Origin of the sequence: Asticcacaulis sp. W401b, from assembly GCF_046503825.1 — a bacterium.
In the GTDB taxonomy this organism is placed as follows: domain Bacteria; phylum Pseudomonadota; class Alphaproteobacteria; order Caulobacterales; family Caulobacteraceae; genus Asticcacaulis.
This window is the reverse complement of sequence record NZ_JBKFEE010000001.1, coordinates 339,022-564,014: the sequence shown is the minus strand read 5'-3', so window position 1 is coordinate 564,014 and position 224,993 is coordinate 339,022. Positions and strand designations below refer to the sequence as shown.

Annotated in this window: 211 protein-coding genes, 1 tRNA gene, 2 other RNA genes and 1 riboswitch; of the genes, 114 read left to right on the top strand and 100 right to left on the bottom strand. The window is 61.8% G+C overall.

Going from position 1 to position 224,993, the window contains the following annotated elements; translation table 11 throughout:
• Window positions 1–19: 19 nt before the first annotated feature.
• Together ACK8OE_RS02685 and ACK8OE_RS02680 are read right to left on the bottom strand one after the other, a co-directional pair.
• Window positions 20–310 carry a type II toxin-antitoxin system RelE/ParE family toxin gene (locus tag ACK8OE_RS02685; protein WP_410271262.1) on the bottom strand — a complete coding sequence of 97 codons (291 nt, stop codon included), beginning with the start codon at window positions 308–310 and terminating at the stop codon, window positions 20–22.
• Window positions 303–563 carry a type II toxin-antitoxin system ParD family antitoxin gene (locus ACK8OE_RS02680; protein ID WP_290794757.1) on the bottom strand — a complete coding sequence of 87 codons (261 nt, stop codon included), beginning with the start codon at window positions 561–563 and terminating at the stop codon, window positions 303–305. Before ACK8OE_RS02680 ends, ACK8OE_RS02685 begins: the two co-directional genes overlap by 8 nt.
• Window positions 564–796: 233 nt before the next feature.
• Between ACK8OE_RS02680 and murC the strand changes: the two genes are divergently transcribed.
• The 5 genes from murC (at window position 797) to ACK8OE_RS02655 (ending at window position 4,972) form a co-directional block, all read left to right on the top strand.
• Window positions 797–2,224, top strand: a complete 1,428-nt coding sequence (gene murC, locus ACK8OE_RS02675; RefSeq protein ID WP_410271261.1) for a UDP-N-acetylmuramate--L-alanine ligase — start codon at window positions 797–799, stop codon at window positions 2,222–2,224.
• A complete protein-coding gene (locus ACK8OE_RS02670) occupies window positions 2,221–2,697 on the top strand; it encodes a hypothetical protein (protein ID WP_410271260.1) in 477 nt (158 codons plus the stop codon). Before murC ends, ACK8OE_RS02670 begins: the two co-directional genes overlap by 4 nt.
• Window positions 2,690–3,595 carry a UDP-N-acetylmuramate dehydrogenase gene (gene murB, locus ACK8OE_RS02665; protein WP_410271259.1) on the top strand — a complete coding sequence of 302 codons (906 nt, stop codon included), beginning with the start codon at window positions 2,690–2,692 and terminating at the stop codon, window positions 3,593–3,595. Before ACK8OE_RS02670 ends, murB begins: the two co-directional genes overlap by 8 nt.
• Window positions 3,596–3,660: 65 nt before the next feature.
• Window positions 3,661–4,440, top strand: a complete 780-nt coding sequence (folP, locus tag ACK8OE_RS02660; RefSeq protein ID WP_410271588.1) for a dihydropteroate synthase — start codon at window positions 3,661–3,663, stop codon at window positions 4,438–4,440.
• A 181-nt stretch (window positions 4,441–4,621) separates the two neighbouring features.
• Window positions 4,622–4,972: a hypothetical protein gene (locus ACK8OE_RS02655; RefSeq protein ID WP_290794742.1), complete on the top strand. Its 351-nt coding sequence runs from the start codon at window positions 4,622–4,624 to the stop codon at window positions 4,970–4,972.
• Here the strand turns inward: ACK8OE_RS02655 and ACK8OE_RS02650 are convergent, their stop codons facing one another.
• Together ACK8OE_RS02650 and ACK8OE_RS02645 are read right to left on the bottom strand one after the other, a co-directional pair.
• Window positions 4,973–5,335: a hypothetical protein gene (locus ACK8OE_RS02650; RefSeq protein ID WP_126419672.1), complete on the bottom strand. Its 363-nt coding sequence runs from the start codon at window positions 5,333–5,335 to the stop codon at window positions 4,973–4,975.
• A gap of 2 nt (window positions 5,336–5,337) precedes the next feature.
• On the bottom strand, window positions 5,338–5,577 hold the full coding sequence (locus ACK8OE_RS02645; RefSeq protein ID WP_410271258.1) for a DUF1653 domain-containing protein: 240 nt from the start codon (window positions 5,575–5,577) through the stop codon (window positions 5,338–5,340).
• A 77-nt stretch (window positions 5,578–5,654) separates the two neighbouring features.
• Between ACK8OE_RS02645 and thiD the strand changes: the two genes are divergently transcribed.
• A complete protein-coding gene (gene thiD, locus ACK8OE_RS02640; RefSeq protein ID WP_410271257.1) occupies window positions 5,655–6,434 on the top strand; it encodes a bifunctional hydroxymethylpyrimidine kinase/phosphomethylpyrimidine kinase in 780 nt (259 codons plus the stop codon).
• Window positions 6,435–6,555: 121 nt separating this feature from the next.
• On the opposite strand, the gene ACK8OE_RS02635 is transcribed toward thiD, so the two are convergent.
• Window positions 6,556–6,966, bottom strand: a complete 411-nt coding sequence (locus tag ACK8OE_RS02635; protein ID WP_410271256.1) for a hypothetical protein — start codon at window positions 6,964–6,966, stop codon at window positions 6,556–6,558.
• 202 nt (window positions 6,967–7,168) lie between these two features.
• Between ACK8OE_RS02635 and ACK8OE_RS02630 the strand changes: the two genes are divergently transcribed.
• Window positions 7,169–8,371 (top strand): phosphoserine transaminase, encoded by a 1,203-nt coding sequence (locus tag ACK8OE_RS02630; RefSeq protein ID WP_410271255.1) that lies wholly within the window; start codon window positions 7,169–7,171, stop codon window positions 8,369–8,371.
• Between the two features lie 4 nt (window positions 8,372–8,375).
• Here ACK8OE_RS02630 and ACK8OE_RS02625 read toward each other — a convergent pair whose 3' ends face one another.
• Window positions 8,376–8,648 (bottom strand): hypothetical protein, encoded by a 273-nt coding sequence (locus tag ACK8OE_RS02625; RefSeq protein WP_410271254.1) that lies wholly within the window; start codon window positions 8,646–8,648, stop codon window positions 8,376–8,378.
• A 230-nt stretch (window positions 8,649–8,878) separates the two neighbouring features.
• Between ACK8OE_RS02625 and ACK8OE_RS02620 the strand changes: the two genes are divergently transcribed.
• The 3 genes from ACK8OE_RS02620 to ACK8OE_RS02610 all read left to right on the top strand — a co-directional run bounded on the left by ACK8OE_RS02620 (window position 8,879) and on the right by ACK8OE_RS02610 (window position 12,161).
• Window positions 8,879–10,168: an adenylosuccinate synthase gene (locus tag ACK8OE_RS02620; RefSeq protein ID WP_410271253.1), complete on the top strand. Its 1,290-nt coding sequence runs from the start codon at window positions 8,879–8,881 to the stop codon at window positions 10,166–10,168.
• Between the two features lie 198 nt (window positions 10,169–10,366).
• Entirely contained in the window at window positions 10,367–11,167 is an 801-nt protein-coding gene (locus ACK8OE_RS02615; protein ID WP_410271252.1) for a PleD family two-component system response regulator, read from the top strand.
• Between the two features lie 79 nt (window positions 11,168–11,246).
• Window positions 11,247–12,161: a retroviral-like aspartic protease family protein gene (locus ACK8OE_RS02610; protein WP_410271251.1), complete on the top strand. Its 915-nt coding sequence runs from the start codon at window positions 11,247–11,249 to the stop codon at window positions 12,159–12,161.
• A 37-nt stretch (window positions 12,162–12,198) separates the two neighbouring features.
• Here ACK8OE_RS02610 and rpoH read toward each other — a convergent pair whose 3' ends face one another.
• The 4 genes from rpoH to folE all read right to left on the bottom strand — a co-directional run bounded on the left by rpoH (window position 12,199) and on the right by folE (window position 15,781).
• Complete coding sequence (gene rpoH / locus ACK8OE_RS02605) at window positions 12,199–13,065, bottom strand: RNA polymerase sigma factor RpoH (RefSeq protein WP_410271587.1); 867 nt, start codon at window positions 13,063–13,065, stop codon at window positions 12,199–12,201.
• Window positions 13,066–13,304: 239 nt separating this feature from the next.
• Window positions 13,305–14,309, bottom strand: a complete 1,005-nt coding sequence (locus tag ACK8OE_RS02600; protein ID WP_410271250.1) for an RluA family pseudouridine synthase — start codon at window positions 14,307–14,309, stop codon at window positions 13,305–13,307.
• A gap of 110 nt (window positions 14,310–14,419) precedes the next feature.
• Complete coding sequence (locus ACK8OE_RS02595) at window positions 14,420–14,854, bottom strand: biopolymer transporter ExbD (protein WP_290794708.1); 435 nt, start codon at window positions 14,852–14,854, stop codon at window positions 14,420–14,422.
• Window positions 14,855–15,100: 246 nt separating this feature from the next.
• Window positions 15,101–15,781 carry a GTP cyclohydrolase I FolE gene (gene folE, locus ACK8OE_RS02590; protein WP_126419688.1) on the bottom strand — a complete coding sequence of 227 codons (681 nt, stop codon included), beginning with the start codon at window positions 15,779–15,781 and terminating at the stop codon, window positions 15,101–15,103.
• Window positions 15,782–16,000: 219 nt separating this feature from the next.
• Between folE and cysS the strand changes: the two genes are divergently transcribed.
• The 6 genes from cysS (at window position 16,001) to ACK8OE_RS02560 (ending at window position 21,808) form a co-directional block, all read left to right on the top strand.
• Window positions 16,001–17,392, top strand: a complete 1,392-nt coding sequence (gene cysS, locus ACK8OE_RS02585) for a cysteine--tRNA ligase (protein WP_410271249.1) — start codon at window positions 16,001–16,003, stop codon at window positions 17,390–17,392.
• Window positions 17,393–17,395: 3 nt separating this feature from the next.
• On the top strand, window positions 17,396–17,833 hold the full coding sequence (locus ACK8OE_RS02580; protein ID WP_410271248.1) for an SRPBCC domain-containing protein: 438 nt from the start codon (window positions 17,396–17,398) through the stop codon (window positions 17,831–17,833).
• Between the two features lie 168 nt (window positions 17,834–18,001).
• On the top strand, window positions 18,002–18,424 hold the full coding sequence (locus ACK8OE_RS02575; protein WP_410271247.1) for an iron-sulfur cluster assembly scaffold protein: 423 nt from the start codon (window positions 18,002–18,004) through the stop codon (window positions 18,422–18,424).
• 72 nt (window positions 18,425–18,496) lie between these two features.
• Window positions 18,497–18,736 (top strand): membrane protein insertion efficiency factor YidD, encoded by a 240-nt coding sequence (gene yidD, locus ACK8OE_RS02570; protein WP_290794690.1) that lies wholly within the window; start codon window positions 18,497–18,499, stop codon window positions 18,734–18,736.
• Window positions 18,737–18,869: 133 nt separating this feature from the next.
• Window positions 18,870–20,792 carry a threonine--tRNA ligase gene (thrS, locus tag ACK8OE_RS02565; RefSeq protein WP_290794687.1) on the top strand — a complete coding sequence of 641 codons (1,923 nt, stop codon included), beginning with the start codon at window positions 18,870–18,872 and terminating at the stop codon, window positions 20,790–20,792.
• A gap of 20 nt (window positions 20,793–20,812) precedes the next feature.
• Window positions 20,813–21,808 carry a glycosyltransferase family 2 protein gene (locus tag ACK8OE_RS02560; RefSeq protein ID WP_410271246.1) on the top strand — a complete coding sequence of 332 codons (996 nt, stop codon included), beginning with the start codon at window positions 20,813–20,815 and terminating at the stop codon, window positions 21,806–21,808.
• Between the two features lie 43 nt (window positions 21,809–21,851).
• On the opposite strand, the gene ACK8OE_RS02555 is transcribed toward ACK8OE_RS02560, so the two are convergent.
• The 3 genes from ACK8OE_RS02555 to ACK8OE_RS02545 form a co-directional block, all read right to left on the bottom strand.
• Window positions 21,852–22,805: a GIN domain-containing protein gene (locus tag ACK8OE_RS02555; RefSeq protein WP_410271245.1), complete on the bottom strand. Its 954-nt coding sequence runs from the start codon at window positions 22,803–22,805 to the stop codon at window positions 21,852–21,854.
• 147 nt (window positions 22,806–22,952) lie between these two features.
• A complete protein-coding gene (locus ACK8OE_RS02550; protein ID WP_410271244.1) occupies window positions 22,953–23,960 on the bottom strand; it encodes an alpha/beta hydrolase in 1,008 nt (335 codons plus the stop codon).
• A gap of 43 nt (window positions 23,961–24,003) precedes the next feature.
• Window positions 24,004–24,402 (bottom strand): YccF domain-containing protein, encoded by a 399-nt coding sequence (locus tag ACK8OE_RS02545; protein ID WP_126419708.1) that lies wholly within the window; start codon window positions 24,400–24,402, stop codon window positions 24,004–24,006.
• Between the two features lie 212 nt (window positions 24,403–24,614).
• Here ACK8OE_RS02545 and ACK8OE_RS02540 point away from each other — a divergent pair, with 212 nt between their 5' ends.
• The 5 genes from ACK8OE_RS02540 (at window position 24,615) to ACK8OE_RS02520 (ending at window position 28,824) form a co-directional block, all read left to right on the top strand.
• Window positions 24,615–24,812, top strand: coding sequence for a DUF4169 family protein (locus tag ACK8OE_RS02540; RefSeq protein ID WP_410271243.1), 198 nt, complete (start codon window positions 24,615–24,617; stop codon window positions 24,810–24,812).
• 190 nt (window positions 24,813–25,002) lie between these two features.
• Window positions 25,003–25,251 (top strand): ribbon-helix-helix domain-containing protein, encoded by a 249-nt coding sequence (locus ACK8OE_RS02535; protein WP_410271242.1) that lies wholly within the window; start codon window positions 25,003–25,005, stop codon window positions 25,249–25,251.
• Window positions 25,252–25,334: 83 nt separating this feature from the next.
• A complete protein-coding gene (locus ACK8OE_RS02530; RefSeq protein WP_410271241.1) occupies window positions 25,335–27,653 on the top strand; it encodes an ATP-dependent helicase in 2,319 nt (772 codons plus the stop codon).
• Complete coding sequence (locus ACK8OE_RS02525) at window positions 27,653–28,474, top strand: peptidylprolyl isomerase (RefSeq protein WP_410271586.1); 822 nt, start codon at window positions 27,653–27,655, stop codon at window positions 28,472–28,474. Before ACK8OE_RS02530 ends, ACK8OE_RS02525 begins: the two co-directional genes overlap by 1 nt.
• Entirely contained in the window at window positions 28,471–28,824 is a 354-nt protein-coding gene (locus ACK8OE_RS02520) for a RusA family crossover junction endodeoxyribonuclease (RefSeq protein WP_290794653.1), read from the top strand. Before ACK8OE_RS02525 ends, ACK8OE_RS02520 begins: the two co-directional genes overlap by 4 nt.
• Before the next feature lies 1 nt (window position 28,825).
• Here the strand turns inward: ACK8OE_RS02520 and ACK8OE_RS02515 are convergent, their stop codons facing one another.
• The 7 genes from ACK8OE_RS02515 to adh form a co-directional block, all read right to left on the bottom strand.
• Window positions 28,826–30,985, bottom strand: a complete 2,160-nt coding sequence (locus tag ACK8OE_RS02515; protein WP_410271240.1) for a serine hydrolase — start codon at window positions 30,983–30,985, stop codon at window positions 28,826–28,828.
• 26 nt (window positions 30,986–31,011) lie between these two features.
• The gene (locus ACK8OE_RS02510; protein ID WP_410271239.1) at window positions 31,012–31,533 is read right to left on the bottom strand and encodes an SspB family protein; all 522 of its coding nucleotides are present in this window, start codon (window positions 31,531–31,533) and stop codon (window positions 31,012–31,014) included.
• 168 nt (window positions 31,534–31,701) lie between these two features.
• Window positions 31,702–32,056: a transfer-messenger RNA gene (gene ssrA / locus ACK8OE_RS02505) on the bottom strand.
• A 315-nt stretch (window positions 32,057–32,371) separates the two neighbouring features.
• Window positions 32,372–33,206 (bottom strand): IS5 family transposase gene (locus ACK8OE_RS02500; RefSeq protein WP_410271238.1). Its coding sequence is split into 2 segments (ribosomal slippage): window positions 32,372–33,182 and window positions 33,181–33,206, totalling 837 coding nucleotides; the frame shifts between segments, so codons are not numbered across the junction.
• Between the two features lie 100 nt (window positions 33,207–33,306).
• Window positions 33,307–33,855 (bottom strand): DUF1353 domain-containing protein, encoded by a 549-nt coding sequence (locus tag ACK8OE_RS02495; protein ID WP_410271237.1) that lies wholly within the window; start codon window positions 33,853–33,855, stop codon window positions 33,307–33,309.
• Between the two features lie 243 nt (window positions 33,856–34,098).
• A complete protein-coding gene (adhP, locus tag ACK8OE_RS02490) occupies window positions 34,099–35,133 on the bottom strand; it encodes an alcohol dehydrogenase AdhP (RefSeq protein WP_410271236.1) in 1,035 nt (344 codons plus the stop codon).
• Window positions 35,134–35,389: 256 nt separating this feature from the next.
• On the bottom strand, window positions 35,390–36,907 hold the full coding sequence (gene adh / locus ACK8OE_RS02485) for an aldehyde dehydrogenase (RefSeq protein WP_410271235.1): 1,518 nt from the start codon (window positions 36,905–36,907) through the stop codon (window positions 35,390–35,392).
• Window positions 36,908–37,165: 258 nt separating this feature from the next.
• Between adh and ACK8OE_RS02480 the strand changes: the two genes are divergently transcribed.
• The gene (locus ACK8OE_RS02480; protein ID WP_410271234.1) at window positions 37,166–38,218 is read left to right on the top strand and encodes a helix-turn-helix domain-containing protein; all 1,053 of its coding nucleotides are present in this window, start codon (window positions 37,166–37,168) and stop codon (window positions 38,216–38,218) included.
• On the opposite strand, the gene ACK8OE_RS02475 is transcribed toward ACK8OE_RS02480, so the two are convergent.
• The 4 genes from ACK8OE_RS02475 to miaA all read right to left on the bottom strand — a co-directional run bounded on the left by ACK8OE_RS02475 (window position 38,200) and on the right by miaA (window position 43,491).
• The gene (locus ACK8OE_RS02475) at window positions 38,200–39,042 is read right to left on the bottom strand and encodes an MCP four helix bundle domain-containing protein (protein ID WP_410271233.1); all 843 of its coding nucleotides are present in this window, start codon (window positions 39,040–39,042) and stop codon (window positions 38,200–38,202) included. The genes ACK8OE_RS02480 and ACK8OE_RS02475 overlap by 19 nt on opposite strands.
• Before the next feature lie 266 nt (window positions 39,043–39,308).
• Window positions 39,309–41,120 (bottom strand): IlvD/Edd family dehydratase, encoded by a 1,812-nt coding sequence (locus ACK8OE_RS02470; RefSeq protein WP_290794624.1) that lies wholly within the window; start codon window positions 41,118–41,120, stop codon window positions 39,309–39,311.
• Between the two features lie 27 nt (window positions 41,121–41,147).
• The gene (locus tag ACK8OE_RS02465; protein WP_290794621.1) at window positions 41,148–42,299 is read right to left on the bottom strand and encodes an aldose epimerase family protein; all 1,152 of its coding nucleotides are present in this window, start codon (window positions 42,297–42,299) and stop codon (window positions 41,148–41,150) included.
• Window positions 42,300–42,636: 337 nt separating this feature from the next.
• Window positions 42,637–43,491: a tRNA (adenosine(37)-N6)-dimethylallyltransferase MiaA gene (miaA, locus tag ACK8OE_RS02460; RefSeq protein ID WP_410271232.1), complete on the bottom strand. Its 855-nt coding sequence runs from the start codon at window positions 43,489–43,491 to the stop codon at window positions 42,637–42,639.
• A 77-nt stretch (window positions 43,492–43,568) separates the two neighbouring features.
• Between miaA and ACK8OE_RS02455 the strand changes: the two genes are divergently transcribed.
• From ACK8OE_RS02455 to ACK8OE_RS02445, 3 genes are read left to right on the top strand one after another with little or no spacing between them, the layout of a single operon-like run.
• A complete protein-coding gene (locus ACK8OE_RS02455; protein WP_410271231.1) occupies window positions 43,569–44,675 on the top strand; it encodes an Mrp/NBP35 family ATP-binding protein in 1,107 nt (368 codons plus the stop codon).
• 55 nt (window positions 44,676–44,730) lie between these two features.
• Window positions 44,731–45,039 carry a type II toxin-antitoxin system RelB/DinJ family antitoxin gene (locus ACK8OE_RS02450; protein WP_290794612.1) on the top strand — a complete coding sequence of 103 codons (309 nt, stop codon included), beginning with the start codon at window positions 44,731–44,733 and terminating at the stop codon, window positions 45,037–45,039.
• The gene (locus ACK8OE_RS02445; RefSeq protein ID WP_290794609.1) at window positions 45,036–45,314 is read left to right on the top strand and encodes a type II toxin-antitoxin system RelE/ParE family toxin; all 279 of its coding nucleotides are present in this window, start codon (window positions 45,036–45,038) and stop codon (window positions 45,312–45,314) included. The genes ACK8OE_RS02450 and ACK8OE_RS02445 overlap by 4 nt, the downstream gene beginning before the upstream one ends.
• A gap of 19 nt (window positions 45,315–45,333) precedes the next feature.
• Here ACK8OE_RS02445 and ACK8OE_RS02440 read toward each other — a convergent pair whose 3' ends face one another.
• Window positions 45,334–46,539 carry a DUF1624 domain-containing protein gene (locus ACK8OE_RS02440; protein ID WP_410271230.1) on the bottom strand — a complete coding sequence of 402 codons (1,206 nt, stop codon included), beginning with the start codon at window positions 46,537–46,539 and terminating at the stop codon, window positions 45,334–45,336.
• 150 nt (window positions 46,540–46,689) lie between these two features.
• Between ACK8OE_RS02440 and ACK8OE_RS02435 the strand changes: the two genes are divergently transcribed.
• Window positions 46,690–47,784: an NADH:flavin oxidoreductase gene (locus ACK8OE_RS02435; RefSeq protein WP_410271229.1), complete on the top strand. Its 1,095-nt coding sequence runs from the start codon at window positions 46,690–46,692 to the stop codon at window positions 47,782–47,784.
• A 12-nt stretch (window positions 47,785–47,796) separates the two neighbouring features.
• Here ACK8OE_RS02435 and ACK8OE_RS02430 read toward each other — a convergent pair whose 3' ends face one another.
• Complete coding sequence (locus tag ACK8OE_RS02430; protein ID WP_410271228.1) at window positions 47,797–48,315, bottom strand: dihydrofolate reductase; 519 nt, start codon at window positions 48,313–48,315, stop codon at window positions 47,797–47,799.
• Between the two features lie 155 nt (window positions 48,316–48,470).
• Entirely contained in the window at window positions 48,471–49,277 is an 807-nt protein-coding gene (locus ACK8OE_RS02425; protein WP_410271227.1) for a thymidylate synthase, read from the bottom strand.
• 53 nt (window positions 49,278–49,330) lie between these two features.
• On the opposite strand from ACK8OE_RS02425, the gene ilvC reads away from it, so the two are divergent.
• Window positions 49,331–50,323 carry a ketol-acid reductoisomerase gene (gene ilvC, locus ACK8OE_RS02420; RefSeq protein ID WP_410271226.1) on the top strand — a complete coding sequence of 331 codons (993 nt, stop codon included), beginning with the start codon at window positions 49,331–49,333 and terminating at the stop codon, window positions 50,321–50,323.
• A 16-nt stretch (window positions 50,324–50,339) separates the two neighbouring features.
• Here the strand turns inward: ilvC and ACK8OE_RS02415 are convergent, their stop codons facing one another.
• From ACK8OE_RS02415 to argB, 6 genes are all read right to left on the bottom strand, one after another.
• A complete protein-coding gene (locus ACK8OE_RS02415; protein ID WP_410271225.1) occupies window positions 50,340–51,788 on the bottom strand; it encodes a nucleoside hydrolase-like domain-containing protein in 1,449 nt (482 codons plus the stop codon).
• Between the two features lie 62 nt (window positions 51,789–51,850).
• On the bottom strand, window positions 51,851–52,711 hold the full coding sequence (gene dapD / locus ACK8OE_RS02410; protein WP_272741360.1) for a 2,3,4,5-tetrahydropyridine-2,6-dicarboxylate N-succinyltransferase: 861 nt from the start codon (window positions 52,709–52,711) through the stop codon (window positions 51,851–51,853).
• Between the two features lie 99 nt (window positions 52,712–52,810).
• Entirely contained in the window at window positions 52,811–53,614 is an 804-nt protein-coding gene (locus ACK8OE_RS02405; protein ID WP_410271224.1) for a DUF2145 domain-containing protein, read from the bottom strand.
• A gap of 1 nt (window position 53,615) precedes the next feature.
• Window positions 53,616–53,957, bottom strand: a complete 342-nt coding sequence (locus ACK8OE_RS02400) for a hypothetical protein (protein WP_126420883.1) — start codon at window positions 53,955–53,957, stop codon at window positions 53,616–53,618.
• Window positions 53,958–54,046: 89 nt separating this feature from the next.
• Window positions 54,047–54,697: a pyrimidine 5'-nucleotidase gene (locus tag ACK8OE_RS02395; RefSeq protein WP_410271223.1), complete on the bottom strand. Its 651-nt coding sequence runs from the start codon at window positions 54,695–54,697 to the stop codon at window positions 54,047–54,049.
• Between the two features lie 76 nt (window positions 54,698–54,773).
• A complete protein-coding gene (gene argB, locus ACK8OE_RS02390; protein ID WP_272741356.1) occupies window positions 54,774–55,715 on the bottom strand; it encodes an acetylglutamate kinase in 942 nt (313 codons plus the stop codon).
• Between the two features lie 297 nt (window positions 55,716–56,012).
• Between argB and ACK8OE_RS02385 the strand changes: the two genes are divergently transcribed.
• Window positions 56,013–56,429, top strand: a complete 417-nt coding sequence (locus ACK8OE_RS02385) for a cupin domain-containing protein (RefSeq protein WP_410271222.1) — start codon at window positions 56,013–56,015, stop codon at window positions 56,427–56,429.
• Window positions 56,430–56,545: 116 nt separating this feature from the next.
• Complete coding sequence (locus ACK8OE_RS02380; protein WP_410271221.1) at window positions 56,546–57,703, top strand: calcium:proton antiporter; 1,158 nt, start codon at window positions 56,546–56,548, stop codon at window positions 57,701–57,703.
• Between the two features lie 131 nt (window positions 57,704–57,834).
• Here ACK8OE_RS02380 and rpmE read toward each other — a convergent pair whose 3' ends face one another.
• Entirely contained in the window at window positions 57,835–58,059 is a 225-nt protein-coding gene (rpmE, locus tag ACK8OE_RS02375; RefSeq protein WP_013479216.1) for a 50S ribosomal protein L31, read from the bottom strand.
• Between the two features lie 134 nt (window positions 58,060–58,193).
• On the opposite strand from rpmE, the gene ACK8OE_RS02370 reads away from it, so the two are divergent.
• From ACK8OE_RS02370 to ACK8OE_RS02360, 3 genes are all read left to right on the top strand, one after another.
• Window positions 58,194–60,044 carry an ABC transporter transmembrane domain-containing protein gene (locus ACK8OE_RS02370; RefSeq protein ID WP_410271220.1) on the top strand — a complete coding sequence of 617 codons (1,851 nt, stop codon included), beginning with the start codon at window positions 58,194–58,196 and terminating at the stop codon, window positions 60,042–60,044.
• Window positions 60,045–60,326: 282 nt separating this feature from the next.
• On the top strand, window positions 60,327–61,187 hold the full coding sequence (locus tag ACK8OE_RS02365; RefSeq protein WP_410271219.1) for an SDR family NAD(P)-dependent oxidoreductase: 861 nt from the start codon (window positions 60,327–60,329) through the stop codon (window positions 61,185–61,187).
• Window positions 61,188–61,832 carry a TetR/AcrR family transcriptional regulator gene (locus ACK8OE_RS02360; protein ID WP_410271218.1) on the top strand — a complete coding sequence of 215 codons (645 nt, stop codon included), beginning with the start codon at window positions 61,188–61,190 and terminating at the stop codon, window positions 61,830–61,832. It begins immediately after the preceding gene.
• Between the two features lie 67 nt (window positions 61,833–61,899).
• On the opposite strand, the gene ACK8OE_RS02355 is transcribed toward ACK8OE_RS02360, so the two are convergent.
• Both ACK8OE_RS02355 and efp read right to left on the bottom strand, forming a co-directional pair.
• Window positions 61,900–62,694, bottom strand: coding sequence for an inositol monophosphatase family protein (locus ACK8OE_RS02355; protein ID WP_410271217.1), 795 nt, complete (start codon window positions 62,692–62,694; stop codon window positions 61,900–61,902).
• 161 nt (window positions 62,695–62,855) lie between these two features.
• On the bottom strand, window positions 62,856–63,422 hold the full coding sequence (gene efp / locus ACK8OE_RS02350) for an elongation factor P (RefSeq protein WP_126420867.1): 567 nt from the start codon (window positions 63,420–63,422) through the stop codon (window positions 62,856–62,858).
• Window positions 63,423–63,587: 165 nt separating this feature from the next.
• Between efp and ACK8OE_RS02345 the strand changes: the two genes are divergently transcribed.
• Window positions 63,588–64,268, top strand: a complete 681-nt coding sequence (locus ACK8OE_RS02345; RefSeq protein WP_410271216.1) for a hypothetical protein — start codon at window positions 63,588–63,590, stop codon at window positions 64,266–64,268.
• 66 nt (window positions 64,269–64,334) lie between these two features.
• Window positions 64,335–65,498 carry a hypothetical protein gene (locus tag ACK8OE_RS02340; protein WP_410271215.1) on the top strand — a complete coding sequence of 388 codons (1,164 nt, stop codon included), beginning with the start codon at window positions 64,335–64,337 and terminating at the stop codon, window positions 65,496–65,498.
• Here the strand turns inward: ACK8OE_RS02340 and thiE are convergent.
• The 3 genes from thiE to ACK8OE_RS02325 form a co-directional block, all read right to left on the bottom strand.
• Entirely contained in the window at window positions 65,473–66,090 is a 618-nt protein-coding gene (gene thiE / locus ACK8OE_RS02335) for a thiamine phosphate synthase (protein ID WP_410271214.1), read from the bottom strand. The two genes, ACK8OE_RS02340 and thiE, sit on opposite strands and share 26 nt — an antisense overlap.
• A gap of 75 nt (window positions 66,091–66,165) precedes the next feature.
• The gene (locus ACK8OE_RS02330; RefSeq protein ID WP_013479208.1) at window positions 66,166–66,684 is read right to left on the bottom strand and encodes a DUF1465 family protein; all 519 of its coding nucleotides are present in this window, start codon (window positions 66,682–66,684) and stop codon (window positions 66,166–66,168) included.
• A 145-nt stretch (window positions 66,685–66,829) separates the two neighbouring features.
• Window positions 66,830–67,054, bottom strand: a complete 225-nt coding sequence (locus ACK8OE_RS02325) for a DUF1192 domain-containing protein (RefSeq protein WP_410271213.1) — start codon at window positions 67,052–67,054, stop codon at window positions 66,830–66,832.
• A 137-nt stretch (window positions 67,055–67,191) separates the two neighbouring features.
• On the opposite strand from ACK8OE_RS02325, the gene ACK8OE_RS02320 reads away from it, so the two are divergent.
• Complete coding sequence (locus ACK8OE_RS02320; RefSeq protein ID WP_410271212.1) at window positions 67,192–68,163, top strand: NAD(P)H-quinone oxidoreductase; 972 nt, start codon at window positions 67,192–67,194, stop codon at window positions 68,161–68,163.
• Between the two features lie 4 nt (window positions 68,164–68,167).
• Here the strand turns inward: ACK8OE_RS02320 and ACK8OE_RS02315 are convergent, their stop codons facing one another.
• The gene (locus ACK8OE_RS02315) at window positions 68,168–68,851 is read right to left on the bottom strand and encodes a hypothetical protein (RefSeq protein WP_410271211.1); all 684 of its coding nucleotides are present in this window, start codon (window positions 68,849–68,851) and stop codon (window positions 68,168–68,170) included.
• Window positions 68,852–69,043: 192 nt separating this feature from the next.
• On the opposite strand from ACK8OE_RS02315, the gene ACK8OE_RS02310 reads away from it, so the two are divergent.
• From ACK8OE_RS02310 to ACK8OE_RS02300, 3 genes are all read left to right on the top strand, one after another.
• Window positions 69,044–69,754 carry a DUF1013 domain-containing protein gene (locus ACK8OE_RS02310; RefSeq protein ID WP_290794534.1) on the top strand — a complete coding sequence of 237 codons (711 nt, stop codon included), beginning with the start codon at window positions 69,044–69,046 and terminating at the stop codon, window positions 69,752–69,754.
• A gap of 155 nt (window positions 69,755–69,909) precedes the next feature.
• The gene (locus ACK8OE_RS02305) at window positions 69,910–72,360 is read left to right on the top strand and encodes an alkaline phosphatase PhoX (protein WP_410271210.1); all 2,451 of its coding nucleotides are present in this window, start codon (window positions 69,910–69,912) and stop codon (window positions 72,358–72,360) included.
• A gap of 122 nt (window positions 72,361–72,482) precedes the next feature.
• Window positions 72,483–74,420 (top strand): sialate O-acetylesterase, encoded by a 1,938-nt coding sequence (locus ACK8OE_RS02300; RefSeq protein ID WP_410271209.1) that lies wholly within the window; start codon window positions 72,483–72,485, stop codon window positions 74,418–74,420.
• Window positions 74,421–74,706: 286 nt separating this feature from the next.
• Here ACK8OE_RS02300 and ACK8OE_RS02295 read toward each other — a convergent pair whose 3' ends face one another.
• Entirely contained in the window at window positions 74,707–74,907 is a 201-nt protein-coding gene (locus ACK8OE_RS02295) for a DUF465 domain-containing protein (protein WP_013479202.1), read from the bottom strand.
• A 239-nt stretch (window positions 74,908–75,146) separates the two neighbouring features.
• Here ACK8OE_RS02295 and ACK8OE_RS02290 point away from each other — a divergent pair, with 239 nt between their 5' ends.
• From ACK8OE_RS02290 to ACK8OE_RS02280, 3 genes are all read left to right on the top strand, one after another.
• Window positions 75,147–75,725, top strand: coding sequence for a UbiX family flavin prenyltransferase (locus ACK8OE_RS02290; RefSeq protein WP_410271208.1), 579 nt, complete (start codon window positions 75,147–75,149; stop codon window positions 75,723–75,725).
• Window positions 75,718–76,218: a TIGR02444 family protein gene (locus ACK8OE_RS02285; RefSeq protein ID WP_410271207.1), complete on the top strand. Its 501-nt coding sequence runs from the start codon at window positions 75,718–75,720 to the stop codon at window positions 76,216–76,218. The genes ACK8OE_RS02290 and ACK8OE_RS02285 overlap by 8 nt, the downstream gene beginning before the upstream one ends.
• Before the next feature lie 84 nt (window positions 76,219–76,302).
• Window positions 76,303–76,731, top strand: a complete 429-nt coding sequence (locus ACK8OE_RS02280) for a YdcH family protein (RefSeq protein WP_232037104.1) — start codon at window positions 76,303–76,305, stop codon at window positions 76,729–76,731.
• Between the two features lie 43 nt (window positions 76,732–76,774).
• On the opposite strand, the gene ACK8OE_RS02275 is transcribed toward ACK8OE_RS02280, so the two are convergent.
• Entirely contained in the window at window positions 76,775–77,668 is an 894-nt protein-coding gene (locus ACK8OE_RS02275) for a hypothetical protein (protein WP_410271206.1), read from the bottom strand.
• 254 nt (window positions 77,669–77,922) lie between these two features.
• Here ACK8OE_RS02275 and ACK8OE_RS02270 point away from each other — a divergent pair, with 254 nt between their 5' ends.
• The 3 genes from ACK8OE_RS02270 to ACK8OE_RS02260 all read left to right on the top strand — a co-directional run bounded on the left by ACK8OE_RS02270 (window position 77,923) and on the right by ACK8OE_RS02260 (window position 79,846).
• A complete protein-coding gene (locus ACK8OE_RS02270) occupies window positions 77,923–78,330 on the top strand; it encodes an acyl-CoA thioesterase (RefSeq protein ID WP_410271205.1) in 408 nt (135 codons plus the stop codon).
• An 11-nt stretch (window positions 78,331–78,341) separates the two neighbouring features.
• On the top strand, window positions 78,342–79,166 hold the full coding sequence (locus ACK8OE_RS02265) for a hypothetical protein (RefSeq protein WP_410271204.1): 825 nt from the start codon (window positions 78,342–78,344) through the stop codon (window positions 79,164–79,166).
• 116 nt (window positions 79,167–79,282) lie between these two features.
• The gene (locus ACK8OE_RS02260; protein WP_290794502.1) at window positions 79,283–79,846 is read left to right on the top strand and encodes an OmpA family protein; all 564 of its coding nucleotides are present in this window, start codon (window positions 79,283–79,285) and stop codon (window positions 79,844–79,846) included.
• Window positions 79,847–80,043: 197 nt separating this feature from the next.
• Here the strand turns inward: ACK8OE_RS02260 and nagA are convergent, their stop codons facing one another.
• The 12 genes from nagA to ACK8OE_RS02200 all read right to left on the bottom strand — a co-directional run bounded on the left by nagA (window position 80,044) and on the right by ACK8OE_RS02200 (window position 99,280).
• Entirely contained in the window at window positions 80,044–81,180 is a 1,137-nt protein-coding gene (nagA, locus tag ACK8OE_RS02255) for an N-acetylglucosamine-6-phosphate deacetylase (RefSeq protein ID WP_410271203.1), read from the bottom strand.
• On the bottom strand, window positions 81,177–82,076 hold the full coding sequence (locus ACK8OE_RS02250) for a BadF/BadG/BcrA/BcrD ATPase family protein (RefSeq protein WP_290794496.1): 900 nt from the start codon (window positions 82,074–82,076) through the stop codon (window positions 81,177–81,179). Before ACK8OE_RS02250 ends, nagA begins: the two co-directional genes overlap by 4 nt.
• 11 nt (window positions 82,077–82,087) lie before the next feature.
• Complete coding sequence (locus ACK8OE_RS02245) at window positions 82,088–83,359, bottom strand: sugar MFS transporter (RefSeq protein ID WP_410271202.1); 1,272 nt, start codon at window positions 83,357–83,359, stop codon at window positions 82,088–82,090.
• Between the two features lie 164 nt (window positions 83,360–83,523).
• Window positions 83,524–84,660 carry an acyltransferase family protein gene (locus ACK8OE_RS02240; protein WP_410271201.1) on the bottom strand — a complete coding sequence of 379 codons (1,137 nt, stop codon included), beginning with the start codon at window positions 84,658–84,660 and terminating at the stop codon, window positions 83,524–83,526.
• A 175-nt stretch (window positions 84,661–84,835) separates the two neighbouring features.
• The gene (locus tag ACK8OE_RS02235) at window positions 84,836–85,573 is read right to left on the bottom strand and encodes a GntR family transcriptional regulator (protein ID WP_126420833.1); all 738 of its coding nucleotides are present in this window, start codon (window positions 85,571–85,573) and stop codon (window positions 84,836–84,838) included.
• Window positions 85,574–85,722: 149 nt separating this feature from the next.
• Entirely contained in the window at window positions 85,723–87,975 is a 2,253-nt protein-coding gene (locus ACK8OE_RS02230) for an EAL domain-containing protein (RefSeq protein WP_410271200.1), read from the bottom strand.
• Window positions 87,976–88,064: 89 nt separating this feature from the next.
• Window positions 88,065–89,693 (bottom strand): ABC-F family ATP-binding cassette domain-containing protein, encoded by a 1,629-nt coding sequence (locus tag ACK8OE_RS02225; RefSeq protein WP_126420829.1) that lies wholly within the window; start codon window positions 89,691–89,693, stop codon window positions 88,065–88,067.
• A 173-nt stretch (window positions 89,694–89,866) separates the two neighbouring features.
• Window positions 89,867–94,126 (bottom strand): translocation/assembly module TamB domain-containing protein, encoded by a 4,260-nt coding sequence (locus ACK8OE_RS02220; RefSeq protein ID WP_410271199.1) that lies wholly within the window; start codon window positions 94,124–94,126, stop codon window positions 89,867–89,869.
• Window positions 94,126–96,279 carry a BamA/TamA family outer membrane protein gene (locus ACK8OE_RS02215; RefSeq protein WP_410271198.1) on the bottom strand — a complete coding sequence of 718 codons (2,154 nt, stop codon included), beginning with the start codon at window positions 96,277–96,279 and terminating at the stop codon, window positions 94,126–94,128. The genes ACK8OE_RS02220 and ACK8OE_RS02215 overlap by 1 nt, the downstream gene beginning before the upstream one ends.
• A 225-nt stretch (window positions 96,280–96,504) precedes the next feature.
• Complete coding sequence (locus ACK8OE_RS02210) at window positions 96,505–96,885, bottom strand: hypothetical protein (RefSeq protein WP_290794471.1); 381 nt, start codon at window positions 96,883–96,885, stop codon at window positions 96,505–96,507.
• A 113-nt stretch (window positions 96,886–96,998) separates the two neighbouring features.
• The gene (locus ACK8OE_RS02205) at window positions 96,999–97,349 is read right to left on the bottom strand and encodes a DMT family protein (RefSeq protein ID WP_290794468.1); all 351 of its coding nucleotides are present in this window, start codon (window positions 97,347–97,349) and stop codon (window positions 96,999–97,001) included.
• Between the two features lie 107 nt (window positions 97,350–97,456).
• Window positions 97,457–99,280 (bottom strand): hypothetical protein, encoded by a 1,824-nt coding sequence (locus tag ACK8OE_RS02200; RefSeq protein WP_410271197.1) that lies wholly within the window; start codon window positions 99,278–99,280, stop codon window positions 97,457–97,459.
• Between the two features lie 232 nt (window positions 99,281–99,512).
• Between ACK8OE_RS02200 and ruvC the strand changes: the two genes are divergently transcribed.
• The 19 genes from ruvC to ligA all read left to right on the top strand — a co-directional run bounded on the left by ruvC (window position 99,513) and on the right by ligA (window position 122,478).
• Window positions 99,513–100,091, top strand: coding sequence for a crossover junction endodeoxyribonuclease RuvC (ruvC, locus tag ACK8OE_RS02195; RefSeq protein ID WP_290794462.1), 579 nt, complete (start codon window positions 99,513–99,515; stop codon window positions 100,089–100,091).
• Complete coding sequence (ruvA, locus tag ACK8OE_RS02190; RefSeq protein WP_290794459.1) at window positions 100,088–100,705, top strand: Holliday junction branch migration protein RuvA; 618 nt, start codon at window positions 100,088–100,090, stop codon at window positions 100,703–100,705. Before ruvC ends, ruvA begins: the two co-directional genes overlap by 4 nt.
• Before the next feature lie 65 nt (window positions 100,706–100,770).
• Complete coding sequence (ruvB, locus tag ACK8OE_RS02185; protein ID WP_410271196.1) at window positions 100,771–101,814, top strand: Holliday junction branch migration DNA helicase RuvB; 1,044 nt, start codon at window positions 100,771–100,773, stop codon at window positions 101,812–101,814.
• Window positions 101,815–102,107: 293 nt separating this feature from the next.
• A complete protein-coding gene (locus tag ACK8OE_RS02180) occupies window positions 102,108–102,812 on the top strand; it encodes a MotA/TolQ/ExbB proton channel family protein (protein ID WP_290794454.1) in 705 nt (234 codons plus the stop codon).
• A 13-nt stretch (window positions 102,813–102,825) separates the two neighbouring features.
• Window positions 102,826–103,308, top strand: a complete 483-nt coding sequence (locus tag ACK8OE_RS02175) for an ExbD/TolR family protein (RefSeq protein ID WP_410271195.1) — start codon at window positions 102,826–102,828, stop codon at window positions 103,306–103,308.
• 2 nt (window positions 103,309–103,310) lie between these two features.
• A complete protein-coding gene (locus ACK8OE_RS02170) occupies window positions 103,311–104,117 on the top strand; it encodes a hypothetical protein (RefSeq protein ID WP_410271194.1) in 807 nt (268 codons plus the stop codon).
• A gap of 20 nt (window positions 104,118–104,137) precedes the next feature.
• Window positions 104,138–105,457: a Tol-Pal system beta propeller repeat protein TolB gene (tolB, locus tag ACK8OE_RS02165; protein ID WP_410271193.1), complete on the top strand. Its 1,320-nt coding sequence runs from the start codon at window positions 104,138–104,140 to the stop codon at window positions 105,455–105,457.
• A gap of 275 nt (window positions 105,458–105,732) precedes the next feature.
• A complete protein-coding gene (pal, locus tag ACK8OE_RS02160) occupies window positions 105,733–106,287 on the top strand; it encodes a peptidoglycan-associated lipoprotein Pal (RefSeq protein ID WP_410271192.1) in 555 nt (184 codons plus the stop codon).
• A gap of 219 nt (window positions 106,288–106,506) precedes the next feature.
• Complete coding sequence (locus ACK8OE_RS02155) at window positions 106,507–107,442, top strand: CsgG/HfaB family protein (protein ID WP_290794434.1); 936 nt, start codon at window positions 106,507–106,509, stop codon at window positions 107,440–107,442.
• 175 nt (window positions 107,443–107,617) lie between these two features.
• A complete protein-coding gene (locus tag ACK8OE_RS02150) occupies window positions 107,618–108,526 on the top strand; it encodes a tetratricopeptide repeat protein (protein WP_290794431.1) in 909 nt (302 codons plus the stop codon).
• Window positions 108,517–109,797, top strand: a complete 1,281-nt coding sequence (gene tilS / locus ACK8OE_RS02145; protein ID WP_410271191.1) for a tRNA lysidine(34) synthetase TilS — start codon at window positions 108,517–108,519, stop codon at window positions 109,795–109,797. The genes ACK8OE_RS02150 and tilS overlap by 10 nt, the downstream gene beginning before the upstream one ends.
• A 91-nt stretch (window positions 109,798–109,888) precedes the next feature.
• The gene (gene ftsH, locus ACK8OE_RS02140; RefSeq protein WP_410271190.1) at window positions 109,889–111,790 is read left to right on the top strand and encodes an ATP-dependent zinc metalloprotease FtsH; all 1,902 of its coding nucleotides are present in this window, start codon (window positions 109,889–109,891) and stop codon (window positions 111,788–111,790) included.
• Between the two features lie 282 nt (window positions 111,791–112,072).
• On the top strand, window positions 112,073–112,957 hold the full coding sequence (locus tag ACK8OE_RS02135) for a cell division protein FtsQ/DivIB (protein WP_298332735.1): 885 nt from the start codon (window positions 112,073–112,075) through the stop codon (window positions 112,955–112,957).
• Between the two features lie 12 nt (window positions 112,958–112,969).
• Window positions 112,970–114,328, top strand: a complete 1,359-nt coding sequence (gene ftsA / locus ACK8OE_RS02130; protein ID WP_410271189.1) for a cell division protein FtsA — start codon at window positions 112,970–112,972, stop codon at window positions 114,326–114,328.
• Between the two features lie 418 nt (window positions 114,329–114,746).
• Complete coding sequence (ftsZ, locus tag ACK8OE_RS02125; RefSeq protein ID WP_410271188.1) at window positions 114,747–116,405, top strand: cell division protein FtsZ; 1,659 nt, start codon at window positions 114,747–114,749, stop codon at window positions 116,403–116,405.
• Window positions 116,406–116,622: 217 nt separating this feature from the next.
• Complete coding sequence (lpxC, locus tag ACK8OE_RS02120; protein WP_290794415.1) at window positions 116,623–117,516, top strand: UDP-3-O-acyl-N-acetylglucosamine deacetylase; 894 nt, start codon at window positions 116,623–116,625, stop codon at window positions 117,514–117,516.
• Window positions 117,517–117,611: 95 nt separating this feature from the next.
• Window positions 117,612–118,520 carry an outer membrane protein assembly factor BamD gene (locus ACK8OE_RS02115; RefSeq protein ID WP_410271187.1) on the top strand — a complete coding sequence of 303 codons (909 nt, stop codon included), beginning with the start codon at window positions 117,612–117,614 and terminating at the stop codon, window positions 118,518–118,520.
• 51 nt (window positions 118,521–118,571) lie between these two features.
• Complete coding sequence (recN, locus tag ACK8OE_RS02110; protein ID WP_410271186.1) at window positions 118,572–120,281, top strand: DNA repair protein RecN; 1,710 nt, start codon at window positions 118,572–118,574, stop codon at window positions 120,279–120,281.
• A gap of 46 nt (window positions 120,282–120,327) precedes the next feature.
• On the top strand, window positions 120,328–122,478 hold the full coding sequence (ligA, locus tag ACK8OE_RS02105; RefSeq protein ID WP_410271185.1) for an NAD-dependent DNA ligase LigA: 2,151 nt from the start codon (window positions 120,328–120,330) through the stop codon (window positions 122,476–122,478).
• A gap of 42 nt (window positions 122,479–122,520) precedes the next feature.
• Here the strand turns inward: ligA and ACK8OE_RS02100 are convergent, their stop codons facing one another.
• From ACK8OE_RS02100 to ACK8OE_RS02085, 4 genes are all read right to left on the bottom strand, one after another.
• Window positions 122,521–122,775, bottom strand: a complete 255-nt coding sequence (locus tag ACK8OE_RS02100) for a hypothetical protein (protein ID WP_410271599.1) — start codon at window positions 122,773–122,775, stop codon at window positions 122,521–122,523.
• A gap of 92 nt (window positions 122,776–122,867) precedes the next feature.
• Entirely contained in the window at window positions 122,868–124,700 is a 1,833-nt protein-coding gene (locus ACK8OE_RS02095) for an aminopeptidase P family protein (RefSeq protein ID WP_410271184.1), read from the bottom strand.
• 72 nt (window positions 124,701–124,772) lie between these two features.
• Entirely contained in the window at window positions 124,773–126,602 is a 1,830-nt protein-coding gene (locus ACK8OE_RS02090; protein ID WP_410271183.1) for a TonB-dependent receptor plug domain-containing protein, read from the bottom strand.
• Between the two features lie 122 nt (window positions 126,603–126,724).
• A riboswitch (cobalamin riboswitch) is annotated at window positions 126,725–127,039 on the bottom strand.
• Window positions 127,040–127,099: 60 nt separating this feature from the next.
• Window positions 127,100–127,666 carry a TetR/AcrR family transcriptional regulator gene (locus tag ACK8OE_RS02085; protein ID WP_410271182.1) on the bottom strand — a complete coding sequence of 189 codons (567 nt, stop codon included), beginning with the start codon at window positions 127,664–127,666 and terminating at the stop codon, window positions 127,100–127,102.
• Between the two features lie 156 nt (window positions 127,667–127,822).
• Between ACK8OE_RS02085 and ACK8OE_RS02080 the strand changes: the two genes are divergently transcribed.
• Window positions 127,823–128,542, top strand: a complete 720-nt coding sequence (locus ACK8OE_RS02080; protein WP_410271181.1) for an SDR family NAD(P)-dependent oxidoreductase — start codon at window positions 127,823–127,825, stop codon at window positions 128,540–128,542.
• A 45-nt stretch (window positions 128,543–128,587) separates the two neighbouring features.
• Here ACK8OE_RS02080 and ACK8OE_RS02075 read toward each other — a convergent pair whose 3' ends face one another.
• The 4 genes from ACK8OE_RS02075 to ACK8OE_RS02060 are packed head-to-tail and all read right to left on the bottom strand — an operon-like array spanning window position 128,588 to window position 132,417.
• Window positions 128,588–129,622, bottom strand: coding sequence for a sulfate/molybdate ABC transporter ATP-binding protein (locus ACK8OE_RS02075; RefSeq protein ID WP_410271180.1), 1,035 nt, complete (start codon window positions 129,620–129,622; stop codon window positions 128,588–128,590).
• Window positions 129,623–129,633: 11 nt separating this feature from the next.
• Window positions 129,634–130,479 (bottom strand): sulfate ABC transporter permease subunit CysW, encoded by an 846-nt coding sequence (gene cysW / locus ACK8OE_RS02070; RefSeq protein ID WP_410271179.1) that lies wholly within the window; start codon window positions 130,477–130,479, stop codon window positions 129,634–129,636.
• 2 nt (window positions 130,480–130,481) lie between these two features.
• Window positions 130,482–131,375, bottom strand: a complete 894-nt coding sequence (gene cysT / locus ACK8OE_RS02065; protein ID WP_410271178.1) for a sulfate ABC transporter permease subunit CysT — start codon at window positions 131,373–131,375, stop codon at window positions 130,482–130,484.
• 13 nt (window positions 131,376–131,388) lie between these two features.
• Window positions 131,389–132,417: a sulfate ABC transporter substrate-binding protein gene (locus ACK8OE_RS02060; RefSeq protein ID WP_410271177.1), complete on the bottom strand. Its 1,029-nt coding sequence runs from the start codon at window positions 132,415–132,417 to the stop codon at window positions 131,389–131,391.
• A gap of 242 nt (window positions 132,418–132,659) precedes the next feature.
• On the opposite strand from ACK8OE_RS02060, the gene metC reads away from it, so the two are divergent.
• Both metC and ACK8OE_RS02050 read left to right on the top strand, forming a co-directional pair.
• A complete protein-coding gene (gene metC, locus ACK8OE_RS02055; protein ID WP_410271176.1) occupies window positions 132,660–133,823 on the top strand; it encodes a cystathionine beta-lyase in 1,164 nt (387 codons plus the stop codon).
• Window positions 133,824–133,889: 66 nt separating this feature from the next.
• Window positions 133,890–134,621 carry a helix-turn-helix transcriptional regulator gene (locus ACK8OE_RS02050; RefSeq protein WP_410271175.1) on the top strand — a complete coding sequence of 244 codons (732 nt, stop codon included), beginning with the start codon at window positions 133,890–133,892 and terminating at the stop codon, window positions 134,619–134,621.
• Between the two features lie 164 nt (window positions 134,622–134,785).
• Here ACK8OE_RS02050 and ACK8OE_RS02045 read toward each other — a convergent pair whose 3' ends face one another.
• The 7 genes from ACK8OE_RS02045 to ACK8OE_RS02015 form a co-directional block, all read right to left on the bottom strand.
• Window positions 134,786–135,262 carry an Hsp20 family protein gene (locus ACK8OE_RS02045; protein ID WP_272741290.1) on the bottom strand — a complete coding sequence of 159 codons (477 nt, stop codon included), beginning with the start codon at window positions 135,260–135,262 and terminating at the stop codon, window positions 134,786–134,788.
• A 259-nt stretch (window positions 135,263–135,521) separates the two neighbouring features.
• Window positions 135,522–136,562, bottom strand: coding sequence for a class II fructose-bisphosphate aldolase (gene fba / locus ACK8OE_RS02040; protein WP_290794365.1), 1,041 nt, complete (start codon window positions 136,560–136,562; stop codon window positions 135,522–135,524).
• Window positions 136,563–136,698: 136 nt separating this feature from the next.
• Entirely contained in the window at window positions 136,699–137,892 is a 1,194-nt protein-coding gene (locus tag ACK8OE_RS02035; protein WP_410271174.1) for a phosphoglycerate kinase, read from the bottom strand.
• A 17-nt stretch (window positions 137,893–137,909) separates the two neighbouring features.
• Entirely contained in the window at window positions 137,910–138,266 is a 357-nt protein-coding gene (locus ACK8OE_RS02030) for a hypothetical protein (protein ID WP_410271173.1), read from the bottom strand.
• 58 nt (window positions 138,267–138,324) lie between these two features.
• The gene (gene gap, locus ACK8OE_RS02025) at window positions 138,325–139,347 is read right to left on the bottom strand and encodes a type I glyceraldehyde-3-phosphate dehydrogenase (RefSeq protein ID WP_410271172.1); all 1,023 of its coding nucleotides are present in this window, start codon (window positions 139,345–139,347) and stop codon (window positions 138,325–138,327) included.
• Window positions 139,348–139,527: 180 nt separating this feature from the next.
• A complete protein-coding gene (locus tag ACK8OE_RS02020) occupies window positions 139,528–141,063 on the bottom strand; it encodes an ATP-binding protein (protein ID WP_410271171.1) in 1,536 nt (511 codons plus the stop codon).
• Window positions 141,064–141,075: 12 nt separating this feature from the next.
• Window positions 141,076–141,801: a response regulator gene (locus ACK8OE_RS02015; protein WP_013479145.1), complete on the bottom strand. Its 726-nt coding sequence runs from the start codon at window positions 141,799–141,801 to the stop codon at window positions 141,076–141,078.
• 173 nt (window positions 141,802–141,974) lie between these two features.
• On the opposite strand from ACK8OE_RS02015, the gene ACK8OE_RS02010 reads away from it, so the two are divergent.
• Complete coding sequence (locus ACK8OE_RS02010) at window positions 141,975–142,445, top strand: EF-hand domain-containing protein (protein ID WP_410271170.1); 471 nt, start codon at window positions 141,975–141,977, stop codon at window positions 142,443–142,445.
• Window positions 142,446–142,455: 10 nt separating this feature from the next.
• On the opposite strand, the gene ACK8OE_RS02005 is transcribed toward ACK8OE_RS02010, so the two are convergent.
• The 4 genes from ACK8OE_RS02005 to tkt form a co-directional block, all read right to left on the bottom strand.
• Complete coding sequence (locus ACK8OE_RS02005; RefSeq protein ID WP_410271169.1) at window positions 142,456–143,157, bottom strand: pseudouridine synthase; 702 nt, start codon at window positions 143,155–143,157, stop codon at window positions 142,456–142,458.
• Window positions 143,154–144,158 (bottom strand): class I SAM-dependent methyltransferase, encoded by a 1,005-nt coding sequence (locus tag ACK8OE_RS02000; protein WP_410271168.1) that lies wholly within the window; start codon window positions 144,156–144,158, stop codon window positions 143,154–143,156. The genes ACK8OE_RS02005 and ACK8OE_RS02000 overlap by 4 nt, the downstream gene beginning before the upstream one ends.
• Before the next feature lie 87 nt (window positions 144,159–144,245).
• The gene (locus ACK8OE_RS01995) at window positions 144,246–144,455 is read right to left on the bottom strand and encodes a cold-shock protein (protein ID WP_013479141.1); all 210 of its coding nucleotides are present in this window, start codon (window positions 144,453–144,455) and stop codon (window positions 144,246–144,248) included.
• Between the two features lie 255 nt (window positions 144,456–144,710).
• Window positions 144,711–146,723 (bottom strand): transketolase, encoded by a 2,013-nt coding sequence (tkt, locus tag ACK8OE_RS01990; RefSeq protein WP_410271167.1) that lies wholly within the window; start codon window positions 146,721–146,723, stop codon window positions 144,711–144,713.
• 173 nt (window positions 146,724–146,896) lie between these two features.
• Here tkt and ACK8OE_RS01985 point away from each other — a divergent pair, with 173 nt between their 5' ends.
• Complete coding sequence (locus ACK8OE_RS01985) at window positions 146,897–147,208, top strand: hypothetical protein (protein ID WP_410271166.1); 312 nt, start codon at window positions 146,897–146,899, stop codon at window positions 147,206–147,208.
• Window positions 147,208–147,537 (top strand): cell division protein ZapA, encoded by a 330-nt coding sequence (locus ACK8OE_RS01980; RefSeq protein WP_013479138.1) that lies wholly within the window; start codon window positions 147,208–147,210, stop codon window positions 147,535–147,537. The genes ACK8OE_RS01985 and ACK8OE_RS01980 overlap by 1 nt, the downstream gene beginning before the upstream one ends.
• A 196-nt stretch (window positions 147,538–147,733) precedes the next feature.
• Here ACK8OE_RS01980 and ACK8OE_RS01975 read toward each other — a convergent pair whose 3' ends face one another.
• Both ACK8OE_RS01975 and ACK8OE_RS01970 read right to left on the bottom strand, forming a co-directional pair.
• Complete coding sequence (locus ACK8OE_RS01975; protein WP_410271165.1) at window positions 147,734–148,123, bottom strand: glyoxalase superfamily protein; 390 nt, start codon at window positions 148,121–148,123, stop codon at window positions 147,734–147,736.
• Between the two features lies 1 nt (window position 148,124).
• Entirely contained in the window at window positions 148,125–150,407 is a 2,283-nt protein-coding gene (locus ACK8OE_RS01970; protein ID WP_410271164.1) for a beta-glucosidase, read from the bottom strand.
• 200 nt (window positions 150,408–150,607) lie between these two features.
• Here ACK8OE_RS01970 and ssrS point away from each other — a divergent pair.
• The 12 genes from ssrS (at window position 150,608) to ACK8OE_RS01910 (ending at window position 162,349) form a co-directional block, all read left to right on the top strand.
• A non-coding RNA gene (gene ssrS, locus ACK8OE_RS01965) (6S RNA) lies at window positions 150,608–150,772 on the top strand.
• A 306-nt stretch (window positions 150,773–151,078) separates the two neighbouring features.
• Window positions 151,079–152,095, top strand: coding sequence for a TerC family protein (locus ACK8OE_RS01960; RefSeq protein ID WP_410271163.1), 1,017 nt, complete (start codon window positions 151,079–151,081; stop codon window positions 152,093–152,095).
• Between the two features lie 71 nt (window positions 152,096–152,166).
• The gene (locus tag ACK8OE_RS01955) at window positions 152,167–152,754 is read left to right on the top strand and encodes a 5-formyltetrahydrofolate cyclo-ligase (RefSeq protein ID WP_410271162.1); all 588 of its coding nucleotides are present in this window, start codon (window positions 152,167–152,169) and stop codon (window positions 152,752–152,754) included.
• Window positions 152,754–153,587, top strand: coding sequence for a TIGR00282 family metallophosphoesterase (locus ACK8OE_RS01950; RefSeq protein WP_338734477.1), 834 nt, complete (start codon window positions 152,754–152,756; stop codon window positions 153,585–153,587). Before ACK8OE_RS01955 ends, ACK8OE_RS01950 begins: the two co-directional genes overlap by 1 nt.
• Window positions 153,588–153,745: 158 nt before the next feature.
• Complete coding sequence (locus tag ACK8OE_RS01945) at window positions 153,746–154,504, top strand: YebC/PmpR family DNA-binding transcriptional regulator (protein ID WP_290794314.1); 759 nt, start codon at window positions 153,746–153,748, stop codon at window positions 154,502–154,504.
• A 184-nt stretch (window positions 154,505–154,688) separates the two neighbouring features.
• Window positions 154,689–155,489 carry a TVP38/TMEM64 family protein gene (locus tag ACK8OE_RS01940; protein ID WP_410271161.1) on the top strand — a complete coding sequence of 267 codons (801 nt, stop codon included), beginning with the start codon at window positions 154,689–154,691 and terminating at the stop codon, window positions 155,487–155,489.
• A gap of 190 nt (window positions 155,490–155,679) precedes the next feature.
• Complete coding sequence (locus ACK8OE_RS01935; protein ID WP_013479130.1) at window positions 155,680–156,723, top strand: rod shape-determining protein; 1,044 nt, start codon at window positions 155,680–155,682, stop codon at window positions 156,721–156,723.
• 140 nt (window positions 156,724–156,863) lie between these two features.
• Window positions 156,864–157,997 carry a rod shape-determining protein MreC gene (gene mreC / locus ACK8OE_RS01930; RefSeq protein WP_410271160.1) on the top strand — a complete coding sequence of 378 codons (1,134 nt, stop codon included), beginning with the start codon at window positions 156,864–156,866 and terminating at the stop codon, window positions 157,995–157,997.
• Window positions 157,998–158,001: 4 nt separating this feature from the next.
• On the top strand, window positions 158,002–158,625 hold the full coding sequence (locus ACK8OE_RS01925) for a hypothetical protein (RefSeq protein ID WP_410271159.1): 624 nt from the start codon (window positions 158,002–158,004) through the stop codon (window positions 158,623–158,625).
• The gene (gene mrdA / locus ACK8OE_RS01920) at window positions 158,622–160,601 is read left to right on the top strand and encodes a penicillin-binding protein 2 (RefSeq protein WP_126419779.1); all 1,980 of its coding nucleotides are present in this window, start codon (window positions 158,622–158,624) and stop codon (window positions 160,599–160,601) included. Before ACK8OE_RS01925 ends, mrdA begins: the two co-directional genes overlap by 4 nt.
• A 7-nt stretch (window positions 160,602–160,608) precedes the next feature.
• Window positions 160,609–161,772, top strand: coding sequence for a rod shape-determining protein RodA (gene rodA, locus ACK8OE_RS01915; RefSeq protein ID WP_410271158.1), 1,164 nt, complete (start codon window positions 160,609–160,611; stop codon window positions 161,770–161,772).
• A 37-nt stretch (window positions 161,773–161,809) separates the two neighbouring features.
• Window positions 161,810–162,349: a hypothetical protein gene (locus tag ACK8OE_RS01910; protein ID WP_272741267.1), complete on the top strand. Its 540-nt coding sequence runs from the start codon at window positions 161,810–161,812 to the stop codon at window positions 162,347–162,349.
• On the opposite strand, the gene ACK8OE_RS01905 is transcribed toward ACK8OE_RS01910, so the two are convergent.
• Window positions 162,346–163,056, bottom strand: coding sequence for an NAD-dependent deacylase (locus tag ACK8OE_RS01905; RefSeq protein ID WP_410271157.1), 711 nt, complete (start codon window positions 163,054–163,056; stop codon window positions 162,346–162,348). The two genes, ACK8OE_RS01910 and ACK8OE_RS01905, sit on opposite strands and share 4 nt — an antisense overlap.
• A 4-nt stretch (window positions 163,057–163,060) precedes the next feature.
• Entirely contained in the window at window positions 163,061–164,761 is a 1,701-nt protein-coding gene (gene ggt, locus ACK8OE_RS01900) for a gamma-glutamyltransferase (RefSeq protein ID WP_410271156.1), read from the bottom strand.
• 316 nt (window positions 164,762–165,077) lie between these two features.
• Here ggt and ACK8OE_RS01895 point away from each other — a divergent pair, with 316 nt between their 5' ends.
• Together ACK8OE_RS01895 and ACK8OE_RS01890 are read left to right on the top strand one after the other, a co-directional pair.
• A complete protein-coding gene (locus tag ACK8OE_RS01895) occupies window positions 165,078–166,373 on the top strand; it encodes a leucine-rich repeat-containing protein kinase family protein (RefSeq protein ID WP_410271155.1) in 1,296 nt (431 codons plus the stop codon).
• Between the two features lie 318 nt (window positions 166,374–166,691).
• Window positions 166,692–168,224 (top strand): methyl-accepting chemotaxis protein, encoded by a 1,533-nt coding sequence (locus ACK8OE_RS01890; protein ID WP_410271154.1) that lies wholly within the window; start codon window positions 166,692–166,694, stop codon window positions 168,222–168,224.
• Window positions 168,225–168,341: 117 nt separating this feature from the next.
• Here ACK8OE_RS01890 and ACK8OE_RS01885 read toward each other — a convergent pair.
• Window positions 168,342–168,418, bottom strand: a tRNA-Arg gene (locus ACK8OE_RS01885).
• A 197-nt stretch (window positions 168,419–168,615) separates the two neighbouring features.
• On the opposite strand from ACK8OE_RS01885, the gene ACK8OE_RS01880 reads away from it, so the two are divergent.
• Entirely contained in the window at window positions 168,616–168,750 is a 135-nt protein-coding gene (locus ACK8OE_RS01880; RefSeq protein WP_269471948.1) for a hypothetical protein, read from the top strand.
• Window positions 168,751–168,807: 57 nt separating this feature from the next.
• Here ACK8OE_RS01880 and ACK8OE_RS01875 read toward each other — a convergent pair whose 3' ends face one another.
• Window positions 168,808–170,106, bottom strand: coding sequence for an MFS transporter (locus ACK8OE_RS01875; RefSeq protein WP_410271153.1), 1,299 nt, complete (start codon window positions 170,104–170,106; stop codon window positions 168,808–168,810).
• A gap of 115 nt (window positions 170,107–170,221) precedes the next feature.
• Between ACK8OE_RS01875 and ACK8OE_RS01870 the strand changes: the two genes are divergently transcribed.
• The 3 genes from ACK8OE_RS01870 to ACK8OE_RS01860 all read left to right on the top strand — a co-directional run bounded on the left by ACK8OE_RS01870 (window position 170,222) and on the right by ACK8OE_RS01860 (window position 172,710).
• Window positions 170,222–171,499 (top strand): Y-family DNA polymerase, encoded by a 1,278-nt coding sequence (locus ACK8OE_RS01870; protein WP_410271152.1) that lies wholly within the window; start codon window positions 170,222–170,224, stop codon window positions 171,497–171,499.
• A gap of 69 nt (window positions 171,500–171,568) precedes the next feature.
• On the top strand, window positions 171,569–171,835 hold the full coding sequence (locus ACK8OE_RS01865; RefSeq protein WP_290794265.1) for a hypothetical protein: 267 nt from the start codon (window positions 171,569–171,571) through the stop codon (window positions 171,833–171,835).
• 5 nt (window positions 171,836–171,840) lie between these two features.
• On the top strand, window positions 171,841–172,710 hold the full coding sequence (locus ACK8OE_RS01860) for an SDR family NAD(P)-dependent oxidoreductase (RefSeq protein ID WP_410271151.1): 870 nt from the start codon (window positions 171,841–171,843) through the stop codon (window positions 172,708–172,710).
• 57 nt (window positions 172,711–172,767) lie between these two features.
• Here the strand turns inward: ACK8OE_RS01860 and ACK8OE_RS01855 are convergent, their stop codons facing one another.
• Together ACK8OE_RS01855 and ACK8OE_RS01850 are read right to left on the bottom strand one after the other, a co-directional pair.
• On the bottom strand, window positions 172,768–174,510 hold the full coding sequence (locus ACK8OE_RS01855; protein ID WP_410271150.1) for a gamma-glutamyltransferase family protein: 1,743 nt from the start codon (window positions 174,508–174,510) through the stop codon (window positions 172,768–172,770).
• 36 nt (window positions 174,511–174,546) lie between these two features.
• Entirely contained in the window at window positions 174,547–175,305 is a 759-nt protein-coding gene (locus tag ACK8OE_RS01850) for an alpha/beta hydrolase (RefSeq protein WP_410271149.1), read from the bottom strand.
• 85 nt (window positions 175,306–175,390) lie between these two features.
• Between ACK8OE_RS01850 and ACK8OE_RS01845 the strand changes: the two genes are divergently transcribed.
• From ACK8OE_RS01845 to ACK8OE_RS01825, 5 genes are all read left to right on the top strand, one after another.
• Window positions 175,391–176,509, top strand: a complete 1,119-nt coding sequence (locus ACK8OE_RS01845) for a glycosyltransferase family 4 protein (protein ID WP_410271585.1) — start codon at window positions 175,391–175,393, stop codon at window positions 176,507–176,509.
• A 152-nt stretch (window positions 176,510–176,661) separates the two neighbouring features.
• Window positions 176,662–177,183 (top strand): translation initiation factor IF-3, encoded by a 522-nt coding sequence (infC, locus tag ACK8OE_RS01840; RefSeq protein ID WP_013479112.1) that lies wholly within the window; start codon window positions 176,662–176,664, stop codon window positions 177,181–177,183.
• Window positions 177,184–177,258: 75 nt separating this feature from the next.
• Window positions 177,259–177,606, top strand: coding sequence for a cupin domain-containing protein (locus ACK8OE_RS01835; protein ID WP_410271148.1), 348 nt, complete (start codon window positions 177,259–177,261; stop codon window positions 177,604–177,606).
• A 129-nt stretch (window positions 177,607–177,735) separates the two neighbouring features.
• Window positions 177,736–180,315, top strand: coding sequence for an ATP-dependent chaperone ClpB (clpB, locus tag ACK8OE_RS01830; protein WP_410271147.1), 2,580 nt, complete (start codon window positions 177,736–177,738; stop codon window positions 180,313–180,315).
• Between the two features lie 124 nt (window positions 180,316–180,439).
• A complete protein-coding gene (locus ACK8OE_RS01825; protein ID WP_410271146.1) occupies window positions 180,440–180,826 on the top strand; it encodes a DUF4180 domain-containing protein in 387 nt (128 codons plus the stop codon).
• Here ACK8OE_RS01825 and ACK8OE_RS01820 read toward each other — a convergent pair.
• Window positions 180,812–181,549 carry a tRNA1(Val) (adenine(37)-N6)-methyltransferase gene (locus ACK8OE_RS01820; protein ID WP_410271584.1) on the bottom strand — a complete coding sequence of 246 codons (738 nt, stop codon included), beginning with the start codon at window positions 181,547–181,549 and terminating at the stop codon, window positions 180,812–180,814. The genes ACK8OE_RS01825 and ACK8OE_RS01820 overlap by 15 nt on opposite strands.
• Window positions 181,550–181,714: 165 nt before the next feature.
• Here ACK8OE_RS01820 and ACK8OE_RS01815 point away from each other — a divergent pair, with 165 nt between their 5' ends.
• Entirely contained in the window at window positions 181,715–182,746 is a 1,032-nt protein-coding gene (locus tag ACK8OE_RS01815) for a polyprenyl synthetase family protein (protein WP_410271145.1), read from the top strand.
• Between the two features lie 49 nt (window positions 182,747–182,795).
• Here the strand turns inward: ACK8OE_RS01815 and ACK8OE_RS01810 are convergent, their stop codons facing one another.
• On the bottom strand, window positions 182,796–183,557 hold the full coding sequence (locus tag ACK8OE_RS01810; RefSeq protein ID WP_410271144.1) for an SDR family oxidoreductase: 762 nt from the start codon (window positions 183,555–183,557) through the stop codon (window positions 182,796–182,798).
• A 209-nt stretch (window positions 183,558–183,766) separates the two neighbouring features.
• On the opposite strand from ACK8OE_RS01810, the gene ACK8OE_RS01805 reads away from it, so the two are divergent.
• Complete coding sequence (locus ACK8OE_RS01805; RefSeq protein ID WP_410271143.1) at window positions 183,767–184,240, top strand: NUDIX domain-containing protein; 474 nt, start codon at window positions 183,767–183,769, stop codon at window positions 184,238–184,240.
• Here ACK8OE_RS01805 and ACK8OE_RS01800 read toward each other — a convergent pair.
• Complete coding sequence (locus ACK8OE_RS01800) at window positions 184,173–185,372, bottom strand: acyltransferase family protein (protein ID WP_410271142.1); 1,200 nt, start codon at window positions 185,370–185,372, stop codon at window positions 184,173–184,175. The genes ACK8OE_RS01805 and ACK8OE_RS01800 overlap by 68 nt on opposite strands.
• Window positions 185,373–185,529: 157 nt before the next feature.
• Here ACK8OE_RS01800 and uvrC point away from each other — a divergent pair, with 157 nt between their 5' ends.
• From uvrC to ACK8OE_RS01780, 4 genes are all read left to right on the top strand, one after another.
• Window positions 185,530–187,446: an excinuclease ABC subunit UvrC gene (uvrC, locus tag ACK8OE_RS01795; protein ID WP_410271141.1), complete on the top strand. Its 1,917-nt coding sequence runs from the start codon at window positions 185,530–185,532 to the stop codon at window positions 187,444–187,446.
• Window positions 187,447–187,758: 312 nt separating this feature from the next.
• Window positions 187,759–187,932, top strand: coding sequence for a YezD family protein (locus ACK8OE_RS01790; protein WP_410271140.1), 174 nt, complete (start codon window positions 187,759–187,761; stop codon window positions 187,930–187,932).
• 88 nt (window positions 187,933–188,020) lie between these two features.
• Window positions 188,021–190,393, top strand: a complete 2,373-nt coding sequence (locus tag ACK8OE_RS01785; protein ID WP_410271139.1) for a TonB-dependent receptor — start codon at window positions 188,021–188,023, stop codon at window positions 190,391–190,393.
• Between the two features lie 197 nt (window positions 190,394–190,590).
• Complete coding sequence (locus tag ACK8OE_RS01780) at window positions 190,591–191,001, top strand: EF-hand domain-containing protein (RefSeq protein WP_410271138.1); 411 nt, start codon at window positions 190,591–190,593, stop codon at window positions 190,999–191,001.
• Between the two features lie 177 nt (window positions 191,002–191,178).
• On the opposite strand, the gene ACK8OE_RS01775 is transcribed toward ACK8OE_RS01780, so the two are convergent.
• A complete protein-coding gene (locus tag ACK8OE_RS01775) occupies window positions 191,179–191,490 on the bottom strand; it encodes a rhodanese-like domain-containing protein (protein WP_410271137.1) in 312 nt (103 codons plus the stop codon).
• A gap of 214 nt (window positions 191,491–191,704) precedes the next feature.
• Between ACK8OE_RS01775 and ACK8OE_RS01770 the strand changes: the two genes are divergently transcribed.
• The 7 genes from ACK8OE_RS01770 (at window position 191,705) to ACK8OE_RS01740 (ending at window position 198,866) form a co-directional block, all read left to right on the top strand.
• Window positions 191,705–192,352, top strand: coding sequence for an OmpW/AlkL family protein (locus ACK8OE_RS01770; protein ID WP_290794191.1), 648 nt, complete (start codon window positions 191,705–191,707; stop codon window positions 192,350–192,352).
• A 518-nt stretch (window positions 192,353–192,870) separates the two neighbouring features.
• Complete coding sequence (locus ACK8OE_RS01765) at window positions 192,871–195,255, top strand: glycoside hydrolase family 3 N-terminal domain-containing protein (protein WP_410271136.1); 2,385 nt, start codon at window positions 192,871–192,873, stop codon at window positions 195,253–195,255.
• 161 nt (window positions 195,256–195,416) lie between these two features.
• Window positions 195,417–195,653, top strand: a complete 237-nt coding sequence (locus ACK8OE_RS01760; RefSeq protein WP_410271135.1) for a hypothetical protein — start codon at window positions 195,417–195,419, stop codon at window positions 195,651–195,653.
• A gap of 118 nt (window positions 195,654–195,771) precedes the next feature.
• Entirely contained in the window at window positions 195,772–195,957 is a 186-nt protein-coding gene (locus tag ACK8OE_RS01755; protein ID WP_013479094.1) for a bacterioferritin-associated ferredoxin, read from the top strand.
• A gap of 47 nt (window positions 195,958–196,004) precedes the next feature.
• Window positions 196,005–196,490: a bacterioferritin gene (bfr, locus tag ACK8OE_RS01750; protein WP_290799895.1), complete on the top strand. Its 486-nt coding sequence runs from the start codon at window positions 196,005–196,007 to the stop codon at window positions 196,488–196,490.
• 127 nt (window positions 196,491–196,617) lie between these two features.
• Complete coding sequence (locus ACK8OE_RS01745; RefSeq protein ID WP_290799896.1) at window positions 196,618–197,502, top strand: class I SAM-dependent methyltransferase; 885 nt, start codon at window positions 196,618–196,620, stop codon at window positions 197,500–197,502.
• A gap of 23 nt (window positions 197,503–197,525) precedes the next feature.
• Window positions 197,526–198,866, top strand: coding sequence for an alpha/beta fold hydrolase (locus ACK8OE_RS01740; protein WP_410271134.1), 1,341 nt, complete (start codon window positions 197,526–197,528; stop codon window positions 198,864–198,866).
• A gap of 126 nt (window positions 198,867–198,992) precedes the next feature.
• Here the strand turns inward: ACK8OE_RS01740 and hisN are convergent, their stop codons facing one another.
• From hisN to ubiA, 8 genes are all read right to left on the bottom strand, one after another.
• Complete coding sequence (hisN, locus tag ACK8OE_RS01735) at window positions 198,993–199,820, bottom strand: histidinol-phosphatase (protein WP_410271133.1); 828 nt, start codon at window positions 199,818–199,820, stop codon at window positions 198,993–198,995.
• A gap of 73 nt (window positions 199,821–199,893) precedes the next feature.
• Window positions 199,894–200,286, bottom strand: a complete 393-nt coding sequence (locus ACK8OE_RS01730; protein WP_085930442.1) for a helix-turn-helix domain-containing protein — start codon at window positions 200,284–200,286, stop codon at window positions 199,894–199,896.
• 81 nt (window positions 200,287–200,367) lie between these two features.
• Window positions 200,368–203,232 carry a M16 family metallopeptidase gene (locus ACK8OE_RS01725; protein WP_410271132.1) on the bottom strand — a complete coding sequence of 955 codons (2,865 nt, stop codon included), beginning with the start codon at window positions 203,230–203,232 and terminating at the stop codon, window positions 200,368–200,370.
• A gap of 64 nt (window positions 203,233–203,296) precedes the next feature.
• Window positions 203,297–204,886, bottom strand: a complete 1,590-nt coding sequence (locus ACK8OE_RS01720) for an ArnT family glycosyltransferase (protein ID WP_410271131.1) — start codon at window positions 204,884–204,886, stop codon at window positions 203,297–203,299.
• A 60-nt stretch (window positions 204,887–204,946) separates the two neighbouring features.
• Window positions 204,947–205,285, bottom strand: a complete 339-nt coding sequence (locus ACK8OE_RS01715; RefSeq protein ID WP_410271130.1) for a VOC family protein — start codon at window positions 205,283–205,285, stop codon at window positions 204,947–204,949.
• On the bottom strand, window positions 205,282–205,926 hold the full coding sequence (locus ACK8OE_RS01710) for a class I SAM-dependent methyltransferase (protein ID WP_410271129.1): 645 nt from the start codon (window positions 205,924–205,926) through the stop codon (window positions 205,282–205,284). The genes ACK8OE_RS01715 and ACK8OE_RS01710 overlap by 4 nt, the downstream gene beginning before the upstream one ends.
• Window positions 205,923–206,720 (bottom strand): PdaC/SigV domain-containing protein, encoded by a 798-nt coding sequence (locus ACK8OE_RS01705; RefSeq protein WP_410271128.1) that lies wholly within the window; start codon window positions 206,718–206,720, stop codon window positions 205,923–205,925. The genes ACK8OE_RS01710 and ACK8OE_RS01705 overlap by 4 nt, the downstream gene beginning before the upstream one ends.
• Window positions 206,721–206,747: 27 nt before the next feature.
• On the bottom strand, window positions 206,748–207,674 hold the full coding sequence (ubiA, locus tag ACK8OE_RS01700; RefSeq protein WP_410271127.1) for a 4-hydroxybenzoate octaprenyltransferase: 927 nt from the start codon (window positions 207,672–207,674) through the stop codon (window positions 206,748–206,750).
• Between the two features lie 220 nt (window positions 207,675–207,894).
• On the opposite strand from ubiA, the gene ACK8OE_RS01695 reads away from it, so the two are divergent.
• The 3 genes from ACK8OE_RS01695 to ACK8OE_RS01685 are packed head-to-tail and all read left to right on the top strand — an operon-like array spanning window position 207,895 to window position 209,632.
• Window positions 207,895–208,260, top strand: a complete 366-nt coding sequence (locus ACK8OE_RS01695) for a PadR family transcriptional regulator (protein ID WP_410271126.1) — start codon at window positions 207,895–207,897, stop codon at window positions 208,258–208,260.
• A gap of 5 nt (window positions 208,261–208,265) precedes the next feature.
• The gene (locus ACK8OE_RS01690) at window positions 208,266–208,832 is read left to right on the top strand and encodes a DUF1700 domain-containing protein (RefSeq protein ID WP_126419849.1); all 567 of its coding nucleotides are present in this window, start codon (window positions 208,266–208,268) and stop codon (window positions 208,830–208,832) included.
• A 17-nt stretch (window positions 208,833–208,849) separates the two neighbouring features.
• Entirely contained in the window at window positions 208,850–209,632 is a 783-nt protein-coding gene (locus tag ACK8OE_RS01685; protein ID WP_410271125.1) for a GIN domain-containing protein, read from the top strand.
• 47 nt (window positions 209,633–209,679) lie between these two features.
• On the opposite strand, the gene ACK8OE_RS01680 is transcribed toward ACK8OE_RS01685, so the two are convergent.
• From ACK8OE_RS01680 to ACK8OE_RS01670, 3 genes are all read right to left on the bottom strand, one after another.
• Window positions 209,680–210,249, bottom strand: a complete 570-nt coding sequence (locus ACK8OE_RS01680) for a hypothetical protein (RefSeq protein WP_126420794.1) — start codon at window positions 210,247–210,249, stop codon at window positions 209,680–209,682.
• A gap of 109 nt (window positions 210,250–210,358) precedes the next feature.
• Window positions 210,359–211,723: an ATP-binding protein gene (locus ACK8OE_RS01675; RefSeq protein ID WP_290797925.1), complete on the bottom strand. Its 1,365-nt coding sequence runs from the start codon at window positions 211,721–211,723 to the stop codon at window positions 210,359–210,361.
• Window positions 211,724–211,858: 135 nt separating this feature from the next.
• Window positions 211,859–212,560, bottom strand: a complete 702-nt coding sequence (locus ACK8OE_RS01670; RefSeq protein ID WP_013479076.1) for a response regulator — start codon at window positions 212,558–212,560, stop codon at window positions 211,859–211,861.
• 233 nt (window positions 212,561–212,793) lie between these two features.
• Here ACK8OE_RS01670 and ACK8OE_RS01665 point away from each other — a divergent pair, with 233 nt between their 5' ends.
• Window positions 212,794–214,116: a NupC/NupG family nucleoside CNT transporter gene (locus ACK8OE_RS01665; protein WP_290797932.1), complete on the top strand. Its 1,323-nt coding sequence runs from the start codon at window positions 212,794–212,796 to the stop codon at window positions 214,114–214,116.
• A gap of 194 nt (window positions 214,117–214,310) precedes the next feature.
• Here ACK8OE_RS01665 and ACK8OE_RS01660 read toward each other — a convergent pair whose 3' ends face one another.
• The 3 genes from ACK8OE_RS01660 to ACK8OE_RS01650 form a co-directional block, all read right to left on the bottom strand.
• On the bottom strand, window positions 214,311–214,799 hold the full coding sequence (locus ACK8OE_RS01660) for an Hpt domain-containing protein (protein WP_126420788.1): 489 nt from the start codon (window positions 214,797–214,799) through the stop codon (window positions 214,311–214,313).
• A 96-nt stretch (window positions 214,800–214,895) separates the two neighbouring features.
• Window positions 214,896–215,654, bottom strand: a complete 759-nt coding sequence (locus ACK8OE_RS01655; protein WP_290797938.1) for an NAD kinase — start codon at window positions 215,652–215,654, stop codon at window positions 214,896–214,898.
• A gap of 49 nt (window positions 215,655–215,703) precedes the next feature.
• Window positions 215,704–216,657, bottom strand: coding sequence for a DUF2336 domain-containing protein (locus ACK8OE_RS01650; protein ID WP_410271124.1), 954 nt, complete (start codon window positions 216,655–216,657; stop codon window positions 215,704–215,706).
• Window positions 216,658–216,927: 270 nt separating this feature from the next.
• Here ACK8OE_RS01650 and ACK8OE_RS01645 point away from each other — a divergent pair, with 270 nt between their 5' ends.
• From ACK8OE_RS01645 to ACK8OE_RS01635, 3 genes are all read left to right on the top strand, one after another.
• Window positions 216,928–218,304, top strand: a complete 1,377-nt coding sequence (locus ACK8OE_RS01645; RefSeq protein ID WP_410271123.1) for a hypothetical protein — start codon at window positions 216,928–216,930, stop codon at window positions 218,302–218,304.
• Window positions 218,305–218,464: 160 nt separating this feature from the next.
• Window positions 218,465–219,817 carry a hypothetical protein gene (locus ACK8OE_RS01640; RefSeq protein WP_410271122.1) on the top strand — a complete coding sequence of 451 codons (1,353 nt, stop codon included), beginning with the start codon at window positions 218,465–218,467 and terminating at the stop codon, window positions 219,815–219,817.
• The gene (locus tag ACK8OE_RS01635; protein WP_410271121.1) at window positions 219,817–220,902 is read left to right on the top strand and encodes a D-Ala-D-Ala carboxypeptidase family metallohydrolase; all 1,086 of its coding nucleotides are present in this window, start codon (window positions 219,817–219,819) and stop codon (window positions 220,900–220,902) included. Before ACK8OE_RS01640 ends, ACK8OE_RS01635 begins: the two co-directional genes overlap by 1 nt.
• Before the next feature lie 69 nt (window positions 220,903–220,971).
• On the opposite strand, the gene ACK8OE_RS01630 is transcribed toward ACK8OE_RS01635, so the two are convergent.
• Entirely contained in the window at window positions 220,972–221,766 is a 795-nt protein-coding gene (locus tag ACK8OE_RS01630) for a PhoH family protein (protein WP_290797970.1), read from the bottom strand.
• Between the two features lie 449 nt (window positions 221,767–222,215).
• On the opposite strand from ACK8OE_RS01630, the gene ACK8OE_RS01625 reads away from it, so the two are divergent.
• Both ACK8OE_RS01625 and ACK8OE_RS01620 read left to right on the top strand, forming a co-directional pair.
• Complete coding sequence (locus ACK8OE_RS01625) at window positions 222,216–222,737, top strand: gamma carbonic anhydrase family protein (RefSeq protein ID WP_290797950.1); 522 nt, start codon at window positions 222,216–222,218, stop codon at window positions 222,735–222,737.
• Between the two features lie 98 nt (window positions 222,738–222,835).
• Window positions 222,836–224,947: a TonB-dependent receptor gene (locus ACK8OE_RS01620; RefSeq protein WP_410271120.1), complete on the top strand. Its 2,112-nt coding sequence runs from the start codon at window positions 222,836–222,838 to the stop codon at window positions 224,945–224,947.
• Window positions 224,948–224,993: the final 46 nt, after the last annotated feature.

Below are 224,993 nucleotides of genomic sequence, written 5' to 3'. Positions count from 1 at the left end.
TACCAGAAATCATAATGATCTAGAGGTGGCGCAGCGGGTCCTGCGAATGGTGCAGGATGCGCAGAACCAGAATACCCTGCTGTAGCGGTCGATAGTAAATCATGTGCGACAGGTGCGAAAAGCGTCGGTTCTGCGTGCGTATCTGTTCGCAGGCGGCACCTATGCCCGGCCGTTTCGCCAGCAGTATAAGGGTTTCGTAGAGTTCGTAGCGATATTTTCGCGCCTGCTCATAGCCGAACCGGTCGAGCGTGTACTGCGCTATGGATTTCAAGTCCTGACCCGCTTCATCACTGAGGGTAAAGTCAGCCATGTTTCGCTGCCTGACGTTTCAGGTAGCGCTCTTCGGCATCATTCCAGATCTCGTCAAAGCTCATATCGCTGAAGCCGCTCGCTTCGGCCTTATCCAGCATATCGCGCAGGCGGTCTTCGGCGGCCTGTTTTTCTTCATCGCGGCGCACCAGATCGCGGAAATATTCGCTGACATTATTATAGTCGCCCTGTTCGACGCGGCGTTGAACGGTTTGCGCCATGCGGTCGGTCATGGAGATGGAAAACTTGGCCATGGGATGCTCCTCTGCTCCCCTGAGAGTAGCATCAAATCCGATCTGTTCCTATCTGATCCGACAGTGTGGCGCTCAAAAAATCCTCCGTGACACCTGTGTCGCTGTGTTTTAGAGCGTATTTCGTCCTAACGTTTTGGTTGGTCGCGCATTTGAGCCCGAAAACCGTTGCACACTTTTCGGAATGCGCTCTAAAGCAGAACACCTTTCATCTTACCCCACGAGTCCACGCTTCCATGATTGCCCCTGCCAAGCTCCGTCCCACGCCCTTCGACCTCGGTCCCGTGCACTTTGTCGGCATCGGCGGCATCGGCATGAGCGGCATTGCCGAGATCATGATCAAGATCGGCTATAAGGTTCAGGGCTCGGACGCCAAGGCCTCGGCCAATACCGAGCGTCTGCAGAAGCTCGGGGCCAAAATCTTTATCGGCCACGAAGCGGCGCATGTCAGCGACGACGTGTCGGCGCTGGTCTATTCGACGGCGGTTAAACACGACAACCCCGAAATGGTCGCCGCACGGTCGCGCCGTATCCCGCTGGTGCGGCGCGCCGAAATGCTGGCCGAGCTGATGCGCCTGCAATTTTCCATCGCGGTTGGCGGTACGCACGGCAAGACGACGACGACCTCGATGGTGGCGGCGCTGCTCGACGCCGGCGGGCTGGACCCCACCGTGGTCAATGGCGGCATCATCAACGCCTATGGCACTAATGCCAAGGTAGGTGACGGCGACTGGATCGTGGTCGAAGCCGATGAGTCCGACGGCTCCTTCCTGCGCCTGAAATCGACCCTGGCCATCGTCACCAATATCGACGCCGAACACCTCGACCACTGGGGCGATTTCGAAGCCGTGAAGAAGGGCTTTGTCGATTTCGTCGAAAACATCCCCTTCTATGGCTTTGCCGCCGTTTGCGTCGATCACCCGGAAGTACTAGCCCTGACGGCCAAGGTCGAAAATCGCCGCCTGATCCCCTATGGCGTCTCACCGCAGGCCGAGGTGCGCTGCACCAACATCGACTTCGGCCCGGAAGGCGCGACCTTTGATGTGGTCTTTTCGCCGGTGGGCGTGGAGCCCTTTACCTGGGCGGGTCTGAAACTGCCCATGACCGGCAACCACAATGTGTCTAACGCCACGGCGGCCATAGCCATCGCCCGCGAACTGGGCGTCTCTGAGGCCGATGTGCGCAAGGGGCTGGGTGCGTTCGGCGGTGTCAAGCGCCGCTTCACCACCACGGGCATCGTCAACGGTGTGCGCATCATCGACGATTACGGCCACCACCCGGTCGAAATCGCCGCCGTGCTCAAGGCCGCGCGTCAGGTGACGCAGGGCAAGGTCATCGCCGTGGTGCAGCCGCACCGCTATACCCGCCTGCGCGACCTGATGACCGAGTTTTCGACCTGTTTCCACGACGCCGACAAGGTGATCGTCGCCGATGTCTATTCGGCGGGTGAAGCGCCGATCGAGGGCGTCAGCAAGGACGCACTGGTCGAAGCCCTGCACCGTCACGGCCACCGCAATGCTGTGGGGCTGGACGGTCCGGCGGCGCTGGCAGGCCTTGTGGCCGCTGAGGCGAAGGCCGGGGATCTGGTCGTCTGTCTGGGGGCGGGCGACATCACGCAATGGGCCTATGCGCTTCCGGCGCAGTTGGAAGGGTCGGTCGATTGAGTGTCTTGAAGCTCGGCGATGTTGATACAGTAAAAGGCGTGTTCCAAACCTTTGCCGAGGCTGACGAGGTGTGGTTACAATCGCGAAGCCTTCTATCAGATCACTCATCCCCTCAGTTAGCCATTGCCCATTTGAAACTCTTTTGTCCGGAGTTGGTCAGCTACCGCGAGGGATGGTTTCTGGCGTCGGGCTTTGATGAAGCCGCTGCGGATGTGTGGTTTTCCCAACCAAATGTGTCAGTTTCAGGTGTCGAGGCGATACTGAACCATTTGCACCTCAGCTATATGTTCGGTGATACAGAAGTTGTCAGAATGACGGATGATGAAGCCATCGCGTTTGGTCAATTGCTGTCATTCCAGTGGAAAATCTGGGCACAGAACGTCTATAGCCTTCATATCGAAACTTACCTTTCTACAATACCGGGTGATGTTCAGATATGGTTTGAATCTCGTGGAGTTTTTGGAAATGACTAACTGGACCGAAAATCTCCCCGCCGTGCGCGGCAAGATTGTAAAGCAGGCCGAACTGGCTCCGTTTACGTGGTTCCGCGTTGGCGGTCCGGCGGATGTGCTGTACATCCCGGCTGATTCGGAAGACCTGAGCGATTTCCTGCGTCAGTTGGACCCGTCTGTTCCTGTCACCTATATCGGCGTGGGGTCCAATTTGATTGTGCGCGATGGCGGAATCGAAGGTGTCGTCATTCGTCTTGCCGGTAAGGCCTTCTCTGACATTCAGATAGACACCGAAGAGAATCGGATCATTGCGGGGCCCGGCGCGCTCGACAGCGCCGTTGCGCGGGCCGCCGCCAAGGCCGGTCTGGCAGGTCTGGAGTTTTACGCAGGCATTCCCGGCACCATTGGCGGCGCTCTGACGATGAATGCGGGGTGTTATGGCCGTGAAACCAAGGATATTCTGGTTTCGGCCTGGGGCTATGACCGCACGGGTGAGATGCGAACCTTCACTAACGAAGACTTTGGCTTCAGCTATCGCCACTCGGATATCAGTCCGGATATTGTCTGGATACAGGCGGTGTTTCAGGGCACGCCTGACGATCCGGCGGCCATCACCGAGCGCATGGAGGCCATCACCACACGCCGCGAAACGTCCCAGCCGATCCGTGAAAAGACCGGCGGTTCGACCTTCAAAAATCCGGAAGGCCATTCGGCGTGGAAGCTGGTCGATGAAGCGGGCTGGCGCGGTAAGCGCTTTGGCGGAGCCAAGTTCTCTGAGCTGCATGCCAACTTCATGATCAATGCCGACAATGCCACGGCGGCCGACCTCGAAGGGCTGGGTGATACGGTGCGCGCCGAGGTCAAGCAGAAGTTCGGCATCGACCTGCACTGGGAAATCAAGCGCATCGGGCGTCGTTAATATCTCTTCCCTGTTGCACCGCGACGGGGAGGGGGGAGATCAGATTGGCCACTATTCCTCTTATCATGGGCGTTATCAATGCCACGCCGGACTCGTTTTCCGACGGCGGGGCCTATGATCCCGTGGCGCAGGGCCTGCGCCTGATCGCCGAAGGGGCCGATGTGCTCGATATCGGCGGTGAGTCTACGCGACCGGGGGCCGAGCCGGTATCCGCCGCCGAAGAAATCGCCCGCGTCGTGCCGGTCATCGAAGCCCTGCGTGCCCAGTGGTCCGGCCCGCTCAGCATCGACACGCTGAAACCCGACGTGGCACGCGCCGCCTTTGCTGCCGGGGCGACGATATGGAACGACGTAACGGCGCTCAGCCACAGCCCCGACAGTCTGGCGACCGCCGCCGAACTGCAAGGGCAGGTCATACTGATGCACATGCAGGGCGAGCCTCGCACCATGCAGACCGCGCCGCATTATGACGATGTGGTGGCGGAGGTCGAAACCTATCTGCTCGCCCGCGCCGAGGCGGCCATTGCGGCGGGCGTGGCGCACGAAAACATCTGGCTCGATCCCGGTATCGGTTTTGGAAAGACGCTGGACCATAATCTCAGCCTGATCCGCGCCACGCCGCGTCTGGCTTCGCATGGCTTTCCGTTGCTGATGGCGGCCTCGCGCAAGCGCTTTATCGCGGCGCTGGAAGAACGCGAAGGCGCGCCTGCGTCCGATGCCACCCGGCGTATAGGCGGCACCCTGGCGATCCACCTCTATGCGGTGCAAAACGGTGCGCGCAAGGTGCGCGTGCACGATGTGGCCGAGATGCGTCAGGCGTTAAGAGTGTGGGCGGCTCTCGCCTGAGAGGCGAAGTCCGGTTACGCCTGCAACGGTCCTATGTCTTTGAAATGTAACACTCCGCCCCTTTCGTGCAAAAAAGGCGGCCAAAGCGGCGCGAAACGGCTTTACAGCCCCGCCGGGTCCGGTGTTAACCTTTCAGCGTGCGCTGCGGGATAGGTGCGCGCAGGGGAAAATCGGTAGAATTATGATGAAGCGGGTCCTGACGAAAAAGCCTCAGTTCAGCAAGACCGTGTTGCCGGATCGGCAAAAGCGTAATCTGAAGTTCAGTCATGCGCCGCAGGAGGTCGAGGTCGAGACACCCGGCCCGCACATCCTGACGGGGCCGGTGGAGATGGAGGTGCCTGCCTATGAGTGGGCCTCTGCCGAAGACACCGTGCCGCCGGCCGTCATCGCGCAGCAGAGCCGCAGCCTGTTCCAATGGATCGTCGCTATCGTCCTGCCGGTGGCCGCGCTGGGTGTGATCGCCCTGAGCGTGGCGGCTCTGGCGCAGGCCGGGGGCTATGACGCGGACTTTATCGCCTCGCGGTTTCGCTGATCAATTTATCTGCGCATAGATATCGAAGGCGGCGCTGAAGTCCGGATTGCGGATCACCGTGCCGCAGGTCAGTGCGTAATCGCCCGGATCCAGCATCAGATAGGCTTCGGGCACCAGAGGCAGGAAAAAGTCTTCGCCCTGACGTGTCCCGACCAGCGACAGCACCAGCCCTTCCTTGCGATTGGCGCGGATAACGCGCCCGCCGATCAGTTCAAAGCTCAGCAGCTCGTCATGGGTGCCGATCTGATTGAGGCGTACGACCAGCATCTTGCCCAGCAGAACGCGCACCATCGGGTCCGAGGCCTCGGCAAAGGCTTCGGGGACCAGTTCGTTCCAGCGGGAGTCGTCGGTGTTTTCGTTCATGGTCACAGCTTACGAAATCGCGGCACGATCTCACCGTCACTATCGACCGATTCGCTGAACATGGCCAAAGGCCGCACCCACAAGCGCGCCGGGTCCGCCTGAATGACGGGGGCATAGAGCACCAGCACCTCCTCGGTTTCGGAGTGGGTCACACTGCCATACACCACGTAATCCTTGCCCTTATAGTGGCGGTACAGGCCGGTGGCGAGGGCGCTGGGGTAGTCGGTGATCGGGCGGGTCATGGCAGATCCTTGCGTTGCGCGCTTTCCTTAGCCGGGCGCGCAGATTAAGGAAAGGTATCTATCTCACGGAGGTCTCCATGCGTCGCGTACTGATCATTGCCGGTTCGGACCCGTCGGGCGGGGCGGGGATTCAGGCCGATCTGAAGGCCGTGACCTGCCTGGGTGGCTATGCCATGACGGCGATTACCGCCCTGACCGTGCAGAATACGCTGGGCGTCACGGATGTGATGCCGGTGCCCGAAGCCCTGATCACGGCGCAGGCCGAAGCCTGCCTGAACGATATCGGAGCCGATGCGGTGAAGACCGGGATGCTGGGGGCGACCTCAGTGGTCGAAACCGTGGCGGCCCTGCTCGATAAGGCGGGGGTGTTTGCGGTGGTCGATCCGGTGATGGTGGCCAAGGGCGGGCACCCGCTATTGCCCGATGAGGCGATTGACGCCATCCGCACGCTGCTGATCCCGCGCGCAGGGCTGCTCACCCCCAATGCGCCGGAGGCGGCGGTTCTGACCGGTATCGAGGTGGTGGACGAAGCCTCTCAACAACGCGCCGGTGAGGCGCTGCTGAACATGGGGGCCAAGGCCGTGCTGATGAAGGGCGGGCACATTGACGGGCCCGAAGTGGTCGATTGGCTGCTGTGGGCAGACGATGCGCGGCGCTATGTGTCCGAACGCATCGAGACACGACATACGCACGGCACGGGCTGCACCCTGGCCAGCGCTTGCGCCGTGCTGGCGGGGCCGGATCGCTCTCTGGGTGACAGCGTTGAACTGGCGCGCGATTATGTGATGGGGGCGATTATCACCGCACCGAGTCTGGGCGGCGGGCATGGGCCGCTCAGGCACAACTGGGTGCTTTGAGCGGTCAGATGCGTCCCCTTAGGGTATGGGGGGACAGAAGGGGACGCATCCTTGAGGGGGCAGTGTTCCCGGCTGCCCCCGACCTTCAGGCGGAGCGGTTTAACCGCCTCGCCCAAAGTGTTTAGCGACGCCAGGCGGTGTCGCGGTCGTTACGCTCCCAGTGGAGCTTTTGTTCAAAGCGGTCCAGACGGTAGCTGAGGTTGGCCATTTCCTGACGGTCGATGCCGCGGCCCGAACGCTCATACTGATAGGACAGGCGTTCGATACCGTTCAGTTCGCTGCTGAGGCGACCGAATTCGCTGCGCGTCAGGCGGCCCGAACGGCGGCCCATGTCGAGGCGGTCTTCGAGGCGGTCGATGCGCGCATCGACGTGGTCGTCACGGCGATCGCGGATATCTTCGCGGCGGTCATAGCGGTCATAGCGATCGTAACGGTCGTAGCGGTCGTACTGGCCGGCAGCGAAGGCGGGGGTGATGGCGGTCAGGCCGGCAATGGCAACGGCTGCGGCGGCAATGGTCTTGAACTTGGTCATCTGGCTTTCTCCTTGTGTCTCGAGTGACGCTGTGGATCAGCGTTGAGACATTTATAAAAGCCGCCACTCGAACCGAACCTGAACGGTACGGTTCATTTTCGGTTCAGGGTTTGCGCCGTCGATTTCCGCTTGCACTTGGGCGGATTTGGCCGCAAAAGCCGCCTGTTTGCGTAGATCGTCCGGCGCGCCGCCCGGAGAGACGATGACCGAAGAAGAAGGCCTGACCATGAGCGCCAAACCTGCCACCATTCCCGAACGTCCGTGGTTTTCGTCGGGCCCGACGGCCAAGCGTCCCGGCTGGACGCCCGAAGCCCTGTCGGGTGCGCCGGTGGGGCGTTCCAACCGCTCAAAGGTGACGGTGGGCCGTATTCGTCAGGCGCTGGACATGACGCGCGAGATTCTGCGAATCCCCGCCGACTATCAGGTGTTCATGGTGCCGGGCTCCGACACCGGGGCGTTTGAGGCCGCCATGTGGAACCTTTTGGGGGCGCGCAAGGTCCAGCTTCTGGCCTTTGAAAACTTCGGTCAGTTGTGGGCCGATGACGCCACCAAACACCTCAAACTCGATGCCGAAGTGCTGTCGGCCCCCTATGGCGAGCTGCCGGACCTGACGCAGATTGACCCGCAGGCCGATCTGGTCTTTCCGTGGAACGGCACGACCTCCGGTGTGCGGGTGCCCAACAGCGACTTTCTGAATGGCCATGCGGCTGCCGACAGCGGGCTGGTGCTGTGTGATGCCACCTCGGCGGCCTTCTGCATGGACCTGCCGTGGGACAAGCTGGACGTCGCCACCTTCTCCTTCCAGAAGGCGCTGGGCGGGGAAGCCGGGATCGGCGTGCTGATCCTGTCGCCCAAGGCGGTCGAACGCCTCAACAGCTTCGATTCGGGTCGCGCCATCCCCAAGGTGCTACGCCTGAAAAAAGGGCATGCAGCCGACGCGGCTATTCTGGGCGGCGACGCCATCAACACCTTCTCGTTTCTGGTCATCGAAGACTATCTCGACGCTCTGCGCTGGGCGCAGCGCGAAGGCGGGCTCGACGGCCTGATCCAGCGCTGCGACGAAGCAGCCGGGGCCCTGTTTGACTGGGTGGAAAAGACGCCGTGGATCGACTTCGTGGCGGTGGACAAGGCGACGCGCTCGACCACCTCGGTGTGCCTCAAATTCGTTGATCCGGCCATTCAGGCGCTTTCCGCCGAGGCGCAGGCCAAACTGGCGACGCGCGTCGGTAGCCTGCTGGAGCTGGAAGGCGTGGCATTTGACATCACCGGCTATCGCGCGGCCCCTCCGGGCCTGCGTGTCTGGTGCGGCTGCACGGTCGAGGCCGAGGACATCGAGGCCCTGCTGCCGTGGCTGGAATGGGCCTATGCAGCGGCCGTGGCTGAATTGGGACTAGTGGCGGCATAAACGCTCAGGCTTCCGGCTTGCCGCCCTTGTCGGCCTTCGGGCCAATGCCGGTGACGGCCGTGCCGAAGACCAGCAGCACTGCGCCATAGATAATGCTCTCTGTGTCGCCGGAGAAGCCCTTTAGCAGCAGACAGGTTCCCCCGGCCGCCATGCCGGTTTGCAACATCCGCAGTCCTTGCTTGCGCCGGGCCTCTGTGCGCCCGGTCACGCCCCAGATCAGGCCGCCCAGACCAATGGTGACAAACACGCCGGCCACGATCGTCAAAAATGCCCACATGGTGTGAATCCTCTCTGTGTCAAGGGAGCTTGACACAAGGCGACGATATAGTCAAGCGACCTTGACATATGGCGTTGCGGCGGCGGGGAGTGGGGAATAACCGGCGTTCGCCTCATTTTACGGGTTACCAAGCCCGAACTTTAAGTTTATAGGCTGCAACCGCCTGAATTTTGAATGTAACGCACCCGGACGAAATCCTCTCCGGCGGCGTTTTGCTGCGGAGTAAGAACTTGGCCAATGTGACCGTTGTGGGCGCCCAGTGGGGCGACGAAGGCAAGGGCAAGCTGGTGGACTGGCTGTCCAATCGCGCCGATGTGGTGGTGCGCTTTCAGGGCGGTCACAATGCCGGTCACACCTTGGTGGTCGATGGCAAGGTGTATAAGCTGTCCCTGCTGCCGTCCGGCGTCGTGCAGGGCAAGCTGTCGGTCATCGGTAACGGCGTGGTCGTCGATCCGTGGGCGCTGTTTGATGAAATCGGTCGCGTCGAGGCACAAGGGTTGAGCATCACGCCCGACCTGCTGGTGCTGGCTGACAATGCCTGCCTGATCCTGCCGATCCACCGCGAACTCGATACGGCGCGCGAAGCCGCCGCCGGCGCGGGCAAGATCGGCACAACGGGCCGCGGCATCGGCCCGGCCTATGAGGACAAGGTGGGGCGTCGCGCCATCCGCGTCGCCGACCTCGAAGATTTTGACGGTCTCGATGCCAAGATCGAGCGCCTGTTGACCCACCACAATGCCCTGCGCAAGGGCCTGGGTCTGGCCGAGGTCGATACGGCGGCCCTGATCGCCGAACTGAAGGCCATCGCGCCGCGCCTGCTGGCCTTCGCCAAGCCCGTCTGGTACGTGCTGGACAAGGCCAAGTCTGAAGGCAAGCGCATCCTGTTTGAGGGGGCGCAGGGCGCGCTGCTCGACATCGACCACGGCACCTATCCGTTCGTCACCTCGTCCAACACGGTCGCCGGTCAGGCCGCCGCCGGTTCGGGCATGGGGCCGCGCAGCGTTGGCTATGTGCTGGGTATCCTCAAGGCCTATACGACCCGCGTCGGGTCAGGGCCGTTCCCGACCGAGCTGTTCGATGACATCGGTGAGCGCATCTCGCGCGTTGGCCATGAGTTCGGCACCGTCACGGGCCGGGCGCGCCGCTGCGGCTGGCTGGACGCGGTGCTGGCGCGGCAATCCATCGCCATCAACGGTATCGACGGCGTGGCCCTGACCAAGCTCGACGTGCTGGACGGCATTGAGACGCTGAAAATCTGCGTCGGCTATAAGGTCGGCGACAAGGTGCTCGACTACCTGCCGGCGGGCTTCAAGGCGCAGGCCGGTATCGAGCCGGTCTATGAAGAACTGGAAGGCTGGTCGGAATCGACGCAGGGCGCGCGTTCGTGGAAGGACCTGCCCGGCAATGCCGTGAAATATGTCCGCCGCATTGAGGAACTGATCGGGGCGCCGGTGGCGCTTCTGTCCACGAGTCCAGAGCGAGAGGACACCATTCTCATGCGGGACCCGTTCGCGGACTGACGGTCGAGTGGTGGCCTCCGGAAATTAAAAGAGTCGCGAGAGGACACCATTCTCATGCGAGACCCGTTTGCGGACTGAGACCGGTCTGCGTGCAGCGAGGTATCGGGCTACATCTCTGCAATCGTTATTTTGCACTGCCGTAAATCCGGTATTTACTCCTCTACCTTAAAGTGTCGTCCAAACACCAAGAGGCAAGGCGTGTACGGTCAAAATCCAGCCACGGCACAAAAGCTCAGAGCGACCCTCAAACTGGTTCTGCTGGTTGAGGCGAACCCGAACTATGCGCGGATGCTCTCGGACATGCTGCGCATGTTGGGGGCCGAGCAGATCATCCACTATCGCGATCACGAAGAGGCGCTCGATAAGGCCCCCGGTCTTCTCTACACGCTGATCGTCTGCTCGCATCAGGCACCGGAATGCGATGCGCTTGCCTTTACCAAAGGCCTGCGCCGCTCCAACGCCTCGTGTCGCAAGTCGCCGATCATCACCATCGCGCCTGAAATCACCATGAGCCTGCTCAACGACATCCGCGATTCGGGTGCCGATGAGTTTATGCGCAAGCCCTTTACCTGGGGCGACCTGCAAAAGCGCGTAGAACACGTGGCGCTGAAGGCGCGTCCGTGGATCGAAGCTGTGGGCTATGTCGGTCCGGACCGCCGCCGCTTCAACTCCGGCGACTATAACGGTCCGCGCAAACGCGCTGCTGACAATAAGGACCAGAAGACCGCCCAGATCGAACAGGCGGTGCGTATCCTCAAAGCGGCCTTTGAGCAATATAATACCGACCCGCTTCAGGCGCGCCGTGCCATGTATGCCCAACTTGAGGTGCTGGTCCCGGCGTGCAAGACGATCGCCAGCCAGAGCTTCCACAACGATGTGCGCACCATTCTGACCCAGTTGCGCGAGGAATGGCCGGACCTGAAACAGATTCGCCCCGCCATCCTCAGTCTGGCGGCTTTTATGAAGATCGAAGACCGTCACCCGTCGAACGCGGCCTGATTGATCCGGCCCGCTTGATCCTGATTGCTTTTGCGCATGGCATGGCCTAGCTTCCCTGCAACAATAGAGGGGGAAGGCCATGATTACACGTCGCCATCTTTGCGCGGGCTCAGCGGCGGCAGGTCTGGGACTTGGGGTCGGCAGCGCCGCCGCGCAGGCGAAGATCATCCGCGTGCCGCTCACCCTCTCGTCTTCCAAAAAGCCGATTGTCGAGGTGACACTGAACGGTAAGGGGCCCTATCGTTTCATTCTCGATACCGGAGCCAGCCACACCGTCATCCGCGCCAGTCTGGCATCGGAGCTGGGGCTGGCCGTCGCCGGGCAGGGGCGCAACCGCAGTCTCAAGGGCACCGAATACACGACGCGCTACATAGTCTCGGACGTCACTGTCGGCGGGCAGTTGGGGTTGCACGACTGGGAAGTGTTTGCTTCCAAGGGGTTTGAAGCCGCTGAATACGATGGGCTTTTGTCGGCGGACCTGCTGACGCGTTTGCCGTGCCAACTGGATCAGACGGGGGGCGAGATTCGTTACTATCTGGGGGGCGACATGCCGCTGGAGGGCTTTGCGCCGCTCGACAGCTATTACAAGCGCGATATCACCGGCGGGGCTGACAAGGTGCATATTCGTCTGCGCTTTGCCGGGCATGAGCTGGATTGTCTGCTCGATACCGGGGCCAGCCGCCCGCTGTATATCCGCGGCGATTTTGTGCGCAAACACGGCTTATGGGAGACGTATCCGCTGCTCAACGAAAGCGCCCTGACCGGGGTCAATGGTCAGCAGGTGAAGGTGCGCCACGTAGAGGTCAGAGATTTACAAATCGGCGGCATAGCCGTTCCGCGCCTGCTCGTCGCGCTGGGGGACCCGCATGACCGCGCAGCCTTCGGAGAAGAGGGCGACCGCGCCGAAGGCATCGTCGGGGCCCCCTTCCTCAGCGGGTTCGTGCTGGCCTTTACGGCGCAACGCAGCCTTCAGGTGCGCCGCGTTACGCGCTAAGGCGGGCCTTTGCCACCTAGAGAAGGCCCGTCCTGGTCTACCCCTCGGCCGAGGCCATCATCGCCTTTTGCAGCTTCTCGAAGGCGCGGACTTCGATCTGACGCACGCGCTCACGCGACACGCCAAAGCGGTCGGCCAGGTCTTCGAGCGTCGTCGGGTTTTCCTGAAGGCGGCGGGCCGTCAGGATGGCGCGTTCGCGTTCGTTCAACTCGCCCATCGCCTCTTCGAGCAGGCTCATGCGCAGCTTGTATTCTTCGGAGTCGGCCAGCACGGTTTCCTGCGACGGTGTCGAGTCGTCAGCCAGCCAGTCCTGCCATTCCGAATCGCCTTCCGAAGCGCGCAGCGGCGCATTGAGCGACGAGTCGGGCGAGGACATGCGGCGGTTCATGCTGATCACGTCGTCTTCGGAGACGCCCAGCTTGGTGGCGATCTGCGCAACCTGTTCGTGGCGCATGTCGCCGTCTTCGAGGGCGCTGATTTCCGACTTCACCTTGCGCAGGTTGAAGAACAGCTTCTTCTGCGCGGCGGTGGTGCCCATCTTGACCAGCGACCACGAACGCAGGACGTATTCCTGAATGGCGGCCTTGATCCACCACATGGCGTAGGTGGCCAGACGGAAGCCCTTGTCCGGGTCGAACTTCTTGACCGCCTGCATCAGGCCGACATTGCCTTCGGAGATCACTTCACCGATCGGCAGGCCATAGCCGCGATAGCCCATGGCGATCTTGGCCACCAGACGCAGGTGCGAGGTGACGAGCTTATGCGCCGCCTTGGGGTCGGCGTGTTCGGCCCAGCGCTTAGCCAGCATGAATTCCTCATCCTTGGCCAGCATCGGGAACTTGCGGATTTCCGACAGATAGCGGTTCAGGCCGCCGTCCGGCGACAGCACGGACGGATTGGGCATGCTGAGGGCATTCGAGGTCAGCGAGCTGGTGCTCATGGTAGCGTCCCCTTCGGACCCGTCGAAGGGTCCGGAATTTGATCCTGAATTGGTGTCCGGCATCGGCGCATCCCCCTGAGACGACAGCCGGTGGCTGCGCGTGTAGGACAGGCTTTTGTCTTCCTTTTCCATGTAGGTGCTCCGGCGGGGAAAAAAAGACCCAGTGTAAAAATTATTTTATGCGGACTGGTTCAAAATTAAAATCAAAGCGATTTCAAAGCGCTCAGAAGGTCTGCCATATCCGCGGGCAGGGGGGCTTCAAAGGCGAGACGCGCACCCGTGACCGGATGGACGAAGCCCAGATGCGCGGCGTGCAGGGCCTGACGCGCAAAGGACCGGGTTTTCAGCGCCTCGGCCACCGCCTTGTGCGGCGCACCCGAACCATAGACCGGATCACCCAGACAGGGACAGCCCAGATAGGCCATGTGCACGCGAATTTGATGCGTGCGTCCGGTTTTCAGCGTGCAGCGCACGCGGGCCGCGACGGGTTTGTCGCCGCCGAAGCTGTCCAGTGTGCGGTAATGGGTGATGGCTTCGCGCCCGCCGCTTTTCAGCACGGCCATCTTTTTGCGGTCGTGGGGTGAGCGGCCGATGCGCGTGGTGACCGTGCCTGAGGCGGTTTTCGGTGCGCCGCGCACCAATGCCTCATAGGCGCGGTCGATATCGTGGCGCGAAAAGAGGTCGCTCAGACCGCGATGGGCGGCGTCGGACTTGGCCGCCACCATGACGCCGGAGGTGTCCTTGTCGAGGCGATGGACGATGCCGGGGCGCAGGACGCCACCTATGCCCGACAGCGATTCGCCGCAGTGAAACAGCAGGGCATTGACCAGAGTGCCATCGGCCGTGCCGGGGGCCGGGTGGGCGGCCATGCCGGCGGGCTTGTTGACCACGATAAGGTGGGCGTCCTCGTACAGCACCTCCAGCGGCAGGTTCTGCGCTTCGGGAATCGCCGAGACGGGGGCGGGGACGAACAGGCGGTAGAGGCCTGCCCTGGCCTTATGCTTGCCATCGGAGAGGGGCTGGCCGTCGTGGCTCAGATGACCGTCGCTGATCAGGGCCTGAAGACGGGCGCGCGACAGATCGGGCAGCAGCGGCAGCAGCGCGCGATCAAGCCTGTCGCCAGCCATCTCCGCGGTCAGCACAAGGTCGTGCGTCTCACCATCGCTGGCCAGCGGCAGATCGTCATCAATGTCGTCGTCAGAGGTCATGAATGCCTTCTCTCCCCGTTTGTGGGGAGAGGGTCGGGGGGAGGAGGAAAACGCAAAACACGCCGGAAGCGGACTTCCGGCGTGTCAGGGGATCGTTTCGGCGCTGTCGCTTACGACAGGTCTTCGTTGATCAGAGCGACCTTGAAGTAGCCATTGTCCTGAAGCGTGTTCAGCACGGACATGAAGTCGTTGTATTCGATATCGGCATCGCCACGCACCAGAACGCGTTCTTCGGTGGGGTTGGCCGAGTTCAGCGCCACGGCCAGATCGGCCGGCAGGGTGGCGAGCGAGGTCTTCTTAGGACCGATATAGATGTCGTCCGGCCCTTGGATCGAAATAAAGGTCGGCTCTTTATCGTCCTTCGGCGTGTTGGAAGGAATCGGGGGCGGCATGTCGAGCTTGATCGACACGGTGGCCATCGGCGCGGACACCATGAAGATGATCAGCAGCACGAGCATGATGTCAACGAACGGCGTGACGTTGATTTCGGAATTCTGTTCGACGTTATAGCGAGAACCGCCGCCGCCACCGAGCTTAGCGCCCATGATGTAACTCCCGTAAGACCCTCTGAGCCACCCGTCGGGAGGCATGAGGCATTAAACAACCGCCCGCCGGAAAGCAGGCGCAAATTTCAGGAACCGATTTAGGACAAAGCTCGCGCAAATGTAAAGGGGTTCGTTCACGCGGGATTACAATTTCTTCATGACGGTTTTGCGACCGTTTCGCCTGAGGCGCGAACGCCCGGCGATCAGGTGACCGCCGGGCGTTAAAAGCGTGAATTGTGCGCCGGATCAGGCCTGGCAGAAGCGCATGAAGCGGTCCTGAAGCGCCAGGTCGGTCTTGAACACGCCGGTAAAGCGGGTGGTGACCGTGGTGACGTTCTTGTGGTGGACGCCGCGAGTCGTCATGCACTGATGCTCGGCGTCGATCAGCACGGCGACGCCCAGCGGGGCCAGCGACTGCTCGATGGCGTCGGCGATCTGCTTGGTCAGGGTTTCCTGCGTTTGCAGACGCTTGGAGAAGATTTCGACCACGCGCGCGATCTTGGAAATACCCACCACCTTGGCGGTCGGCATATAGGCGACATAGGCCTTTCCAAGGAAGGACGCCATGTGGTGCTCGCAGTGCGATTCGACGTCGATATGGCGCAGCATGACCATGTCGTCATAGCCCTGCACGTCCTCAAAGGTGCGCGACAATTCCTTGGCCGGGTCGGCCTGATAGCCGGAGAACCACTCGTCATAGGCTTCGACGACGCGCTTGGGCGTGTCGATCAGGCCTTCGCGCGTAGGGTCGTCACCGGCCCAGGCCAGCAGCGTGCGCACGGCGGCCATGGCCTCTTCTTTCGACGGACGCTCGACATTGAGGATTTCGGAAAAACCCTTGCTGCGCGTCTGGGCCAGATTCTGGGCGAGCGCTTGAGTGAGCGGGTCTTCGCTGTTCGGGCGGGAATTCGGGTCGAGGCTGTCCATACTTATATGTCTCCGGAGGGCCGAGTGGCGCCGGGACGACGGTCCCGGAATGACGCGTGGCATCCCTCTGCCGGGGTCACACACAGAAGACCCCTTGAAAGTTTGCAGGCGGTTTACGATCCTGCGCAGGAATTGGATTGCCAGCGATATAATCGCTTGGAAGCCAACCCTTGCCGCGTCTATATGGGGCAAACTTCACGGAGTTCAACAGAAATCGTCATGAAACTGCGACTCAGCGACACGCTTAAACGCCAGAAGGTGGACTTTGTCCCGAAAAACCCCCAGCGCGTGACGATGTATGTCTGTGGGCCGACGGTCTATAACTACGCCCATATCGGCAATGCGCGCCCGGTCGTGGTGTTCGACGTTCTGTTCCGTCTGCTGCGTCATCTCTATGGCGAAGAGGCGGTCATCTATGCCCGCAACATCACCGATGTCGATGACAAGATCAACCAGAAGGCCATGAATGAAGGCGTCGATATCGACGTCATCACTTCGAAATTCGCCGACATCTACACGGCCGATATGCGGGCGCTCAATGCGCTGGAGCCGACGATCCAGCCGCGCGTGACGCAGAATATGAACGCCATTGTGGCGCAAATCGAGGCCCTGATCCGCAACGGCCACGCCTATGCGGCCGCAGGTCATGTGCTGTTCGACGTCGAAAGCTATAAGGCCTATGGGGCGCTTTCCAACCGTTCGCTGGACGACATGATCGCCGGCGCGCGCGTCGAGGTGGCGCCCTATAAAAAGAACCCGCAGGACTTCGTGCTGTGGAAGCCGTCCAAGCCCGGTGAGCCGAAATGGCCGTCGCCGTGGGGCGAAGGGCGTCCGGGCTGGCATATCGAATGCTCGGCCATGATCGAGGCCAATCTGGGCCTGCCTATCGACATTCACGGCGGCGGGCACGACCTGATCTTCCCGCACCACGAAAACGAGATCGCGCAGGGCGTCTGCGCGCAGCACGGCTATAGCCATCAGGAAGAGAGCTACGCCCGCTACTGGATGCACAACGGCTTCCTGACCATGGACGCCGAAAAGATGTCCAAGTCGCTGGGCAATGTGTTGCTGGTGCACGACCTGATCAGAGAGTTTCCGGGCGAGGTGATCCGCCTGGCTCTGCTGTCGGCCCATTACCGCGCGCCGCTGGACTGGAATAATGATCTGCTGGTGCAGACGCGCAAGCGTCTGGACGGGCTCTACGAAGCCCTGCGTAAGGCCGCCGACGTGCCCGTAGTCGAGACGGCGGTGCCGGAAGCGGTGATCGATGCCCTGTGTGACGATCTTTCCACGCCGCGCGTGCTGGCGGAACTGTCGGCACTGGCCAGTGCGCTGGAAAAGGCTTCTGAGGCGGACAAACCGCTGGCCAAAGCGCAGCTACTGGCGGCTGGGGCCTTGGTGGGCATACTGCAACAGGAGGCCGAAAGCTGGTTCAAGGGCGGGGCCGATGACGATCTGTCGGCAAAGGTCGAGGCCCTTTTGGAAGCGCGCAAAACCGCGCGGGCGGAAAAAAACTGGGCTGAGGCCGATCGTATCCGCAACGAACTGACCGCGCTGAACGTAGAGGTCATGGACGGCCCGGCAGGGGCTACCTGGAAACTGAAGGCTTAAGACATGGCACTAAAGGTGGAAAAACGTATCGGTATCCAGACCCCGGTCGATACGGTCTATGAGATTCTTCAGGATATCGAAGGCTGGGTGCAGTGGTCGCCCATCCATAAGGAAGCCAAGGGCCGCTTAAGTTTCGGCGCGCCGGTGCGCTTCATGGAGCATTATGAAGGGCTGGGAGACTGGGAAATCAATGGCTTCGTGTCGGACTGGTCGCCGCTGTCGCACATCCATATAGGCGTGCCGAAGAAGTTTTACGAAGGCTCGCTGATCCGCTTTTATGAGCTGAACATCCTGTCGGACACGGCGTGCGACTTCGCCATCGGGGCGCAGTTTTCGGGCTTCCTGTCCGAGCGTGAGGGGAAGACATACCGCTCATACCTGCGCGAAGGCTTTGCCAAATTCGCCGAAGCCTTGAAGGCGAAAGCCGAAGGGACGATATAAGCCTTAGCCCCTCCTCTGATTTCAGGGGTGTAGTGAAACGAAACTATAGCTTTCGCGAACGCTGGGATTGCCGCGTGAGCACGCAGACAGTGGGGTTAATTCCCCGCATAACCCCCCCTCCGGCTTTCAGCCGGTATCCCCCCTGAGATCAGGGGGGAGGCTTGGAAGATGATCGACGAACTCTATTCCCGTGAAATTCTGCGCCGCACCACGCAACTGGCACACGTCGGGCGGCTGGAAGCACCCGACGGGGCGGCTGACCGTACCGCAAAGCTGTGTGGTTCGACCATCCATGTGGAAGTCAAACTCGCGGACGGCGTGATCACCGACTTCGCTCAGGAGGTCGAAGCCTGTGCCCTGGGGCAGGCCGCCGCCGCCATTTTGAGCCAGAGCGTCATCGGTGCCCCGGTCGCCGAGGTCGTCGCCGCGCGCGACGCGATGAAGGCCATGCTCAAGGGCGGCGAATTTGCCTATCCGGAGCGCTTTGCCGACTTCGCCATCCTTCAATCGGTGAAGGACTTTCCGGCGCGCCACGCCTCAACGCTTCTGGCGCTGGAAGCTACGGTTGAGGCGGCGGGCAAGGTCGCTTAATCGGCTTTTTCGTTGATCTCTTTGCTGAAATGGCGGAAAAGCGGATATTTTTCGCCAAAAAGGTATTGCCGCATGGGGCGTCTCTATGCCAAGGCCGTGAAGACAGGGCTCAGGGCCTATAAGCTTACCCTGTCGCCCCTGATCGGGCAGGCTTGTCGCTTTGCGCCAACCTGTTCGGAATATACCGCCGAAGCCCTGATCGTGCATGGCCCCATAAAAGGGTCATGGTTGGGATTTAAGCGTATTTGCCGGTGCCGTCCCGGCGGGGGCCACGGATACGATCCGGTGCCGCCAAAAGTTGGCAAAAACTGACTGCCGTCGCCTGTCGTAGGGGCGCGGCCAAATCTATAACCGCGCATTTGGTTCCGAAAACCGCTACACACTTTTCGGAATGCGCTAGACGTCCTGGTCTCTCGTATGGACTGGACACAGAGTGAGAGAAGACATGATTGACCTGACCTTTCCCGATGGCGCCGTTCGTTCCTATGAGCCGGGCGCAACCGGACGCAGCATAGCGGAGGGTCTGTCCAAGTCTCTCGCCAAAAAGGCGGCGATGCTCCGCCTCAACGGAGAACTGTACGATCTCGACCGCCCCATCGAGGGCAGCGCCTCCATCGAAATCCTGACGCGCGATGATCCGGCCCTCCTGGAAGTCATCCGCCACGATACCGCCCACCTGCTGGCGCAGGCGGTGCAGGAGCTGTTCCCCGGCACGCAGGTCACCATCGGCCCGGCCATCGAGGACGGCTTCTATTACGACTTTGCGCGCGATGAGCCGTTCAGCCTCGACGACCTGCCCAAGATCGAAAAGAAGATGAAGGAGCTGGTCGATCGCGACGACAAGATCGTGCGCGAAGTGTGGGAACGCGACGCGGCCATCCAGCATTTTGAAGAGATCGGCGAACACTATAAGGCCGAGATCATCCGCGACCTGCCCGGCACGGAGACGATCACCGTCTATCGCCACGGCGACAACTGGAAGGATCTGTGCCGCGGGCCGCACTTCCCGTCGTCGAAATTCATCGGCAAGGCCTTCAAGCTGACCAAGCTGGCCGGGGCCTACTGGCGCGGCGACCACAATAATGCGCAGCTTCAGCGCATCTACGGCACGGCCTGGGCCTCCGAAGAAGACCTTCAGGCCTATATCACGCGCCTCGAAGAGGCCGAAAAGCGCGACCACCGCAAGCTGGGCCGTCAGATGAACCTCTTCCACATGCAGGAAGAGGGGCGCGGCATGGTCTTCTGGCACCCGCACGGCTGGACGCTGTGGCGGACGCTGGAGGCCTATATGCGCCGCCGTCTCGATGCCGCCGGCTATGTCGAGGTCAAGACGCCGCAGGTGCTGGACCGCACCTTCTGGGAAAAGTCGGGTCACTGGGACAAGTACCGCCCCAACATGTTCGTCTGCGAGACGGTCGAAGGCGAAACCCTCAGCCTGAAGCCGATGAACTGCCCCGGCCACGTGCAGATCTTCAAGGTGGGCCTGCGTTCCTATAAGGAACTGCCGATCCGCATGGCTGAATTCGGGGCCTGCCACCGTTATGAGCCTTCGGGTTCGCTGCACGGCCTGATGCGCGTGCGCGGCTTCACGCAGGACGACGCGCACATCTTCTGCCGCGAAGACCAGATCGTCGAAGAGACGACGAAGTTCATCACCCTTTGCCGTCAGGTGCACGCCGATCTGGGGATGCAGGCCGAACATATCGCGCTGGCCACCCGTCCGGAGGTGCGCGCGGGCTCTGATGAGTTCTGGGACAAGGCCGAGGCGCAGATGGCCGAGGCCGCCCGCGCCGCGGGTGTGGAACCGGTTATTGCCGAGGGCGACGGGGCCTTCTATGCGCCGAAACTCGACTTTATTGTGCGCGACGCCATCGGCCGAACCTGGACCTGCGGCACGATCCAGCTCGACTACGTGCTGCCGGAGCGTCTGGGGGCGGAATACGTCGCCGAAGACGGCTCGCGTCAGCGTCCGGTGATGCTACACCGCGCTATTCTGGGCTCGTTTGAGCGCTTTATCGGCATAATGATCGAAAATTACGGGGGTAAATTCCCGCTGTGGCTGGCTCCCATACAGGTGGTAGTGGCACCGATCACGTCTGATGCTAATGATTACGCGCAACAGGTAGCGGCAAAATTGCGTTCGGCAGGACTCAGGGTTGACACAGACCTGCGGAACGAGAAGATTAACTACAAGATCCGCGAACATTCGCTGGCCAAGGTGCCGGTCATCGCGGTGGTCGGACGCAAAGAAGCCGAAACCGGGGAAGTAGCCCTGCGTTATCTGGGGCAGGAAGGGCAGACCGTTTTGTCGGTCGATAATGCCGCTGAACAGTTGCGTACCGAAAGCCTGCCGCCTGATTTGAAGTAAGTCATATTGAAGCCGATTAGATGAAACCTGCCCTGCCGCCTACCATTAGTGACCTGCTTAAGGCCCAGAGGCTGGCGGCAGGTGAGGCAGAAGCGCTCGTGCCGGGGACGGACATTGTTCTGCCGGCACGGGACACGCGTGGCGTGGCTGTGGTTATTATCGCCTACCACTCCGGGCGTATCCTGTTCGACTCCATTGAACGGGTGCTGGCCGAAGCGGCGGTGAAGCAACTGATTCTGATCGACAATGGCTCCTCAGAACGCACCATCGAACTGCTGCGTGAGATCGATGAAGCCTATGAGCGGGTGCTGCTGGTGCAGGGGCACGGTAATATTGGCTTTGCACGTGCCGCCAATATGGGGGCTCAACTGGCCAGCCAGCCGTGGGTGGTTTTCCTCAATCCCGATGCCATACTGTGCGATGGAGCGGTCGAAGCGCTGGTCGATGCGGCGCTGAGCACACCCCGGCCCTGTCTGGTGGGGGCTCGCGTTCTGAACCCCGATGGATCTGAGCAGCGTGGGTCGCGGCGCGGTGAGGTCACGCCGATAACCACACTGGTGTCGCTGATGCGCCTGTCCCGCTATCTGCCCTTCCTGCGTGGCTTTGAAATCCACCGCGAAGACGAACTTCTGCCGGACGCTCCGGTGCCAGTGGCCGCAGTGTCGGGGGCCTGCTTCTGCATCGCCCGCGCCGATTTTCTGTCGGTGGGCGGCTTTGATACGCGTTTCTTCCTGCACGTCGAAGACGTGGACCTGTGCTGGCGCATTCGCAAAAAGGGCGGCACCGTGCTGTTCCACCCCAGCGCCGAGGTCATCCACGAGGGCCACACCTCGCGCGTTGATCCCCTGTTTGTCGAAACGAACAAGGGGTTGGGACTGGTCTATTATTTCCTGAAGCGCGCCGATACCATCTGGCGCAAGCTGTACATCATGGCCTTGTCGCCGTTAATCGTGGGCGTATCCATTTTGCGTGCGGTCATGCGCCGCCGACTGCGCGACACGGATGATTTTAGCTGATCCGCAGCGGGTGGATTACTGAGGGGCTAATTACTGGGATTGTTTATTGGCCGCCGATATTGATGTCGCCGGAGCCCAACACTTTCTTCTGAACCGGGCCGGTGGCGCGCGCGACAAAGACGTCGCCTGAGCCGACCACAGCGGCTTCGACCATCTTCGCTTCGCCACCAAAATGCACGTCGCCCGACCCGGCCACGGCGATTTTCAGCGTCGGGCTGCGGCCCTTGGCCACTACTACGTCGCCGGACCCGGCCATGCTGATTTCGACCGGACCGCTGACCGCCCCGATGCTGATATCGCCCGACCCGGCGCTTGCCGCCGACAGGGTGCCGCTGACTGAGCCGACGCTGACATCGCCGGAGCCCGACTGCGACAGTTTGAGCGAGCGCACGCCGCTGATATGCACATCACCGGACCCGGTACTGACGATTTCGCTGTCGCCGCCACTGGCGGCATGGGTGTCGCCGGAGCCGCTATTAATCAGGGTCAGGACGCCGCGCACGGGCCCGACGTTCCAGTCACCGCAACCCTGCACGCTGAGCTTCAGGCTGCTGGCCTCCGATACATTGCCATAGACCGCGCCCTTGCTGACGATCTCCATATCCTGCGGGGCATAGACATAGACCGTCGGCAGGTCAGACAGGGTGACGTGCCCCATGCCGGCTACCTTGACCGTGGTGACGCTGCGGTCGCCGATATTGAAGGCAAACAGGCTGGTGCCGCCACCGCCGCACGACTGATCGCGACCACTGACATTGCCGTTGACGATGACGCGGTCGCCCTGACGGCGCAGCGTGATCTGAGGCATGTTGCGGGGGCCGGTTTTGACGCGCACATCGATATCCTGACGCGCCTGCGTCACCACCACCACGCGCGCGGCCAGATTTTGCAGTTCGATCCGGTTTTCACCGGCCAGCGCCATCTCCGGACAGGCCAGAGGCAGCAGCAGGATCAGGGATGTGCAGGCCAGTACGCGCATCAACAGGGTTTCCAACATCTGCAGACGTCCGAAAAGCCGGACTCTGCCTCATCACACATCTCGCAACCGGCGATCCGGGTCAAATTAAACCTGAGTCATGAAAAGTATTTAACAAGGTTACAGTTGACCTTGGGATAAGTTTTCATGGTCGTTTCTAGAGCCGTCTCAGGCATTTGTCTGGCTATACAGGCCTTGTTGTCGCGCGAAATGCAGGAACAGATCGCTCCACGGCACGGCGGGCGACAGGATGCCAAAGCCATGCCCGCCCTTCGGGTAAAGGTGGGTTTCGACACTGACCCCGGCCGCTTTCAGCGCCGCGCGGAAGGCCAGGGTGTTTTCGACCGGCACGGCTCCGTCGTCTTCGGCGTGCAGCAGAAAGGCCGGGGGTGTCTGCGGTGTGACGTGGTTTTCCGTCGAATAGCGGGCGGTGATCTCCTCGCTGGCATTGGCCCCGATGAGGTTGCTGCGCGACCCGGCGTGGGTCAGGCCGGGTTTCATCGAAATAACCGCATAGATCGGCGCGCACAGGTAGGGGCGGGCGTCCTGCGCGTCTATGGCATCGACAGCGGCATAGACGGGGGCGCCATAGCCGGTGGCCAGTGAGGCGCACAGGTGGCCCCCGGCGCTGAACCCCATCACGCCGACGCGCGCCGGATCGATCTGGAAGTCTTTGGCGCGTGCCTTGATCAGGCGCATGGCGCGCTGGGCATCCATCAAGGGCACATCCGACGCCTGCGCCCAGCCTTCGGCCGGCAGGCGATAGTAGAGGACGAAGACGGTCAGGCCCTGCGCCGAAAACACGCGGCCGACATTGTGGCCTTCGTTATCGACCGAGATATAGGTGTAGCCGCCGCCGGGGATCACCAGCAGCGCGCCGCCGTTCGGCTTTTGCGGCCGATAGACGGCCAGACGCGGGCGGATCACCCCGTTGACCAGCCGGCGCAGGGGCGGGGTGGGAGCGGCTTTGACGACTTCGCTCAGTTCGGTCTTGAGCAGACCCGCCGGCCCCTTTGGCCACAGATCGACATATTCCGTCGTTTCTGGCGGCAAAGGTGTGCCGCGCAGGTCTTTAAGCTCTGTGCCCATGACCGGCGCCTGGGCCAGGGCACCGGAGGTGGCGGCCACGCCGAGGCCCAGCCCGCTGGTCATCAGGGTGCGTCGATCCAAATCCATCTGACTCTCCGGAACAGGTTTTCCGGATATCTACAGGAGGGGATCAGGGCTTTTCAATGACGATCTTGCCGACGGGGGCCAGAGCCAGCCACGCCAGTTGCACATTTTTGAGGGCAAACGGGATGCCGATGATGGTTACCGCCTGAGCCAGCGCCAGAACGAGATGACCCAGCGCGATGTACCAGCCACCCAGAAGAATCCACACAATGTTCATCAGCGCGCCCATGCCGCCCGTACCCAGATCGCCCTGACCGGTCATGAGATCGCGGTCGGCAATGGCCTTGCCAAACGGGAAGAAGCTGAAGCCGGCGATGCGAAAGGCGGCCCCGGCCCACGGCAGGCCCACAATGGTGATGGCCAGCAGGCAACCGCCCAGACACCAGGCCAGACCGGCCGCAAAGCCGCCGAAGATGAACCACAGAATGTTGAGAATGAGGGTCATGCGTAAGTTCCGGAAAAGAAGAATAAATCGAGGGGTTGCGTTTTTGGCGTAACGGTGTTTTGATGAAAATTATAAAGGCTTTAGTTTCGAACGCAGCTTAATTTTCTTTTATTTGCAACGGCAGCGCTGTATAATGAACGATCATTGACGCTGCGTTTAAAAAATGCATCGGTCCGGAGTTTGCGGCCCGATCAAGACCCTGAGTAAAATTCATGAGTGACGTGATCAATCTGAACAAGGCGCGAAAGACGCGACAGCGTGAGCGCGACAAAGCGCAGGCCGCTCAGAACCGCGTCACTTTCGGGTTGCGCGGTCATCTGCGCCGGGCGGCGCGTGAAGATGAGGCGCGCCGCGAGCGCCTGCTCGACGGGCAAAAACGTAAGGATGTGGATAATTCCGAAAACGGTTGACGTTTTTATGTAAAATGACAAGAGTTTACATGGTTTTTTCACGGCCATGGATGTAGCGGTTTAATATTACCACAATAATAAATCAGATTTGTTGGGTTTATACCGATATCGTCCATTGAATTCACAAAGAGTGCAGCGTCGCCGGGGGCGTGTTGATGCTGCAAAGCGTTGCCTGGACAGGAGGGACACTATGCCGGGTTTAAGAAAGAGATCGGTTAATCTTGCCGGACACGCGACGTCTGTTGCACTCGAGCCGGAGTTCTGGGCGGTGCTGGAGGCGATGGCCAAGGAGCGCCGAATCAGTCTGGCGGCGCTGATCGCCGAGTTGGATACCAAGCGCGGCGAAAGCCTGCTGGCCTCTTTCTGTCGCCTGTCGGCACTGGCCTACGTGCAGCAAAAAGCCAGCAATAGCAAGAAACGCAAGCCAGAGGCCGTCTGAGGGGCGGGGCGGTCCTGTGCATAAGCGGCAAAGCTTGATGTTTCCGTTTGGTTCCGCCCGGCGAACGGTCTAGACTGAGGGGCATGAACGAAGACGTTTCCATCCCCATCAGTCAGCGGGCCTCGGTCAACGGGGCCTCTTTCAGCAGCGATTTTTTCAAGGGTCTGAACCCTGAACAGGCCGACGCCGTGCGTTCGACCGAAGGGCCGGTGCTGGTTCTGGCCGGAGCGGGTACGGGTAAGACGCGCGTTTTGACCACGCGTATCGCGCACATACTGGCGCAGGGTCTGGCCAAACCGTGGGAAATCCTCTGCGTCACCTTCACCAACAAGGCGGCGCGCGAAATGCGTGAGCGCACGACGCGGCTGGTGGGGCCATCGGCGGAAGGTTTGTCTAATCTCGGCACCTTCCACTCGATCGCCGCGCAGATGCTGCGCCGTCATGCCGAACTGGTGGGGCTGAAGTCGAGCTTCAACATCATCGACGACGACGATCAGACGCGCCTTCTCAAGCAGATCATGGAGGCGCGGCGCATCGACACCAAGCGCTTTCCGCCCAAGCTGATGGCGCACTTCCTTGATCAGTGGAAGAACAAGGGCCTGACGCCGGACAAGGTGGCGAAGATGACCGCCGACGAGGGCGCGCAGTTCGCCTTCAACAAGGGGCCGGAACTCTATGCCGAGTATCAGGAGCGCCTGCGGGTATTGAACGCCTGCGATTTCGGTGACCTTTTGCTGCACACGCTGAAAATCCTAAGCGAGCATCCGGACATCCTCGAACACTATCACCGCCGCTTCAAGTACGTGCTGGTGGACGAGTATCAGGACACCAATATCGCCCAGTATCTGTGGCTGCGGATTCTCACCAATGCCAACCGTAACCTCTGCTGCGTCGGCGATGATGATCAGTCGATCTATGGCTGGCGCGGGGCCGAAGTCGATAACATCCTCAAGTTCGAGCGCGACTATCCGGGCGCCAAGGTGATCCGGCTGGAGCGCAACTACCGCTCGACCCAGCATATCCTGTCGGCGGCGTCGGGCCTGATCCGCGCCAATAGCGCGCGTCTGGGCAAGACCCTGTTCACCGATCAGCAGGGTGGCGAAAAGGTGCGCGTGCAGGGCCTGTGGGACGGCGCGGCCGAGGCGCAGGGCGTCGCTGAGGATATCGAGCGTCTGAAAAAGCAGGGCCGTGCCTATTCGGATATGGCCGTGCTGGTGCGCGCCTCGTTCCAGATGCGGGCCTTTGAAGAACGCTTCCTGATGTTGCAAATCCCCTATGTGGTGGTGGGCGGCCCGCGCTTTTTTGAGCGGGCGGAAATCCGCGACGCCATCGCCTATCTGCGCCTGATCCAGTCCGAAGACGATGATCTGGCCTTTGAGCGCATCGTCAATGTGCCCAAGCGCGGCATCGGCGATGCCACGGTGCAGAAGCTCTTGATGCAGGCGCGATTGGCCGGCCAGAGCGTCATGGCCGCGGTGCGTGATCTGGTGCAGACCGATGAACTGCCCGCACGCGCGAAGACGCCGCTGGTCGGTTTCCTGCGCGATTACGACCGCTGGGTGGCGGCGCTGAAAAGCACCGCGCACGATGCGCTGCTCGATATGGTGCTGACCGAGAGCGGTTATTATGACATGCAGCGCGCCGACAAGACGTCGGGCGGCACCCGCATCGACAACCTCAAGGAAATGATGAACGCCATGCAGGACTTCGAAAACCTCGAAGCCTATCTGGAGCATGTGTCGCTGGTCATGGACCTGGAGCGCGACAATGGCGAAAACAGCGTGCGTATCTCGACCCTGCACGCCGCCAAGGGGCTGGAGTTTCCGGTGGTCTTTCTGCCGGGCTGGGAAGAGGGCGTCTTCCCGTCACAGCGCTCGATGGACGAAAACGGCCTGAAAGGGCTGGAGGAGGAGCGGCGGCTGGCCTATGTCGGCCTGACGCGGGCGCGGGAGATCGCGCGGGTTTCTTTCGTTGCCAATCGGCAGGTCTTCGGCCGCTGGACCAGCCAGATTCCGTCGCGCTTTATCGACGAAATGCCCATCGACCACGTCGAGGCGACCTCGCAAACCGGCTATAATCAGGCGGGCTGGCAGTCTGAGCAGTCGCGTTGGGACCGCGCCGGATATCAGCCTAACCATACCAAAAGCGAAACGAAAACCGAGGGCCGGTTCAGCGACCGCCTGTCCGGCGTCGATATGAGCCGGCTGGAGAAAAAGCCGCAGCCGCACCGCCCGCCGGCCGCCAAGCCGCAACCGTCCAAGGGCCTCAGCGTGGGCACCCGCGTCTTCCACAGCAAGTTCGGCTATGGTCATGTGGTCGAAACCGAAGGCAACAAGCTGGTGGTCAATTTCGATATTTCGGGCGAGAAGAAGGTCATCGATAGTTTCGTGGAGAAGGCGTGATGAAGGCGTGGGGGGCGGGCGTCATTGCGGCGCTGGCGGCGCTGGCGACGGCAGCGACCGCGCAGGACTGGACGCCGCTGGATGCCGACAACACGCTGGTCATGGAGACGACTCAGGGGCGGGTGATCATCGCCCTCAGCCCGCAAATGGCGCCGCAGGGTGTGGCGCGCATCAAAGACCTGACGCGGCAGGGCTTTTATAACGGCCTGCTGTTCCATCGCGTGATTGATCATTTCGTGGCCCAGACCGGCAATCCGAACAATAAGGATGGCGGTCGCAGCCCTCTGCCGGATCTGCCTCTGGAGGCGGTGTTCAAACTGGGTGAGATGGTGCCGCACACAGTGGTGGCGCAACCCGCCGGGGCGACGACCGGCTTTATCGGCGCGGTGCCCTATGTGGCGATGACCGACCGGCATATGCCGCCCGCCAGTGACGGCAGTCACGCTGTGCGGGCCTGGGGGACGCACTGCCGCGGCGTGCTGGGCATGGGGCGCGGGGAGGCCAGAGACTCGGCCAATAGCGAGCTATATCTGATGCGCGATACGGTCACGCGACTGGACCGCGACTATACGGTTGTGGGTCGCGTTGTATCAGGTTTCGACGCGCTGGCGGCGCTGAGGGTGGGCGAACCCCCGGCGCAACCCGATGCGATGGTTCAGGTACAGTTGCTGGCCGATATGCCCTTGGCCGAGCGCCCGAAACTGGAGATCATGAACCCCGCCGGATCGGCCTTTGCGGCTTTGGTCAAGGCGAAGCGGGCCGAAAAGGGGGCGGACTTTTCGGTCTGCGATATTACGCTGCCGGTGAGGACCCTACCGTGACCTGGACCACTTTCGGGAAGGTGCGGGCGCGGGAAACCGATGAGGGGATTGAACTCTTCATTGATGGTCTGACGACGCAGGCCAAGTATTACAAGCCGCTGGTCTATGAGTTTTTTCGTAAGGAATGGCGGGGGTCGCGTCCGGCCTGGGGCGATTATGCGGTCGAAATCCGCATGGAGCACGTCGGTGACCCGCCGTGGATGGACCTCGATAACCTCGCCAAGGCGCTGCTCGATGCCATCAAGGGGTTTGTCTTCCACGATGACAGTCAGGTGGCGCGGCTGCTGGTCGAACGCTTTGAAGGCGAACGCGAGCAAATCCATATCCGCGTCTATGCACTGAAGCGGTGAATTACCCCCAAGGCGTCAGCGCGCCCCAGCTCATCAGCAGGATAGCATAGCACAGCCAGCCGGTATTGAGCGCCGTGTGCGCCGCCTTTTGCCACAGAGCCCAGCCGTCGGCGTGATAATGGGCCTCTTCATAGACGCGGTAGAGGCTGCCCAGTTGAAACAGGGTCGCCAGCGACGCCAGCACTGCCAGCCACGACGCCATCTGCAACTGACCGCTGGGCCAGTGAGTGAACAGGGCGCTGGGGTCGCCGGTCAAGCCCTTACGCCAGTTGTTGAACAGGGCGATGGCCAGTATCCATATGGCCGCTGTAGCATACGAAATCCAAGTTGCTGCGACCTGCGCTTCGGTCGGGTGATCGCGCTGACCCACGCGGCTCAGCCCCATCAGCACCAGCACGCACGAACCCAGCATGAGCGCCGTCAGATTATACAGGGTCGAAGGCCGGTGCACCCAGCCGACTCGCTCATAGCGAGCCATATTGGCGCTGGTTTCAAAGGCCGTGGCGCGGCCACCCTGCGGTTTAAACAAAAAATGCAGACCGTCATTGCTGATCTGCGGCCCCAGCGGATTGGTCTCCTGCGGGATGAAGAAGCCGCGCGCGGCCGCCGCGACATAGGCGGACGATCCGTCCGGGGCCGAGACGATCAGGCGGCCCTGTGCATCGGCATCGACCTCCACTGTGTTGATCAGCCGCGTCACCGCCCCTTCCAGCCCGCCATAGGCACGCCGCGTCGAAACATAGGCCCCGCGCAAGGAGTCGAAATAGGCACGATCGGCGGCATAGGTCTGTGGCGGCTGACGCGGGGCGGGGGGCACGCCGCCTTCCACATGCTGGATCAGCAGTTCGGGATAGGCGCGCGTCAGCGTGTCGCCGGTTTCGGTATTGGCGGCGATGAAGATGCCCAGATTGCGTTCAGGTACCAAAATCATAGTGGCGTTGAACCACAGGGTCGCGCCCGTATGACCATAGGTTTTCAGCCCCTGTGCCGTCTCCCCGATACGCAGGCCCGACGCCCAGCCATTATAGCCCTTGGGCATGGTCAGGAGTGGTGAGCGGAAGGCCTGAGCCGAGGCCGGTCCGAACAGGGTCACTCCGTCGAGGCTGCCATTGCCCAGCAGCAGGGACATATAGCGCGCCATGTCCGCAGCCGTGGTCGAAGCCCCCAGCGCCCCGGCCATGGGCAGGGCGTGGTCGAAGGGCTGTGCCCGGAAGGTGGCGCCATCCCAGATAAAGCCCTGCGACAGGCGGTCGGACAGGCCCCCCGGCATGGGCGCAGGCAGGCCTTCGGCGGCGGCATTGGGGTGGATCAGCGCCGGATCGTAGGGCTCACGCAGGGTGGTCGAGCCGAGGCCCAGCGGCCGGAATATGCGGGCTTCCATCAGGGTGGGCACATCCTTCGCCTCAGCCGTCCGGGCGGCCGCGCGGGCTGCCAGTGCGGCCCCATAGTTGGAATAGGTGGCGAAGCTGCCCGGTTCGCGCAGGCGCTGCGGCGCGTGGCGGCGGAAATAGGTGTCGGTCGATTCGATGCGCCCGTCTTCGAGACGGAAGAGGTGGCCCAGAGAGGTGTCCTCAAACCCCGCCGTATGGGCCATCAGGTCGCGCATACGGATGGCTTTGAACCGCCGGTCCTTGGCAAAGATATCTTCGGGCAGATAGGCGGCGACGGGGCCATCAAGCTGGAGGCGCCCGGCCTCGATCTCCTGACGCACGGCGATCCAGGTAAAGGTCTTGGTGATCGAGCCGATGCGGAACAGGCTGGTGCGCGCATCGACCGGCTGACGCGGCGTCAGGCGGTCATAGCCATAGCCCTTGATCAGCAGCGGCGTGCCGCCCTGCACTACGGCGACCGTCACCCCCAGCACATGGTCGCGCTGCATCAGGGCCGAGACGGTGGCGTCGGTAAAGGATTCGATGTCTTCCGGGCTCACCGGACGATTGACCGAGGCGGGTTCGGTCACGACGGGCGCAGGTGCGGCCCGCCGTGGGGCTGTCCGCGCAGGCCGCGGTGTCTGCGATGGGCTTGCCAGTGGCGGCGGGGCTTCGACGGACGGGGCTTCAACCGGCGGCACCGGGGTGGCCGCCACGGCCGGCAGGCTCAGCCCCAGAACGAGGCACCCGGCGGTGAGCAGGGCTATCAGGCGGGCAGACGGTCGGCGCATGTGGCGAAACCCTGCGAAGGCGGAGGCTACTTCTTGCGAAACTGATCGAGCGAGACGACTTTGGGGCCTGTATCGGGGGGCGGGGCGTCGGGATCGGGCTCGGCCGGTTTGGCCCCATCGGTCGCTGCGGCCGGCTCCGCGATCAGGCCCTCATCGTCATTGGCCTCCAGAGGCTCCTCGACGTCGAATTCGAGGATGAACTGCACGCTGGGGTCATAGAAGCGGGTAATGGCCGACAGGGGGAAGCGCAGCACCTTGGGCACGCCGCCAAAGCTGAGGGTCACGCTGATGCGGTCACCATCAACCTTCAGTTCGCGATACTGGTGTTGCAGGACGATGGTGATGTCGCGCGGATAGCGTTTCAGCAGGTCGTCCGGGATAGTCACGCCTTCGGCGCGCGTCAGGAAGGTGACGTAGAAATGGTGATCTCCGGGCAGGCCGTGCGGATGCGACGCCTTGATCAGGGCTTCGCGGATCACACCGCGCAGCGCGTTCTGGGTCAGGGTCGCATAATCCATGTGGTCAATGACGGACGGCGTATCGGTCATGTCGGGCGGGGCACCTGCATTGGGTGAATGAGTCTGCCCCAGACTTAACACGGTGCGGCTGAAACAAAACAGCAAAATGCCCGCAGGTGCGAGATTTCCCCGACTTGTGATGGCTTTGGAGGGAGGAAGTGGCGAGGTTCTGTTGCTAGGCCCTCGAAATGTTTGGGAGGTGCTGGACTTCTGTTGCCAGGCGTCCAGCGGGCCCCGCCTAGGGAGCTTAAGCCCTAGGAGTTTAGGTGGATTAGATCCGCCGCATTACGCAGCAAGAGCTTGATCCGAAGCGAAGTTATCGTTCGCAACTATAATTTTGAGCCGATCACAGAGGCTCAAACTGAGGGAAGGCTACACCTTTACACGTCTGTCGATGCTGATCGGCCCCATATAAGCTCCGCAAATGGAGGGAAATGGTGGAGCCGCCGGGAATCGCACCCGGGTCCAGTCCGCTTATTACGTGGGCGTTTATCCCCATAGTCCCCGAAGGAACACGGCTAATATAGGCGGTTCGTCCGCCCGGCGAAAGAGGGCGGGCGGGAATTTTCGGCATCCATCAAACGATCATAGAAAGTCATGCGAGTTGACCGTGAATCAAAACCGTTGTCATCTGGCATGAGTGTGACCGCAGAGAACGTCACGGGGAAACGCCGGGTCATCAGCTACTTGTGGTCACCCGTGGCCAAGGCGGTCAACGAAGCGGGGAGGGAAATGTGAAATTAAATCCGGTATACATGCTGATTGCAATCGGGCTTTCAATCTGTTCAGACGCCAGTGCTCTACAACAAACTTACTGTAGCCAATATCCCCCCTCAGATAATAAGTTCTCTGAGAGTCCGATTCAAAATTAACTTGAATGATTACGGAGGCTTGCGGCTCGTCGGGTAAGGAGTTGGATGGACGCGATGAAGAGCCATGCGGTAGCGGATGCGATGGTTCGCTCGAAGTCCTTTGCCAGTCGGCGGTTTCGGTTGACCCATGCGATGGTTCTTTCGACCACCCATCGCCGTGGCAGCACCTCGAAGCCCCGGGCTCGGTCGGAACGCTTTATGATCTCGACGGTCCAGTCGCCCATCTTTCGGAGAGCGTCTTTCAATTTATCTCCGGCATAGCCGCCATCAGCAAAGAGGTGGCGCAACCACGGGAAGCGCTTAACAATGTCGACCAGAACAAGCGGCGCGCCGTCACGATTCTGGATGTCGGCCGTGTGAACGACAGCGTGCACCAGGTTCCCCGCTGTGTCGGTAAGGATATGGCGCTTACGCCCTTTGATCTTCTTGCCGGCGTCATAACCGCGGGGACCGCAACTTTCCGTGGTTTTGACGCTCTGGCTGTCGATTACGCCAGCGCTGGGAGAGGCTTCACGGCCCTGTGCTTCGCGCACTACCATAAGCAAGATGTGGTTCAACGACAACCAAAGACCGTTGTCCCGCCACAGATAGAACCAACGGCGAACCGTCGAAACCGGCGGAAACGACGGTGGCAACATTCGCCACGGCAGCCCGCCGCGCAGGAGATAAAGGATCGCCTCGACGATACGGCGCAGCGGCCATTTCCGCGGACGACCCACCGACGAAGGCGGAGGCAGCAAAGGCTCAAGTACTCCCCATTCGGCGTCGGTCAAATCTGTTGGCAAGGCAAGGCCAACGCGGGCATAACGCGCGAGTGGTGTCGGTCCACATGGCTGAACTCCGGAAGTTTGTTGCAAAACCCCTGAATCAGCCACCGGAAACGCTGTCAAGCTAACCCGCTGATGCCACTCACTTTAATTTCAGATCAGGCTCAAAGAGGTTGCGGGCCGTTGGTTTCACCGCTGAAGGCCGTGTGGCGTTCGAACGGGGCAATCTCAAGACGCTTGCCATCGCGCCAGTCCGCAAAGGTCCGGTTCCAGATGCGGCGTTCCTTGTTGTAACCGCTGCCACCGCCCAGTCGCACCGCCGTGTACAGGATAAGGCGTTTGAACCACGCCACCTTCAGTTCACGCAAGGCATGGAGAAAGACACGATCGGCGCGCGCCCGCATGTCGGGTTCGCCCACGGCGTAGAGCCAGTCGTGCACGACCGCCGCCTTGGCATGACGACCAAAGGCAGGGATCAGGCCGCGCACCAGCCAGGGAATGGATGCGAAGTCAGTAATGTAGCTTTGCGGTACGCGAAACCTCAGGCCCTCGATTTCGTCCTCATAGACAAAGCTTTCGTAAAGGACGGCGGTGGTGCGGCCTTCGCGCTCGATGTCGCCATCCAGTATGGCCACCAGAAGCGCAGACGGCATGGTCGGAGCGTATTTCAGCCCCATCTCGGCGGCCGGTTTTGTCCCGGAATAGAATGGCATGTCCCCTCCATTTAGAGCGATATGTCGAAAAGTGTGGGTGGTTTTCGGAAAAATATCGAGAAAAAACAAAAATTTATATCATGCGTCGGCTCAACTGAGTCGACGAATTTTCTAAGCGCGCGTAACACTATTCTCTGAAACCAGCCTCAAGGCAAGGGAGGGTTGCGTAAGCATAAAAAACGCCCTGCCGGGGAGGGGGCAGGGCGTCGGCTTGCGCGTCACAAGCGCTCAGACGTCAGGCGGTCAGGCGGTCATGTCGAGCACGATGCGGCCTTCGATCTGCCCCTTGTGCATACGCGCAAAGATGTCGTTGATGTTTTCCAGTTTTTCGGTGGCGATGGTCGCCTTGACCTTGCCGTCGCTGGCGAAATCAAGCGATTCCTGAAGGTCGAGGCGCGTGCCGACGATGGAGCCGCGCACAGTCACGCCATTGAGCACCATACCGAAGATGTCGAGCGGGAATTCTCCCGGCGGCAGACCATTCAGAGACACCGTACCGCCGCGCGACACCATGCCGAGCGCCTGTTTGAAGGCGGTGGTCGAAACCGCGGTGACGAGCACACCCTGCGCCCCGCCACCGGTAGCCTTTTTGATATAGGCCGCGGGATCGGCTTCCGTTTTGGCATTGACCGTCACGGTCGCGCCCAGACGGCGGGCGAGGTCGAGCTTGGCGTCATCAATATCGACGGCGGCGACGTTCAGCCCCATGGCCTTGGCGTACTGCACGGCCATGTGGCCCAGACCGCCGACGCCGGAAATAACCACCCAGTCGCCGGGCTTGGTGTCCGTGACCTTCAGCCCCTTATAGACGGTCACGCCGGCGCACAGGACCGGTGCGATTTCGGTAAAGCTGATGTTTTTGGGCAGGTGACCGACGAAGTTGGGATCCGCCACCACATATTCGGCAAAGCCGCCATTGACCGAATAGCCGGTGTTGAGCTGGGATTCGCACAGGGTTTCCCACCCGCCCAGACAGTGACGGCAATGGCCGCAGGCCGTATAGAGCCACGGCACGCCGACGCGGTCGCCTTCCTTGACGTGCTTGACGCCCTTACCCACCGCCGAAACGTAACCGACGCCTTCGTGGCCGGGGATGAAGGGCGGATTGGGCTTCACCGGCCAGTCGCCTTCGGCGGCGTGCAGGTCGGTGTGACAGACGCCCGACGCCTGAATGGCCACCTGAATCAGGCCTTCGCCGGGTTCCGGCACCGGCACTTCGTCGATGGTGAGGGGTTTGCCGAACTGGCGGACAACGGCCGCCTTCATGGTTCTGGCCATGCTGCGTTTCTCCTGCGGATGGGGGTGATACCAAGGGTCATTGAAAATGACTCTTGGTATGCCTTTCGAGAATTTCTCATGTCACTGATACAAATGAGAAAATCTCGAGTTTTCAACGGTCGGATGCGGTCAGCATCTTCGACCGCTGGTATGAGAGACATGATGCGCCGCAGGGGGCCGTGCCGCCATGCGACGGATGGGCGCGCGTAAAAACAGCGCGGCAACTTTCACAGCCGCCGCGCTTTTGCATTTCCGATCAGAAGAAGCCGAGCTTGGCCGGCTGATAGGAGACGAGGATGTTCTTCGTCTGCTGATAGTGGTCGAGCATCATCTTGTGCGTTTCGCGCCCGATGCCCGACTGCTTATAGCCACCGAAGGCCGCATGGGCCGGGTAGGCGTGGTAGCAGTTGGTCCATACGCGGCCCGCTTCGATGCCGCGCCCGGCGCGATAGGCGGTATTCATATCGCGGCTCCACACACCGGCACCCAGACCATAGATGGTGTCATTGGCGATCTCGATGGCCTCTTCCACCGTCTTGAAGGTGGTAACCGAAACGACGGGGCCGAAGATTTCCTCCTGGAAGACGCGCATCTTGTTGTGGCCTTCGAAGATGGTCGGCTTGATATAGAAGCCGTCCTTCAGGTCGCCGGACAGGTGGTTGGCTTCGCCGCCGGTCAGCACCTTGGCGCCTTCTGCCTTGCCGATATCGAGATATTTCTGGATCTTCTCATACTGCTCCAGAGAGGCCTGAGCGCCGATCATCGTGCCCATGTTCAGCGGGTCGCCCTGGGTGATGGCTTCGACGCGCTTGATGGCCTTTGCCATAAACTTGTCATAGATCGACTCGTGGACCAGAGCCCGCGACGGACAGGTGCAGACCTCGCCCTGATTGAGGGCGAAGAAGGCGAAGCCTTCCAGCGCCTTGTCGAGGAAGGCGTCGTCTTCGTCCATCACATCGGCGAAGAAGACGTTGGGTGACTTGCCACCCAGCTCCAGCGTGATGTTGGTCAGGTTGTCGGCGGCGGAGCGCATGATCTCCTTGCCTACGCCGGTCGAGCCGGTGAAGGCGATCTTGGCAATGCGCGGGCTCTTGGCCAGCGGCGCGCCCGCCTCGATGCCGGTGCCGTTGACGATGTTGAGAACGCCCGGCGGCAGCAGGTCGGCGATCAGTTCGGCGACGACTAGGATCGAGGCCGGGGTCTGTTCGGCGGGCTTCAGCACCACGCAGTTACCGGCGGCCAGAGCGGGGGCCAGCTTCCACGCCGCCATCAGGATGGGGAAGTTCCACGGAATGATCTGACCGACGACGCCCAGCGGCTCATGGAAGTGATAGGCGACCGTGTCGTGGTCCAGTTCACCGATGGAACCTTCCTGCGCGCGGATGCAGCCGGCGAAATAGCGGAAGTGGTCGATGGCCAGCGGAATGTCGGCGGCGGTGGTTTCGCGCAGCGGCTTGCCATTGTCCCAGGTTTCGGCCTCGGCGACGAGGCTGAGATTGGCTTCGAGGCGGTCGGCGATCTTCAGAAGGATGTTGGCGCGCTCGGTCACCGAGGTGCGCCCCCAGGCCGATTTGACCTTGTGGGCGGCATCCAGCGCGCGCTCGATGTCCTGCGCGTCGGAGCGCGGCACTTCGCACAGCTTCTGCCCGTTCACCGGCGAGATATTGTCCATGTAGCGGCCATTGACCGGTTCGACCCAGTCACCGCCGATAAAGTTGCCGTAGCGGGTTTTGAACGGTGTGGCGGCGGTGAGATCGCGTTCATGCTTGGTCATGCGAGTTGTCCCTTGGTCATGCGAGTTGTCCTTATCTGGTGTTACCCCTGAGACACCCAGCCTGCGCCCCTGCGATGGCCTGTCGCAAGCACGGACCCACATGATGCGCCGCAGCATCACGTGCATTGTGAAACCCCGCCAATCCCCGCTGTCGCAGGCTGCGTCACAGGTGTCGAATATGTCGCATTTTGCGACAGATGACAGACGTCGAAAGCGGGCGCATAATGCCGACAACAAACGATAATGCGGCAGGAAACCATGACCAGCGATCCGGCCCGCGTCGAGGCGGCGCGTAAGGCCTTCTTCGAAAAGCACAGCCTGCCCGTCGATCAGGTGGGGCACGCCATACTGCGGTCGTGGATACGCTGCGCCGATATGGGGCTGAATGCGGCTGCCGATCCGCGCACCGAAGCCCCCTCGACCAGCGATGTGCGCCTGCTGCACGAAAAGCACGAGGCGCTGCGCCGCATTTCACGTCCGGAACTGGACGCCCTGCACGCCGAGGCGCGTGAACTTTCGGGCATCGTCATCCTGACCAATGCGCGCGGCGAAATCCTAGATGCCGTGGGTGATCCGGGCTTTGCGGGCAAGGCGGCGGAGGTGGCGTTGCGCCCCGGTGTTTTGTGGAGCGAGGACGGCACCGGCACCAATGCCATCGGCACGGCGATTGCCGAGCGTCGCCCGGTAGCCGTCAACGGTGCCGAGCACTATTTTCAGGCGCACCGCGTGTTAAGCTGCGCCGCGACGCCGATCATTGACCCGCGCGGGGCGGTGCTGGGGGTGCTTGACCTCTCGACCCCGGCCCATATGCAGGGTGGGCACATGCTGGGCCTGATGCGGCTGGCGGTCGAACAGATCGAACACCGCCTGTTTCGCGAAGGCTTCGAGTCGTGCCAGACCCTGCGTTTCCATAGCGATTCCAGCCTGCTGGGCGCGGCACGCGAAGGTATTCTGGTCTTCCGTGACGGGGTGGTGGTCGCCGCTAACCGTCGCGGCCTGTCGCTGACCGGGCGCAACTGGGACGATCTCGACAGCCTGCGCTTTGACGACCTGTTCGATGCCGGGGGCTTGCGGCCCGGTGCGCTGCGTCTGCGCGACCACGAAGGGCGGCTCTATCACGCGCGCTGCGAAGAGGATGGCACGGCTCCGGCAGTGACGAACCTTACCGAGGGACGGCTGGATGATGTGGAGACGGCGGCCATCCGGCGCGCGCTTGAAGCGCATGGCGGTAATGTCAGCGCGGCGGCGCGGGCACTGGGTATCCACCGTTCGACCATTTACCGCAAATCGGGTCAGTCCAGTATGAGCTGACGGGCTTCGAGCGCTTGCAGACGTTCGGCTTCGCGTTGAGCAGCGACGATTTTCTCCGCTTCGATAGCGTGGGCCTTGAGTCGGCCAATGGCGCGCCACAGGGCGTCCACCTCATCCTTGCCCTCGGCTTCGGGGACGGGCGTGTCGAGATGCCCTTCTGACAGGCTGATGATGGTTCCCGCCACATGACGCAGCGGGCGGGTGATGAAGTGCAGGATCGCCCAGGCCGACAGACCGAGTATAGCGGCGATGGAGACCAGCGCCATGATCAGAAAGGTTTGCCCACGCTGTTGCGAAAAAGCGGCGGCTTCGGCCTGGGTCTGCGCCAGATCCTTGCGGGCTTCAACCACGAGCGTGTCGAGCCTCTGCTGAAGAGCGATGCGGTTTTCACGGTCGCCTGTCCCGACGGCTGTTGCTTTGGTGATGTCGCCTTCGTTCGCCAGTTTGATTACGGTCCGACGGGTGGCGATAAGCTCACGCGCGGCGGCTTCGATCTGTCTGTAATCTGCGCGCTCTTCGGCGTCTTTCGATAATCGCCAATCGTTCAGCGCCTGCTCCAGTTCATCGAGATTGCGGGTAAGGTTGCCCGCAAATGCCGACGCCTCGGCCTTGTCCATGGACAGGTAGATGCCACGCGACTCCATCACGACGGTGCTGACCATGCGGTTGATACGTTCAATGTCGTAAGCGTGTTCGTAGGCGGTCCCGTATTCTGTCATCATGGTCTTGTAGCGGTCCAGAGACATCAGGGCGAGGCCGGTAATCAGCAAGGCCATGACGCCGAAGGCGGCAATCAGGGCCATCAGACGCAAACGAATCGACATAGGTAACCACCCGCAACAGATAACGCGATTACGACACCTATAGGTGCTTAAGTGTAAAGATCGTGTTTACTGTGCTGATTTTGGTTATAAATTGGGCTATTTAGTTTATGTCGCGGTAATATATTGCATAGAAACGATGTCCGCCTTGCATCAAATTCCGTCGAACACTTATCGCAGCACAAAAAGTATTAACCCTGATCTGGCGGTAACAAAAAACCGCCGGAGGCTGACCCCCGGCGGCTGAATAGACGCTTTAACAAAAGAGATCAGTGGTTGTCGCGCGGCACACCCGCACCGACCTGAGCGATGCGCTGATACTTGACGGCGTTTTCGAGCACCATGCCCGACCCCATCTGACCGACGACGCCCCGCTGCATTTCCTGCCACGGCGTCTGGTGCGCCGGGTACTGGAAGCCACCGGCGGCCTCAAGCGCGGCGCGGCGATCGGCGATTTCGGCGTCGGAGATCAGGACATTGACCGTGTTGTCATTGAGATCAACGCGCACCTGATCGCCGGTTTGCAGAATGGCAAGGTTGCCGCCCGCCGCCGCTTCGGGCGAAGCGTTGAGGATCGAAGGCGAGCCCGACGTGCCCGATTGGCGGCCATCGCCGATACAGGCCAGCGAGGTGACACCGCGCTTCAGCAGGTAGTTGGGGGCGCGCATATTGACGACTTCGGCGGCACCCGGATAGCCGATGGGGCCGGCACCGCGCATGAACAGGATGCAGTGCTCATCGATGTTCAGGGATTCGTCGTCGATGCGGTGGTGGTAGTCTTCGGGGCCGTCGAAGACGATGGCGCGACCGGTAAAGGCATTGGGCGAGGCCGGATCAGACAGGTAGCGCTCGCGGAATTCCGGGCTGATGACCGAGACCTTCATCACCGCCGAATCGAACAGATTGCCCGACAGGACACGGAACCCGGCGGCCAGTTTCAGCGGCTGCTCGAACGGGCGGATGACACGTTCGTCTTCGATGACCGCATCGCGGCAGTTTTCGCCGATGGTCTTGCCGTTGGCGGTGATGGCATTTTCATGGATCAGGCCGTGTTTGATGAGCTGACCCACCACGGCGGGGACGCCACCGGCGTGGTGGTAGTCTTCGCCCAGATATTCACCGGCTGGCATCAGATTGACCAGCAGCGGCACCTCTTCGCCGTACTGCTGCCATTCCTCGATCTTCAGGTCCACGCCGATATGGCGGGCCAGCGCGTTGAGGTGGATCGGGGCATTGGTCGAGCCGCCAATGGCAGAATTGACGCGGATGGCGTTGATGAAGGCTTCTTTGGTGAGGATGTCTGACGGCTTAAGGTCTTCGTGGACCATATCGACGATGCGCTTGCCTGTGCGGTAGGCGCATTCCTGACGGTCGCGGTGCGGGGCCGGGATGGCGGCCGAGTAGGGGAGCTGCATCCCGAGCGCTTCGGCCAGGCTGTTCATGGTCGTTGCCGTGCCCATGGTGTTGCAGTAACCGGTCGAAGGCGCCGAAGAGGCCACCAGCTTGATGAAGCCCTGATAGTCGATCTCACCCGCGGCCAGCAGTTCGCGGGCCTTCCACACGATGGTGCCCGAACCCGTGCGCTCACCCTTGTACCAGCCGTTGAGCATGGGGCCCACCGACAGGGCGATGGCCGGGATGTTGACGGTAGCGGCGGCCATCAGGCAGGCCGGGGTCGTCTTGTCACAGCCGATGGTCAGCACGACGCCGTCCAGCGGATAGCCATAGATGACTTCGACGAGGCCGATATAGGCGAGGTTGCGGTCAAGGCCCGCCGTCGGACGCTTGCCCGTTTCCTGAATCGGGTGGACCGGGAATTCCAGCGGAATACCGCCCGCTTCGATGATGCCTTCGCGGATGCGCTTGGCCAGCTCAAGGTGGTGGCGGTTGCACGGGCTGAGGTCAGAACCGGTCTGGGCGATGCCGATGATCGGCTTGTCCGACTGCAACTCCTCCAGCGACAGGCCGAAATTCATGTAACGCTCAAGGTAGAGCGCCGTCATGTCGGCGTTTTCAGGATTGTCGAACCAGGCGCGCGAACGGAGCTTGGTCTTGGAACGGGAGAGGTTGCGGTCGGACATCGGTGTGGGGATTCTTTACTTCTTGGATTACTTGGCGACGAAGAGGTGGTGAACCGTCGTCTGGGTGTAGGTTTCGCCGGGGTTCAGACGGGTGGTCGGGAACTGCGGCTGGTTGGGGCTGTCGGGGAAGTGCTGGGCTTCGAAGGCGACGGCGTCGCCCATGCGGGTGACCTGACCGTTGCGGCCCGGAACCTTCCCGTCGAGGAAGTTGCCGGTGTACATCTGAATGCCCGGCTCGGTGGTCAGGATCTTCAGGCCGCGTCCCGACTTGGCGTCGATTAGCGTGACGGCCTGTTTCGGAGTCTTGGTCACGCCACCGCGCAGGACGTAGTTGTGGTCGATGCCAAGGCCGATCAGGATTTGCGGATCGCGCGCATCGCGCACGCGCTCATTGATCACCGCCGGCTTGGTGAAATCGAACGGCGTGCCCTTGACCGGGGCGATATTGCCGTAGGGAATGGCGGTTTCATTGGTGGGCAGATAACCGTCTGATTCCAGTTGCAGCGAGGCTTCGAGCGCCGAGCGGCCCGAACCCACACCCGCCAGATTGAACAGGGCATGGTTGGTCAGGTTGACGATGGTCGGCTTGTCCGTCGTCGCCTTGTAGCGGATGGTCAGATCGTTGTTTTCATTGAGGCTATAGGTCACCTCGATCTTCATGGTGCCGGGATAGCCCTCTTCGCCGTCCGGCGAGGTGTAGGTGAAGGTGGCCGAAGCCTCTCCCGTCTTGCCGCCGCTCTTGACCGAAGCCAGGGTCCAGTTGACCTTGTCAAAGCCTTTCAGGCCGCCGTGCAGGTGGTTGCCATTATTGTTGGTGGCCAGCGTATAGGTCTTGCCATCCAGCGTGAACTTGCCCTTGGCGATGCGGTTGGCGTAGCGGCCGACGGTCACCCCCAGATACTGCGGGGTTTCGACATAGCCCTTCAGGTCGTCATAGCCGATGGTGATTTCGGCGGCCTTGCCATTGCGATCCGGGGCCCACAGCGATTGCAGGGTCGCGCCATAGGTGATGACCTTGGCCGAAACGCCCTTGGCGTTTTTCAGTACCACCGCCTTGACCTCGCTGCCGTCGGCCAGCTTGCCGAAGGTTTCGCTGGTGGCGGTAGCGGCCTGAGCGGCATTGACGCCCATCAGCGTCAGAACAAGCGCTGCGAGCGCAGACGAATTGCGGAGAGTCATGGCGTCAGGCCTTTCCCATCAAGGAGCTGTTTTGCGTTTCCCATAGTCATTTGGCGCCGGTTCACGCCGGATGCCGTAACAGCCTGATTAAACCCTGCCTTTTAGTCAGACAATAGGCAAATGAGGTTTTTTAATTATATGATAAAATGCAGCGATGCAATCCAGTAATCGTCTCTTGAGCGGAATGATTTCTGATGGAATCATCCCGCTCAAGCCGCCATTGAGGCGGCGGCCAAGGTGGCGAAGCCCGCACCCGGCGAGGGACTAAACAAAAGCTGGATCATTATGGTTCTACCAGAAATCATCATGATCTAGACGCCTGTCAACACAGGCGCGTTCAAGCGAACTGATTGCCGAAAAAGGTCGTCTGGCGCTTGGCGTAGTTGCGGGTCTTCTGTTTGGCCAGAGTGTGGGCCTCATCGAGCGTCATTTCGCCCTTCAGATGCGCCCACAGCTCCGGCAGGCCCAGCACGCGCAGAATGGGCCAGTCGGCGTGCAGGCCCGCGTCCATCAGGGCGCGCACCTCGTCCAGTGCGCCGTGTTCGATCATCTGGTCGAAGCGCTGGTCGCAGCGGGCATAGAGCCCGTCGCGGTCGGGTTTGAGGATGTCGAAGCGATAGCTGCCCGGCGGCAGGATGGGGTGGGTATCGGTCTGCCAGTCGCTCAAGGCGCGTCCCGTCTGCCATACCACTTCCAGCGCGCGGCACAGGCGCTGGCGATCATGCGAGGCCAGCCGCGCCTCCGTCACCGGGTCGAGCTGGCGCAGCGTGTCGCGCACAAAGGCCTCGCCCTGCGTGTCGTAGGCGGCGCGGGCACGCTCACGCACCTCAGGCTCTATCTCAGGGATTTCGGCCAGTCCGCGCACCAGAGTGAGAAAATAGAGCCCGGTGCCGCCGACAATGCACAGGGGCGTTTCGCCTGTCTGTGCGGCGGCAATAAAGGGCAGGGCGGCGCGCAGCCAGTCACCGGTGGACCACTGCTGATCCGGGGGCAGAAAGCCGTACAGTTCGTGCCGTGCCTGTGCGTTCTCCGCCGCATCCGGGCGCGCCGTCAGTAACGGCACATCGGCATAGAGTTGCATCGAATCGGCATTGAGGATCACCCCGCCGGTCTTTGCCGCCCAATCCAGCGCGCGCGCCGTCTTGCCCGAAGCGGTCGGGCCACCCAGCAACAGAATGTGAGGGTCTGGCATCGGCAGGGTCTGCAAAAGGGGTTGTGTCGTTCCTATTTCCGCCTATACGGCCCTGAAGACCCAGCGGAAAGACAAATATGCCCGATCTCGACAAACAGCAGGTACTCGACGCGCTCAATACGGTCATCGACCCGGTGACCGGGCAGGGGCTGGCCACGGCCGGGCTGGTGCGCGGCCTGACCGTATCGGGCACGCGCGCGGGCTTCATGCTGGAGGTGCCGGCGGCGCAGGTCGAACGCTATGCACCGGTGCGCGAGGCCGCTGAAGCCGTGCTGGCGGCCCTGCCCGGCATCGAAAAGGCACAGGTCGTTCTGACCGCCGAAGTGGCCGAACCGCACACGCCGCGTCCCGGTCCGCAGGCCAAACTGTCGCCGCAGGCCGCCGATCAGGGCAAGCCGAAGGCCCCGGTCGCCACGGCCCGTCCGGATCATGTCAGGTACGTTGTTGTGGTCGGTTCCGGCAAGGGCGGGGTGGGCAAGTCCACCGTCTCGCTCAATCTGGCGCTGGGGCTGAAGGCGCTGGGGCTGAATGTCGGCTGGCTGGATGCCGATATCTACGGACCGTCGGGTCCGGTCATGCTGGGGCTCAATACCCCGCCGTCGTTCAGCGCTGACAAGAAGATGCTCCCGCCGGTCGCCTTTGGCCTGAAGGTCAATTCGGTCGGCTTTCTGGTCGATGCCGATCAGGCGATGATCTGGCGCGGGCCGATGGCGTCACAGGCTCTGACGCAGTTGCTGACCCAGACGCAATGGGGCACGGCAGAAACCCCGCTCGACGTGCTGATCGTCGATCTACCGCCGGGGACGGGCGATGTGCAACTGACCCTGACGCAAAAGACTCTGATCGACGGGGCGGTGGTGGTCTCGACGCCGCAGGACATGGCGCTGATCGACGCGCGCCGGGCCGTGACCCTGTTCGACAAGACGCAGATACCGGTGCTGGGCATCATCGAGAACATGGCCTATTTCGTCGGCGCCGACGGTACGCCGATCGAGATTTTCGGCCGCGGCGGCGCGCAAAAGATGGCGCAGGCGCTGGACCGGCCGTTTCTGGGCGAAGTGCCGCTCGATCCGGCCTTACGTCAGGCGGCCGACCGCGCCACGCCGCTGCGCGATGGCCCGATGGCGGAGCGGTTTATGGGGATGGCCAGGGCGTTGTGGGGTGATCTGGCCTCACGTTCCTGATGGCTGGCGTTTGTCGTTCAAGTGAAGTACACTGCCTTTGAGAGGCAGGTGTGCAATGGCGGCAAGTGAAGTGGTGCAGGCGCGCATTGACGGCGCGATCAAGGAACGGGCCGGGGCTGTGCTCAGCCAGATGGGGCTGACGGTTTCTGACGCCGTGCGTATTCTGTTGACGCGCATTGCCAATGAGGGGGCCTTACCCGCCGGGCTGACCGTCGATCCGCAAAGCTATGACGTCTGGCTTCGCGACAAGGTCCGCGAAGCCATGCACGACCCCCGGCCGCCTGTTTCCCATGCGGACGCCCACGCCCGCATGGCGGATATCAAGGCCCAGGTTCTGGCGGGCCGCGATGCGAAGGGCCAATGATCATTCAGTGGTCGGCATCGGCCCTCGATGACCGTATCCAAACGTTTCAGTTTATTGCCGATGACAATGTAACGGCGGCCGCGAGGGTCGATGAGGCCATAGAGGCGGCGGCGGAACATCTGGCGGATTTTCCGGACAGCGGCAGACCGGGGCGTGCTCCGAAGACACGCGAATGGGTGCTGAACGGCCTGCCTTATCTGCTGATCTACAGCGTGGAAGGTCACAGCCTCACCATCTGGCGCGTCTTGCATACCTCACGGCTGTGGCCGGAATAGATACCATGTCCGCCGCAGCTCAGAGGTAGGACAGCCACCAGTCCTTGCGACGCTGTTTCAGCGCCGACCAGTAGCGGCACAGCGGGTAGAGCAGGCACAGTGTGATCATCCAGCATAGATAGGTCACCCACAGGGGCAGAAAGCTGTCATCGGGGGCGGCGGCCGGGTTGAAAAAGGCGATGGCCAGCGGGTTGAACTGCGTCGCTAGGCTTTGACCCGCGATCAGGTGAGCGGCCATAGACACAAGGTGCATGATGTAGAGGTGGCCCAGATACGCCATCATAGGCACCGAGCCAAAGGTGCGCAGGACCGACGCGACGCTTGCGGGCAGGCGATCCAGCCCCGGCGTCAGCAGGAAGACGATCCCCAGAGTCGCGGCTGTGTAGAGCAGGGATGGCGGGTATTTCGCCACATTGAAAAAGTCCATCAGGGTGTGCGCGGGCAAAGTCTGCACGGCCCATGGGCGCGGGTCGCCATAGACATTACTGAGCCGCAGCAGGACAAAGCCAATGCACAGCCCAAGTCCGCACAGGGTCAGAATGCGATTGCGGTCGGGCTTAAGAAAGACCTCCCCCATGCCATAGCCGAAGGCAATGACGCCGACCCACGGCAGCACCGGATAGAACAGCAGGATGTCGAAACCGGCGAATTTGAAGATGTTGACCTGAAACAGGAAATGCCACAGCCCGCTGAACGGACCCAACTGATCGGCATTGATGCCGCCGAGCAGATTGTGCAGCGTGATAATCGCTATCCCGATGGCCAGCACGGCGCGACGCGGCAGCCAGACCAGCGCCGAAAGTGCGATCATCGACCAGCCGATCGCCCACAATATGGCCAGAAACAGCGGGATGGGCAGGGCGAAGGACCAGCCGAAGCCGACCACCGTGACTTCAAGGACGATCAGCCACAGGCCCCGCGTCAGCAGAAAGCCCGACAGGGCCGCGCCGCTCTTGCCGCGCACATTCTGAAGCCAAGCCGATACGCCGGCCAGAAAGATGAAGGTCGGGGCGCACAGGTGCGTCACCCAGCGCGTCAGATACAGGACCGTATGGGTCTGCTGAAAATCGAGCGGATTGATCCTGAAGCCGCTGATGTGGGTGTAGTCGCGCACATGGTCGAGCACCATGATCACGATGATCAGACCGCGCAGTATGTCGATGGTCGCCAGTCGTTGGCCGGCAGCGCTCACCGGCTGAGCGACGGATGCGTCGGTTCCTGTCATGGCCTGCCCTCGCCACAAGATTGACATATTTAACGTAACGCTAACCCAGCTTTTGCGGCGTGCAAACGTTTATTTTCGGACGGTCAGCGCTTGCACCGGTTAAAGACGTAACCATATCCGGTGCGGTTACTTTTTAAGCGGAGCCCCCATATGTCGCTCGACACCTTGTTTTCGCCCTATGAACTGAAATCGCTGAAGCTGAAAAACCGCGTGGTCATGGCCCCCATGACGCGCGAGTTTTCGCCGGGCGGTATCCCGACTGCGGATGTCGCCGCCTATTATCAGCGGCGCGCCGAAGGCGGGGTCGGGCTGCTTCTGACCGAGGGCACGGTGATCGAGCGTCCGGCTTCCAAGAACGAGGCCGGTATCCCCAACTTCTTCGGTGACGCCCTTCCGGCCTGGGGCAAGGTGGTCGAAGCGGTCCACGCCAAGGGCGGGCTGATCGCACCGCAAATCTGGCACACGGGCGCGGCGGCGTCGCGCGGGACGGACTATGATCCTCAGCCGAAGCAGAGCCCGTCGGGTATTGCGCTCGACGGCTCGCAAAAGTGGGAACCGATGAGTGACGCCGATGTGGCCGACACCATCGCCGCCTTTGCGCGCGCCGCGGGTGATGCCAAAAAGCTGGGCTTCGATGCGGTGGAACTGCACGGGGCGCATGGCTATCTGATCGACGAATTTTTCTGGGACCGCACCAATAAACGCGGCGATCAGTGGGGCGGCGATACGATCGGCGCGCGCACCAGATTTGCCGCCGAAATCATCAAGGCCGTTCGCGCCGAGGTCGGGGCCGACTACCCGCTGATCATCCGCATTTCGCAGTTCAAGGGCGGGGTCTATGATGCCAAGGTTACCCACACGCCGCAGGAGCTGGAAGCGTGGGTGCGACCGCTGCTCGATGCCGGTGTGGATATCATCCACGCCTCGCAACGCCGCTTCTGGGAGCCGGAATTCGAAGGTTCGGACCTCAACTTCGCCGGCTGGGTCAAGAAGCTGACCGGGGCCCCGGTGATCACGGTGGGCAGCGTCGGTCTGGCCGAAGACTTCATCAACTTCTTCGGCGGGGCGCAGGCCAATCCGCAGGGGATTGATGAACTGCTGCGCCGTCTGGAGCGCGGGGAGTTTGATCTGGTGGCCGTCGGTCGTGCGCTTCTGGCCGATCCGCAGTGGCTCAACAAGGTGCGCGCCGGTCAGCTTGAGGAGGTCAAGGCGTTCGACCGCTCGGCATTGGCCTCGCTGGTGTAGGTTGCTCCGGCCTCAGCGTTTCCGCTCATAGACCTTCAGCGTGAAGTCGTAATCATCGCCCTCAGCCCTGGGGTAAAATTCCGACTTCACCTCGGTCCATTGTGCCGGGTCGATCTGCGGAAAGTGCGCGTCGCCGTCCAGCGTCGTGTGCACCTCGGTCACATAGAGCCGGTCGGCCTTGGGCAGGGTCTGTTCGTAGATATTGGCCCCGCCGATCACCACCACCTCATCGGCCCCGTCGTCAGCGGCGTGTTCACGCGCGATATCGAGCGCTTCAAATAGTGAATTGCAGACGATGCCGCCCTCGGCCTCGAACTTCAGATCACGCGAACAGACGAGGTTCAGCCGCCCCGGCAAGGGCTTGCGCGGCAGAGAGTCCCAGGTGTTCGAGCCCATGATGATGGGTTTGAACTGGGTAATGGCCTTGAACATCTTCAGGTCGGATTTCAGATGCCAGGGCAAGGCGTTGTCGCGCCCGATGACGCGGTTTTCGCTCATGGCGACGATAAGGGCGAGTCTGGGTTTGGGCATTCTGTTTTTCCTCCTCCCCTGCGTAGCGGGGGAGGTGTCGAGCAAGCGAAGCGCGTCGAGACGGAGGGGGCAAAAACGAGAGGGTTATGCCCCTTCCGTCGCGGACCTTGCTACGCAAGCGCCGCGCCACCTCCCCCGCTACGCAGGAGAGGAGATTACACCGCCACCGGCGCCTTCAACGCCCCGTGCGATTGGTAACCGATCAGTTCGATATCGGCATAGTCGAAGCCGAACAGGTCCGTCTTGGGGGCCAGTTTTAGCGTCGGGAAGGGCATCGGATCGCGCGACAACTGGGTGTGCGCCTGCTCAAAGTGATTCAGATAGAGGTGCACGTCTCCGAAGCTGTGCACGAAATCACCCACCTCAAGACCCACGGCCTGCGCCACCATGTGCGTGAGGAGCGCGTAGGAGGCGATGTTGAACGGCACGCCCAGAAACACATCCGCGGAGCGCTGATAAAGCTGACACGACAGCTTGCCCTCCGCGACGAAGTACTGGAACAGGCAGTGGCACGGCGGCAGGGCCATGTCCTCGACTTCGGAAGGGTTCCACGCCGAAATGACGTGACGACGCGAATGGGGATTGGTTTTCAGGTTTTCGATCAGTTGGCGCATCTGATCGATCACCCGTCCGTCCGGGGCCGCCCATGAGCGCCACTGCTTGCCATAGACGGGGCCGAGGTCGCCGTTTTCGTCGGCCCATTCGTCCCAGATGCTGACGCCGTGATCCTTGAGGTATTTTATATTGGTATCGCCGCGCAGAAACCACAGAAGCTCGACCGCCACCGATTTGAAGTGCACCTTCTTGGTGGTGAGCAGCGGAAAGCCCTGCGACAGGTCGAAGCGTATCTGACGGCCGAACACGCCCCTGGTCCCCGTGCCTGTGCGGTCCATGCGCGTCACGCCATTGGCCATGATGTCACGCACCAGATCGAGATACTGATATTCAGGGTGTCGGGACATGGGACGCTGCTCTATAGGGAGGGGACGATTCTCATTCCGGAGTATAGCCCGTCATGACTCTGCCCGTCTATTATGATCGCGACTGCGAGCTGGCTGTGATCCGCGGCAAGCGCCTGCTGGTCATCGGCTATGGTTCGCAAGGTCGCACGCAGGCGCTCAATGCCCGCGATTCCGGCGTATCCGACATCCGCGTGGCGCTGAAACCCGGATCGGCCACCCGCGACAAGGCCGCCGCCGATGGGTTTGCGGTAGTGACGGTCGAAGAAGGCGTGCAATGGGCGGAAGCGATCGTCGTCCTGACCTCGGACGAAGCGCATCAGGCCCTGTTCCGCGATCAGGTGGGGCCGAACCTGCGGGCCGGTCAGGCGCTGATCTTTGCGCATGGGCTGTCGGTCAATTTCGGGCTGGTTACGCCGCCGGCCGATGTCGATGTGCTGCTGGTCTCGCCCAAGGGGATCGGGCCGCGCATCCGCGACATCTATGAGGCGGGTAAGGGGGTCTTCTGCCTGTTTGCCGTGCAGCAGGACGCGACCGGTGAGGCCAAGGCCATCGGCCTGTCCTTTGCGGCGGCGCTCGGTTGCGGGCGTAAGGGGATACTGGAGACCACCATGAAGGCCGAGTGCGAAAGCGACCTGTTCGGTGAGCAGGTGGTCCTGTGTGGCGGGACGCGCGAACTGGTCACCACGGCGTTTGAGACGCTGGTGGCGGCGGGCTATCCGCGCGAGGTGGCGTGGTTTGAAACCTGCTACGAGCTGAAGCTGGTGGTCGATTTGCTGTGGGAGCGCGGCATGTCCGGCGGCTTCGAGAAGATTTCCAACACCGCTGAATACGGGGCCTATCTGACCGGCCCGCGCATTATCGGTGAAGCCTCAAAAGCGGCTATGGACGCGGTGCTGAAGGACGTGCAGTCGGGCGATTTCGTCCGCGCCCTGATGGCGGATTATGACGCTGGCGCGGTCGATCTCAAACGCCGCCGCGCGGCACTGGCTGACAATGCGCTCGATCAGACCAAGCGCTATCTGGACGGAGTGGCGGACAAGGCGTAGCGCCCGTCATGTGCCCCTACCGCTTCACGTCGATGATCACCCGCTTGTAGCGCGTCAGGGCTGGGGTGCCTTTGTCCGTCACGGCCACGATGACGTGCAGGGTGCCGGTGCGGAAGACGCTGTTTTTCGGGAGGGTCAGGTTGATTTTCGGCTGATCGGCATTGGCGATGGTCACCATGCGGCCATTGCGCCCGTTTGAGGTCGTAAAGCCGCCGGCTTCACCATAGACAAACCACTCAAAGCTCAGCGCGTCCTTATCGGGGTCGGTGGAACCTTCGGCGCTGAGTGCCAGCGTGTCGCCCAGCCGCGCCGTTAAACGATCCGGATGCGACAGTTTTGGCACCGGCGGGTGATTGGCCTCGGCATAGGGCTTGATCGTCCAGTCCATGCGCGCGGCAAAGTCGTTCTGATAGGCCCGCCGCCAGCGCCAGATGGTGGCGTGATTGCCCGTGTGCCAGTTGCCATCGACCCCCAGCACCTCGTCCTCGGCATTGGTCCACAAAGGCCGCATTTCCGGGATCAGGTGCCAGCGTGCGGGCGGTGGGGTGTAGAACTCATAACGCCCACCCCAACTGCCCCAGTCGGGGTGTTCGGGCGCGCCCAGACCGTTATTGATCAGGTACAGGAAGCTGGGGGTATCGCCTTCCATCAGATGGATGGGTTTGGGGTATTCGGCCCCCAGCGGCCCCTTGCTCATGATGTGGGTTTGCAGCCACGGCACATCGACCAGACTGAAATCCGCGCCGACAAAACGCCCGTGGAAACGGTCTCCACTGATGCCCGACCAGGTGGCGTGGTGATAGGCGCCGCCGTCGTGCATACCGGGGCTTGCGATATAGAAAAGGTCCGGAAAGGTCTGACGCAGCCACGGGCCGGAATCGTCCTGATCGGAAATGGTATAGACGCGCAGCTTGGCCACAAACCGCTTCAGTTCGGCCTTGCTCCGCGTGGCGCGCACCTTATGCAGGGCCTGAGCCAGCGTATTGGGGCCGCCCCACACCAGCACCCACAGCGGACGCTCATCGCGGCGATCCACCGCCCGGATAAGGTACTCAGCCTCCGGCGAGGTCAGGCCGTCGCCTACGGCTGTCATGCCATAGGCTTGCGGGCCTTCGCTGACCACAGACAGGAGGTGTTCGGCGGACGGATAGCCCGGTTCGTGGCGGTTGAGGTTGGGCTGCACCTGCCCATAGGCGCGCACAATCTGGCGGATGCGCTCCGGGGCCGTGTGGTGGCGCATATGGATGGAGGTGGTCGCGACCAGCCCCTCGATATCCCACTGATTGGCATAGGTCAGGAACCGCACCAGAGACTCCGCGTCATCCGGTTCGTTCTCGATATCGGTCAGGACGAAGACGCGCGGCTTGTCGGCCGGGGCGGCTGTGGTGACCGGCTCTGCGGCCTGCGCCAGCGGGCTTGCCCACACCATCAGACACAGGGCCACAGCCCATCCGCGCAGTCTCATCCGTCTCATCCCTCTATTTTTGCCCGGCACTGTGGTGGGCCTTGGGAGGGGCGTCAACCGAATTAGTCGCGCAGGAGTTCGTTAATGCCGGTTTTGCTCCGCGTCTGGGCATCGACGCGCTTGACGATGACGGCGCAGTAGAGGTGCGGGGCGTTCGGGTTTTTGTCATTGGCCGACGGCATGGAACCGGCCACGACGACCGAATAGGGCGGCACTTCGCCGTAGAAGACTTCGCCGGTGGCGCGATCGACGATGCGCGTCGATTGGCCCAGATAGACGCCCATGCCCAGCACCGAGCCTTCGCGCACGATGACGCCTTCGACCACTTCGGAGCGCGCCCCGATGAAGCAGTTGTCTTCGATGATGGTCGGGTTGGCCTGAAGCGGCTCAAGCACGCCGCCGATACCGACGCCGCCCGACAGGTGCACGTGCTTGCCGATCTGGGCGCAGGAGCCGACCGTGGCCCAGGTATCGACCATAGTGCCTTCGCCGACATAGGCGCCGATGTTCACGAACGACGGCATCAGCACGACATTCTTGCCCACAAAGGCTCCGTGGCGGACGATAGCGCCCGGCACCGAGCGGAAACCGGCGTCCTGATAGTCTTCGGCCTTCCAGGTGGCGAACTTGTTGGGCACCTTGTCCCAGAAGGGACCGATAGGGGCCTGTTCAAACAGGCCGCGCCCCGTGTGCATCAGGTGGTTGCCATTGAGGCGGAAGGAGAGCAGCACGGCCTTTTTCAGCCACTGATGCGTGACCCATTCGCCGTCGATCTTTTCGGCGACGCGGAAGCGGCCGTTGTCGATCAGGCCCAGCGCCTTTTCCACCGCATCGCGCACCGGACCGGTGGTGGACGGCGACAGGGTGTCGCGGATTTCCCAGGCGGCTTCGATATCGTCGTGGAAGGCGGCGAGGTCGGACATGGCGGCTCTCATAAGGTCTGTCAAAGAAGGAATGACAGGGCCTTAAGACCTATGATCCTTCGGATCAAGGTTTCTTTTTCGCTCACGCTCAGGCGCTGTTTACTGAGCGCGTTTGATGACATAGGCCTCTGTGGCCAGTTCATGTTTGAGCATAAACGCCGACAGGCTCTCATAGGTGGCGGTACGGATCGCGCCGGGGTGGTCGTCGGTGCGCAGGCGCGCATCGGCCATCGGCCCCAGCGTGCGTTGCACGAAGCCGGCCTTGACAGTGGTCGGTTCAAACCAGCGCGTCAGATTGGCCTTGATCTGAGGGTAGGAGTCGGTCTCCCACGCCGCCGCCGCGACGACATCCAGCACAAATTCGACGCAGTTCTGGTACTTCGCATCCAGCGGATTGGACACCAGCGAATAGTCGCTGACGTGCAGGTGTGCATAGGCGGGCGTGCCGATCAGCGCCCGCAGCCGCCGCTGCATTTCCGGTGTCGGGATTATGACCCCGACATCGTCTTCGGCCGAGACGCTGGCGAAGTTCAGCGGAAAGTCCTGCTTCAGATAGGACTGGCTGACCGGCAGGGTCTTTCCGTCGCCGTGATAGAGATTATAGACCGCATAGCCCTGAAGGTGGCGTCCGTCGGCGGTGGTGATGTCGCTGTGGACCCAGAAGGCCCCATGCGTATAGGCGATGCCGGGCGGCAGCTTATCGTGCGGGCGGCTGGTGCGAAAGACGATGGCCACCCGCGCGCCCCTGGCCGCCAGATTTTGCTCGATCTGTTTGGCGAAGGCGGCGGCTTCCGGCGGGCTGAAATGCGGTTTGGCACTGGCGGCGCTGTCGCCGGATTCGTTGCCCGCCCACGCGCCGGTAGGCAGGAGCAGGGATACAGCCAGCAGCGCCGCCCGCCACACCTTACTGCGCCTTCTTTTGGGGCTTTTCGGCCTCGTTTGGAACCTTCGGCGCGTCCTGCGCCACCACGGTTTCGGGGCTGACCGTCAGCGGTTTATTGGCTTCGTCCCAGACGGCCTCGCCGGAGTCGCGGATCGCCGCACCGGTGCTTTCGGCCGAGGCCCCGACGGCGACGAAGGGCAGGGCGGCGCTGCCGGCCACCACCATCACGCCGGCGCCCGACAACTGGGCGGTGGCTTCGACCGAATTGGCCGCAGCCTTGGAGGTGTTTTCAAGACTGTCCTGCGCGGCGGCGGGCAGGGCAAGAGCAGACGCGAACAGGATAAGGGCAATCGGTTTGAACATGACCATGATCTCCGTGACACGCCTGTGAACGGCGTTCACTGAACATGGTTCAGAATTTCCAGCGCGTCAAGTTAATTTTTGAACGCCGTTCATTTCGTAAGGAAAACTTTCAGCGACGCCGCCCGGATGTGCACGAACGCATCGGCATTGGTTTCGGCGTGCGGGCCGACGAGGATGGTCGTCATGCCCAGTTCGTGCGCGGGTTTGAGGTTCTTCGGGCTGTCTTCGAAGAAGGCAGTTTCGGGGCCGGTCACCGCGTGCTTTTGCATCATGCGGTGAAAGGTAGCGAGGTTCGGCTTGGGGATCAGGTCGGCATGGCCGAGATGAAACACATCCTCGAACAGAGGGGTCATCTCCAGCTTGTCAAGAATGCGATAGGCGTGCTGTTCGTCGCCATTGGTGAAGACCAGCTTGCGGCCGGGCAGGGCGGTGATGGCGGCATTCAGGGTCGCATCGGGGACCAGACCGTCCAGCGACACGTCGTGCACCTCGTTCATAAAGGCATAGGGGTCGATGTCGTGATAGGCCATCAGCCCGGCCAGAGTCGTCCCGTGCTCATAGAGGTATTTTTTCTGAAGCGTGCGCGCCTCTTCGCGCGGCAGGCCCGTTTGTCGCATGACGAAATCGGTCATGCGCCCTTCGACCAGAGCCATGACCTCGGCTTCGGGCGGATAGAGGGTGTTGTCGAGGTCAAACAGCCAGGTGGAAACGTGCGGAAGGTTTTGAACATGCGGGCTCATACCGCCTGTTTCGGCGTTTTCGTTCGCCGTTTCAAGCCCCTTCTCCTCCCCATGCCTGCGGCACAGGGAGGAGGGGTTACGCATCCCGCGTGATTAGTGTGCCCGCGCCGTGCTCGGTAAACAGCTCGACCAGCATGGCGTGCGGGCGGCGGCCATCGAGGATAACCACGGCCTCCACGCCGGCGTCGATGGCGGCAATGGCGGTTTCGAGCTTCGGGATCATGCCGCCGACCGCAACGCCGGTTTCGATCAGGTCCTTGGCTTCCGACACCGTCATCTGACGGATCAGACGCTTTTCACCGTCCAGCACTCCGGCAATATCGGTCAGCAGCAACATGCGCTTGGCGTTCATCTTACCTGCCACGGCCCCGGCCACGGTGTCGGCATTGATGTTATAGGTCGCGCCGTCTTCGGCTACGCCGATGGGGGCGATGACCGGCACATAGTCGTGTTCCAGATCACCGATCAGGGTGCGCAGCAGCTTGTCGTCCACGCGCTTGGGCTCACCCACAAAACCCAGATCGACCACCTGTTCGATCATCGAATCCGGGTCTTTTTTCAGGCGCGTCGCCTTTTCGACGGTGATCAGGCTGGCGTCCTTGCCCGACAGGCCGACACCGCGCACATCGGCTTCCTGTCCGGCGCGCGTGATCCATGAGGCGATTTCCTTGTTCACCGCACCCGACAGCACCATTTCCGCGATTTCCATGGTCGCTTCGTCGGTGACGCGCAGGCCGTCGATAAAGGTTGATTTGACGCCCGCCCGACCCAGCATGGCCGAAATCTGCGGCCCGCCGCCGTGCACGACGATCGGATGGATGCCCAGAAGTTTCAGTAGCACGATGTCCGAGGCGAAGATGCGCGCCGTTTCTTCCTGCCCCATGGCGTGACCGCCGTACTTCACCACGACGATTTCGCGGTCGTAGATCTGGATAAAGGGCAGGGCTTCGGCCAGGGTTTTGGCGGTGGCCCAGCCGTTTTCTTCGATGGTTTCGGTCGTGGCGGTCTGAATGATCATTTCAGGAAGACTTACCCCGGTTACACCTGACGGCGTATCAGCAAAAGGTGACAGTACGATGAGCGCGCGCATTACAGGATATGCGACGGCGTGTCATTAGCGTTTTATGCCTGATGCGCCGCAAAATTCAGGCTAGATCATTATGATTTCTGGTAGAAACATAATGATCTAGCTTTTATTTAGCCCCTCGCCGGGCTGTGGCTTCGCCACCTTGGCCGCCGCCTCAATGGCGGCTTGAGCGGAATGATTCCATTTGAAATCATTCCGCTAAGCTAAGGGCTGCAAAGGAGACGCGCCATGACCGACGCTCAGGCTATCATTGCTGAATTGAGGATGCAGGCGCATCCGGAAGGCGGGCACTATGTCGAAACCTTCCGCGATAACCCTTCGGGCGGGCGCGGCGCCTCGTCGTGCATCTATTACCTGCTTAAGGCGGGGGAGCGTTCGCACTGGCATCGCATAGATGCCGTCGAGGTCTGGCACTACTATGCCGGTGCGCCGCTGAAACTCCGCCTGCATCACGAAGGGCGGGGATGGGAGGTGGTGTTGGGGCCGGATGTGCTGAGCGGGCAGAGGCCGCAGGGCGTGGTGCCGGTCGGCAGCTGGCAAAGCGCAGAGAGCCTGGGGGACTGGACTCTGGTCGGATGCACGGTCGCGCCGGGGTTCGACTTTGCCGGATTTGAAATGGCCCCGCCGGGCTGGGAACCGGGATAAACCGCACAAATCGCTTCCGTCCGGGTTTGAAACGGTGACCGAGCACCCTATGTCAGAACAAAGGCCTGTCGATCCGTCCGGGCCATCCCCTCGCTACACAGGAGCTACGCGACCGAATGCCAGGAACCCAACCCGAAAGCCATAACGATACGTCTGCCCCTTTGTCGGCAGAGTCTTCCAAGCCGCATACCCCCGTGCACGCGGTTCTGCCCTTATGGACGCTGGTCGTACCGTTTCTGGGCATGGGGGCCTATCTGGCGCATCTTTCCTATCTGGGGCTGGCGGGCGTGATCGGAGCGGCGGTCATCATGATGGGTTGCGTTCTGGCGGCTGTGCACCATGCCGAAGTCGTGGCGCACCGCGTAGGTGAGCCTTTCGGCACGCTGGTTCTGGCCATTGCCGTGACGATTATCGAGGTGTCGCTGATCGTGTCGCTGATGCTGTCGGGGTCAGGCGATACGGCGACTCTGGCCCGCGACACGGTGTTTGCGGCGATCATGATCATCATGAACGGTATTGTCGGCATCTGTCTGCTGGTTGGCGGGGTGCGCCATCACGAGCAGCGCTTTGTGCTCAAAGGCGTCAGTTCGGCCCTGTGTGTGCTGGCGGCCATGGCGTCCCTGTCGCTGGTCCTGCCGAACTTCACCTCCTCTGTGCCGGGGCCGTTCTTTTCGCCGTCGCAACTGATCTTCGTCGCCGTGGTGTCGCTGATCCTCTACGGCGCCTTTGTGCTGGTGCAGACGGTGCGCCATCGCGACTACTTCCTGCCGTCAGGCGAAGGCGACCTGAAACCCGACGTCCATGCCGAGCCGCCGACGCTCAAAGAGACCCTGATCGCCTTTGGCGTGCTGATCGTGGCGTTGGCCGGGGTGGTGCTGCTGGCCAAGAGCCTGTCGCCGCATATCGAAAAGGCGGTGGTGGGCGCCGGCCTGCCGCTGGCGGTGGTAGGGGTGCTGATCGCCGCCCTTGTGCTCGCTCCCGAAAGCCTGTCGGCCATCAAGGCGGCGCGCCGCAATCGCCTTCAGACCAGCCTCAACCTCGCTTTGGGCTCGGCTCTGGCGACCATCGGCCTGACCATTCCGGCGGTCGCGGTCTTAAGCGTCGTCATGGGCTGGCCTCTGTCGCTGGGGCTCGATACCAAGTCGATGGTCCTGCTGTTGCTGTCGTTCGTGGTGTCGATCTTTTCACTCGGCACCGGCCGCACGACCGTGTTGCAGGGCGTGACGCATCTGGTGATCTTCGCCACCTATCTGTTCGTGACCGTGGTGCCATAAAGGCAACCTCCCCGTAGGCTGCGCTACGGGGAGAGGGCAACAAAAAACCGGCCCAGTTGCCTGAGCCGGTTTTGAAACTTTCAACGAAGTCTCGGGGCTTACTTCTTAAGCCCGTGAGCGTCAGCTCACAGTTACTTCTTAAGGAAACCACCGAACTTGTTGTTGAAGCGCGACACGCGGCCAGCGCGGTCAAGCAGGGTGTTCTGACCACCGGTCCACGCCGGGTGCGTGCGGGGGTCGATGTCGAGGTTCAGGACAGCGCCTTCCTTGCCGTAGGTCGAGCGGGTCTGATAGGACGAACCGTCGGTCAGGGTAACCGTGATCCAGTGATAGTCGGGGTGACCGTCTTTTTTCATCTCTATTAAGTCCTTAAAAACGTCCGGCCAGCAGGGATGCGGACGCGAAGAAAGGGTGAAGCTGTTACAGCGAAGCGCGGCTCATAGCGTAAGCGGCGTTGCGGCGCAAGCCATAACGCATTAAACGCGGGTTTATGACCGCACAGACACCCCCGCACAGCGACGCCGACGCTCTCAATGACCGCCCCGGATCGGGGGCTGAACTGGTAGGGCAGATCACCTCTGCCGCGGCTGGGCGCGAAAAAACGCGCAACCTTAAACCCTTATTGCGCCTGTGGCCCTATATTGCACGGCTGAAGGTCGATGCGGTCTTTGCCATCTTCTTTCTGTTGTTGTCGTCAGGGGCCACCCTGTCGCTGACGGCCGCTTCGCGCTACCTGATCGATAATGGCTTTGGCTCTCAGGACGGGTCGCAACTGAACCTGTGGTTCGGGGTGATGGCCGGGGTGGCGCTGGTGCTGGCTCTGGCGACCGCCTTGCGCTACTTCTACATCACCAAGCTGGGCGAGCGGGTGGTGGCCAATCTGCGCAAGGATGTATTCAACCACATTCTGGGCCTCGATCCCGGTTTCTTCCTGAAAATTCGCACGGGTGAGGTGATTTCGCGCCTGACTACCGATCTTCAGATCGTCGATACGCTGGTTTCGACCTCGATCTCCATGGCGCTGCGCAACGGCATTTCGTTCGTCGGCGGCCTGATCCTGCTGATGTTCGTCAGCCCCAAACTGACCCTGTTCGTCCTGTGTATCTTCCCGGTGGTGCTGGTGCCGCTGTTCACCTTCGGCAAGCGGGTAGGGCAGTTGACGCGCCAGACGCAGGACAGCTTTGCTGCCGCCGTCGGCACGGCGGGTGAAACGCTGGACGCGCTGGAAACCGTGCAGGCCTTTGTGCGCGAAGACTATGCGCGCGGCCGCTTTGGCGAGGGTGTGGAAACGGCGTTTCGTCAGTCGCTGAAGCGCATGGGGGCGCGGGCTTTGATGACGGCGCTGGTCATTTCGCTGGTCTTTGGCGGCATTGCCTTTGTGCTGTGGCTGGGCTCGCGCGCCGTTCTGGCCGGAGAGATGTCGGAAGGCACGCTGATCCAGTTCGTCATGCTGTCGGTGCTGGTCGCCGGGTCGGTCGGCTCTCTGTCGGAAACCTGGGGCGATGTGCAAAAGGCCGCCGGCGCCATGAGCCGCATCGACGAGTTGCTGACGGCACAGCCGACTATCGTCGCCCCCGCCCATCCTCTGCCGTTACCGGAACCGGCGCGCGGGGCGGTGGTGTTTGATCAGGTCGATTTTGCCTATCCGGCACGCCCGGAACAGCCGGTGCTGAGCGGTTTTTCGCTCAGCGTGCAGCCCGGTGAGACGGTGGCGCTGGTCGGACCGTCGGGGGCCGGAAAATCGACCGTGTTCAAGCTGCTGCTGCGCTATTATGAACCCACGACCGGGGCGATTGCGCTCGATGGCGTTGATATCGCCAAAGCTGACCCCAAGGCGGTGCGCCGCCGCCTGTCTCTGGTGGCGCAGGACGCCGCCCTGTTCTCGACCTCGCCCGCCGAGAATATCCGTTTTGGCCGCGAAGACGCCACGCCCGAAGAGATACAGACGGCGGCGATGAAGGCGCAGGCGCAGGCCTTTATCGAGGCTCTGCCGCAGGGCTTTGACACGCCTCTGGGTGAGCGCGCCAAGTCGCTCTCCGGCGGGCAGAAGCAACGCCTGTCGATTGCCCGGGCGCTGGTGCGTCAGGCCCCGGTGCTGCTGCTCGATGAGGCGACCTCGGCGCTGGATGCCGAGAATGAGCGGCTGGTGCAGGATGCGCTGAACGAGGCGATGAGCGAACGCACGACGCTGGTCATCGCCCACCGGCTGGCCACGGTGCTCAAAGCCGACCGCATCGTGGTGATGGACGAAGGCCGCGTGGTCGAGCAGGGGTCGCATGAGGAACTGGTGGCGCAGGGCGGGTTGTACGCCCGTCTGGCGGAGTTGCAATTCGGTGCCTGAGACTCCTCGCGCGCAACACAGCGGTCGGCATCAATAAATATTACGGTTGTGTGCAAAAAGGTATCATAAGGCCGCAAATCGCGTGATCGGGGATAAAATCTACCCATGCGAGAAAAATTTTCCCTTTTGAAGTCATGTATTTAACGGACTGAATACGTATTCACGTCTTCATATCATTGATATACTGTACGTACAGTTTTATATGGCGGCAACCCGGAACCTCCCCCGTCCGGATGAGTTTGGCCGTCCTCACCCGCACCGGCCGCCTTGGGATCGTGTACCGTGTCAGATGATTTGTTGGACTCCGGAGAGGTTTCCGAAGCGTCGGAAAGCCACCGGGTATGGTTTATCGCAGGGGCCTCGCATGGCCTTGGGCGTGAACTGGTGCGTGCCGCGCTCGAACGCGGCGATTTCGTGGTGGCTACGGGCCGCCGCCCGGAAACCTTTGCCACCGGTTTTGAAGACTATGCCCATGCGCTGGTGGCGCTGGCCATGGATTCGGATGATGCCCACGAAGTGCGTGTGGCGGTCGATACGGCCATCCGCTGCTTTGGCCATATTGATATTCTGGTCAACAATGCCTGCGCCAGCCTGATCGGCGCGGTGGAGGAGGCGAGCGACCTCGAAGTCCGCCGCCTGTTTGAAACCAATCTGTTCGGTGTGCTCAATGTGATGCGCGAAGTGCTGCCACACATGCGCGAACGCCGCCGTGGCCATGTGGTGACGCTGGCGTCCGGTCACCCGGAGCAGGCGGCGGGCTTTGGCCTGACCCACGCGGTGCGCGGGGCGGTGATCGGCCTGTCCGAGTCACTGACGCAGGAACTGAAACCGCTTGGCATTCAGGTGACCACCGTGGACCCCGGTATGCTGGGCGGCCCCGAAGCGCGCATCATCGCGCGTCAGGTGATCGCTGACTACGACACCCGGCTTGGGCCTGCGCGTTTGTGGCAGGAAGAACTGGACGAGATGGTCATGGCCGGTCGTGCGCAAGCCGTGTTGCGCGCCATGGACCTGCCCGAAGCGCCCGGTCATCTGGTGCTGGGGGCGCGCGCCTATGAACGGGCGCTGCGTCGCCTGAGCGCCCTTCAGGCCGAACTGTCGGCCTGGCGTAATCTGAGTTTGTATCAATCTGAGGCCGCGTAAATGACTATCGACCCTATATCGCCTCCCGCCAAGCGCCCGCGCGGACGTCCGCGCTCGGAAAGCGCGCGCGAACAGATCCTTCAGGCAACGCTCGACCTGCTGGAGGCTGGGAATCTGCGCGACATCACCGCCGAAGCCATTGCGCGCAAGGCCGGGGTCTCCAAGGCGACCCTCTATAAGTGGTGGCCGAACAAGCTGCATATCGCCTTCGATGCCTTTATGGCGCGTATGAGCGATGAGATCGTCGTCCCGGACACAGGCTCATCGGAGCGCGACTTTCTGATGGCGATGCGCGACGCCATGGCCTTCTATTCGTCGGCGGCCGGGCGCACGCTGGCGCAACTGATCGCCGAAGGGCAGGGGGATGAAACCTTCAATCAGGCCCTGCTGGAAAGCTTCCTCAACCAGCGCCGCGAAGCCGTGGCCACCATCTGGCGGCGGGGCGTCGAGCGCGGCGACCTGCGCAGCGACATCGACATGCAGATGGGTCTCGATCTGATCTATGGCCCGCTGATGTTCCGCTTTCTGGCCGGGCGCTTCCACATGATGAACGCCGAAGAAGCGGATAAGCTTATAGGGATGGTCTTTCGCGGCATTGCGCCGGTGACGCAGCCCGTCAGTGCCGCTGAATTGATCGAGGCCTGATCCCGCTTCAAACAAAAAGCCGCGCAGAGACGTCTCTGCGCGGCTTTTTGTTTGAAGGACTGACGGCTCACTTCGCCAGTTGCAGCTTTTCCAGCAGTTGCGGGTAGAGGTCGTGATTGGCGGCCAGCATTTCGCCGGTGATCAGCGGCGACTGATCGCCATCCAGCGAGCCGATCTTGCCGCCGGCTTCGGTGATCAGCAGGGTCCCGGCGGCCATGTCCCACGGCTTAAGCCCGCGTTCCCAATAGCCATCCACCTGACCTGCGGCCACCATGGCGAGGTCGAGCGAGCAGGCCCCCAGACGACGGATACCTGCTGTGCGCTGCATGATCTGATGCAGTTCTTTCAGGGCTTGCGCGTGGCCGGTCTTGCCGACAAACGGCAGGCCCGTGGCGATCAGGCTGTCTTCCATCACCTTGCGCGCCGAGACGCGCAGGCGGCGGTCATTGTGATAGGCGCCCTTGCCCTTTTCGGCCCAGTAGAGGTCGTTGGTGATAGGGTTATAGGTTACGCCCGCGACGATGTCGCCATCGCGTTCCAGCGCCACGGTGCAGGCGAACACCGGAATGCCGTGCATGAAGTTGGTGGTGCCGTCGATGGGATCGACGATCCAGCGGTGCGTCTTGTCCGTACCTTCACGCAGGCCCTGTTCCTCCCCCAGAAAGCCGTAGCCGGGGCGCAGACGGGTCAGCTCCTCGAACAGGGCGGCTTCGACACGCTTGTCAGCGGCGGTGACGAAGTCACCGGGGCCTTTGCGCGACACCTGAAGCTCGCTGATTTCGCCGAAGTCGCGGGACACGCCCTTGCACGCCTTGCGGATGGCGGCGACCATGGCCTGAATGAGGGCGGATTGGATTACCACGGCTTATTCCTTTAAGTTTGGCGGACGTGAGATTGCCGCCCTAACTAAAAAGCCACTCCAGGGCGAAGATCCGCTCAGGAGAACGGAGGAATGGCCCTGAAGTGACAATACTCAAGTCACGAAAAACGTACCGGCACCTACACCGGGACTTTTTCGTGAGATCAATCGGCGCGGCGCATATATTCGCCGGTTTCGGTCGAAACGACGATGCGCTCACCCGTGCCCATGAACGGCGGGATCATGACGCGCATACCGTTGGAGGCCTTGGCGGGCTTGTAGGAAGACGAGGCGGTCTGACCCTTGATGGTCGGCTCGGTTTCGATGACTTCGAGCACCACCGTGTCGGGCAGGCTCATGCCGATCGGCTTGCCTTCGTGGGATTCGATAACAACGATCATGCCGTCGTGCAGGAAACGGACCTGATCTTCGCCGACCCAGTCCTTCGACAGCGAAATCTGCTCGTAGTTTTCCTGATCCATGAACACCAGCATGTCGCCATCTTCGTAGAGGTACGAGTGATCGCGTTGCTCCAGCACGGCGCGCTCAACCGTATCGTCGGAACGGAAGCGCTCGTTCAGCTTGGTGCCGGTGACGAGGTTCTTCATTTCGACCTGGGCAAAGGCGCCGCCCTTGCCGGGCTTCACGTGCTCGGTCTTCACGACGGCCCACAGACCGTTCTGATATTCGAGGATCATGCCCGGTTTGATGGTATTGGCGTTGATTTTCATGGATTCGACTTGTCAAGGAGCGAGCGCACAGGCCCAGAAGAGTTTGCGCGCGTTACTACACGCTTACCCCAGACGAGGCAAGGGGGCCGCGAAGCCGCAGCGGGAATCGACTTTTTATACGAGCCAGCGCATGGTAACGCCGATTGAGATAGAGAGGAGTGCGACATGCTTAAGCCGACGGGTATAGCCCTCATGGCCCTTCTGACCCTGACAGCCTGTGGCAAGACTGAAAAGCAGGGCGAGGCCGGTGAGGGTTATGGCGCTCAGTCTGAGGCCGTCGCCGACAAGGGGGTGCAGGCCCTGTCGTGCGAAACGCCGGTGGCCAAATCGGCCACGGCGGCACAATTGCTCAAGGCCTTTGCCGGTCAGTCGCGCGAAGAAACCGTGCCTGGGCCGGAAGGCACGACCGAAAGCGCCGTCGTCCTCTATCCCGACGATCCGGCGCGCAAGGTGGTGGTCACCTTCTGGGACGAAGCCAAGACGCAGGTGGCGGATGTGCGCATCGGTCGCGGCGCGGTGCAGTGGTACGGCCCCGGCAATATCCGCATCGGCTCTGCGCTGAAAGCGGTTGAGGCGGCCAATGGCAAGGGGTTCGATCTCTATGGTTTTGACTGGGACTACGGCGGCTATGCGGCGGACTTCAAGGGCGGCACGCTCGGCCTGATGTCGGGCGACTGCGTGCTGAGCCTGCGCTTCGCCCCGCCGGAAAGCCACACCGGTCAGTTGACCAGCGATATTGTCGGCGACACGCAGGTGGCGTCCTCCAACCCCAATATGCAGGCGCTGCAACCGGTCATCGTTGAAATGTCGGTCGGCTGGCCGTCACCATCGGCGGCGGTGGAGTAAAACGCGCGTTGCGCTCTGGTTGACTATAGGCAGGACCCTTTGTATCCCCTTACTCAGGGGTAGGGCATGTCAGTCGAGAAAATCTTTCGTCGCACGAAATACGACCGGCAGGAGATCATCTTGCTGCTGCTTGGCAGTGGGGTTTTTTTTCTGCTGGGGCTGATCGTTTCTACAGACGACCGCCTTTCACTGCGCCTGCTTACATGCGGTATGTTCCTGAGCGGCGCGCTGGTCTCAGGGGTCGCCTACATCAGCAGCTACTTTGCCTATCTGAAACTGGATGCTGAGGCGGTCGAATGGCGAGCCGCCTTCAATGTTCACAGTTTGCGACGGCAGGAGGTGCTGGGTTGGGGCCTTAAGACCTCTAAGTACGGAACCCATATAGAGGTCCGGACCCTGGACGGCGACTTATGGCGTATAAAGGTGTCCTTATTTGGCGGCGCGCAAACCGCTCTTGCGGACTGGCTGAACGGACTGCCCGATCTGGAGGCCACGGACGAGACGTTCAAGAACAGGGCACTGCTCACCAACCCTGCCTTTGGTCCGGCTGAGGTTCGCGAAGCGCGGATCTATAACCATAAAGCGTTTCTTGGCGTCCTCTCAGGCTTCTCCGGCATGGTGGCCTTCTGGACGCTGATCAGCGGCTATCCGCCCGTTCGGGTGATTGCCGTGCTTATTCCGTTGCTGGTATGTGGGCTGCCAGCCCTGTCGGGTGGGCGCTGGTCGTTTTTCGGCCAACCTCGCCGTACCTTGCCCGTCTGGCATATAGCGGTCTGGCCCGTGGTGACGACAGCACTGGTCGCTTATTTCCGGTTTGAGCCCGTCGATGAGGTTGCGATCTTGGGGGGCGCTCTGGTCGCGGCGTTCGGCTTGCTGATCGTGCAGAAAATAGGGGATCGTCGCGTCATAAGTTGGCTGATCCTGCCCGTAAATCTGATCTACGCCTTCAGTGCCCTCACCCTGGCCAACGGCGCCTATGAGACGGCGCCCCCGCAGTCTTTTGAAACTGAGGTGCTAAGCAAGACGTCCGGACGCTATGGGGCCAAGTTTGTGCGCGTGGAGCCTTGGGGGCCTGTAACGCAGGTCCGCAAGTTGCCTATTGGAACGCAGACCTATCGCAAGACCGAACCGGGGGACACCCTGTGCCTGACGCTCTATACCGGTGCGCTGGGCTGGCGGTACTATGACTGGAGGCGGTGTGGCCCTAAAGCGCCGCCAGCAGCGCCCTGACGCCGGCCGCCGGGCCGTCCGGATGGGTCCAGACGGCGCCGGATACGGCGATAAAGTCGGCTCCGGCGGCGGAGACTTGGGCCGCATTTGCTGCGGTGATGCCGCCGATAGCGACGCAGGGCACTTCCATCGTCTCCTGCCAGATGGTCAGGGTGTCGAGTTCGGCCATATGTTCGACCGTTTTGGTGGCGGTGGGATAGAAGGCCCCGAAAGCGACGTAGTCGGCCCCGGCCTCGGCGGCCTCCATGGCCAGATGACGGCTGTTGTGGCAGGTGACGCCAATCATGGCGTCGGTCCCCAGCCGCTTGCGCGCCTCCTTATAGGGCGTGTCGGACTGCCCCACATGCACGCCGTCAAGACGCAGTTCCTTCGCCAGATCGACATGGTCGTTCATCAGCACCGCCGTGCCGTGCCGGTGGGCGATTGGCGTGATCAGCCGCGTCAGGGCACGGATTTCATCCAGTGACACGTCTTTGAGGCGGATTTGCAGGGCCGGGACCGGGCCAGCCGACAGAGCGTCGTCCACAGCGCGCGCAAAGGCGGCGTGGTCGGCAATGCTGGGTGGCGTGATTAGGTAGAGTTGCGAGGTCATCGCCTCGTCCTGCCCCAAAAGCGGGCCGGGGGCAAGTTTTTCATCCCGCCCGCTTCGCTACAGGGGAGGAGGATATCAGAGATTACCGAACGTGTTGCGCAGCAGGGCCATCTGATCCAGCACCGGATTGGTCTGCGGCTTGTCCGCCTCGGCTTCGACGAACATGCGGCGATCGAGGTGCGAGATGCGGTCATACAGGCGGTTGGAACGGTCCAGCAGTTCCAAAAGCCCCTGCGGCAGCACCTTGAGCTGGTCGCCATATTCGCTCTGGGCGGCGGCCGACAGGCGATACTTTTCGTCGCAGGCGTCGGTGGCTTCCATATCGCCTTCGCGCACGGCGCGCTGCACCAGCAGCCACGAGGCGATCTGCATCAGGCGCGTCGTCAGGCGCATGGACTCACCGGCATAGAGCAGGGCGTCTTCGCGGCTCAGGATGCGCGAGTCGCGGCGGCCATCGCCGTCCAGATAGGAGGCCGTTTCTTCCACCAGACCCATACCTTCGCGGAAGGTCCGGTCGAACAGGTCCGAACGGGCAAAATCACGCACGAGGTCCGCACGCTGGGACAGGGAAACTACGGCACCGGTATCGGACATGGCTGGCCTTCGGAAAATCTCAAAACACACAATACGTAAGGGGCGCAAACGGCACCCCTAAGGTCACTGATCGTCCTGCAACGGGCGTGCCACCCGAAGCGACAGGACGGGGCGCGCACCTGCCACGCCGAACCCTAACAAAGCCCTAACTCCCCTTGAAGGAGAACAGGGCTTCCGCCGCGCTGCGACCACTCTGCTTGGAGTCGAGCATGGTCCGGGTACGCACGATTTCGGCCTCAAGCGCGCCGATGCGCTCCTTGAGGTCGATGACCGAATAACCGCTCAGATCCTCACGGATCAAGGCATTCAGCGGCCCGCCCGGCCCGGTGCCTGAGCGAAAAGCGGGGGCAAACGCTTCCTCGTCCGACATGCGGCGTCTCCTCTGGGGTTATATCACGGGTTGGAAACCTTTGCAGCCAGCGCGCGAACCGTTGCGCTGGCCGTAAATGTCTCTACATGTCCTATAAAACCCCCACGGGGCGAAGAAAGCAAGCGGCACGGTTGATCATGAAAGCTATTCTCATCCGCGAAGGCGGCCACTCTGCCGATGATCTGTATGTGGGCGATGTGCCGCGTCCCGAAGTGGGGCGGGGACATGTGTTAATTCGGGTCAGCCACGCCGGCGTAAATCGTCCCGACATCTTGCAAAGGCAGGGCAGCTACCCGCCGCCGCCCGGTGCGTCGCCGGTTATGGGCCTTGAGGTCGCCGGAACGGTCGAAACCGTCAACAGCGACGAAAATCTGTGGAAAGCGGGCGACCGGGTGTGCAGCCTGGTCAATGGCGGCGGCTATGCCGAATTCGTCAGCGTCGATGCCCGCCACCTCCTGCCCGTGCCGCGCGGTCTGAGCGACGCCGAAGCGGCGGGCCTGCCCGAAGTGTGCCTGACCGTCTATGCCAATCTGATGGAGCACGGCGCTTTGCAGGCCGGTGAGACCGTGCTGGTCCACGGGGCCAATTCCGGTATCGGTTCGATGACGGTGATGATGGCAAAAGGGTTTGGTGCGCGCGTCATCGCCACCGTGCGCGGGGCGGAGCGGGCGGCGTGGGTAAAGGCACTGGGGGCCGATAACGTGATCGACACAAGCGACAGTGATTTTGTCACCCCGGTCAAAGACCTTGGCGGGGCCGATGTGGTGCTCGACATCATGGGGGGCGACTACACGCCCAAAAACATCCTGTGCCTCAAGCATAGGGGGCGCATCGTGCAGGTTGGTATGATCCGTGGCAACGCCACCGAAATCGAGTTGCCGCGCCTGATGCAGAAACAGGGCGTACTCACCGGCTCGATGCTCAGGCCGCGTAGCGCCGACGAAAAGGCCCGCCTTAGCGCGGCGGTGGCCGAACGGGTGTGGCCGCTGATCGAAGGCGGGGCCATCCGCCCGGTGCTGGCCAGGGTGTTCGACGCCGCCGACGCCGGAGCGGCGCAGGCCTATCTCGATAGCGGCCAGCACACGGGCAAGGTAGTGCTGAGGTGGTAGCCCCTCACTTCCGCCACGGCGGCGGCGCCGTGGCCGGTTTCCAGCAGGGCTCCAGCGTCTGAGCCAGTGTGTTAGCCCATGCAGCGGGCGTGCCTTCGTGTAGTGCGCCGTAATAGGTCGCTTCCTGCAAATATTCGTTGAAAGCGACCGTGATCTTGTCCGCGTGCAGTGCGATGCGGATTTCGTCACCCTTGACGGGGGCAACGGTGGTTTTGCGTACCCACTCCAGACCTGAAGCTTTCGCCAGCACCTTAATCGCATTGGGACAGGCCTTTAGGTCCGTCTCTTCCCACATCAATCCGGCCTGATCCAGTACCGGGCGCAGGTCCGCAGACCCCTCGGCGTTTTGCATCACCTTGTGGACAAAACGGCTACCGCTCTTACGCGGTCGTTCGCCCGGTTCGACGGGGACCTTAACCCGCCGAGCCTGAAACCGTACTTCACAACCTTCCTCTGTTCCGTGATCGCAGTTCCGGCGGATCGCAATGGCATAGTAGGGCCAGTCATAGTCATCACCATGATAGGCAATATGGATCAGATCAAACTGTGGATCGTCGAAATAGGTTGAGGGGTCGAAGGCCACCCGGCGCACCTGATCACGCATCGCATAGATGGGCGGTTGTGGCGGTGCCTGTTCGACAGGCGCGGCGGCCAGAAGCCACAGGGCGAGGGAAGCGGCGACGGTCATCTCTTTTCCCCTGATCTGGCGGTATTATGTGCAATCTATGGTGAGCGGCAGTTTCTGTCGAGGCCAAAAACCACTACCCGCTTTGTCGCTGATAATCCTATTCCCTTCGATGAAAAATCGGTCTATAGCGATGACAAGAATCCCCTCACGCCCGGTCGCAAAGGCCGGGCGTAGCTATTTGTGAGACTGAATATGGCCGATATCCTGATGCCGAAAGCGACCGCCGTGTGGCTGGTCGATAATACCAGCCTCTCGTTCGAGCAGATCGCCGATTTCTGCGGCCTGCACCTGCTCGAAGTGAAAGGCATTGCCGACGGCGAAGTGGCGCGCGACATCCGCGGGGCCGACCCGATCGCCAATGGTCAGTTGACCCGCGAAGAACTGGACAAGGCGGAAAAGACCCCGTCCTACCGTATGCAGGCGCAAAAGAGCCGCCACGCCGAACTGCTCAAGCCGCAAAAGAAGGCCCCGCGCTACACGCCCGTGTCGCGCCGTCAGGACCGCCCGGACGCCATCTACTGGTTCGTCAAGAACCATCCGGAAGTCACCGACGCGCAGATTTCCAAGCTGCTCGGCACCACCAAGACCACGATTGAGCAGGTGCGCAACCGTACCCACTGGAACGCCGCCAACCTGAAACCCGTTGACCCGGTGACGCTGGGCCTCGTCTCGCAGATCGAGCTGGACGCCGCCGTCAGGAAGGCTGCCGAAGTGAAGCGCAAGCAGGCCGAAAAGCTGGGTATCCCGCTGGACGATCCGTCGCTGCAACCGGCGGCCCCGGTCGTGGTGCCGTTCGACGACGAAGAAGAGACCTTCTCGCGCAAGGCCGACCTGACGGTCGAAGACGTCTTCGGCTCGGCCCCGTCCAAGCCCGTCCACGACGAGGAAGATGACGAATACTGAGTCCGAATAACAGAAAACAGAAAGGGGCGCAGGGCCAAAGCCCTGCGTCCCTTTCTGTTTTCGGCTTGTCATAAAACCACTACCAAGTCTTCAAACCGCCGTCACACAACCGTCGGAAGAAGGGCCACCGAAGATAATTCAGAGGGGCTCCCCGCATGTCCGATTCCAAGCTGACCGGCCGTCACAGCGACGGTGATCTTGAGTTCAACACCTCGGCTAATCCGTCGCTGAGCGACGTGATCGCTGAGCGCCAGTCGCGCCGTCAACTGCTGGGCGGCATGGTGGCCGTGGCCGGTCTGTTTGGCCTGAGCGCCTGCGGCGGCAGCGACGACAACAAATCGGCGGCCGTCATCAATGCCGGTCAGGTCGGGGCTTCGACCTCGGGCCGCGTCGTCACGCTCAACGGCAGCGCCACCCAGGCGGCGAGCCTGAGCTGGACGCAGGTCGCCGGTCCGTCGGTCACCCTGAGCAACGCCAATACGCCCAACCCGACCTTTATCGCGCCTTCGGTCGCCGGGACCACCAATCTGGAATTCCGTCTGACCGCCGTCGATGGTCAGGGCCGCAGCACCTATCAGGACACGCTGGTCACCATCAACCCGGCGCAGCTCGGCTTCACCGCCGTAGCCAAGAACAAGAACGACATCGTGACCGTGCCGGAAGGCTATTCGGTCAGCGTGCTGTACCGCATGGGCGACCCGATCCTGTCGGGTGTGGCGGCCTTTGCCAATAACGGCACCGACACCAACTTTGCCGGTCGCGCGGGCGACCACCACGACGGTATGGCCTTCTTCGGTCTGGCCGCTACGGGCACGGCGCGCGATGCCAACAGCTCGACGCGCGGCCTCCTGGTTATGAACCACGAGAATATTTCCGAGCAATATCTGCATATTAATGGCCCGACATTGGTTTCTGGCGCGCGTCCGGAAGCCGAGGCGTTGAAGGAAATCGAAGCCCACGGCGTCAGCGTCGTCGAAGTCATGCAGTCGGGCGGCGCCTGGACCTATGTGCAGGGTGGGGCGCTCAACCGCCGCATCACGCCGAATACGCCGATGACACTGAGCGGCCCGGCGCGCGGCGATGCGCAACTCAAGACCGTCTTTTCACCCGAAGGCACCATGGCGCGCGGCACGATCAACAACTGCGCCAACGGCGTCAATGCCTGGGGCACCTACCTGACCTGCGAAGAAAACTGGGCCGGCTATTTCCGCCGCGCGTCGGGCGACAACGCCAACCGCAGCGCCAAATCTGTGGTGGCGCTGAACCGCTACGGCCTGTCGCAAGGGGCCGCCGGGGCCAATAACTGGGCCACGGTGACGGCTGCCAACGCGGCCGATCAGTGGAAGTTTTCCAAGTGGAACACCACGGTCGATACGACCAAGGCCGCGGACGGCACGGGTGATTACCGCAATGAAGCCAACCAGTACGGCTGGGTGGTCGAAATCGACCCCTATGACGCCAATTCGGTGCCGCGCAAGCGCACGGCGCTGGGCCGCATGGGTCACGAAGGCGCGTGGCCGGCCAATTTTGTGGCGGGCCGCAAGCCGGTCTTCTACATGGGCGACGATTCGCGCGGCGAATATTTCTATAAGTTCGTGTCGGCCACGCCGTGGTCGGCGGCGGACGCCAACGCCACGGATCGTCTGGCCATCGGTGACAAGTATCTCGATAATGGCACACTTTATGTGGCGCGCTTTGACGCCACGGGTCAGGGCGTGTGGCTGCCGCTCGTCTTCGGTACGGGCGTGCTGACTGCGGCCAATACCACCTATGCCTTCGCCAATCAGGCGGACGTGCTGATCAACACCCGTCTGGCGGCTGATGTTCTCGGCGCGACCAAGATGGACCGTCCGGAATGGGCGGCGGTTAACCCGGCCAATGGCGAGGTCTATCTAACCCTGACCAACAACAACGCCTCGAACCGCCCGCTGACCGGCACCAATGCTGCCAACCCGCGTCACTATAATGACCCAAGGGGGACGACCAATAACTTCGGCAACCCGAACGGCCACATCATCCGTCTGCGCGAAGCGGGCGACAATGCCGAAGCCACCAGCTTCCAGTGGGACATCTACGCCTTCGGGGCCGGGGCCGATCTGGATGCGACCCATATCAATATCTCCGGTCTTGACGCCACCAACGACTTCTCGAGCCCCGACGGTCTGTGGTTCTCACGCAGCAGCAATGCCGGTGGTCTGGTCAATCCGCTGCTGTGGATACAGACGGACGACGGGGCCTATACCGACGTCACCAACTGCATGATGCTGGCGGCCATGCCGGGGCGTGTCGGCGACGGCGGTGCGCGCACCATCACCAATACGGGCACGGGCGGCGCGACGGCCACGCAAGCCACTTTTGTGGGTAAGGCCCCGGGGATGCAACTGCGCCGCTTCCTCGTCGGGCCCAAGGAGTGCGAAATCACCGGCATCGATTCGACGCCGGATGGTCGTACCCTGTTCGTCAATATCCAGCATCCGGGCGAAGGCGGTACGCCGACGACCCCGTCCTCTAACTGGCCCTATAGCCAGTCGGGCACCACGGCGGGTCGTCCGCGTTCGGCCACCATCGTCATCACCAAGACGGACGGCGGCGTGATCGCGCTGTAAAGTCATATTATACGACTAAAGTAGGCCGGATGCCGCAGGGTGTCCGGCCTTTTTGCGTTTGACCGGCGGGGGCGGGCGGGGTTAGCGTTAGCGCTAACAATAACACACAGGGAGTTATTACCATGCGACGACACTGGCTTGCCGGCCTTATCGCGCTCAGCCTGCCTATGGCGGCTCAGGCACAGGACAAACCCATTTTGGCTGACGTGTTCCGTGACCATGCCGTGCTTCAGCGCGACCGGCCCGTCCCCGTCTGGGGCGAGGCCAAGCCGGGCGAGACGGTGACGCTGAGCTTCGGCTCTGCCCGCGTGACGGCGCTGACCGACGCGACCGGGCATTGGCGCGCCGAACTGCCCCCCCTGTCAGCGGGCGGCCCCTATGTGCTGACCGCCTCGGCCGGCGCGGTGAAGCAGACCGTGTCCGATGTGCTGGTCGGGGATGTCTATCTCTGTTCCGGTCAGTCGAACATGGAATGGAACCTGAAGGACACGATCGGCGCGGCGGAGCATATCGCCACCTCGCAGAACCCGACCATCCGCATGATGACGGTGCAGAAGACGCAGGCCTTCACGCCGCAATCGCACTTTCTCGCCCCGACCGAATGGCAGACGGCGTCCCCCGCCACCACGCCCAACTGGTCAGCCGTGTGCTATAATTTCGCCCGTGATCTGCAAACCCACGTCAATGTGCCCATCGGCCTGATCAATGCCTCATGGGGCGGGTCGAAGATTCAGCCGTGGATGAGCCGCGCCGCCCTGCAAAAGATCGGCGGTTATCAGGCCGATCTCGATGTGCTCGACACCTATGCCGCCGATCGCAGTCAGGCGGCGCAGGTCTATGGCCAGACCTATATCCGTTGGTGGCAGGCCGCAGGCGGGCCGGGGACACCCTGGGCGGTGACGCCGCAGGCCCTGACCGGCTGGGTCGCCGTCCCCGATGTCAGCCGCAATTTCGAGGACTGGGGCGTCAAGGCCTTAAGCGATTACAACGGGCCGCTGTGGTACGCGCTTACGGTCAAACTGACGGCTGAAGAGGCGAAACAGGGGGCGACGCTCAGCCTGGGGGCTATCGACGATATCGACCTGACCTTTGTGAATGGCGTCGCCGTCGGATATACCTCGGCCCCGGCCGATGCGCGCCATTACAAGCTGGCCCCTGGAGCCCTGAAGGCTGGCGACAACGTCATCGTCGTGCAGGCCGTTGATCTGTGGGCCAAGGGCGGCATGTTCGGCGACGCCGTGCGCGAGCTGCGGCTGGCCAACGGCACGGCCAAGCCCTTGCAGACCGGCTGGCGCTATTGGCAGCCGCCGCAAAACGTGCGCTTCCCGCCGACCGCGCCGTGGGACCCGACCGGCGGTTTGATCACCCTGCATCAGGCGATGATTGCCCCCATCGGGCCTTACGCCCTGACCGGAGCGCTGTGGTATCAGGGCGAGTCCAATACCGGCGAAGCGGCTAAGTACGAGGCGCTGATGGCCGGGCTGATGGCCGACTGGCGGCAGCAGTTCGGGCCGGACACAGCCTTCCTGCTGGTGCAACTGGCCAATTTCGGGACCATCCCCACGGCGCCCGTCGAGTCCGGCTGGTCAGGGGTGCGTGAGGCGCAACGCCGCGCCGCACTGAATGACAAGCGCGCCGCCTATGCCGTTACCATTGACATCGGCAATCCGCTCGATATCCACCCGCGTGACAAGCTGACCGTGGGCAAGCGCCTGTCGCGTGCGGCGCAAAGCCTGATCTATAAGGCCTCACTGTCGCCCTCCGGTGGCGTGCCGATCGAAGCCACCCGCGCCAACGGGCAGGTAAGCGTGCGCTTCGCTCACCTCGACGGTGCGTTGAAAACCGGCGATGGACAGGCGGCTGTGCGCTTTGAACTGTGTGGCGAGGGCGTCGGAAGCTGTCAGTACGCCGAGGCTCGCCTGGCCGGGGATGCGCTGGTGCTGAGCGGACCTTCGGTGGCTTCGGCCACCCGCGTGCGCTACTGCTGGGGGGACTCGCCGGTGTGCAATCTCACCGACGCCACCCTGCCAGTCAGCCCGTTCGAAATAGCGGTCAAGTAGCGAAGAGGCCTCCGGCGGGCAGGGGCCCAGAGCGCATTCTGAAAAGTGTGTAACGGTTTTCAGAATCAAATGCGCGACTAAGCAAAAGGCTGGAGCGGGATTTCGGTTCAATCTGAACGAAATCCCGCTCTAACCCCTGCACCCGCCTTCACCACGAACGGCACCACGCGCCGGGCGTTCAAGCGTCTCCCGTTCGTGCTTTTCGTGTTTTTCGTGGCTAAAACCAATAAAAAACGCCGGAGGTGTCCCCTCCGGCGTTCGTGTTTCAAAAAGCCATCACCCCCCGTCACTGGAGAGTCTCATACGTTCGTTCCTGTCGCAGAGTGGCTTTGATGGTGTCGATTTCATCCTTCAGTTTCAACTTCTTACGCTTAAGTTCCTTGAGATAGAGCGAGTCCGCCGAAGGCGAACGCGATTCGCGGGCGATGGTGTCCTTGAGGACCTGATGACGGTGATCAAGTTCACGCACTCTCGCTTCAATGCTCATGAGCTATCTCCTTTGCTCGTAAGACTGGGCCGGAAGAGGATACTGCCGACCGGAACCCCATCCCTTTTCCCACATGCTCCGTGGTCGGATCGAGGCTTGAACACGTATAGGGAACACCCAAAACGCTTTACTGTGTAATCACGATCCATTACATCCGATCACGGATTTGCGAGATTCATATTTAGTAAAAGCTTAATCTTATGAGCCACTTATTGTGGCAACAAAAAGGACGCGCGGCAATGGCGGAAGCTAATCAAAGACTTATCGTAGCCATATCCGGGGCGTCCGGTGCGGTCTATGGTATCACCGCACTGCGGATGCTGCGTGAGCTTAAGATCGAAAGCCATCTGGTGGTGTCGCGCGCGGCGGCCCTGTCCCTGAATGCCGAAACCGACCTGACCATTGGCGATCTCAACGCCCTGGCCGATCAGGTGCATAAGGTCGGCGACATCGGGGCGACGATTGCGTCGGGCTCCTTTCGTACCCTGGGGATGCTGGTCGCCCCGTGCTCGATCAAGACGATGAGCGAAATCACCACGGGCGTGACCTCCAACCTGATCAGCCGGGCCGCCGATGTGGTCCTGAAAGAGCGGCGACGGTTGGTGCTGATGGTGCGCGAAAGCCCGCTGCATCTGGGGCATCTGCGCACTATGACCGCCGTAACCGAGATGGGGGCCATTGTCGCCCCGCCGGTGCCGGCCTTCTACACTCGCCCGCAGTCCTTGCAGGAGATGGTGGATCAGAGCGTGGCTCGGGCGCTTGACTTGTTCGGTCTCGATGCCCCGATGACGCGCTGGAACGGTCTTAAGGATGAGTGACACCGCCTTCTGGGACTGGGCGCTGACCGCCTATGCGGGCGACGGCGTGCCGTCAGTGTGCCTTGAGTTACAGGACACGCACGGGCAGAACGTACCGCTGATGCTGTTTGCTGTGTGGGCCGGGGTGCGCGGCGTGGCGCTGGACGAAGAGACGGCGGAGGCGGCGGTCGATATATCGCGCGCCTATGCCGATACAGTCGTCGTGCCGTTGCGCAGCATCCGTCAGCGGATGCGCGCGGTGGTCGGGGACATGGACGACGCCCACCGCGAAGCCTTGCGCACACGCATCAAAGGGCTGGAGATCGAGGCCGAACGCGCTCAGATGGAAGCTTTGGCGGCATTGGTCGGGGGCGGCTCGGCTGAACCGGAAAAGGCGGCGCGCGACAACCTGCTGGCCGTGGCGCGGCTATGGGCGCGGGTTGTGCCGCGAAATCCGCTGAATGCCTTCTGCGATGCCCTTTCGGAGCGCGGTTTTTTGAGGTATAATGTTTAATATTCACAGGCCGTCCGGTGCGTACACGGGAACAGCCTGGCCCTTTCAGAATGTCCCATTCAGAACGAACCGGAGCTGGTCCACATGCACGATGACAGCAATATCCGCGCTCTTTTCCGTCCCGACTCGCTGCAGCTAGTGAAAAACACGCCGGTCGAATCGAGCAGCGACCTCGAACGCCGGGTGATCCATCGTGAAGACCTTGATCACAGCAATCTGGAACTGGTGACCGAAGAGGCGCTGGAATACCAGAAGGATGACCTGGAACCCGTCCTGCGCGAAACCGATCCCGCCATCGCGTCCCTGCCGCTGGATGCCGAAACGGTCAATCTGCGCACGCAACTGGCGCACCTGCGTCAGGAGCATAAGGATCTCGATGATTCGATTTTGGCGCTGGAAACCATGCCCCTGCCGGATCAGATCCTGATTGCCCGCCTGAAGCGCAAGAAGCTGGCCGTGCGCGATCAGATCAGCACGCTGGAAGACCGCATCCGCCCGGACATTATCGCCTGATATCTCCTCCCCATTTCGGCGCAAGGGGGAGGAGGGTTGAGCCCTAGTCCTGATCGCGCTGGCGGCCGCCGATGGCTCCGGCCACGGCGCCGATGAAGGCACCGATCAGCAGCGACAGGAAGCTGTAGATCATCACCTTGGCCCACGCCTTGCGCGCCTCGTCGGCGGCTTCGAGCGTGGCGTCGCGGGCGGCCTTGGCCTGAGCCAGAACCGTATCGACGCGCGCCGAGGCATCCGCTTCGCTGAGATTGGTGCGCGCCGCGATCAGTGAGGCCAGATAGGCCTTGTCCGCCGGTGATACATCGCCGTGCTCAATACCGTAGCTGAGGATGCGCCCGGTTTCGGCGGTCACATCCGGCAGGGTCTGACCCGTCGGCGCCCCCGCAACGGATGCGGTGGGATTGGCCGAGGCGCGGTACAGCATGTCGGTATAATAGGCCGTTGTCGGATCGCTCCTGTCGCCCGAAGCGGCCCCGGCAGCGACGGTGGCCCCGGCTTGCACGCCGGAACCCACAACCGCACCGGCGACGCTGGCCAGTACGGCAGCCGTGAACAGAGTCGCGACGGCCCAGGCGAGGAAGCCTTGCGCCGTATCGCGGAAGAAGGCTTCGTCCTTATCGACGCCGACATAGGTCTTGCGCAGGCGTCCCGCCAGATAGCCACCCAGCGCCGAAGACAGCCACTGCATGACGATCAGCCAGATGGCCGCACCGACGGTCAGCCTGGCGGCGGTTTCACCCATAGATTCCCACGGGGACACCGAGGACAGGCCCAGCCCTTGCCCCAGCATTAGCAGCATCAGGGACAAGGCCGCCGCGGCGGCCGCTCCGGCCAGAATCGACGGCCAGCAGGCCCCGGAACCGGGCGTCACCTCGTAATAATCGTCTTCATAAAGGTCCGCCTGTGCGGATTGAACCGCCGGATCGAGCGTTTTCATGTGATGCCCTCACTCAGCGGAACAGAAGCGCCAGCAGGATGATGACGGGGATCGGCACCCCCAGAAGCCACAGCAGAACGGCACGGCCCATGATCGTATCTCCCTATGATGATCGGTCTCCTCAGCTTGGGCTTTTCGCGGTGGGTTTGCTGTGCCGGAAAGCGAGCCGTTTGTAATTTCACCGTAAAGGGGACTTGCGGTTTCATCTTGCCGGGCGCGCTGTGGACCGCTACCAGCAATACCGGAGGTGCCCTATGCTCAACCGTGTCGAAGACGGCGTTTTCATTAGCACGCTCAAGGTGCGCGATTCCGAATGCGACGCGCAGGGCGTGGTCAATAACGCCAACTATCTGGTCTATATGGAATATGCGCGACACGAATTCCTGGAGCATCAGGGCGTCAAGTTCGCCGATCTGATCCCGCAGAACATCTTCCTGATGACCTCGCACATGGAGATCGACTTCGTGAACTCGCTTACCGGCGGGCAGGTGTTCGAGGTGCGCTCAAAGGTGCGGCGCGAACGCGCCAAGATCATATTCGATCAGCAGGTGGTGCGCGTCGCCGATCAGGCCGTGTGTATCCGCGCACGCGTCGATGTGATCTGCAAGATCGACGGCCGCCTGACGCGCGGTGAGTGGTTTGACGCCTATATGCCGGTTTAAAGGAGCGCCTTATGCGTATCGTGTCTCAGGGATCGAATCGCGGCGGCGTCTATAATGAGGACTCGCTGGGGGCAGCGGGAGACGCCGTGTGGCTGCTGGATGGGGCCACGTCGCTGGGGCCGTCGCGCATGGCGGGGACCAGCGACGCCGCGTGGTTTGCGCACTTCGTTTCAGGCAGGCTGGCCCACACGAGCGGTAGCGTGCCTGAGCGCCTGAGCGCGGCCATCGAGGCGGCGCGGGCGGTTTATGAGGCGGCTGGCCCCTTGCCCGACGCCCCGTGGGCCATGCCATCGGCGGGGGCCGCGGTGATGCGACGTGAGGGGGACACGCTGGAAATCGGCGTACTGGGTGACGTCAAGGTGTGGCTGATCGCCCCGGACGGTGCGGTGACGGCCCTGCCGGGTGGTGAGGTTCTGGAAGCGCTCGATGCGGCAGCACTTGAGCGACTGGTCGCCATGCGCGCCGAACAGGGGCCGATCGGACTGAAGGCGGCGCGGTCCCAGCTTGATCCGCTGTTGCGCGATAACCGCTCGAAAATGAATACGGCTGGCGGCTATTGGGTGTTGAGCCTCGATACGGCCTGTCTGGCGGGGATGCAGGTCACGCGCGTCCCGGTGGCCGGCGTACACTCTGTGCTGATGGCCACGGACGGGTTTTACGACCTGTGGGGAGCCTATGGCGTGCCCTTTGCCGAGGTGCGGGAGGGGCTAAAGGCCGGGCAGGGGGACGCGCTGATCGAGCGCTTACGCAACATCGAACGCGCCGATCCGGAAGGGCTGCGCTACCCGCGTTTCAAGCCGCATGACGACGCCAGCTGGGTGCTGACGGAAATATAAAGGGACGATGCGGTTCGCAGGGTGTGGGATAGGCGTGCCCTTTTTCGGTCGATTTTTGCCTTATCAATCAAAGGGCGTGGCGGAAATGGGTGGATTCGTGAACAGAAAGGTTTTCGATGACGCGTTTAAAATCCGGGGCCCTGCTTGTGGCGATCCCCCTTATGCTGTCCGTGACGGCCTGTGCCAGCCACAAGTACGTCGATGACAAGATTACGGCGACCAATGGCCGGATCGACCAGCAGGAGACCCGCCTCACGCAACTCGATCAGACGACGCAGGAGGCGCTGAGCCGCGCCACGGCGGCGGGCAAGCTGGCCGAAGGCAAGTTCAACTATTCCGTCGTTCTGAGCGATGATTCCATCAGGTTCGACACCGATAAGGCCATTCTGTCTGAGCAGGGCAAACAGGTGCTGGCCGACCTCGCCGCGCGGCTGAAGCGCGACAACAAGAATGTCTATCTGGAAATTCAGGGCTTTACCGATTCGACCGGGACGGATGACATCAACTATCGCCTCGGCAATGCCCGCGCCGACAGCGTGAAGCGTTTCCTGAACAGTCAGGGCGTGGCGCTGAACCGCATGGCCTCCATCTCCTATGGGGCGGAACAGCCCGTTGCACCGAACACGACGCGCGAAGGCCGCGCGGCCAACCGTCGGGTGGTGATCGTTGTTCTGTCGTAATCAAAACGCCCGGCTGAGCGATCAGCCGGGCGTTTTGTGTTTCGTTAGAGCGAAATGATTTCTAGTGGAATCATTTCGCTCAAGCCGCCATTGAGGCGGCGGCCAAGGTGGCGCAGCCACCGCCCGGCGAGGGGCTAATCAAAAATCTTGATCATTATGTTTCTACCAGAAATCATAATGATCTAGCTTCAAGCCGGTTACGCGGCCTTGCGCAGGGCCTCGTCCGACTGACCGCCGATCCAGACGCCGCGCACCTGAAGGTCGGCATCGAGCCATACAAGGTCCGCACGCGCACCGACCGCCAGATGACCGTAGGTCCTGGGCAGCTTCATGAAACGCGCGGGGGCTTCGGAGGCCATCATCGAAGCCGTTTCTAGCGGCAGGTCCAGCATCTGAACGCTGTTGCGCACCGCGGTAGCCATATCGAGATCGGACCCGGCCAAAGTGCCGTCCGGTCCGACGCAGACGCCGTTTTCGACGCGGATATCCTTACCCATCAGGTTAAAGTGCTTAGTGGCAGAGCCCACCGTCGGCATGGCGTCCGTAACCAGCATGAAACGGTCGTGCGGGCGGCTTTTCAGCGCGATCTTCAGGGCCACCGGATCGACGTGTGCCCCATCGACGATGATGCCGGCATAGATGTCGTCGCTTTCGAGCACGGCCCCGACGACACCCGGCGCGCGATGCGACAGGGGCGACATGGCGTTATAGAGGTGGGTGACGCCGGTAATGCCGGCCTCAAAGCCCCGCCGGGCTTCGGCATAGGTGGCGTCCGTGTGACCGGCGGCGATGATCACGCCCGCCTCGGCCAGTGCCTGAATGTCCTCCGGAGCGGCCAGTTCAGGGGCCAGCGTCACCAGCACCTTACCCGCTTTGAGCGAAGACAAGAGCTGCACGGCCTCGGCATCGAGGCGGCGGAACTTGCTCTCGTCGTGGGTGCCCTTGCGCTTTACATTGAGGAAGGGGCCTTCGATATGGATGCCCAGCACGCCGGGTACGCCCTGAGCGATGGCGGCTTCGGTGGCGCGCAGGGCCTTGTCCACCACGCTAAGATCATCCGAAATCAGGGTGGTGAAGAAGCCCGTCGTGCCATAGGTGCGATGCGCGGCCCCGATGGCGGCAATGGCTTCGGCGGTCGGGGTGTCGTTGAACAGCACACCGCCCCCGCCATTGACCTGCGTGTCGATAAAGCCCGGCAGCAGATAGCCGCCTTCGAGATCAAGCCCGCCGGTTTCGGCCCCGATGGCGGTGATATGGTCACCGTCGATAGTCAGGGAGCCTTCGACGACGCCGACCGGCGTGACAAGGCGGGCATTGGAAAGGGTAAAACTCACGAAACAACCTCACTAGTAACCGAACTCAGGCCATTGCCTGCGCCCTTGGCCATCAGCAGCGCGCCTTCGATGGCGTCCTGCTCCGGCGTGGCCAAAAGCGGCCGGGTCCACGGGGCCAGCCATGGCGTCAGTACGCCCGCCATGCCGCCGACGAGGCAGACCTGCGCGGCCCCCAGCTCGTTCAGCCGGCGGATATAGCGGCCCAGATCACGGGCCGCCTGTTCGATCAGGGCCACGGCCACGGCATCGCCGTCCTGCGCGTGCGACAGGATCAGCGGGGCCAGCGTCCCGTAGTCCTTGGGGCGCGCCGTCGTCGCCCAGGCTACGACCTGCGACGGCTGATCGTTGAAGCGCGCCATCACGGCGTCGGTGAAGGCGCTGCGCGGCGCAAGGCCATCATAGGCGTGCAGGGCGACGCGCGTGGCTTCGCGACCCAGAACGGCCGCAGATCCATCGTCGGAGACTTCAAAGCCCCAGCCGCCCACCGCATGGCCCTTGCCCTTTACCCAGGCATAGCCCGCCGAACCGGTGCCGGTGATCAGAATCGCGCCGTCGCGGCCGGAAAAGGCCCCCAGTACGGCGGCGTGGGCGTCGGTTCCGGCCGACGCAAAGGCAAAGCGCGGCCCGGCGGCAATCGTGCGGGCGGCGTCTTCGGCGGTGGTGATACCGGCCAGACCCAACCCGATCGCTGTGCGGGCAAAGGCGTCGCGCGTCAGTCCGGCCTGCGCCAGCGCCTGATCCGTGGCTTCGAGGATGTGGCCCCAGACGAGGTCGAGCCCCAGACGGATATTGGCCGAACCGCTCATGCCTTCGCCCAGAAGGCGGCCTTCGGCGTCACGCAGACGCGCGCGGCAATTGGAGCCGCCGCCATCTATGCCGAGGAAGTACTGCGTCATATCCACGCCCTTTATCCCTTGGCCGCCACGCGGCTGCCGAACAGGGCGAAGAACAGGATATAGAGATAGGCCGGCGTCATCACCACGAGGAAGGCCGTCTGGAACGGTATGGCCTCAGCCAGACCGACATAGAGGCGCGGCAGAATGGCCCCGCCACAGATGCCCATGATCATCAGGGCCGAGCCGATCTCGGTATGACGGCCAAGGCCGCGGATGCCCAGCGGGAAGATAGCCGGCCACATCATGGCGTTGGCAAAGCCCAGAGCGGCGACGAAACCGACCGAGACATAATCTTTGGTCAGGAAGGCCCCCAGAGTGAACAGTACACCCAGAATGGCTGAGAAGGCGAGGTACTTTTCCTGCGAAACAAAACGCGGAATGACGATCCAGCCAACGATATAGCCGACCAGCATCCCGGCCAGGGTCAGCGAGGTGAACAGGACCGTGCGGTCAAGCGGCAGACCAAAGGCCGCGCCATAGGTGCCGATGGCGTCACCGGCCATCACCTCAACGCCGACATAGAGGAAGATACACAGGACGCCGAAGAACAGGTTGGGGTGGGCGAACAGGCCCTTGCCGCCTTTTTGCGAAGGGATTTCAGCTTTCGACTCGCCCTTCAGTTCGGGCAGGGGCGATTTCAGCACGAAGACAGCCAGCGCCACCAGCAGGGCGGCCATGCCCATATAGGGCCACAGGACCTTTTGCGCGAAGCCGCTGAGCAGCAGTTCGCGGGCGGCGGGGTCGGTCGTGGCCTCCAGCTTGGCCCCGAACTCGGTAATGCCGCTCATTACCAGAGCGCCGAAGACGAAGGGGGCGGCGATGCCGGCCAGCTTGTTGAAAATACCCATGACGGCGATGCGCTGCGCTGCCGACTCGATGGGGCCGACGATGGAAATATAGGGGTTGGCTGCCGTTTGCAGCAGCGCCAGACCCGCACCGATGGTGAACAGGCCCGTCATGGCCCCGACATAGATGCGATGCGTGGCGAACTGCCCGAACATGGCGGCGCCCACCGCCATGACCAGAAGCCCCAGCGCCATGCCCTTCTTCATGCCCGTCACCTTCAGGATGAAGGCCGAGGGCAGGGCCAGCACGAAATAGGACATGTAGAACACCATCAGCACCATGAAGGAGCCGACATCATCAAGGTCGAAGGCGAACTTGACGAAGGTGATCAGCGGTCCGTTCAGCCAGGTCACAAAACCGAAGATGAAGAACATCAGGCCAATCAGGCCCATGGTTACGACAAGACTGGGGGCTTTTTCCGGGGGAGACGCATTCATGATCTATAGGACCTATTCTGCATTTTGGTATTGTCCAGATAGGAGGGCAAAATCGCAATTCTGTCTATAGAAAACTTGGTTTCAATTGTTTGGGGGTGATTTCTGCCCCCACAATGGTCGCCTCTGACGGTAAAATTGGATATGAATTGGGCTAAATGGCGGCCTTAAACCTTTAGGATCCAGCCCTTGCGGCGCAGATATTCGATTGGCAGCCAGACGCAGAGAATGAACAGGCCGACCGGAAACAGGGCTGCCACGGCCTCGCCCACGGTGGCGCGGCTCAGAAAATAGGTTTGGGTCAGCAAATCCCAGCCGAGCAGCGGGTTCATCAAAAAGTGCAGCACATAGGCGGCGATGGCGTTCAGGCCAAAGGCGCTGGCGAAGGTTACGGGCAGGCTGAGGGGGCCACGCAGTGGGGTGTCTCGATTATCAAGACACGCATGGAGCGGCGCCAGAGCCAGGAAGGTGATCCCCGTTGTCACCAGCACAAAGGACGAGGACCAGATGTCCTTGATGACCGGAAAGACAAAGCCCCAGCCTGCGCCAAGGATCAGCAGAAGCGCGCCCGCCCCGGCGAGGGTCAGGGCGCTGCGCCTGTGGGCCTGCATGAGGAACTCACCCGCCGCCATGCCAAGCAAAGCCTGCGCGATGGCGGGCAGGGTGCCGAGCAGGCCTTCGGGGTCGTAGCCTTCCGGCCCCTTGACGTAGTTATGGCCGCCCGCGCCGAACATCAGGCGATCGACCGAGGCGATGAAATTGTGGCCGCGCTCCCAGATATCGCCGGGCAGGCCATCAAGCGCCGGAAGCAGGCTCAGGGGCCAGTAGAGCAACAGGATGGCCGCAGCGATCCCCAACCGCGTCTTCGGGCCGAACCACAGGAACAACACCGCGGCTGCGCCATAGACGAGGCCGATGCGTTGCAGTACACCCCAGAAGCGCCAGGGCTCACCATCGAAATGCGCTAGCCAGCCGAGGTTCGACAGCAGCCAGCCGATGAGGAACAGCCGCACGACGCGCCAGCCTATCTTGCGGGCCTGAGCGGCATCGAGGCCCGTCGTCATCTTCGCCCGGTTCAGGGCCATCGGGATGGACAGGCCGACCATGGTCAGGAAGGCGGGAAAGACCACATCGGCGATCTTAAGTCCCTCCCAGTGGGCGTGCAGAAGCAGCGGAAAAACCTTGGCCTGAAGGCCGTAATACATGCCTGCCGTGGCATTGACGAGGATCATGCCGATGACCGTCAGGCCACGCAGGACATCCAGAGAAGGCAGGCGTTGCGCCGCGGTCTTCGGATCACTCATTGCTGTCTCCCCGCCTGATTATACAGAGGGGGACGATGCCCGATTACGCGCAAAAGTCAAAAGGCGTGTTTCGCATAGAGTGATGTGCGGAAAAGTGTGAGCGGTTTTCCGCAAAAACATCGCGACTAAACAAAAATTTAGAGCGAAATGACGTTTCCACTTAAAGTCATTTCGCTCAGAGATCGTTCAGTTCGGCGACCACATCATAGGCGTCGCCGCGATAATAGCTCTGGGTGAATTCAGCGGCGCGCCCGTCGGCCAGAAAGCCACGCCGTTCGATAAAAAGGCCGGGCTCACCGGCTGTGACATTCAACTGTTCGGCCTGATCGCGCGAAAAGGAGATGGCGCGCAGGCGCTGAAGCGCACGCACCGGACGGTGGCCGGAGGTTTCCAGCGCCGCGTACAGCGAATCGCCAACCGCTTCGATTGAGGGCAGGCAATAGCCGGGAATGGTCGAATATTCGAGCGCCATGGTCGAATCGTCGGCATAGCGGATGCGGTGGAAGCGATAGACCAGCGAACCGGGCGACAGACCCAGAGACAGGGCTTCTTCAGGGGTGACGGCCCCTTCCGACTTGCTGACCCAGACGCTGTGCGGTTTGCGGCCGCGCGAAATCATGTCTTCGGAAAAGGAGGACAGCTTGGAAAAGCTCTTTTCGACACGGGCGGCGACAAAGGTGCCGGCCCCGCGACGGCGCGTCAGAAGCCCTTCGTTGACCAGCCCGTCAATGGCCTTGCGCACAGTAATGCGTGAGACGTCAAAGGCTTCGGCCAGATCGCGTTCGGGCGGGATGGCGTCATCGGCCACAAAGACGCGCGCGCGGATGGCTTCGCGCAACACCTTTTGCAGTTGCAGATAGAGCGGGGCGGGATCGTTTTTTTCGAGGCGACCGACAGAGTCTATGATGGACATGGAGTTTAAGTCTCTCTCGCGACCTCTGCCGCTCTCAATCAAGCCGCAGGTGTCGGCGACTCAGACCCAGTATAATAGCGACCGGGTGGCGTCAAAGTCAAAGCCACAACCGGGGCAGAGGCCTGTCATCGGCCCGCGCCGCCAGGGCCTCAGCGCTGACCCGCTGCCAAAAGCGCAGGCGGCGCTTCGCTGAGGCAATAGGCCTGCGGCCGCCCGATAAGATAGCCCTGCACAGCATCGGCGCCCATGTCTCGCAGCAGGTCCATCTGTTCCTGGGTTTCCACGCCTTCGGCGATGACCGGTATGTTGATAGCGTGCGCCATACCGATAACGGCGCGGACGATCGCTTCGGCCGGTATGCCGTGCTTGTGCACCTTGCGGTCCGGCGACGGCGTCAGACCTTCGACAAAGCTACGGTCGATCTTGATCAGATCGAAGGGGAAGGTCTGAAGGTAGGAGAGCGAGGAATAGCCGGTGCCGAAATCGTCCATGGCAATACGCACGCCCATGCCCTTGAGCTTACGCAGCACGTGCAAGGCGCGGTCGGTGTTTTCGATCAGCACGCCTTCGGTGACCTCCAGCTCCAGACGCTGCGGGCGGAAGCCCGTGCGGATCAGTTCCTGCTGCACATAGCGGGTCAGATCGCCCTCGCAGATTTGCAGGGGCGACAGATTGACCGCAAGGTTCAGATGCGCAGGCCAGGTAGCCGCGGTTTCCAGCGCGCGCGACAATATCCATTGCCCCAGAGCGGTGATCAGGCCGGCCTCTTCGGCCACCGGAATAAAATCAATCGGCGGGATCGACCCCAGTTCCGGGTGCGTCCAGCGTACCAGAGCCTCGTAGCCGATGAAACGATTGAGGTTCAGGCAGAACTGCGGCTGATAGACCAGCGACAAGCCTCGCTGACCGTGGGCAAGCGCGTCGCGCAGATCGGCCTCAAGGCGGCGACGGCGGCGCAGAGCCTCGGCCATGGTGGCATCGAAGGCGCGCCAGCAGCCGCGACCGTCCGTCTTGGCCTTATACAGCGCCATATCGGCATGGCGCGTCAGGCGATCAAGCGTCGGGCCTTCGTCGGGATAGAGGGCAAAGCCAAGGCTGGCCCCGACATCGGGGGCCTGATGGCCAAACTGCGCTTGCATCTCCGCCTGAAGGGCGCTGACCAGCGCCTCTGCCTTGGCTTCGGCCTGAGCGCGCCGGGTCACGCCGACCTGAAGAAAGACGAACTCGTCGCCCCCCAGTCGCGCCAGCACGTCGCCGGGGCTGGCCAGATCGCGCAGGGTTTCGGCAACGGTGATCAGCACTTCGTCGCCGACCATGTGCCCCATGGTGTCATTGACCTCCTTGAAGCGGTCAAGGTCGATCAGATGCAGGGCCAGTTGCGTCTTCTGACGTGTGGCACGCGCAGCTTCTTCGGCCAGACGTGTCTGGTAGAAGCCGCGATTGGGCAGGCCGGTCAGGGAGTCATGATGGGCCAGGTACTGAATACGCGCCTGAAAAGCATCCTTTTCGAAAGCCAGGGTGCATAATTGTGTGCAGATATCGACAATGCACTGCACGAAGGTATTGAGGACAAAGGGATGGGTCGAATAGAAGGCGAAGGTGCCGATGACCGTGCCCGCCTTGTCCTTGAAGGGCGTGGACCAGCAGGCGGTGTAACCCAGAGGCTCGGCTAATGCCTGATACGGTGCCCACAGGGGATCGGAGCGCATGTCATTGACCATGACCGGCTCACCGCGCCAGGCGGCGGTGCCGCACGAGCCGACAACAGGGCCAATGGTAAGACCTGCGAGGGCGGCATTGTACCAGTCGGGCAGACCGGGCGCGGCCAGCGGGTTCAGCTTGCCCTCCGCCACCCGCAGTACGGACATGCGGACGTCCTGCACCATATGCTCGACCTCAAGGCAGAGCAGCGACATCGTTTCGGGCAGGGGCTTGTCTTGCATCATGGCATCAAAGACCAGCCGTTGCAGCGTGTCGTTCAGCTTGGCGTAGGTGATATCACTGACGATGGCGATGACGCGGCGGCGATGGGCGGCGTCGGTCATGGCGGTGGCGCTGAAAGACACCCACATCGGGTGACCGTTGCGATCATGGACCAGCAACTCGCCACTGCGCTGACCGTTGCGGTGGACGTCGGTCAGTATGTCTTCGAGGTGTTCGCAGGAATCCGAATGCCGCCGGCACAGATCCCCTAGTGTGTTTCCGCTCAACTCCGAGGCGCTGAACCCAAGCAGGTTGCGAAACGCTTCGTTGACATACAGAAACCGGCCGCTGGTGTCGGTGATTACCATGGCGGTGTCTATAGCATCCACGGCCTCTCCCTTGAGCTGCGTCAGCTCAGTGGCGTCGCCCTCCATATAACGGCAGGACAGGGAGGCAGGGGGGGTAAGCGGAACGGTCATGGGCAAAGATACTTACCGCTGGATTGCGGAAGTAACCATGATATCCGATGCGCGTGAACATTCCGGTAAGCGACAGGGTTAACCGGAGCTTACCCGTTCGGGTGCAGGCCCGGTGCTTCCTGACCGGTGCGTGCCACATATTCCGTATAGCCGCCGCCATATTCGTGCACGCCGTCGGGCGTCAGTTCCAGCACGCGGTTGGACAGGGCGGCCAGAAAGTGACGGTCGTGCGAGACGAATAGCATGGTCCCTTCGAAATCGGCCAGCGCCGCAACCAGCATTTCCTTGGTCACCATATCCAAGTGGTTGGTCGGTTCATCAAGCACCAGAAGATTGGGCGGATCGAACAGCATCCGCGCCATGACCAGACGCGCCTTTTCGCCGCCCGAAAGCACACGGCAGGGCTTTTCCACATCGTCGCCGGAGAAGCCGAAGCATCCGGCCAGGGTGCGCAGCGCACCCTGAGGGGCCTGCGGGAACGCGCCTTCCAGAGATTCGAAAATCGTCTCTTCGCCGTCGAGCAGATCCATCGAATGCTGGGCGAAATAACCCATCTTCACACTGGCCCCGACGGTGACCGTGCCTTTGTCGGGTGTGGTATCCCCGGCCACCAGCTTGAGCAGGGTGGACTTGCCCGCGCCATTGGCCCCCAGCACGCACCAGCGTTCCTTGCGCCGCACCTTGAAGTCGAGCCCGCTGTAAATGGCGTGGTCGCCATAGCTTTTGTGCACGTCGCGCAGGTTCAGCACGTCGTCGCCCGAACGCGGGGGGCTGCGGAATTCGAACTGTACCGACTGACGACGGCGCGGCGCTTCGACGCGCTCGATCTTGTCGAGCTTCTTGACGCGGCTCTGGACCTGCGCCGCATGGGACGCGCGCGCCTTGAAGCGCTCGATAAATTTGATTTCCTTGGCCAGCATGGCCTGCTGACGCTCGTACTGCGCCTGCCTTTGTGCCTCGGTCAGGGCGCGTTGCTGGTCGTAGAAGTCGAGATCGCCGGAATAGGTGATCAGCGAACCGGCATCGATTTCGATGACCTTGCCGATGATGCGGTTCATGAAGGCGCGGTCGTGCGAGGTCATCAGCAGCGCGCCATCGTAGTTTTTGAGAAAGGCTTCCAGCCAGATCAGACTTTCGAGATCGAGGTGGTTCGACGGTTCGTCGAGCAACATGCCGTCGGGCCGCATCAGCAGGATGCGCGCCAGCGCCACCCGCATCTTCCAGCCGCCGGAGAGCAGGCCGACATCGCCGTCCATGCGCTCCTGACTGAAGCTTAAGCCCGCCAGCACTTCGCGCGCCCGCGCCTCCAGCGCATAGCCGTCCAGTTCCTCAAAGCGCGCCTGCACCTCGCCATAGCGCTCGATAACCGCATCGAAGTTGTCGGCCTGATCCGGGTCGGCCATGGCGGCCTCAAGCTCGGCCATTTCGGCGGCCAGCGCGCTCACCGGGCCGACGCCATCCATCACGGCGGCGACGGCGCTTTGCCCGGACATTTCGCCGACGTCCTGACTGAAATAGCCGATGGTCATGCCGGCATCGATCGACACCTGACCGTCATCGGGCGGTTCCTGCCCGGTGATCATGCGAAACAGCGTCGTCTTACCCGCGCCGTTCGGCCCGACCAGCCCGACCTTCTCGCCCTTCTGCACGCCCATGGAGGCGTCGATGAACAGGATCTGGTGGCCGTTTTGCTTGCTGATATTGTCGAGGCGGATCATACGGGACTTACAGAGTAGAGGCGGGGAGGGCCGCGCGTTTTGCAGCGCAAGGCGGTTCGCACAGGCCTCTACAATGGCAGGATCATTTAGGAAAGGCTGGCTTCTTATGTTTCTGACAGAAACATAAGAAGCCAGCTTTGGTTTGAGCGGAATAATTTTGAGAAATTACCCCGCTAATAGTCCCGCGAGTATCGGAGATTGACGCTGGTGCCCGTCGTGGAGCCGACCTGTGTCAGCACCGACAGGACGCGCGACAGGGCGATCTCGACCTGCGTGGCTGTGAAGCCGCGCGTATCGGTGACGATCTCGACATAGATGTCGTTGGTCAGGTACTGACCCGCCGCCAGCGCCGTGCCACGGCCGGTCGAGGCATCGGCCCCCAGCACGCGCAGGCGGTCAATACCGGTCACCGAACGCAGCTTACCCAGCGGGTTAAGCCCGCCGCCCCCCTGAAGCGCCTGAAGCGAGGCCGCCAGTTGCAGAGCCTGCGTCGCCGACAGGTTGGCGACATTTTCGCCGAACAGCAGGCGCGACAGCACCTCGTCCTGCGGCAGGGCCGGGGTGGAGCCAAAGGCGATCTGCGGGTTCTGGGCGCGGCCCGACACGCCGATAGTGCCGGTGATGTCATCGACCTTGGTCGTCGCGGTCAGGGCGATTTCCGGATTGTTCAGGCTGCCGCCATCGAAGATGATCTCGCCCTTGTCGATGTCAAACTCGCGCCCGGAGAAGGCATAGGTACCGCGCAGGGCATTGAGCCGCCCCACAACGCGCGGGTCGCGCGTGGTGCCGCCGACGTTGAGGTTCATCTTCCATTCCGATTCCAGCCCCATACCGGAAACGAAGATCTGGTTATCGGCGCGAAGGCGGATATCAAGATTCCACAGGGTGGGGGCGACACGGCTCGTCTTACGCGGCTCGATACGCGCGCCCTTGATGCGCACGCCCTCCAGCTCATCGACCTTGGACGCCCCCTGAAACACCACCTGATAACGGAATTGCGGCAAATTAAGATTGCCGCGTATCCACGGGCCGTTCTGGGCATCATTGGTGACATCGAGCGTACCCGACACGGTCGAGGCCAGCGCGTCCGACGCCGCCAAACGCGCATTGTCCAGCTTGGCATTCAACTTGAGCGGAAAGTTGTCGTCGGCGCTTAAGCCCACAAAGCCGGTGGCCGACACGCGGCCGTCTCCGGCGCGGCCTTCGAACTTTTGCAGTTCCAGCCGGTCGTTGGAGAAGCGGCCTTCCAGCGCGATATCGCTGATGCGCGTGCCGAAGGTCAGGTGTTCGTACACCAGGCCGTTGCCGCGCACCAGACCATTGAGCCGCGGCTGGCGCAGCGTGCCCGACAGATCGGCGGCCAGCGCCACATTGCCAGTCATCTGCTGATCGCCAAGGCCAGCGAGTGAGAACAGCACGCTGGACGGTCCGTTGAAGCGCAGGCCGCCGGAGACGGCGCCGTTTTGCAATTGCTGCGTCCACGCGCCATCACCGCGTGGGTCGATGCTGAGTGTGAAGCGGCCGATATCGGCCGTGCCCTGCCGCAGCAGGCCGCGCGCTTCGGAGCGGGTTTCACTGATGCTGGCCTGCATCTGGATATCGAGGGGCGTCGAAACGCGGGCAATGGTGGTGCGCGTCAGATTGTCGAAGGTAAGCTGCATCTGGGCCTGCGGGAAGGCCTTACCGCGCTGGGTGTAGTCGAGCCCGCCGGACACCGTGCCATTGACCCCCAGATTGGGGTCGATAATGTTGAGGATGCTGAGGTCGAAGCGATCAAACTGCGCCTGCGCGCGGAGGACCTCGCCAAAACGTCCGGCCAGATTGACCTTGCCCTGCGCCGTCATCAGCACCGCCGGGGTCAGCACCCAGTCCGCGCCCTGACGCACGACGCGGGCGGGGCGTTCCAGCGCAAACGGCACCTGACCGGCGCGACCGGACAGGGCAATCACGGCGTCATCGGGCGACACCTGCGCGTTGGCCGCCAGATTGAACGACGTGCCGGCGTCGCCATTGGCGATCATCTGCACCGTGCCGCGCATGCCTTTGAGGTCGATGCGGGCGCGGGCCTTTTCGACGTAGTTCTGGCCATAGACCACGTCGGCCAGTTGCACATCGCCCTTGATCGTCGGCTGTTCGTCAAGGCGGGCCGTGGCTTCGATAATGGCGCGCCCGATGCGGATTTCGGCTTCGCCGGGCAGCAGGGCATTGTTGGCGCGGGCCGAGACCTGAGCCCCCTGCACGGCGTCAAAGGCCAGCAGACGCGCCGTGCCGTTGATCCCGCGCCCGGTCAGGTTCAGCGTGCCCGTGAAGGGGCCACTGGCCGATTGCACCAAGCGGCCCTGCGCGCTGAAACCCGCCACCTGCGCCGTGCGCACGTCGATGGTCAGCGGGCCGTCGCTTTTCAGCACCAGCACATCGGCCTTCAGAGGGCCGTATTGCGAGCCGCCTTCGGCCGTGATGGCATAGCCCTGCGGCGTGCTATTGATGTGCGCCACCACCTGTTGCAGACCCAGCCCCAGACCGGGCTTTTCCGCGCGCAGAGTCAGGGTGGGAGCTTTCAGCGTTCCCCCGGCGTCGGCGCTCAACGGGCCGTACTTGGCCGACTGCGCCGCCAGTTTGAAATCCAGCCGCCCTTTCGACAGACGACCGCTGGCCGAGGTCAGGCGGAAATCGGGTGCCGTCAGGGTCAGGCGTTGCAGGATGACGTCGCCATTGGCGGTGGTGTTCATCGCGCCGGAAAACTTGAAATTGCCGCCGAAAAACGACTTCAGGCCGCCATTGTCGAGGCGCAGGCTTTCGCCATCGACCTTGCCCACAATGCCGAAGCCGCCGGCCTTGAGCTGACGCAGATCGGCGTCGATCATCAGGTTGAACAGGCCGATCCCATCGACCAGATACTGATTGATACGCCCCTTAAGGGCGCCCTCGTAACGGCCTTCCGACGGCTGGGCGAGGATAATAGCCGTGCCATTGATCTTGTCCGAACGGATTTTGAGATTGTCCGACAGGATCAGGCCGTCCGACCAGGCCAGATCGCCATTAATGGTGATATTGCTGACTAACGACTCTGCGGCGGCATTGAGCCCCGTCATGTGCCTGGCCGAAGCCTTGACCGGGATCAGGATATGGTCGCCATCGAGGCGCGATTTACCTTCGGCGCGGAGTTGATGCACCACCACATCGTTAAAGCCGATGCTCCCGGCCGACAGTTTATAGTCAATCAGGGGGCGTTTGAACGCCCCATCCAGACGCAGCGTCGCCAAAATATCCTTGCTATTCAGGCCTTTGGCGATATTGGCGGGTTTGAGCAGGGCGGCATTGATCGTCAGATCACCGAACGCCCCTTTTCCCAGATCGACGCGGCCCTTGGCGTTCAGCGTCAGGGCATCGGCGGCGAGAGACAGGGTGCCATCGGCGACGCGGTCCTTGAACGTCGTCGAAAGATCGACACGGACGGCCGGGGACAGCATGTCCGACAGCGATGGCACAAGGGCCTGCGGTCGCGCCGTGCCCTTCACACCGAACAGGCCGTCGCGCGCCGTCAGGCTCAGATCGGCCAGCGCCTGATCCCCCGCCATGCCGCTGAGGCGACCGTTCCATGCTTTCCAGTCGCCCTTACCCTCCAGCCGCAGGGTCAGGGGCGTCTCCAATCTGGCCAGTCCCGTGATGGCGCCACCTTTTGGGGCATCGACCGCTGCATTCAGGTCAAAGCGGTTGGCATCGGGCTGCGCATCGAGTTTCAGGACGGCGCGGTCGCCACGGTCGCCGCTCAAACGCGCGTCAACTAGAGCGCGCTTGTTTTTCAGATGGGCGGTGCCGCTAAGCGTCAGGTTCTGGGCGTCTCCGGTCACCGCCGGGGCCAGATAGAGGGCCTTGATATCGACCTTTTCGGCGTCGATGCGCAGGTCGGGCAGGGTGAAGGGTTCGGACGGCGTGGTCTTGGCCGTTTCGCTCAGGGCGGGTTGCCGCAGCCACTCGACGCGCGGCGACGACAGTTCGCGCACATCCAGATGCTTGCTCAGCAACCCAAAGGGTCGCCAGTTGAGCCGCACCGCCGGGCTTTTGAGGAAGACGCCCTGCGCATCGGACAGGGTCAGGTCGTGGACGGTGAAATCGCCATAGATCGAGCCGTCGATGCGCCCGACACCGATCCTCAGACCATTATCAGGCTTAAGGCCGGTGATTTGCGAAACGATAAACCGCTTGCCCGGCGCGCTATCGAGCGCCGCCACGCCGATCCCGCCCAGCACCAGCAGCCCGCCCACCGCACCGCCCGCCCACAGCAGCGCCTTGCGCCACGCAAACGGCTTACGCACCGGGGCCGGACGCTCCGGCGGCGGCAGGTCGTCGCCCCTTTCCGGACGCGCGTGGTCTTGCGTCTCTATTGCCGCTTTGGCGGTTTCAGGCGTGTCGGGTGTCGGGTCCTGTGTCATCAGAAGGCCTGCCCGATGCCGACATAGAGGGAGACGGGCGATTCCCCATCGCGGCGTGAGATCGGCGTGGCGATGTCGATGCGGATGGGCCCGAAATTGGTATAGTAGCGCGCCCCGACGCCGACGCCAAAACGCAGGTCGGAAAACTGCGGGAATTCCTTGTCATAGACCTGACCGGCATCGACGAACGGCACAATGCCGATATTGCCCATGCGATAGCGCGCTTCAAAGGCCAGTTCGACCGAGGAGCGCCCGCCGATGGGGTTGTTGTTATTGGCCGGGTCGCGCGGCCCCAGCTCCTGATAGCCGAAGCCGCGTACCGAGCCGCCGCCCCCGGCATAAAGGCGTCGTGACGGCGCGATATTGGAGGTTTCCGCCCCGTAGATAGAGGCAAGTTGCGCCCGCGCCGCCAGCACAACCTTCGGGCTGACCTGACGGTAAAAGGTGGCGCTGCCGACATTGGCAATAAAGTTGCCCGCCCCGCCATTGAGCGACACGGTCGGCGTCGATTGCACACCGGCGCGCCAGCCCCGCACCGGATTGAGCAGATTGTCCGAGCGGTCGTAATTCAGCTTCATCGGCACGGAGGCGTAGAAGTAGTCATCCTGCACATTGGCGTTGCGGCGTTTGGAAAAGCCGGTTTCGCGCGTCGCCAGCACCTCGGCCCCGTAGGACCAGGTCCAGCGCTTCTGCCACAAAGGTGTCGATACGCGCGACACGTTCACGCTGAACGACACGGTCTGGGCTTCGTAGGAATCGTAGGCCTGATTATTGAAGGCCGCGCCATACTGAAAGGTGCGGTCGCGGCGTTTGGCGTTGGAGCGGCGGAAGGTGACGCCAAGGCCCTGTTCCTGCGTCCCGGCGATGACCGAGGCGATCAGCGCCCCTTCGGGCGGGCGGAAATTGCGGTGCGTCCAGTTCAGTTCGGTGCGCAGACCCTGACCGGTGGAAAAGCCGATATCGCCGGCCAGTGTGCGCGGGCGTCCGGCGTTCTGCGTGACCTTGAGATCGACGACCGCCGTGCCATCCGGGTTCTTTTGTTCGGTCAGGACCGGTTCGACCGCCACCGAGGCAAACAGGCCGGTGGCCGACAGGGCCTGACGCAGATCGTCCACCTGACGGCTGTCGTACAGGTCGCCGCTGTCGAAACGCGACAGGACGCGCACATGATCGTCGCCAAAGGCCTGACGCTGGCCTTCCGAACGAATGGTCCCAAAGCGGGCGCGCGGGCCAGTGGTGACGGGCAGGGTGTAGTCGCCCGTGCGCGTCTGCGGGTCGATCAGCACGTCGCGCATCCCCAGATCGGCAAACGGATAGCCCTGTTGCGGCAGGACCAGCGCCAGATTGGCTTCGGCGGATTTGATCAGGGTGGCGTCCACCGGATCGCCGACCTTTAGCGGCAGATTGTCGGCAATCAGGGTCGGCGGCTCGGTTGGGTCGGCCTTCACCGTGACGGAAGACAGGCTGTAGCGTTCCCCGGCGCGCGCCGAGACGCGCACCTGAACCCGGCCCTGCGTGCGGCCGGTGGCGTCCTGAAGGCTCTCGCCCGGTTGCAGGATGGGGGCCTCGATGCGCGCCACCACCACCGCGTCGTAATAGCCTTCGCCTTTCAGCAGGCGCAGTGCGGTCTGCTCATCCTCGGTCAGGCGGGCGCGCAGCATGGCAGCATTGGCGGCGCTGCCTTTTCCGGATTCCAAGGCGCTCAGGTCCTTGAAGCGGTTTTCGAGATCAAGCGCCGCCAGACCATCCACGTGCAGGTCATAGCGGATGGCGGGGGTCGCCTGCTGATTTTCGCTGAGGATGACGGGCGCGGCCTGCGGGTTGAAACTGTCGAGCGGCGGCAGGGCCGCGGTCAGGGCCGGGTCTTCGGCGGGCTTAAGCGGCGGCAGTTCCAGCGTTTCGGCAACCGGGGCGGGCGCGGTGATCACCGGTGTGGTGGGCTTTTCTGTCGTCGGAGCGGGTGTCACGGATTGCGGCTTGATGGCCGGGGAGGTCAGGGACGGCAGGCCTTTTTCGAAGTCGTCATCGCTGATGATGGGCGTCTCGGTAAGCGGGGCGTCCGTCGCGGGCGGCGTGGACGCAGGGCTGGCCTCCGGCGCGGGCTGAGCGGGTGTCTGGGCCGTCGCCTGTCCTGCCAAGCAGGTAAATGCCATCAAGGCAGGAGCCGCCAGACGCAAGGGATTATCCTGTCAGTAAGTACCGTAATATGCCGGGACTACACCCGCACCGCGCTTTATGCACGCCGGATATATAAAAAAGCACTTAGATAGTTTTGCCGAGCCCGTATAGCGGGGCACCGTGTCTTTTTCGCCCATCCAGCGTAACAAAAAAGCGCCCGGCAGGCACCGGGCGCTTCGGAAATCCGTCCTGGCGGAAGTCTATTTCCACCACCAATTGCCGCGCTTGGGCGGGTCCTTCGGCAGATCGGTACGCCCACGCGCCACCGTGGCATCGGTGCACGACACCGGGCGTGAGCCACCGACCTTGCCTTCCATGCCCAGTGAGGTGGAGTCCGGCTTGTTCTGGGCCGTGACGGTCACCAGCTTGCCGTCCTGATTCAGGTGAACTTCGGTCTTGCTCTGCGAGTCGTAGGTCATCACCTGAGGCGCCGTGCCGTCGGGCTCAAACTGCGCCACGCAGGCGTCGGCGCGCTGCGCCTGAGTGCGGGCATCGACATAGTCGTAACGGGGCGTGGGACTACAGGCCGACAGCCCTCCCATCAGCGCAACGCCCCCCATGATTACCAATGCGCGTTTCATACCTATCCCTCGAAATGCCGCCGCTAAAAATATGGTTAACGCCTATAGTGGCACAGATGCCGCCTGAGTCAAAGCTTTAGAATGTGACGTTTTTCGTCTGTCGCTTCCCGGCATCACCCTTTGTAGAAGATGAACCCGGCCCCCAGTGCGATCAGCGCAAAACCCGCAATGTGCGTCCAGCGGATGGCTTCGCCGAGATAGAAGACCGAAAACAGCACAAATACCGACAGGGTAATGACCTCCTGAATGGTCTTGAGCTGAGCCGCGGAAAAGACGCCGTAACCGATGCGGTTGGCCGGCACCATCAGGCAGTATTCAAAGAAGGCGATGCCCCAACTGACCAGAATGATGATCCAGAGCTTCTCGTGCTTGACCTTCAGGTGCCCGTACCAGGCAAAGGTCATGAAGATGTTGGAACCGATCAGCAACAGCACGGTCATCAGACCGGGGGGCAGGGCAGGCATCAGGCGAGACTCATCAAAGTGAAGCCGAACAGTCGGCTTTGGCCGCATCGCCATACGGTGTTCAGTTATAAGATTTCAAGGTGCCTTGAAGAGACGTGCGTCTGTTTTCAGGCGCTCAGCCGTTCGGCGTCACGACGGGCGTTTTCAGCCATGGCCTTCAATCCGGCATGATCCGGCACGCGCGCCGACAGCTCGGCAAAGACGCGATGGGCGTGCTGATAAAGCGGGGCCGCCTTCGGGCCTTCGCCCATCCGTTCACGCACCTGCGCCTGTTTGGCCAGGGCGATGGCCAGAGCCGAGCGTTTTTGCAGATTGTCAGGGTCTTCGGCCGACAATTCACCCCGGATGCGGCTCAGTTCCTCCAGCGCCTGCGCCGTATGGCCGAGGTGGCCGCCCGCCTGGGTCAGTTCGGCATATTGCGTCAGCAGGTCAAGGCGGGTGTCACGGTCGGTCACCACCCCCAATGCCCGGCCGATGACCGGCAACAGCTTGTCCGTCTCATTGGCCATGCGGTAGCGGTGGATGAGATACATATGAATGTTGCCGTCGGCCGTATCCAGCGCCGACACCTGTTCATAGGCGTGCATGGCTGCCGTATCGTCGCGGCCCATATGCAGGGCCCCATAGACGCGCCACAGTTCGGCGGCCTTTTCCGGCAGGCGGGCATCGGCAAAAGCCTGCGCCTCCTGTGCCATTACCGCCGCGCCGCCACTCAGATCGCCCTGAGCGATGCGCGCAAAGGCTTCGCGGCTTTGCAGAGCGTTGTCGTGATAGAGCTGACTGAGGCGCACCTGCAGTTCGCCTTCGGCAATGTCGCGCGTGGCGTCAGGCCAGTGGGCGAGGGCTGCCGTCAGGGCGCGCGCAATCTCGGCCTGCGGATCAGTGGCGTTCACAGATGCGGCGGCGCTTTCCTTTACAGGCTCGGCGTCCGGCGCGGGCTCTATGGCCTCTAGGGCTTCGGCGGGTGTCGTTTCCAGCACCACCGAGTCGAGCAGGGGGGTGGCGTCTTCGAAGGTGTTGTTGTCGGCTAAGGCTTCTGACAAGGCCTTGTATTCGGCCGTTGAGCCGACCGGGGCCTCGTGCATCCGCTCGCTCAGCGACTCCGTTTGCGCGGCGCGTGGCGGAGCATCGGAATCAACCTCCTGCGTGCGCACGGCGTGGACTTCCTCGACGCTGGTCACCGAGGTCGGATCAGGCCTGTCGATAAAGCGCATGGCCGAATGGATAACGGCATGGATATCCGGGGCGGCCTCAGGTTCGGTGCGCGCTTCGGGGCCTTCGTGCAGCAGCGCCGCCGCGATGGGGTCACCAGAGATCGCCGGAGTCTCGTCCACGGCGGGCTCGGCGATAGTCGCCGGTTCGGTGGTCTCTGCGACCGGCTCAGGGGGAGCCACCTCTGCGGTTTCCAGCACGGGCTCCGGGCGGAACGGAATGATTTCGGCGCTGGGCAGCGGTTGCGTCGGCGTTTCGGGTTCAGGTGTGGCGCTGACGGGCGCGGGCGGCGGGGCCGCGGCGACCGGCGCCTCGAAGCGCAAAGACGCCTTGCGCGTATTGTCGGCAACCAGTTGCGCCACCGGCGCGGGCGTCTCGGAAGTCTCAGGGACGGCGACGGGCGCCGCTGTGATGGCAGGAGTGGGTGCCGGGGCGACGGTTTTGGCGGGCGCGCGCTTGACCGGGGTTTTGCGCGCCGGCGTCATCAGACTGACCACCGTGCCGACGATCCCGACCAGCAGGCCAACCAGCCCCAGGGCCAGAAGGCCCGACATGGACGGCGTGATGCGTACCCAGTTGATCCAGTCCGGAAGATAAAGCCCGGCAGACAAAGGCGCACCGCCGTTGATCAGCGCGAATGCCACCGCTGCCCCCGCGGCGATGGCAATACCGATAAACAGGCCTGCATTGGCGCGGGAATGACCCTTATGTGCCGCCATGTCCATAACCCCCATTAAGAATACACTAACAAACCTTAACCCCAAGCCGGTGTTCTTGACAATCGCTTCCTGCGTCAGTTTGAGGCAGGCAGGCGCGCCAAGGCCTGATTTGGGCTCGTTTCTCGACTGCGGGTGCAGGTTTCACGCCACGGTTTGGCGGCTCAAAGCAGTTAACCCCGGCGGCAAGAATTGCCGATTGCGCGGGGGGCGGCGAAGGGGTAATGCTGAACGAATGCAGAACAACAGGATTCGCATTATCGGTCTCGACCCCGGCCTGCGCCGTCTGGGCTGGGGCGTTCTGGACGTCGAAGGGGCGCGGCTGAACTGGGTCGCGCACGGCGTCATCCTGCCGGATGAAAAGGCCGAACTGTCGGTGCGTTTGCTCTATCTGTTCGAGGAGCTGGGCAAGGTCATCCTTCAGTATCGTCCGCAGGAAGCCGCGATTGAAGAGACCTTCGTCAATATGAACCCGGCCTCGACGCTGAAACTCGGTCATGCGCGTGCGGCCGCCATGCTGGCTCCGGCGCAGGCGGGCCTGAGCGTTGCCGAATACGCGGCGCTGGACGTCAAGAAATCCGTGGTGGGTGCCGGGCGGGCTGACAAGGATCAGATCCTGTTTATGATCAAGCGTCTGCTGCCACGTGCGGCGACGGCGGAAAACGGCCTGACGGCGGACATGGCCGATGCGCTGGCCGTGGCGGTGACCCACGCGCACAAACGCAAGCATAAGATTCTTGAGCGCACCCCGAAAAGTGTGGAGCGGTTTTCGGCAACAGGTGCGCGACCAGCTAAAAAAGGGGCGGCGGCATGATCGGACGGTTGCGCGGTATTCTGCTGGAAATCGAAGACGACGAAGCCGTGATCGAGGTCATGGGGGTGGGTTATATCGTCAAGTGCGGGGTGCGCACCCTGGCCAACCTGCCCGGCAATGGTCAGGAGACGATCCTGCATATCGAAAGCCAGACACGCGAAGACGGCACGCGGCTGTATGGCTTCCTGTCGAAGGACGAACGCAAGACGTTTCAGCAGTTGCTGACCGTGCAGGGGGTGGGGCCCAAGGCGGCGCTGTCGGTGCTCGACATACTGACGCCGCACGAACTGGCGATTGCGGTAGCCCATGAGGACAAGACGAAGGTCAACAAGGCCAACGGGGTGGGTCCCAAGCTGGCTCAGCGCATCGTTATTGAACTGAAAGGTAAGGCGCTGGCGGTCGGGGAAGCCTTTGTGCCGATGGCCCCCGGCGCGGTGCTGGCCTCGGTGAGCCCGGCGGCCAGCCTCAATGGCGAGAGCGTGGCGGCCCTGATGGGGCTGGGTATCCCGGAAGCGCAGTCGCGGCAGGCGGTCGAGGCAGCGGTGAAGGAACTGGGTCCCGAAGCCGAACTGGCGGCGGTGATCCGGGCGTCTCTGAAGTTGATTGGTAAGTAATTAAGCGCGGCCCCAAAAGTGTGAAGCGGTTTTGGGATCAAGCCGCGCGTTATTAAGGATAGCTCATGGCGCGTATCATTTCCGGCGAACCGACGGACGACGAGGTCGAGGCCTTTGCCTCGGACCGCGCCCTGCGCCCGCAGAGCTTTGATGACTTTGTGGGGCAGGCCCCGCTCAAGGCCAATCTCAAGGTCTTCGTTCAGGCCGCCGCCGCGCGCAAGGAAGCGCTCGATCATGTGCTGTTCTACGGCCCGCCGGGGCTGGGCAAGACGACGCTGGCGCAGATCGTGGCCAAGGAATTGAAGGTCGGGTTTCGCGCGACATCCGGCCCCATGCTGGCCAAGGCCGGTGATCTGGCGGCCATTCTGTCGAATCTTGAATCCAATGATGTGCTGTTTATCGACGAAATCCACCGCCTGAGCCCGCAGGTCGAGGAAATCCTCTATCCGGCCATGGAAGACTATGTGCTGGACCTGATCATTGGCGATGGGCCGGCAGCGCGCACGGTGCGAATCGATCTGGTGCCGTTTACGCTGGTGGGGGCGACGACACGGGCGGGCCTGTTGTCGCAGCCCCTGCGTGATCGCTTTGGCATCCCGCTGCGGCTGGAATTTTATACGCCCGAAGAACTGGTGCGCGTGGTGATGGGGACGGCGCGCAAGATGGGGGCGGTGATGAGTGAGGACGGCGCTTTTGAGGTCGCTTCGCGCTCGCGCGGAACGCCGCGCGTGGCCGGGCGTCTGCTGCGCCGGGTGCGCGACTTCGCCACTGCCGAAGGGGCCGAAATCATTGATAAAAAAGTCGCCGCGCGCGCTCTGGCGCGTCTGGAGGTCGATCCGTCGGGGCTCGATCAGCTCGACCGCCGCTACCTGACCGCCATGATTGAAAACTACAATGGCGGGCCGGTGGGGCTTGAAACCATCGCCGCCGCCATTGCCGAGGCACGTGACGCGGTCGAAGACATGATCGAGCCCTATCTGATGCAGCAGGGCTTTATCCAGCGGACGCCGCGCGGTCGCATGGCCTGCGCCCGGGCCTATATGCATCTGGGGCTGAACCCACCGGCCAATGGGACGATGACGCCCTCAACCGGTGATCTGTTTGAGTGAGCCTTTCGGTTTTTTCGGAATTTTATAATCCGCGCGCCACATTAATGTCGCCAAACCCGTGTCAGGATGGGAAGCGTGCGGGTAAAACGCTGCGATGCAGCAAAAAACACCCATTTTGCGCCTTTAAAAATTTGATCGCATGGTTAAGCTAGAGCGTGCTTCGAAAAAGTGGACACCGGTTTTTCGAATAAGGCACGCGAAAAGGAGTCTAAAAGCCAGTTTCGTTTCCGCAAAACGACACCGGCTTTGGACTGAATCCGGCCCCGACCTAACTATTGCCTCAGGAGTTGTTCATGGAAGCCGCCCACGCCGCCGAGTCCCTCAGCTTTATCGACCTGTTCCTGCGGGCCGACTGGGTTGTGAAGGGCGTCATGCTTCTTCTGGCGCTGGGGTCGCTGTGGTCCTGGGCCATCATCATCGAGAAGGGCTTCAAGCTGGCCAAGCTGAATAAGGAAGCCGCCGGTTTCGAAGCCGAACTGGCGGCCGGTCGCGCCCTGGAGGACATTGCTGCCAAGCACGGCACTCAGCCAACCGCGCCCTTTCCCAAGCTGCTGGTGACGGTGACTTCGGCCTGGGGCGAGTATAAGGGCAAGAGCATTTCAGCCCCGGAGGGCGAGCTTCTGTTGTCGCGCGTCGATCGCGAACTGAACCACGTCATTTCGACCGAGGCCGACGCCATGGAAGACGGCCTGAGCCTGCTGGCCGTCGTCGCCACGGCTGCGCCCTTCATCGGGCTGTTCGGCACGGTGTGGGGCATCATGAACGCCTTTTCGGCCATCGCCTCGCAGGGCGACACCAATCTGGCGACCGTCGCACCGGCCATTTCCGAGGCCCTGTTTGCCACGGCCATCGGTCTGGGCGCGGCCATCCCGGCCTATATCTTCTTCAACCTCTATAATGCCAAGGTGGCGCGCTTCGTGGGTCGCCTCGAAGGCTTTGCCGATGAGTTGATGGTGTCGGTCACCGGTCGCCTTGGCGGCAAGCTGGCCGGTCGCTGAGAGGGGCACGCACATGGCAATGGGTAATGCAGGCACAGGCGGCGGACGCCGGCGCGGCAGGCGGCGGGCGCGCCGTGGCGCTCTGGCGGAAATCAACGTCACGCCGATGGTTGATGTCATGCTAGTGCTGCTGATCATCTTCATGATCTCGGCGCCGCTTCTGACGTCAGGCATCAAGATCGAACTGCCGAAGACCGAGGCGGCGGCACTGAAGGACGAGGGCGATCCGATCACCGTCTCCATCCAGCGCGACGGCGCGCTGTACGTCATGGACGATGCGGCCACGTTTGACCAACTGACGCCGCGGCTAATGGCCATGACCGACAACGACACTTCCAAGCCTATCTATGTGCGCGCCGAAGGGGCCGCGCCCTATGAGACGGTGGCCAAGGTGATGGCGCGTCTGTCCACCTCCGGCTTCACCAAGATCAACCTTCTCACCGAAAACCTCGGCAAGACGCAAAAACCGGCGACGTCCGGGGAGGCGGCACCGTAACCATGAAGATGGGTCGCGCCCTTATCGGTTCGCTTCTCCTGCACGCGGGTGTGCTGGCGCTTGCCTTCCTCAACTGGAACACCCTGCCGGATGCCAAGCCGGTGGTGTCGGTGCCGGTGCAGATCGTGGCCGAACTGCCCGAACGCTCGATGGCCGCCGCGCCGGTCGATGAGACGGCGGTGCTGGAGCCCGTGCCTGAGCCTGCGCCCGCCGAACCCGTGCCGACGCCTGAGCCAGAACCGGTCCCTACACCGCCCGCGCCGAAACAGCCGGTGCCGGAGGTGAAGAAGGAAACCAAAAAGCCTGAGCCCAAAAAGCTGGAGCCTGTCAAACCGGCCAAGACCAAGCCAGACCCCAAGGGCACGCAGAAGCCAAAGCCTCAGACGCTTGATCTCGATTCCCTTTCTCAGGTGAAGTCCTCGCCTCCTAAGTCCAACACACGGACTCCGGCCCGCCCGACCCGCACGCCGACAGATGGCTCGTCAGCACGAGGCAGTGCCGCGGCGGATACGGGTTTGGCGCTTAATCAAGTCATTAGCCGCCTGCAGCAACTCTGGTCACCCAACTGCGACGTTCCCGGAGCAGAGCGTGTGAATCCTGAAATCACGTTCACGATCTCACCCAATGGGCGCGTCATCAAGGGCCCGGAATGGACAAACCGTCGCGCTGATCCGTTGTGGGAAGCTGCCGCAGTGCGTGCACAGGCGGCGGTTAAGAAGGGCGAACTCTTTTCCGGGTTGCCCGATGAACTTTATAATAGACCACTGGCAATCACCTTTCGTGGTGATCAGGCTTGTCGGGGGCGTTAATGATCACGTCAGGAGAGGCTATGACCTATTTCTTGAAGCGGCTTAAGCAATTTGTATTTTCGGCTTTCATCGCTATCGGTCCGCTTGTGGCTACGCATGCGGTGGCACAGACTCCGCTACGCGGCGAGGTTACGGAGGGCGTGATCGCGCCCCTGCCCATCGCCATCGACATCGAGTCGAGCGGTTCCGATCTGGGCGACAAGATCACCAAGGTGGTGATGGCTGACCTTGAGCGGTCGGGCTTCTTCAAGCCGATCGACCCCAATGCCTTTATCGAACAAAGCGTCGGCATCGATGCCACGCCGACCTTCGCCAGTTGGAAGACCATAAATGCGCAGGCGCTCGCCAATGGCGTGGCGCGTGTCGATGGGGAAGGCCGCCTTCAGGTCGATTTCCGCCTGTGGGACGTCTTTTCGGAAAAGCAGCTTCTGGGGCAATCGGTAACGGCGACGCCGGAAAACTGGCGTCGTATCGCGCACAAGATCGCCGATGCCATCTATGAAAAGCTGACCGGTGAAGAGGGCTACTTCGATACCCGCATCGTTTTCGTGGCCGAAAGCGGGGCACGCGGTAAGCGCGTCAAGCGACTGGCCATCATGGATCAGGACGGGGCCAATCCGTCCTATCTGACCGACGGCTCATATAAGGTGATGACGCCGCGCTTCTCGGCCGACTCGCAGGAAGTGGCCTATATGGTTCTGCGCGAAGATTCGGCGCGCATCTATGTTTTCAATATCGAGACGGGGCGTCAGGAGGCTGTGGGGCAGATCAAGGGCATGGTCTTCGCGCCGCGCTTTTCACCCGACGGCAGCAAGCTGGCCTATTCGGTGGCGCAGGGCGGTAATACGGATATCTATGTGATGGACCTGCGCACGCGCGCCACGCGCCGCGTAACGACCGATCCCGGCATCGACACCTCGCCCTCCTTCTCGCCCGACGGTGCGACCATCGTGTTTAACTCCGACCGGGGCGGGTCGCCGCAACTCTATGCCATGAATGCCGACGGTTCGGGTGTGCGCCGCATTTCGTTCGGTGGCGGTATCTATTCGACGCCGGTCTTTAGCCCCAAAGGTGACAAGATCGCCTTCACCAAGCAGTCGGGCGGGCGGTTCTCTATCGGCGTGATGGATGCCGGGGGCGGCAATGAAAAGCTGCTGACCTCGTCCTTCCTCGAAGAAGGCCCGACTTGGGCCCCCAATGGCCGTTACATCATGTTCTTCCGCGAACCGCCGGGCGCTCTGCCGTCGCTGTGGATGGTGGAGGCGTCGGGTCGCATTGAGCGCGCCGTGCCTTATTCGGGTGGCGCATCAGACCCGGCGTGGTCGCCCCGACTGAAATAGGGGGCATATCGCGCGATATTCCCTATCGGATACTGATTTTTACCAGCCCAAATCCTTATTTTGCCTATGAGGATTTGGGCTCACCCTGTTTTTTGAGCGCATTATGTGTGCAGTGCAACATCTTTGCCACAAGACTGTTACAGAATGTAACTAAACGTGGTGTTAGGGTTTGACAAATTCGCCATCTGGCGGAAAAGTAGCATCATTCATTTTCTCAGGAAATGGCACGCCGTTTCCATCCACTTTGCAATTGTTCCAACCAAGGGGTTTTTTCGATGACCAAGTCTGTATTCAAACTCGCTCTGCTGGCCTGCGCCACGCTTTCCGTGGCCGCCTGCGCCGGTAAGAAGCCGGAAGTCGTGACGCCCCCGCCGGCCGTTGTCGAACAGCCGGCAACACCCCCGGCCTATACGCCCCCGCCGCCCGCCGACACCAAGCCGCTGTCGCCGACCGGTCCGGTTCCGGGTTCGCAGCAAGACTTCGTCGTCAATGTCGGCGACCGCGTGTTCTTCGATCTGGATCAGTCGTCGCTGCGTGAAGACGCCAAGGCCCTGCTCGACAAGCAAGCCGCGTGGCTCGTTCGCTATCCGGCCGTGAAGGTCCGCATCGAAGGCAATGCCGACGAGCGCGGCACCCGTGAATACAACTTCGCCCTGGGCGCGCGTCGCGCCGAGTCGGTGTCGCAATACCTGACCTCGAAGGGTGTGGTGCCGTCGCGCATCTCCACCATCTCCTACGGTAAGGAAAACCCGATCGCTACGGGCGCTGACGAAGAAGCCTGGTCGCAAAACCGTAACGCCCACACCGCCATCACCGAAGGCGCGCAATAAGCGTTCAGACCAGGATGGCTGAATGAAAAGGGTCCGGTTCGCCGGGCCCTTTTTTATACCCTGAATGGGGGAGGGGGCGGGCTCAGGCTTGCCGCAACCCCTCTCGCCTGCTATCGCAGGGGAAAGTAGAGTCCGCGTCACCGCGTTGGTCGGTCTGTCCGTTGAACAGGCGACCCTCACCCGAACAGCATCCCGACATTTCATACCAGGGGGTAGGATATGCATAAATATCTCAGCGCCATCGCGTTGGCCGCTCTTGTCGTGCCGGCGACTGGCATGGCCCAGACGGCCAAACCGTCCAAGGTTCAGCAAACCCAGAACAGCATGATGGACTCGATCCCGAAGTGCACGAAGAAGCTGGGGACCATCTCCATCGTCAACGGTGACGATGAACGCGGCTGGGCGCAGAACAATCTGGCCCCGCCGCAAAAGCTGCTGCGTGTCATCGTTCAGAAGTCCGGCTGCTTTTCGCTGGTCGATCGCGGGGCAGGCATGAACGCGGCGCAGCGCGAGCGTGATCTGGCGGCGGGTATTGGCCTGCAAGGCGGCTCCAATGTCGGTCAGAACCAGATCAAGGCAGCGGATTTTGTGCTGGTGGCTGAGGTCGCCGCGGCGGATTCCAATACGGGCGGCGGCGGTGCCGCAGGCATCATTGGCGGTATGGTCGGCGGTCGCGCCGGGGCCGTCATTGGCGGCTTCCGTACGAAGAAGCTCGAAGCCAATACCATCCTGTCGCTGACGGACGTGCGCACGTCGGAATCCAATTCGTTTGAAGGCAGCGCAGCCAAGAACGACCTGACCTGGGGTGTCGGCGGCGGCGCGGGCTTTGCCGGGGCCGTTGGCGGCGGCTATGAAGATACGGAAATCGGCCGCATCGTCACTCAGGCCTTTATCGTCACCTACACAAACATGGTGCAGGAAATGGGTGGCCTTGACGTCGGCGGTAAGGCCGCCGCGCCGCAGCGCTCGTTCGTCGTCCTGACGCCGACCAGCCTACGCGCCACCCCGGCGGCGACGGGCAAGATGATCCGCGCCCTGCCCAAGGACATGCTGCTTTATCCGACCGGCAACAAGGATGGCATGTGGTGGGAAGTCATGGACGATAACGACAATGTCGGCTGGGTCCAGAACGACAAGCTGACCGCCGCGAAATAGATTAAGGAAGCCCCGCCCAGTCGGCGGGGTTTTCTCTTGGTCCTCTATGCCACATACGGCGTCTTAATTTCGCCGGAGTGGCCCGTCACGATGGAAACCGTTACAAAAATGGTTGACATCTGAGGCGCGCACGTCAGGTATTTGAACACGCGCCCCCACAGGTTTCAGGACACGCATGACCCGCCAGAGTTTAAAGGCCACCCTTTCCGCCCTGACGATCGCCGTTGCGACGGCGGCCTCACTGAGCGCGGTTGCGCCGACGCCCGCCCACGCCCAGTTGTTTTCGATTGATCAGGACGAGGCCGACGACAAATCGCCCCCGGTCGAGTGGGACAAAAAGCGTCTGGAGCGTCTGGACCGCAATGTGCGCAAGCTGGAACGCGCCATTTCGAATTATGAGGGCAAGACGGGAAAGAATGCCGGGCCGCCCGCTTTGATCGAACCGGACCCTGAGGTCGTCGCGCTTCAGGCCACGGTCGAAATCCTGTCGCGCAAGGTCGATGATCAGGCGCAGCAGATCACGCGCCTGACCGGTCAGATCGAAGAGGCCGGTTTCGCCGCGCGTCAGGCCAATGAAAAGATCGCCGGGCTCGAGGCGCGTATCGGCACGCTGATCCAGCGCCTGGATCTGGCCGAAGCCCACCTCAAAGACATCGACGCGGCGCTGGCCGGACCGCCGCCGCCCCCACCGACCACCGGGACGGCCGAAGGTGACTTCAATCAGGCCTACGACCTGCTGACCAACGGCAAGATGGACGACGCCGAGCGCGCCTTTACCGAGTTTACGACCAAGTGGGCCTCGGCACCGCAGACGCCGGAAGCCTGGTTCCGTCTGGGCCAGATCCGCACCGTCAAAGGGGACGTCTCCGGTTCCGTGGCCGCCTATGCCACCTCGCTCAAAGGCTGGCCCAAGACGAGCTGGGCCCCCGAAGCGACCGTGAAGCTGGCCACCGCCCTGGCGCAAACCGACGCGCCGAAATCGTGCGTCGCGATTGCGGAATTTAACAAGCGGTATGCCTCGGCCGCGTCGGCGGCCATCAAGTCGCAGGCCAAGGCGCTGGCGACCAAGGGCAAGTGCAGCTAATACCTCCTGATGTAAAATCGCGGCTTGCGGCGGGTCTGGAACGCTTTCCGGACATAGCCGCAAGCCGTTTGCGTTTTGCTGAGTATCTCAACGGGCCGGCGGAACGGCCCGTGGGCGTCGCGGTGTCTGGTGGTGGAGACTCTGTGGCCCTTCTCCTCCTGTTGTGGCTGTGGGGGCAGAGACCGCTGGAGGTGTTCACCGTTGATCATGGCATCAACCCCCTGAGCGCCGACTGGGTGCGCGGTGTCGAAGCGCTGGGGCACGCGTTGGGTGTGCCGGTCACCGCCCTGAGCTGGGCGGGGGGCAAGCCCCGTAACGGGCTTCAGGCAGCGGCGCGCCGGGCACGGCATTGTCTGATCCTCGAAGCGGCGCGGGCGAAAGACATCCGCGTCCTGTGTCTGGGGCACAATGCCGATGACGTGGCCGAAGCCGCCGCCATGCGCGCCGAAGGTTCGACGGTTGGCTCACCGAAACTGTGGGCACCCGCACCGTTTTGGCCGCAAGGGGAGGGTATGTTCTACTTGCGCCCCCTGCTGGGCATCGGACGGGCGCGGCTGCGGGACTGGCTGAACGCGGTGGGTGTGTCCTATGTCGATGACCCGGCCAATGCCAACCCTACCTACCTGCGCGCGCGGGTACGGCAACAGGGGGTGAGGCCTTCTTCGACCGATATGCGTAGCGCCACCCTCTCACCGGATTTGGCGGTTGCAATGAATGTGACGCTAACAGGTGCCGCCTGTTTCCATATCCCTGCCTTTCCAGCCCCTGACATGCTCTCGGCCCTGATCGTTTGTGCCGGGGGTGGGGACAAGCTGCCGCGTCAGGCGGAGCTTGCGCATATTCTCACCGCTTCTGCGGCGGGGCGCAGGCGCTTTACCCTGTGCGGGGCGCGCATCGAAGCGCACGAGGGTGGCTGGCTGATTTGCCGTGAGCCCGGCGATATGACCCGCAATGGGTCACGCCCTGAGCGCATCGGCGATATCTGGGATGGACGCTACCGCGTGCCCGCTTACGCCATCGGGGGCGAAATCGTCCCGGCAAAGGGGCATCTTAACGCTCTGCCCCCGGAAGATCGCCTGCGTTTGAAAGGTCTGCCGCCCGCCGTGCGCGCCGCCTTGCCTGTCCTGAAACACGACGAGTCGGTACACCTGTTTGCGGCAGGAGATTTGCAGGACGTGACGTACAACCGGTTGCGTGCGGCGCTTGGCCTCATCCGCAACGAAGAGGAAGCCTGTCGTCCCGTGTTTTCCTGCGGTCTGCCGGTAGCGTAGCGTTAAAGAGCCTACTATATAGGTTCAACCAACAGGCGGTTTCTGGCCGCCGTCAAGACCCGCAGCCCGCTGGCTGCTTGTGAGGAAGCTTATGAATTTTCGTGCTCTGACGATTGTCGGGATACTTCTGGCGGTTCTGATGGTCGGTTATGCCGTGGTCGGCAAGACCCCTTATCAGAATGCGCCGAAGGAAATGAGCTATTCGGTGCTCAAGGAACAGGTCAATGCGGGTCAGATCGTATCGGCCGACATCGACCGCGATCAGGCCGTGGTTACCGACACCGCCAAGCAGAAGCACAAGGTCGTCATCCCCTATCCCAATAGCGATACGGCCGACTGGCTCGATTCCAAGAACGTGAAGGTCAATATGAAGACCGTCACCCAGCCCTTCCTGGTGTCGTTGCTGTCCGGCCTGTTGCCCATCCTGCTGATCGTCGGCCTGTGGCTGTTCTTCATGCGTCAGATGCAGGGCGGCGGTCGCGGGGCTATGGGCTTTGGCAAGTCGAAGGCCCGCCTTCTGACCGAGCACAAGAACCGCGTCACCTTTGCTGATGTGGCCGGCGTCGATGAGGCCAAGGAAGAGTTGCAGGAGGTCGTCGATTTCCTGAAAGACCCGACCAAGTTCCAGAAGCTGGGCGGTAAGATTCCAAAGGGCGCGCTGCTGGTTGGCCCTCCGGGTACGGGTAAGACCATGCTGGCCCGTGCGGTGGCCGGTGAAGCGGGCGTGCCCTTCTTCTCGATTTCGGGTTCGGACTTTGTGGAAATGTTCGTCGGCGTCGGTGCCTCGCGCGTGCGTGACATGTTCGAACAGGCCAAGAAGAACGCTCCCTGCATCATCTTCATCGACGAAATTGACGCCGTGGGGCGCCATCGCGGCGCCGGTCATGGCGGCGGTAATGATGAGCGCGAACAGACCCTCAACCAGTTGCTGGTCGAGATGGACGGGTTCGAAGCTCAGGAAGGCATTATCATCATCGCGGCGACCAACCGTCCGGACGTGCTCGATTCAGCGCTTCTGCGTCCCGGCCGTTTCGACCGTCAGGTGACGGTGCCGAACCCAGACCTGACCGGTCGCGAAGCCATCCTGCGCGTTCACATGCGCAATGTGCCTTTGGCCGTCGATGTCGATGTCAAGGTGGTGGCGCGCGGCACGCCGGGCTTCTCCGGGGCCGATCTGGCCAATCTGGTCAACGAAGCGGCGCTGATGGCGGCGCGCAAGGACCGCAAGCTGGTCACCATGAAGGACTTTGAAGACGCCAAGGACAAGGTGCTGATGGGGGCCGAGCGCCGCTCCATGGCTATGTCCGAAGCGGAAAAAAAGCTGACGGCCTATCACGAAGGCGGTCACGCCATCGTGGCGCTGAAGGCCCCGGAAGCCGATCCGGTGCACAAGGCCACCATCATTCCGCGCGGTCGTGCGCTCGGTATGGTGATGCAGCTTCCCGAAGGTGATCGCTATTCGCAGAACTATGTGCAGATGACCTCGCGTCTGGCCATTCTGATGGCGGGGCGTGTCGCCGAAGAACTGATCTTCGGCAAGGAGCAGATCACGTCGGGGGCGTCTTCGGACATTCAGCAGGCGACGCGCCTGGCCAAGGCCATGGTCACGCGCTGGGGCTACTCGGACGCACTGGGCCTCGTCAACTATAAGGATGCCGAGGACGAGCACGGGGCCTTTGGTCGTGACGTGTCGGAATCGACGGCTCAGACCATTGACGGTGAAGTCAAACGTCTGGTGCAGGGCGGCTATGATGAGGCCAAACGCATCCTGACCGAAAACCTCGACAACCTGCATCGTCTGGCCCAGACCCTGCTGGACGTCGAAACCCTGAGCGGTGAAGAGATCGAAAAGGTGCTGCGCGGTGAAGAAATCGTGCGCGACGAAGATACCGGCATCCTGATCGAAAACACCACCCGCCTGGCGGTGCCCACGACGGATGACCCGGAGCCTCTGCCGGAAACCGTGGTGCCGGAGGTGAAGGAAGGCGTCTGATACCGCTTTGTCCCTTGATGATAAAAGGCCTGCGCCCTCCGGCGCAGGCCTTTTCTGGTTTTGAGGCGTGGAGGAAAAGACCCACAAAATATGCCTAACGAAAACCTGCCCGAGACGGTGTTCGTTAGCGGATCATTAAGGTTGTTGCGGTCTATTGATCCTCTCAGCCTCCTGATTTTAGGGCACTGCCGTACCGGTTCAAAGAACCGCAGGGCGCGCCCGCGTTGTAGGTGGCTGAAGCGCCACCGGCCCTGACTGGGCGGACGATCACGAGGACAGAATATGCCAGCCGTCGTCAGAGGCGGGCGCCGTCAGGCGGCCCCGGTTTCGAAAGCGTCACCCCGTCAGGCGGCTCCGCGTGGCCGTGGCGGGCGCAAGGTCGAAGCCGGAAAATTTGCCCTGCTCGGCGGTGTGGCCATGCCCAATGAGCTGACGGCGTGGCTGGGCTTTCTGGGCGCGGCGGGCCTGATGGCTGTGTTCCTGCTGACCGGCGGGCGTGCCGAAGCCCTGCGTACAGGTGTGGTGAATTTTACCGATGCGCGCATCGCGTCCATTGGCATCAATCTTCAAAATGTGCGCCTGCAAGGCGTGTCCGACGTGGCCCGCGAAGACATCCGCAAGGCGATGCAGTTTCAGCGCGGGCAACCGCTGGCCCTGATGGACCTCAACAAGGTCAAGGCCGATGTGGAATCCGTCGGCTGGGTCAAATCGGCCGTGGTGCGCCGTCAGTTGCCGGATCAGTTGATCATCAGCGTTGTGGAGCGCCCGCGTCTGGCGGTGTGGCAGTATCAGAACAAGACCTACGTCATCGACGATACGGGCAAGGTCATCCCCGAAGCCCATTCCGGCAACTTCCTCGATCTGCCTCTGGTGGTGGGCCAGGAAGCCAATGCCGCCAGTGCTGACATCCTGCGCCTGATGCAGGCACGGCCGGAGCTGATGTCGCGCGTCTGGGCGCTGGTGCGCGTGGATACGCGCCGCTGGGACATACGTCTGAAAAACAACACGATTATCAAATTGCCGGCGCTGGATCAGGATGAGGCCCTCAACCGCCTCGATGGCCTGATCAGCCAGCAGCGCATCCTCGATCAGGGGCTGGCGGTCATTGACCTCACCGATCCCAATGCCCTGGTCGTCAAACCCTTCGAAACCGCCCCCGCAGCCTAAGGTTCTCCGTCCATGTCGCGTCTAGAAGATCGCAAACTGGCCAAAGAAGGACGTCACGTCGAAGCCGCCTCGCGTCAGTCCGCCGTGATGGCCGTGACGCCGGGCGTCGTCGCGTCTCTGGATCTGGGAGCCTCGAAGATCGGCTGTTTCATCATGAAGCCGGACGGTGTGCGCAGCGCCGACCACTCCATTCGTGTGGCGGGGGTCGGCTTTGTGCAGTCGCGCGGTGTGCGCGCCGGCAATATTATCGACATGGAAGCCGCCGCCACCGCCATCGCTCAGGCGGTTGAGCGTGCTGAGGCCATGGCCAATGTCTCGGTACAGGGGGTTCGCGTTTCGGTGCCGGGGGCGCAGACCGCCTCGCATCGCGTCTTCGCTCAGGTGTCGGTCGGTGTGAAACCAATCTCCGATGATGATCTCAACCGCGCCATCGCTTCGGGTCTGGCGCAGGTGCGCTTCCCCAATCGTCGCCCCATCCACCTCCTGCCGGTAAGCTGGGCTGTGGATGGCCATAGCGGTGTGCGCGATCCGCGCAACCTGACGGGTCGTACACTGGGCCTTGAACTGCTGGTCGTCACCATCGACGAAAACGTCTTTAACAATATCATGCAATGCGTCGGCATGGCGCACCTTGAGGTGCAGGCGATTGTCTCCGCGCCTCTGGCGGCGGCGGTCGCGGCGCTGGAAGAAGACGAGAAGGAACTGGGCTGCATCTGCATCGACATGGGCGCCTCGTGCACCACGGCGGCCGTCTTCTATGGGGGCGCGTTGGTACACGTCGATTGCCTGAATGTCGGCGGCAGCCACGTCACGGCCGACATTGCGCGCGGCCTGTCCACCACGCTCGTGGGCGCTGAGCGCGTCAAGACGCTGCACGGCTCGGCCATCGCCTCGTCCAACGAAGACCGCGAAATGGTCGAAGCGCCGCCGCGCGGTGACGATGCCGGGGCCCCGCCGATCTCCGTGCCGCGCTCGATCCTCAAAGGTATTATCGCCCCGCGCGTCGAAGAAACCTTTGAACTGCTGCGTGAAAAGCTGAAGGCCTCTGGCGTGCCGATCGACCCCGGTGCGGGTATCGTCCTGACGGGCGGTGCGTCGCAGTTGGCGGGTGTGCGGGAACTGGCCATCCGCGTGTTCGATCGTCCTGTGCGTCTGGGTAAGCCCAAGCGCGTACCACACCTGGCCGATGCGGCTGCCGGACCGGCCTTTGCCGCCTGTGCCGGGGTGATCCTGCGCACGCTTTATGGCCCGCGCGACGTGGTCCCGGCGCGCAAGATCATGACAGCGCGCCTGTCGCCCAAGGACGCGCCCAGCGCCGCCAAGGGCCATCTGATGAGCCGCGTAGTGGACTGGCTCAAACAGAATCTGTAACCGGTTGCCACGATATGCAAAAAAATCCACAGTTTTAGCGGGACGCTTTCGGGCGTCCCGTTTGCGTTTGGGCGGTATGGGGCTGCATGGTGCGTGCGTTAATGTGCGGGTAAGGATTCCTGATTCCGGATTAATCTTCTGTGCATAAGTGGCCGTAATTTTGGCCATTTTCGCTTGATGCCCTGCCGGTTGATTCGGATGGGAGGGTGGAAATTCATCAAGTGGTAACTTTTGTTAAAATTTATCGCAAAAAGACCTTCAAATCGCTGCGACTCAAGTTATCGGGTAACTATTCATTAAGCATATTCGATGTCTCATGATCGATGCTTGTGAGCGCTTTTTGACAAGAGCGCCGGGTCGATAATTGGACGGGAACAAAGGTCGCCCGGACAGGGTCACGGAAGGTTGGTCTGATCACATGGCTATACATCTCTCGGCGCCGCGCGCCACGGAATTGAAGCCCCGCATCGTCGTTTTCGGCGTCGGTGGCGCGGGCGGCAACGCCGTCAACAACATGATCGAGGCGGGCCTCGAAGGGGTTGAGTTCGTCGTCGCCAATACCGACGCGCAACAGCTCCAGTTTGCCAAGACCGACCGTCGTGTTCAACTCGGCGTCTCGCTGACGCAAGGTCTGGGCGCGGGTGCCCATCCGGAAGTCGGTATGACCGCTGCCGAAGAGTCGGCGCATGAGATCGGTGAGCACCTCGAAGGCGCGCATATGGTCTTCATCACTGCCGGTATGGGCGGTGGCACCGGTACGGGTGCTGCCCCGATCATCGCCAAGACGGCGCGTGAACGCGGCATCCTGACCGTCGGCGTGGTGACCAAGCCCTTCATGTTTGAAGGCCGCCACCGTATGCGTCTGGCCGATGCGGGCATTGCCGAGCTGCAACGCTATGTCGATACGCTGATCGTCATTCCGAACCAGAACCTGTTCCGTATCGCCAATGAGCGCACCACCTTCGCCGAAGCCTTTGGCATGGCCGATCAGGTGCTGCACTCGGGCGTGCGCTCCATCACCGACCTGATGGTGCTGCCGGGCCTCATCAATCTTGACTTCGCCGATGTGCGCTCGGTCATGTCCGAAATGGGCAAGGCCATGATGGGCACGGGCGAAGCGACTGGCGATGACCGCGCGCTTCAGGCGGCGCAAAACGCCATCCAGAACCCGCTGCTCGACGAAACCTCGCTCAAGGGCGCCAAGGCGGTGCTGGTCAATGTCACTGGCGGCCTCGACATGACCCTGCTCGAAGTCGATGAAGCGGCCAATGCCATCTCGTCGGAAGTCGATCCGGACGCCAACATCATCTTCGGCGCGGCCTTCGATCCGTCGCTGGAAGGCAAGCTGCGCGTGTCGGTCGTGGCGACTGGCATGGACTCCGCTGCTGCGCAGCAACAGCCGCCGGTGCCTCAGGCCTCAGCTTCGACCCCGCCGCGTCAGTCCATCTACATCACGCCCGGTCGTCCGGGGCAGGCTCAGCCGGTTCAGACGGTTGCCGTTCAGGCGCCGCTTTCTCAGGCTCCGGCAGCGCCTGCGCCGCAACCGGCTCCGGTTCAGCCCGTGCCTGTGGCTGATACCCCCGTACAGCCGGCCTATCAACCGGAAGTGCGTCCGGAACCCGTCGCCGCAGCGCCTGCGCCGCAGCCGGCTCCGGCCCCTGTGGCTCAGCCTGAGCCGCGCATTATTGCGAAAATCGTCGATCCGTCGGTCGAAGACGAATTCGATATCCCGGCGGTTCAGCCGGCACCGCAACCGGTGCAACGCGAAATCCCGCAGCGTCCGGTGGCCGGTTACGGCACCACGCGCGCCCCTGAGCCGGCGCGTGCCGCCGTACAGTCGCCGCGCGAAGACGACCGGGGTGGCCTGTGGCGTGGCCTGTTCCCCAAGCGCAGTGATGCGCCGGTGACACAGGCCCCGGAATACCGTCAGCCTTCGGCGCCGGCCCCGTCGCCCTATGCGACTGCGCCCGCCCCGCAAGCGGCCCCTCAGCCCGCCGCCAAGTCGGACGTCCTGCCGGGCATGGAAGCGGAGGATGATCTTGAAATCCCGTCCTTTCTTCGCCGCCTCGCGAACTGACAAGGACAGTAATGCCTGATGAAAGCCCCCGGTTCGCCGGGGGCTTTTTTTGTTGGCAAAGAGGCTTTAAAAGCAGGGGATGAGCGCCGCCAAACCCCGTTAATCATGGCGTTACAAACCGTAATCCATGTTTAGTTGAGGCGAGGGGGTGTCGGGGCGTATAAACTGACGTGAGCGGAAACATTTCCGCGCGTTCATTTTTAGGTTTATGCGTTCCATGTCGCCTGACCACCACGAACATACGATTGCCGTTCCTGCCATCTGCGCGGGCGTCGGCCTGCACACCGGTCAACGTGTGCGCCTGTCCGTGCGTCCGGCGTCCGCCGGTACGGGCATTGTGTTTGTGCGTACCGACATCTGTGACCGCGACAACCGCGTGCCGGCACGCGCCGATCTGGTTACGCAGACCCGTCTGGGCACCGTCATCACCAATGCGGCGGGCGTATCCGTTTCGACCATTGAGCACCTGATGGCCGCTCTGTCGGCGCTCGGCGTCGATAATGCCCTGATCGAACTGGACGGCCCGGAAGTGCCGATCATGGACGGTTCGGCGCAGCCTTTCGTGCAACTGCTCGATCAGGCCGGGTTCCGCCGTCAGGCGCAGCCGCAGCAGGTCATTGAAATCCTCAAGCCGGTCGTGGTCGTCGAAGGCGACAAGCGCGCGGCCTTCTATCCGGCTGACCGCTTCGAAATGCACTTCGAAATCGACTTCCCCAGCGCCGTCATCGGCCATCAGGAAATCGAAATGGTCGTCACCGAAGACACCTTCCGCACCGAACTGGCGGCGGCCCGCACCTTTGGCTTTATCGAAGGTGTCGAAGCCCTGCGTGCGGCCGGTCTGGCGCGTGGCGGCTCGATGGACAATGCCATCGTCATAGACGGTGACCGTGTGCTGAATGCCGAAGGCCTGCGCTTTGCCGACGAATTCGTGCGTCACAAGGCGCTTGACGCCATCGGTGACCTCTACGTGCTCGGCATGCCCATTCTTGGCAGGTTTGAAGGAATCCGCGCCGGCCACGGCCTTAATAATGCCGCGGTCCGTGCCCTACTGTCGCAACCGGATGCCTACCGGATCGTGACCCGCGCCCCCGTGCTCCAGCAGGTTGGTTAAAACCTGTTGGCGTTTGTGGCGCGCCGTTGTAGAGCTATCCTCCATAAAGCGTTAAGACTGCCGGGCGACTGACACCGGCCTGATGAGGATTTATCGTGCCGGCCTATACGACTTCGACCGCTTCTCCCTCCTTCGGCAAGACCTCGGCAAAGCTTCTGCTGCTGACGGCGCTGGCGGCTGTGGCCCTCACCGCCTGCGCCGGTAAGCCCAAGCAACGCACGCGCCTCGTGTACGAGGAGCGCCCGGTCGAGGCGCTCTACAATACCGGCATGCAGCGTCTGGATGAAAAGAGCTGGAACGAAGCGGTGGATTATTTCGAAGAGGTGGAGCGTCAGCACCCCTATTCGGAATGGTCGCGCCGTTCGATCATCATGGAAATCTACGCCCACTATCAGGCCAACGATTATAACGAATCGACGGCGGCGGCGGAACGCTTCATCAAGCTCTATCCGGGCTCGCCCCTGACCCCCTATGCCTACTATATGCGGGCCATCAATTATTTCGAGCAGATCGTCGATGTGGGCCGGGATCAGGCCTATACCGAGACGGCGCAGGCCTATCTGCGCGAAATCGTGCAGCGTTATCCGGGTACCGAATATGCCCGCGACGCCCAGGTCAAGCTCGACATGGTCTATGACCAGCTGGCGGGCAAGGAAATGGAGATCGGCCGTTTCTATCAGGCGCAAAACCAGCCTCTGGCGGCCATTGGCCGCTTCAAGACGGTCATCACCCGCTATCAGACGACCTCGCACACGCCCGAAGCCCTCTATCGTCTCGTCGAAGCCAATCTGATGATGGGTATTACCGACGAAGCCAACCGCAATGCGGCGGTGCTGGGCTATAACTATGCGGGCGACCGCTGGTACACGGCGGCCTACAAGCTGATGCAGGAGCGCGGGCAGCCAATGGACATCAAGCCGCTGCCGGTTGCCGAAAAAACCAAACCGGCGAAAAAAGAACAAAAAGAGAAAAAGAGCTGGCTAAGCCGCATCAACCCGATGTAATCTGAGAGAAACAGCCGTGAGCCGACTCACGGCTTTTTCGTCAGGGTTTCCATGCTCACACGCCTGTCTATTCAAGACGTTGTGCTCGTTGATCGGCTGGATCTCGATATCCGGCAGGGCCTTTCGGTACTCACCGGTGAAACCGGGGCCGGCAAATCCATCATTCTCGATAGTCTGGGTTTGGCCACCGGCGCGCGCGGCGATGCCGGGTTGATCCGTGCCGGTGCGCCGCAGGCCTCGGTCACCGCCGAGTTCGATCTGGCCGCCGGGCACCCGCTGTATGAATTTCTAGAAGACAAGGGGCTGGCCGTAGAGCCCGGTGAGCCGTTGCTGCTACGCCGGGTGGTCAGCCGTGACGGGCGCTCCAAGGCCTTCGTCAATGATCAGTCGGTCTCGGTCAGCGTTCTCAAGGCGCTGGGTGATGGTCTGCTGGAAGTGCATGGCCAGCATGAGACGGTCGGCCTGCTCGATCCGCGCACGCACGGAGCCATGCTCGATGCCTATGGCGGTTGCGAAGGGGCGCTGGCGGCCACGGCGGCGGCCTTCCGCACGCTTAAGGCCCTGCGCGATCAGTACCGCGACCTCAAACGGCAATCCGACAATGCCACGGCCGAAATCGAAGAACTGACCCTGCGCCTTCAGGAACTGGACCGCCTCAACCCGCTGCCGGATGAGGAGGCGCAACTGGCGTCTGACCGCGCACTTCTGGGGGCCTCTGAGCGGGCGCTGGAAGACATCAATGAAGCGCGCACCACGGTCGGCGGCGATCAGTTGTCGCAGCGCCTGTCCAAGGCCTTCCGCGCCCTTGATCACGCCCGCACGCGCGCGCAGCAGGCCGGGGCGAGGGAGGGCCATGCGGTACTCAAGGCGCTTTCCGATGCCGCCGAGGCGCTCGACCGCACCCTGATTGCCGCTGATGAGGCGCTGGCCCTGATGGATGCGGCGGCCGATGCGCTGGACGTGGAGCCGGGTCAGCTGGATCGCGTCGAGGAGCGTTTGTTCGCTCTGCGGGCCATGGCGCGCAAGCTGAATATTCTGGTCGAGGACCTGCCCAAAAAACGTGCTGAGATCGCCCAGTCTCTGGGGCGTATCGAAGACGCCGATGCTGAGTTGAAAAAGCTGGCGGCGGCGATTGCCGTGGCGGAACAGGGCTTCCATGCGGCGGTTGAAACCCTGCGGCAGAAGCGTCTGGCGGCCGGTGAGGCGCTGAGTGCCGCCGTCATGGCCGAACTGGTGCCGCTCAAGCTCGACAAGGCGGCCTTCCGCGTCGCCATCCGCCCGCTGGAGCCTGAAAAGTATGGTGGTGCGGGCGGCGATGTGATTACGTTCGAGGTCCGCACCAATCCCGGCGCCGACTGGGGGGGGATGGCGGCCATTGCGTCGGGCGGCGAACTGGCGCGCTTTGCCCTGGCGCTCAAGGCGGCTCTATCGACCCGTGGCGGCGAAGACGCGGCCGGTCCGGTGATGATCTTTGACGAGGTCGATCAGGGCGTCGGCGGTGCCGTGGCCGATGCCGTGGGGTTGCGTCTGCGTAAGCTGGCCCAGCGCTCTCAGGTGATCGTCGTCACCCACTCGCCGCAGGTGGCTGCACGCGGCGATCAGCATTTGAAGGTCTCCAAGGCCGATGCGGGTGAGGGGATGCGCTCGCGCGTCGTCGAACTGAGCAAGGACGAGACGCTGGAAGAACTGGCCCGCATGTTGTCGGGCGCCGAAATCACCCCCGAAGCCCGCGCCGCCGCTATGGCGTTGGTGAAGGGGTAAAGGCATAGCCTCCCCCCTGATCTCAGGGGAGGGATAAAGACAAGACATGACCACACACGCACCCGATACGGCGCAGGCGCGCCACGCCCAGCTTTCTGCCGAGATCAAGCACCACCGCGATCTCTACTATAATCAGGAAGCGCCCGAACTCACTGACGCCGAATACGACGCGCTGGAGCAGGAGCTGCGCGCGCTGGAGGCGCAGTATCCGGACCTGCATACGGTCGATAGCCCGACCGAACAGGTGGGGGCCGAGATTTCGAGCAAATTCGCCCCGGTTCAGCACGGCGTGCCTATGCTGTCGCTCGACAACGCCTTTGCGCCGGAAGACGTGGCCGATTTTGAAAAAAAGATAAGACGATTTTTGGCTAAAAAAATCTCTAATGATGAAGCCATAGAGTTTGTGGCAGAGCCCAAGATAGACGGCCTATCCTGTTCGCTCCTCTATGTGAACGGCAAGCTGGTGCGGGCGGCGACGCGCGGCGACGGGCGCACAGGCGAAGATATCACCGAGAACGTCCGCACTATCAAGGACGTACCGCATGTGCTGAGTGGAGTAGGTTATCCTGAGCGCATCGAAATCCGCGGTGAGGTCTATTACCCGCTGGCCGATTTTGCCGCCATGAACGCCAGGGCTGCCGAAGAGGGTGGCAAGGTCTTTGCCAATCCGCGCAATGCGGCGTCCGGCGCGCTGCGGCAACTGGATGCCACCATTACCGCTTCGCGGCCCCTCCGCTTTTTTGCTTACACATGGGGAGAAGTAATTGATGGGTTAGAACCAAACGTACTCGTCGATCAGATTGAGAAATATGAAAAATTTCACGAACGGTATCCCACTCAAACGAGTGTTCTCCAAGCATTCAGAGAATGGGGTTTTCAAGTCAATCCACGTTCTACTGCCACTGAAAATTTCCAAGGACTGCTAAGTATCTACGATGAGATTCAGCGCGACCGTTCTCGCCTTGGTTATGATATTGATGGCGTGGTTTATAAAATCAACAGGTTGGATTATCAGAGAATTTTGGGCTTCGTCTCGCGCTCGCCGCGCTGGGCCATCGCGCACAAGTTTCCGGCGGAACAGGCCCTGACCCACCTGAAGGCCATCGACATTCAGGTCGGGCGCATCGGTACCCTGACCCCCGTGGCGCGGCTGGAGCCGGTCAATGTCGGCGGCGTGGTGGTGTCGAATGTAACGCTGCACAACGCCGATGAGATCGCGCGCAAGGATATCCGCATTGGCGATCTGGTCCGTGTGCAGCGCGCCGGGGATGTCATCCCGCAGATTGTTGGTGTCGAGCTGTCTGAGCGTCCGGACGGGACGGAACCCTATGCATTTCCGACTGTCTGCCCGTGTCCGCTGAAGACCACCGTGGTGCGCGAACTGAACCTCAAGGGCGAAGAGGGGGTGGCGCGCCGCTGCACCGGCGAACACGCCTGCCCGCATCAGCGCGTCGAATATCTGAAATACGTCGTCAGCCGTAAGGTGCTCGATATCGAGGGCTTGGGCGAAAAGCAGCTTCAGAAGTTCAGCGAAGAAGGGCTGATCCGCGAACCGGCGGACATCTTCACGCTGGAGGCGCGGGACAAGACGTCCCTGACGCCGCTGCGCAACCGCGAAGGCATGGGTGAGACCTCAGCGCGCAACCTGTTCAAGGCTATCGAAGACCGCCGCCAGTTGCCACTCGACCGCTTTATTGCCGCTCTGGGGGTCAAGGGGGTTGGGGAAACCACCGCGCGTCTGCTGGCGCGGGCCTACCATTCGGAAAGCGCCTTCCGCGACGCCATGACGGCGCTGGCGGCGGTGGACGAAGAGGTGAAGGCGGCGCTCGACAATATGGATCAGGTCGGACCGTCTCTGGTGGCGGCGCTGATCGAGTTCTTCTCGAACGACCACAATGTTGGCATCTATCAGCGCTTTGTGGCGCAACTCAGCGTACAGGATGCCGAGGCCGTGGCCGGGGATTCGGCGGTGTCGGGCAAGACGGTGGTGTTTACCGGCACGCTGGAGAAGATGACGCGCGACGAAGCCAAGGCGCAGGCTGAACGTCTCGGGGCCAAGGTGGCGGGCTCGGTTTCGGCCAAGACGCACATTGTGGTGGCCGGGCCGGGCGCGGGTTCAAAGCTCAAAAAAGCGGCTGAACTGGGTGTTCAGGTGATGACCGAGGACGAATGGCTGGCCTTTATCGGGGTGGCATGAGGCTTTAACCCTCCCCCTGAAAAATTAGGGGAGGGCTTAAGATCAATCCATCGCAGTGGCGAAATAGGCCTGTTCCTGCGCTGTCAGTTGTGGTTCGGGGAACAGGGTGCGGTCGGCCAGCGATACCATCCCGAACAGGGCGATCAGACCGGCCAAAAAGCCCGTCCCGATCAGGAAATGCCTGCGGGCGGCCTTGCGCGCTTCGGCTTCGGGCGACAGGGCGCGTGCCGGGCTATGCGAAACGGTGAACTGACCGAAGGTGTCGGTGGCGGGTTGAAAAACGGTGCTGGCAGGCATGGTGTCCCTCCGCAGACTGATGGTTACGGGGACACCTTATGCCCTGCCGGATAAGGGCGCAGGTCGTTCTGATTTTGCCGGATATAAAGCCTTTATAAGGGCGCGCAGACGGTTTTAAGCCAGTCTGCCACCTCCGGATTTACGCGCGGCGACAGCAGGCGTAGCACCTCCGCATGGTAATCGTCCATATAGCGGCGCTCGGCCTCGCTGAGCAGCGACACCTCAATCAGGCTGCGATCAATCGGTGCCCAGGTCAGGTTCTTGAAGCCCAGCATCGGGCGTTCACCCCCGGCGATGGGGGCCGCTTCGGTGACGTATTGCAGGTTCTCGATACGGATGCCGAAGTCGCCGGCCTTATAGAAGCCCGGCTCGTTGGAGACGATCATGCCGGGTTGCAGGGCATAGGCATTGAGCGCCTTGGCGATGCGTTGTGGGCCTTCGTGCACACCCAGATAAACGCCGACGCCGTGGCCGGTGCCGTGGTCGTAGTCGAATCCGGCGTTCCACAGGAACTGCCGCGCCAGCACATCAAGATGCGTGCCGGTCGTGCCGGCCGGGAAGCGGATGGTGGCCAGTGCAATATGCCCCTTAAGCACCAGGGTGAACATGCGTTTGTGTTCGGCGCTCGGTGTGCCGATGGCCATGGTGCGGGTGACATCGGTGGTGCCATCGACGTACTGACCGCCGGAATCGACCAGCAGCAGATTACCGGGCGCGATGCGGATATTGCTCTGTTCGGTGACGCGGTAATGCGGCAGGGCCCCATGCGGGCCGAAGCCGGAAATGGTGTCGAAGCTGAGGTCTTTCACCACCCCCGAAGCAATGCGCAACGACTCCAGCTTTTGCGCCACTTCGATTTCCGACGGCAAGGCGGTCTGCGCCTCAGTGGCCACCCAGTAGAGAAATTCGCTGAGGATGGCACCATCGCGTATATGGGCTTCGGTGGTCCCGGCGATTTCTGCGGCGTTTTTGCAGGCGCGTGGGACAAGGCAGGGATCATCGCCCGCAACGGCGGTGGCCCCGGCCCCTTCGATGGCCTGCACCCACCAGGCCGAGGACCAGTTGGGATCGACCAGCACGCCCTGACCGGACAGGGCCGTCAGCGCCGCCGGGATGTCCGTGGGCGTCTTCAGTGCCACCTCATTGCCCAGCCATTCGCCAAGGCCTTCCGTGACCTTGGCCGGTTCGAGGAACAGTTCCGCCGTGCCGTCGGCCTTGAGCAGGGCCTGCGCCAGCGGCAGGGGCGAACGGATGACGTCGCCGCCGCGCACATTGAACAGCCACGCAATAGACGACGGTGCGGTGATCAGAGCGGCGGCCACGCCCTTCTGACGCAGGCTTTCGGCCAGTTTGGCGCGCTTGTCACCCGACGCGACGCCTGCAAATTGTATCGGTTGCGCCACCACCGGCGTCATCGGCTGAGCCGGGCGCGCCGCCCCCCAGGCGAGGTCGATGGGGTTTTCATCCACGGCTTTCAGGGTGACGCCGACGCTGGTGGCCGCCAGTTGCAGCGCCTTCAGCGCCGCCGGGCTGTGCAGGCGCGGATCATAGCCGATGACGCGGCCGCGCGGCTGAGCGGCGATCTGTTCGGCGATGGCGGTGGCGGTGAAATCAACGACCTCGAACACCGAAGGATCGGTCTGTTCGCGCGACTGCAGGGTGTAGCGACCGTCGGCAAACAGGATGGCTTGCTCTTTGAGGATCAGGGCCGCGCCCGCCGAACCGGTAAAGCCCGATACCCAGGCCAGACGCTCATTGGCGTCGGGCAGATATTCGTTCTGGTGCTCGTCTTCGTGCGGGACGATAAAGCCGTCGATACCGAGACCGGCAAACTGCGCCCGCAGCGCTGCGACGTGGGTCACGCCCTGCGACGGGTGGGTGGTGACGCTGTAGGTTTGGAAAACGTGTACGGTATCGGCGGTCATGGTGGGGGCCTCGGTCGATGGAGGCCCCCTATATAGACCGTCAGGATTTGGTTTCAAATCCTATCATCGGTCTCAATATTTGGCGCGCACGCCCAGCCACAGGCGGCGACCAACCGAGCCATAGTTGGCGGCGGTTTCATAGTCTTCGTCCGTAGCGTTTTCGACGCGCCCGAACAGCGCCACCGTGTCGTTCAGCGCATAGCTGGCGCGCAGGTCGAGCAGGGTGTAGGCGTCCAGTCGCCGGGTATTGTAGATGTTCTCGAACGACTTTCCCGCATAGCGGACGGAGGCGCCCAGTTCGAGCGCCTCCGTCGCCTGCCATTCGACGCTGGCATTGCCCAGATGACGCGGCGCACGGCCCAGATCGTTGCGGAAGGTGGCACTGGTACGGGCGTCGTCGCGGGCGATAATGTGGCTGTAATTGCCCGACAAACGCACGCTTTGGGTCAGCCTTGTCTCGCCTTCCAACTCGATGCCATAGGCCTTGGTGCGGGCGATATTGCCATAGCGGAAGGACGACAGGTCATAGTCGATCTGATTGTCGGTCTTACGCCCGAACAGCGAGACACCGATGCGGCTGTCGTTCGTGCCATAATAATCGACGCCGACATCGAGATTGGTTGCTTCTTCAGGCTTGAGCTTGAGATTGCCGGACCAGCCGTCATAGAGCTGATACAGGCTGGGGGCCTTGAAGCCCTGACCCAGGCTGCTGCGCAGTACCACAGACGGCGACAGGGCATAGGCGACGGCGACCTGAGCGATGGTGTTGCCGCCAAAGACCGAATGATCGTCATAGCGCAGGCTGGCGTTCACTGTCAGGGCGGGCGTCACGTCCTGACGCAGTTGCGCGAACAGGCCGTTAAGGGTGACGCGCTTGTTGAGGCCTGAGGCAATAGCTTGCGAGCGCTCGCTCGACGCACCGAAGACCAGTTTGGACGTCTCCGACAGGGCCAGAGCCCCGGTGTAGTCGAAGCTGGTCTGACGGCCTTCGAACGGATAGGCGGTAGCGTTGGCGAGGTCAGAGGTCGAGCGCTTCGTCGTGCTGTAGCTCAGGGTGAAGGTCTGCTTCAGCGCGCCGTCAAAGGAATGCGTGTAGTAGCCGAGGCTGGCCAGATTTTCGTTTTGAAAACCGGTGTCGCGGGTGTCGGCCAGTTGGAACTCTTTGTTATAACCGTCGAAATCGTAGTCGCTTTCGGTGCGGGCCAGACGGGCGCGCAGGCCCGACGTCTCGCTCAGGGCGTAGTGGACATAGGCGTTGAGGTGCTTTTGCGTAAAGCCGTCCTTTTCCACCCCGCCGCGCAGCGACGAGACGCCGTCATCGTCGATATAGGACGCCGCCAGACGCCAGCTCAGTGGGCCCGTCTTGCCGCCGATACCGGCCTTGCCCACGACGTATTCATCAAGGCCTTCGAGGGAGCCTTGCGCCTCAAAAGGGGCCTGGGGCGTGCGGGTCGTCACCGACACCACACCGCCGATGGCCTGCGAGCCCCACAGGGTCGAAAGCGGGCCGCGCAGGATTTCGACGCGCTCGGCATCATTCAGCGCCAGCAGGCCGAGGTTCAGCCCGCCGCCGATCATCGACGGGTCGCCCAGCTTCACGCCATCGACGATGAACAGGCTGCGGTCGCTTTCGGCCCCGCGGAAGCGTGCCGTGCCGGCCTGACCGGGACCGCCGGTCTGAGAGATGGAGACGGACGGGGTGAGGGCGATCAGGTCTTTCAGATAGACCGACTGACTGCGCTCTATGGCGGCGGCGTCAAACGTGGTGACGCTCTGCCCCACCTTGGACAGGGCCACCGGTTCACGGGTGAGGGTGACGATCACCTCCTGCGGGGCGTCATCGGCCAGCGCAGGCGAGGTGAGGAGGGCGGCAAACGCAACGCCGCAAAGGAGAGTTTTCAAGGTCTTATGCCTATTCACAACAGGACGAGCGCCCCGGACGAGCCAGTGCGCACCACGAATCGTCTCTGAGGAAGGCCTCCGGTTAAAAAGGCTTATCCGCTCTTGTGGCACACCCCGACCACGCGAAGGACGACAGCAGGGGCAGGTCTCCTGGCTCACGTCTGATCCCAACGGCCGAAGATGCTTAGCGCATCCGTCCGTTGAAAGCTCGCGAATGTCTCATCTGCATCTATGGCATGAGGCATTCGCGAACGGCATACCAAGTGTCATTTTCAATGACCCTTGGTATAGGCGTGTTCTGCCGCCTTCCCGGTTTGGAAACAACCAGTGGCGTATGGCGGAACACTCGACGCTTACAGTTGCGGGGACAGCGCAGGCCTTGCACCTGCTTCCCTTTTAAGCCGCATCTCTGCGGCACCGTCTGCACAGGGGCGGGCGTAGGGGAGCAGGGGGAGAAGGTCAAGCGCGGTGCGCGTGTATAAAGACAAGTGTGGCGCTTAGGACGCGGTGCCAGTGCCTAACAAGACCCGCAACACCGACTTGGCCGCGTCGAAGGGGACCGGGCTGCGCGTGGCCTGAGCGGCGACGACCGCCCCGTTGAACAGGACCATCGCCTGATCGGTCAGGGCGTCGGGGTCTGGGTGGCCGGTGAGGTCACTCAGCTCACGGACCAAGGCGCGCATATCAGCGAACATGGCCGTCGCGGCGGCCTCAATCTCCGGCTGACGGCCGCCAAATTCTTGACGCGCCGAGATGGCCAGACAACCGCGGAAACAGCCACCGGCAAACAGGCTCTGGCGCAGGTCGAACAGGGCCATCAGACGTCCCTTCGGATCAGGACTCAGCGCTTCGACCCTGGCGCGCAGTTGCGGCAGGGATTGTTCGCGATAGTGATCGACCAGCTCGGCGATCAGCGCCTCCTTGGACGGAAAGTACTTATACAGGGTGCGCTTGGAAATGCCGGTATCGGCCATCAGCGTATCGACGCCCAGACCGAAGCCGTGATCGTAGAACAGCTCAAAGGCGTGGTTGATAATGTCCTGTTTTTTTTGCGGTTTAGTCATAGGGGCGCTTTTGACAGCAAGGTGCGGGAAGCCTGTGAAGTGGCCGATGTGAAAAAATATAGCTTATCGGCTTGCAAAAGTAAACAGAGCGGTTTACATCGAAGTCATATAAACAGATTGGTTTACTTTTTGAAGTCTGAACCCTCGGAGCCTGTCATGTCCCTCTCCAACCAAGTCATTTTCGTTACCGGTGCCAATCGCGGTATTGGTGCCGCCACGGTGCGCGAACTGCTCTCCCGCGATGTCAAAAAGGTCTATGCCGCTGCCCGTAATCCCGCCTCTCTGCCGGATTTTGCCGATCCGCGCGTCGTGCCGCTGGCGCTCGATATTACCAACGACGCTCAGGTCGCCGCGGTTGCCGAAGCGGCCGGGGATGTTGATGTCGTGCTCAACAATGCCGGGACGGCGGTGTTTTCGGACGTGCTGAACTCTCCGCTGGACGTGGTCGCTGCCGATTTCGACACCAACCTCTATGGCACGCTTAGGGTCATGCGCGCGTTTGCGCCGAAGCTGGTCGCCAAAGGCTCAGGCACGATTGCCAATGTCATCAGCGTCGTGGGCCTTGTCGCCGCTGCGTCTCTGGGCGGCTATTCGGCGTCCAAGGCGGCGCTGTTGTCGGTTACGCAGTCGGCGCGAGCCGGCCTGAAAGGCACGGGCGTCAAGGTGCTCGGTGTCTTCCCAGGACCGATCGACACCGATCTGGCGCGCGATATACCGATGCAAAAGGCGACGCCGGAAACCGCAGCCAAACGCATTGTCGAAGGGCTGGAAGCGGGTGAAGAATACATCTTCACCGACCCGGTAGCGGATCATATTGGCCATACCTGGCGTACCAATGCACCGGGCCTTGAAGCGGCGATGGCCGGGGCAGAGTGAGGCGACTGGCTATCCCCTCTCCCTCACGGGAGAGGGGCGGATTAACTAAAACGCATACACCTTGGACGGGCGCAGATAGACTGTGTCGTTCAGGCGCAGGTCTGAGGCCTCTGAGTCGTGGGCGTGCTGGGTTTCAAACACCTGCCCCGTTGAGCTTTGCAGTTCCAGACGCAGATTGGCCCCGGCAGGCAGGAGGGACAGCACCTTGGCCTCAAAGCCCGGTCCCTCGTCGTGCAGGTGCGTATCGAAGGGGCGAAAGCGAACGGTCTGTGCACCGCTGAGCGCCTTGGGGCTGACGACCGGGGCGCTGAAACCGCCGAAATCGGCCACCCCGTCCGACAGGCTGGCCGCCACCTTATTTGACGTGCCGAGAAAATCGAAGACAAAGGCCGATTGCGGATGGCGGTAAAGCTCCAGTGGCTTGCCGATCTGTTCGATCTGGCCGTCTTTCAGCACCACCACGCGGTCGGCGAGGTCGAGCGCCTCTTCCTGATCGTGGGTGACGAAGAGGGTGGTGACGCCGGTTTCATCGTGGATGCGGCGCAGCCAGCGGCGGAGATCCTTGCGCACCAGCGCATCGAGTGCGCCGAACGGCTCATCGAGCAGCAGGATGCGCGGATTGATGGCCAGCGCGCGCGCCAGCGCCACGCGCTGCCGCTGACCGCCCGAAAGCTGGCTGGGGTAGCGCTTGCCGAGGTCTTCGAGCTGGATCAGTTTCAAAAGGCGCTGCACCGTGGCCTGAATCTCCGCCTTGGACGGGCGCTCTTTGGACGGACGCACATTGAGGCCGAAGGCGATGTTCTGCGCCACAGTCATGTGACGGAACAGGGCGTAGGACTGAAACACCATGCCGACGCGACGGTCGCGCGCCGACAGCGTCAGATAGTCGAGGCCGTCGAAGTCGATACGGCCCGTGTCCGGACGGTCGAGCCCGGCCAGCAGGCGCAAAAGCGTCGTCTTGCCCGAACCCGATGGTCCCAGCAGGGCCAGAAACTCGCCCGGCTGGGCTTCGAACGACACATCGTTGAGCGCGGCGAAGTCGCTGAAGCGTTTGGTGATGTTTTTGACGACTAAGGACATATAAAGCTCAATCAGTGGCGGCGGTTGGCGGCCAGTTCGTCACCGAAGCGCCATTCCAGCAGGGTTTTCAGGACCAGCGTCACAAGTGCCAGACCGGCCAGCAGCGTCGCGGCCCCGAAGGCCCCCACACTGTCATATTCGTTATAAAGCACTTCGATGTGCAGGGGCAGGGTGTTGGTCAGGCCGCGAATATGGCCCGACACCACCGACACGGCGCCGAATTCGCCCATGGCCCGCGCCGTACACAAAAGCACGCCATAGGTCAGGGCCCATTTGATATTGGGCAGGGTGATACGAAAGAAGACGTCCCAGCCCGAAGCCCCCAGCGTTACGGCGGCGATTTCTTCGTCTGTGCCCTGATCCTGCATCAGCGGGATCAGTTCGCGCGCCACGAAGGGCAGGGTGACCAGCACGGTGGCGATAACAAGGCCGGGCAGGGCGTAGATGATTTTAATATTGCTGGCTTCGAGCACGCTGGCGAACCAGCCGTGCGCCCCGAACAACAGCACCCACACCATGCCTGAAATGACCGGCGAGATCGTGAAGGGCAGGTCGAGCACCGACAGCAACAGCCCCTTACCCGCAAAATCAAAGCGCGTCACGCACCACGCCGCCGCTATACCGAAGACGGCATTGAGCGGCACGGCGATGGCGGCGACCGTCAGGGTCAGACGAATGGCGCTGAGGGCGTCGGGTTGGACGATCGCCGACAGGTAGGGCTGAACGCCCTGTTTGAAGGCTTCGGCCAGCACATTGACCAAGGGCAGGACGATAACCAGCGCCATCCACACGGCGGCCAGCGCCATCAGCAGGAAGGCGGCGGGGGTCTTCGGTCTTTCGGGGGCGCGGGCTCTCATGCTCAGGCGCGTCCCCGACGCGATAGAAGCAGTTGCAGGGCATTGACCAGCAGCAGGCTAAGGAAGGCGAGGCTCAGCATGGCCACCGCGATGGCGGCCGCCCCGGCATAGTCGAACTCTTCAAGCTTGATAACGATCAGCAGTGGCGTGATTTCCGACACAAAGGGCATGTTGCCGGCGATAAAGATGACCGAGCCGTATTCGCCGACGGCGCGCGCAAAGGCCAGCGAAAAGCCGGTCAGCAGGGCGGGGGCCAGCGAGGGCACGATGACGCGCAGGGTGGTTTGCAGCGGCGTGGCGCCCAGAGTGGCGGCGGCCTCTTCGACCTCGGCATCGAACTCGGCCAGAACGGGCTGCACCGAGCGCACTATGAAGGGCAGGCCAACAAAGACCAGCGCTACGAAGATACCGAGCGGCGTATAGGCGATCTTGATACCTAAGGGCGCGAACAGGCTGCCGACCCAGCCATTGGCGGCGTACATCGAACAGAGCGACACGCCGGCCACTGCGGTGGGCAGGGCAAACGGCAGATCGACCAGTGCATCGACCAGTCCCTTGCCCGGAAACTCATAGCGCGTCAGCACCCAGGCCACGATCAGCCCGGCAAACAGATTGACCAGTGCCGCCAGAAGCGAGGTGGTGAAGGTCAGGCGCAAGCTGGCCAGCACGCGCGGATCGCTGATGGTTTGCCACACGCCGTCCAGCCCGTGTTCCCACGGACGCGCCAGAAGGGCGGCGAGCGGCAGGACGACGATCAGCGACAGATATGTCAGGGTGATGCCCAGCGACAGGCCAAAGCCCGGCAGGACGCGCGCCTTGTGCGTCGCCTTGGGCGGCTTGTAGCCTTCGGTGGCCAGCGGAACAGCGCCCGGCGTGGGGGTGGCGTTGACGGTCATAAAGGCCTTGGGCTTACTTGTTCAGCTTGACTTGCAGCGCATCGAAGGCCGCGCCCGCCGCAAAGAAATCGGCATGGGCTTTTTTCCAGCCGCCGAAGTCGCTGTCCACTGACAACAGGCGCAGTTGCGGGAACGTCTGCGTGAACTGCGCGGCGACGGCCTCGCTGACCGGGCGGTAGAAGTTTTCGGCGACCAGCTTTTGTGCGTCGTCGTCGAACAGGCCCTTCACATAGGCTTCGGCCAGTTCTCGCGTGCCCTTCTTATCGACATTCTTGTCCACCACGGCGACCGGCGGCTCGGCGCGAATCGACAGGGACGGATAGACGATCTCGAAATCCTTGGCTCCGCTGTCCTTCAGCGCCAGCAGAGCCTCGTTTTCCCAGGCCAGCAGGACATCGCCCTGACCGCGCTGCACGAAGGTGGTGGTGGAGCCGCGCGCCCCGGTGTCGAGCACCGGCACATTGCGATACAGCGCTTCGATATAGGCGGCCGGGTCCTGACCATTTGTTTTGGCCCAGCCGTAGGCGGCCAAATAGTTCCAGCGCGCCCCGCCCGAGGTCTTGGGGTTGGGGGTAATGACGCCGATACCGGGCTTAATTAAATCGCCCCAGTCCTTGATAGCCTTGGGGTTGCCCTTGCGCACCAGAAACACGATGGTCGAAAAGTAGGGGGTCGAATTGTGCGGCAGACGTTTGGCCCAGTCGGTGCTGATCAGGCCCTTTTCGGCAATGGCGTCGATATCGTGGGCCAGCGCCAGAGAGACGATATCGGCATCGAGCCCTTCGATGACGGCGGTCGTCTGCTTGCCGGAGCCGCCGTGGCTCTGATTGACCGTCACCGGCGTCTTCACCTTGGTGGCGAACAGTTTGTTATAGGCGACATAAAGCTCGCGCGTCGGGTCATAGGAGACGTTGAGCAGGGTCTTGGCCGACGCCTCACCGCTCTGACCGCAAGCCGCCAGAGACAGGGCCGAACCCGTAAGGCCAGCCGCTGCCGCGCCTTTGAGCAGCCAGCGGCGGGAAAGAGCAACAGATCGGGTCATGGTCGGTCTCCTGTACGGAAAAGGCCGGTTACGAATGCAATTTAGTAGGAATTTTACGCGCGTCTTTTGATAACGCCACAGCCTACCCCATGACGCAGCATATGCCAAATCCATGACAATTGGTCAGGCGACGATTTTTACCGGGTCGGATTAGTCGTTCTAATCTGCGATCCGGTCAATCTTCACTTGCGCCTGACGCCATTCGGCGGCAGAGCAGTCATCGTATACGAAAGGCCCATCATATGCGTGAAACCACCCGTGTCATCTCTCCGGTTCTGGATAAGCCCCGCAGCCGCCGCGCCGTCAATACCGGCGTCGAGCGCGGCTCGACCGTGCTGATGGAAAGCGCGGAGGTGCTGTATCGCGATGATATCAAGCCGACCTATGGCACCGAAGGCCTTTCGACCCAGCGCGAACTGTGTCGCCTGCTGGCCGAACTGGAGGGAGCCGAAGAGGCTTTTATACTGCCCAGCGGTCTGGCGGCGCAGACCCTGCCCATCTTCGCGGTGCTGAAGGCCGGCGATCACGTGCTGGCGGTCAATTCGGCCTATCGCCCGGTCAGGCGCTTCCTCGATACGCAACTGGCGCGCTTTGGCGTTGATGTCACCTGGTATGCGCCGTCTGCGACGCCAGACGAAGTGATGGCGCTCGCCACCGAAAAGACGAAGCTGATCTACCTCGAAAGCCCCGGCTCACTGACCTTTGAAATTCAGGATATCCCGGCCATTGCGCAGGCCGCCAAGGCGCGTGGCATCCTGACCTTCTGCGACAATACCTATGGAGCGGGCGTGTTGTTCAAGCCGCTGGCGCACGGGGTCGATATGTCCATGCAGGCCCTGACCAAATATGTGGGCGGCCATTCCGATGTGCTGATCGGGTCGGTGGCGGTCAATGATCCGGCGCTGGCCGAGGCGATTTACGATGCCATCAAGGCTTGGGGCTTCTTCACCTCGGCCGACGAATCCTATCTGGCCCTGCGCGGTCTGCGCACCCTGCACCTGCGCCTCAAACAGTCGGGCGAGGCGGGACTGAAGGTGGCGCAATGGCTCACCACCCGCCCCGAAGTGATCCGCGTGGTCCATCCGTGGCTGGACAGCCATCCGGGCAGCGACGTCTTCCGCCGGGATTTCAGCGCGCCCAATGGTCTGTTCCTCGTGGTGCTTAAAGGCGACGGCGAACCGGCCTCGCAGCGCTTTCTGAATGCGCTTAAACTGTTCGGGTTGGGTTTTTCGTGGGGCGGCTATGAGAGTCTGGCTGTCAATTGTGAACCGCAATTTATCGGCCGTCACAAACTGACCCCAGAAGATCATGCGCCGCTGGAAGGCAGCTATGTGCGCCTCTATGTCGGTCTCGAAGACCCCGATGACCTGATCGCCGATATTGAACAGGCTTTGGCGGCTTTATAGATTTTGTTTTTGCTTTGTTCCGGTCTTTGCGCTATGTCAGGAGTGGACTGACGCAGGGGAAGGGATATGTCGCGCGCCGCCCGGCTTTTGAATTTGCTACAGATTTTGCGCCGGCACCGTTATCCGGTAACCGGTGACTGTCTTGCGCAGGAGTTGAACGTCTCATTGCGCACCCTTTATCGGGACGTCGATGCCCTACGCGCTCAGGGGGCCGATATCGAAGCCGAGGCCGGGGTGGGCTTTCTGCTGCGGCCCGGTTTCATGCTGCCGCCGCTGATGCTATCTCACGATGAGATTGAGGCCATTGCGCTGGGGGTCAAATGGGTGGCCGGGCGCACCGACAAGGCCATTTCGGCGGCGGCGGTCAATGCGTTGGCCAAGATCAATGCCGTCCTGCCCGACGATATGCGCGACAGCCTGCAAACGACCGGCCTGATGGTACCACCGCCGTGGAAGGACGCCGAGGTGACGGAGTTTGAGGATCGTTACCTCAAAATGATCCGGCAGGCGCTGAAATCCGAGCGTAAGCTGATCATGGACTATAGCGATGTGAAGGAGGCGACGACGGCGCGTGTCGTCTGGCCGGTGGCACTGGGCTTTTATGAACGGGCGCGGCTGCTGGTCGGCTGGTGCGAATTGCGGCAGGATTTCCGGCATTTTCGCTCTGACCGTATTCGTAATCTGAGCGTTGCGGATGAGCGCTATCCGACGCGGCGCACGACGCTGCTCAGACAATGGCGCGAACTGGAAGACGCCATGTACCGGGCCTATGAGGCGCGTCAGGCCGAGACGGCATAAAAAACCGGAAGCGAGGGGGCGCTTCCGGCGGAGTTTCGGAGGGGGAGAGAGAAGGGGCGGGTCGCATCTCTCATCAGAGAGATACGAGAGACGCGACCCTTTCGGTCGGGGACCAAGGGCACCGATATGCGCCGACCGAAGCGGCATTCAGTGCCACACAACGTTTACTCGGCGGCTTCCAGTGCCTGCGGCGTGTTGCCGGAGGTCTTGATGGCAATCTGCTTCGGTTTCTTGGCTTCCGGGATTTCGACCACCAGATTGAGGGTCAGCAGCCCGTTGGCCAGTTCGGCTTCGGTGACGCGGATATGGTCGGCAAGCTGGAAGCGACGCTCAAAGCTGCGTTCGGCCAGACCGCGATGCAGGAAGGTGCGTGACCCGTCTTCGGCGTCCTTCTTGCCCGTAACGGTCAGGACGTTTTCCTTGACCTCGATATTCAGTTGATCAGGGCGGAAGCCAGCGACGGCGATTTCGATGCGGTAGGCGTCGCCATCCCCATCGGTGCCGGTGGCAATGCGTTCGATATTGTACGGCGGCCAACCCGGCGCGGTATCGGTGCGTGCGGCGGAATCGAGCAGGCTGACCAGACGGTCAAAGCCAACGGCGCTGCGGTACAGGGGGGAAAAGTCGATTTGAGTACGCATGAAAGTCTCCTTATCCAAAGCGAGATCGACAGCGGCGTAGAGCTGTCTTCGGTTGTCGGTTGGAACGCTTGCGCATCCCCGAAACGGGCGATGAAGCGGTCCAGAAAGACCCGGTGTCGGCGTCTTACGTCTATGGATTTGGGGAGGGTTTAGACGGCTTCAAGAGGGCACCCCAAATTTTGTAAACAAAAAAAGCGCAGGCGTGGGGCCTGCGCTTTTCGATGGTCGTCCCCCGCACGCGGGGGAGGTATGATCTCGATTAAGCCAGATAGTATTTCGCCATGCTCGACAAAGGCTTGGCCTTGATCTTCGAGGCGTTGCCTGCCGTGCCGAACTGCACAAAGCGGTCATAGCAGACCTGCTGCATCGCCTCTTTAGCGGGTTTCAGGTACGAGCGCGGATCGAAGCCCGCCGGGTTTTCGATAAAGTATTTGCGGATCGTGCCGGTGATGGCCATGCGGCAATCGGTGTCGATATTGATCTTGCGCACGCCGATCTTGATGGCCTTTTGCAGTTCTTCGACGGGCACGCCGTAGGTTTGCGGCATTTCCCCGCCATAGGCGTTGATCAGGTCCTGAAGCTCCTGCGGCACCGAGGACGAACCGTGCATGACGAGGTGGGTATTGGGCAGGCGCTTGTGGATTTCGGCAATAACGTGCATGGCCAGCACTTCACCGTCGGGCTTGCGCGAGAACTTGTAGGCGCCGTGCGAGGTGCCCATCGCGATCGCCAGGGCATCGACATTGGTTTTGGCCACAAAATCAACGGCCTGATCCGGGTCGGTCAGCAGTTGCGAGTGGTCAAGCACGCCTTCGGCCCCGTGGCCGTCTTCGGCTTCGCCCATGCCCGTTTCCAGCGAACCCAGCACACCCAGTTCGCCTTCGACGGACACGCCGCAGGCGTGGGCGAAATCAACGACGGTCCTGGTCACATTGACATTGTACTCAAAGTCGGCGGGCGTCTTGGCGTCGGCCATCAGCGAGCCGTCCATCATCACCGAGGTAAAACCGTTCTGAATGGCCGTGGCGCAGGTCGCCGGCGAATTGCCGTGGTCCTGATGCATGACGATCGGCAGTTCCGGATAGATTTCGACCAGAGCGTCGATCATCTTGGTCAGCATGATGTCGTGCGCGTAGTTGCGCGCGCCGCGCGACGCCTGAATAATGACCGGGCTTTCGGCCTTGCGGGCGGCGTCCATGACGGCCAGCCCCTGTTCCATATTGTTGATATTAAAGGCGGGTACGCCGTAATCGTTCTCGGCCGCGTGGTCGAGAAGCTGGCGCAAACTGATACGAGCCATGATAAATTTCCCTCTTTCATATGCTCAGTGAGGACCCTGCGGACTGGCCGGTTTCCGGTCTCAGGCCGCAAGGTCTGAAAATCATTTAAATATTAGTCGGTCTGGCTCCCTGACACCAGAGCTATAGCCTTTTCATTTAACTGAGTGCGGAGACGCCCGGCAAGTCCTTGCCTTCCATCCATTCAAGGAAGGCACCCCCCGCCGTGGACACAAAGGTCATGTCCTGCACCACACCGGCGTGGTTCAGCGCGGCAACCGTATCACCGCCACCGGCCACAGCGACCAGCTTACCCGATTGCGTTTGTTCTGCCGCAAATTTCGCGGCTTCGACGGTCGCGGCGTCAAACGGTGGCAGTTCGAACACACCTAGAGGCCCGTTCCAGATCAGGGTCTTGGAGTTGGCGATGACGTCTTTCAGTTGCGCGACCGTCTTGGGGCCTGCGTCAAAAATCTTGTCGTCGGGGCTCAACTCCGCCCCCAGATCAAGCGTGCGATTAGCCGCGTGCGCCTTGAAGTCCTGCGCCACCACAACATCGAGCGGCAGCAGGATGCGGCAGCCTTTGGCTTCGGCCTCTTTCAGGATTTCGAGGGCCGTGTCCTTAAGGTCTTTTTCGCAGAGCGAGCCGCCGACCTCATGACCCTGCGCGTAGAGGAAGGTGTTGGCCATGCCGCCACCGATGGCCAGCGCGTCTAGTTTACCGACAAGGTTCTTCAGCAGGTCGAGTTTGGTCGATACCTTCGAGCCGCCGACGATGCCGATGGTGGGGCGCACCGGCGCACCCAGCGCGGCATTCAGTGCATCCAGTTCGCGGCGCATGGACTCACCGGCATAGGCGGGGATGAGCTTTGCCACGCCTTCGGTCGAGGCATGGGCGCGGTGCGCAGCGGAGAAGGCGTCGTTGACATAGAGGTCGCCAAGATCGGCGAGCTGTTGGGCAAAGGCCGGATCGTTCTTTTCCTCGCCGGCATGGAAGCGCACGTTTTCCAGCAGGGCCACGCCCCCGGCGGGCAACAGTTTCAGCACATCGGCGGCGTCTGCACCCACGCAGTCATCGGCAAAGGCGACGGTGGTCCCCAGTAGCGCCGACAGGGCCGGAGCAACGAACCGCAGCGACATTTCCGGCACGACCTTGCCCTTCGGGCGGTCGAAGTGTGCCAGCAGGGCGACTTTCGCTCCTGATTTTTGCAGCTTTTCGATGGTCGGTAAGGCCACCTTCAGGCGCGTGTCATCGGTGATGCGACCGTCTTCGACCGGCACGTTGAAATCGACGCGCACCAGCGCGGTCTTGCCGTGAAGGTCGTATACATCATCAAGGGTTTTGAAGGTCATGGGGCCTCGCTTAAGGGTCAGAAGCTGTAAATGGAGCCGATAATGCCTGATAAGAACACCCATCCAACAATGCTGCCGATCAGCATGGACACCAGCAGGAACAGGTAGGCTAAAGGCCGGTTGGAGATGATTAAGTTTCCGTTCTTAATTATTTCAGCGTTAGGATCGAGAAAGAATTTTTGAAAAAGAATTAGATATATCAATGGGATTGCCGCAAAAACAATAAATACGACGGCGAGAGGCGTAAAGAGTATCAAACATATCAGTGAAGCGAAAAACGGAGTGCCGGATAGAAAGCCACCTGCCAACCACCACAGGAACTTGGTGTTCACCTCCTGCTGATGGCGCTTTAGACTTGATTTTTCCGGTTCCACGAAGGCTGTGCCTTTTTTGGAGAAACCCCGCCGGATCACTCCGGCGGGGCTTGGCCTATTACAGGAACTTGCCCAGCGCGACGGCGGTGTCCGACATGCGGGTCGAGAAGCCCCACTCATTGTCGTACCAGGTCAGGATGCGCACGAACTGACCGTCGATGACCTGCGTCTGCTTGAGCGCAAAGGTCGAAGAGGCCGGATTGTGGTTGAAGTCCGAAGACACCAGCGGCTCATCGGTATAGGCGAGGATGCCCTTCATCGGGCCGTCGGCGGCGGCGATGATGGCGGCATTGACCTCTTCGACCGTGACCGGGCGCGCCGGCACGATCTTCAGGTCCACCACCGAGACGTTCGGGGTCGGCACGCGGATCGACGAACCGTCCAGCTTGCCCTTCAGGTGCGGCAGGACGAGGCCCACGGCCTTGGCAGCACCGGTCGAGGTCGGGATCATGCTGAGCGCCGCGGCGCGGGCGCGATACAGGTCCTTGTGCATGGTGTCGAGCGTCGGCTGATCACCCGTATAGGAGTGGATGGTCGTCATGTAGCCGCGCTCGATGCCGCACAGGTCCGACAGGACCTTGGCCACCGGCGACAGGCAGTTGGTGGTGCACGAGGCGTTGGAGATGACCGTGTCTTCGGCGGTCAGGGTGTCGTGGTTGACGCCATAGACGATGGTCTTGTCGGCATTGTCGCCGGGGGCCGAGATGATGACCTTCTTCGCGCCGGCTTCGAGGTGGGCCGAGGCCTTTTCCTTCGAGGTGAAGATGCCGGTGCATTCCATGGCGATATCGACCTTGAGCGCCGCGTGCGGCAACTCGGCCGGGTTCTTGATCGCCGTCACCTTGATCGGGGCATAGGTCTTGCCATTGGCGGTGATGATCAGGCTGTCGCCATAGACCTTCACTTCGGCCGGGAACTTGCCATGCACGGAGTCGTAACGCAGCAGATGGGCGTTGGTTTCGACCGGGCCGAGATCGTTGATCGACACCACTTCGATGTCGGTACGGTTGTTCTCGATGATCGAACGCAGAACCAGACGGCCAATACGACCGAATCCGTTAATCGCCACACGTAAAGTCATTGTCACATCCCTTGTGCTCAGGGCCGTCGAAACCGGCGGCAAATCCATGTTTTTGCGACCTTGGTTTTGTCCCTAAGTCTCGCCAAGTCAAGCGCAAAATACCATCATGCGGCACGTGGTAGCGCTACCCGGTGCACGCCTTGTTTCGCAAGGTAACAGGCTGGGTTTGGGCGATGCCTCTCAGGCCAGCGGCAGGGTCAGGCGGGCGTCCAGCCCTTCGACACGACCGTCTGTGACGCGATTGCGCAGGGTCAGGGCACCCTGATGCGCTTCGGCCAGAGCGCGGGCGACGCTGAGCCCCAGTCCTGCCCCGCCGGTGTCGCGGTTGCGTGAAGATTCCAGCCGGTGGAAGGGCTCAAACACCGCCTCCAGCGCCTCTTCCGGCACGCCGGGGCCGTCGTCGCTGAGTGTGACAACAACCTGATTGCCGTCACGCTGCACGCTGAGACGCGAACCGCCCGCATAACGGTGGGCGTTTTCAAACAGGTTGCACAGGATGCGCTTCATGGCGATGCTGTCGGCCATGACGGTCAGGCCCGGTTCTATCGGACCCATCTGCACATTGTGCAGATCGGCCATGTCCTCGGCCAGACTTTCGGCCAAGGCGCTCAGATCAAGCCGCACCACGTTCTGCGCCATCTTGTCCGCCGAGGCAAAGGTCATGGCCGAGCGGATCAGACCGTCCATATGGGCGATGTCCTGAGCGATCCGGTCACGCTCTTTGGCGGGCAGGCTCTCGATGCGCAACCGCAGGCGCGCCAGCGGGGTTTTCAGATCGTGGGCGATGGCGGCAATGACGGCGGTGCGGCTTTCGACGTGCTGACGGATACGCACCTGCATGGCGTTCAGCACGTGCGTCGCCCGGCGCACCTCCGCCGGCCCGCTTTCTTTCAGTGGTTCGGCGGCGCGGTCAAATTCGAGCTTGGCGGCCCCTTCGGCCAGGGCTGCGATCGGTTGGGTCAGACGGCGCGACAACAGCCAGGCCAAGGGCGCAATCAGGGCGGCGGTCAGCAGGAAGCCCAGCAGCAGACTGACCTGCCACGGTTCCGGGAACTGCCGCGGCGGGATCAGGCTGCGGTAACGTCCGTCCGGCAGCTGAAGCGCCGCGCGGAAGGCGGGGAAGGTGATCTGCTCATTGAAGCCGGGCGGCAGGCTGTTGAACAGAAAGGCCTCACGCATCCGGTGCAGGGTGGCCCCGTCCGGCGTCGCTCCCGCTGGCGGGGCAGACGGAGGCGCCATATTCGGGCGTCCGGCGCGCTCGGCAAACACGCCCTGAAAGCCGGGACCTCGCGGCCCCTGATCGGGCAGGCGAAAAACTATGCGGTCCGGGCCGAAACGGTTGCGGCGAAAGTCCCGGCGACCGTCGATAAAGACGCGGCTTTCCGGCACCTTGAGGGATTGGGCCAGCCTCTGGCGCATCAGTTGTTCAAAGCCATTTTCACCGAAAGGATGCGGCGGCCTTTCACGGATAAAGGCGGGCGGAGTGCTGAGGGTTTCGGTTTTGAGCGTGCGGCCATTGCGCAGTTTGACCTGCCCTTCGCTTAGCGCCCTGGCCGCCTCGTTCAGCGTGTAGCCTGAGGGTTTGGGCGGCGGCATCAGCACCACCAGCGCAATATTGATCAGGATAGAGATGATCAGCACGAAGACGCAGAGGCCCATGACCTGCGTAAAGATGGGCAGGCGGGTCAGGTATCGCGGCAGGGGGGGCAGGGGCACGGCGGGGTAGGCTTACTTTAGAGGGCGGAACATATAGCCGATGCCGCGAATGGTGCGGATAATTTCTTCACCATCGTTCGCCTCATCGTTCAGCTTGCGGCGCAGGCGGGAAATCTGCACATCAATCGCGCGGTCGAAATTGTCGCTGTTGGGTCCGTGCAGGTGGTCGAGGATCTGATCGCGGGTGAGGGCGCGGCCCGGTCGTTCCAGAAACACGCGCAGCAACTCGAATTCAGCATTGGACAAGGCCACCTGCACGCCGTCGGGGCGTTGCAGCGTGCGTTTGATATTGTCGAGCGTCCAGCCGAAAAAGGTCGTCAGCGGCGATTTTTCGCCCTGACCACGGCCGTCGCCGCGCCGCATCACCGCCCGGATACGTGCCAGAAGCTCACGCGGGTGGAAGGGCTTGGCCAGATAGTCATCGGCCCCCAGTTCAAGGCCCACTATGCGGTCGATCTCCTCACCCTTGGCTGACAGCATGATCACCGGCGGTCCGCCCTTCTGGTTCAGGCGCTTGCAGATCGACAGGCCGTCCTCGCCCGGCATCATGTAGTCGAGCACGACCAGGCCGATATCGCCGCGTTGCAGCACCTTGTCCATCTCACGCCCGCTGGCGGCGGTGTGGACCTCGAAACCGTTCTGGCTGAGGAAGCCCGAAATCAGTTCGCGGAGGTCGAAATCGTCATCGACGACGAGGATGTGCGGGCGATGGGGGCTGGCGGCGGTGTCGGGCGTCATGAGATATCTTACGTGTAATCGGGAACAGGCGTGACTTATGACGCGACATCTAGGTCGCAGAATGTCACCTCGGACACACCAAGACACATTTTGGTCAAATTTCAACCAACACTGAAATTCTGAGGACATTTCGCCCGTGCATTCTGGGGCCTCCAGATGTTGGGAGACACCCCATGACACGTAGACGCCTGTTCTTGTCCGGCCTTGTGGTCGGCAGCGCCCTGATCGTCGCAAGCCTGCCCGTATGGGCCGAAGACAAGGCGGCCCCGCCACCCCCGCCGCCACCGGCTTTCGAGGCGATGGACAGCAATAATGATGGCCAGATCAGCAAGGCCGAGTTTGAAGCCTTCCGGCCCCCGCACTGCGCACCCGTTGGCGCGGAAGGCCCTGATGCCAAAGGCCCGCCTATGGGGCCGCCCCGTCTTGAAGCGCTGGACAGCGATCATGATGGCAAGCTGTCATGGGCAGAGGTTTCGGCCCCTCTGAAAGCACATTTCGATGCCGCCGATAGCAATAAAAACGGTTTTATCGACGCCGATGAACGTCTGGCCCTGCCCAAACCGCCGCATGGTCCGGACGGGAAGGGGCCCAAAGGTGACGTCCTGAGGTTCCATCCCGGTGCATGCGGGCCACAGAAGAATTAGGCCGCTTTTCTCAGCTTTGCAGCAGACCGTCGCGTTCGGCGGTCGTCAGCAGCCGCCATTTTCCCGGCCGCAGATCCCCCAGCGTCAGATCACCCATCTGGGCGCGGTGCAGGGCTTCGACGTGGTTGCCGACAGCGGCGAACATGCGGCGCACCTGATGATAACGCCCTTCATAGAGGGTCAGGCGTGCGGTCTTTTCGCCCGTCTGTTCCATGGTGGCGGGCTTGAGAGGCGTTTTTTCCGACTCGAGCATCAACTCACCGGAAGCAAAGATCGCCGCCTCATGCCCTTCGAGCGGGCGTGCCAATGTCACCTCATAGATTTTGGCGACGTGGTTTTTGGGCGAGATGATGCGGTGCAGATAGTCCCCGTCATCGGTAAACAGCAGCAGGCCCGACGTCTCCGAATCCAGTCGCCCGACGGTGGACAGGACGGGCTTACGCTCGCTGAACCGATGTGGCAGCAGTTCATAGACCAGCTTGCCCGTGTCTTTCAGCGAACAGACATAGCCGGTCGGCTTGTTGAGCATCAGCACCACGCCGTGTGCCGGATCGAGCGGGCGCTCATTGAAGCGGATATCCTCATGGGCGGTTTTGGCATCGTCTTTCAGGACGTTACCTTCGGCGTCGGTGACGATCCCCATGCGGATATATTTCTGCACCTCCTTGCGCGACCCGTAACCAAGATTGGCCAGAAGTTTAATCAGCCTCATTTAATCCCCCGATAGACCTTGTAGTCGCGGTCCTCGTGCAGCAGGCTGACGCTCTTGAAGGCGGCTTTCAGCCCGGCCTCATAGGGCAGGTGGCGGTTGGCGACCATATACAGGCTGCCGCCGGGTTTCAGCGCGGCGGCGGCGCTGCGGATAAAGGCCTGCCCCAGTTCCGGCTGATCGGCGCGGCCGGCATGAAAGGGCGGATTGGAGACGATAAAGTCGTAGGGGCCGTCGATGCCCCTGGTCACGTCGTGCCAGCGGTAACGAACCCGTTCGCCATAGGCGTTGAGATTGAGTTCGGCCATCTCTATCGCCCGCTGTTCGGCCTCATAGAGGTCGAGGCGCACTTCCGGATGGCGGCGCAGCACGTCATCACTCAGATAGCCGTAGCCGCCGCCCAGATCGGCCCCGTGACCGCTCAGGGCGGGCAAATGCGCCACCAGTCGCTCGGACCCCGCATCAATGCGGTCCCAGGCGAACAGGCCGGGGCGGCTTTGGAAACGCCCATCCAGAATCGGGCGCGGTGCATCGAGCGTCCGCCACTGCGCCACCTGATCCACGTTGATCGCATCGGTGGTGGCCCAGAAGGCGCGACACTTGTTCTTCGATAGCGAGGCCACCGTACCGCACAGGGCTTTCAGGTCGTTTTCGACCGTCTTGGCCCCTTCGAGATTGGAGACGCAGGCCAGCACGATGCCGCCCGGTTCGGCGCTTTCGACGGCGCGAGCCAAAAGGGCGCGGTATTCCTCGCGCTGGCGCGGCGGCAGAACAATCACCAGCGGATAGCGCGCCGTGTCGCTGGCCGTGCGCAGGGTGAAGCCCGCCTGTTTCAGCCGGTCGTATTCGGGTTTAAAGCTTTGATCGCAGATCAGGCGCGTGCGGTCCACACCGCTCAAAGCCGCGCCATAGCGGGCGCGCAGGAAGAGGGCGGGGGTGGTGGGCCAGTCGATCAGGCCATCCTCAAACGGGCGGAACAGGGTATCGAGTACAGGGTCTTGCATCGGGGGCTTTTGGCACAGCCGCGGCACAAATGCAAAAAAGCCGCCCCGGTCGGAGCGGCTTTTTCATTCAGCAAAAGCTGAAAAGGCTTAGGCGACCTGAAGGTTTTCAGCCGACATCTTGCCCGAACGCTTGTCGCGGGCCAGTTCGAAGGTGACCTTCTGGCCTTCGTTGAGGCCGCGCAGGCCCGAACGCTCAACGGCCGAGATGTGCACGAACACGTCGTTGCCACCGTCGTCCGGCTGAATGAAGCCATAACCCTTGGTTCCGTTGAACCACTTAACCGTACCTGTGCTCATGATTAATTCCTTTCAAAGGCAGCGTGGTAGTCGTCGATCTATGAAAGGAAGTTCGCAGATACGGCCGGGGCCGCAGTAGAAAGTCGCAGTTCAAAAGTCGATGCCGAGACCGTACAGGTATAGGGACGGCGCGTCAAACACCAAAGGGCCGATCACGCGGCTTTGACCCGTGCAATCGGTTTTCGTGACCTTTTGACCTGTGTAAAAGGCGCGGACCAAAGCCCGCGCCCGATAGGTTTGCGCCTGAAGGTGGGATTAACCCGCCTTGGCCGCCAGTTTCGCCGTGACCTTTTCGATCACGGCCTCCTTGGTGATGCCGAACTGCTTATACAGCACGTCCTGCGGGGCCGAGGCACCGAAGCCGTTCATGCCGACGAAGATACCGTCCTGACCGATAAAGCGCTCCCAGCCCAGCGACACCGCCGCTTCGATGGCAACATTGACGGGCGCAGAGCCGATCACCTCGGCCTGATACTTACCCGGCTGACGATCGAACAGCGCCCAGCACGGCGTCGAAACGACGCGGGTCGGGATGCCTTGCGATTCGAGCGCCTCAGCCGCTGCCACGGCGACCGAGACTTCGGTGCCTGATGAGAAGATCGACACCTTGGCTTCGCCGGAAGCGGCTTTCAACTCATAGGCGCCTTTGGCCGACAGGTTGCCGCCCTGATGACGCACGGCCGGGACCTTCTGACGCGACAGCACCATCAGCGACGGCGTCTTGCGCTCAAGAAGCGCCGCCTTCCAGCATTCGGCGGCTTCGACAATATCCGCCGGGCGGAAGGTCAGGAGGTTCGGCATGGCGCGGAAGCTGGCCAGATGCTCGACCGGCTGGTGCGTCGGGCCGTCTTCGCCGACGCCGATCGAGTCGTGCGTCAGGACGTTGATAACGCGAATCCCCATCAGCGCCGCCAGACGGATGGCCGGGCGCGAATAGTCGGAGAAGACGAAGAAGGTGCCCGAATAGGGGATGATGCCGCCGTGCAGCGCCATACCGTTCAGCGCCGCCGACATGCCGAATTCGCGGATGCCATAGTGCACGTAGCGACCGTCATAGGCCGGGGCGTCAAAGGCGGTCATGCCCTTGACCAGCGTATTGTTCGAACCGGTCAGGTCGGCCGAGCCGCCGATCATTTCGTCGATATGCGGCACCAGTTGCGCCAGAGCCGCCCCGGACGCCGAGCGCGTCGCATCGCCCGCCTTCAGCTCCAGTTGCTTTTCGATATGGGCGTCCAGTGCGTCGAACGCATTAGCGGGCAGGTCGCCGGTCATGGCGCGCTCAAAGGCGTCGCGCTGCGGATGCGTCTTCAGGGCCGCTTCCCACGCTTTGCGCGGACGCGCCGCCTTGCGGCCGGCGGCTTCCCACGCCTTCTTGATCGGAGCGGGCACGGTCCAGGCCTCGGCCTCCCAGCCCATGGCCTTGCGCGACAGTTCGATATCGCTGTCGAACAGGGTGTAGCCATGCGAATGCGGATTGCCTTCCTTGGGGCCAGCGCCCTTGGAAATCAGGGTCTTGCAGGCCAGAAGCACCGGCTTCGATTGCTGCGTGGCCCAACGCATGGCCGCCGCGATCTTCGAGTGGTCGTGGCCATCGACGGCCTTCACGGCCCAGCCTGCGGCCTTGAAGCGCGCCAGTTGATCGCCGGTTTCCGCAATGGTCGCCACGCCGTCGATGGTGACGTTATTGTCGTCCCACAGTACGATCAGCTTGTTGAGTTTCAGGCGCCCGGCCAGCGAGATGGCTTCGTGCGACACGCCTTCCATCAGGCAGCCGTCACCCGCGATAACCCAGGTGCGGTGATCGACGATCTCATCGCCAAAACGCGCATTGAGGTGGCGTTCAGCCATAGCCATACCCACGGCGGTCGCCAAGCCCTGACCCAGCGGCCCGGTGGTGCATTCAACGCCCGCCGTATGGCCGTATTCCGGATGGCCAGCGGTGGTCGAGCCCCACTGGCGGAAGTTTTTGATGTCTTCCATCGACACCGACTTGAAACCCGTCAGGTGCAGCAGCGAATAGATCAGCATCGAGCCGTGACCTGCCGACAAAACAAAGCGGTCGCGGTCAGCCCAGTCAGGCTTTTTCGGATCGTATTTGAGGAACTTCGTCCACAAAACGGTGGCCACATCGGCCATGCCCATCGGCATCCCCTGGTGGCCGGATTTGGCGCGGTGCACCGCCTCCATCGACAGGACGCGAATCGCATCCGCCATCACGGTCGGGGACGGTTTGGCAGCGGGGAGGCCAGGGATCGGTGGCAGGGACATGGCAATCTCAAACAAATACGGGGGGTGAGGTTGCGCGGTCCTTTAGCCCATATGCCGGACAATGGCCATATTCGAGTTTTAGGAATTTGTCTCCGCAGGGGTGTACGGGGCTAATTTTCGCCTTTCAGGCTGCATGACTTGTGAAGCAGCCCTTTAGGAAGTACAGTCAACCTATGGAAAATGCTCAGAACACGGCTCAGCTTTCTCCGGTCGCGGGCGCCAGCCTGACAGCGGCGGTCGAGCGTCTGGACAGCGCGCTCAATGCGCTCGAAACCCGTATCCGCGATCTGCAAGGTCGCAGCGCCGATCACAACGGCGATTCGTTCCCCGCTGAGGCGGCCGCAGAGGCCCGTCGCCTTCAGGACGAAATCAGCGCGCTGAAGGCCCGTGAAAAGGCGCTGGAGGCCGCGGCTTCGGAGGCTTTTGAGGCGCTTGGCATCGCGGCCAAGGATATCCGTCAACTTCTTAACGAGCAGGCCGCCTGATGGCTGAGGTTACGGTCAAGGTCAATAACAAGCCCTACACGGTCGGTTGTGCCGACGGTCAGGAAGCGCGCGTTCAGGAACTGGCGCGCGTCTTTAACGACCACGTGGAAATGGTGGTCTCCGATGTCGGGGCGATCGGTGAGGTGCGCCTGTTCCTGATGGCGTCGCTGCTGCTGGTCGATGAGATGGAAGAACTGCGCGCCCAACTCGAAGAAGCGCAGTCGGCGCAGGCGCGCATGTCCGCCGGGGCCTTCGAGATCGAACGCAAGGCGGCCTTTGCCATTTCTGACGCCGCCGAACGGCTGGAAAAGCTGGTTGGGGAGGTTTAGAGCGGAATGATTTCTACTGGAATCATTCCGCTCAAGCCGCCATTGAGGCGGCGGCCAAGGTGGCGCAGCCACCGCCCGGCGAGGGACTAGAGTGAAGTGACTTTGAGTGGAATCGCCATTTCACTCTAAGTTTTTGTTTTGTCGCGATGTTTTTGCGGAAAACCGCTTACACTTTTCCGCACATCGCTCTAAACATCTATGGGCGGCTTTCGTCGCTCACGCGTCCGAATTTAAGCAAATTCCCATGCGGGTCATGAATGTAAAATTCGGTCATGCCCCACGGCCTCGGCAGGATGGGCGACAGGTGCAAAAGTTCTTTTTGCCGGAACTCTTCGTGCAGCCTGTCTATGCTGCCGCCGCGAATATAGACCGCACTCTGTTCGCACAGGTCGCGGCGATCCGTCAGCCAGAAGTGCAGTTCAATCGGTGAACCGAAGGCATCGCGTCTGAGGATCAGATAGTTATGATCCTCAAACACGGTGGCGTCGAAACCCAGAAACGCACTGTAGAAGCTCTGGGTTTCGCTTAGTGACAGGCTGGGCAGGATAGGCAGAACCTCAAGGCGATCGTCCTCTGCCGCAGCCATGTTACTTCCCTCTCACATCGTACTTTTGCGCGCTCAGCGTGACCGTGGTCTTGCTGACGGCATCTGTGGCCGAGCGGGCGAGGATCACATCGTAAGCCCCGGCGGCGACGTTCCACGTCTTTGACGCGCTGTCGAAACTGGCCAGCAGGCGTGGATCAACCGTTACCGTCACCGTCTTCGACTCGCCGGGTTTCAGTGCCACCTTATCCCAGCCGCCGAGGCGCTTGGGTGCTTCCCAGCCGGCCGAGGCGGGGGCCGAAACATAGACCTGCGGCACGTCCGAAGCGGCGACCTTGCCCGTATTGGTCACGGTGAAGCTGACGCTCAGCCTGTCGCCGGCCGTTGAGGTCTTCAGGTCGCTGTAGCCGAATGTGGAATAGGTCAGACCGTGGCCGAAGGCGAACAGCGGCTTCAGGCCCTTCTTGTCGAACCACTTGTAACCGATGGCCGCGCCTTCGATGTCGTAATTGACCTGGGTACGGATGGTATCGCTCTTGGGGTCACCGTCCAGCTTCGGGCGCGGCAACTGATCGAGCGAGGCGGCAAAGGTCACCGGCAGACGGCCTGACGGCGAGACTTCACCGGTCAGGACGCGCGCAATGGCCGTACCGCCCTTGGTGCCGGGATACCAAGCTTCGACCACGGCACCGACCTTGGACAGCCACGGCATGAAGACCGGCCCACCCGTTTGCAGCACGACGACGGTCTTTTTATTGGCCTTGGCCACCGCGTCGATCAGGGCGTCGGCGTTTTCATCGAGTTTCAGTTCGGCATCCAGCGATTCGCCTGTCCACTGGGTGCCGAACACGATCACCACGTCCGCGCCCCTGGCCGCCTTCACCGCCGCCTTGATGTCCTTGCCGTCATGATAGACGACCTCGGCCCTGGTGCGGGCTTTCAGCGCTTCGACCGGCGAGTCCGGATAGTAGGTGAGGGGGCCGGGGAAGGCCTTGGGGCCAAGGCCCAGATCCTTGACGGGATTGCCGCCCTGACCATAGACCTGCGATGAGCCGCCACCGGAAATGACGCCCTTGTCGGCATAGCCGCCGATCACAATGATCTTTTTGGCGGTGGTCGCCAGCGGCAGCAGGCCGGTGTTTTTCAGCAGCACAATGCCGCCTTCGGCATCGGCCTGAGTGACGGCGGCGTGCGCCTTGAAGTCGATCTGGTCTTCAGCCACCGGCACCGGCTTGTCGAAGGCACCGGTCGAGAACAGGCCCCACAGAACGCGCCGCGCCATATCGTCGAGACGCTCTTGCTTCACAAAGCCGTTTTCCACCGCTTCTTTCAGCGGCCCGGCGAAGTAGTTGCTCTTGTCGAACGGATAGCCGGACTGCTGATCGAGACCGGCATTGGCCGCCGGGATGGTCGAATGGGTGGCGCCCCAGTCCGACATCACATAGCCCTTATAGCCCCAGTCTTTCTTCAGGACTTCGTTCAGCAGATAGTCGCTTTCGCAGGCATAGACATTGTTGACGCGGTTATAGGCGCACATCACCGAGGCCGGATTGCCGGTTTCGATGGCGAACTGAAACGCCAGCAGGTCGGACTCGCGCCCGGCTTTGTCCGAGATGTTGGAGGAGGCGGTGAAGCGATTGGTTTCCTGCGCATTATAGGCGTAGTGCTTGACCGTCGAAATGATGTGGTTCGACTGAATGCCGCGGATTTGCTCGCCGACGATGATCCCGGCCAGCAGCGGGTCTTCGCCGCCATATTCGAAGTTGCGGCCATTGCGCGGTTCACGCATCAGGTTGACGCCCCCGGCCAGTTGCACGTTAAAGCCCGACAGGCGCGCTTCGCGACCGATCATCGCGCCGCCCTTGAAGGCCAGATCGCGGTCCCAGGTCGCCGCCGTGGCCATGCCCGACGGCAGGGCGGTGCGCAGGCGTGGCTTGTCACCGACCTGAGAGGCGACGCCGACGCCCGCGTCGGTTTGCCATTGGTTCGGGATGCCCAGACGCGGCACGCCGAAGACAAAGCCTGCCGATTGGTGGTGGCTTTCGACCGGTGGCTTCCAGTTCAGCCCGGCAATGTCGCCGCGCGCATTGAGCCAGTCGGCGGCCGTGGCGAAATGACCGAAGACGAGTTTCAGCTTCTCGTCCTGCGTCATTTCCTTGAGTAGCAGCTCTGTTCGGGTGTCGGCATCCAGCCGGGTGTCGGTCCAGGGCGTCGCCTTGGGGGCCTCAGCGGCGGCGGCCGGGGCCTGAGCATAGGCGGGTGCGGTGGAGACGAAGGCGAGCCCAAGGGCGGCGGTCGCCAGCAGGCTGAGCTTGAAAGTGCGCATGATCAGTGTCCCTGGAATGATTTTGTCGTTGGGCAATTTCATAAGCCGGGATCGAATGTCTGTGAAGTCATTTCTTATGACATCGATGTCTTTTTTTGACCGGCGCAGGACAAAGCAGCCGCTTTATGATGGATTTACAAAAGCCTGTGGTCGCCCCCCTTGTAAGGGGGCAACGTTGCGCCTAGATTGTGTGACGGCGGGTCGTGCTGCGGCTCACGTCAGCGAACACCTAATCCTTCTGACCTTAATCTCTTAGAACGGGGGCTGTCCCTGACTGGGACCGTGGTCCCTATCATATGGCTCCCACCTGATACGTCAGGTCTGAGTGGATTTTAACGCTTCGCAACGGTTCCCGTGGCGCCGCCACCCCTTTGGGGTGGCGAAGCCACATTCTTTAAGTTTCTCAGGGCGCCGCCACCCCTTTTTTGCTGCACAGTGTGTCTGCGGGGATTTAAACCGCGCAATCGTTACAATCCCAACTTGACAGTCACCGCCTTCGTCTGGAATAAGGCGGTTATCCTCAGGGAGTAGCCAGATCGCAGTGTGCGATCGTTTGATGTCGTCAACACGAGCTTTGCTCCGGCATCAGACACCGTTTCGGCGGCGTGGCGAGACTGAGGGCGGGTCCTGCGGGCCTGTCCTTGTAACCCCTCAGAGATTGAGTCTCACCTATGGAAACCATTGCAACGCCCCTGATGTGGGGGACGTTCGCGGCTTTTGTTATTGTCGCGCTGTTTATCGATTTTTTTGCTCTGAACAAACAAGGGGCGCACAAGGTCTCGATGACCGAAGCGGCCATCTGGTCGCTGATCTGGGTGGCCACCTCCTTCGCCTTCCTCGGCATTATGTGGTGGGAGATGGGGGGCCTGACGGGCGATGCCGCCACTCAGGCGCTGGCCAATACCAAGGCGCTGGAATTTACCACCGGCTATCTGGTCGAAAAGGCGCTGGCGGTTGATAATATCTTCGTCTTCCTGATGCTGTTCACCTATTTCGCCGTGCCGGCGGAGTATCAGAAGCGCGTTCTGATGATCGGCATTCTGATGGCGCTGGTCCTGCGCGCAGGTATGATTGTGGTGGGCGCGTGGCTGGTGGCGCAGTTCCATTGGGTGCTCTACGTGTTCGGCGCGTTTCTGGTGTTCACGGGCTTCAAGATGTGGCTGGCCGCCGGTCAGGAGCCTGATCTGGAAAGCAATCCGGCCTTGAAATGGGTGCGCAAGACCTTCACCATCTCGCCCAATTACGACGGTGAGAAGTTCTTTACCCGCATTGATGGCAAGCGCATCGCCACGCCGCTGCTGATCGTGGTCATCCTGATCGGTATTATCGACGTGGTGTTTGCGGTGGACTCGATCCCGGCCATCTTCGCCATCACCACCGATCCGTTTATCGTCCTGACCTCCAACGTCTTCGCTATTCTGGGCCTGCGCGCCATGTACTTCCTGCTGGCCGGGATGCACGAAAAGTTCCACCTGCTGCCCTATGGTCTGGCGCTGGTGCTGGTCTTTGTCGGTACCAAGATGCTGCTGATCGACATCTATAAGATCCCGATTGTGTGGTCGCTCACCGCCACGGCCTCGATACTGGTCCTGACCATGATCCTGTCTATCCTGATCAAGCCGAAGGGCGACGCCCACCCGACCGGGGCCTTCCCGTTCGATTCGAAGAAGAAAAACGACGAAGACTAACCTTTTGCCCCCTTCGGTTCCCTCCGGAGGGGGCTCTTGCTTTTTGTGGTGTGACATGGCCTTAAACCGTTATGTCAGACGCCAAAGCCGCCTTGCGTAGAGAGATGAAGGGCCGACGGGCCGCCCTGGCCGCCGCATCGCCGGATGCGGGCGAACGGCTGGCCGAGGCCTTCGTGGCGCGCGGGGTTTGGCCAAGGGCGGCGGTCGTGGCCGGCTTTCACCCCATCAGCGATGAGATAGACCCCCGGCCCCTGATGCGACACTTTCTGGCGCGCGGTTACACTCTGGCCTTGCCCCGTATCGACGTGGAGGGGCACATGAGCTTCTGCGCCTATAGCCTCGACGCGCTGCTGGCGGCGGGGCCGTTTGGCACACAGCAGCCCGGACCAGACGCGCCCGAGGTGTTCCCCGATCTCATTCTGGCCCCGCTTCTGGCCTTTGACCGCCAAGGGGGGCGGCTGGGCTATGGCGGCGGCTTTTACGACCGCGCTTTGGACTATCTTCGCTCTGTAAATCAGAGTAATGAAAATCCCTTGCAAGTGTGGGGCGTGGCCTTTTCCGCTCAGGCGGTCACCCGCGTGCCCACCGAACCCCACGATCAGCGTCTCGATGCCGTCCTCACCGAACTGGGCGTAATCGCGATTAGAAAGAACACCTGATGCGTTTTGCTTTTTTCGGTGATGTGGTCGGCCGGGCCGGCCGCGACGCCGTGTCCGAACATCTGCCCTTTGTGCGCCGGGCGCTTGACCTCGAATTCGTTATCGTCAATGCCGAAAACGCCGCTTCTGGTTTCGGCGTGTCGGAAAACACCGCCAATCAGTTGTTCGAGGCGGGGGCGGACTGCCTGACGCTCGGCAACCACTCCTGGGATCAGAAAGAGGCCCTGACCTATATTGTGCGTGAGCCGCGCCTGATCCGCCCGCTGAACTATCCGCCTCTGGCCGATGTGCCGGGGCGGGGGGTCAATCTGTTTGAAACGGCGTCGGGCAAGAGGATTCTGGTGATGAACGCGCTGGGTCTGGTGCATATGGCGTCGATGGACGACCCGTTTGCGGCGGTGGACAAGGCGCTGGAAAGCGCGCCGCTGGGGCTGGTGGCCGATGCGGTGGTGGTCGATATCCACGCCGAAGCCACCTCCGAAAAGATGGCCATGGGGCATTTCTGCGACGGACGCGCCTCACTGGTGGTGGGCACGCACACCCATGTGCCGACGGCCGACGCGCAGATCCTGCCCGGCGGCACCGCCTATCAGACCGATGCCGGGGCCTGCGCCGATTACGACAGCGTCATCGGCATGGACAAGGAGGAGCCTCTGCGTCGCTTCACCACGCGCATCGGCAAGGAGCGTTATAAGCCGGCCTCCGGCCCCGCGACCCTGTGCGGCGTCTTTGTTGAGACGGACGACAAGACGGGACTGGCCACGCGCATCGAGCCCATCCGGTTAGGTGGGCGTCTCAAGACGGTGTTGCCAGAACTTCAGGTTTCGGTTTAGAAGCTGGCGCATTCCGGTGATGTAAGGCTCTGACGAAGGGCCAGACTCCCGCCAAACAATCATGTGAAAAATCTCGACGGGCCGCCCCGAGAGATTTTTCGCCTTATGGAGCCACGTAAAAGATTCGGCTCCGCCGAACTTTTACGTGAGTGAATCCCATGGCAGGCCATAGTAAGTTCAAGAACATCATGCACAAGAAGGGCCGCGCCGACGCGGCCCGTTCCAAGCTGTTTTCCAAGCTGGCGCGCGACATCACCGTGGCCGCCAAGTCGGGTATGCCTGACCCGGCCATGAACCCGCGTCTGCGTCTGGCGGTCAACAACGCCAAGGCCGAGTCCATGCCGAAGGACAATATCGACCGCGCCATCAAGAAGGGGGCGGCCGGTGAATCCGACAATATGGAAGAAATCCGCTACGAAGGCTTCGGGCCGCAAGGTATCGGCATCATCGTCGAGACCCTGACCGATAACCGCAACCGTACCGGCGGCAATGTGCGCTCCTACTTCACCAAGTTTGGCGGCAATCTGGGCGAAACCGGCTCGGTCAGCTTCATGTGGGACCGCATGGGCCAGATCGAGTACCCGCTGAAGGCCGGTTCGGCTGATGCCATCATGGAAGCGGCGATCGAAGCCGGGGCTGCCGATGTGGAAACCGATGAGGACGAGGAAGACGGCGGCCACCTGATCTTCACGGCTTACGAAGATCTCAACGCCGTGACCGAAGCCGTGGCCAAGGTTTTGGGCGATCCCAAGTCCACCAAGTTTATCTGGAAGCCGCAGACCCTGTCGCCCATCACCGGCGACCCGGCCAAGACGCTGATGAAGCTGATCGACGCGCTCAATGATGATGATGACGTGCAGGCGGTCTATGCCAATTTCGACATCTCGGACGAAGAGATGGAAGCGCTCAGCGCCTGATCATCAGCCCCTCCGGAAACGGAGGGGTTTTTGTTTGAGTAAGGCCACGGCAAAAACTTTCGCTTTAGATTTTTGTTTTGTCGCGATGTTTTAGCGGAAAACCGCTCACACTTTTCCGCACATCGCTCCAAACTTTACCTCTTCATATTGATTTCGATTGCGGTCCGTCGCACATAGCCATGTCATGACCGAAACGCCTGATCCTTCCGAACCGGGGCGCGATGCCGCCAACAGCCCGCTGCCCCTGTGGCGGCGCTGCTGCCAGTTCCTGTTCGAGATGGACGCCAAGACGGTGCGCGCCATCTGGGTGACGTTGGCCTTGTTTGCCATGATTGGCGTGGTTTTCCTGATCGGCAAGACCGACTTCGGCCATGAGGTGACGCATGAGTTCGAGCTGTGGATGGCCGAATATCGGGATTCCCCGTGGGGTATCTTCATCGTCATCGCCGTCTTTACGCTGTCGGCCTATATCGGCGCGCCGCAGTTTGTGCTGATCGCGGCCTGTGTGGTGGCCTTCGGGCCGTGGCTGGGTTTCTTTTATTCTTGGGTGGCCACCGTCGTGTCCGGGGCCGCCACCTTCTATACGGGGCGGGTTATCGGGGCGGATACGTTCAACCGCATCGGCAGCGGGCATCTGGGGCGGCTGTCGGACTATATTGGGCGAAACGCCTTTTCGGCCTCTTTCATCGTGCGCAACGTCCCTTCGGCACCGTTCATCATCGTCAACATGGCCTTTGGCGTATCGAAGGCCCCCTTCACCGGTTTCATACTGGGGCTGGCCCTGGGCTCGATCCCCAAGACGGCGCTGGTGGCGCTGTTTGGCAATGTCTTTACGCGCATCGTCGAGGGCGGAGACTGGAAGGGCACCGCACTGATCGCGCTGATCGGGCTGGCCTGGCTGGGCGTTGTCATTCTGGCCAGACACCTGATCACCAAATGGCGCGAAGGCCGCAGCGCCGCGGGCGGGAACGACGGAAATCAATAGTTTACCGTTATGCGTTTCAAGGTGATTCGAAGTTTTTTTTTGAAGGCCTTGAAATTGACGCGAGATAAGGGCAAGGGAGTTTTCCCCTTGCGGACGGCGCGTGTTTTCGCGGCGCGACGCCCTTAACGGGGCCCTATGCGCCGCCGGTATCCCGGCCACCTCCCAGACAAATTTCTCGCGGTAGTGCTCAATGTTAAAGCCCTTCTTCGGCAGCTTCTCCAACGATATCGCCATCGATCTCGGCACGGCCAATACGCTGGTCTATCAGAAGGGGCGCGGCATCGTGCTCAACGAGCCGTCGGTGGTGGCGCTGCGCAATATGGGCGGGCGCAAGGTGGTGCACGCGGTGGGCATCGAAGCCAAGCAGATGCTGGGCCGTACCCCTGGCCACATGGAAGCCATCCGTCCGATGCGCGATGGCGTCATCGCCGATTTCGAAGTCGCCGAAGAGATGATCAAGTACTTCATCCGCAAGGTGCACAATCGCAAGGGTTTTGTAAATCCGAAGGTTATTGTCTGCGTGCCGTCGGGCGCGACCGCTGTGGAACGCCGCGCCATCAATGACTCGTGCCTGAACGCCGGGGCGCGTCGTGTCGGCCTGCTGCCTGAGCCCATGGCCGCGGCCATCGGGGCCGGCCTGCCCATCCACGAGCCGACCGGTTCGATGGTCGTCGATATCGGCGGCGGCACCACCGAAGTGGCCGTTCTGTCGCTGTCGGGCGTGGTCTATGCCAAGTCGGTGCGCGTCGGTGGTGACAAGATGGACGAAGCCATCACCAACTTCATGCGCCGTAACCACAACCTGCTGATCGGTGAAACCACAGCAGAGCGCATCAAGAAGGACATCGGCACCGCCCGCGTCCCGCACGATGGTGAAGGTCTGGCCATCGAAGTGAAGGGCCGCGACCTGATGCAGGGCGTGCCGCGCGAAGTGCGCATCAGTGAGCGTCAGGCCGCTGAGGCGCTGGCTGAACCGGTGGCGCAGATCATCGAGGCCGTGAAGGTGGCGCTGGAAGCCACGCCGCCCGAACTGGCCGCTGACATCGCGGACAAGGGCATCATGCTCACCGGTGGTGGTGCGCTGCTGCGCGGGCTTGACTCGGAAATCCGTGATCAGACGGGCCTGCCGGTGACGATCGCCGAAGACCCCCTGTCGTGCGTGGCCATCGGCTGCGGCAAGGTGCTTGAGCATCCGCGCTGGATGAAGGGCATCCTCGACTCGACGATGTTCTGAGCCTGAAAGGGCGATGACAGGGCCGAAAAATCGTCGGCCCTGTCATCAGACCGTCTATAATTTCCTTGATAGTTTCGGACCGAAACTTGCAGTATCTGTCCTCTGAGTGAGGGTCCGGGTGGGCCCGGAGGGAAGTCAGCGTGCGATACGGGGATAACCAGCCTTTTGAACATCTGAAACTGCCCATTACGTGGGGAGTGATGATCCTTGTCGCCGCCATTTGCGTGGTCGCGGCATTGCTGTTTCTGGGCGACCGTCGCGGCGGGCTGGATGCGTCGGCCTATGGCAATCGGGCCGGATTTGACCGGGCGGCGGCCAAAAGCAATAATCTACTGTCAACGCCTGCGCACTTCGTCAGCGACCGCACCAATGGCATCGAGGACTATTTCTTCGCCGTCAGCGAAAACCGCGTCCTGAAACAGAAGATTGTCGAACTGGAGCGCTATCGCGATGAGTATCGCAAGGCCAGGGAACTGAACCGCCGCTATGAGGTGCTGCTCAACCTGCGTACCGAGCCGGAAGTCGAAAGCGTCTCGGCGCGTTCGGTGTCGGTATCGCGCGGTCCGTTCAACAACAATCGCCTGATTGATGCGGGGTCATCCAGAGGCCTCGCTTTTGGTAATCCGGTGATCAATGAACACGGGCTGGTCGGCCGTGTGGTCGGCGTCAGCCCGGACGTCAGCCGCGTGCTGATGGTCACCGATGTCGTCAGCCGTGTGCCGGTCATGGTGGCGCGCACCGACGCCCGCGCCATGATGGTGGGCGACGGGGGCGGGTTTCCGCGTCTGGAGTTTGTGCGTGGTGGGCCGGACGTGCTCAAAAAAGGCGATCAGATCCTGACCTCTGGTGATGGCGGCATCTTCCCGCGTGGCCTGCCGGTAGGGGAGGCCCGTCGTGGCGTCGATGGCGTCTGGCGCGTTGACCTTTATACCAATCGCGGACCCGTTGATCTGGTCAAGGTCATGAAGTTCAAGGATTTCAGCCAGCTTCCGCGCGCCGAAGAGGTGCTGCGCACGCCGTTGGTCACCGACGTGCTGCCGCCACCGCCCCCGACGGCGGCCGCGACCACGCACAGCGCCAGCGTCTCAAGCGCTACCGTGTCCGCAAGCGGGGCCGCCGTCAGCTCTGCCGCCTCCAGCGCCAGTCCGGTCACTGTTGCGCGGCCACGCCCGACGCCGGTGTCGTCTCCCGCCGTACAGACGCCGCGTCCGCAACCCGTTCCGGCCCCCGAGGCGCCGGCGTCGGCCTCGTCCGCCAGTGTCAGCGGAGGCTGAGGCCATGCTGGCTCCGCAACGCCGTCCCCGCTCATCGTCCACCCGCAGCATGACGCCGTCGGCCAGCCGCCGCGCGCGCCTGTACAAGGCGTTGTTTGAAAATCGTACACCGCGCCGCGGATCGGGGGGCATTGTCGGGCCGCAGGACTGGTTGCTCTATCCGGCGCTGTTGGCGGTTCTGGCGACGCTGGTGCTGGCCACTGACCTGCCTTTGCCGTTTGGGCTCGACCTGCCGGAACCGGTGTGGCCTGTGGCGCTGGCCTTTGCCTGGCCGCTGATCCGCCCCAGCTTTATCGCGCCGATCCTGCTGGGCCTGATGGGCTTGTTTCTCGACTATTTCTGGGGCGCGCCGCTCGGTTTCTACGTCATTGGCCTGATGGCCGTCCACGCGGCGACGCTGATCATCCGCAGCTATATTGTGGGGCAGGACACCTGGGTGGTCATCGGGGCCTATACCTTTGCGGTTCTGTTGTTTTTTACGCTCGGCGTGATCATGACCACGCTCGATTCCGGTGTCGTGCCGCGCCTGATCAGCGTGTTTGAACAGATGCTGGCCACCTGGTGTCTGGTGGTCGTGGTGCTGATCCTGCTTGAGCGTTTTCTCAATAGCGATGTGAGGTTCAATTGAGCGAACCTTCCATCTTTTTTGAAGACGTCAATGAGAAGCAGGGGACGTTCCATCGCCGCATCTTTCTGATGGGCGGGGTGACGGCGCTGGGTATCTTTGCACTGGGCGGGCAGCTGGCGCTGCTTCAGATCGTGCAGGGCGGCAAGTACAAGCGCCTGTCGGCGGCCAATCAGTTCAATTTCCGCGTCGTGCCGCCGCCGCGTGGTAAGATTCTCGACCGCAATGGCAATGTCATTGCCGGGAACCGTCCGTCCTTCCGCGTGCTGATTATCCGCAATGAAATCGACGATCTCGACGATACGCTGGATCAGATTTCCTACGTCCTGCCGCAGGTGCAGGACAACCGCCGCCGCATCGTGCGCGACATCAACCAGTCGCAGCGTTTTGTGCCCACTGTGGTGGCGGCTGACCTCACCTGGGAGGAGTTTTCGCGGGTCAATCTGTTTGCCGCCGAAATCCCCGGCGTGCAGGCAGTGATGGACGAAATCCGCGTCTATCACTATGGTGGGGCCTTTTCGCACGTCGTGGGCTATGTCTCGAAAATTTCCGAAAAGGACCTTGAGGCCGAAGGAGAAAACCCCGATCCGCTTCTGCTGCATCCGGGCTTTCGCATCGGCAAGCAGGGGGTGGAAAAGGCCTTTGACAAGCAGCTTCGCGGCGTGGCGGGGGCCCAGAAGATCGAGGTCAATGCGCGCGGCAATATCGTCGCCGAAGACCCTGATGGCACGCGCCCACCCACACCGGGCGAAGACATCACCCTGACGCTGGATGCCGAGGTGCAGGCGCGCGCGCTTGAGGTGTTCGAACAGGATTCCGGCAGTGCGGTGCTGCTCAACATCCACACGGGCGAAATCCTGTGCATGGTGTCGGCGCCGTCCTTCGATCCCAACCTGTTCGTGTCGGGTATCTCGTCCAAGGCCTATAAGCTGCTGAACGAGTATGAGCGGCGTCCTCTGCTGGACAAGGCGATTGGCTCGACCTTTGCGCCGGGTTCGACCTTCAAGATGGCGACGGCCCTGTCCTTCCTCGACTACGGTATCGACCCGACCGAGAAGGTGGTCTGCCGCGGCTCCTACCGTTACGGCAATCGCACCTTCCGTTGCCACGGCGTGCATGGGGCTGTCGATATGCGCCATGCGCTGAAATTTTCGTGCGACACCTATTTCTACCACATGTGCAACCGCCCCGGTGTGGATCGCATCGCGGCTATGGCTCACAAGCTGGGTCTGGGCGAGCTGTTCGATCTGGAGATCGAGGGGCAGAAGTCCGGTCTTGTGCCAACGACCGAATGGAAGCGGAACTATTTCGATGGCACCCGTAACCGTCCCAAGGACCCCAAATGGCATCTCGGTGAAACCCTGTCGGTGGCCATCGGGCAGGGCTATACGACGGTGTCTGCCCTGCAACTGGCCGTCTATGTGTCGCGCATCGCCAATGGCGGTAAGGCCGTCACGCCGCACCTGATCAAGAAGATCGGGGCGGTAGATAAGGATTTTGATTTCAAGCCGCTGGGTATCCCGCCGGAGCATATCCAGATCGTGCGCGACGGCATGGAGATGGTGTCCAACGACGCCGACGGCACAGCGTTTCGTAATTCGCAACTCAATCTGGGTGACATGAAGATGGCCGGCAAGACCGGCACGGCGCAGGTCATCAACTATGACCGCGCTGGCACGCGCAAGGCGACGCAGTGGAAGAACAAGGACCACGGCCTGTTCGTCTGTTATGCGCCGGTCGATAATCCACGCTACGCCATGGCGGTCATCGTGCAGCACGGTATCGCCGGGGGTCGCTTTGCCGCCCCAAAGGCGCGTGAGATCATGAAGGTAGCCCTGCTCAAAGACCCTGAGCTTCAGGCGCGCATCGTCGCGCCGCCGCCGCCGGAGCCTGTCGAAGCTGCCGAAACCGCGCCGCCTGAGGTCGAAAGCACCGAAGTCGCGCCGGAAAGCAACGAATATATCCCTCCCGTACCCTGAGGTTCCCATGGCCGAAAGCGCAATGACCCGGCGGGGCGAACGCGAACGTTATGACATCAAGCTGCTTCAGGTGGACTGGGGTTTTGCGCTGGTACTGACGCTGATTGCTGGCATCGGCGTGCTGGTCCTCTATTCGGTAGGCGGCATGTCGTGGGAGCCGTGGGCCTATAATCACGTTCTGCGTTTTGGCCTGTGTTTCCTCTTTATGATCGCGCTGGCCCTGGTCGATCTGCGGTGGTGGATGCTGCTGGCCTATCCGGCCTATGGGGTGTCCTTGCTGCTGCTGGTGGCCGTGGAACTGGTCGGGGATGTGCGTATGGGGGCGCAGCGCTGGCTGGAAATCGGGTCCTTCTCCATGCAGCCGTCTGAATTCATGAAGCTGTCTATCGTGATGGCTTTGGCGCGCTGGTATCATGAAGCGGGGACCAAGGACGCGGTGCTGTCGTGGAAGCTGTTGATCCCCTTTACCATGATCATGGCCCCCGTGCTGCTTGTGGCGCACCAGCCCGATCTGGGCACGGCCATGCTGATCCTGCTGACCGGGATTACGGTGATGATCGTGGCCGGGCTCGACTGGCGCATTATCGGCACCGCAGCCGTGGGCGGTGCGGTGGCCGTGCCCTTCTTCGTCCTATTCGTCATGCACGATTATCAGCGCAAACGCGTCCTGACCTTCCTCAATCCCGAAGCCGACCCATCCGGCGACGGTTACCACATCCTGCAATCCAAGATCGCCATCGGTTCCGGCGGGCTACTGGGCAAGGGACTGGGGCTGGGGTCGCAGTCGCAACTGAGCTTCCTGCCGGAAAAACACACCGACTTTATTCTGGCGGCAGTGGGTGAGGAACTAGGGTTTCTGGGGGCATTTACAGTGTTTGCCCTCTATGCACTGGCGGTGTTTATGGCCCTGCGCATCGCGTCGCTGTCGCACTCGCATTTCGGGCGGCTGGCGGCGGCGGGGGTGACGGCGACCTTCGCGCTCTATGTGCTGATCAATGGCGCCATGGTTATGGGGCTGGCCCCTGTGGTGGGTGTGCCGCAACCGCTTCTGTCCTATGGCGGCTCGGTCATGACCACGGTGATGATCGGCTTCGGTCTGGTTATGGGGGTCAAGGTGCATCGTTATCAGGAATTGCCTCGCACCCAGTCGCTGCTGTCGCATTTTGAATAAAAGCGCTTCCCCGTCAGACGCGCGAAAGAAACAGACTATGGATTTTGAAGAACTGATCGAACTGGCGCGCGACTCCTATGTGGGGCAATTTGCGCACTTTGCCGATGTACAGGCCAAGGCCCATCCCGGCGGCGTGGCCGAGGTCAAGCTGGAGGTTTCGGTCGAGGCCGGACTTTACCGGTCGCTTTACTGCGCCGACTACATGACCGGCCCGGCAGAGGACGACGCGCCGCAGATCGTCGAATTGTCGCCCGATGAAGAGGTGGCTTTTGACCCCATAGTGGTGACGCTCAATGAGCTGGAAATGACGGTCGAAGCGCTCGACTGGCACGAGATGAACCTGTCCCTCACCGGCGCGCCGGAAACGCTTCAGGGGCTGGAGGCGTGGTTTGAAACCTGGTTCGATCCGGAAGACCGCAATGTCGATCTGGACTCGCGCTTTTCGGGCCATATCCATTCGCTGCTGGTCGATGCCGACCACCTGCACGTCGATTTCGGCACGGCCCCGGTTCAGGCGCTGATCGACCTACTGCTGCTGATCGAGATGAACGGCTGCACGGCGGTGCGGGTGTTTTAACCCACTAAACCCTCAACATAAGCCGGGACCACCTCGGTGGCGGGACCGTACAAGCGCTCTTTAAACAGGCTGTGGCCCTGAGACGGCTCAAGGTTCAGTTCCACCGTGTGCGCCCCGGCGCGCGTGGCCTCCTGCACAAACCCGGCCGCCGGATAGACATTGCCCGACGTCCCGATAGAGATAAACAGGCCGCAGCCCGACAGGGCGTCGTAGATGCGCTCCATCTGAAACGGCATTTCGCCGAACCACACAATGTCCGGGCGCAGGCCCAGCGTCCCGAACGGCGAGGGGGTGTCGATATGGATATCGCCGCTCCAGTCAAAGGTTTTGCCTGTTTCGACGCAGCGCGCCCGCAGCAGCTCACCGTGCATGTGGATCAGGCCAAAGCCGCGTTTGGGTGTGACGCTCCGGTGCGCCCGGTCGTGCAGGTCATCGACATTCTGCGTCACCAGCAGCACGTCGCCGTCATAGGCGGCCGACAACCGTGCCAGAGCGTGATGCGCCGCATTGGTGGCCACGGCCTTTAACTGTGCGCGGCGTTGATTGTAGAAGTCATGGACCAGCACCGGATTGGCCTCAAAGCCTTCGGGCGTGGCCACGGCTTCGACGCGGTGCCCACACCACAGCCCGTCGGAGGCGCGAAAGGTCGGCACGCCCGACTCTGCCGAAATGCCGGCACCGGTGAGGATGACGATCGAGGGACGCACGGCCTTATTGCCCTTTCAGCACCACGCCTTCGCGGCGCGGATCGGCGCCGCCGTCGATGCCTCCGTTGCGGAACATGACGCCGTGCAGGCCGGAGTTTTCACCCTGCACCTCCTGGATCGTATAGCCCATGTCTTTCAGCCCTTGCAGAACGTCGGGTTTGAGGCCGGCCTCGATGCGGATGGCCGTCGGGTTGGCCACGACATTCGGCAGGGCGACGGCCTCCTGCACGCTGAGATTCCAGTCGAGCATCCCTACCAGAGCCTTGAGATTATAGGACAGGATGGACGACCCACCCGGCGATCCGATCATGCCGATCAGGTGCTTGTCCTTATCGAAAATCAGCACCGGCGACATGGAGGAGCGCGGGCGCTTACCGCCTTCGACCGCATTGGCGACCTTCTGACCGGTCTTCGTCACCGGGGTGAAAGAGAAGTCGGTGAGCTGATTGTTCAGGAAAAACCCGCCGACCATGCGGCCCGTCCCGAAGAGGCTTTCGACCGTTGTGGTCATGGATACGGCATTGCCGTAGCGGTCGCGGATGACGAAATGCGTGGTTCCGGCGGGCTCCTGCGTTGCGTCCTTCGCCCAGGCCACGGCGGTGGGCGGTGTGCCAAAGGCGGGGGCGGGCGACGCCTTGCCGATGGTGATGGTGGCCGCACGGCTGCGCACATAGGCCGGGTCGCGCAAGCCTGTGACCGGCACGCTGACGAAGTCGCTGTCGGCCACGTACTGATCGCGGTCGGCGTACATCAGCCGCTCGGCTTCGATAATCACCTGCCAGCCGCGCGCATCATTGACCCCGTATTCGTTCATCGGGAAGGCTTCAACGATCTTCAGCGCCTGAAGCAGCGACACACCCGACGAGGGAGGAGCCGGCACACAGATAATATAGACCCGATAGGTGTCGCAGACCGGTGCCCCGGCCTTCGGGAAATACATCTTGAAATCCAGCGCTTGCAGATCGCCGGGCAGAGGCCCTTCGTGGGTTTTGGCGATCATGGCCTCGACCAGCGGCCCTTCGCGGAAGATGACCGCGCCCTTGTCGGCCAGGGTGCGCAGGGTCTGCGCATAGGCCGGGTTTTTCAGCACATCGCCGGTCTTTTTGACGCCACCCTTGCCATCACCGAAATAGGCCTTCACATCGGGCGTCTGGCTCTGCGGGAAGCGGCTGCTGGCCAGATAGTTCCCCAGACGCGGCGAAATGACAAAGCCTTCCTCGGCCAGTTTTTCCGGCGTGTGGAACAGGTCCTTCCATGCCAGCTTGCCGTGCTGGGCATGGGCCATGTCGAGCATCAGCACCGCCCCCGGTACGCCGGTGGCGCGGCCCGAAACTACCGCTTCGCCAAAGGGCAGAGGTGTCCCATCGGGCTTGAGAAACAGAGTCCCGTCGGCGGACTTCGGCGCGGTTTCGCGGCCATTATAGGCGGTGGTTTGACCGGTCTTGTGGTCGTAATAGACCATGAAGGCCCCGCCGCCGAGGCCGGAGCTTTGCGGCTCGACCAGAGACAGGGTGGCCTGAACGGCGATGGCGGCATCGACTGCCGTGCCGCCGCGCTCCAGTATCTCCATGCCCGCCTTGGCCGCCAGCGGATTGGCCGCCGCCACAACCGGGGTGAAGCGCTCAGCAGGCCGGGGGGCAAAGGTGGCGCATCCGCTCAGACCAAAGGCCAGTGCGGCGACGAGGACAAGGCGGCGTGACAGCATGGGGAGGCTTCCGCGAAATAAAACACACAGACCCGCACTATAGGAGGCCATTACCTTAGTCGCCAGAGCTTTACAGACGCGCGCTCAATTTTTGCCCCTTATGGCGCGTGAAACAAAGACAGCGAGTCAGCCTCAAAGATGCTAGAGCGGAATGATTTCTACTGGAATCATTCCGCTCTAGCCGCCATTGAGGCGGCGGCCAAGGTGGCGAAGCCACCGCCCGGCGAGGGGCTAAACAAAATCTAAATCATTATGTTTCTACCAGAAATCATAATGATTTAGGAGACCTCCCGGTTAGGGTTTCAGGATTACTTTTATGCACACGCTCGACGATCTCCGTTCCGGCGCGCTTGCAGGCGCGACACACGTAAGACTCAGCGGGCTGACGGTCTTTCCCGAAGCGCTGTACGATCTGGCCGACACGCTGGAAGTGCTCGATCTGGGCGGCAGTCAGTTGACGCACCTGCCGGAGGATTTCGCGCGATTTCACAGGCTGAAAATCCTGTTTTGCTCGAACAATCCGTTTGAGACATTGCCGCCGGTGCTGGGGCGTTGCGAGGCGCTGGAAATGGTCGGGTTTAAATCCTGCCGCATCCGTGAGGTGCCGTCCGAAGCCCTGCCGCCGCGCCTGCGCTGGCTCATCCTGACGGATAATCGCGTTGAAAGCCTGCCGCAGAGTCTGGGGGATTGCGCGGCCCTGCAAAAGCTGATGCTGGCGGGAAACCGGCTCAAGGCTTTACCGGAAGCCATGCAAAACTGTCGCGCGCTCGAACTGGTGCGTCTGGCAGCTAATCAGTTTGAAACCCTGCCGGTGTGGCTGACCCGGTTGCCGCGCTTGTCCTGGCTGGCCTTGGCCGGCAATCCGTTCGCCGCCAGGGCTGAGGCCGCTCTTACTCATGTGCCGGTAGCGGACATCGCGTGGTCTGACCTGTCGCTGAGTAACGTGCTGGGCGAGGGGGCGTCGGGCACCACGCATCTGGCGCAATTGTCGCATGAAGGCCTCAGGCGCCCGGTCGCCGTCAAGATATTCAAGGGGGCCATGACCAGCGATGGCCTGCCCCAAAGCGAGATGGTGGCCTGTGTCGCCGCCGGGCGTCATGAGGGCCTGATACCCGTGGTGGGCAGGGTGCGCGGTCATCCGGACGGGCGCGACGCACTGGTGATGGAGCGCATTGATCCCGACTGGCGCGTGCTGGCGGGGCCGCCGAACTTTGAGACCTGCACGCGCGACGTCTATGCGGACGGGGTGCGATTCGACGTCGGGACGGCGTTAGGCATCGCTCAGCAGATCGCGAGCGCTGCAAGCCATCTGCACAGTCGGGGTATCCTGCACGGCGACCTTTACGCGCATAATATTCTCCATGACGGTCGCGGTCGTGCCTGTCTGGGGGATTTCGGCGCCGCGTCGGCCTATGACCCGGCGGACCGCACGCAGGCGGAGGCCCTTCAGCGTCTGGAGGTGCGCGCCTTCGGCTGCCTGCTGGAGGAACTGACGCGGCTATGCGACGCACCTGAGGCCTTGAAACGCTTGACGGCGGCCTGTGTCGATGTGCCGCAAAACCGCCCTCTGTTCCCTGAAATTGTTGAAAGTCTGGCAGCGATTGCGGGCTGATCTAAGAGGGAGCCGGTCCTTTGAAATGTGGTCGGCTTTCCAATTGATCGCATGAATTGAGTAGGCGTCTTTATGAGAAACGCTGCCACCTGTTACCACTTGTTAACCTTAGCGGACGACTCCTTGTAACGCGGTTTTATTAGCGTAACTATAATCGGGGTCACCAATGCTGAATAACTTATCTATGCAAATCAAGGTGATAGTGCTTCTGGCAGTGATCGCCATCGTCGGTGTAGGGGCTGTGCTCTACACCGACGCCTCGCTGGGGGCAATATTGACAAATACGACGAAGCCCTGACCGGGCCGGCGCCGGGTACGGTGGCGCTGGCGCGCTCCGGCCGTCACGCGGCGTGGACCTCGCGCTCGATCCTCAAGGCCGTTATCGCCTCTGACGCAGATAAATTGGAAAAGGCCCAGCACGATATCGAAGACGGTAAGACCAAGTTCAACGCCGAAATGGACAAGGCCGAAAAGTTCCTGCCCAGCAAGGTCTCCGAGTTCAAACCCCTGCGCGAAAAATACAATACGGTGATGAGCACGGCCTGCGCCGAGGTGGTCAGCCTGGCGCAAGCCGGTCAGAAAGACGCCGCGATCGCCTCTATGGATAATGGCTGTGGCCCTGAACTGCTGGAGGTCATGACCGGCGTTGCCGGAATCGTGGACCGCACGATTGAAGAGAATAACGCTTTGGCGGCCAGCCTTCAGAAAAGCGCCGATGATGCCGTGCGCAATGCCAATATCATCGGTCTTATCGGCCTGCTGGTGGCCGGCAGCTTCGCCGTATGGCTGACGCGCAGCGGCATTTCGGCCCCTGTGGTTCGCCTCGATGGCCTGATGGGTCAGATGGCCAAGGGCAAGCTCGACGTCGTTATCCCCGGACAGGAGCGTCGCGACGAGATCGGCTCGATGTCGCGCACCGCCGAAGCCTTCCGTCAGGGCCTGATGGAGGCTGAAACCCTGCGCGCCTCCGCCGAACAGCAAAAGGCCATAGCCGAGGCCGAACGCCGCACGGCCATGCTCAAGCTGGCCGATGATTTCGAAAAGTCGGTGGGCGGTATCGTGTCGCTGGTGTCCTCTGCGGCCACCGAGATGCAGGCCGCTGCCGCGCAACTGAGCGCCACGGCGCAGGAGGCTTCGGCGCAGTCGGTCGCCGTATCTGCCGCCGCTGAGGAGGCCGGGGCCAATGTGACCTCGGTGGCCGCTTCTACGGAGGAACTGGGGGCTTCGGTTGGTGAAATCGGCCGTCAGGTCGAAACCTCATCCTCGGTCGCTGCCAATGCCGTGCGGGAAGCCGAAGAAGCGCAGATCGTGGTCAGCGAACTGAACGAAACCGCTGCCTCTATCGGGGGCGTGGTCGATCTGATCGCCGGTCTGGCCAACCAGACCAACCTGCTGGCGCTCAACGCTACCATCGAGTCGGCGCGCGCCGGTGAAGCGGGTAAGGGCTTTGCGGTAGTGGCCGCTGAGGTCAAAGCGCTGGCCTCGCAAACCGCCAAGGCCACGACCGACATCTCCGAAAAGATCGCCAAGATTCAGGACGCCACCAACCGGGCGGCGACGACGATGCGTAACATCGCCGGGACGATCCAGAGCCTCAACCATTCCAGCACGGCCATCGCTTCGGCGGTCGAGCAACAGAGTGCGGCGACGCAGGAGATCATTCAGGCGGTCAATCAGGCCTCGGTCGGCACGCAGGAGGTCACCTCCAACATGTCGGGTGTCGCACAGGCCGCGGAACAGACCGGGGAGGCCGCCGTGCAGGTACAAAGCTCGTCCGCTGAACTGGCCACCCAGGCTGAACGCCTGCATCACGAGATGGACAAGTTCCTGCAAACGGTCCGCGCGGCCTGATTGCGGCCACACTGCCAACAGAACAAGCCCCGTCAGAAATGGCGGGGCTTTGTTTTGTGGAATGGGCAAATACGCAAAAGAAAAGGCTCCCCGTGGGGAGCCTGTCTTTAAAACGAATGGCGCACTCGAAGAGATTCGAACTCCTGACCCTCAGATTCGTAGTCTGATGCTCTATCCAGCTGAGCTACGAGTGCGTGTCCATTTCGTGTTCCCGCCTCAGCGGCGAGGGCCGGACAATTAGTCTCTTGGAATTTTAAACGCAAGCGCTTTTAAAAAGTTTTCCCCTGATTTTGTGATTTTTTTGAAAAGAGCGGTTGTGTGCCTCTTTTCGAAACGCAGGCACGGCTCTTGCTGATCTCAGCGGGCCTTGACTCATTTCGGGACAATAACCGTGGCGATCAAACACAATTACGCCTTTCGGCGGGAGACCGCTGACAAGCCGCTCAAACCGTCTCTGGTGCGTCCGCTCGACATCATTGTGGGCCTGAGCATCGGTATGGCGCTGGCGGCGTTTCTGATCTTCTAAGCGCATTCCGAGAAGTGGGTACCGGTTTTCGGATCAAATGCGCGACCCGCTAAAAGCTTATCCGGCATTCAACCGGCGTTCGACCTGCGACACACGCAGGGCCAGCAGGGCGGCGGTAAAGCACATGAGGGCGCAAAACCACAGCGGGCCATCGGCCCCCATCTGACTGAACAGGAAGCCTGCCACCACCGGCCCGGCAATGCGCGCAATCGCCCCCGTCGATTGATTGAGGCCCAGCATGGCCCCCTGACGGTCGGTGGCCGTCGATTTTGAGATGATAGCTGAGATCGAGGCGAAGATGACCGCCTGCCCCAGAGCGGCCAGCATGACCAGCGGCGTAACCAGCCACGGAATCTGATTGATCCCCTGAAGGAAAAAGCCCATGCCGAACACGGTCAGCCCCAGCACCAGTATGCGCGCTTCGCCATACCGGCGCACCAGCGGGCGGGTAAAAACCATCTGCATCAGGGCGGCGGTAACGCCGATAAACAGGAAGACCAGGCTGACCTCACGCGGACCCCAGTCGTAGCGCGCCTTGGCCCACAGGCCAAATGTAGCCTCCAGCCCGGCCAGTGCGGCCATGTAGAACAAGGTCGAGAGGATCAGGCGGCTGATGATCGGATGGCGGCGAGCTTCGGCGAAGGTGGCGCGGAAATTTTGCGGAGCCGCATGGGTACGCACGCGGCTTTCGCGCACATAGAAGAGAATGCCCAGCGTCGCCACGGCGGAAAGGCCTGCGGCGAGGAACAGCGGCAGACGGAATCCGGCGGCCCCGGCTTCTTCGTGGGCCAGAAACCCGCCCATGACCGGGCCGATCACGAATCCCAGCGAAAAGGCCGCGCCGATCAGGCTCATGCGGCCGGCCCGCTGATGCGGTTCGGACATGTCCGACACATAGGACTGGATGCACGACACATTGCCGGAGCCTATGCCGTTCAGGAAACGGATCGCGATGGCCCACCACACATTGGGCGCAAAGGCCAGCAGCACATAAAAGAGGATGTTGGAGGCGGTGGTGATCAGCAGAACCGGCTTTCGTCCCCACTTGTCGGACAGGCTACCCCACAGGGGTTCGGCAAAAAACTGCCCCAGCGAATAGGCGGCGAACACCAGGGTCACCTGCCACGGCCCGGCATTCAACGTCTGAGCGAAGAAGGGCATCAGGGGCACCAGCAGGCCAAACCCGACGAGATTGATGAAGACGACAGCGAACATGACGCTGAGCGCGCCATTGTCCATGATGGCGCGTCTGAGCGTCGGCTTGCCGCCTTTTGTGTCGGGTGGGGTGGCGGTCTCGGCGTCGGGCCCTGAGACGGACGGTTCCGGTCGGGGCGGCTGGGGCTTCGTCACTGACATTGACCTTCTATAGGGCATTTGGGTGCAGGTGCGAAAGCCCCGCCTTTCGCCTTCGCACGGTTTTTGAAACAGGGGCGTCTTGACTCGCTCAATATGTTCATGTTATGTTCTTTTTATGCAGGCGGCGCAGACCAGACAGTGGGACGACGGGGGTGGGCTGAAATGGCTCTATCTCGACATGAACAGCTTCTTCGCCAGTTGCGAACAGCAGGCGCGGCCGCACATGCGCGGGCAGCCGCTGATCGTGGTGCCGGTGAAGAGTGACTATACCTGCGCCATTGCCGCCAGTCAGGAAGCCAAGAAGTTGGGGATCAAGACGGGGACTTCGGTGGCTGTGGCGCGGCAGCTCTGTCCCAACCTGCACGTCGTCGAAGCGCGTCCGGATGACTATGTACGGATTCATCATCGCATCCTTGAGGAGGTCGATCACGTCATCCCGGTCGAAAAGGTCTGTTCGATTGATGAGGTGGCCTGCCGCCTGATGGGGCCGGAGACGGTGGAGGCGGCGGCGCGCGCTTTGGGCCATCGTATCCAGAGACGCATCCTGTCCAATATCGGCGAGTGTCTGACGGCCTCGATCGGGCTGGCGCCCTCGCGGATGCTGGCCAAGACGGCGGCGGACATGCAAAAGCCGCTGGGGATGACGGTGTTGCGCCGCGATCAGTTGCCGGGGGCCTTGCTCGACATCGACATCGGCGATTTTCCCGGCATAGGCCCGGCGATGAAGGCGCGGCTGCATAAGGCCGGCATCAGCGATCCGCGTCAGCTCTGGCACCTCAGCGCCAGCCGGATGCGTCAGTTATGGGGCGGTATCGGCGGGGATCAGTTCTGGTACGCCCTGCACGGCATCGACCCGCCGGAGATCGAAACCGAACGCGGCAGCATCAGCCATTCGCACGTTCTGGCGGCTGAGTTGCGTCCTGTGGACGCTGCGCGTGCCGTGGCCCGCCGGCTGACGGCCAAGTGCGGGTCGCGGCTGCGGCGCATGGGCTATAAGTGCGGCGGCCTGCACATGTCTATCCGTGGCACACAGGAGGGCCGAGCGCAGGCCGAGCGCCTGTTTATGACCACGGCCGACAGTTTCCGTATGCTGGAGGCAGCGGATGCGTTGTGGGACGTCTGCGTGCGGACCCTCAACCAGACGCGCATCAAGAAGGTGTCGGTCACCTGTCTGCGCCTGATTCCGGCGGATACGGCGCCTGACCTGTTTGGCTATAGTCCGGCGGCGGCGGAAGACCCGCGCCATATGCGCCTGCTGGAGGCGATGGACGCCCTCAATCAGCGCTTCGGCAAGGATCGCATCAGCATCGGGCCAAAGCCCAAACTGCATGAATTTGTAGGCGCCAAGATCGCCTTTAACCGGGTGCCTGAAACGCCAGAGTTCTGGGAATGAGGTTGTGCGCTTACGCAGTGCAGCAATTTTGGGTTCTCAAACGCGCAAGGGAGGGGTATAGCTTAGGTCATGAATGACAAGGTCTTCTATACCAGCGCGGCCGTGGTCGCCCTTTTGATGATTGCGCTCAGCCTTGTCTGGCCGCAGGGGCTGGGGACGCGCTCGCCGGCGCCGTTCGGCCATGACATCGTGCTGCCCGATGTGGTGCGGGCTCAGCGCGAGAAGGCCGAGCGCGACGCCAAGCGCAAGGCGGAGCAGGCCGCTGAGCGTGCCGCCAAGGCACAGGCGGCCACTGAGGCCTCAGCCTCTTCGACGGCTTCGGCTTCGGCACAATAAAACCCATGACGCGCGTTCTGGTGTTCGGCTACGGCTTTATTGGCGCGGCCTTTGCCGATCTGTGCCGGGCGCGCGGCTACCGCGTGTCGGCTACGGCCCGCACGGCGGAAAAGCGAACGTGGCTGGCCGGGCAGGGGATCGACGCCGTGGACCCACTGAGCCCGCAACTGAGCGATTTCGCGGCAGCCGCTGACCTTATCCTGATTACGTCCGCACCGGATGACGCTGGTTGTCCGGCCTTTGGAGCGTTGAGTGCGGCCCTGCATGATGCGCCGCGCAAATGGCTGGGCTATCTTTCGACCACCGGGGTCTATGGCGATCGGGGCGGCGGCTGGGCCTTTGAGGATCAGGCCCTCACACCCCTGTCCACCGAAGGCCGCCGCCGCGTGCAGGCCGAAACCCAGTGGCAGTCCTTCAGCAGTCAGCATGATGTGGCGGTATTCCGTCTGCCCGGCCTGTATGGCGTGGGCCGCAGCGTGATCCAACGTCTGCGTGACGGGACGGCGCGACGCATCCATAAGCCGGGTCAGGTCTTTTCGCGCCTTTATGATACCGACTGCGCCGACGCCCTGATACGTAGCGCCGAGCGTCGGCGCGCCGGGGCGGTCTATAATCTGTGCGACGATGAGCCAGCCCCGGCGGATGCCGTGCTGGTGTGGGCGGCCCAGACCTTTGGCTTCGCGGTGCCACCCGAAATCCCGTTTGACGCGCCTGACCTGAGTCCCGGCATGCGGCGCTTCTATGCCGAAAACAAGCGCGTTTCCAATGCCCTGGCCAAGGCCGAACTAGGCTGGCGACCGCAATTTCCGACCTATCGCGAAGGTCTCCGCGAAGTCCAACGCTTAGTGCGGAATGTCTCCGTCATTCCGCACTAAATTTTTGTTTGTCGCGCAATTTTTCCGTAAAGTGGTGCCCACTTTATCGGATTGCGCTTAATAGGCCAGAGCTAGACCATCCTTACGCATTTCGGTGGCCGCCCCGTAGGCACGGCCCAAAGGATCGGCCTGCGTCACGATGGCCTGATAGCCGCCATAATTGCCGGGCGACGGCTTGATAGACCAGCCGAGTTTTTCGAGACCGGCACGCGTTTCCGGCGGCACGCCGCTTTCGAGATTGAGCGTCCCGGTGCCTTCCGCCGCTTCCCCGGTGGGTTCGGATGAGCCTTCGTGGTGCCAGCGCGGGGCATCGCCCGCCTCCTGTAAGCCCAGCCCGTAGTCGATCAGGTTGACTAGAATCTGCGCCTGACCCTGCGGCTGCATATCGCCACCCATGACGCCGAAGCTGAGCCACGGCTGGCCGTCCTTGCAGGCAAAGCCGGGGATGATGGTGTGGAACGGTCGTTTGCCCGGCGCATAGACATTGGGCGAGCCGTCGCGCAGCGAGAACAGTTCGCCGCGGTCCTGAAGCATAAAGCCCAGACCGTCGGGAATCAGGCCTGACCCCATGCCGCGATAGTTGGACTGAATCCAGCTCACCATCATGCCGTCTTTGTCCGAAACGGTGAAATAGGTGGTGTCGCCGCGTGCCGGGGCCTCATAGGGCACGACGCGCGGCAGGATGGCATCGGGACGGATTTTCGCCGCCTGTTCCTGCGCATAGGCCTTGGACAACAGGGCCTCGACCGGGATTTTCGAGAAGGCGGGATCGCCAAAGAATTTGGCCCGGTCCTCAAAGGGCAGACGCTTGGCCTCGATCTGGGTGTGCAGCGAGGCGGTGGTCTGAAACCCCATGCCTTTCAGATCAAAGGTCTCCAGAATGTTCATCATCTGAAGCGTGGACAGGCCTTGCGTATTGGCCCCCAGCCCCAGCACCTCGACGCCGCGATAGGTGGTTTTCAGCGGTGTCGTGTCTTCACCGTGATGCGCCATCAGGTCTGATTTGCGCAGGTGCCCGCCGATGCGGCGGAAATAGGCGTCGATGGTGTCGGCGATCTGCCCTTCATAGAAGCTGCGCGCGCCGTTTTCGGCGATATAGCGATAGGTGCGGCCAAGGTCCGGGTTGCGGAAGATTTCGCCTTCGCGCGGGGTGCGCCCGTTCGGCGCGTAAACCTTCAGGAAGTTCTGCACCTCCTCAATGCCTGCGTCGGGGTTGGTAAAGCGCCGGTAGCTGGCGTTGAGATAAAAGGCGATGGTCTGGGCCACCGGCACACCGCGTTCGCACAGGGCGATGGCCGGCGCCAGCACATCGGCGAATTTCAGCTTGCCATAGCGGGCGTGCATCTGCCCCCAGGTGTCCACCGCGCCGGGCACGGAGACCGACACGCTGCCCCACGACGGGATGTGGCCGTTCTTGGCTTTTGAGCGGACATAGTCGAGGCTCATGCCCTTGGGCGAGCGGCCCGATCCGTTAAAGCCCACCACCGTCTTCTGCGCCGGGTCCCACAGCATCACATAGGCATCCCCGCCTATGCCGCAGGCAATAGGCTCAAGGAAGCCGAGCGCCGCATTGATGGCGATGGCGGCGTCGATGGCCGATCCGCCCTGACGCAGGATATCTATACCAATCAGGCTGGCCAGCGGGTGCGCCGTGGCGGCGGCCCCTTGCGTGCCCCAGACGGTCGAACGCCCGGCGAATTTGGCTCCGGTGATGCGGTCGCCGCCGTGCAGTGGGTCCAGCGCCAGAGCCGGACTGGCGGCGAGGGCGGGCAGGGCGGCAAAGAAGGATCGGCGGTGCATGGGCGAACTCCGGTTCGCCATATCTGGTATCAAATTTTACGGTTTGGCAAGGGGGCGCAGGGCACGCACCGTATCGATCAGCCGCCGCAGATCGGCCGGGCTGGACAGGCGGTGATCACCGCCCTTGATCAGTTCCAGCGTCACGTCTTTTGACGATATGTGCTGCGCCAGTCTCAGGCCGTGCGGCCACGGCACCACCTCGTCCGCAAGGCCGTGCAGGATGCGCACCGGGCCGTCGAAGACAAGTGGCTGATCCAGCACCCGGTGGTCGAGTGCCTCATCGAAAAAGGCCTGCGACATGGGCACGTCGTAGTCGTAGCCGCGCAGATGAAAAAAACCGGAAATCTCCAGCGACCGCCGGTCTTCGGGCGACAGGGACGGCAGCATGAGTTCGGTGGTAAAATCGGGGGCGGGAGCGATCAGGACGGCGGCCTTCACCCGTTCCGGACGGTCGCGCATCAGCAACGACGCCATCCAGCCGCCCATGCTGGAGCCGATGATCAGCAGAGGTCCGGCGGTCAGGTGATCGACAACGTCATGCACATTCTGCCGCCACTGGCCGACGCGGGCCTCTTCCCAGCGACCGGGGCTTTCGCCGTGCGCGGTATAGTCAAATCGCAGGAAATCCCAGCCTTCGGTGCGGGCTGTTTGCGCCAGCGCTTCGGCTTTTGAACCGGTCATGTCCGATTTAAAGCCGCCCAGCCACAGGACCGTTGGCCCTTCGCCTTTGACGTGGCGGTAGGCGAGGGAGTCGTTGAGAAACTGCGTGCTGTCTTGATTTGGCTCGGTGCTCATGCGCATAAGCCTTAATTGCCCGGAGCCTCTCGAACAAGCGCTTATGCCCCCAATATCCTCTCCTTTATCCTTCCCCTATACCGTGATGCAAGTCGTGCCGGAGCTGGATACCGGCGGCGTGGAACAGACCGTGGTGGATGTGGCGCGCGCGGTGATCGAGGCCGGGGGGCGGGCCATAGTGGTCTCAAAGGGTGGACGGCTTGAGGGCTATCTGAAACAGATCGGCGCGGTGGTTGTGCTCCTGCCCGTGCATTCCAAAAACCCCTATGTGCAGTTCAAGAACTACTACGCGCTGCGGGCGCTGATCCGCAAAGAGAAGCCGGACATCGTGCATGTGCGTTCGCGCGCCCCGGCGCTGTCGGTGCTGCCCGCCGCGAAGGCCGAAGGCGTGAAGACCGTCACCACCTATCACGGTATCTACAAGGCCGGGTCGGCGTTCAAGCGCTGGTACAACGGGCGCATGACCACGGCGGACGTGGTCATCGCCAATTCGGACTACACGCGCGACCACGTGCTGCGCGAATACGACCTCGACCCGGCAAAGGTCATCGCCGTACCGCGCGGTGTGGACCTCAAAAAGTTTGATCCGGGTGCGGTCGATGAGGCGCGCAAGGATAACCTGGCGCAAGGCTGGGGTATTGACCGTGGTGATGGCCGCACTCGGTTCCTGCTGGCCGGACGCCTCACACGCTGGAAGGGGCAAACGCTCGTCATAGAGGCGTTGAAGGGTCTGGAGCGCAGCGATGTGCAACTGATCCTTGCCGGCGACGATCAGGGGCGCAGCGACTATACACAAGAATTGCGCGCGCTGGCCGCCGATCTAGGACTTGAGGCACAGGTAAAGATCGTGGGGCACTGTTCCGACATGCCCGCCGCCTACAGCCTGTGCGATTTCGCACTGGCGCCGTCTTTGGAACCTGAGGCCTTCGGGCGCACGGCGGTCGAGCCGCAGGCTATGGGCCGCCCGGTGCTGGCGGCTAAACACGGCGCGACGGCGGAAACGGTCGAAGACGCGGTGAGCGGCTGGCTGGTGACGCCCGGCGGTGTCACGGCCTGGGCCGACGCCATGCGTGTGGCGGCCCTGACCTCCGCCCCGGCACGCGCCGTCATGGGGGCTGCCGGTCGGGCGCGGGTGCATGAGCGTTTCAGCCTGGAAACCATGTGCGCGGCAACCCTTGATATATACCGCTCTCTGCTTACGTGAGGCGAGGGGACAACGGGCTGAAAAATTAACCCCTTGTGCGCCATAAAGGGGATTGATCACGCCTAGGCCCTTCCTATAATTAGGCCCCGATCCCGGACAGGTGAGTCCGGTCCGTTTAAACAGTCCATGGAGACATCCCTATTCGTCGCCCAATGCAAGCTCCGCCCGCGAAAGACGGCCCCCGTATCAATCAGGACATCAAGGTTCCGCGCGTCCTTTTGATCGACCAGAACGGTGAGAAACAGGGCATCATGCCGACTTCCGCCGCGCTCGAAGCCGCCGAGGAAGCCGGTCTTGATCTGGTCGAAGTCTCCCCGACCGCCGATCCCCCCGTCTGCAAGATTCTCGACTACGGCAAGTACCGCTTCCAGGAACAGAAGAAGAAGGCCGAAGCCCGCAAGAAGCAGAAGGTCGTCGAAATCAAGGAAATCAAGCTTCGCCCCAATATCGACAAGCACGATTATGAGGTGAAGGCCAAGGCCATGACGCGCTTCTTCGAAGAAGGCGATAAGGTCAAGGTGACGCTGCGCTTCCGTGGCCGCGAAATGGCCCACCCGGAACTGGGTATGAAGCTGCTCAATCAGGTCAAGGCCGACTTCGAGGCGACCACCAAGGTGGAATATGAGCCCAAGATGGAAGGCCGCCAGATGATCATGATTTTGGCCCCGAAATAGGCTTTCGGCTTAATTCTATGGAATTGAAACCGGCTCCGATGTTTAATCGGGGCCGGTTTTGTTTCGGAGGTGTGCGTGTCTTTGATTCTGTTCGATCGTAATGCCCTGCCTGAGCCTGAAACCGGCGCGCCAGCTGCAGAGCGCGTTGTGTCCGGTGATCCGCGCTTTCTGACGTGGAACCTTGACACCTCCGAGGATGAAAAGACATATGCCGGCTTCTGGCAGGCGACGCCGGGCGCGTGGCGCGTCGTCTATGACGAATGGGAATATTGCGAAATCCTCGAAGGCGTCTCGATCCTGCACGAGGACGGCAAGGCCCCGCTGCGGCTGGAGGCCGGGACGCGCTTCGTCATCCCGCCGGGCTTCACCGGCGTGTGGGAGGTGCTCGAGACCACGTTGAAGACCTATGTGATCCGGCTTTAGCTGCGACAATAATTCCCCTGTGTATCCCCCTTGTGTGGCGCGAAGATCACACCATATCGGAGGGCATGAGCGGTTGCTTCCGTCGAAGGGCCGATCACATCCATCCGCCTCTAAAGGGGAAGCCAGACGATGAATATCGAAAAATACTCTGAGAAAACTCAGAAGCTTATCCAAAGCGCACAGGCCATTGCCCAAAGCCGCAACCACCAGTATTTCACCCCCCTGCATCTGCTTAAGGCGCTGACCGAGGACCGCGAGTCCGTGGCGCGGCCTTTGATCGAGCGCGCAGGTGGACGCCCGGAAGCCTTTGTCGGTGCGGTCGATACGACGCTGAATAAACTGCCGTCCGTCACCGGTGGCACGCAACAGCTTTACATGCACAATGATACCGCCAATGCCTTCACCGAAGCGGAAAACGACGCCAATAAGGCGGGCGATGCCTTCATCACGGCTGACCGTCTGCTGGTCGCCGCGCTGAACAACAGCGACGGGGCGGCTCTGCTGAAGGCGGCGGGCACGTCTCTGGGGGCACTCAAGGATGCGCAGAAGGAATTTCGCAAGGGCAAGCCCGCCAACTCCGCCAATGCCGAGGCCGGGTTCGATGCGCTCAACAAATATGCGCGTGACCTCACGCAGGCGGCGCTGGATGGCAAGATCGACCCGGTCATCGGACGAGACGAGGAAATCCGTCGTACCATTCAGGTGCTGGCCCGCCGCACCAAAAACAACCCCGTCCTGATCGGTGAGCCCGGCGTGGGTAAGACCGCCATTGTCGAAGGGCTGGCCCAGCGCATCGTCAATGGCGACGTGCCGGAGTCACTGAAAGACAAGAAGCTTTTGTCGCTCGACATGGGCGCGCTGATCGCCGGGGCCAAGTACCGCGGTGAGTTCGAGGAGCGGCTGAAGGCCGTTCTCAACGAAGTCACGCAGGCCGAAGGCCAGATCGTGCTGTTTATCGACGAAATGCACACCCTGGTGGGCGCAGGCAAGTCGGACGGAGCGATGGACGCTTCGAACCTGCTCAAGCCCGCCCTGGCGCGCGGTGAACTGCATTGCGTGGGTGCCACGACGCTCGATGAGTACCAGAAGCACGTCGAAAAGGACCCGGCTCTGGCCCGGCGCTTTCAGCCGGTCTTTGTGCAGGAGCCGACGGTCGAAGACACCATTTCGATCCTGCGCGGCCTGAAAGAAAAGTACGAGGTCCACCACGGCGTCAAGATTTCCGACAGCGCCATCGTGGCGGCGGCCACCCTGTCGAACCGCTACATTGCCGACCGCTTCCTGCCGGACAAGGCCATCGACCTGATCGACGAGGCCGGTTCGCGCGTGCGTATGGCCGTCGATTCCAAGCCGGAAGAGCTCGATGAACTGGATCGTCGCATCGTCCAGCTCAAGATCGAACGTGAGGCCTTGCAGAAGGAAAGCGATCAGGGCTCAAAAACACGCCTGGAAAAGCTCAATGAGGAACTGGGCGATCTGGAGGGCAAGTCGGCGCAACTGACCGCCCGCTGGCAGTCGGAAAAGGACAAGGTCGGGGCCGCTTCGCGCGCCCGCGAAGCGCTGGACCGCGCGCGTATCGAGCTTCAGTCGGCGCAGCGTTCGGGCGATCTCCAACGGGCGTCGGAAATCCTCTATGGCCAGATTCCGCAACTGGAAAAATGGGTTGCCGAGGCTGAAACCAAATCGGAAGAGGCACCGCTGACGCCGGAAGTCGTCGATTCGGCGCAGATCGCTCAGGTGGTGTCACGCTGGACCGGTATTCCGGTGGACAAGATGCTGGAAGGCGAGCGCGACAAGCTGCTGCGCATGGAGGACGAACTGCGCAAGCGGGTCGTCGGTCAGGACGAGGCCCTTGAGGCCGTGTCCGATGCCGTGCGCCGGGCGCGGGCGGGGCTCAAAGACCCCAACCGTCCCATCGGCTCCTTCCTGTTTCTGGGGCCTACGGGCGTTGGCAAGACCGAGTTGAACAAGGCTTTGGCCGAATTCCTGTTCGATGACGAGACCGCCATTACGCGCCTCGACATGTCCGAATATATGGAAAAGCATGCGGTCTCACGCATGATCGGCGCGCCTCCAGGCTATGTCGGCTATGACGAGGGCGGGGCGCTGACCGAAGCCGTGCGCCGTCGGCCCTATCAGGTCGTGCTGTTTGACGAAGTCGAAAAGGCGCATCCGGACGTGTTCAACGTCCTCCTTCAGGTGCTGGACGACGGCCGGCTGACGGACGGGCAGGGGCGTGTGGTCGATTTCCGCAACACCCTGATCGTCATGACCTCGAACCTCGGCTCGCAGTATCTCGTCAATATGGAGGACGGTCAGGATGTGGAGATGGTGCGCGGCCTGGTCATGGATGAGGTCAAACGCCACTTCCGGCCGGAATTCCTCAACCGCATCGACGAAACCATCCTCTTCCACCGCCTCGGCCGGGCGCAGATGGGCAATATCGTGCGTATCCAGCTCAAGGGTCTGGAAAAGCTGCTGAAGGATCGTCAGATGACCCTCGCCATCGACGACGCAGCGCTCAACCACCTCGCCGAACTGGGCTACGAACCGGCCTATGGTGCCAGGCCTTTGAAGCGGGTGATCCAGAAGCAACTGGTCGATGCCATCGCCAAACGCATCCTTGTGGGTGAGTTCGCCGATGGCGACGTGATCAGCGTCAGCTTTGACGGCGATCATCTGGTGATCGGCAAGCCAACGGTGAACTGAGCCGGGCAAGGCAGAGCTCAGGAAGCGATGCGGTAGGGAGTAAAAATGGCACTCTTCCTTTAGCAGGAGGCAACGACCCCGCCACAGGTTTGCGGCCGGGTCTTCTCTTTGCTAAATTGCGGTCATGAGAGATCGAACGGAAATTATAGCGGGTCGGACCGTCCTGTTCTTCAATCCCCAAGGATCAGTCCTGAGTAAGCCCGCCGATGCGAATGATTTTATCGGCGAGGTCTGGGGGCAAAATGCAGAGACTGCGGTCATTCCGGTGAGCCGTCTTGGCCCGGATTTTCTTCAATTGCGCACGAAGCTGGCGGGAGAGGTGATCCAGAAATTTGTCAACTACCAGATCAGGCTCGTTTTCCTTGGTGATATTTCTAAGGCAGTTGAAAGCAGCACAGCGCTACGTGATTTCGTTCATGAGTCTAACAGGGGACGTGTTGTCTGGTTTTTGCCTCACGAGGAAGAAGTGAGGCAAAAGCTGATTATCGGCACACATTCATCTCCATCCTAGCTCGGCCTCGCCGCGCAGGATCGCCTCGACCTCATGTGTGTGTTTACGCTCGCCTTCGTCGTGAAGGATCAGCGGCGGCAGGAGACGCAAAGGGGCCTTGCCCAGCCGTTTGGCGCGCACCAGTACGCGCTTGGCCTCCTTATCGAAAAAGGGCTGGATGGGGCGGATGACAAACGAACCGCATTTCGGCAGGCCGCCCAAGATATCCCCCAGCCGGTCGGCGCGGTGGATGAACACAATCTCCCCGCCATCGACCACGGCGGCCTGCGCAAAGTCGAGCCACGCCTGAAGCCCGTCATCGGCGATCCACGCCGGACGCTTTAGCTCATGCGGGGCGCGCAGCGTTTCCGGGTCGTCGAAATAGGGCGGATTGCTCAGGACAAGGTCAAAGCGCGGCAGATCAAAAGCGCGATAGCCGGTACCAATATCGCCGTGAATCACACGATGGTCACCGCCCGCCTGAGCCAGATTGACCTGGGTCAGGGCAAAGGTCGCCGCGTCGCGCTCTATACCCACGGCGCGCACCTGCGGGCAGCGCGCCGCCAGCGACAAAATGACGCCCCCCACACCGCAGCCTAACTCTAAAGCGCTCACGGCTCGTTCGGCGCGCTCAGCCAGAATACCCGCCGCACCCGCCGCCAGCAGGGCGCCGTCCATACCGATTCGATAGCCCTTCGTCGGTTGCCACAGCCGCACCCGCCCCCCCAGCAGGGTGGTCGGCATCGCATCGGCAGGGGGGGAGAAGGCGGTCTCTGGCAAGGGGTGTGTATCCGGGACTGTAGCAATTTTATCGGGATATAGCACAAACTCGCCGCGCGGGGCATGGACTAAGCCGTAAAGGAAGTTTAAGGGGTTTAACACTTTCCAAGTGTGCCGGAGTAGTGGGTTTTGGATACGGCCAATATCGAGAAAACGCACAAATCCACCCCCGCTGAGACGGCGGGTAAGGCGGATGTAGAGGCGCTGGTGCGTCTGTGCGCCGACGACATGGCGGCGGTCAACGCCATCATCACCGAGCGTATGCAAAGTGATGTCGCGGTGATTCCGGCCTTGGCCGAACATCTGATCAGCGCCGGCGGCAAACGGTTGCGTCCGTTGCTGTGCGTTGCGGCGGCGCGTCTGGTCGGGACGACGACTGTTCACCACCAGAAGCTGTCGGCGGCTGTCGAATTTATCCACACGGCTACCCTGCTGCACGACGACGTGGTCGATTCCAGCCAGTTGCGCCGGGGCAAGGTGGCGGCGCATCTGATCTGGGGCGCGCCGTCTTCGGTGCTGGTTGGGGATTTTCTGTTTGCGCGGGCCTTTGAGCTGATGGTCGAAACCGACTCGCTTCAGGCGCTGGGCATCCTGTCCAAGGCGTCGGGGGTCATCGCCGAAGGCGAGGTCCTGCAACTGATGAAGGCCTATGACGTCAATCTGACCGAAGAGACCTATATCGACATTATCTCGGCCAAGACGGCGGCTTTGTTTGCCGCAGCGTCGGAAAGCGGTGCCGTGGCGGCGGGGGCATCCCCGGCCCGCCAGCAGGCCTTGCGTGACTATGGTCTGAACCTCGGTCTGGCCTTTCAGATTCAGGACGACGCGCTCGACTACGGCGGCACGGCCCAGAGCCTCGGCAAGAATGCCGGTGACGATTTTGCTGAGGGTAAGGCAACCTTGCCATTGATTTTGGCCGTCAAGGCGACACCGCAAGCGGCTGATTTCTGGCACCGCACCGTGTCTATGCGCGAGCAGACCGACGGCGATCTGGCCCAAGCTCAGGCCCTGATCGTCGAATCAGGAGCGATGGCCAAGACGATCGAGACGGCTCGCCATTATGCGCAAAAGGCCAAGGATGCGTTGAAAGGCTTTGAAGCCTCGGACTGGCGCACAGCACTGGAAGCGCTGGCCGATTACAGCGTCGAACGCACGAAGTAAGCACGCAAAATTACACCTCCCTGCCTATGGCGGGGAGGTGTAAGGAGAGCTACAACCCTTCCATATCCGGCGTCTTCCAGCCCAGATGCTGGCCCGAATCGACGCAGATCATCTGACCGGTCACCGAAGGGGCTTCGGCCAGAAACACCACGGCCTCGGCGATCTCTTCCGGCGTGACCCGCTTTTGCAGCAGGGTCGAAGCGGCCTCGGCCTCGAAATCGGCTTCGGTCTGGTGAATGGAGGGCAGGGTAGGACCCGGCCCGACGGCGTTGACGCGGATACGCGGGGCCAGTTCCTGCGCCAGGGTGCGCGTAGCGTGCCACAGCCCGGCCTTTGACAAACCGTAGGAGAAGAATGGCGGGGAGGGTTTCAGCACCCGCTGGTCGATCAAATTGACGATAGCCGCGCCGTCCGGCAGAGCGCCTTGCGCCGCAAAACCCTGCGCCAGCAGCACAGGGGCCAGCAGATTGGTGTTCATATGGGCGTGCCAGCGCGCCACCGTCAGCGTCCCGGCGCGGTCATCGTAAAAGACAGAGGCATTGTTGATCAGCAGGCTCAGAGGACCCAGAGCGGCCACGGTCGCGGGAATGAGCGCCTTGACGCTGTCGGCGTCCGACAGGTCGGCCTGAAGCGCTTCTGCCCGCACGCCAGACGCGCGTAACTGCTCAACCAAGGCCTGCGCATCGGTTGCGGAAGTGCCGTAATGGACGCCAATATCGTAGCCGCGTTTCGCCAGCGCAAAGGCTACGGCCCTGCCGATGCGTTTGGCCGCACCGGTGACCAGAGCGATTTTGGGAGCCGGTTTAGTCAATACGGCCAAAGTCGATATAGTTGACGATGAAATAGAAGGCGATGAAGCCCGCAAAAATGCCGATGGCCAGCATGTGAAATCTCCCGGTCAGTCCTGTTTTTATCTGATTAAGCGCCTCTTACGGCGAACTCAAGCCTTGTTGCGCGGCGCAGCGAGAAAAACCCGGCGCAAGGCTTGCGCACAGCGTTATTTATCTTATTTTTATAATCATGGAAGACTGGAAGCGCCTTGTCGAGCCGTACACCCGGCCGCTGTTCTTTGCTCATTCGCGCATGACGCGGGGCAAGACTCTGGGTGTGCGCGGCCTTGTGGTAGAGGATGAGCGTCGCGTTCTGCTGATCGAGCATACCTATCTCGAAGGCTGGTGGCTGCCCGGTGGTGGCGTCGATGCCTTTGAGGCGGCGGGCGACGCCGTGGTGCGTGAACTGCGCGAAGAGGCGGGAGTTATTACCCACGAAACACCGCGCCTTCTGTCGATCCATTCCAATGAATGCTTCTTCCCCGGCGATCACGTGCTGCTCTATCGCATTGACCGCTTCGAGCGCGGTGAACTGACCTCGCAGGGGGAAATCAAGAATGTCGATTTCTTCGATATCGACGCCCTGCCGGACAATATCAACGGCGGCTCTTTGCGGCGGATACAGGAAGCTCTGCAAGGTCTGCCGCCGGACCCGCTGTGGTAGGAGAGGGTTCAGCCGGCAGGTCACCGGCGACGGCGTGCAGCTCCGGTTTGCGGGCCGTCCATCGGCTGATCAGGCGGCGCAGCCCGTCGCGTGAAGGCTTCTCAAAGCCGTAATGGGCCAGTGCGGACAGCACGACCGTGATGGCAATCGCTGCCATCAGCCAGTGGACGCGCTCCCCCGGCAGGCTCAGGTCAAATTTTGGCAGGGTGCGGAAGGTGCCAAACAGCACCACGTCGTGGATCAGATAGATGGCGTAGGACCACACGCCGATCAGATAGATCGGTCGCCACGACAACATTCTGGCCACCGGGCCTTCATCGTCGGACAGGGCCATGATCAGCCCGGTAAACAGACCCACCAGAATGAGGTCCGACGGGCGCCAGGCGATCAGCAGGAGCGACGCCACCAAAAAGAGAACCGCGGCGCGTGTCGGCACCAGAGCGCGGAAACGATAGGCCACCATACCAATAAAGAAGCTCAACAGGCAGCGCAGCAGGGTGCCGCTGGCGTAGGAGGCGGCGATGTCGAGCGGGCCTGAGCGGCGAATCGTCTGCCCGAACCACAGGGGGCCATAGGCGACAAAGGCCAGCAGACCGGCGGCCAGCCCGGTCCACAAAAGTGCGCGTTGCCACGAGCCTTTGAGGGCCGCAATCACCAGCAGTGGAAAAACCAGATAGGCCGCCCATTCGGTCGAGATCGACCAAGACGGGCGGACGATGGAATTGGCCAGCCCCCAGGCCTGAGTCATGGTCAGGTTGGGCAACAGGCCGTGCCAGACGTCTTCGGCATAGTAACGCGTGCCCAGAACAGTCGGGATCAGGGCGGCGGTGATCAGCGTCATCAGCGCAAACAGCGGCCAGACGCGCGCCACACGCATCAGAATGAACTTGCGGAAGTTCGGCCATTGAAAGCCTGCGTCGAACAGCTTGCCATAGGTCATGGCCATGACGAAGCCGGACAGGACAAAGAACAGATCGACCGAAATATAGCCATGCCGCACATAGTGCTGCCACGGATCGGGAAAGCGAAAATAGCCAGTGGCGTGGTAGAGCACGACGAACAGGGCCGCGACGCCGCGCAAACCCGTGAGGGCGCGGATTTCGGACGATCGGGCGGCAGGCGTGGCGGTCATGCGATCACGATTTTGTGTGCGGTGTCTCTCCATGACGCCATGCCCCGACGAAGGCAAGTCAATTCCTGTGGCGCACCTTTGCAATTATGTCATTTAAGAAGGGAAGGCGGATGCGGATGTTCTTGCCCCGTTCCGGCCCTTCGCCTATATCGGGAGCATGTCCCACCTGCCGACCGATGCCTCAACTGAAACCCTGCCGACCGATGCGCCCCTGACGGGGGCGGCTCTGATCCTGCGTGAAGCGCGGCTGGCGGAAGACAAGCCCGGCGTCTATCGCATGATCGGAGAAAACGACGAGGTGCTCTATGTGGGCAAGGCCAAGTCGTTGAAAAAGCGCATCCTTCAATACGCACAGGGGCGCGTCCATGCCCAGCGTATCGCGCGCATGGTCTATCTGACGCGATCCATGGTCATTGTGCGCACCCAGACCGAGGGCGAGGCCCTGCTGCTAGAGGCGCGCCTGATCAAGGCGCTCAAACCGCGCTACAATGTGCTGCTGCGTGACGATAAGTCCTTTGCCGAAATTCTGGTGCGCAAGGACCACGCGGCAGCGCAGATCACCAAGCATCGCGGGGCGCACGCCATTCAAGGCGAATATTTCGGCCCCTTCGCCTCGACCCAGGCGGTGAACCGTACCCTCGATACGCTCCAACGCGCCTTCCTGCTGCGTACCTGCACCGACAGCGTCTATGCCTCGCGTACGCGGCCCTGCATGTTGCATCAGATTCGTCGCTGTTCGGCGCCGTGCACCGGTGAGATCAGCCTTGAGGATTATGGCGCATTGGTGGGGCAGGCCGAGGCCTTTCTGAAAGGTCGTTCGCGCGTGGTCATCGACGACCTGACCAAACGCATGATGAAGGCCTCCGACGATATGGATTTCGAGAAGGCGGCGCACCTGCGTGACCGGGTGCGGGCGCTCAACCACGTGTCCATGACCTCTTCCATCGGCATCGGTGAGGCCGAGGCCGACGTGTTTGCCGTGATCAGCGAAGGCGGGTCGGCTTGCGTACAGACCATCTTCTTCCGGGCGGGGCAGAACTGGGGCGACCGCGCCTACTTCCCGCGCGTGCCCGACAGCGGTGAAGAGACGGACAACGCTGAGGGCGAAATCCTCGATGCCTTTCTGGGGCAGTTCTATCAGGACCGTCCGGTACCGAAGCTCATCCTTGTCTCGCATCCCTTAAGCGAGCCGGACCTGATGATGGAAGCCCTGTCGCTGCGCGCCGGTCGTAAGGTCGAGATCCACTGCCCGCGCCGGGGCGAAAAGGCCGACGCTGTGGCCCATGCGCTTAATAACGCCAGGGCGGCTCTGGGTCGGCGTATGGCCGAACAGTCGGCGCAGACGCGCCTGCTGAAAGGTGTGGCGGAGGTGTTTGAGCTTCCCGCCCCGCCCAACCGCATTGAGGTTTACGACAACTCGCACCTCGGCGGCACGCACGCGGTGGGGGGCATGGTGGTGGCCGGGCCCGAAGGCTTTATGAAGGGGCAGTATCGCAAGTTTACCATCCGTGATCTCGATAAGATGACCGCCGGTGACGACTACGCCATGATGCGCGAAGTGTTCCGTCGTCGGTTTTTACGTTTGAAGAACTGTGCGGAAGATGCGACGGAAGAGGAACGCTTTGGTCGTCCTGATTTGGTGCTGGTCGATGGCGGGCAGGGGCAACTTGAGGCCGTTCTGGACGTGATGCGCGAACTCGGCATGGAAGACATCCGCATTGTCGGTGTGGCCAAGGGGCCGGATCGCGACGCCGGGATGGAGCGCTTCTTCATGCCGGGACGTGCCCCCTTCATGATGGAGCCCAAATCGCCGGTCCTCTACTATCTTCAGCGCCTGCGCGATGAGGCGCACCGCTACGCCATCGGGGCCAATCGTCAAAAGCGCGACGCGGCGATTACCAAAAACCCGCTGGATGAGATCGAAGGCATCGGCCCGCGCAAAAAACGCGCCCTGCTGGCCGCCTTCGGGTCGGGCCGTGAGGTGGGCAAGGCGCGCATCGAAGACCTGCGCAAGGTGGAGGGCATTAACGAGGCCCTCGCCCAGCGCATCTACGACTTCTTCCACGGCGTGTGATCTAATTAAAACTGAACCATTTTTATTTTGAATTAGAATGGTTAAAGCAGGGCGGCATTGCGGCGCTCCTGCGTTTCGTGCTTTTAGCGGGTGTACGGGGGTGTGGTTACCGTGGCGATTTTGTGAAATTTAACAATAAATATTGAATATCAATGCTTTAATTTACCTCTTTCTGAGGTGATCGCTTCCGAAGCCTCCGGGATGGCGGGCCGACACACAGGATGATTTCTAAACTCTGCCAGAATTCATTTGACGGAAACGGGTTTATAAACGACTTATTTGATAGTAATTAACGCCGCTGAGGAATACACCATGAGCCCTCTGCATCACCTGACCGCGCCGCGCCCCCTGTCCGAGGCGGAGCAGCACATCCTGAACGCTATCAGCCACATCCGTTATGGATCGGTCGAAGTGGTCATCCACGACTCGCGTATCGTTCAGATCGAAAAGAGCGAAAAGGTCCGTTTCGAGACCCGCCGCGATTAGTTTTAGCGCATTTGCGCACACAAAAAAACACACGCGCCCTGACCGGACCGACCGGAAGCGACGCCTCTCACGCACGAAGGTATCCTCCATGTCCCATTCTCGCTCCGCTTTGCGGGCGGGGAAGATTTCGCTCGCCCTTCTGGCTGGTGTCTCTTCGCTCGCCCTTGCCGCCCCTGTGTTCGCTGCTGATGCGCCTGCCGCCGATGACGCGGCCTCTCGCGATAGCGCCATCACTGACGTCTATGTCACCGCCCGCCGCAAGAGCGAAAACCTGCAAAAGGTGCCGATCGCCGTCTCGGCTATCTCCGGTGAGCAACTGGAATCCGCCGGCATCTACAATGTCGAGACCCTGCAAAAGGTGCAGCCCAGCCTGCAATTCATCTCGTCCAACCCGCGCAATACGGCCACAACCATCCGCGGTCTGGGGTCGGGCATCGGCCTGACCAATGACGGGCTTGAGCAGGGTGTCGGCATCTATGTCGATGAAGTCTTCTATGCCCGCCCCGGCTCGGCCGTTGTTGACCTGATCGACATTGAGCGCGTCGAAATCCTGCGCGGCCCGCAAGGCACCCTGTTTGGCAAGAACACCACCGCAGGGGCGCTAAACATCACCACCCGCGCCCCCAGCTTCACGCCGGAAGGTCGCATCGAGGCCAGCGTCGGTGACTATGGCTTCCTGCAAACCAAGATCAGCCTGTCGGGTCCGCTCAGCGATACGGTGGCGGTGCGCGTCGCCTTTGGCGGCACAAAGCGCGACGGTCTATTCAAGAACACCTTCCTTAACGTCAAACAGAACGACGTAAACAGCCAGGTTCTGCGCGCCCAGTTGCTGTGGAAGCCGTCGGATAAGCTGAACGTGCGCCTGTCCTACGACTTCGCCTATCAGGACCCGGAGGCCAATACCCAGACCTTCGTGCGCTATGGGGCGTCGCTGCGGGCCGCCAATCGTCAGTTCCCGGCCTTGGCTGCGGCGCTTAACTATGCGCCGCCCTCGACCAACCCCTATGACCGTCTGCTCGATGTCAATTCGCCGCTGGAAGCCAAGCAGGTGATCAATGGCCTGTCGGGTACGGTCAACTGGGATCTGGGCGATGTCACCCTGACCCCGATCACAGCCTATCGCGACTGGGACTGGGCGCCGCAAAACGACCGCGACTACACCTCGCTGTCGATCCGCTCAAAATCCAACAACCCATCCGAACAGCAGCAAATCTCTCAGGAAGTGCGTCTGGCCTCCAATAGCGACCGCAAGGTCAACTGGGTGGTCGGGGCCTATGGCTTTAATCAGCGCGTTGAAACCAATGGCGTGGAACAGTGGGGCAAGGACGGGGCCTTCTGGCTGATCGGCACCAATGTGCCCGCAAACCTGATTGATGGCCTGACCTCCAGCACCCACGTGGTCACCAAGGTGCGCTCCTACGCGGTGTTCGGGCAACTGACCTGGAACGTGACGGACCGCTTCCGCATCACGCCGGGCCTGCGCTACACCTATGAGGAGAAGGACGGCAGCTTCCGTCAGATCGTCACCGGCGGTCTGGCGACGACGGTCGCGTCCCAGATCACGGCCAAGAACAATATTGCCCCGACCTATGCCTATACGGCCGATTATCAGGACGACAGCCCGTCGGGTCAGATCAACTTCGCCTATGACCTGACGCCCACCGTGCTGGGCTATGTCAACCTGTCGAAGGGCTATAAGTCGGGCGGTATCAATGCCGCCGGCGTGCCGGTCGATGCCAACTTCCAGCCCTTCACCGCCTCCATCGTCGTCAAGCCGGAAGAGGTGGAGACCATCGAAGCGGGCCTGAAGACGCAGTTCTGGGACAAGCGCGGCACGGTCAATGTCGCGATCTATAGCACCAACGTCAAAGACTATCAGGCGACCGTGGTAGACGGTAATCTGGGGGCCATTCGTCCCTATCTGGCCAATATCGAAAAGGTCGAGGTGCGCGGTGTCGAACTGGACGGCAAGTTCCGTGCGACGGATAACCTGCTGATCTATGGCTCGGTGAGCTATGCCGACGGCAAGTACGCCTCGTTCAAGAACGGTCCGGCCCCTCTTGAGCTTCAGACCTCCAGTTCTTCCGTTGCTGACCTCAGCGGCAAGGATCTGCCCGGTGTGTCGAAGTGGGCGGGCTCGATCGGCTGGGAATATAACCATCCGGCCACCATCGGCAAGCTGAGCGGCGACGCCTATTTCAGCGGCGACGTCTCCTACCGCTCGGACTGGAACTCCGATCCGTCGGTGTCGAAATATACGGTCGTCGGAGCCTCGACCATCGCCAACTTCCGCGTCGGCTACCGCGCCAGCGGCGGCACCGAGGTCTTCCTGTGGGCCAAAAACGCCTTCAACGAAGAGTATCTGCAATTCCTCAGCCTTCAGGCCGGTAACTCCGGGGCCATTTATGGCCAGCCCGGCGACCCGCGCAGCTTCGGCGTCACCGTGCGTAAAGCGTTTTAAAACCTGTGGTCCGGATTGCGTCGCCGGTGCAGGTCACGCGATCCGGTTCGCTAGATGCGGCGTAATCGACACGGAGGCCCCTTAACCGCGCAAAAATGATCGAAATAAATAGATATTGATCAAAAATTCGATCACCTTCGCGCGGCTGCCCCGCCGTTGGTGAGGAATGCAGCGCATAATTCAGACGGGGAAAACATATGATCAAGCGTCCGCATTTTATCGTGTTTGCGTGCTCTGCGCTGTTGACGACCATGGTGATGGGCACGACCGTTTCGGCTCAGGCCTTCCCCGACCATCTGGCCAAGATGGACAAGGATGGCGATGGCAAGCTGAGCCCCGAAGAATGGGTGCGTGACAAACCGTCCCTGTTCAAACGCATCGACGCCAATGGCGACAAGGCCCTGAGCAAGGATGAAATCGAAAAATTCTACGTGGCCATAGCGCCGGCCGATGACCCCAAGACGGTCAAGCGTATCGCGGACATGGCGGCGGCGGATGTCAATGCCGATGGCAAGGTGACACTTGAGGAACTCACCGCCCATAATCTGGCGGCGTTCAAGAAGCGCGACAAAAACGCCGATGGGTTTATTACCGCCGCTGATCTGTAGGTTTTAGAGCGGAATGATCTCTAAAATCATTCCGCTCAAGCCGCCATTGAGGCGGCGGCCAAGGTGGCAAAGCCACCGCCCGGCAAGGGACTAAACAAAAATCTGGATCATTATGTTTCCACCAGAAATCATAATGATCTAAGGGCCTTTTCCGACAAACTCGGAAAAGGCCCTGTTTTATGCCTCAACCGGAAGGCCCGCGGCGATCCAGCCATTGATGCCGGGAGCCAGATGCGCGTCGGCGGTGAGACCGAAGGCTTGCGCCGCTTCGATGGCGCGCAGCGACCGCACCCCTCCGGCGCACATAAAGATGATCTCCTTGCCGTCCTGTGGCAGTTCGGCCGGATGGAAGGTGGAGAGGGGCAGGTTGACGCTGCCGGGCACGCGCACGCGCTCGTACTCATACACCTCGCGCACATCGATCAGGTGGATCGCCCCGCTGTCGAGGGCGGCCTGAACTTCGGCGGGCGTAAGATTGCGAACGGACATGCGTGTGCCTTTAATGCGTTGCGGGTGTGAAGGTCATACAATCCCGGCACGATCGTCGCAATCGCTGAATATCCATGAAAAAAATGTGGTTATTTGTCGCGCGGCGTCTGGTCCCTGAGGCAGGCTGACGCGCGGCGGAATGCGCAGGTCACAGACGCGCGGCGGGCGGCTAAACCCAACTTCGAAGCGAAACGCACGAAGCGGAGTATTCGCCATGAAAATCGCTTATCTGATCGGTGCCAGCCTGCTGGTTATGGGCCTTGCCAACGGCGCGTCGGCGCAGGAGTTCAAGCCAAAGGCCAAGGGGCAGTTCATCGTCGCCACCCGCATCACCAGCGTCGCCCCGGACGAAAAGGGCGACATCAAGACAGCCGCCGGCGTCGATAGCGGTCTGGATGTCAAGGTGAAGGACGACACCATCCCCAGCCTCGGCTTCACCTATTTCTTCACTGACCATATTGCCGTTGAGGCCATTCTGGGCACGTCCAAGCACGAAGTGCGCGCCGTGGGCGGCACGACCGATGTGAAGGTGCATACGACGCGCGTCCTGCCGCCGGTCATTGCGGCTCAATATCACTTCAACCCCAAGGGCCGCGTCAGCCCCTATGTGGGCGCGGGCGTCAACGCCATGATCTTCTACAACAGCAAGGACTATAACGGCTTCAAGGTGAAGCTGGATGATGGTCTGGGCTATGCGCTTCAGGGCGGCGTCGATATCGCTCTGAAGGGCAACTGGTCGCTGAATGCCGATGTGAAAAAGGTATGGTTCAACACCGATGCCAAGATCAATGACGGCGCGCTGAAGTCCAAGGTCGATCTCGACCCGGTCGTCGCCTCGGTCGGTCTGGCCTACCGTTTCTAGAGCGAAATGACTTTAGGTGGAAACGCCATTTCGCTCTAAATTTTTGTTTTGTCGCGATGTTTTTGCGGAAAACCGCTCACACTTTTGGCTTCGCCGAACTCCGTCTCCGCACATCGCTCTAGAATCTGATCCTCTGGCCTTGTCTCCTCGGACAGGGTTGAGGGTTTCAGGTAGCGGCGGACAGCCTTGCGGGTTGTGCTGTCCGCCGTTATTTTTCGTATGCGTAGTAAAAAAAGCGACATCGTTCCCTGCGAACGGTGTCGTTTTTTTCATGGGCCGCGTCGGACGCGCGGGCTGCAATCGATACCGCGCACAAACTATCTGGTAGCGCTATCATTACCCCTTTCCAAGCCCCGGTATATCGGTTATGCAAGTCGTCAATAAGAGCGGCGGCGGGGCGAAATCCTTGTGCGGCGCAATAAATATAGCCGTGGTGTGGAACGTGTGCGGTCACACAAAACGGTCAATCAGAAATGTGAAACGGGATGCGTCCCGAGACGACCACAGGGAGACAAGTCATGACCTTGCAACTGAACCGACGCCATTTTGCTGCCGGTGTGAGCGCTACCGCTCTGGCGGTTTCGGCCGCTTCGCACGCCGCGACGGACAAGCCGCTGTATAAGGACGCCTCGGCCTCGGTCGAAGCCCGCACCACTGATCTGCTCAAGCGCATGACGCTCGAGGAAAAGGTTGCCCAGATGATGTGCATCTGGCTGCAAAAGGGTAAGATTCAGAACGACAAGGGCGACTTCGACCCGAAAAAGGCCAGCGAAGCCTTCCCCAACGGCTTGGGCATGATTGCGCGCCCAAGCGACCGCCGCGGCATCGAAAACACGCAAGCCAATGCCGGCGCCGATGTCGGCGTGGTCAACCGGAATGCGCTGGAAACCGCCACCTATGTCAATGCCGCTCAGAAGTGGGCCGTCGAAAAGACGCGTCTCGGCATTCCGATGTTCATGCACGAGGAAAGCCTGCACGGCTATGTGGCGCGTGACTCCACCTCCTTCCCGCAGGCCATTGGTCTGGCGTCGAGTTTCGATCCGCAACTGGTCGAGAAGGTGTTCTCCGTCTGCGCTAAGGAAATGCGAGCGCGCGGGGCCAATCTGGCGCTGGCGCCGGTGGTCGATGTCTGCCGTGAGCCGCGCTGGGGGCGTGTCGAAGAAACCTATGGCGAAGACACGCACCTTATGGGCGTGATGGGTAAGGCGGCGGTGCTGGGCTTCTCCGGTACGGACCGTAAGTTAGCCAAGGACAAGGTGTTTGCCACGCTCAAGCACATGACCGGCCATGGCCAGCCGGAAAACGGTACCAATGTCGGCCCCGCGCCGATTTCCGAGCGCACCCTGCGCGAAGTCTTCTTCCCGCCGTTTGAAAAGATCGTCAAGGAAACCCCGATCGCGGCTGTCATGCCGTCCTACAACGAAATCGACGGCGTGCCGTCGCACGCCAACAAATGGCTCCTCGACACCGTGTTGCGCGGCGAATGGGGCTTCAAGGGCGTGCTGGTGTCCGACTATTTCGCCATCAAGGAAATGATCAGCCGTCACCATCTGGTGCCGGACATGACCGAAGCCGCCTATCGCGCCGTCAAGGCCGGAGTGGATATCGAGGCGCCGGACGGTGAAGCCTATCCGAACCTGATCAAGCTGGTGCAGTCGGGGCGCGTCTCGGAAGCCGAGATCGACGCCATCGTCCACCGCATTCTGGAGCTGAAATTCCTCGGTGGTCTGTTCGAAAACCCCTATGTCGATGCCAAACAGGCTGACAAGCTGACGGCGACCCCCGATGCCATCGCTCTGGCCCGCGAAGCCGCTGTGCGTTCGGCGGTGCTGCTGAAAAACAATGGCGTCTTGCCGTTGGATGGCAAAAAGGTTGGCAAACTGTTGCTGCTCGGTACGCACGCCAAGGACACGCCCATCGGCGGCTATTCGGAAATCCCGCGTCATGTCGTCTCCATCCACGAAGGACTGGAGAAAGAAGCCAAGGCGCAGGGCTTCACGCTGGAATACCGTGAGGCCATCCGTCTGACCGAAAAGCGCGACTGGGCGGCGGATGAGGTGAAGTTCGTCGATCCGGCGGTCAATGCCAAGCTGATCGCCGAGGCGGTCGAAGCCGCCAAGTCTGCCGACACCATCGTCATGGTGCTGGGCGACAATGAGCAAACCTCGCGCGAAGCCTGGGCCGATAACCACCTCGGTGACCGCGAATCGCTGGACCTGATCGGGCAGCAGAACGATCTGGCGGCCGCCATTTTTGCGCTGAAAAAGCCGACCGTGGTCTTCCTGCTCAATGGCCGTCCGCTGTCGATCAACCTGCTTCAGGACAAGGCCGACGCCATCATTGAAGGCTGGTATCTGGGGCAGGAGACGGGCCACGCCGCCGCCGACCTGCTGTTCGGGCGCGCCAATCCGGGCGGCAAGCTGCCCATCACCTTCGCGCGCAGCGTCGGTCAGTTGCCGGTCTTCTATAACCACAAGCCGACGGCGCGCCGCGGCTATCTGGATGGGGACGTCACGCCGCTCTATCCGTTCGGTTTCGGCCTCAGCTATACCACCTTCGACATCTCGGCCCCGCGCCTGTCGAAGGCCACCATTGCCGCCAGCGAAAGCCTGCCCGTTTCGGTCGATGTGACCAATACGGGCAAGCTGAAGGGCGACGAAGTGGTGCAGCTCTATATCCGCGACGACTATTCGTCGGTCACGCGCCCGGTCAAGGAGCTTAAGGGCTTCAAGCGTGTCACGCTGGAGCCGGGTGCCAAGACGACGGTAACGCTGGAGATCACCCCGGCCGATCTCGCCTTCTTTGACACCGATATGAAGCGCGTGGTCGAAGCCGGCACCTTCACCATCATGGTCGGGCCCAACAGCCGTGACCTGAAAACGACTACCCTGACCGTGGCGTGACGGTCGGGTCTGGCGGATGCCGCAGCCCCTGCGGCATCCGCCATTTTCCTGTTTTGACCTGCGGCTTGATAGGGCCGGGGCCTTCTGCTAGAGCGGCTTTCGGATGAAGGTCGCTCTGATTGCTTTTACGGCAGACGAGCGGCGAATAATGGAGTTTCCTCTTGCCCCCCCTGACCGTCGCTGAAGCGCTCGAAAACGTCTACACCTCGCTGATCGACGACAATGCGCAACTGGACACGCACATTGCGGCGCTGAAGGCTGCTCTGGCGGCTGAAGGTCAAAAAGAGGCGGTCGTGGAGCCGTCGCGACTGGCGCAGAACAACCGCGCGGGTCGCAAGCTGATGCAGTCATATTTCAAGAAGCGCGGCGTCACCGTGACCTTTAAGGAACAGGCCTGAGTTTTTGAGAAGCATTCGCGGGCTTCGCGTTGCGAGTGACTTGCAATTGAATGTGAGTGATGCTATCTGAGACGCATTCTCAGATTTGACTCGGTATGCCGGACTCACAGGTTCCCTCGTGTACGTTTGCAATTGTAACGCTATCCGCGAAAGAGACGCGCAAAAGGCCATTTTATCGGGGGCAACCACGGTAAAAGCCGTCTTCAACCATTGCCAGACCCGCCCGCAATGCGCCAAATGCGTCTGCGACATCCGGCAGATGATCGAAGACGTTAGCGCCACCGTGCGGCTGGCGGCTGAATAGACAGCGTTTTCGGCCCTGCCGCCACCGTCAACCTCAGGAGTGCGGCCATGCAGGGCAATCCGGCGATTATCAAGCTTCTCAATACCGTCCTCACCAATGAGCTGACGGCCATCAACCAGTATTTTCTTCATGCGCGTATGCTGGAAAACTGGGGCCTGACGCATCTGGGCCGCATCGTCTATCAGGAATCGATCGAGGAGATGAAGCACGCCGATCTGCTGATCAAGCGCATCTTCTTTCTGGAGGGGCTGCCCAATCTTCAGGACCTGCACAAGCTGAAGATAGGTGAAACCATCACCGAGTGTCTGACCGCAGATCTGTCGGTGGAAACGCGCGGTCACGGCGTGCTGGTCGCCGGGATCAAGCAGTGCGAAGACGTGCAGGATTACGTTAGCCGCGACCTGCTGCGCCAGATTTTGGCCGATACCGAACACCATATCGACTGGCTGGAAACGCAGATTGGTCTGATCCGTCTGATGGGTGAGCCCAACTACCTGCAAAGCGCCATGAAGGAAATCGAAGGCGAGGCCTGATCAGCCCTTTGTCTCTTGTTGGGCTTTTGTCCTGCAAAAGGCTTCACAGGGCGGGGAAACCGCTTTAGGTTTTCCCAGACTGAAACGAGTTCATCCGGGTAGCCTATTGGCGCGAGACGATTCCAAAATGAGCTTCGACCGGCGCGGTATGATGCGTCTGGGGTTTGCTGCGTCGGCTCTGGCCGTTACGGGGCTTACCGCCTGTGGCCGCAAGAGCGAGTCCGCAGCGACCAATGGCGCTGCGCAGGAGGGCACTCTGCCGTGGGCCGTGGGGGGCAAGTGGCGCAACGACATCGACCGTCAGCGGGACAAGTTCCGCCACCCGATTGAAACGCTGGAATTTTTCGAGATCAAACCGCGCGATACGGTCATCGATATGTGGCCCGGTGCCGGCTATATGACCGATATTCTAGCGCCGTGGCTGGCGCGCGGCAAAGGACGCTATATCGCCGCCCTGATCGAGAATGAGGCCACGGCTCCCGAAGCGGCCACCCTGACCGCAGAATATCGCCGCCGCTTTACCGCCGATCCCAAGCTCTATGGCGAACTGGGCTTTTCGGCCTTCGGGCCGCAGACCGGAGCGCTGGCCGATGCGGAAAGCGTCGATTCGGTTTTGTTCCTGCTGGTGCTGCACGACTGGATGGCGGCAGGCCTGGCCGAAAAGGCCTTTGCCGATGCCTTTGCGGCGCTCAAACCCGGCGGTCTTTTGGGCATTGAGCAGCATCGCGCCGACGTTGGCAATGCGCAGGACCCGGCAGCCACCAATGGCTATGTGCAGGAGCCCTTCGTCAAGCAACTGGCGGCCGAGGCCGGTTTTGAGTTCCTTGAGGCGTCGGAAATCAACGCCAACCCCAAGGATAACAAGGCGCATCCGTTCGGTGTGTGGACCCTGCCGCCCTATCGTTTGACGGCCCACAGAGGAGAGCCGCCAAATCCGGATTTTGATGGTACACTGTATGAATCCATCGGCGAAAGCGACCGGATGACGTTGAAATTCCGCAAGCCTGCCTGATAACCCTGTTTGAGACTGCACCCGTGACACGCATCGCTTCCCTGTCCACCGCGGCCCCGCTGATGGCGATACCGGAATACCGGCCGCCCGAAGGGGGCGTGGGGGAATGGTTTCGCGGAGCGGGGGGGCTGCGTCTGCGGCTGGGCTTCTGGCATCCGAAGGGACCGGCGCGCGGTACCGTCTTCGTCAGCCCCGGTCGGGCCGAACCGATCGAGAAATATTACGAGGTCGTCGCCGATCTGCTGGAACGCCGTTTCTGCGTTGTGGTGCACGACTGGCGCGGGCAGGGGCTGTCGGCGCGTTTGCTGCCGGACCGTCTGAAGGGCCACGCCCGTTCCGAAGACGAGTTTCTTGACGATTATCAACGCCTGCTCGATGGCTTTGAGGACCGCGCCCCCAAGCCGTGGGTGATGCTGGGCCATTCGATGGGGGCGGCGCTCAATCTAGCCACCCTGACGCGTGGCGAAGGCCGTTTCAGCGCCGCCGTTTTCATCAATCCGATGCTGCGCATCAAGACGGGCAAGCATTCCCTGTGGTCGGTGATGTTCCAGACCGACTGGAAGGTCAAACACGGTCAGGCCAGCGAGTACGTGCCGGAACTGTTTGATGACCCGTTTGAGCACACCTTCGAAGACGACGCCCTGACGCACGATGCGGCGCGCTACAATCTGTGGCGCGAGCAACTGTTTGCCTGCCCGCATCTGGCGGTGGGGACGCCGACCTGGGGCTGGCTTTTGTTTGCGCTTCGCATCGGGGACACCCTGCTCAAGGACAAGGGCAAGGTGCTGAAAAAGGTGCGCACGCCGGTGTCGGTGGTGATCTCCAGCGACGATACCCTGATGATGAAGCAGCCGACCAAGGCCTTCGTCAAGAAACTGGCCAAAGGGCGCTGCGTCGAAATCGCCGGCGCCGATCATGAAATCCTGATGGAGATGGATGCGTATCGCCGTGCCTTCTGGGCCGAGTTCGACGAGCAGATCAGCTTCAACCTGCCGGCGGAGGCCCTGCCGAGCGCGCCGGTCGAGTCATCCTTGGCGCAGGTGCCGGTAGCCGAGATCGAGGTCAGCGAACCCGTCGTGCACGCCGCCACCGAGGTCTTCGATTCGCACGTCCCTGCTGAGGCGGTGGAGACGGTGGTTGTCGCGGAGCCAGCGGAGACGGAAGTGCGTCCGGTAACGGGGCAGCCGATCTTCTTTTCCTATGAACTGAACGACATCCCCGTCTATGCGCCGCAACCGCCGCCGGAACGTCTATCGGTGCCGGAGGGCCTGCGCGCGAAACGGGATGAGGTCGAGGTCGCGGACTGGGAAGAGACCCCAGCAGAAACCGCCGAAGGAACGCCAGCCGACGTTAGAGCGAAATGACTTTAGGTGGAAACGCCATTTCGCTCTAAATTTTTGTTTTGTCCCGATGTTTTTGCGGAAAACCGCTCACACTTTTGGCTTCGCCGAACTCCGTTTCCGCACATCGCTTTAGCTCCCAAACCGTGATCAGTGCGCCTCGGCGGGCTTGGAAGCCGGCGACAGAAGGCCGACGGCGGCCTCTAGCACGGCGCGTGAACCGGCGGCCATGACCTGACCACCATAAGGACCCACGGGCGCACCCGCCCAGTCAGTAACCACGCCCCCGGCGTTTTCGATCACCGGAATGATGGCGTCGATGTCCCAGGCCTTAAGTCCGGTTTCCAGCGCACCGTCCATCGTGCCCTGTGCCACCATGGCAAAGGCGTAGGCATCGCAGCCATAGCGCATCAGTTTGACGGCTTTGCGCAAGGCGGTGAAGGCGGGGTCTTCGGAGGCCGAATAAAGGTGGGGATCGGTGGTGGCCAGCACGGCCTGATTCAGTGACGCGCAGTCGCGCACCCGCAGCGGCGTCGATCCCGAGGGGGTGATCAGGCGCGAACCGAGGGGCGAACCGAGGAAGACTTCCTTGAGGAAGGGCTGGGCGATGACGCCCATAATCGGACGACCCTTGTGGCGCAGGCCGATCAGGGTGGTCCACAGCGGCAGGCCGGAGATGAAGGCGCGCGTGCCGTCAATGGGGTCCAGCACCCACACATAGTCAGCTACGGCGCGCACTGAGCCGTATTCTTCGCCAATAATGCCATGATCGGGGTATTCGGCCTCGATCAGGGCGCGGATGGCGCGTTCGGCCCCCTTGTCGGCTTCGGTGACCGGGTCAAAGCCGCTCGAATGGCCGGGCTTGCTCACCTCACCCAGTTCGACGGAACGGAACAGCGGCAGGGCTACGCCCGCCGCTGCCTCCGCCAGACGAAGGATAAAGGCTTCCAGAGTTTCGAGTTCGGCTGAGGACGCCATAGACCACCTTGCGCAGATTCAATCGGTCGCATGTGTAAGCGTCCGCCGGGCGGAACTCAAGACGGAAGAAGGGTCAGGCCGCGGTTTCGGTTTCGGTGTTCAGCGACTTGGCCAGATCGAGCAGACGGCGGCGCGGACGCTCCGACAGGCGGTAATAGGCCTGAATGAGATCCAGCGTTTCCTTGCGCGAAAACACTTCGATGCCTTCGTTCTGCACGGCGGCCACTTCGGTCGTATTGTCTTCCAGGCCGTCGTAGAAATAGGTGACCGGGGTTTCCAGCGCCTTGGCGAGCTGGAACAGGCGAGCAGCGGAGATGCGGTTGGCGCCGCATTCATACTTCTGGATTTGCTGGAAGCGGATGCCGACGGCCAGGGCCAGTTGCTGCTGGGTCAGGCCCAGCAGGCGGCGGCGGCGGCGCAGTCGCTTGCCCAGGTGCAGGTCGATATCGTTAGCCATGTGAGTTATCCCTCGTTCTATCTGTAAGCGTGCCGTTCCGGGACGGTTCGCCTGTGAGGGTTCAAATGGCGTGCCAGCGTTATGAGCGCGTTAGGAGGCTTTTGAGTCGCCTTTCGGCACAGGTAACACCACCGTCTTCAAGGCCTTTGCGGGATCGAGATAGCGTTTGGCGAGGTCCTGAAGGTCGGCGGGGGTCAGGCTGTTCAGCAGCGCCTGACGTTTCAGCACATAGTCGCGCTGACCAGCATTGGCGTCGATGCCGGACAGGGCCGCCAGCCAGTAGCCGTTATTGCGATCCTCTTCGGCCATCCGGCGCAGCAGCGACTGACGCCCGCGCAGCAGTTCGTCATCGGTCACCGGCGCGCTTTTCAGCCCATCGATCAGGCTGAGGAAGCCGGTATAGAAGCTGCTTTCAGCCCCCGGATAGAGTTGCACCGTGGCCGACAGATAGCCGAAGCCTTTAAATCCTGTGGAGGGTACATGCCGCGCCAGAGGCACATAGGTGGTGCCGGTTTCGGCGCGCCCGGCCTCATAATGGCGCAGGCTCAGGACCTCAGCCAGCAGGTCGAGACCCAGACCGGTCTTCGGGTCGCTGTAGCGGTCAGTGGTGGGAAAGGCGATCATCATCAGTGCCTGTTCGGGGCTGCCCTGATGATAGAGGGTCTTGTAGAGGCCTGCGGTCGGGAAGCGGGCCGTCTCGCCGCCGTCGGGGGCGGGGGTGTAGCGGGCGGGCAGGGGCGGCAGGACACCAAAGGTGGCATCCAGCGCCGGGCGTGCCTGTTCGGGCGTGATGTCGCCGACGATGACGATTTCCAACGTCGTGTCGCGCAGCGAATTGCGGATCAGCGCGGCGATACGGTCGTTACTGAGGCTGAGCATGTCGGCCTGCGACAGCGGCGTCAGGCGGGCATCGCCATCATAGACCAGCCGCGGCAGGTGCATGGCCATGACCCCTGACGGATTGGTCGAGGCGAAGGTGTAATAGGCGGGCATGGAATGGCGCAGACGCTCCAGATAGGCCGGATCGAAGGCGGCGTCGGAATAGAAGGCGCGCAGCAACTGCATTTCGCGCGCAAAATCGTGCGGCGTGCTTTGCCCTATCAGGACGGCTGCGTCTTCGGTCAGGCGATAGGCGAGGTCGAAATTCATGCCCGCCAGCGATTCTTCGATCTCGCTGGCCGACATATTTTTCAGGCCGCCCTGAAAGATATCGTAGAAGTTCAGAGCGAAGGCCGCATCCGGTGTTTTGGGTGACAAACGCTTCAACCCGCCCAGAGCGCGCACGCTGACCATCACCGACCCGGCTTGCAGCTTCGACGGCTTGATCGTCACCTTCACGCCGTTCGCATAGATCAGGCGCGTCGTGCCCAGCGCTGCGTCCTGTTCGGTGCGGATGGGGGCGACCGGTGCGCCGAAATCAGCATAGGCCCAGGCCTTGGCCGTTTCGGCCTCCGGCGCGGTGACGGGCGCCTTTTCCAGCGCCGCATAGGTCTTTTCTAAGGCTGCGGCATCCAGCCCGGCCACCGGGGCGGGGCCGCTGACCGATATCAGCGGACCATCGCGCTGCATCAGGGCCTTCATGTAGCTGTTGATGGCTTCTCGCGACAGTTCGGGCTTGAGGTCCAGATAGAATTGCAGGTCCTGCGCCGGGGAGTTGATCACGTAGCGATCACCGATAGACCCGGCGATCATGTCGGCGATCCACTCGTTCGAGCGCGTGGCGGCGCTATCGGCGCGCTGACGCAGCCCGGCTTCATAATCGGCGGCGGCGCGCGCAAATTCAGCGTCGCTGAAGCCGTATTCGCCGACCTGCCGCGCCAGAGTCAGGGCCTCGTTAAGGGCCTTTTGCGTTTCACCGGGCTTGGGCATGACCATCAGGCTGAGGCTTTCGCCGGTGCGCTGAAAGGACTGACGGTTGAGACCCGCGCGGGCAAAGGCACTGTCCGGGCGGGCGGCGACGCGCTCCAGCCGGTTATCGAGCGCGGCCAGCGCCAGATGCTCACGCATCATATCACGCACCGCCTCGCGGTTCTGAAAGCGCGTTTCGGCGGGTTTGAGCCAGGCGATGTCAATGATCTCCGGCAGGCCGGGTTCAAAATAGGTGGTGCCGCGCGGCCCTTTGGGTGTGTAGGCGCCGGCATCTCGCGTCGCAGGGGCCGGAGTCCTGGCCTTCCACGCACCGAAGGTCTTTTCGATACGCTTTTCCAGCGCGGTGGCGTCGATGTCGCCCACAATGATCAGGGTGGCGCGCTCTGGGCGGTAATAGGTGTCGTAGAAGCGGCGGACCTGTTCACGCGGCGTATAGAGTACGATGTCGCGCAGACCTTTTTGCGGTCGTTCTGGCAGGAGCTGACCGGCAAAGGCGGTGCGCAGCCACTCGTCATAGCGGCGCTGCACCGGCTGATCGGCAGTGTTCAGTTGCGTGACCACCAGCGCGCGGTCGCGCTGATCCGCCGTTTCGGGGAAGGTCAAACCGAAGGCCATGTCCGACATCACATTGAAACCGGTATCCAGCGTCGCCGCATCATTGCGCGGCAGGGCGATCTGATAGCTGGTTTCGCCTTCCTCGGTCAGGGTCTGCTGACCCGCCCCCATCTGGATACCCTGACGCTCAAGCTGCCGGAACAGGTCGCCGTCGGGATAGTGGGATGAGCCGGAAAAGGCCATGAAGGTGATGAGGTAGGAAATGCCGCTTTCTTCGTCGGCTTCGTCCAGCGGCCCGGCCCCGATGCGCAAACGCATCACCACCTTGCCCGGCTGAGCGGCGTTGGGATAGAGGACATAGGTCATGCCGTTGGACAGGCGGCCAAAGCGCGCCTGAGGATCGACGGGCAGGTCGGAATAGAGGTGGGCGAACTGTGCACCCGGCGCTCCGGCTTTCAGGGGCTCGGCCATCGCCGCGCCGCTCAGCCCAACCGCCAGCATTACCCCTAATGCCAAAGCCTTCAGTGTCATCCGTCGCTCCTTAATAGACAGATGACCTTATCAGGCTTTGGGGCCTTTTGAAGACGGTACGCGCTTAAGATGAGGGAGAAGGGGTCGGTTTCAGCCGGGGTTGGCAGGGCACCATTTTGAAAGGGACATTGCGCGCTTCGCAGGCGGCGCGAGTCAAGGGTTGATGGTAGGTCAGCGGAGCGATCCACATAAAGCCCGCCGCAGCCCCGATGCACACCACCCCCAGCACGTAGTCCTTGTGCTTTTCGATCCAGGCAAAGCGGCTTTTCAGCACCTGATAGAGCAGGGGCAAAAGCATGAAGCTGAGCAGCAGGCCCGCAAAATAGTGGTAGATATACATGACCCGCTGCGTGCCAAGCCAGATGTGGATCAGCATGAAGACGACCCACATGCCGACAATGGCGGCCGCCATGTCCATATCGTGCGTATCAAGCCACGCTTTTTTCTGGAAGGTTCGCTGGGCCAGAAGCACCAGCGTGCCCAACAGCGCCAGCCCGCCCAGCGTCCAGTTGAACAGGTTGCCTGCCATCTGCACATAGCTGGTGCGGCCATTATGAGAGTCCCAGCGATAGGTGATGTTCTTGTGCATCAGCGGCCACAGGGCTGGATTGGACCCGTTCTTTTCCGTTTTGACAATGCCGGTGAAGTCATTGTTCATGAAGCGGAAATAGCCATTGGTGGCATCGTATAACACCTGAGGTGTCAGGGGGGCGCGCTGTTCCAGCCACGCCTTGTAAGGTTCGGTGATGAAGGGGGCGTCCTTGCGCCCGGCATCGCTTTTGAAATCCGGTGCCACCGGATTGAGCACGGTGTGCAGCACAAAGATCGACACCATGATGGCGGTAAAGCTGGCGGAAACGGCCACGGCCTTGGCGGCGATATGGCCGATCGTGCGGTCCATCGGCCAGCGGCTGCGCATCAGGTCGCGCAGGGCGGTAAAGGCCGGAAGCGCCAGCAGCACGATCGTATTGACCTTGACCATAAAGCTCAGGCCGATCAGCGCACCGAACAGGGCGGCGTGCTTCCAACTGTCCTTTTGCGGGTCACAGAAGGCGCGCAACCACACCAGTATGCCACCCAGCGCAAAGGTAATCTGGAACGGATCGAGATGCCCGGCGCGGAAATGCACAATCAGCGCGTTTTCAAACACGTAGAGCAGGCTGAATATAGCGGCGGAAAAGGCTTCGCGCGTTATGGTCAGGCAGATCAGATAGAACAGAACCGCCCCGGCCGCCCCGAACAGGCCCCCCATCAGGCGCACGCCGGTAAAGCTATAGCCTTTGGGGATTTTGCGGGTGTCGGTCTTTTTGACCTCGGCCAGAAAACGGCTATCGGCCTTTTGGGCATCCCCGACAAGGTCGCGGCCGACCTTCATCAGCATGAAGCCCAGAGGCGGGTGCGAGGCGTAAGAGGCAATATGGCCTTCGTAGCGTTCCAGCGCCGTGACGTAGTAGCTTTCGTCCCAGAAGGCATTGGGCGGATCATTGAGGTCGCGCGCAAAGTTGAAACAGGCCAGACAGAGGACGGCAAAGCCCAGAAGCCAGCGCATCACGGGCTCGCGTCCCAGAACCTGCATCAGAGAGTCGTCGCCCCATTTGCCGCGGCGGAGTTGCGTCCAGCGGGTTTTGACATCGGCAAGCAGGGTGTCGGTCATTTCAATACGCGCGAGTGGGGCCCCGGCCCTTATGGCAAGCCAGGGCAGGGGCGGCAACCCCTATTTGTCGCTCCATACGCCCAGTTCATTGCCCGACGGATCGGTGAAATGAAAACGCCGGCCACCGGGGAAGCTGAAGATGTCCTGCGTCAGGTGTCCGCCCGCGCCTAGAACCGTGTCGCGCGACGCTTCGAGGTTTTCAGAATAGAGGATAACCAGAGGCTTGGCCGGCCCGTTATCGGCGTCGAAACCGCCGTCGAGACCGGCTTCGGACAGGGCGGCATAGGTCGGGCCGTAATCAATGAAATTCCAGCCAAACGCCTGATGATAGAAGGCTTTGGTTTCGGGCAGGGCGGTGGCCTGCCATTCGACATAGTCGATCTTGTGATGTTCGCTCATATCAGGCTCCAGACGCTGGCGGGTTTGACGGCGCGGTCTTCGATTTGGGTGTCGGTGTGGATGTCGAAGGTCGCCAGCCGCGTCAGCCCTTCGCCGGGGAAGTAGCTGCGGTGCGGGTCGCCGACATAGACGGCGATACCCAGCGCCCGGCTCTTGCGCAAAAATGTCAGCATGGCCGCCGTCATCGACTTTTCGTAGCAGATATCCCCAGCCAGAATGACATCGACGCCGGGAGGCGCTTCCGCCAGTCGATCAGCCCCGTCAAAGGTGACATCCACGCCGTTCAGAGCCGCATTGAGCGCCACGGCGGCCCCGGCGAACGGGTCGATATCATTGGCGATGACCTGCGCCGCCCCCAGCTTCGCCGCCACTATACCGACCAGCCCGGAGCCACAGGCCAGATCGAGTACCCGCTTGCCCTTGACGACGTGCGGGTTTTGCCTGAGCCACAGGCCAAGCGCCTGACCGCCGGCCCACGGAAAGGCCCAGAAGGGCGGGGCCAGACCGTTTTGCAGCAGTTCGGCCTCGGTCATCTCCCACAGGCTCGTCACCTCCGCCGCTTGGTAGAGGCTCAGGTCGGGCAGGGAGGGGACCGGCAGAGGGGTGGTGTGGGCGCGGATAAATGCCGCCGGTTCGCTCATTGAGTGGCCGTGGGGGGCGGCGCGGGTTCCCCCGCAAAATCCGCCGCATAGGCCGGACTGATCAGGCCGCGCAGCACCGCCTGTGGCACGCGGATCTGATAGGCGCCTTCGGCATAGGGGCCGACCTCATAGGGGGCGAACAGGGCCTCGATCGCGCCGATCTTGCCAGATGTGGTGGAAGCCACCAACGCCAGATGGCTGTCGATCAGCTTGGGGCAGGTGAAGCCGGTGGCGGTCTGCGTCGTCGGGGTCTGATTGCGGCGCGACCGCTCGGCCTCGATCTGACGGCAAAGAAATGCGTCGGCCGCAGCGAGGTCGGCATTGGGCGCGAACAACAGGCGCGCGTCGATGGCCTGTTTGGCCGTCTTGTCCCACAGCACGCTCTGATAGTTGGCGTTCGGGTGGGCGCCGCCGGTAAATTCCGACTGCTCGGCATAGAGCGAGGCCAGGTGCTCGGACTGCGCCGGCAGGGTCCAGGTTATCGAACGGAAATAGGGCGGCGGTTCGGAACCCGCAGCGCTCAGTTCCTTGCGATCTTTGGCCGCCTGATCGCCAAAGGCCTTAAGCTCGCTCTGGCCTTCGGAATACAGGCGATTGTGCAGGTCCGGGAAGACTTTGATCGCTTCGGGGAAGGTCAGCTTGACCTCGGCATCCGGGGTCGTTTGCGCAAACTCAAGCGGTGCGGCGGCCACGGGCGGGGCGTCATCCTTATGCGCCTCGTCCTTGCGCGAGCACGACGCCAGAGTCAGCGCGCAAAACGCGACCGTGATCAGCAGGTGCGGTCTCATCCGCATGTCTAACTCCTTAAGGTCGCCCATTGATTAAACCGACCAGTGCCCGATCAGGATGGCTGCGACCCACAACAGGCCGGTTTCGCGATTCGCTTTGAATAGCTTCAGAAGACGCGCGTTGTCATCGATTCGCAAGGTGTTGACCTGCCAGAACAGGTGCAGACACACGGCCGCAAGCCCGGCATAGAGCGGCCAGCTCAGGCCGCCGAGTATGACCCCTACGCCGGTCAGGGCCACGGCGGCGGCGTAAAACAGTGAAACGCCGCTTTTGCCTTGGCTGCCTAAGGCGCGGGCCGAGGATTTGACCCCGATCATAGCGTCGTCCTCTATGTCCTGATAGGCGTAGATGGTGTCGTACCCCAGGGTCCAGAAGATCAGACCCGCATAGAAGATGACCGCGGCAAGGCTCAGAGTTCCGGTCATGGTGGCGACGCCCATCAGAAAGCCCCAATTGAAGGTCACGCCCAGCCACGCCTGCGGCCACCAGGTGATGCGCTTCATAAAGGGATAGGCGGCGACCAGCCCAAGAGACGCCACCCCCAGCCAGATGGCGGTCGGGCCCAGTTGCAACAGGATAAGGAGGCTGATCAGCGAGGACAGGACGACGAACAACAGGGCCTGTTTGGGGCTGATTTGCCCGGACGGGATGGGACGCAGGCGCGTGCGTTCGACCTGTGCATCGAAATCGCGGTCCACGAAGTCGTTATAGGCGCAGCCCGCCCCACGCATCAAAGCGGAGCCTAGCGCAAACAGGACCAGCCTATAGGCCACCTCCAGCGACCACGGATTCGCCGCCCCGAAAACCAGTCCCATCGCCCCCGGCAGGAACAGCAGCCAGATACCGATGGGCCGGTCGAAACGCCCGAGCCTCAGCCACGGGCGCAGGGGGGCAGGGGCATAGAGATCGACCCAGTTGGCTTTGGGGGCATCGGGGAGGGCAAGGGGATCGTGAGTCATGTGCCCTCATTTGCGCCTTTCGCGGGCAGGTGTCGAGGCCCAAGCTGAGCTCCCCTTCGTTTCATCGACACGCAGGAGGTTTGGCAAGCTACCTGTCGCTGATGGCTACCACATTACAAATGGTACATGTTTTAAAATGGTATCTTGCAATAAATAGTAGCTTGTCATATACACCTCTTCATCACGGCGCGCACACGGCTCCGTCGAAAGGAAACCGGAGATGGCTGAAACCATTGACATTCAACTGAAGAAAGGCGTGCTCGGCCTGTGCGTTCTGGCGCTTCTGGCCCGCAACGAGAGCTACGCCTATGAAATCGCCTCCACCCTGTCCGATGCGATCGGCATGGGTGAAGGCACCATCTATCCGTTGATGCGGCGGATGCAGAGCGACGGGCTGGTCGATACGCGACTGGTCGAATCCTCATCGGGGCCGTCGCGCAAATATTACCGCCTGACCGAGGCCGGTCACGCGGCACTGGTGGCGCAGGCCGCTGAATGGCGCGGCTTTGCCCGCAGCGTCGATGCGCTGCTGGATGCCGCACCGCCTGAGCCGCAACCGGCTCCTACCGAAACGCAAGAGGGGTAAGGGACATGACCCGCAACGAATTTATCAATCGGCTCAAGCAAGGCCTGACGGGCCTGCCCGCCGCATCCATCGCCGATGTGGTCGCCGACTACGAAGCCCATTTCACGGACGGCGTCGCCGCTGGTCGCAGCGAGGCCGAAGTGGCCGCCGCCCTGGGGGATCCGGCGCGTCTGGCGCGCGAACTGCGGGCCGAAATCGGCCTGAAACAGTGGGAAGACACCAAGTCACCGTCTTCGGCGGTTAGCGCGGTGTTTGCCGTTCTGGGGCTTGGGGCCATCGACATCCTGATCCTGCTGCCGCTGCTGATGGGCGTCATCGGCACCCTGTTTGGCTTCTTCATGAGCGCCATCGGTATCTTTATCGCCAGCGGCGTCGTCTTCGCCACCGGGGCCTTCTGGATGCCGGGCGGTGTGTTTGCCGCGCTTCTGGGCGGTGTCGGCGGGATGGCTCTGGCCGTTACCATTGCCGGCCTGACGGCTATCGTCAGCGTGTGGCTGGTCAACGGTCTCGTCTGGTACGCCCGTCTGCACTATCGCCTGCTGAAACCCGCGCTTGACGCGCAAAACGCCTGATCGGAGGAGGGAAGACCATGATGATCCGCAAACTTGCCATTATTTCCGGCTCCGCCTTCGTCCTGTCGGTCGCGTGCCTCGCCGGTGCCGCCGGTCTGGCCAGCCATGACATTGCCAAAAACGGCGGGGTGTGGACCCTGTCGGACGCCGGGGACAAGCACATCCGCTTCATGAAAACGACCAAGACCGAGATCGCGCCCACCGTGACGCGCACCCTTGTCTGGAGCGGTAGCGAACAGCTCAAGATCGACGTCCCGGCTGAGGTGGTCTATACTCAGGGTGCCACGCCTTCGGTGACCGTCAACGGGCCCAAGGCCCTGACCGACCGGGTGCGCCTCGAAAACGGACGCCTCTATCTGGCCGATGGGCCGGACGTCGAAAAGGTGGTGCAGTTCCGCTTCGGGCCGGGCCATATCGAAGCCCACGCCAGCGACGAGTTGAAGATCGTCATCACGGCGCCTTCGGTGAAGGATTTCGAGATTTCCGGCTCTGGCGACCTTCGGGTCAGCGCTTACGACCAACCGACGATTGATCTGCGTATCAGCGGCTCCGGCTCGGCCGAAGTGACGGGCAAGGCTAAGGCGCTGAAGCTCGATATCACCGGCGCGGGCGAAGCCGACCTGTCCGGCCTCAGTGTCGAAGACGCCGATGTCAGCATCTCTGGCTCAGGGGATGCCACCATCGCTCCGACCGGCCAGGTCAAGGTCGATGTGTCGGGATCGGGCAATGTCGATCTGCAAACCCGCCCGGCGCAACTCGATACCCGCATCAGCGGTGCGGGCAGCGTCGAGCAGGACTAAGGTTAAAGAAGGCCTCTTCGTTCACGCGGAGAGGCCTTTTTTGATGTTTAAGCCCGCAGAGCGTCACGGCCCTTGGCTGCGGGTACGACGCGGGCGAAGGCGCGAGGGCCGAACAGCGTCATTTCCATACCGGTTTCCAGTATGTCGCCGCGTCTGGGCTGGCGCAGGAACAGGTCCTCGTCGGGGGTAACGACGTATAGCCCTTCCGGCGCATAGACGACGACAAGGCTCTCATTACGCAGGATGCCTTCGCCCCACAGCTTGAACTGCGCATAGTAGGGGGCTTGCCGCCAAGAGTCCGGGCGCGCCGGGTCCACATCGACATTCAGCGTGGTGCCATTCGGCTCAAGACGCAGGACAAAGCCGGCTATATTGGGCCGCCACAGACCATTCAGGTCATCGTGTTTCAGCCACAGGCATTTGAAATCCTGACAGATTTGCGGATGAAGCCCCCAAATGCCACAGCCGGCGTTTTCACGCGTGTGGTTGCATAGCTTCCCGGCCTTTTTACCGACGTCCTCGACGTCATAGACCTTGCAGCACAGATTGCACTCACCGCACGCCTTCAACGGGGCGCGGGAACGGGCAACCGTTCGATGCGTGGAGGCCTTGGCCATCGGGAACCTTCTGTTCTTGGAAAGCCGATCATTTTTTCGGCTTTAGCGTGCACAATGGGCCCATATGGTCAATAAAGGGTTAGAAAACAGGGTTAACGCGCGGTTGCATTTAACTGATCAGCGGTATGCCTATATCGGCGCGCAGGCCGCCCAGCGGACTCTGATCGAGGTTCAGTTCGCCGCCGTGGCTGCGCACCGTATCGCGGGCGATGGCCAGCCCCAGTCCGACGCCCTTCTTGTTCTGATTGCGCGCATCATCCAGACGTGAAAACGGCTTGAGCGCCTCTTCGCGTTTTTCGGGCGGGATGCCGGGGCCGTCGTCATCGACATAGATATGCAGCGACTGCTTGCCGCCCGCCTTATGCTCGATTTCGGCAGAGACGCGCACCTGAGTGGCGTAGTGAAAGCCGTTCATCACCAGATTGGACAGGGCACGGCTGAGCGCCATGACGCGAATCGAGGTTTCGACGTCTTCCGAAAGGGGGACAAATTCCGGCTGATGCCCGGCACGGCGGGCACCGTCCACGACGGTTTCCAGCAGAGCGTTAACGGATGTCGTTTGCGGGCTTTCCTGCATTTCGCCGCGCGCAAAGGCCAGATATTCGTCGATCATATAGGCCATTTCCGACACGTCCTGCTTCATGCGTTCGGTCGCCGCGTCGGGCGGGGCCATAGCCAGTTCCAGTTTCAGCCGCGTCAGGGGGGTGCGCAGGTCGTGGCTCACCGAAGCCAGAAGCGTGGTGCGCTGTTCGATATGGCGCTGGATGCGCGACTTCATCTTGAGGAAGTTCTGCGCCGCGGCGCGTACTTCGGATGCCCCATAGGGCTTGAAATTGGGGTCATCTTCGCCGCGGCCAAACTTTTCGGCTGCGACGGACAGACGCTCGATGGCGCGCACCTGATTGCGGATAAACAGGATCGACACGGCGGTCAAAAGCAGGGTCGCGCCCGTCATCCACAGTACGAAGATATGGGCGCGGGTGGCGAAGGCGCGCTCACGCGGCGCAATCACCCGGATGACGCCATCCTTCACCTTGACGCGGATATCGACAGACCCGGCATAGCGGGTCGTGTCAAACCAGAAGGGGTCATCCAGTTGCTCATTGAGCGCGCGTTTCAGCGACCGGTCGAGCGCGGCCCAGGCGTTGCGCCGGCGATTTTCGGGCAGGGCGCGGCCGGGCTGATAGACGATGGATAGCTGCATCGACTTCTGCGCGGCGGCGGAGATGGTGGCCATGGTCTGCGGCGTCGGATCGGCCTTGTAGGCATCGACGGCCCAGGCGACGTCTCCGACCAATCCTTCCGACAGCTTGGCGGTAACGGTTTCCCAGTGCATGTCGAAAAAGGCCCAGGTCACCGCCACCTGCATCAGGGCGACGGGCAGGACGATGATCAGCAGGGCGCGGCCCCACAGCGTCTTGGGGATCTTGCGCTTGATGGCCTGCGGCCAGAATTTGAGACGGGGTATGCGCATTCAACCGATCCTCCTCCCCTGCGGGGCGGGGGAGGTGGCGCAGTTGGTCTGCGCCGCAGGGGGCATGTCTTTGCGTGGTTTGCCCCACACACCACTTCGCGGCCCTCCCTCCTCGTGAGCAGGGAGGGCGAAGCCTTAATCCGGTGCCAGCATATAGCCCTTGCCGCGCACGGTTTGCAGGTAGCGCGGGTTCTTGGGGTCCGGCTCGATCTTGCGGCGCAGTCGGGTGACCTGAACGTCCACGGCGCGACCGGTGGTATCGACGCTGTCCTTGGCGAGGTCCATACGGTCCACCGGCACATTGGCGCGTTCGGCCAGGTATTTCAGAAGCTGCGCCTCGGCCTCGGTCAGGCGCACCATCGCGCCATTTCGTGTCAGTTCGGCGCGTTCGAGGTCGAAGGTGATCTGCCCCATGCTGATCGTCTTCGGCAGGGCAGGCTTGACGCCGGTGCGACGCAGGATCGCCTCAATCCGCAGCAAAAGCTCCTGCGGCTCGAACGGCTTGGACAAATAGTCGTCGGCCCCCAGGCTTAGCCCCATAATACGGTCGTCGGGCAGGCCGCGCGCCGTCAGGATGAGGATGGGGACGTTGGAATGCTGCCGCACCCATTTCGATAGCGAGAAGCCGTCTTCGCCCGGCATCATCACGTCGAGGATCAGGAGGTCGAAATCCAGCAGTTGCAGCATCCGCTTGGCGGCGTCAGCATGGGCGGCGGCGGTGACGCGGAAGCCCTGACGCGACAGGAATTCCTTGAGCAGGGTACGGATGCGATCATCGTCGTCAACAACCAGCAGATGGCGAACGACGGCGTCATTAAGACCGGGCTGAGGGCTCACGTTTAAGTCCTGTCCTTGTTATGGGCGGCGTCTTGGGGCCGGTTTGCGTCGAGACTACAGGGGCACAAGGTGATTTGTCATCTGGATTTGTCGCCTTTTTGTCATAGCGGGTCGCGGACAGCGAAAATAGTGTCGGCCAGACGAAGAAACCGCTTGCCTTGGTTTCAAAGGTTATCGGATATTTACGGTTTGGGCGGCGCAATCGTGTGCAGAGCCGCCAGGGGATAGTGTACATGCCGTCTTACGGAATGCTGAACGTCCAGAGCATACTGGGCATCGGGATCATGCTGCTGGCCTGCTGGCTGCTCTCGGAAAACAAGAAAAAGTTTCCGGTCTTTCTGACCCTCGGTGCCATTGGGGTTCAGGTCCTTCTGGCCTTTCTGTTCTTCGGTTTCCCGCAATCGCAGGCCGTGCTCGACAGCGTGAATGCCGGCGTGGACGCTCTGGCGGCGGCGACCAATCAGGGCACACAGTTCGTCTTTGGCTATCTGGGCGGCGGTGCCCAGCCCTATACTGTGCAGGACCAGAGCGCCCTGTTCGTTTTTGCCTTTCAGGTCCTGCCGCTGATCCTCGTCATTTCCGCCCTGTCGGCGCTTCTGTGGCACTGGCACATCCTCAAATGGATCACGCAGGGCTTCGGATTGCTGTTTCAGAAGACGATGGGCCTTGGCGGCGCGTCGGCACTGGCCGTGGCCACCAACATCTTTCTGGGCATGATCGAAAGCCCCATCGTTATCCGCGCCTATCTGTCGAAGCTATCGCGCTCGGAAGTGTTCATGATGATGGTGGTGGGTCTGGCCACAGTGGCCGGTTCGACCATGGTCGCTTACGCTCTGATCCTTAAGGCGACCCTGCCCAATGCGGCGGGTCACGTGCTGGTCGCTTCGATCATTTCGGCCCCGGCAGGCGTGCTGTTGTCGCGCATTATCGTGCCTGAAAAGGAAGGCGAGGGCGGCGTGGTCGCCGATTACAATTCGTCGCTGAAGTACGACAGCGCCGTCGACGCCATTTCCAAGGGCACGGCGGACGGCCTGATGGTGGTGATGAATATTTCGGCCATCCTGATCGTTTTCGTGTCCTTTGTCTCGCTGGTGAACATCCTGCTGGGCATGTTCCCGCACGTCGGTGGCGAGCCCTTGTCGCTGGAACGCGGTCTGTCCGTCGTTTTCGCGCCTCTGGCCTGGATCATCGGCGTGCCGTGGGAAGAGGCGCAGAAGGCGGGCTATATCCTCGGCACCAAGCTGACCCTGACCGAATTTGTCGCCTTCCTCAAGCTGGGCGCGATCCCGGCAGAGGATATGAGCGAGCGCACACGGATGCTGATGACCTATGCCATTTGCGGTTTCGCCAATATCGGTTCGGTCGGCATCACGGTCACAGGGCTGGGCGTTCTGATGCCCGAGCGCCGCGAAGAGGTGTTGAGTCTGGTGTGGAAGGCCCTGTTTGCCGGCTTTGTCGCCACCTGCCTGTCGGCGGCTATCATCGGAGCTTTGCCGGATGCCCTATTCGGCCTCAGCGAGGCCAAGGCACCGGCCGCAGCGGTCGCCGCGCGCTGACATCCATCCCCCTGAAACGCAAAAAGCCCCGGTGCGAACCGGGGCTTTTTTTGTGACCAGAGCGAAATGACTTTAAGAGAGATCGCCATTTCGCTCTAAATTTTTGTTTTGTCGCGATGTTTTTGCGGAAAACCGCTTACACTTTTGGCTTCGCCGAACTTCGTTTCCGCACATCGCTCCAGACTGAAAGCGGTTCAGTCTTTGAACTTGTCCATATGTTCCTTGACGCGCGCTTCCAGCGTTTCGGCCAGCGTCACGCCCACCGGATGGTTTTCGTCCTTGATCTTGCCGCGCACGACGGCGCGAATGGCATCGACGTGGGCGTCGATCAGAAGGCGCGGCGACTGCAAACGAATGGTCTCGTCGTCCAGCATCTTGCATACCGAACCGGCGATGCGGGTGATCAGCGGATAGCCATAGGTGGTGCCGAGCCCCTTAAGGTCATGGCAGCGGAAATAGAGCTGTTCGGCGTTCTTTTCGCTGAGGCCTTCGTTGCGGATGGTCTCCTGCGCTTTCTCCAGCTTGTTGACCTCATCGTCCAGCCAGTTGTCGAACTGATCCGACAGGGACGACAGGGCTTCTTCCGCCTTGGCAAGCGTGGCCGGATCAAGCGCACCCAGCTTGCCGCCGACCTTGGCGCGCAAAGTGTTGGGGATCTGAATGACCTGGGCTTTTTCGGACATGACGTGGTTATTTCCGTGGGGCTGTTTCGTCAACCATACCCCAAACCCCTTTAGGAAGCCCTAATAGCCACGTATTTCACCTGTGGACGGCAAAGCTCAGCTTGAAAACTGTTCCGTCAGCACGCGCTCATCATAGCCATTACCGGCATCAAACAGTATGGTGGCCGATAGTTCCGGGGCCTCGACGACCTCGACCTCACGGATATGGCGCACTTCGAACGTATCGGCCGAGGCCGCTACCGGGCGCTTGTCGCACTCCAGCACCTCAAAGCGCACCTTGGCCGAATGGGGCAGCAGGGCGCCGCGCCAGCGACGGGGGCGGAAGGCGCTGATCGGGGTCAGGGCGAGGGCCTGCGCGTCCAGAGGGATGATTGGCCCATGCGCCGACAGATTGTAGGCGGTCGAACCCGCCGGCGTTGCCACCAGCGCGCCGTCGCAGATCAGTTCCTCCAGCCGCGCCTTGCCATCAATCAGGATGCGGAGTTTGGCGCTCTGATGCGTCTGCCGCAGCAGCGACACTTCGTTGAAGGCCAGCGCCTCCTGCACTTCGCCACGACCATTGGTGGCGGTCATGCGCAGGGGGCTGATGCGCGTGTGTTCTGCACTTTCGATGCGTGCCATCAGGTCGTTTTCACGATATTCGTTCAGCAGAAAGCCGATCGAGCCCATATTCATGCCAAAGATCGGGCGTTCGTCGCGGAAATGCGCGTGCACACACTCCAGAAGCCAGCCGTCCCCGCCCAGCGCCACAATCACATCCGGGTCATTCGACTCGCCATACCGTTTGCGTAAGACCGCGCAGGCGGCCTGAGCTTCGGGGCGTTCGGAGGCGGTAAAGGCGAGTTTGAGGGGCATGAGGCAGGGTCTGAACAGCAGGGGATAGCCGTCTTAAAACGGATTTCGTTCAATGGGAATAGATGGCCAGCAGCCTTTGACGGGCTTCGTCAGCATCGAGATCGAACAGGCCGCGCACAAAGGCCAGGTGGCGCTCATGAATGCGCGGGTGCCCGTCATTCAGCGCCTGAACCTGAGCCAGTATGTCTGCAAAGGCGGCCCGGTCGATCTTCGCGGCGCTCAGAAGCAGGACCAGAGGCACGGCGGAGTCCTGCGTCAGGGCGCGGTCCACGACGGCGCGGTTCAGTCCGGTCAGGCGCGACAGACCCTGACGGAAGGCGAGGAAGTCACCGCCTTGCAACCGGTGCAGGGTCTGCGCCGCATCGGTCGGGGGCGTGGTGCGAAAATGCCGGGCATACAGGCCTTCAAAGCGGCCAAGCAAGGTGGCGCGCAGGTCCGGCCCCACCGCATCGAGCAGCCGGGCCGCCGCTTCTCGCGTCAGGCGAGGGTGGCGCGTCAGGGGCGCGCGCAGCGCGATGTCTGTGCGCGCGCGGTCGGTCAGGGCATCGAAAGCGGCGGCGTTGAGACGCAGGTGGCGGTTGTTCAACAGCGCGGTGGCCGTGGCGGTGTCAGCCACCGCGATCAGGGCGTCGATGACCGCAGGGCTGAGATGGGATCGTCGCGCGATCAGGCGCGCGCGGTCGGCTGAGTCGGCCAAAAGCGACAGGAGGTCGTGATCGCGCAAAACCGGTGAACGCAGCAAACCCGCGGCCCCGGCCTGGGGTAAACGGCACAGGGCGGCAATCAGATCCGGATCGGCCCAGTCGGCCTCGGCCAGTTCGTCGAGCACGGCCTGCACGCTGTCCGTGGGCAGGTCCGCGATCAGCGCCTTCAGGCGCGCGACAAAGCCCGGCTGGCTTTCGACCGCCAAGCCTGCCTGACGCCGCGCCAGAGCGTTTAGTTGCATCAGATGCAAAAGGGTCCGCACCTGAGTCAGGGGTTGAAGACCGCTGTCCGGGCGCACGACTTCGGGCGCGTCTGCCGCAGGGGCGACGCGGTTCAGGTCGGCAGGGGCCGGTGCAACGGCGGAAATGGCAAGCCTCCGGGCGATTCGCTCAAGGTGTACAAGGTTTTAACACTTAGAGTGAAGACTTGCTTAACTCTTTCGTTCAGAGCGCCCTTTCACCCCCTCAGACCCGCCCTCTGCATTTTTGACATGTGCGTTAATGTTGTTTCAACGCTGCATCCGTAGGCTGAGGGGGATGGTGTTGTAAGTAAGGCTGGTGTCAGCGGCATGTCTCAAGACATCCTTTCGACAGGGCAGGGTAGCGCAGCGGAGCCTGAACGGCTGGTGCTGGAGCGCGAGGACGCGGTGAATATCATCGAGCGCCTGCGCGAAACCCGTGTCAGCGCGCGGGGCCATGCCTTTCTGCTCAAACTCGATACGCTGATCGTGCGTCTGGGCTCCAAGTGGGACGTCAAGAGCGAGCTGGTTTACGAACATCTCAAGACCGGGTTTGAACGCCGCTTTCAGGAGCCGAACTGGTGCCTGCGCATCAATGATGACGCCTGGCTGGCCATAATCCCGACCGAAGGATCGCGGCGCGGGGCGTTGTCGGTGACCGAGATGTGGCGCGATCTAGGGAATTTCTTTGTCGGTGACGTATCCGAAGTGCCGGTGCCCCTGTATGAGGTGCAGGTCGAGGATGTGGACCGCTTTCTGCTCAATCCGATTGACCTCAAAACCTGGTTCGACCGCCCGGAAGCCGGGCCTGAGCGCGTAAAGCCGATCACGGGCGAAACCACGGGTGAGGCCGTCCGCACGCCCGGTCAGGGGCCGCAAATGACCAATATCCAGCGTCCGGTGATGGTGGCGGCCACCGTGGCCTTGGCCAATCGCACCCTGCGCATCGCTTCGTCCAACGAGCCCCTGTTCGAGATGAAGAAGATGGTGATGATCGGCCACCGACTGGAGCCGCTGGTGGTTGAGGCGTCGGACAACACCCTGCTGGACCGCAAGGCGCTGGCCAATATGGACTGGGGTCTGCGCGAGCTGGTCGATATCACTAATATCGAGCAGGGTCTGAAAATTCTGCGTATGCGTGAGGCCGATCAGCGCAAGATGCTGATGGTCGTGCCCGCGGCCTTTTCCACCTTCGCCTCGCAGCGCGCGCGTCAGAAGATCACACACGAAGTGGCCAAGGCCGCCAATGAGATGGGGCTGAAAGTCCTGTTTGAGGTGCGCGGTCTCGATGGGGTGCCGCCGCATCGCGTTCTGGAAATCGTCTCGCTGATCAAGCCCTTCTGCATGACGGTGGTGGGACACGTCTCTTCGGACCGCAAGGTCATCTCGGCTTTGGCTAAGTGCGGCCTGTCGGGCGTGTGCATCGAATATGATGGCGTTAAGCGCGATGATGACGCGCTGAGTGAATATCTGGGGCAACTGGCGGCCGCGGCCAAACAGGCCGCCGGTGCCTGCATGGTCCAGGGCTTCGACAGCTATCGGCAGATGGCGGTGGCGCGGCTGGCGGGCATTACCCATGCGTCGATGAAGGCGGCGGCCATGATGTCGCCGCGCGGGGCCGTGGCGACGGCCAAGACCGTTGCCGACGGCTTGACCCTCAGCCCCGAAGGCCGCGAAAAACTGAGCGCCCTCGAACGGCCGGAATAGGCCGGCTTTCACGCCATGACCTGTGACCCGAATGCGCCACTTTCCACCCTGTGGAAAGTGTCACGATTTGGTGATTGCGCTTTCGTTAATTTTGGTTAACGTCATCCCCGGCTGTTTGATTTTTTATAAAAATTTCCATGAACGGGTCGGGGTGGGGGACATGCTGCTGCCGGAGTCCATAGATGTCGCCGCGGGTCTGGTGTTCATCTACCTGCTGATGAGCGTGCTGGCGACGACGGCGCGCGAAGCTGTAGAAGGCTTTTTCAAAAGCCGTTCGCGCAATCTGGAGCGTGGCCTGATCGAACTTCTGTGCAATCTGCCCAAGGGGCATTCCCTGCGCTTTGACCGCAAGTCGGGTGACAAGCTGCACGGCTTTGAATTTCTGGAAGGGTTTTATAACCACCCCCTGATCATGACGCTGTATCGCGGCAACTATAAGCCGCCGCCGCGCCGCCGCTTTTTCGAAGGGCGCAAACTGCCGTCCTACATACCGGCCGAGCACTTCGCCTTCGTTGTACTGGATATGATCAGCGAAAAGGGTGGTCAGACCCAGTCCGGGCGTCTCGACCCGCAGGCCGTGCTGAACGCTACCCACAACCTCAATAATCCGCGTCTGGCCAGGGTGGTGCAACTGGCGGTCAATACCGCCGATGGGGATATGAACAAGGCGCGTACCTTTCTGGAGCAATGGTTCAACGCCACTATGGACCGCGTGTCCGGCTGGTATCGCCATGAGACGCAGACCATCCTGTTCTGGTTCAGTCTTGTCGCCTGCGTGGTAATGAACGTCAACACGGTGGTGATTGCCGATACGCTCTACCGCTCGCCCAGCCTGCGCAAGGCGGTCGAGGCCTCGGCCCAGCAATACTACACCGACACCGCTGCCAAGGGCGTGGAAGCGACGGCCAGTCTGGATAACCCTTTGAGTCGTCTGGGCCTGCCCTTGGGGTGGAACGCTACCACCATGGACAGTATGCAGCACCTGTTCCGCTTCTGCGGCAATGACACGCCCCTGCACGATAACCGCAAATGCCCGCCCAGCAAGGAACCCAGGACACCGGCACCGGATTTCCGGCTCGATCGTCCGGATCAGTGGTGGCACAATGCGCAACTGGCCGTCGGGCGCACGATTGAGATCGCCACCAATGCCTATAACGGGACGCCGACGCTTGGCGACAATGCGCTGTTTAACGTGCTGCCGATGGTGGCGCTGATTTCAGGCTGGGTGATGACGGCCTTTGCCGTGACTCTGGGGGCGCCCTTCTGGTTCGACGTGCTGAGCAAGCTGATGACGGTGCGCTCGACCTTCAAAGGGGGCGCGCCACCGCCGGCTTCGACCTTCACGCCGCTTCAGCCCTTCGCGGATGAGACGACCATGCGCGTCATTACCCTGCCGACCTCATCCGCCGTGACCACCACCGCGACCGCCCCGGCACTGGCAGCGGTTCCGGCTCAGGTGGTGGAGGCTGACGACGCCTTGCCCGATCCGTCGCTGCGGCCGAGGGATTACTGATGATTACGGCGGACACGCTTAAGGCCCTGTCGCCGCAGGCCAATGCGACGCGCATCGCCGTCTATGCTCCGGCACTGGAAGCGGCGCGGGTCGAATACGGTATCGACACGCCGCGGCGGGTCGCGCACTTCATGGCGCAACTGGCGCATGAGTGCGATAATTTCCGGGCGCTGGTCGAAAATCTGAACTACAGCGCGCAGGGCCTCTACAAGACCTTCCCCAAGCGCGTCGGCTCGCTGGAAAACGCCCAGCGGCTGGTGAATGAGGGCAAGGCGGCCATTGCCGAAGCCATCTATGGCAACCGCCCCGAACTGGGTAATGTCGAGCCCGGCGACGGCTTCCGCTATATCGGGCGCGGTTTTATCATGATCACCGGGCGGGCCAACTATACGCGCTACGGCGAACTGACGGGCCTGCCTCTGGCCGAGCAACCGCAAAAGCTGGAGGAGGCGGAAACGGCCGCGCGTGCGTCTGCGGCCTTCTGGCGTGCCAAAAACCTCAATGCCCTGGCCGATGCCGATGACCTTGTCGGCGTTACGCGCATCATCAATGGTGGCACCAACGGCCTCGATCACCGTAAGGCGCTATATGAACGCGCCAAACAGGTGTGGCCGGAACCGGTCCTACCGCCCAGCTATCCGGGCTATACGCCGCTCAGCCAGTATTTCACGCTGGAAGAACTCACCCAGTCCGATATTGCGGAACGCAACGGCATCGACAACACACCAACGCCTGAGCATCTGGCCAATCTCAAGGACACGGCGCAGCGCATGGACAAGGTGCGCGCGCTTCTGGGGCAGCCCATCACGGTGCGCAGCGGCTATCGCGGCCCGACGCTCAATGCCAAAATCGGTGGCTCAAAGACCAGTGCTCACATGATCGGACGGGCGGTGGATTTTGTGTCGCAGCGCTTCGGCACGCCGCTCGATATCTGCCGCAAGATCATGGCCAGCGATATCGTCTTCGATCAGCTGATCTATGAGGGGACGTGGGTGCATATCGGCTTTTCAGATACGCCGCGCCGTCAGGCCCTGCGCGCTGATTTCAGCGTGACCCCGACGGCCTATCGTCCGCTGGTGCTGTAGTTTTTTCCGGGCTTAAAAGAAAAAGGGCAGGGAAAAACCCCGCCCTTTCCACTCAAAATCTTGCCGCGCCTACAAAACGCCGAGCATTTGTGCGACCAGCGGGTGGCGCACGATGTCCTTGTCCTTCAACTGCACTACCGCCACGGTATCGAGTGTTTCGAACTTCGCCGCCACATCGGCCAGCCCCGACAGGCCGGGCAGCAGGTCCGACTGGTTCGGGTCACCGGTGACGATCATGGTCGAGTTCCAGCCGAGGCGCGTCAGCAGCATTTTGAGCTGCGTATAGGTGCAGTTCTGCGCTTCGTCGATGACCACAAAGGCGTTGTTCAGCGTGCGGCCGCGCATATAGCCGACCGGTGCAATCTCGATCAGGCCTTCCTGCATCAGCGCCTTGACGCGCTTCATGCTGAGGCGATCGGTCAGGGCGTCGTACAGTGGGCGCAGATAGGGGGCCAGCTTGTCCTCCATATCGCCGGGCAGGAAGCCGATCGACTCCCCGGCTTCGACCGCCGGGCGCGACAGGACGATGCGGCCGACCTTCCCGGCCTCCAGCGCCTCAACGGCCTTGGCGATGGCGAGGTAGGTCTTACCCGTGCCGGCCGGCCCCAGCGCCAGAACGAGGTTTTTCTCGTCAATGGCGGTCAGAAGCTGCGCCTGTCCGTCGGACTTGGCCTTGATGGTTTTGACGTAGCTCTGGTCCCGCTCCTCGTTGGCCGGGGCTACCGGCGACCAGGCGGCGTGATGCACGGAAATGCGGCGCACCTTGGTGTCGCGGGCATATTCTTCGGCATCGAGAGTACCTTCGCGCAGAAAACGCTTGGTGGAACGCTTGGTCATGACAGCCTCCTTAAAATAAAGCGCCAGCCGGATCGCAGTGCAGGCGTCCGGTCAGTGCGCGTCAGCAAGAGCGGGATTTGAGGCACAAAAAAAGACGAAACCGGGTAAGGGTTCGTCTTCGCGTATGCGTCAGGGGAGGAAAGGCGGGCGCGTCCGGGTGTGTCGCATCCTTGGGGCCGCACCGCCGGGGGCGGGGGGACATTTTCGGGTGCAAACACGTACCTGTGAGCCACTGAAAACCTCTTGAAAGGTAACGGGCCGGATGTCGCCGGGTCCTGTTGGGGGGCTCTGGTGATTCCCCCTGAAGAACAGTACCAGATTCCGGCAGAATGCTTACCGAGTTCTTAAATGGGTTGTGGAAAACTTTTGTGCATGCGCGAAATAATGGAAATTAGCGCGACGACCGCCAAAGGCTTGCCACGGGCCCTATCTCACGCTCATAAGCGTAAGGAAACAATCGGGAGGACAGGGCCGCGATGACGGTTTTTGCTTTGGACGGCGTTTCGCCAACGCTGGGCGAAGGCGTATGGATCGCCCCTTCGGCGCAGGTGATCGGTAATGTGCGCCTGGGGGACGGCGCTAGCGTATGGTTCAACGCCGTGCTGCGCGCCGATAACGAGCCCATGACGATCGGGGCACGCAGCAATATTCAGGACGGATCGGTGCTGCATTCCGACCCCGGATCGCCCCTGACGATCGGCGAGGGGGTGACGGTCGGGCACAAGGCCATGCTGCACGGCTGCACGGTCGGCGACAACAGTCTGATCGGCATCAATGCGGTGGTGCTCAATCGCGCGGTGATCGGCCGGAACTCGATCGTCGGGGCCGGGGCGCTGGTGCCGGAAGGCAAGGTCTTCCCGGATGGCGTGCTGCTGATCGGGTCTCCGGCGCGGGTGGCGCGCGAACTGACCGAAGATCAGATCGCGCGGCTCACTCTGTCGGCGGATCACTATGTGTGGAATGCCCAGAGATTTGCCAAGGGCCTTACCCCTCTCTGATCACGCGCTCGTGTGTCGCTGAGGTTGGGTTTGCCGGAATCTCGCCTTGATTGCGTGTGTCAGTGGGATAAGGGGATGCCGACACTTTGGGGGGCTCGATGAAGAGACGCTTGGTTTATGGGGCGGCCGCCGCCGGGCTGCTGGCGGGATTGGCGCTGGCGACGGCGGTTCGGGCGCAAGAGGCCACGCAAACCGCTAAAGCGGCGCCTGCCACCGCTGAAAAAGACGCCAAACCCGGCGAAGCCATCGAAGAAATCACCGTCACGGCCAGCAAAAGCGCCGGCACGCGCATCGACCGTCGCGTCTATGACATCAAGACCGACCCGCAGGCGACCACCGGGCAATTGAGCGATGTGTTGTCCAAGGTGCCCTCGGTCACCGTCACCCCCGATGACAAGGTTCTTCTGCGCGGCGACTCCGGTGTGACCATCTGGGTCGATGGCAAGCCTCCGGCGGAGGGCAAGCAGGTGCTGCGTATGCTGCCGGCATCGGAGATCGAGCGCATTGAGGTCATCACCAACCCTTCGGCCCAGTACGCGGCGGCCACCAGCAAAGGCATTATCAATATCATCACCAAAAAGCCGCGCGGTAAGGTCGTGCGCAGAGGGTCTGCCTCGCTCTGGGCGCACTCGCGTGATCGCTATGGGGCCACGCTCAGCTATGACGACGGCAAGGGGCCGTGGTCGTGGGGTCTCAGCCTGTCAGCCAATGGCGGGCCGACGAAAAATCGCTCGTTTTCCACGCGTGACTACATCAATGCCCAAGGGCAGGTAACGGGCCGTCTGCGCGAAGAGGGCATCAATATCAGTGACAACCAATGGCGCAATATCGGCTTACGCGGGGGCTACAAGCTGGGGCCGCGCAGTTCGCTGAAGCTGAAGGTCCGGCAAAGTGAGGCCAGTTGGACCGGCAATAACCTGACGGCCTATGACGACAGCGCCGAAGGTAAGACGAGTGAACGTTCCTATGAGCCGTGGTTCCTGCGCCTGTGGGCTTACGAACTGAACTACACCTTTGCCGATGACAAAGGGGAACGGCTGACGGTCGAGGTGAGCGACGAACTCAACCATACGCGCGATTCCACGCTCTATGAGTACATTGGCGCGAGTACGGGCATCAATCGGGTCAGCGATATTCAGCGCGACCACGGGCAGGAGATCAAGGCCGATTACGAGAAGCCGCTGGGGGGTAACAAACTGCTCAGTGCCGGTTTCGACTGGCAGAGACAGAGGCTGCATATGGCGCGATCACTCGACAGCGATATGCCGGGACTGATCGACTACGACAGCCGCTTTGCCGGGCGCGAGACGACGGCCGCGGCCTATGTCACCCTGCAATGGCCCCTGTCAGGCAAGTGGACGGCCATGCCGGGTCTGCGCGTCGAAGATCGCCGCCGCGATATTGCCGGGCGACGGGGCGGGGAGACGGAATGGTTCCCCTCCCTTCACCTCAGCCGTGCCTGGGGCGAAGACGGCAAGATACGCTTCAGCTATAGCCGCCGCCTCGATCCGATCAATCTGGGGCAATATGATGCACAAATTCTGCGCGGGTCATTGACCTGGGCGCAGAGCGGCAATCCCGATCTGGCGCTCGTCCTCGTCAATTCGCTGGAGGCCAGCTACGACTGGGAGCACAAGGACTCGTCGTGGGGCGCGAGCGTGTTCATGCGCGAAGCCAGTAACGCCATCGAAAACGTCAACACCCTGATCGACGGCGAGGTCATCCTGTCACGCCCGGTCAATCGCGGCCAGACCCAGTATGCCGGGTTTGACGTCAACTGGCGCTTTCCGGTCAAGCGTCTGCCGGGCAAGGGGCGCTGGAGCCAGAGCGGCAGCGCCAGCTTCACCCGCAACCGTTCGGAAGCCATTGAGGCGGGCGGGCCGCGCGAGGCGACCTTCTGGATGGTCAAGCCGATGCTGCAATATGACGGCCCGAAGCGTGCGGGCCTGAGCGGCGATCAGTACCAGTTTTCGGCGACCGTGATGCAAAATCGGGGCTTACAGTCGCGTTCGGGTGTCAACTGGAGCACCGAGATCAGTTGGTCGCACCCGCTGAACAAAAAACTGACCCTTGTGGCGACGGGCTCCAATCTCGTGGGCGCTCAATCCAACGAAACCCGCACGGTAACGGCGCGCTACCGCACACAGGCGGAGCAATTCTATTATGGTCGGGCGGTCAAGCTGGCGCTGAACTATAAATTCGGGAATTAAGCGCCGTGGAACCGATTGCGTTAGGCAATGGCCCTTGAAGCGCGCC

Bases quoted from the DNA above. Each gene is read 5' to 3' on its own strand.
- ACK8OE_RS02180 (WP_290794454.1), top strand. From the start codon at position 102,108: ATGGAAGCCGCCCACGCCGCCGAGTCCCTCAGCTTTATCGACCTGTTC.
- ACK8OE_RS02515 (WP_410271240.1), bottom strand. From the start codon at position 30,985: ATGCGCCGACCGTCTGCCCGCCTGATAGCCCTGCTCACCGCCGGGTGC.
- ACK8OE_RS02300 (WP_410271209.1), top strand. From the start codon at position 72,483: ATGCGACGACACTGGCTTGCCGGCCTTATCGCGCTCAGCCTGCCTATG.
- ACK8OE_RS02265 (WP_410271204.1), top strand. From the start codon at position 78,342: ATGCGTATCGTGTCTCAGGGATCGAATCGCGGCGGCGTCTATAATGAG.
- ACK8OE_RS02580 (WP_410271248.1), top strand. From the start codon at position 17,396: ATGGCACTAAAGGTGGAAAAACGTATCGGTATCCAGACCCCGGTCGAT.
- ACK8OE_RS02415 (WP_410271225.1), bottom strand. From the start codon at position 51,788: ATGAGACTGCGCGGATGGGCTGTGGCCCTGTGTCTGATGGTGTGGGCA.
- ACK8OE_RS01770 (WP_290794191.1), top strand. From the start codon at position 191,705: ATGAAAATCGCTTATCTGATCGGTGCCAGCCTGCTGGTTATGGGCCTT.
- ACK8OE_RS02290 (WP_410271208.1), top strand. From the start codon at position 75,147: ATGGCGGAAGCTAATCAAAGACTTATCGTAGCCATATCCGGGGCGTCC.
- ruvA (WP_290794459.1), top strand. From the start codon at position 100,088: ATGATCGGACGGTTGCGCGGTATTCTGCTGGAAATCGAAGACGACGAA.
- ACK8OE_RS01860 (WP_410271151.1), top strand. From the start codon at position 171,841: ATGACGCGCGTTCTGGTGTTCGGCTACGGCTTTATTGGCGCGGCCTTT.
- ACK8OE_RS01945 (WP_290794314.1), top strand. From the start codon at position 153,746: ATGGCAGGCCATAGTAAGTTCAAGAACATCATGCACAAGAAGGGCCGC.
- folP (WP_410271588.1), top strand. From the start codon at position 3,661: ATGGGCGTTATCAATGCCACGCCGGACTCGTTTTCCGACGGCGGGGCC.
- ACK8OE_RS01660 (WP_126420788.1), bottom strand. From the start codon at position 214,799: ATGTCCGAAAAAGCCCAGGTCATTCAGATCCCCAACACTTTGCGCGCC.
- uvrC (WP_410271141.1), top strand. From the start codon at position 185,530: ATGTCCCACCTGCCGACCGATGCCTCAACTGAAACCCTGCCGACCGAT.
- ACK8OE_RS01950 (WP_338734477.1), top strand. From the start codon at position 152,754: ATGCGTTTTGCTTTTTTCGGTGATGTGGTCGGCCGGGCCGGCCGCGAC.
- ACK8OE_RS01715 (WP_410271130.1), bottom strand. From the start codon at position 205,285: ATGAGCGAACATCACAAGATCGACTATGTCGAATGGCAGGCCACCGCC.
- ACK8OE_RS01625 (WP_290797950.1), top strand. From the start codon at position 222,216: ATGACGGTTTTTGCTTTGGACGGCGTTTCGCCAACGCTGGGCGAAGGC.
- ACK8OE_RS02650 (WP_126419672.1), bottom strand. From the start codon at position 5,335: ATGAACGAAAACACCGACGACTCCCGCTGGAACGAACTGGTCCCCGAA.
- thiE (WP_410271214.1), bottom strand. From the start codon at position 66,090: ATGACCTCGCAACTCTACCTAATCACGCCACCCAGCATTGCCGACCAC.
- ACK8OE_RS02075 (WP_410271180.1), bottom strand. From the start codon at position 129,622: ATGTCCTTAGTCGTCAAAAACATCACCAAACGCTTCAGCGACTTCGCC.
- ACK8OE_RS02555 (WP_410271245.1), bottom strand. From the start codon at position 22,805: ATGTTGGAAACCCTGTTGATGCGCGTACTGGCCTGCACATCCCTGATC.
- rpoH (WP_410271587.1), bottom strand. From the start codon at position 13,065: ATGCCCAATCCGTCCGTGCTGTCGCCGGACGGCGGCCTGAACCGCTAT.
- ACK8OE_RS01845 (WP_410271585.1), top strand. From the start codon at position 175,391: ATGCAAGTCGTGCCGGAGCTGGATACCGGCGGCGTGGAACAGACCGTG.
- thiD (WP_410271257.1), top strand. From the start codon at position 5,655: ATGCGTCGCGTACTGATCATTGCCGGTTCGGACCCGTCGGGCGGGGCG.
- argB (WP_272741356.1), bottom strand. From the start codon at position 55,715: ATGATCATTCAGACCGCCACGACCGAAACCATCGAAGAAAACGGCTGG.
- ACK8OE_RS02010 (WP_410271170.1), top strand. From the start codon at position 141,975: ATGACACGTAGACGCCTGTTCTTGTCCGGCCTTGTGGTCGGCAGCGCC.
- ACK8OE_RS02150 (WP_290794431.1), top strand. From the start codon at position 107,618: ATGACCCGCCAGAGTTTAAAGGCCACCCTTTCCGCCCTGACGATCGCC.
- ACK8OE_RS02015 (WP_013479145.1), bottom strand. From the start codon at position 141,801: ATGACGCCCGACACCGCCGCCAGCCCCCATCGCCCGCACATCCTCGTC.
- ACK8OE_RS02275 (WP_410271206.1), bottom strand. From the start codon at position 77,668: ATGAAAACGCTCGATCCGGCGGTTCAATCCGCACAGGCGGACCTTTAT.
- ACK8OE_RS02595 (WP_290794708.1), bottom strand. From the start codon at position 14,854: ATGGGCGCTAAGCTCGGTGGCGGCGGCGGTTCTCGCTATAACGTCGAA.
- ACK8OE_RS02095 (WP_410271184.1), bottom strand. From the start codon at position 124,700: ATGACCGCCGATACCGTACACGTTTTCCAAACCTACAGCGTCACCACC.
- ACK8OE_RS02035 (WP_410271174.1), bottom strand. From the start codon at position 137,892: ATGACCTTCAAAACCCTTGATGATGTATACGACCTTCACGGCAAGACC.
- ACK8OE_RS02535 (WP_410271242.1), top strand. From the start codon at position 25,003: ATGCCGGGTTTAAGAAAGAGATCGGTTAATCTTGCCGGACACGCGACG.
- adh (WP_410271235.1), bottom strand. From the start codon at position 36,907: ATGACCAAGCATGAACGCGATCTCACCGCCGCCACACCGTTCAAAACC.
- ACK8OE_RS02480 (WP_410271234.1), top strand. From the start codon at position 37,166: ATGACCAGCGATCCGGCCCGCGTCGAGGCGGCGCGTAAGGCCTTCTTC.
- ACK8OE_RS02635 (WP_410271256.1), bottom strand. From the start codon at position 6,966: ATGACCAAGTTCAAGACCATTGCCGCCGCAGCCGTTGCCATTGCCGGC.
- ACK8OE_RS02310 (WP_290794534.1), top strand. From the start codon at position 69,044: ATGGCCGATATCCTGATGCCGAAAGCGACCGCCGTGTGGCTGGTCGAT.
- ACK8OE_RS02610 (WP_410271251.1), top strand. From the start codon at position 11,247: ATGATTACACGTCGCCATCTTTGCGCGGGCTCAGCGGCGGCAGGTCTG.
- ACK8OE_RS02230 (WP_410271200.1), bottom strand. From the start codon at position 87,975: ATGACCGTTCCGCTTACCCCCCCTGCCTCCCTGTCCTGCCGTTATATG.
- rodA (WP_410271158.1), top strand. From the start codon at position 160,609: ATGGCCGAAAGCGCAATGACCCGGCGGGGCGAACGCGAACGTTATGAC.
- ACK8OE_RS01645 (WP_410271123.1), top strand. From the start codon at position 216,928: ATGTCTCAAGACATCCTTTCGACAGGGCAGGGTAGCGCAGCGGAGCCT.
- ACK8OE_RS01655 (WP_290797938.1), bottom strand. From the start codon at position 215,654: ATGCCCCTCAAACTCGCCTTTACCGCCTCCGAACGCCCCGAAGCTCAG.
- ACK8OE_RS02430 (WP_410271228.1), bottom strand. From the start codon at position 48,315: ATGCCCAAACCCAGACTCGCCCTTATCGTCGCCATGAGCGAAAACCGC.
- ACK8OE_RS02045 (WP_272741290.1), bottom strand. From the start codon at position 135,262: ATGCGTACTCAAATCGACTTTTCCCCCCTGTACCGCAGCGCCGTTGGC.
- ACK8OE_RS02305 (WP_410271210.1), top strand. From the start codon at position 69,910: ATGTCCGATTCCAAGCTGACCGGCCGTCACAGCGACGGTGATCTTGAG.
- ACK8OE_RS02285 (WP_410271207.1), top strand. From the start codon at position 75,718: ATGAGTGACACCGCCTTCTGGGACTGGGCGCTGACCGCCTATGCGGGC.
- ACK8OE_RS02220 (WP_410271199.1), bottom strand. From the start codon at position 94,126: ATGACACAGGACCCGACACCCGACACGCCTGAAACCGCCAAAGCGGCA.
- ACK8OE_RS02655 (WP_290794742.1), top strand. From the start codon at position 4,622: ATGATGAAGCGGGTCCTGACGAAAAAGCCTCAGTTCAGCAAGACCGTG.
- ACK8OE_RS02540 (WP_410271243.1), top strand. From the start codon at position 24,615: ATGAGTGACGTGATCAATCTGAACAAGGCGCGAAAGACGCGACAGCGT.
- ACK8OE_RS01635 (WP_410271121.1), top strand. From the start codon at position 219,817: ATGATTACGGCGGACACGCTTAAGGCCCTGTCGCCGCAGGCCAATGCG.
- tkt (WP_410271167.1), bottom strand. From the start codon at position 146,723: ATGTCCCTGCCACCGATCCCTGGCCTCCCCGCTGCCAAACCGTCCCCG.
- ACK8OE_RS02550 (WP_410271244.1), bottom strand. From the start codon at position 23,960: ATGGATTTGGATCGACGCACCCTGATGACCAGCGGGCTGGGCCTCGGC.
- thrS (WP_290794687.1), top strand. From the start codon at position 18,870: ATGATTGACCTGACCTTTCCCGATGGCGCCGTTCGTTCCTATGAGCCG.
- ACK8OE_RS02260 (WP_290794502.1), top strand. From the start codon at position 79,283: ATGACGCGTTTAAAATCCGGGGCCCTGCTTGTGGCGATCCCCCTTATG.
- ACK8OE_RS01705 (WP_410271128.1), bottom strand. From the start codon at position 206,720: ATGCGGATGAGACCGCACCTGCTGATCACGGTCGCGTTTTGCGCGCTG.
- ACK8OE_RS01975 (WP_410271165.1), bottom strand. From the start codon at position 148,123: ATGGCTGCGGCAGAGGACGATCGCCTTGAGGTTCTGCCTATCCTGCCC.
- ACK8OE_RS02000 (WP_410271168.1), bottom strand. From the start codon at position 144,158: ATGCAAGACCCTGTACTCGATACCCTGTTCCGCCCGTTTGAGGATGGC.
- metC (WP_410271176.1), top strand. From the start codon at position 132,660: ATGCGTGAAACCACCCGTGTCATCTCTCCGGTTCTGGATAAGCCCCGC.
- fba (WP_290794365.1), bottom strand. From the start codon at position 136,562: ATGGCTCGTATCAGTTTGCGCCAGCTTCTCGACCACGCGGCCGAGAAC.
- ACK8OE_RS02270 (WP_410271205.1), top strand. From the start codon at position 77,923: ATGCTCAACCGTGTCGAAGACGGCGTTTTCATTAGCACGCTCAAGGTG.
- ACK8OE_RS01790 (WP_410271140.1), top strand. From the start codon at position 187,759: ATGAGCCCTCTGCATCACCTGACCGCGCCGCGCCCCCTGTCCGAGGCG.
- ACK8OE_RS01955 (WP_410271162.1), top strand. From the start codon at position 152,167: ATGTCAGACGCCAAAGCCGCCTTGCGTAGAGAGATGAAGGGCCGACGG.
- ACK8OE_RS01640 (WP_410271122.1), top strand. From the start codon at position 218,465: ATGCTGCTGCCGGAGTCCATAGATGTCGCCGCGGGTCTGGTGTTCATC.
- ACK8OE_RS01960 (WP_410271163.1), top strand. From the start codon at position 151,079: ATGGAAACCATTGCAACGCCCCTGATGTGGGGGACGTTCGCGGCTTTT.
- ACK8OE_RS01895 (WP_410271155.1), top strand. From the start codon at position 165,078: ATGCACACGCTCGACGATCTCCGTTCCGGCGCGCTTGCAGGCGCGACA.
- ruvB (WP_410271196.1), top strand. From the start codon at position 100,771: ATGGCGCGTATCATTTCCGGCGAACCGACGGACGACGAGGTCGAGGCC.
- ACK8OE_RS01725 (WP_410271132.1), bottom strand. From the start codon at position 203,232: ATGACACTGAAGGCTTTGGCATTAGGGGTAATGCTGGCGGTTGGGCTG.
- ACK8OE_RS01925 (WP_410271159.1), top strand. From the start codon at position 158,002: ATGCTGGCTCCGCAACGCCGTCCCCGCTCATCGTCCACCCGCAGCATG.
- ACK8OE_RS02085 (WP_410271182.1), bottom strand. From the start codon at position 127,666: ATGACTAAACCGCAAAAAAAACAGGACATTATCAACCACGCCTTTGAG.
- ACK8OE_RS02225 (WP_126420829.1), bottom strand. From the start codon at position 89,693: ATGATCCGCCTCGACAATATCAGCAAGCAAAACGGCCACCAGATCCTG.
- ACK8OE_RS01710 (WP_410271129.1), bottom strand. From the start codon at position 205,926: ATGAGCGAACCGGCGGCATTTATCCGCGCCCACACCACCCCTCTGCCG.
- ggt (WP_410271156.1), bottom strand. From the start codon at position 164,761: ATGCTGTCACGCCGCCTTGTCCTCGTCGCCGCACTGGCCTTTGGTCTG.
- ACK8OE_RS02170 (WP_410271194.1), top strand. From the start codon at position 103,311: ATGAAGATGGGTCGCGCCCTTATCGGTTCGCTTCTCCTGCACGCGGGT.
- ACK8OE_RS02625 (WP_410271254.1), bottom strand. From the start codon at position 8,648: ATGTGGGCATTTTTGACGATCGTGGCCGGCGTGTTTGTCACCATTGGT.
- ACK8OE_RS02510 (WP_410271239.1), bottom strand. From the start codon at position 31,533: ATGACCGATACGCCGTCCGTCATTGACCACATGGATTATGCGACCCTG.
- ACK8OE_RS01685 (WP_410271125.1), top strand. From the start codon at position 208,850: ATGATGATCCGCAAACTTGCCATTATTTCCGGCTCCGCCTTCGTCCTG.
- ACK8OE_RS02295 (WP_013479202.1), bottom strand. From the start codon at position 74,907: ATGAGCATTGAAGCGAGAGTGCGTGAACTTGATCACCGTCATCAGGTC.
- ACK8OE_RS02385 (WP_410271222.1), top strand. From the start codon at position 56,013: ATGACCGACGCTCAGGCTATCATTGCTGAATTGAGGATGCAGGCGCAT.
- ACK8OE_RS02470 (WP_290794624.1), bottom strand. From the start codon at position 41,120: ATGTCCGACCGCAACCTCTCCCGTTCCAAGACCAAGCTCCGTTCGCGC.
- lpxC (WP_290794415.1), top strand. From the start codon at position 116,623: ATGTCGCCTGACCACCACGAACATACGATTGCCGTTCCTGCCATCTGC.
- miaA (WP_410271232.1), bottom strand. From the start codon at position 43,491: ATGCCAGACCCTCACATTCTGTTGCTGGGTGGCCCGACCGCTTCGGGC.
- ilvC (WP_410271226.1), top strand. From the start codon at position 49,331: ATGACTCTGCCCGTCTATTATGATCGCGACTGCGAGCTGGCTGTGATC.
- ACK8OE_RS01850 (WP_410271149.1), bottom strand. From the start codon at position 175,305: ATGAGCACCGAGCCAAATCAAGACAGCACGCAGTTTCTCAACGACTCC.
- ACK8OE_RS01695 (WP_410271126.1), top strand. From the start codon at position 207,895: ATGGCTGAAACCATTGACATTCAACTGAAGAAAGGCGTGCTCGGCCTG.
- ACK8OE_RS02685 (WP_410271262.1), bottom strand. From the start codon at position 310: ATGGCTGACTTTACCCTCAGTGATGAAGCGGGTCAGGACTTGAAATCC.
- ubiA (WP_410271127.1), bottom strand. From the start codon at position 207,674: ATGACTCACGATCCCCTTGCCCTCCCCGATGCCCCCAAAGCCAACTGG.
- ACK8OE_RS02465 (WP_290794621.1), bottom strand. From the start codon at position 42,299: ATGACTCTCCGCAATTCGTCTGCGCTCGCAGCGCTTGTTCTGACGCTG.
- efp (WP_126420867.1), bottom strand. From the start codon at position 63,422: ATGAAAATCAACGCCAATACCATCAAACCGGGCATGATCCTCGAATAT.
- ACK8OE_RS01620 (WP_410271120.1), top strand. From the start codon at position 222,836: ATGAAGAGACGCTTGGTTTATGGGGCGGCCGCCGCCGGGCTGCTGGCG.
- ACK8OE_RS02200 (WP_410271197.1), bottom strand. From the start codon at position 99,280: ATGGCGGCACATAAGGGTCATTCCCGCGCCAATGCAGGCCTGTTTATC.
- tolB (WP_410271193.1), top strand. From the start codon at position 104,138: ATGACCTATTTCTTGAAGCGGCTTAAGCAATTTGTATTTTCGGCTTTC.
- ACK8OE_RS01805 (WP_410271143.1), top strand. From the start codon at position 183,767: ATGGAAGACTGGAAGCGCCTTGTCGAGCCGTACACCCGGCCGCTGTTC.
- ACK8OE_RS01785 (WP_410271139.1), top strand. From the start codon at position 188,021: ATGTCCCATTCTCGCTCCGCTTTGCGGGCGGGGAAGATTTCGCTCGCC.
- infC (WP_013479112.1), top strand. From the start codon at position 176,662: ATGCAAGCTCCGCCCGCGAAAGACGGCCCCCGTATCAATCAGGACATC.
- ACK8OE_RS02450 (WP_290794612.1), top strand. From the start codon at position 44,731: ATGGCGGCAAGTGAAGTGGTGCAGGCGCGCATTGACGGCGCGATCAAG.
- ACK8OE_RS02240 (WP_410271201.1), bottom strand. From the start codon at position 84,660: ATGAGTGATCCGAAGACCGCGGCGCAACGCCTGCCTTCTCTGGATGTC.
- ftsH (WP_410271190.1), top strand. From the start codon at position 109,889: ATGAATTTTCGTGCTCTGACGATTGTCGGGATACTTCTGGCGGTTCTG.
- ACK8OE_RS02455 (WP_410271231.1), top strand. From the start codon at position 43,569: ATGCCCGATCTCGACAAACAGCAGGTACTCGACGCGCTCAATACGGTC.
- ACK8OE_RS01745 (WP_290799896.1), top strand. From the start codon at position 196,618: ATGAGCTTCGACCGGCGCGGTATGATGCGTCTGGGGTTTGCTGCGTCG.
- ACK8OE_RS02645 (WP_410271258.1), bottom strand. From the start codon at position 5,577: ATGACCCGCCCGATCACCGACTACCCCAGCGCCCTCGCCACCGGCCTG.
- ACK8OE_RS02360 (WP_410271218.1), top strand. From the start codon at position 61,188: ATGACTATCGACCCTATATCGCCTCCCGCCAAGCGCCCGCGCGGACGT.
- ACK8OE_RS02370 (WP_410271220.1), top strand. From the start codon at position 58,194: ATGACCGCACAGACACCCCCGCACAGCGACGCCGACGCTCTCAATGAC.
- gap (WP_410271172.1), bottom strand. From the start codon at position 139,347: ATGACTTTACGTGTGGCGATTAACGGATTCGGTCGTATTGGCCGTCTG.
- ACK8OE_RS02600 (WP_410271250.1), bottom strand. From the start codon at position 14,309: ATGACCTCTGACGACGACATTGATGACGATCTGCCGCTGGCCAGCGAT.
- ACK8OE_RS02330 (WP_013479208.1), bottom strand. From the start codon at position 66,684: ATGTCCGATACCGGTGCCGTAGTTTCCCTGTCCCAGCGTGCGGACCTC.
- ACK8OE_RS01820 (WP_410271584.1), bottom strand. From the start codon at position 181,549: ATGCCGACCACCCTGCTGGGGGGGCGGGTGCGGCTGTGGCAACCGACG.
- ACK8OE_RS02345 (WP_410271216.1), top strand. From the start codon at position 63,588: ATGCTTAAGCCGACGGGTATAGCCCTCATGGCCCTTCTGACCCTGACA.
- ACK8OE_RS01780 (WP_410271138.1), top strand. From the start codon at position 190,591: ATGATCAAGCGTCCGCATTTTATCGTGTTTGCGTGCTCTGCGCTGTTG.
- ruvC (WP_290794462.1), top strand. From the start codon at position 99,513: ATGCAGAACAACAGGATTCGCATTATCGGTCTCGACCCCGGCCTGCGC.
- ACK8OE_RS02080 (WP_410271181.1), top strand. From the start codon at position 127,823: ATGTCCCTCTCCAACCAAGTCATTTTCGTTACCGGTGCCAATCGCGGT.
- ACK8OE_RS02440 (WP_410271230.1), bottom strand. From the start codon at position 46,539: ATGACAGGAACCGACGCATCCGTCGCTCAGCCGGTGAGCGCTGCCGGC.
- ACK8OE_RS02100 (WP_410271599.1), bottom strand. From the start codon at position 122,775: ATGCCTGCCAGCACCGTTTTTCAACCCGCCACCGACACCTTCGGTCAG.
- ACK8OE_RS02475 (WP_410271233.1), bottom strand. From the start codon at position 39,042: ATGTCGATTCGTTTGCGTCTGATGGCCCTGATTGCCGCCTTCGGCGTC.
- ACK8OE_RS02325 (WP_410271213.1), bottom strand. From the start codon at position 67,054: ATGTCGGACGAGGAAGCGTTTGCCCCCGCTTTTCGCTCAGGCACCGGG.
- ACK8OE_RS01995 (WP_013479141.1), bottom strand. From the start codon at position 144,455: ATGAGCACAGGTACGGTTAAGTGGTTCAACGGAACCAAGGGTTATGGC.
- ACK8OE_RS02340 (WP_410271215.1), top strand. From the start codon at position 64,335: ATGTCAGTCGAGAAAATCTTTCGTCGCACGAAATACGACCGGCAGGAG.
- ACK8OE_RS02525 (WP_410271586.1), top strand. From the start codon at position 27,653: ATGAAGGCGTGGGGGGCGGGCGTCATTGCGGCGCTGGCGGCGCTGGCG.
- ACK8OE_RS02495 (WP_410271237.1), bottom strand. From the start codon at position 33,855: ATGCCATTCTATTCCGGGACAAAACCGGCCGCCGAGATGGGGCTGAAA.
- ACK8OE_RS02630 (WP_410271255.1), top strand. From the start codon at position 7,169: ATGACCGAAGAAGAAGGCCTGACCATGAGCGCCAAACCTGCCACCATT.
- ACK8OE_RS02235 (WP_126420833.1), bottom strand. From the start codon at position 85,573: ATGTCCATCATAGACTCTGTCGGTCGCCTCGAAAAAAACGATCCCGCC.
- recN (WP_410271186.1), top strand. From the start codon at position 118,572: ATGCTCACACGCCTGTCTATTCAAGACGTTGTGCTCGTTGATCGGCTG.
- ftsZ (WP_410271188.1), top strand. From the start codon at position 114,747: ATGGCTATACATCTCTCGGCGCCGCGCGCCACGGAATTGAAGCCCCGC.
- folE (WP_126419688.1), bottom strand. From the start codon at position 15,781: ATGGACAGCCTCGACCCGAATTCCCGCCCGAACAGCGAAGACCCGCTC.
- ACK8OE_RS02315 (WP_410271211.1), bottom strand. From the start codon at position 68,851: ATGACCGTCGCCGCTTCCCTCGCCCTGTGGCTTCTGGCCGCCGCGCCT.
- ACK8OE_RS01970 (WP_410271164.1), bottom strand. From the start codon at position 150,407: ATGCGCACTTTCAAGCTCAGCCTGCTGGCGACCGCCGCCCTTGGGCTC.
- ACK8OE_RS01865 (WP_290794265.1), top strand. From the start codon at position 171,569: ATGAATGACAAGGTCTTCTATACCAGCGCGGCCGTGGTCGCCCTTTTG.
- ACK8OE_RS02210 (WP_290794471.1), bottom strand. From the start codon at position 96,885: ATGAAACGCGCATTGGTAATCATGGGGGGCGTTGCGCTGATGGGAGGG.
- ACK8OE_RS01665 (WP_290797932.1), top strand. From the start codon at position 212,794: ATGCCGTCTTACGGAATGCTGAACGTCCAGAGCATACTGGGCATCGGG.
- ACK8OE_RS01800 (WP_410271142.1), bottom strand. From the start codon at position 185,372: ATGACCGCCACGCCTGCCGCCCGATCGTCCGAAATCCGCGCCCTCACG.
- clpB (WP_410271147.1), top strand. From the start codon at position 177,736: ATGAATATCGAAAAATACTCTGAGAAAACTCAGAAGCTTATCCAAAGC.
- ACK8OE_RS02575 (WP_410271247.1), top strand. From the start codon at position 18,002: ATGATCGACGAACTCTATTCCCGTGAAATTCTGCGCCGCACCACGCAA.
- ACK8OE_RS02445 (WP_290794609.1), top strand. From the start codon at position 45,036: ATGATCATTCAGTGGTCGGCATCGGCCCTCGATGACCGTATCCAAACG.
- ACK8OE_RS02155 (WP_290794434.1), top strand. From the start codon at position 106,507: ATGCATAAATATCTCAGCGCCATCGCGTTGGCCGCTCTTGTCGTGCCG.
- ACK8OE_RS02395 (WP_410271223.1), bottom strand. From the start codon at position 54,697: ATGAGCCCGCATGTTCAAAACCTTCCGCACGTTTCCACCTGGCTGTTT.
- pal (WP_410271192.1), top strand. From the start codon at position 105,733: ATGACCAAGTCTGTATTCAAACTCGCTCTGCTGGCCTGCGCCACGCTT.
- ACK8OE_RS01940 (WP_410271161.1), top strand. From the start codon at position 154,689: ATGACCGAAACGCCTGATCCTTCCGAACCGGGGCGCGATGCCGCCAAC.
- ACK8OE_RS02380 (WP_410271221.1), top strand. From the start codon at position 56,546: ATGCCAGGAACCCAACCCGAAAGCCATAACGATACGTCTGCCCCTTTG.
- ACK8OE_RS02175 (WP_410271195.1), top strand. From the start codon at position 102,826: ATGGCAATGGGTAATGCAGGCACAGGCGGCGGACGCCGGCGCGGCAGG.
- ftsA (WP_410271189.1), top strand. From the start codon at position 112,970: ATGTCGCGTCTAGAAGATCGCAAACTGGCCAAAGAAGGACGTCACGTC.
- cysS (WP_410271249.1), top strand. From the start codon at position 16,001: ATGAAACTGCGACTCAGCGACACGCTTAAACGCCAGAAGGTGGACTTT.
- ACK8OE_RS02280 (WP_232037104.1), top strand. From the start codon at position 76,303: ATGCACGATGACAGCAATATCCGCGCTCTTTTCCGTCCCGACTCGCTG.
- ACK8OE_RS01680 (WP_126420794.1), bottom strand. From the start codon at position 210,249: ATGGCCAAGGCCTCCACGCATCGAACGGTTGCCCGTTCCCGCGCCCCG.
- murC (WP_410271261.1), top strand. From the start codon at position 797: ATGATTGCCCCTGCCAAGCTCCGTCCCACGCCCTTCGACCTCGGTCCC.
- ACK8OE_RS01765 (WP_410271136.1), top strand. From the start codon at position 192,871: ATGACCTTGCAACTGAACCGACGCCATTTTGCTGCCGGTGTGAGCGCT.
- ACK8OE_RS02545 (WP_126419708.1), bottom strand. From the start codon at position 24,402: ATGACCCTCATTCTCAACATTCTGTGGTTCATCTTCGGCGGCTTTGCG.
- bfr (WP_290799895.1), top strand. From the start codon at position 196,005: ATGCAGGGCAATCCGGCGATTATCAAGCTTCTCAATACCGTCCTCACC.
- ACK8OE_RS01690 (WP_126419849.1), top strand. From the start codon at position 208,266: ATGACCCGCAACGAATTTATCAATCGGCTCAAGCAAGGCCTGACGGGC.
- ACK8OE_RS02250 (WP_290794496.1), bottom strand. From the start codon at position 82,076: ATGACGCAGTACTTCCTCGGCATAGATGGCGGCGGCTCCAATTGCCGC.
- ACK8OE_RS01720 (WP_410271131.1), bottom strand. From the start codon at position 204,886: ATGACCGACACCCTGCTTGCCGATGTCAAAACCCGCTGGACGCAACTC.
- ACK8OE_RS01675 (WP_290797925.1), bottom strand. From the start codon at position 211,723: ATGCGCATACCCCGTCTCAAATTCTGGCCGCAGGCCATCAAGCGCAAG.
- ACK8OE_RS01775 (WP_410271137.1), bottom strand. From the start codon at position 191,490: ATGTCCGTTCGCAATCTTACGCCCGCCGAAGTTCAGGCCGCCCTCGAC.
- dapD (WP_272741360.1), bottom strand. From the start codon at position 52,711: ATGTCCGACCTCGCCGCCTTCCACGACGATATCGAAGCCGCCTGGGAA.
- cysW (WP_410271179.1), bottom strand. From the start codon at position 130,479: ATGAGAGCCCGCGCCCCCGAAAGACCGAAGACCCCCGCCGCCTTCCTG.
- ACK8OE_RS02425 (WP_410271227.1), bottom strand. From the start codon at position 49,277: ATGTCCCGACACCCTGAATATCAGTATCTCGATCTGGTGCGTGACATC.
- ACK8OE_RS02560 (WP_410271246.1), top strand. From the start codon at position 20,813: ATGAAACCTGCCCTGCCGCCTACCATTAGTGACCTGCTTAAGGCCCAG.
- ACK8OE_RS02530 (WP_410271241.1), top strand. From the start codon at position 25,335: ATGAACGAAGACGTTTCCATCCCCATCAGTCAGCGGGCCTCGGTCAAC.
- ACK8OE_RS02205 (WP_290794468.1), bottom strand. From the start codon at position 97,349: ATGCCTGCCCTGCCCCCCGGTCTGATGACCGTGCTGTTGCTGATCGGT.
- ACK8OE_RS01825 (WP_410271146.1), top strand. From the start codon at position 180,440: ATGAGAGATCGAACGGAAATTATAGCGGGTCGGACCGTCCTGTTCTTC.
- ACK8OE_RS01910 (WP_272741267.1), top strand. From the start codon at position 161,810: ATGGATTTTGAAGAACTGATCGAACTGGCGCGCGACTCCTATGTGGGG.
- ligA (WP_410271185.1), top strand. From the start codon at position 120,328: ATGACCACACACGCACCCGATACGGCGCAGGCGCGCCACGCCCAGCTT.
- murB (WP_410271259.1), top strand. From the start codon at position 2,690: ATGACTAACTGGACCGAAAATCTCCCCGCCGTGCGCGGCAAGATTGTA.
- ACK8OE_RS02215 (WP_410271198.1), bottom strand. From the start codon at position 96,279: ATGGCATTTACCTGCTTGGCAGGACAGGCGACGGCCCAGACACCCGCT.
- adhP (WP_410271236.1), bottom strand. From the start codon at position 35,133: ATGGCCAGAACCATGAAGGCGGCCGTTGTCCGCCAGTTCGGCAAACCC.
- ACK8OE_RS02245 (WP_410271202.1), bottom strand. From the start codon at position 83,359: ATGAATGCGTCTCCCCCGGAAAAAGCCCCCAGTCTTGTCGTAACCATG.
- ACK8OE_RS01855 (WP_410271150.1), bottom strand. From the start codon at position 174,510: ATGCACCGCCGATCCTTCTTTGCCGCCCTGCCCGCCCTCGCCGCCAGT.
- ACK8OE_RS01870 (WP_410271152.1), top strand. From the start codon at position 170,222: ATGCAGGCGGCGCAGACCAGACAGTGGGACGACGGGGGTGGGCTGAAA.
- ACK8OE_RS02135 (WP_298332735.1), top strand. From the start codon at position 112,073: ATGCCAGCCGTCGTCAGAGGCGGGCGCCGTCAGGCGGCCCCGGTTTCG.
- rpmE (WP_013479216.1), bottom strand. From the start codon at position 58,059: ATGAAAAAAGACGGTCACCCCGACTATCACTGGATCACGGTTACCCTG.
- ACK8OE_RS02400 (WP_126420883.1), bottom strand. From the start codon at position 53,957: ATGTTCAAACCGATTGCCCTTATCCTGTTCGCGTCTGCTCTTGCCCTG.
- ACK8OE_RS01935 (WP_013479130.1), top strand. From the start codon at position 155,680: ATGTTAAAGCCCTTCTTCGGCAGCTTCTCCAACGATATCGCCATCGAT.
- ACK8OE_RS02435 (WP_410271229.1), top strand. From the start codon at position 46,690: ATGTCGCTCGACACCTTGTTTTCGCCCTATGAACTGAAATCGCTGAAG.
- ACK8OE_RS01875 (WP_410271153.1), bottom strand. From the start codon at position 170,106: ATGTCAGTGACGAAGCCCCAGCCGCCCCGACCGGAACCGTCCGTCTCA.
- ACK8OE_RS02060 (WP_410271177.1), bottom strand. From the start codon at position 132,417: ATGACCCGATCTGTTGCTCTTTCCCGCCGCTGGCTGCTCAAAGGCGCG.
- ACK8OE_RS02005 (WP_410271169.1), bottom strand. From the start codon at position 143,157: ATGAGGCTGATTAAACTTCTGGCCAATCTTGGTTACGGGTCGCGCAAG.
- ACK8OE_RS02680 (WP_290794757.1), bottom strand. From the start codon at position 563: ATGGCCAAGTTTTCCATCTCCATGACCGACCGCATGGCGCAAACCGTT.
- ACK8OE_RS01985 (WP_410271166.1), top strand. From the start codon at position 146,897: ATGGAAAATGCTCAGAACACGGCTCAGCTTTCTCCGGTCGCGGGCGCC.
- cysT (WP_410271178.1), bottom strand. From the start codon at position 131,375: ATGACCGTCAACGCCACCCCCACGCCGGGCGCTGTTCCGCTGGCCACC.
- ACK8OE_RS02050 (WP_410271175.1), top strand. From the start codon at position 133,890: ATGTCGCGCGCCGCCCGGCTTTTGAATTTGCTACAGATTTTGCGCCGG.
- yidD (WP_290794690.1), top strand. From the start codon at position 18,497: ATGGGGCGTCTCTATGCCAAGGCCGTGAAGACAGGGCTCAGGGCCTAT.
- ACK8OE_RS02320 (WP_410271212.1), top strand. From the start codon at position 67,192: ATGAAAGCTATTCTCATCCGCGAAGGCGGCCACTCTGCCGATGATCTG.
- hisN (WP_410271133.1), bottom strand. From the start codon at position 199,820: ATGGCGTCCTCAGCCGAACTCGAAACTCTGGAAGCCTTTATCCTTCGT.
- ACK8OE_RS01980 (WP_013479138.1), top strand. From the start codon at position 147,208: ATGGCTGAGGTTACGGTCAAGGTCAATAACAAGCCCTACACGGTCGGT.